The sequence below is a fragment of the Paenibacillus sp. FSL H3-0302 genome (assembly GCF_037982245.1).
Classification (GTDB): Bacteria; Bacillota; Bacilli; order Paenibacillales; family Paenibacillaceae; genus Paenibacillus_AQ; species Paenibacillus_AQ odorifer.
The window spans coordinates 6,111,577-6,342,262 of record NZ_CP150284.1; the positions used below are offsets into that span (position 1 = coordinate 6,111,577).

Consider the following 230,686-nt stretch of genomic DNA (forward strand, 5'->3'; position numbering starts at 1 on the left):
GCCACGTGTTACGGTTCCGTCCGCAAAGCTTGGCGCATATTGGCGGCTGAATTCCATGCCCGAGAGATCAGCTCCCACCTCTGCGGACATCAACAATCCCTCCCCTGTCAGCACGTTGCAACCAAGACCTTTGCTGAGAAAAGCACAGCCGCCGGTAGCCATTACAACGGCATTTGCCTTCACTTCCCAAGACTCTCCTGTCAGGCGGTTGATCCCACGCGCTCCACCAACACCGTGTTCATCATGAAGAAGTTCCAGCGCTGGTGACTGATCAAGAATTGCGACCCCTGCTTTGCGCACAACTTTTCGCATAATCCGCATATATTCTGGTCCATGGAGATGGGTACGCAGTGAGTTTCCTTCTTCATCCTTCGGAAACGGATACCCCCACTGCTCCACTTGAGCCAGGTTCTGCTCTACCTGATCCAGCACCCGGTGAATCCAAGCATTCTCCGACAAATATCCGCCGGCCTTAAGTCTGGCCTGCACTGCCTGCTCCCGCAGCTCGGCAATGGGAGGGATAACGAGCAACGTTGTTCCACCCGGTGCAGTTGCGCCACTTGTGCCCAAGTAGCCCTTATCCGCCAGGACTACCTTTGCACCTTGCGAGGCTGCACTCCATGCCGACCACGCCCCAGCAGGACCTCCGCCAAGCACGAGGACATCCACTGTCATTTTCTTCTTAAGCTGCGACATATTTTTTCCTCCTACACCATTAGCTGAGTTAGTTGAACTTAAAAATCACTAAAGGGAGGAGTGGCGGAGAGGCGGCCGAAAGTCCAAATATTCACCGCAGTCACTCAATTACCTTTACAGAAGAATCTTAAGTTCAATTAAAACAGCTTTTAAGCAACTTTATTTCAGCTGCCAATCGCTAATATTGAAGTCTTTTTTCGCTAACTTCTCTTCTACGAGGAAGTTTTTGGTACCGTCCAGCAGCTTTGTTCCTTCATCAGTGAACGCAGTATCCTTGATATCACTAATCGGATTCACTTGCTTCGCCAGCTCAGGCGTTGTATCTCCGATTTCAGCCAGAAATTGATAATACTCATCTTCATGCTGCTTCAAGTCTGCCAAGGCTTTCTCTCTAGCTTCGTTCCATACCTTCGGAAAATCAGGGAATTTCGCCAGATAATCCTCAGACACAACTGTTGCGCTAGAACCAAGCAGGTTCGGGTGCTTCGAGGCATCATCCAAGTGAGTGTAGCCTTGGTCAATCAGCTTCAGCGCAGGAACGCCTAAATTTGTTGTAGCATCTACATCTCCACGGGCTAAAGCTGCAGTAGCATCTGGAATGAGCATATGCACGAGTTTGTAGTCGGTCACGCCTTCTTCCTGTAGTAATCCAACTACATAACGGTGCATGAAGGAGCCTTTTTGAATCGCGATAGTTTTACCTTGCAGATCTTTCACCGTCTTGGGCCCATCCTTCTTGCCGATCAAATAACCAATCGTGTTCGCGGAAGATTGTGAAATCAGACGGGTCTTGGCTCCAGAAGCGTAGGCAATAATAGCAGGTGTATCTCCAAGGCTGCCGATATCCAGCCGACCACTAATCAAGGATTCTGTCTGATCCGGACCGTTTGGAAAGCCAGTAAGCTTCACTTCAGTAATGCCGTATTTCTTCAACTCTTCTTGAATAATCCCTTTATAAAAGCCCCAACCCTCTGCACCGCCGGGCACATTCAATTTGTTGGAACCGATAAACCCAAAGTTCAATACCGCTGGAACATTGCTCGTGCTCGTGGCCCCTTCTCCCGCCTTCTCCGTATTTGATCCCCCGGGGGCAGATGCTCCATTGCCGCCCGTATTATTTCCGCAAGCCTGAAGCACCAGCATGGCCATCATAATTGTAGTTAAAAGTGCAAACCGAATCTTCCTAGAACGTTTCCCTTGAATCTCTCTGTACGCTTGTTTCATTGTTTCTCCCCCTAGGTTTATGCTATTTATTTAAATCTTGATCCAGCTCAGAACCCTGCCCTCGACGCCAATTTATACATAAAGTCATGGCTTGCCACCGGCTGCCTGCCCTTACCCCAGCCTACTTTTTCACGATAACCGCCAAGTAGTCCCTGCTCCTGAAGTTCCGCTTCTGTCACACCGATAATATTCTCAGAGTCTGGTGCAACGTAGAGAGCATCGACAGGACAATACAGCTCACACATAAAGCAAGTCTGGCAATCACTCTGCCGGGCAATAACAGGAATGCCATCCTCTACCCGTTCGAAAACATTAGTCGGGCAGACAGATACACATTGGTTGCACTCTACACATCTGGCAGCGCTGATCACCTCAATCACGATAGAACACCCTCCTTAGCCACGGCTTCCGTCTTCACCCATACCTGATCTAATCCGCCACTGATCAAGCGGTGATGCTGGCCATGATCTGTAGCCTTGAAATCCTCACGCTTATGCATGCCTCTCGTCTCTGTACGAGCAAGTGCAGAATTGTACATCCAGCGGGCTGTTGCGGTCATGGCTTCGGCTTCCCGTGCCTTGACCCCTTCTGGCGTACGCTGAATTTCGCGGCTTCGTTGCTCTTTCCACAATCCATCCAGACGATCAAGTGCAGACGTCAGCCCTTGTTCTGTCCGGAACAAATTGATATCATACGGCTTCACCTCAGCCTGTACAGCAGACACATACTCTGCTGTTTGGGCTGCCACTCCCGGCTTCACTTCCTGATGCACCAGTGGTGATGACGATAAGCCGACTGGACTACGCTGCGCAGCGTGCGACCCCAGACTCTGTGCATAGACAGCAGCTCCTTCACCAGCAAAAGAACCTGAAGACATCGCCCACGCCGCATTATGGCTGCCTCCGCCAGTAAAACCTCCGCAAATCAGCTCGCGGGTAGCAGCATCTCCTGCCGCGTAAAGTCCGGGAACACCTGTGCCGCAGCTTTCATCTGTAATATGAATGCCACCCGTCCCCCGAACCGTGCCTTCGAGCCGCAAAGTAACCGGAAACGCATCCTTGAACGGATCAATTCCCTGGCGGTCAAATGGAAGGAAAAAGTTCGTCTGCGCCACCCGCAGCAGCGGTCTTAAATCCTCTGGTGCCCCATCCAGCTTGGCGTACACCTGATTACCTGCCAACAGATTCCGGGCAATTACAGAACGGCCTTTCTTGGAACCGGCTCCCTCCACAATGCTTCCATCCTCATAATAAAAGCTGGCATAGCTGTAATACGCTGTCTTGGTCACCGAAGAGAACGTAGGGCAGATCGCATAGGCATTGGAGAATTCCATGCCGGACAGATTCGCCCCAGCCTCAGCAGCGAAGAGATAACCATCTCCGGTCAACACGTTGCAGCCAAGTGCCTTGCTTAGGAAGGCGCAGCCTCCGGTAGCAATGACGACTGCTCCTGCCTGAACAGTCCAGGTTTCTCCACTCTGGGTATGAACTCCAGCCGCTCCAGCTACGCCATGCTCATCTGCCAGGAGTTCCAAGGCTGGGCTGTGATCTAGAATTTTGACGCCTGCCTTTTTCACCAGCCTACGCATTAATTTCATATATTCCGGTCCTTGCAGACTTCTTCGGAATTGATTGCCCTGCTCATCTACAGGGAATGGATAACCGGTAACACCAAGCTTGTTCATATTGGCATAGGTTTGATCCAGCACCCGGTCCATCCAGCGAGATTCAGCCAGCTGACCGCCAAGCGCATAACGACTTGCTTTTGCCTCTTTCCGGAGCTTCTCATCCGGCTTCACATACCAGACTCCCGTTCCCGACGGTGCCGTTGCCCCACTTGAACCGCAGTACCCTTTATCTGCAAGGATTACTTTGGCCCCCTTCGCTGATGCAGTAAGGGCTGCCCACGTTCCTGCCGGACCTCCTCCGATAACGAGCACGTCTGCCACCAAATTCACCGATCCTTTTTTCACCGATCCACTCATATGTTTAAGACCTCCTCAGTTTGTTTAGCCTTCGTAACTATCGCGCCAGAACAGGAACTTTCGTTCAATAATCCGGAACAAGGAATCGATCAGCTTACCGACAATTGCGAAAATAATAATGCCTACGAATACAACCTCTGTATTAGAGTTCTGCTTCGCTTCATTGATAAGAAACCCAATACCTGACTGTGATCCAATAAGCTCTGCTACAACCAAACCAATCCAAGCTACAGCCAGCGACAACCTTAGCCCTAACAAAATTCCAGGCAGCGCCGCCGGGAGTATAAGCCTGCGCAGCTTCTGATATGGACTGAATCCCAATACCCGAGCTACTTCGAACAATTTATTGTCCACATTGCGGATGCCCATAAATGTATTAATATAGAGCGGAAAAAATGAGCCTGTCATAATGATCACAACTTTTGACATCTCTCCAAACCCGAACCAGAGAATAATGAGCGGCGCTATAGCTAAATGGGGAACAAGCCTAAGCACTTGTACGCTAGGATCGAGCACATATTCTACACTGCGAAACAAGCCGGTCAGTACGCCGAATAGAAGACCCAACACACCTCCAATAAGAAATCCGATGCCCGCCCTACCCATGCTGACGCCCAGATGATGAGTTAACTCTCCAGTAACCAACAAGTCGGTAAAAGCTCTTGCAATCGAAAGCGGAGTCGGCAAAAAGGTTGCTGAGACCAGCCCCGTACTCCCTGCCAGCTGCCAAAGGACTAACGTCACCACCGGGATAATTGCACCCATTCCCCAATCAGAGAGCAGGGGTTTCCATGCAACTTGTATTGCGGGTTTCTTCGGTGTCTTCTTGGATAAAGGAGCTGTGCCGCCGCTATCCAGCGTTTCTCTGGCTCTTTTAGTATTTTTGATAATAGCTTCTACTCCATCGCTCATGGTGCATCCCCCTTTTGTTTAATGAGCGTTCAAGGTTATCCGCGATAACTGTCTTGCCATCTCAACAACCGTCGTTCAATGTAACGAACAATGGAATCACTCAACAATCCAGCTACGGCAAAAATAATAATTCCCACGAACACCACTGGTGTGTCCGCAAATTGACGCGCATCGGACATCATGTATCCAATGCCTGAGGTAGATGCAATAAGCTCTGCCACTACTAACCCCAGCCAAGAAAGCCCTAGAGAGAGACGCACTCCAAGAATAATGTTCGGCAGCGCTGCTGGAAGTACTAACCTGCCAATCTGCTTCAACCGGCTGAAGCCAAGTACCCGGGAAACTTCGAACAGCTTGTTATCCACGCCGCGAATTCCCATGAACGTATTGATATAAAGCGGGAAAAAAGCTCCCTTAGCAATCAATAGCACCTTCGACTCCTCACCGATCCCGAACCATAAAATGAACAGCGGTACTACCGCCAGACTGGGAATCATGCGGATCATTTGCAGGGAAGGATCTAACAGCTTCTCCGATCTGCGGAACAGGCCTACGAGAAGTCCTAACAGCAGACCCAGTCCACCACCTAGCAGGAATCCAGAAAAGGCTCTGACCAAGCTGATTCTAAAGTTCGGCCACAGATCGCCTGAAGCCGCTAAAGTTACAAAAGATTCCGCAATCGTATACGGCGTAGGGAACAGCATCTCCGAGATCATTCCATAATGCCCGAGCGTCTGCCACAGAATTAGCACACTGCCCGGCAGCAAAAGACCAAGTCCTAGTGTTGCCACCTTTCCGGGTCTTCCGGAAGTTCTTATGACTACAGCCCGATTTGTCATACTTTGAACCCACCTTTTTTCAGCTTTACAATCACTTTAAATAAACAGAAAGAGACCCTCGAATGTTAATGCCTTCGAAAGTCTCCATGGGTATGGTCGACCTATTTTATATTCCGGCTCCGTCTGTAAGCTCTAGCTCATCTACCTTTTCAAAATAATTCAACACCTTCAAACGCAGCTCTTGAAAGGATATCGTTGTTTTTTTCCGTGGATACGGTAAATCTATCGGTACAATTTTACGTATTTTCCCGGGACGCGGCTCTAGAATCACTACCCGATCCCCCAAGAACACAGCCTCATCAATATCATGTGTCACAAAAATCATGGTTGTTTGGTTAGCCCGCCAAATGTCCAGCAATACCGTCTGCATATGAGCCCGAGTGAATGCATCCAGTGCACCAAACGGTTCGTCCAGCAGCAGTATTTTCGGATTGCGCAGAAGTGCACGAGCTATTGCCACCCGCTGGGCCATCCCTCCCGACAACTCGCGGGGATAAGATTTCTCAAATCCATTTAACTTCACCAGATCAATCAATTCATCGACCTTCCGCCTAACCTCCTTGTTCCCTAGCGGTAAATCAGAGGCAATATTCTTCTCAACGGTAAGCCAGGGAAAGAGGCGATGCTCCTGAAAAATAAAACCCTTATCGATCCCAGGACCCCCAATCTCCGCCCCTTCCAGGGTGACACTGCCAGTGTACCCGCTATCCAGACCGGCTACGATGCGTAATAGTGTACTTTTTCCACAGCCGCTGGGGCCGATGACTGTAATAAATTCGCCCTCCTGTACATGGAGATCTACATTATGGAGTGCTTGAACATGACCACCGGCAGACTCAAAACGTTTATTTAGGTTCGAAATAGACAGCAACGCTTCTCCCACCTTGACCCCTCCTTTAATCTGTATGGACAAAAAAACAGAGGCATTGCGTTTTTACATTCGCAATACCTCTGTAGGAACAGTCGGCAATCATTATTCAAAGTAAATCAATTGGAATTATAATATTTAAAATATCATCGATTTTATAAGCTGTCAACAAAAAACAAGCCCTTTTATGGAACAGAAGTGGAGTTATTTCTAGTTCATAAGTTAGAAAAGCAATGAATTTAATCACTTTTAGTAGGATGAAAGTATTAAAAAACTTTGCTTTTGCGTCGATATAATGAAGTAAGCTTATGACAAATTGGTTCTAAGGAAGGGGCTTTTGCTTGAAAAGCATATCATTAAAATGGGGAGCAACACTTGTTGCCCTTAACACCTTGTTCGGTGGTACTCTCTATGCATCTGCAGCTGAAATCACTCCACCGTTCTCCGATTTAACCGAAATACAACAGACGAAAAGTGCCGCAATCCTCGAGGCTGCTCGTCTAGGATTGCTTAAAGGCGATCCCAATGGACAATTCAGACCCACTGCGACTATGACCCGCCAAGAGCTGGCAGCCATTTTAGCGAAGACCTTAAAGCTAGATTCCTCAGTGAATTCCGCTTCTTCCTTTAGAGACGTATCTGATTCCAGTTGGAGTGTCTCCGCTATTGAGGCTGTTAAAAAGGCAGGATTTATGGAGGGTGATCTTACAGGTAATTTTAATCCATCCAGACCTGTAACTAGGGAAGAGCTTGCAGTTATATTTGTACGTGCCATCCGCGGAACTGGAGCACAAGGCGGACAAGCCAACAAGGTTAATGACGAATCCACAATCAGCAATTGGGCAAAAGAGTATACTGATGTCGCACTACGTCTTAAACTTATAGACTCTCCCGAAGATATGTTCAGCCCCAAAGGTACTGTTCAGCGGCAGGATATGGCTTCTTTTCTGCTGAATATTTTTAAAGAAGAACAACAAACTGCAACGATCGACAATATAGATGGAGATTTCATAACGATCAATGGCACGCCTTACCTCATTGAAGGTACACTCAAAGAATTAATGGGTGATAGCAACCATGATGCTTTAAGAGGAGCTGTCCTTAAGTTCAATTCCTTGAATCGTCATGTAGATGGTTTGCAAGAGCTTGAAATTGTACAAAAAGGGGTTCAACTAAATACCTCCGGCTTTCCCTCCGGTTCTTTGCTCAATATTTCTGGAAATGATGTTGTTATTAAAGGTAATGTTACCGGTGATCTAAAGATTAAAAATGGCGTTTCGAGTATAACTTTTCAGGGCCAAATTGGGCAGATCATTGTGGACTCTATAACTCCAGTTACTATTCATGGCAGCGGTCCCCTGCAAACCTTAAAAATAGTTGAAGGCGGCGCTAGGATCACCATCGATCCCTCCTTGTCTATTCAAAATCTGCAGTTGCCTGGCAACAGTCTGCCTTCACATTTCATAACAAATTACACAGCCATTCAAGATAATATCCAAAAGGTTCAAAATGCATCTGGAGTCGTTGCTCCTGCATATACTTCGTCCACGTCTGCTAACGCCGTGAGCGATCCGACTCCTGAGCCTACTCCCGTAGCGACTCCTAGTCCTACTCCGGTGACGACTCCTAGTCCTTCTCCGGTGCTGACTCCTGAGCCTACTCCGGTGCTGACTCCTAGTCCTACTCCCGTAGTGACTCCTAGTCCTACTCCGGTCGCGACTCCTAGCCCTACTCCCGTAGCGACTCCTAGCCCTACTCCGGTGACGACTCCGAGCCCTACTCCCGTAGCGACTCCTAGTCCTACTCCGGTGACGACTCCTAGTCCTTCTCCGGTCGCGACTCCTAGTCCTTCTCCGGCGACGACTCCTAGTCCTTCTCCGGCGACGACTCCTGAGCCTACACCCGTAGCGACTCCTAGTCCTTCTCCGGTCGCGACTCCGAGCCCTACTCCGGTGACGACTCCGAGCCCTACTCCCGTAGCGACTCCTGAGCCTACTCCGGCGACGACTCCTGAGCCTACTCCGGCGCCTACTCCTGAGCCTACTCCCGTAGCGACTCCTAGTCCTACTCCGGTGAACCATGCACCAGTCGTGCAAAATAATATTGATCCAATATCTGCTCTGATCACAAGTGGTGTCCAAAACGTCGACATCAGTAATGTGTTCATTGATCCGGACGGCGACCCGCTTACATTCGCAGCTGCATCCTCTGACGCTAGCGTTGCCACTGTATCTGTAAATGGGAATCATCTCAACCTTGTGCCGGTCGATTCAGGCACAGCCATGATTACAATAACAGCAATGGACGGCCAAGGTGGCGTTAACACTGCTACTTTTGCATTCACTGTAACGTCTAATCAGCCACCAATTGCGATATCTGGAATCACTACTCAACTCTTAACACCAGGTATCACTGCACCACGTACATTTGATCTGGCCCAGCTTTTTCAAGATCCCGACAATGACATGCTTACTTATTCAGCTTCTATAGATAACGTAAATGCTGGTACACTTAGCCTTAATGGCAACACTCTGACGGTAACTCCGGCAGCTAATAGTTCAGCTAGTGGTTTAGTGACCCTCACAGCAACGGATGATAAAGGAGGTTCAGCTACCTCAACTTTCACCTTGATTACAGCCCAGCTTGTAAACAACGGCTTTGTGCCAATAACCACCAAGCAAGGTGTATCCAATATTTCCTTCGATATTTCCAAGCTGATTCCTAATCAGAGTCAATTTAAAGTGTATACAGAAAGCAGCACAGGTTCATTGAGCGGACCTGCAAATCTGAATGGAGCTATATGGAATGGTCCTACAAGTCCAGGAACGGTATGGATAGTAGGTTCTGATGGCAAAGCGGTTGTATTATCTATAAGCGTGGCTTCACAGGGTACCTCTGAGCTATTCTTCTCAGAGTATCTGGACGGCGGTGACGGCAGAATCGCAGTTGAGCTGTACTATAAAGGAAATGGTAATCCCGCAGGAAAAGCAGAAGGTTACACCCTTGAAGTTCACCAATTTATGAAAGCCACCCAAACCAAACAGGTTTATTCCCGGCCATTATTTCCTGTACCTGTAGCAATGCCGTATATGTTTATAGATTCTACTTTTGGGGACGCATTTGATTTAATGAATATCTCCTATTACAATGATGAGCTGAGTCTATATAATCCAAAAACATATAATATTACAGCATTAGTACTGAAGAAAAACGGTCAAATCGTGGATGTTCTCGGTGACCCTACCTCTACTCAGCAATTCCTCTCCACAGGTGGAACTATTGTCCGTAAATCTGGTATATACACTGGATCACAGCAGTATTCACTTGAGGGCGAGTGGAATCAATATCCCAAAGGAACTTACCAGTATTTTGGAAGCCATACTCCTTAAGCAGCCCTTTCTAATGTAAAAAACAAGCAGGCAGTGAGCCTCCAGATATTGGAGAAACACTGCCTGCTTGTTTATCTGCATTGCGTAGGGTTAAGTCGACTTTGGGTAAACCTCGGAATAACTCCTCCGGATCCCCCCGTATATTTTAATTACCGAATCTAAACCCAATCTTTGATTTAGTTGCATTCTGTACACTTATTTCGTATAAAAAAGGGGTTGTCCTGAATATAACTGTATTCTATACAATTAAAATCCAGAAAAACCACCTTTAGCTGATGAAATCATGAAAATAAGTGTACTGAATACAACTATTTTTCTTAGCGATTTATTCGATGAGTTATAACTGTACAAAATACACTTATATGCCCCCACCGTCACTCCAACCTATGTCTACCGCTTCAAAATCTGCATTTTGCCTCCACTTGTTACTTATACTTCTGCATCTACTCCCTCTACTCCCACTACTTCCTCTACTTCCACCACTTCCTCTACTTCCACTACTTCCACTACTTCCACTACTCCTACTCCTTCTACTTCCTCCACAACTTCTACCGTTTCAAAATATCACTTCAAGCATATCGCTCCCCCGGCTCTTAGCAACGCTGCTTACATCAGATATCTTAAATATAAATACACGCTGGAGATCACAATGGACAACAGCATTAAAGGAAATCCGACCTTCAAATACTTCATGAATGTAATCGGGTACCCCTCTTTTCCTGCCAAACCTGCTACGATCAAATTAGCACTCGCACCAATCAATGTGCCATTGCCACCCAGACAAGCGCCTAAGGCCAAACTCCACCATAACGGCTCCAAATTGCTGATCCCCATATTGCCCATCTCCTGAATCAGCGGGATCATAGTTGCTACAAAAGGGATATTATCCAGAAATGCCGAGGTAATGGCGCTGACCCATAAAATCATCATTGAGCTCATCAGCACATCACCATTCGTTATTTCAATCGCTTTTGCTGCCAGCTCTGCAATCACACCTGTCTCTACAAGCCCTGACACCAACACGAACAGTCCGATAAAAAAGAAGATCGTAATCCATTCCACGCTGTGAAAAGCTTTTTCCAGCATATGTTCCCCTCCGGTCAGCAGCAGCAGTAAAAATGCACCAGCCAGCGCAACCGTAGCGGACTCCAAATGTAACGCCTGATGTAAAAAGAACCCGGCAATCGTAATTGCCAGTACGATCAAACATTTTCGCAGCAGCTTATGATCCGTAATCATAACCTTCTCATCCATGTCCATGATGCTCTGCTGCAGTTCAGGTGTAGTTTTAATTTGTTTACCGAACATCAATAACAGCAGCGGGATATACGCCAAAACAATGATGATAATCACGGGTGTCAGATTGCTAATAAAAGCCATGAAGGTCAGCTCCTTAACCGCACTGCCAATCATGATATTAGGCGGGTCTCCGATCAAGGTTGCCGTTCCCCCTACATTAGATGCGATAATTTGTGACATCAAAAAAGGCAGCGGATGTATGCGCAGTTGTCTTGTAATACTGAAGGTGACTGGCACCATAAGCAGCACTGTCGTCACATTATCCAAAAAGGCTGAAGCCACTGCGGTAATCACAAACAAAGCAATCAGTATTCTCTTCGGCTTCCCCTTCGCCAACTTAGCTGATTTCACAGCTGCGTATTTAAAGAGCCCCGTGTCAGCGTTAATCCCTACAATCATCATCATTCCTACAAGCAATCCTATAGTATTAAAATCGATGTGCTGCAATGCCGTCTCCTGATCCACAATGCCCATCGCTATCATGACGATAGCTCCTAACATCGCCAGAATGGTACGGTGAATCTTTTCGGAAATAATAAGTCCATAAATCAGCAGAAAAATGCCTATCGCCCAAACCGCTTGCTGTTCCATAATATCCCTCGGTCCTTCTATGTAATTTCGTTAACTTACAGTCTACTCATCCTATAACCTTATTATCATAAAATAGATTTGTATTTTTCGCACTGGGTTTGTGGAATCATTCCACTAAAAAACGACTCTGCCGGATGTTTATCGGAGAGCCGTTGTGGATTCGATTATTTCATTTTCAGAGCCTGAGGCTCCTTGAAAGCAGTTAACTTCCCTTTACTCTGCACAATAATCATCCCATCCTCCAGCAAGGTTGGGCCGAATACTCTACCTGATGTTTTGAGCTGCACGATCGGTTTGGCGGTAATTAGATCAATAGCAACCAATTTCCCATCGGTCTGGGCAACATACATGCCATGTCCGAGCAGATCGAAGCGGGCAATCGGATTGCTGATTCCTCCGTACTGGAACACAGATTTATTAGACATTTTAACACCATAGATGCTCTGTTCGTTACTAAAAAGAATTCTTCCATCATAAGGACCCGCCGCGTAGGATAACTTAGCTCCGATGGATTCATACGAATAATTATCTCGTGTTACGGCAGCTGGATCAACATTTACTGGGTAGCCATAGACTCCTTTTTGTCCCCCAATATATATCCTGGCCCCAATGATCCAAGCTCTGCCTCCGCTAGTCATATATTCTTCTTCTGGTTTCGGATGATTAGGATCTATATGAGCGGGGTTATACTCTACAGCCTTTACAAGCTTACCTGTCTTCACATCCAAATGATCGAGTGTCGTCAAAGGAAGAGGGTCTACCAATGTAGCTTCCCGTTGTGAGATAAGCGTAGTCCCATCTGCTGCAATCGGAAGACTATGATTACCACTATTCCAAAGCTCTTTACCTGTTGTTCGATCAAACGCATGTAAAATGTCATACGTATACGCTCCGGATTCTGAGTTTTGAGCTAGCACCAGATTCCCCTCAACCATAAATGGTTCAAACAGCATTTCGCTGAAATTATCGCGCCACTGCAACTTGCCATCTTTCAGATTGTAGGCTTGAATATCGCCATTAGCAGCAAATAGCTGCTCTTTATCAATTAACAATTTACTGACACCTTTACTGGTTGCCGATGAGCTCCATTTATTTTTGCCCGTAGCCGCGTTAACTGCATAGATCGTACCTGCCTCCGAAGTGACGTAAGCCACGCCATCCTGATAGAGCAGCGGCGTTGTTAATTTGGAGCCGTATTTCCACATTACTTTTCCAGTCTGGACGTTAATCGCTAAAAGCTGACCCTTTTGAAGGATAAAAGCTTTGCCCGCTCCGACTGCAACAACACCCTTACCCATGATATAATCCGACGGCACATCTTTCAAAGCTGGCAAATCCATTGTTGTTGACCATTCAACCTTCGCAGCAGGCAGGTTTGCATAGTAATCATCACCATTCGAGCCTATAAAAGAGGTGTGTGGATCAACCGCAGCTGCTTGTACCGGTACCATAAGCAATACCCCTAAACCAATAACCGCAGTACGAAGATAAGATTTCAATATTGTTCCTCTCACCACCAAACTCCTCCTCATATAAGTAACTGCCTCATTTGGATAGCTTCTTAAAATCAAATATAATAATATTGGACGAGCAGGAAATAATACTTATGGATTATTATTCCATTTTGTCAAAAACAACAGAAGAAATCAAAACATTTACTCACAAACTTACATTTTGTAAGTCATTGTGTTATAATAATCACATTCCTCCATACACGGACAGGCTTTAGCAAATATATGAATAACAAGGGGTTTGTGAGCATGAGTAACGAAGCAACCGCAGCACCAGCATCCGATTTTGAATTTGGTATCTATACCTTAGGAGACATCGTAGCGGATTGTCATACAGGGAAGAAGATCAGTCCAAAACAACGTCTCGACGAAGTTGTAGCTGCAGCTAAGCTGGCAGATGAGGCGGGACTTGATATATTTGGTGTAGGTGAGCATCATCGTCTTGATTTTGTAATTTCTTCGGTGCCAGTGGTGCTGGCTGCCATTTCTCAGGTTACTAACAGAATTAAACTAACGAGCGCAACAACCGTATTAAGCACCATTGATCCTGTACGGGTGTTCGAGGATTTCGCCACACTTGATTTGCTGTCGAATGGACGTGCAGAGATTATTGCGGGGCGTGGTGCTTTTGTGGAGTCTTTTCCGCTCTTCGGGTATGAGCTTGAAGATTATCACCGTCTATTCTCCGAGAACATCAATTTACTCTTGGAGCTTAACAAACATGAAGTTATGAACTGGGAGGGCTCCTTCCGTTCATCGCTGAAGGATTCGGAGATTGCTCCACGTCCATTGCAAGAGAATCTTCCGCTCTGGATTGGTGTAGGCGGTTCTCCAGAAAGTGCGGAGAAGGCCGGGATGCTCGGGACCGGAATGGCTATCGCCATCCTAAGCGGCAGTCCAGAGCCTTTTCAAGAGCTTGCCGCAACCTATCGGCGTGCCGGAATTCAAGCAGGACATCCACCTGAAGATCTAAAGATTGCGATCACTAGCCACGGCTACATTGCTGAAACCTCACAGCAGGCGTTGGATGAATATTACCCTTACTACTATAGTTACCGTAACTCTATCAGTCCAAAACCGGGTCAAGAGTACAAGGTGTCTCGTGATGACTTTGGGCAATATGTATCTGCTGATAACACGATGGCTGTAGGCAGCCCGCAGCAAATTATCGAAAAAATTCTCTATCAGCATGAGCTGTTCGGTCATAGCCGCTTTATGACTCAGCTCGATATCGGCGGCCTTCCTTACGCTAAGGTAGCCAAAGCCATTGAACTTTTGGCAACAGAGGTTGCACCTGTCGTACGGCGTGAGATCGCCAAGAAGAACAGCCGTTAGAATGGAATACCAAAAAGGGGCCCTCAAGCCAACGGCTGAGGCCCCCTTTTTATAAATAAAATCACGCAAAGGATGGTTTATTATTATCTACTTTCCCGCTGATAAGCTTCTTATATTCGTCGTCTCCGCCGTCCAAAGAAGGTGCAGTATAAATCTGAGCTGAAGCTGGCTGCTGAGCAGAATGACTCGAGCCTGCTTTTCTTTTGGTGCTTTTGTCATCGCCGCCTGCACTCCTGCTCCCACCACTCGCAGATCGGAGAACAGCATCGGATAAGCTGTTAATACCTTTTATTCTCTTCATGCTGAATCCTCTCCTACTAAATGATTGATGGTACGGAATAAATCCTGATTATTCCCAACTACCGCCTTAAGATCATCTGCAGATAATCCATCACTTCCTGAGAAATGAACGGAAAGAACATACTTCTTACCTAGAGGATAGCATAGGATATATACCTCTGCAACTTCCGTGCGTTGAAAAAAAGTCCATTTACTCGATAAAAATGCATCTACCACACTAGGCTGCTTCTCATTCCCTTTCGTTACAGACAAGGGATAGGAGTGACCGCGTCCGACATTCCCCCCCACCTGAACAAGTTGTTCCTTCTCTTGTGCCTGCCAGATGGCTGCACCGATTACACGACAATGCTTCGGAGGTAAAAAGGAATTGCGTATCGCCTCACTAAGTGCGTGATATTTATCTCCATTCTCGGAGATGGTCACATTACTATTATATTGCCAAAAAAAATGAAGGATACTTTCCTTGCGCCTTAAATCCATCCTTAGCTGCTCTAAATCTTTAAGCGGGTCACGGAATCTTCCACGCTCTTGAATACTATCAATAATCTTACCACAGCTCACATCCACAGCAGCCGTAGGATTATCGTGATGCACTTCATACTCTAAAGATGTAATTCCCGCTAAATCAGATAGCAGATGATATTCTTCTACATTTTCTCCAGGGATGAGATCATCACGCGCAGTTACCTGATCAGGTACTAGACAAAAAACACGGCTGCGCCGTAATCTAGCCCAAAACAAACCCATTTCAAACCCCGTATTATCGCGGGTCACATAATAATATTTACCACGGATTTTGGCGACATCATCTGGCGAGAACACAAATACGGCAAAATCGCTCTCATCCAAATTTCGCTCCAACGCCTCCATAGTGTATTCATTCGCCCGAAAAGCGTTGGCATACCAAGGATGCACTTCAGCATCCCTCTTCAGCTGCTCATGAATCGCTCTTGCATAACGTATAGACTCCCTGGAAGATCCAATGAATAGCTTTGGTTTAGTCACGGCAATGCTCCTTCATCCTCTTTCCCGATATGTAATAATTATACAAGTCTTTAGACCACCAGAAAAGAGGCCATATTCTCAAAAAATATTATTCTAAACCTCGTAAATTGGGTAAGGAATTACGACTACTCTCAAAAAGCGAGGATACTATGAACAAAATGATAGGTGTCACCCTGCTCACAGCTTGCCTTTTGGGTATAGCAGCGCCACAGTCTGCTGAAGCAAAGACAGCAGCGGGAAGTTATACCGCACAGGTATATGCGAGTTCTTTAAATGTACGCGATGAACCGGCTAAGAATGCAACTGTTGTAGGATCAATTAAGAATGGGGCTCGGGTTACTGTGACTGATGAGCAGCACGGATGGTTAAAGGTTAAGGCGGGGAGCACCTCTGGCTGGGTAGCGGGTTATTACCTAAAAAAGGTGAACAGCAACTCCCTGCAATCCAGCGCTTCTGGAACGTCTATTGCTACTAAAACCAATACTGCCTCGTCAACATCAGCCAATGCTTCTAGTAGAACTTCAAAGGCTACAGTCACGGCTAATTCTCTGCGCATCCGAAGTGGCCCAGGAACACAATATAAGGTGCTCGGTTCTTTAAAAGCCAAGGATACAGTCACTCTCCTTCTTCATCAGAACGGCTGGGCTCGAATTCGCACAGTCAGCGGTGAAACCGGTTGGGTGGCAGAGCAGTATATCCGAAGTGGAAGCACATCAAGCAGTACAAGCAGTACAAGCAGTGTAAGCACCGTCCAGCATAAAGGCGGACTACGAGGAAAGCTGATCGTCATCGATCCTGGTCATGGCGGGAGTGATCCGGGCATGCTTGGCACTACATATAACACCATGGAAAAAGATTTGAATCTGCATACTGCACTTTATGTCCGCGATGCTCTTGTTGCTAAAGGAGCACGGGTAGAGATGACGCGCACCCGAGATGATCAGAAGCCGACGTTAGCGCGTCGTGTTCAGATGAGCCAAGCCCTGCGTGCTGATGCTTTTGTAAGCGTTCATTATAATTCTTCACCTAAAAATGTGTCCGGAACGTTGACCTTCTTTTATTCAGAAGCGGATGATTTGAAGCTGGCGCGGGCGATTGAAACCCGGCTGGGGCAAGGCATCGGTCTGAAAAGCAACGGGTTGTCCTTTGGCGATTATCACATCCTAAGGGAGAATCGGATTCCAGCTACCTTGGTTGAGCTTGGATTCCTTACCAATCCTACAGACGAGTCCATTGTCCGCAAGGCCTCCTATCAGAAAAAAGCGGCTAAAGCCATCGCTGAAGGCGTTGCGGATTATTTTAAATAACTGGCTGGAACAACACTCCAAAAAAAAGCCCGACCCATGTATCTCTCAGGTATGATCTGAGGAGATCTGTGGGTCGGGCTCTTTTGACTGCTTCCTTATACGAGCATTTGATAGACCAAGAACAAGTTCAACGATACAACCAGACCGGAGATAATCCAGCCCAGAGTGGCTGTCATTTTGCGATTCACTAACCCGCCCATAATCTGGCGATTGCTTGTAAACACAACCAGCGGAATCAACGCGAACGCAATCCCAAAGGACAGGATCACCTGACTGATCACGAGCGCTTTGGTTGGATTCACACCAAAACCAATGATCGCTAGTGGCGGAATGATGGTAATCGCACGGCGCAAGTACAGGTTAATTCTTTTGTTGATGAAGCCTTGCATAACCACATCGCCAGCCATAGTCCCTACGGAGGAACTCGACAGTCCCGCAATGAGTAGTCCCAACCCAAACGAGATCGCCGTTACTGGCCCAGCTAAGTGACCAAATTGTTGAAACGCGACATCCAGATCCTCAACCACGAGACCATTTTTGAAAAACAATGCCGCGGAGACAATAACCATAGCCAGATTTACTGCACCTGCGATAATCATCGCAATAATAATATCTATAAATTCCAATTTGAAAATCTGTTTTTTCTCCGATTCATTCACCCCGACGATACGGTTCTGTGTAAGTGATGAATGCAGGTAAATCGCATGTGGCATCACGGTTGCACCTAGAATTCCTGCGGCCAATAGGATGCTGTCCACCCCTTCAAACTTAGGTGTAAACATGCCTACGGCAACTGCTCCCATATCCGGTTTAGCTACAATAACTTGAAAAGCGAAGGCTAATACGACTATAAGGATCATCGCGGCAATCCCTGCCTCTAAGGAGCGATATCCCCGGCGTTGCAGCTCTAAGATAGCAAATGAGCCCACCGCAGTAATCAGTGCTGCTGGCAGCATGGGAATCTCAAATAAGAGATATAGTCCTAATGCCGCCCCGATAAACTCTGCCAGATCCGTAGCTATAATCACTAGCTCACTTTGAATCCATAAGAAGATAGATACACTCTTCGGAAAACGATCATGGGCGATCTCAGGCAAGTTCTTGCCTGTCGCAATCCCCAGCTTGGCGGATAACGCTTGGATTAGCACAGCCATTAGATTAGAGGCCACGATCACCCACAATAAGAGATATCCATATTTAGAGCCCGCCGTAATATTGGTGGCAAAATTACCTGGATCCAGGTAAGCAACAGCAGCGATAAAAGCTGGGCCTAGAAAAGGAAGTAATCGTTTAATCCCTTTGATCTCCCCGTTAAGTACGGCTTGTGCTGAAATCGAGTTCTTATGTTGTTTTATATGTGGTTGTTCTACTAAAGTTTGTTCGAGCATTTCAATTCCTCCTCTTGCCCTGAAAAAGTTGTCTATATACACGAAAGTTTCCCCTGTGCAACTTATATTTAAAGTATATGCTTATTTCTGAAAAATGTAAACATGTTTCATATGGAATTTTCATTTGCTTGTTCACCAACGACTAGGCACAAAAAAAGCTGGACGATGATCAGGAATTACCCGATCTTCGCCCAGCTTAAGCTGCTTATGAATTTTTCTTCCATGTGTCCTTGAGCGGTACTATCCGGTTCAGCACCAGCTTATCTGCCGTGGTATACTTCTTATCCACACAGAAAAATCCGTGCCGGATCAATTGAAATTTATCTTCTGGCCTTGCGTTGCCCATTGATGGCTCCAGCAAACAATCCTTCAGGATCGTTAAGGAATCTGGATTAAGATACTCGTCCCAGCGCTCACCGTCTTCTTTAGGACCGTCGTTATCTTTCAGCAGACGCTCATATAGATGAACATCAGCCTTGATAGCCTGGTCTGCCGATACCCAGTGAATGGTTGCCTTAACCTTCCGTTCATTAAACCCGCTTCCGCTCTTCGTTCTCGGATCATAGGTGCAGCGAAGCTCTAGGATTTCTCCGGTAACTTCATCCTTGATTACTTCATTGCACTTTATGAAATAAGCACCCTTCAGCCTTACTTCGTTCCCCATAGTCAGCCTGTGATACCCTTTTGGCGGCTCCTCCATGAAATCTTCTTGTTCAATATAAAGGGTTCGTGAAAAAGGAACCTCTCTTTCTCCAAGTGACTTATCTTCACTGTTATTCTCAATCGTCAGCCCTTCGTTATGATCTTCAGGATAATTAGTAATGACCACTTTTAAAGGCTTAAGAACAGCCATCACACTTGGAACCTTTGCCTTCAAATCTTGTCTAAGCGCATGCTCTAACATGGCAATATCCACAATGGTGCTATTTCTGACAAAGCCAATTTCCTTCACAAAATTCCGGATACTCTCCGGCGTAAAACCTCTTCTGCGTAAACCGCGAAGCGTAGGAAGTCTCGGGTCATCCCAGCCATCCACATAATGGCCTGTAACCAGTTGTCTGATATACCGTTTACTCGTCACAACTCCGGTGATGTTCACCCGTCCAAACTCTCTTTGCTTAGGAGCCTCAGGGATATCCAGCTCCTTCAATACCCACTCATAGAGCGGCCGATGATCCTTAAATTCAATCGAGCATAAGGAATACGTAATCCCTTCGATAGCATCTTGTATAGGATGGGCAAAATCATACATCGGATAGATACACCATTCGTTACCCGTTCTATAATGCTCCGCATGAATGATTCTGTAAATCACCGGATCACGTAAGTTGATATTAGGTGAGCTCATATCTATTTTAGCCCGCAACACTCTGGCTCCCGTTGGATAATCTCCAGCTTTCATCTCCGTAAATAACCGCAAATTCTCTTCCACAGAACGCTCCCGGAACGGGCTGTTTTTTCCCGGCTCCGTAAGCGTCCCTCTATAGGCTGTCACCTCTTCAGGTGATAAATCACAGACATACGCCTTTCCTTTTCGGATTAACGTAACTGCGCTATTGTATATTTTCTCAGAATAGTCTGATCCATAAAAAATATAGTCCGGTGGATAGCCCATCCATTGAATATCTTCGATGATGGCATTTACATACTCCAGATCCTCTTTTAAAGGATTGGTGTCATCAAAGCGCAAATGGAACTTCCCGCCATACTTTTTCGCAGTCGTATAGTTCGTATGAATAGCATACGCACTGCCAATGTGCAGATACCCGTTAGGCTCCGGTGGAAATCTCGTGCAAATATCTCTACTGTAAGTCCCTGCTTCCAGCTCTTCTTGAATCAATCTGTCGATGTAACTCTCTGCTAATACTTCCGGTTCCTCGTTCATTGGTGTTACCTCCTGTTTATAAGTGATATCCGCCTGCTTAATCTGCAAAATAAAAAGAACCTCACCTCCAAGACTTATGGTCTTGGGGACGAAATTCTCGCGGTACCACCCCAGGTTCATTAATATGTCGCCATATTAATCTCATCAAGTACGGCAAAACATCTTGCGCAGTGCTTATACTCTAGCTCTATAACAGGAGCTCCCGTCATACCATCCCCTTAGTCCGGTTCCGATATGCCGCTCAGAGGCTTGTTTCGATAAAATCTCCCTTACCCTGTTCTCATCATCCAGGGCTCTCTGTGAAGGAATGATTTCATGTACTCTTCTCGTCATCGCGTTTGATTATTTTGTATAGGATACCAAAAAGATAACCCTATGTAAATGTGCTTATTCCCCGCTAAGCGCCGTTAGGAGCTCCAATACTACTTCATTGTCAGGCTCTGCAGCCAAAGCTCTACGCGCGTATTCCAATGCAGCAGCTTCAGCTCCTAGCTCATAGTTACAGATTGCCATGCTATACAGCACTGATGCCAATGGTTCTTCCGTACTCGCATGCATGGAGCGTTCTAAGTAACCCAATGCTTCCGCGAATTTATCCATTTCATACAGCAGCAACCCCGCATCTAGCGACAGATCATAACTCTGTTCCATCGGATAATAGCCCGTCCACATCAACTGTATACCTCGCTGTAGATCCAGCATTTCTTCATCACTGGCACCCGGCAGCAGCTCCGAAATCTGTTCAGCGCTATGGATAAACCATTCAGCATCATACCCACCCAAACGCCAAAAGGCCAAAATTTGCTGCAGCCCCATCGTATCTAATTGCTGATCCATCCATTCCTTCATACTAAAGAAATCATCCGGGCCAAAACGTTCTATAAACCGCTTGTAACCCAGCCGAGTGTTTGTATAGCTCAGCGGTGTTGGTAGCATAAGAATACAGCCGATGTTCAGGTTTTTATAGTGATGACTGGTGAATATTGAATGCGCCCCTTTTTGTTTCAGCACATGCTCTATCGCATGATAATTCGCGGTCAAAGAGAAGCTTCCGTGATGAATCAGCAATGGAGGTTCTGCAAATTCCCAGTTCTCTAAGCGATGGTCTCCCTTATCCGCTGTAAGCAGCACGAATCCCTCTGTAGAGAGCCGCGCAAGCCGCTCCAGACAAGTAAGCCCCACCACCGGAAAGAGTATATGTGAATCCTCCAGCTTCTGCTGATAAAGCGTTATAACGTCATGATAGGGATAAGTCTCCTCTTCATAACTAGCCGCACGCCGATAATGGTACTGCGGGATGATTTTGCCGAGCGCATCGGAGGGGTTATCCGGATCAACTTCCGCCGAATACTGGATCGAAACCTCACATTCATATATTTTTCCTTCATCCACATAAATTAATTCTTGCGGAATGCTGTCAAAAAAATAATTTGCCACAATCACCAATGGCTGCTGTAAATCACCCGGCCGAATGCTGAGCTTAGCGTGTACTAAATGTAGTTCTACATCCTGCACAGCATCAAAACGAGCGAAGTCCAAAATACCCTGCTCTACGTAAGGAAGTAGGCTCGGGTGCTGCTGCCAGCTGGATATGTTTTTGGAAGGCAAATCACTCATCACATAACGAAAAGGAGGAAGAGGAATATCTGCGTAGTCTACGATTTCACATAACTTTTTAAGCACATGGAAGGCTAACCGGCCTGCTCCCGCTCCAAGTTCTAGAATCGTAACGGTCTCTGAGAGATGCCCTTGTCCAGCCCGGTCTTGCAGAAATCCAAAGATCATCTCTGCGTATGCTGTCGCAATCATAGGGTTACTCGTGATGTACTGCGGGACCTGATCATTATTCCAAGCCTTTAATCCCTGCTCTTCATAATATGTTCGTTGCAATTCCCAAATCGGTGCTTCGCTGAAGCGATATTGCTGCTCTTTGTTCCCTGTCATCTGTTTCTTTACCCGCTCTCTGTCTAGCTTGTTTGAATAATCTATAGCAATTGCCTTATTGCGCTCTCAAGGTGCGTGACCTGAAAATGACGTATTCAGCCTCTGTTGGTATGTTAACGGAAAATGATAATAATGCCGTCTTGGAGGTTGAGGAATCAGGTCCTTTCAACGTTTGATAAAAAGAATTCCCTTTACTGTCCACACTCACCAGCTCTAATTCCGCATTTCCTTTAGGGATGATGAATCCGGAGGTATTTTGCACGCCTAAGGTCAATCTATATTCTTTCCCGGATTGAGCCTGCGTTAGCATAGTAGGATATAACGGATACGGATGTGCTGTCGTTTCGAGTGGATAAGGAGCAAGCGCACGATCTGCCTCAGGCTTCACCCATTCCTCCCCTTTTCTGGCTCCAATACCAAGGGTTAATTTATTCACATTATTAAATTGCACTTCCCAGCGAAAAGACTTAAGCCCTTCTAAAATGGGGGACGCCGGAACAAACAGAGTGCCATCCTTTATCTCTGGAGCAACGCCTAATGAATCTACGGTCTCCCCATTAAAATCTGCCTCTAGCTGCCCTGCTTTAATATTTCCTACCGATCGGTCCAGCAGTGAAACAGTAATACTCTTGCTCAGAGCGTCATAGAGCAAATCTGCGCCAATCGCATTGGAGAAGGCTCGAATCGGCACCATTAATTTACCTGCTTTGAAATAAGGGGCGAGTTTACCTGGAAAAAGCACGTAATATCCCCCGTATGACAGTGGCATTACCTGTGTCCCTAACTGGACAGCTGCCGACACCGATGTAGGTGTAACCGCAGATCCCGCGGCGAACATAATCACTAATAGACCTATTACGTAAGCTTTTATTTTCCCTAATCGTTGTAAGGACTCCTTGATGTGAATCATCACAAACCCCTCTCCAGTTCATCTAGAACCTTAGCCTCTATTAGTAATAATCAATGATGACCCTACACATGTCAACTTGTACCACTTCTGCTATCCATCATAAAAGACAGCATTCCGCATATATTTTCATTGAACTCTTAAGGAACAAGAAAGGAGAACCTCTTATGACTTCTGCTGGACAGGATTCGGCAAACAAAACAAACATCCCCCAGCCCATCCGAAGCGATGGCACAGGGGGATTAGATAAAGGACCCCGCGATGTTATGCGGGATCTTGAGAATCCGGATATGTTCGTTCCTCCGGTGACTGATGCGGGCCTGGTTCCCAATTTGAAATTTTCTTTCTCTGATGCGCATATGCAGCTTAATCATGGTGGCTGGTCCAGAGAAGTAACCGTCAGAGAACTCCCTATCGCAACTACACTGGCAGGTGTGAATATGAGCCTGACCCCCGGTGGAGTACGAGAGCTTCACTGGCATCAGCAAGCGGAATGGTCTTATATGCTGTTAGGCCGCGCTCGGATTACTGCTGTGGATCAGAATGGACGGAACTTTATAGCAGATGTAGGACCTGGTGATCTATGGTATTTTCCGCCGGGTATTCCTCACTCTATACAAGGTCTTGAAGAAGGCTGTGAATTTCTCCTTGTCTTCGACGACGGAAGCTTCTCTGATCTGAATACCTTGTCTATTTCCGATTGGTTCGCCCATACGCCTAAAGAGGTACTTTCAGCTAACTTTGGAATACCTGCCGAGGCCTTTGACTCCATCCCCACTGAACAAGTCTATATTTATCAGGATCAAGTTCCCGGCTCATTACAAAGCCAAAAGGTGCAATCGCCGTATGGAGAAATTCCACAGAGCTTCAAACATTCGCTGTTGGCACAGCCTCCATTAAAGACTCCTGGCGGGAGCGTCAGAATCGTTGACTCCAGCAACTTTCCGGTCTCCAAGACCGTGGCTGCTGCACTGGTAGAGATTGAACCTGGAGGAATGAGAGAGCTCCACTGGCACCCCAACAACGATGAGTGGCAATATTATCTTACCGGAAAAGGACGGATGACTGTGTTTGCCGGAAACGGTGCAGCACGTACCTTTAATTACAGGGCTGGCGATGTTGGGTATGTTCCTTTTGCATTTGGACATTATATTCAGAATACAGGAGAAGAATCGTTGTGGTTCCTCGAAATGTTCAAAAGTGACCGTTTTGCCGACGTCTCTCTGAACCAATGGATGGCTCTCACTCCCCATGAATTGGTTCAAAGTAATTTGAACGTTGGGCCCGAAGTGATCAATGCCTTACGGAAAGTGAAATGGCCAGTGGTGAAATACCCTAAGTTAAAAGAATAGGTTACTTTCTCCCTTTGCTTATTCACCCGTCTCCGCAAATTGTTTGATTCTTTCACCAATCTGGTCACGCACATGCTGGAACACTGCCCACTTCTCTTCATCACTCCCTTGCGCTTTTGCCGGATCATCGAAGCCCCAGTGTTCCCGTTTGACCTGCGGAGGGGTCATTGGACATTTATCCGCAGCATCTCCGCATAAGGTAATGACCAGATCGGCATTGTTCAGCAGATTAGCATCAATAATATCCGAAGTCTGGCCGGAAATATCTATGCCTACTTCGCTCATCGCTTGTACAGCTTTTGGATTTAGACCGTGAGCTTCAATACCTGCACTGTACACACTCCATTCTTCTCCTAGATATTGCTTAGCCCAGCCTTCAGCCATCTGACTTCTGCAGGAATTCCCTGTACATAAAAAATAAATCGTTCTCTTGTTCATCTTGATCTTCCCCTGTCCAAATTAGTTAATCAACAACCACATATAAAGACCTAAAAGCGTAATAAATAACGTTGGAATGGTTAAAATAATACCTGTCTTAAAATACGTTCCCCAAGAAATCTTCACGCCTTTAGCCGAAAGTACATGTAGCCACAGCAGTGTGGCGAGTGAGCCAATCGGAGTGATCTTCGGTCCTAAGTCCGAGCCTATAACATTCGCATATATTAAAGCCTCTCTAATGATTCCAGTGGTATGCGTCGCATCAATGGCAAGCGCGTCAATCAGAACGGTAGGCAGATTATTCATCAGCGATGAGATCAATGCAGCTATGAAGCCCATACCCATCGTTGCGGCAAATAAGCCCTGATCAGCAATAGACCCAATCATCTTAGCAAGTAAATCCGTCAGCCCAACATTTCGAAGTCCATATACTACGACATACATTCCGATAGAAAAGAACACAATCGCCCAAGGCGCTCCGGTAATCACTTCTTTCACCTTGACGTAAGGGCTTCTTCTCGCGAGAAGCAGGAACAAAATAGCTATGATCCCCGCAACCACAGATACCGGAATACCCAAAAATTCGCTGACAAAATACCCTACCAAAAGAACAGCCAATACAATCCATGACAGCTGGAACATTTTTTTGTCTTTAATCGCCTCATGCGGATCTTTTAGCTGTGAATCGTTAAAGTGCTTGGGAATACTTTTTCGAAAAAAGAAATAGAGCACTACGATGCTCGCCACAAGTGAGAACAGCGTAGGTATAATCATCTTGCCTGCATACTCCATAAACGTAATCCCGAAAAAATCCGCTGATACGATATTGACCAGATTGCTGACCACGAGCGGCAATGAGGTGGTATCGGCAATAAAACCGCTGGCGATAATAAACGGAAATACTTTTTTCTCATCAAAATGCAACGCCCTTACCATCGCAAGCACAATAGGCGTAAGAATCAGAGCCGCTCCATCATTCGCAAAAAATGCAGACACTAACGCACCAAGAACGATAACATACACAAACATTCGTCTGCCATTCCCGCGGGCAGCCCGCGCCATATGTAAAGCAGCCCATTCAAAAAATCCGATTCGATCCAGAATTAAAGAAATCAGAATAATAGCCACAAACGCTAAAGTAGCATTCCACACGATCTGCGTTACATCCAGAACATCATTAAAGCTGACTACCCCAGCTAGCAAAGCTATGATCGCGCCACCGCAGGCTGACCATCCAATTGATAAATTACGGGGCTGCCAGATTACAAGGATTAAAGTTACTAAAAATATAAGGATAGCTACAATAGCCAAAGTGCCATCCCCCTTTTACTGCAAATCCACATCTTTTTCAACACTCCTATATAAGCATGTGACTTCAATCCAACATCATTATATAACTATATGATTATATATAAATCAAAAAAATCCTTACCTGAAATTTAGTCGCAGCATGGCTCTTTAGCCTCTTTATTCAGTTCAGCCAATATCGATTTGGTACTAGGCATCTGTTGAAGAACAGCCTTAAGATGTGGTTTATCCTCGACATTTAACGAATAATGTACCCACTGTCCCCGCTTGCTTTCCCTAACGATTCCTCTACTTTTCAATTTCCGTAAATGCTGGCTAATCGCCGGCTGGGAAATGTCAAAGATATCAACGAATTCACACACGCACCATTCCCGCTCTTTCAGAAGAGAAAGCATTGCCAATCGGGTCTTATCTCCGAACAGCTTCAAGTCTTCAGCAATTTCCGTTAGTGTCTGCATTCCTTCTCTCCTCCTCTTGAAAGTATATAAGCTAATACTTATATTCTAGTAAACTTACCATTGGGAAGCAAGAGTTAATTTTTAGCGGGCTACCGTCCACTCATGCTCCAACATACTGAACATCAAAGAATCCCGCCATCCATCTTTAATAAGCAAAGCATCTCTTAATCTTCCCTCATAAGTCATACCTATCTTGGTGAGTACCTTGGATGATCCGCTATTTCTAGGGTCACAGGTCGCATATATTCGATGTAGTTGCAGTTCTTCAAAGCCAAATTTCAACATTCGTCTGGCCGCTGCTGTAGCGACTCCCTGTCCCCAGGCATCAGGATGGACAATATAGCCGATTTCGCCGCTTCTGTCCGTATGGCTTCTAATATTTAATTCAATCATGCCGATCAAATGTTCAGTTCCTACTGCAACTATGGCTTGCGCGAACCGAGTTCTGGGAACTTTTTGAGAGTCTTCTATTGCTTGGTTCACAAATGAAAGGGTCTGATCAGCAGTATTTGGACCCCAAGCTTGAAAACGGCATACACGTTCTTGTGAACAATAGGCATGTACATCTTGCCAGTCCGTAAACTTCAGTTCGCGTAGATAGATAGATTTTCGCTCTAGCATCATCATCTTCCCCCTCAGCGTTTGCCTTAAGCTTCAGCCCGTTAACTATTCATAGGGTTGAGAGACAGGGATCCAGACGATAAACTGGGTTCCTTCCCCAACCTTGCTCTCCACTTCTATTTTACAATCATGCATTTTTAGAATTTTTAATACAATAGATAATCCAAGTCCATTCCCTTTATGAACGCTGCTCCGCGCTTTATCCACCATATAAAAACGATCAAAAATGCGGGGCAATGCTGCCTCTGGTATGCCTTGACCAGAATCTTTAATAGAAACCTTCACAAACGCTATAGAACGCTCGATTTCGACATGAATGATACCCTCTTGGCTTGTATATTTTATAGCATTATTAATTAGGTTTTGCCAGACTTGATCAAACAAATCTTTATCCACCGTAATTTGGCAGGGTAATAAATCCAATTCTATCTGAATGTTTTTCTGTACCCATTGTGGCTCCGCCAGAACGATCGCTCTTCTTAACTGTTCATCCAGCTGAAAAGTGGTGAGATTAACCGGATGATGTTCTGAATCAAGCGAGGCTAATCTAAGCAGATTGTCACTTAGGCGGGATAAGCGCAGCGTTTCCTGATAAATAATATCCAGATGTTCTTTTTGCTCTTCTACTGGAACGACACCATCTTGCAGCGCTCTAGTAAACCCTCTAATGGACGTAAGTGGAGACTGCATTTCATGGGAGACATTGCTGACAAAATCATCACGAACTGAATCTATCTTTTGCAGCTCACTAGCCATATGATTAAAGCTTTCCATCAGTTCCCCGAACTCATCTTGATTTTTATGCGTCAAGCGCACAGATAAATCGCCTGATGCCATTTTTTTAGCTGCTTCCGTCAGACGTTTGATAGGCTTAACAATGAATCCGGACATCAAGAGAATCAGTAAACTTCCAATGACTAAAACCGTTAGAAGTGTAAAAAACACGTTGCGTCTGAATGTGATCAAGCTCGACGAAAAATCAATTTTAATGATGAGCGCAGCTTTCTCCTTATCTACGATGGGAATGCCAACAATAGCAACACCAGACTTATCATTAAGCATCACTGCGTCTGTGGAATCTGGCTTAAATAGAGCGGCAACCTTCTCCTTATCCACTGAAAAAACAGCATCACTCCACTCATTCACTCTCACTTTCGCAATATCGACCCCATATTTATTGAGCAGTTTAGTAAATGCCTGTGCTTTTTCCGGATCATCGATTAGGGTAAGCACTTTGGCTACGTCCCCAGCTACTCTAATGAAGATATGGTTTGGGGTCACATTATTTTCGGAAAACCGTACATTTAGCAAAAAAGAGATCATTAAGCTGACGATCACAATCCCAATGAACGTAATGACAATACGCAGACGCAGGCTTTTTTTCAACATTTAGGCCAACTCCAGACGGTATCCAAGTCCTCTTACCGTAGAAATAATTAGCTCGGGAATCGATTCAAGTCTTTCTCTCAGACGTTTGATATGCACATCTACCGTACGCTCGTCGCCTTCATAATCGACACCCCAAATATTTTCTATGAGCTGAGAACGCGTGAATATTTGCCCTGGCGAACCCGCCAGAGCAAATAACAACTCACATTCCTTTTTCTTCAACTCCACCGTTCTCTGAGCCGTAACAACGTTCAAATTCCCCAGATCAATCATCACTGCGCCTAGTTGAATCACACTCGAGGAGGTTAAATGATATCTTTTTAATAGTGATTTTACCCTCAGGACCAATTCAATGGGATCAAACGGTTTGACTAAATAATCATCTGATCCGGCATTAAATCCTCTGACTTTGTCCTTAGATTCTCCTCTAGCTGTAACCATCAGAATTGGAATATCGATATAAGATCGGATATCTTCGGTCAATTCAATACCATCTACATTTGGCATCATCACATCTACAATCACCAAATCGATCTTTGTATGCGCTAGAATGTCTAATGCCTCTTGACCGTCTGCTGCTTCCACTACGGAAAATTGGTTTTTTTCAAGATATAATCGTATTAATCTACGGATATGAGAATCATCATCCGCCACTAGAATCGTGTTCATCTCTCAATTTTCCTCTCCGCTAACCTATTTATTCATATCGTAGAGATTCCATTGGATCCAGTTTGGCAGCCTTAGAGGATGGCATCAAACCTGCGATAATACTAATCAGAGTACTCACAACGATCCCGAATAACACATAATAACCGGATAGATTAATAAGTTTCACTCCAAAAGCATTGTCCAAGAGAATATTTAACACATAACTAATGACAATGGCAAAGAGTACCGCAAAGATACCGCTGAATACACCTAATAAAGCTGATTCAGAAAAGAATATACGTTTGATATCTTTTTTCCTTGCGCCAATTGCCCGAAGAATCCCAATTTCCTTAGTCCGTTCCACTACACTGATATATAGCACAACCAATATCATGATCCCTGATACAAGAAGTGAAATCCCGGCAATACCAGAGAGAACTATAGTAGCCATATTCACATAAGTTGTGATTCGCTCCATGATTTTTGCCGATTGAGAACCTGAGAACCCAGCATCAACAGCGGCTGCATTAATATCATTCACATATTTCATATCGGTTGCAAAAGCATTAACTTGAATTGGACCTATTGTAATCCCCTTGTCAGCATACATTTGCTCCAAAGTCTGCGCTGGAAGATAACCCGTGGGTTGCATTTGCGCTCTTGGATCAGTGCTTTCATAAATACCAGAGATAGTGACTTCTTGTTCCAATGTGATCGGTTTATGCTTAGCATCCATTTCATTAATATATAGATGAATCGATTTCCCTACCAAAGACTCTGGACTGTCGTTTCCGCTTAATTTACTAGCCGTTTTCACGGGTAATAATATCTCTTTGCCCTCTGGAAAAGCCCCTGCGGTAATCGTCTCTTTAGCAAAAGCATCCGTTAAGGTTGTTAATTGTGTAAGACTAACCGTCTGATCTGCATAAACCATAGTAGATTTGCCCGAAATGGAAGTGATGGTTTCTACATAATCAACATTTGGAATATTTCGGATGGTTTCAATATCGGCAGCCGTAAACGTTTCGCCGGGCAACATCATTGCCTCTGGACCTTGCATGCCTTTAGCTTCTTCACTGGGTTTAGTTATATCCACGAGTAAAGGATCCATACTTGAATTAATTTCGTCATTCATATAGTTCGTAATTCCATTCCCTAAGGAAAGCATCAACAGTACGCTTAAAATACCAATAGACCCACCCAAAGCTACCAATACATTACGTTTGGCGTTGAGTTTCATGTTCTGCAGAGCCATTTTAAAAGATGCAAATAAACTGAGATTCCGGGATGACCCCTCTCCTCCATCGTAACTAATCAAAGAGCGGTCCTTTAACTGAATATCATCTTTAATCCGTCCTTCTTCCACCTTTACGATACGGGTACCAGAGTCGGCTACTTTCTGTGAGTGGGTCACGGTAATGACCAATATCCCTCTTTTGGCTATGCTGTCCAATAAGGCTAAAATTTGATCGCCGGTATCCTTGTCCAAGGCCCCTGTAGGTTCATCTGCCAAAATAATATCAGGATTATTCGCTAGCGCGCGGGCGATGGACACTCTTTGCTTCTGTCCACCGGACAGCTGATTGGGACGTTTTTTCAGGTGCTCTTTCAAGCCTACCTCAGTCAAAATATCTATAGCACGTTTATTACGGTCCTTCTCACTGGTATCCGTCATCTGCATCGCCACTGTAACATTCTCCAAAACTGATAGATGCGGGATCAGATTGAAATTTTGAAAAACGAAACCAATATTGTTCTTACGATAATCATCCATTTCCTTTTCGGTCATCGTGCTTAAATTCTTTCCGCGGACAAGGACCTCGCCCTCATAATCGGAGTCCATTCCCCCAATGATGTTCATCAGTGTGGACTTTCCGCAGCCAGACTCACCTAGAATAGAGACGAATTCACCTGTCTCAAAGCTTAGATTCACATCATGGAGTACTGGTACCTTTTCTTTACCATACAAAGTATATGATTTCTTTACATGTTTAACTTCTAATATTTTCATTTGTTTCTCTTCCTCTCCTGGTCATGCTCTATATCTCTTTTGATGTTTCATATCCTAACAAATTTGTGTGAACTGATAATGAACTGGATAGCCACATGGAAGAGTCAGAGCTACAGCAAATATTTAGGTTAAGCAATATAAAAAGGCGAATTCACACTCAAAATGAGTGGAACTCGCCTTTTCTATTCGACTTATTTTCAAAAGAAATTAGTGCATGAGGTGATAAGCTAATCCTCCAACTTGTTTTCCGGCGTAATAAACGATGTCTATAATCACCACTGTTAATATAAATTTCGAGAGCAGCGGATATTTCTTAAATAAAGGCTTTATATTTTTCTCTATGTACTCCATTCGCGCGCGCCTCCTTTCTTAAGCTAGTGCTCTTTTTCGGATCAGCCTAATCTGGCCTCTATGATTGATTTCATCCTCAAAAACGTGAAACCACATAAAATAGTAGTTCGCAGGTTTGTTATGCCAGAATTCCTCTTCAGTATATAACCAATTATCATCGACGGTTGCGAATAATTCATAAGTCTTTTGTCTAACTTCATTTAGGCGATCTAGATAATAGCTCAGGTCATTCCCCTTAATATTGGCTCGTCCTTCGTCTCCTAAATTTAATGCTGGCCCCCATCTCGTTAGCTCTTCTTCAGACAAATCTCTTTGCTCAAACGTTGCTACTTGATATGCATATTCTACAGCAGCGTAGTGCAATAATAACGCTCCAATAGAGTTACTCTGAGCATCCAATAAATAATCCAGTTGTTCCACAGTTAGACCCTTAACGGCTTCTAATGTTGTATATCTTGCATAGTTCATCATGGATAAAAGTCGGCTGATTTGCGGGGAGTAACCTGGGATATCTGTAATCAAAAATATTTGGTTCATGTCAATCATATGGATGTTCCTCCTTGATTTCTTCAGAATAATACTCTAAATACCTGAATGGTTCAGAATTATGAATTACAGGTAATGACGATCAAGATGCAAAAGTGAGGTGCTTAACACCATGAATAAAACTAACAAAACTATGTATTGGGTTGTATGGGCTTCAACTTAGAAAGTCTCCATCCTAACAAGACCTAGTCGCTTCCCTTCCACTATAGCTTCGGATCTGGAATGTACACTAAGCTTCTCAAAGATTCTCGTCAGGTTATACTCTACAGTCCTTTGTGACATTAAAAGCTTGCTGGCTATGTCTTTATTGCTTTTTCCACTAGCTACTTCTTGGAGTATTTCCTGTTCTCTTTGATTAATGGACACTTCTTCAAGCAGCCGATTATCCCGGTGATTAGAAATCTTGATATCATTTCTTCGTAGCTGTTTAAGTAAAGACACCGGAATGACCGCCTCATTCCTTAGTGCACAACGAATGGTATTTAACAACTGTTCCCGGGAAGCTGTTTTAGAGATAAATCCTGTGACCCCTGACTCCATCAAAAGATTATAATGAGCACTGATCTCATATCCGGTATAAATCACCACTTTAGATTCAGGATCACGTTGAACGGCTCTTTTGGCGAATTCAAGTCCGCTGATCGTAGGCATGTTGAGGTCGCATAAGATCACATCAAATTCTTGTTGCTCCAGCCTATCCAAAGCTTCCATCGCTGACAAAACAAAAGTAACCTCCATATCCGCGTCCTGCTCAATCATAGTTTTGGTTCCTTCTCCGACTGAAGGATGATCATCAACCAACAAGATACGTATCATCGTCATCGCCTCCTCTGTGCTTTTCTTCTACAAAAGCCATTGTCGGTAAATAAATAATAACCTCCAGTCCCTTCCCTTTCTCCGAGGTAAAAGTGCACTCCCCCTCTAAGCTAGCAACACGTTCTTTGATTCCAGACAGGCCCATATGCTGAAAAGATTCCCTGATATCAACTATATTCATGCCAATCCCATCATCCTTATATCGAAAATAGAGGTGCTCTTGCTGGTCCAGCTCAATTTCAATCTGATTCGCCTTGGCATGTTTCCCGGCATTCCGCAGGAGCTCCTGTACTATTCGATACAACGCAATCACCAGGTCTTCACTTAGCTCACCAATCGGACTGGATGTAAAGGTGATAATGTAGTTGGACTGCAGCTGGGCATACTCAAACAATAGTTCCAGTGCCTTCACAATTCCGGTCTCTCTTAGCAGCGGTGGACGCAGTTCATTGCAGGTCTCCCTAATCTGATATATCACATCCAGAAGTCCCTCTTTAATCTGAAGCAGCTCTGGCAAAATATCCGCCTCAATATCATGATCGGAGATCAGTGTTTCCAGCCTGCGAAGCCAAATGAGCTGATCCTGAAGAGCAGAATCATGTAAATCCGCCGCCAGCTTTCTGCGTTCTTTCTCTGATAAGTTAAAGATCAGGCGTAGAACCCATGGTGCTGCATGTAGCTCTTTTTTCATCTCTGCTTCAAGGTCTTCAATCAAGCCTTCAATAAGATATAAATTCTCATAGACAATACTCGCATAATTTGCGAGGGTATTTAACCAGTTAAGCTCATCCGAATTAAGCTTTGTATGGTTCTTCTTATGATCAATCCAGAGGAGATGAAATTTTTTTTGGTGACGTCCGATTACGAGTAAGATCCCCTGTTTGAGTTGAACTACTTCTCCTACCTTAAAAACTGGAGATTTCGATACAAATTCTATGTTGATCTCTTGGCCCGAATTGTCGACTATTTGTTCGAGGTTACTCATATCCTCATCTCTCTCAAAAAAAGCAGACCGACTAACCGGTAAAATCTCATTGATTTCCTTGTAAATTGCAGCCTCCAAATCAGACCGCTTCATAACCTTGGAGATTTGCTTCGAGAATCGCTCCAGACTACCTTGATAATGATAAAGCTCACGGAACAGTTTAGGCCGGAAATAATAATCTATTTTCTCCTTAAAGAATAAAAAGATTGTAATAGATAAATATACAACCAAAAACATCTGAATCCATTTGATCCAATCATACTCTTGCCTGCTCTGAATGATCGCAAATACGGCTACAATCATTAGCGCCGGAAAAAAAGCAATTAATAAATAATATTTAAACCGATTAAAAGCGAAATCAATATCAAATAGTTGCCTAGCCGTCAGCAGATAAAAATAAGTAACTGGCATCAAAAACAAAAAGATCGTAGTAATTTCGTAAGGAATCAGGTTGACCCCAACAGCAATGGGTGCAGCTGAGAAGAGAACAAACGGTGTAAACGCAAGGATTTGTCCGGTAAGCATAATTTTAAACATCGATTTAAGCGCTGTGCTTCGATAAGTAATGTATAAATATAGCAGCTTAAATATGCTGTAAAAAATTCCAAAAACAAAGAACCCAATAATAATTAACCTTACAAAGGAATACAAGGATCTATCCCAGGAGTAAACCATTAGACTGGAGGTGGAAAATAGGCTTAGTAAAATGACCAGGCCATAGTATATTTTGATTACAGTAGTAGATAGAACTAATACATCAAATCGTTTCAGATATACTTGGAGAAAGTGAATAAAAACCAGTGGAATTAAAGGCAACACGCTACCCATCGCGATTCTACCTATAAGATCAGATCTACTTGAGGCATATCCCGCAAAGTAAGTTATTCCGACTAATAAAAAGAATAAAATCAGCAGCTCTGCTGAGCGATCCCCGCTTTTCCTGCGGTATAATAGAAGGCTTAACACTGCCAAAAAAACAAATGTCGCTCCAGGGACTACAAGCTGGGTAAACGTATGATAGATGGAGGACTTATTCTCAATATCATAATGCAAAGCAAGTGGAGCCCCCCCTTTGGAGTTACGAAGAAGGTCAACGGATTGAACCTGAGTTAAGCTTCCATATCTCACAGCTTCATCCACTTTATCAATCGGTTTCCCATTAACCCGTAATAAGATATCCCCTTCCCTTAGATTCTGTTTATACCCTTCGCTTGAAACGTCTGCCTCAGCAATATAATATTGCCCTTCTTCATTCTGCTCCAGACCAACGCCAAGCAAGATGTTAGAGTGAATGACCCACACAAAATGAATAATAAGAAAAACAAAAATGCAAAGTAACCCTGATATGAATAACTGGCGGAGTTTTACTGTCATTTCAAATCCCCCGAACGAACAAAATTATACATATCTCTATTCTTATTTGGTATTCCCCTACCATTTTATATGAATCACAAAGGAAATTATATACTTTTATGCATGATATTCCTTCTCCTCTAAATATCCGCATTGAATTATAGCTCTATCCTGGCTTTTTGCTGCTTCACTCTGTGGTTTCGATCCAGAATCCATATCGCTGCGCAGCCATATAAAATCACTGGAACCCAACCACTCTCCCCGGCTACATACTCCAACATAGGTGAAGAACTGACAGTAATATTGTGCAAAACACTATCTACAGCATTATTAGTTCCGTGTAAAAGCACTGCCGGCCAAATACTACCGGAGGTCAGACGCAGTTCATTTATAATGATGCCCGCAAACATAACAGATAAGGTAAAGAGCACCACCACGAGCCAGCGGCTTCCAGAGGAATGATAAGCACGCGGCCCAAGAATCGCCGGATAATGCCATATAGCCCAGATTAAGCCCATTGTTACACTAGAACTTACTCTTCCCATCCATTGAAAACGCGGGAGCAGCCAACCCCTCCAACCGATCTCTTCCCCCAAAGCAGATAATGAACCAAGAACAATGTAAACGAGCAAATATATAGCAGTCTTGATCCATGAATCTGGAGAAATTAAGCTTGAGTTCCATCCCATCCAATAGACAGCATATCCCGCTCCCAGTGAACCTAAGGGAATAACTAAAGCCAATATGTATTCTTTGCCTCCCCTAAATTTGAAGCCCAACCTTCTCCATCCCTCAGCACTGTATCCATCTCTCACAATCAGAAACATCATGATACATACTGTGAAAAAAGGAGTAAATCCATACAGACCTTGCGCCGATTCCGGAAGCAGCAACATCCCTAACGCCATTGCCCATACGATAATAATAAATAGAAGAGATTGTTTCTTGTCTGAGAGCAATATTATCACCTACCCTTTTTAGATATAAGGAACTATATCTTCCTATTTAATCCAATTGTATATAACCAGGCAGGACGTTTCACCGAAAACAACGTTCGTTAAAACCACAATTCTTTTGCGGTACTACTTATCTGTATGCCGCAAAGTCTTCAGTAAGGTTGTCCTAAAAATAGTGAAATGGTGAGCGATGTGCGATGTGCGATGTGCAGCGTAAGTGTAAACTAATTAGGGAAATACTCCCTGAAAATAGCCGATTTTGGCTCTAAAAGGACGGAATCAGGGAATTCCTCCCTAATAATCAGGGGGATTTCTTTATTAGTTACTGAATCGGCCAAAATTCAGGGAAGTTTTCCCTAATTATAAGTCTGATGAACAAAATTCTCTGAATTTTAGGGAGAAATTCCCTAATTACTGTATAAGTGCTTCACTTATTGCATCATTTGGAGCATCATTAGGTACGCCCCATGATTCAATTGGTTATCAAATAAAGGATGCTCCGCCGTAACATTAGAGATCAGGTGGCTTTACTTTTGCCCCTAATCTACTGAAGCAAACAGTAGTTGACCAAAAATGCAGAACAGCGATTCCCCGATATTAGGAGAATCGCTGTTCTGTTTGACTTTTATGGTTTTGGGCATGAACGTTTTGGGGACAGCCTTTTTCTAACTATACGTTCTCTTAATAGGTCCACCAGTTACCAGACATAACGATCATCGAAAACAGCTTGATGCTGTCTTCATAGTAATCTTCTGCAGCACTGCTTGCTGTGTGGCTCCAGAGAGAATTCAACCAGCTTTGGTAAGTTGATGAGGTCATCGCACTGACCCCAAATGGAGCATAGAAAGCACCGCTATTGTAACTTCCAAATACGGTTCCGTTTAGCTTATACCCATCTTTTATACTACCAGGTGTACTGCTTACTTTAGTCTTAATCCAGCTATTCATCTTATTAAGCTGCGTAAGCGCCCTGCTGTCCCCAGTAATTAAATAATCTGTTGCGATCCGCCATGGGGTACGACAAGAATTGTAATTGTAATTCCCGTCATTGGCATCCTCAAGGAAATTCGCCGCAGCAGGTTTATACACACCCCCAGAGTAAACTACGAAATCAGGCAAGAGCCCAGTGCTAGAGCTATAACCCGTATAAAGGCTATTTATAATCGTGTACGTTTTATCGATAACACTCGTCCAGCGGGTATCTCCTGTAGCCTGTTGGAATGCTTTTAAATGATTTAGCATGAAATCCGAAGGTCTAGTTGCCGTATTATACGAGCCGCTATTCGCCCAGTCACCTAGACGGATCGTCCACTGTGTCTGGTTAATCTCATTGTCCATAATCGCATTAATGATATCTTTTGCAGCTTGTAAATAATTGATCGTACCGCTACTTCCCCACTGCTTGTCCGCAAGCAGCAATGAGAAAGCTATATCCATATCTCCATCTGTAGCAGAATCCTCGCCTTCAATGTTTTGAAAGCTGCTATTTTGCTTCCAGGACATCAAATAAGGGTTAATTGCACTTGGGTGAGCCTTGTAATAATTATATAAGCCGTCAAAATAAGTCTGAGCATTGCTGTCATAACCAGCCATCAAAACTGTGAATAACATCCCATAACCATGTGCTTCAGATACCGTTTCTCCATCTGAATTATACTTAACGTAATATTTGCCAGTGCCAGCTGGTTTGAGATAGGCCGTTTTCCACGCATCCCATTTGTTCTTCACTGAATTATCCATACTGGTCTGGGTTACATTGTTTGGCTTGATAGATCCACTCGTGTAGGTGGTGTGTTGTGGAAAAGGTTTGTTCACTGCTGCAAACGCGGAACCGGCAGGAAGAATACTAATTACCAAGCATACGACAATAAGGCTTTTCCAACTCAACCTAAGCTTTGTATCCTTCTTCATCATTCATTGCCTCCTCTTCAATTGTGGTAATAAATTTGAAAGAAAACAGCAAGCTAATTCGTATTCGCTATCATTGTAATACAGAATATGGAATTAATATATAAGCAATTCCATTAACAGATCATTAGTACTATATATCTGAGACTTAGATTTGTTCTCACTCCTCAACTAAAAAAAAGGATGGTTCCACAACCAACTTCATTCATGGCTGTGCAAACATCCTTTAGATAAAAATCCATTCGCTATTCTCGTAATTTATTCAATTTGAATCGATACGCAATGTATGGAAGACCCGGAAAGACCAACATACAAAGTGTGACCACTACTAACACCAGGCTGATATTCCTCACGATCTCAGGTAACCATCCATTAACGCCCAAGATCGCTAGGAAGATAAAAGCAATCAAAGCTATAAGCAATGGCAAGGCTACTTTGCCCATCGTTTTCTTTTCACGTTCATATTTGTCAATGAGGGTCCCTGTGTCCGAGTAGATAGGCGCCGTACCTGCAGCTGCCCGAAAGATATGAAACCCATTTCCGGCAGAACAGACATAAGTCCATCCGGCATCTTCAAAAATCAAATAATACTCCTCATCGACATTCGTGTGATAATCTACACTGTACTCAAGATTCTGGGGATCTCCCTTTCTTAACTTATAACCCAAAGGTGCAAAGCTCTCCAGGAGCCAGCCCCTTTTGGCATACTTACTCAATTTCTGCATATCTCCTTTTTCAGTAAAAGCTAAGCCCCCGCTGGTCACATATTTTGTATTCTTCATGCCTATTCCCCACCTTTTATTTGAGAATTTGTTCTGCATGTCTAATCATTTCTTTTCGGCGCTCTACTTCTTTTCTTAGCAATCCAATTCCTTTTTCCGTTGCAATATACGTTTTTCGTTTGTCGTCCTCTTCTTCTTTATACAGCTCAATAAATTCAGCCGCTAACAGCTTCTTAATGGTTGTATACATGGAAGCAGGCCCAATTGAAAATTGATTGTTCGTCATCGTTTCGATTGATTTCATAATCAGATATCCGTGTTTGGCTTCGACTAAAGACAAGAGAATATAAAATGCAGTGTCTGTGAGCTCTCCCATTTCCAATGAGTCCGTTCTTGACACTTAATCACCTCCTCATATGTATCATTAAAAGATATATCATTAAATGAACTATATCTTTTAATGATACACTTGTCAACTGCTGGCATAAAATTCAAACTACCTTCTCATACTAGGTGAAGAATATGGAGGTGAATGTCATGCCCAAAAATAGTGCCAATCCCAAAGAAGCTCCAGGAAAACATCAACCAAGTAAGAAAAACAATGCGGAGAATAACAACAATTTCAATGAAGCCGCTCAGATGGTGAACATCGATAAGGCTGCTGATTATGTGCCCAGCTTAAACGGTGTCTCCAAAACTGATGTTTAAGCTATACCGCTAATAACTTCTTCAATCAAAAAACACTCCTCAGAATTTTCTGAAGGAGTGTTTCAATCCGTGGCAGCTTCATTTCAAGTTCTCTAACTCAGCAGTCACTTTTTCAATTAAGTTCACGAAGGAAGCCAGCTCTTGAGAGCTTTTGACCTGATCCTTGGAATACATGGAGTTATGTTCCGATTCTTTTTTCACCTTGGAAAGGGTGGCATTGATATTGTCGAGTTTCTGGTCAATGGTTACCAGTGAATCCTTTGAGCGACGGGCTAGCTTACGAACTTCATTAGCCACAACTTCAAAACCTCTTCCAAACTCCCCAGCTCTGGCTGCTTCAATAGCCGCATTCAGGCCTAAAAGATGCGTATGATCAGCCACTTCTCTAATCATCGTACCCACTTGATGAATAGACTCCACCTCTTTGTCCAAATATAATACCGTTTGATGCGTTTTCTCTTGATAATCAGCATTTTTACTAGCTAAACTTTCTATCGATTCACTGCTATCCTTTAATTGAACCATCAAAGATACCAGCTCCTGAACGGCTGAACTCACTCCTGTAAGCAGGTGATTTTGCTTCTCCAGCAAGTTTTCTATTTTTGCTTTTTCATCCACTTCATAGGCTTCAAGAACGAGCTGTGAATCGAGATTAAACATCTTGGTTAAGGCATGGATAACAGGCTTCCATTCGTTTGGTAATATCCGTTCAAAATAAGCAGTAGCCAGATCCAGATATAATATGTACGTCCCCAAATACCAATTCGTTGTTAATCCAATACGGGAATGGATTTTCCCGATAAGCAAACGTCTTTCAATAAATGCTTCATCGATCACACCAGCGGCCATAGATAAAAAATACCACTGCTGTGTTTCTTTCAATCGATCCAGTGTACTGTGCTGCTCAATGATGTGGAGCAGCTCTGGCTCCATCGTCATCTGTTTATACAGCTCCTCAACCAATGAGCTAACGATTAAGTTGAATTCTTTCTCCTTGCTTTTTAATAATTCTAAATCAGCCTCAGTAATCCCTATATAGCTAACTTGCTGGAGTCGTTCTGGACTAAGATTGATCATACCGTCGTTAACATCCCTCTCATAACTGTTTATTTTTCTCAGCCATCCCCTATGGCATCTATATCTCTTGATTATAAAGGTATTATTTCAATAAATTTTAACACTATATTTACCTATATTGCTTAATAATTTTACAAAACCTCACTAGTTGCCCTTAGATTTGGCTTCCTATTCATGAATAAAGGGCTGCCGCAGCAGCCCTTTCAGTTTCAAGCTTTAAATTACGCCGCCATTTCACGGCAAACTTTTGCACAAGCTAAGCAAGCTTCTGCACATTGCTGGCAATGTTCATGATCATGCTTTTGGCATTCGTTGCCGCAGGCTTCACAAGCTTCTGCACAAGCTAAACAAATCTCTTTTGCATATTTACTGTTCATCGACATGGCATGAGCTGCAAACTCGCATATATCTGCACATTCACGATCCAGGCGAATGCACTCCTTCATCATCCCCACATGATCCTCATCCAAACAAGCTGAGTAACAGTGATTGCAAGCTATCATACATTTTAAACACTCATCGATACACTCTTTGTAGTTTTGATGTGCCATAACACATTCTCCTCTCAATTCATTAATTAGGATAGTCCCCTACTCTATATATACCCAATTTGAGCAAATAAAAAAGGATTCCGGGGAATCCTTCCGATTGATCAATTATCTAATTAATTTATTGATGGTAACTAATAGTTCATCCAGTACCTCGTTCTCACCTTCCTGGATACGTTCCACTACACAACTTTTCATATGATGCTCCAGCAAAAGCTTGCCCACGCCGTTCAATGCAGATTGGACCGAGGAGATTTGATGCAACACATCATCACAATAGGTGTCTTTTTCAATTAACCCTTTTAGCCCTCTAACTTGACCTTCAATTCTATTGAGCCGGCTAATCAAATTCTTTTTAGTTTTATCTGAGTGATGACTTTTCCGCTCATCCGTACTGCATGATTCATGCTCGTGAGTCAGATTATCCATGCACCGATCACCCCTTTCCTCGTATTTTTATTATACTATAGCCCCCCTATTCTATTCAAAAAATAAATCATTGATTAGATTTTCAATTCTTCATGAACTATAGCTGAAGTTTCAACCTGAATGGTTGTATGTTGAATTTTGAAATGATCGGCAATTAACCGAATCGCTTGCTGCAAAATGCGTTGGTCATCTGCTTCCTCTTCAATTAAGATATGACAGCTGAGTGAATCTAATCCCGAAGTTATGGTCCAGATATGCAGGTCATGGACATTTTTAACCCCCTCAATGCTTTCGAGGATTTCCTTTACTTCAGCTGGATTAATTGTAATCGGGGTGCCTTCCATAAGGACGTGAACGGTATGTTTGATAATTCCCCATGCCCCTCTAAGAATCAATAGAGCAACCAGTACGCTTATGATTGGATCAGCAACATACCAGCCAAAAATCATCATGATTAAACCGGCAATAATTGCCCCTACTGAACCTAAAGCATCACCAAGCACATGGAGATAAGCACTACGGAGATTAATGTTATTTTTCACATCCCCTTTTCTCATAAGCGACCATGCACTAGCCACATTGGCTAAAAGACCAATACTTGCGATCAGCATCATAGATCCGCTGGCAACTGTCGGCGGCTCAAAAAACCGCCCATAAGCTTCTACAATGATAAATCCAGCAACTACAAATAAAGTAACTCCGTTTAAGAGTGCCGCCAAAATTTCAAATCGATGAAAACCATACGTTTTGTTCGGAGAAGCAGGTTTAGTTGCAAACCAGACCGCTACTAGGCTTAATGCTAGAGAGCTTGCATCGTTTAGCATATGCCCACTGTCCGATAACAGGGCTAAGCTGTTAGTAATCAACCCACCAAAAAACTCCAAAAACATAATTCCAACCGTAATGATCAACGCAATCAAAAGCCCTTTTTTATTTCCACTAGGATCAAAATGTTGATGCCCGTGAGAACCATGGGAGTGACTGTGTCCTTCATGAGCGTGACTGTGTCCTTCATGAGCGTGGTCGTGGTTACTGTGATCGTGATTGGACTGTTGCCCGTGTACATTCTCGACCTGATGATTGCGTTTGTTCTTCTTGTTCATCATGCTTAACCTCCTATTACCTTCAGCTAGATAGTATTCGTAGCCCTGCGCAGTTACATTCAAAAGCTCCAGTTAATAATAACATATGAGCATGTGTTCATGTGTTATTATTAACTGGATTTTTCTTCTTGTCAATAAAAAAGCAACAAATGATTGTCTCTGACCTAATAAAATAAAGAGGACCCTCCGCAGCTCTTCCTGCATGAAGGATCCTCTCGAATCAGAACCGTGTATTAAATCAAATCTGATTGTTGCAGCAATCTTTGGATGATAGCCGCAACTTCTGCTCTCGTAATGAAGGCTTGTGGGGCAAGTACATTTCCGCTTCTGCCCGTGATGATTCCTGCTTGCAGGCTGTCTGCGATGCCACTCTTCGCCCAGTCTGATGCTTCATTCGCATCCGTGTAAATGCTCAGCAGCTCGCTTGCTTCTTTGGCCGGAAGATTTGTCTTCAAATCGGTAATCACCATAGCTTTAGCAATAATACTCATCGCCTGTTCCCGAGTAATCTTGTCTGTTGGATGGAACGTTCCATCTTCAAAACCGTTGATTAGCTTATAGGAGTAAGCTGTCTGCACAGCATCATTATACCAATCTGAGACCTTTACATCCGTAAAGGATGTTGTCCCGCTTTCCAACTTCAATCCCAATCCACGTACGATAATCGCCGCAAATTCTGCACGTGTAATCTCCAGATTAGGGTTAAACAAATCGTCGCCGACTCCATTAATAACCTTACGGGAAGCCATCTCATTGACAATGTCCTTAGCCCAGTGGGTAGCGACATCCTTGAAGTTCTGTGGATCTTGAACTACAAAATACGTACTGTTCGTTAAACTGTGTATTTTCGCAAAGTGTTTGCCATCAATGGCAACAATCTGTGTGGGTACATGGCGGAACGTCCCCCCCGCTTCAAGCACTAGCCCAGTCGTGATCTTCTTAAGGTCTACACCATCCGCTAGAGGAATAGTTCTTTCCACATAGGTATTAAACTTAGTGAGTTCAACAGTTTTCCCAGCGTAAGTAACCTTCACCGTGAAATCTAATGGCTGAGCTACCAACGTTAGCTTTTCATTGGCTGCCAACATTTCTATTCTTTTCAGTGCATCCGCAGTCGGAACAGAAATTGAAATTTGCACCTTCACATCTTGTAGAGCAATGTCTGTGCCAAACTGTTTTGAAATTGCACTGATATCAATCTGTGCTGCTGATATTGTATAAGTACCTTTTGGAGTACGAATGATTAGCAGCGCCTGCTTCTGCTCCATATCTTTGATGATTTGGCCATTAAGCTCGCCAATAATCACATCTGAAGTCGCAGTCACAGGGATAGTTATAATTGCATTCTGGTCTTCCTTTTCGATACGTTGCTCTATTTTTGCCTGATCTACAACAATCGTGGTAACCGTCTGCCCGTTATACTCAGATATCGTTGCTGTTCCGGCATTTTCAACCTTACCGTTCACCAATACCTCAACCAAGCTGCTAGATGGTGTAGCTGTAGCTGTAGCTGTAGCTGTAGCAGTGGATCCTGCTGTTGCAGTTGGTGCAGTTGTTGAAGGTGGTGCAGTCGGTGTTGATGTCGGTGTTGATGTCGGTGATTCTGTTGGCGTTGGCGTTGGTGTTGGTGTTGGCGGTGTAGGTGTAACCTCAACCTCCGTTGATGACTTCGGTGTCACGGAGTTCGAAACTTCAGAAGCTACACTACTACCAGCGCTATTAATCGCTTTAACTGTAAACGAATAAGTGATTCCATTCGCTAGACCTGTTACCGTTATTGGACTTGTTGCCCCAACTGTTACGATATTACCCGGAGAAGCAGTAACCTCATAATTCGTAATTGGAGTTCCCCCGTTCGAATCAGGAACTGCAAATGTCACAGTCACCTCGCCATCTCCCGCTACCGCTATTAAGTCCGTAGGTGCAGATGGTGATGTTCTTGGTTTCGTGCTGACTTCGTTAGAAGCTGCACTCTCCCCGCCCGGATTAGATGCCTTAACTACGAAATAATAAGATTGGCCATTAGTTAACCCTGTCACATCATAGTTGTAGACAGATTCGCTTACTGTAGCCACTTGGGTCTCATAGATTCCAGAAGTGATACCTTGATATATAGTGTATCCAATCGCACCCTTCACCGGATCCCATGTTAAGCCGATGAGGCCATTACTTGCCACAGGTGAATGAAGTATTGGCGCGCCCGGCGCTGGAACCTGAGGCGTTCTAGTTACTTCATTGGAAGCCGCACTGATACCATCAGGATTAACAGCTTTAACAATAAAATAATAAGCAGTTCCATTAATTAATCCTACAGCATCGTAACTGTTCTCAGAGCCACTTATAGTAGCTACCTCAGCTCCATAAACACCCGAAGCTGTAGACTGATATACAGCGTAACTATCGGTACCATATACGGGACTCCAAGTAATACGAATATATCCGTTTCCTGCTGTTACAGACTCAATACTTGGCGCAGCAAGTTCAGGCCAGGTAAGGTCAATAACTGCACTAGTGATCTCTGTAAGTCCTGTCGCATCAAATGCCAGTTGCGCTCCGGTAACTCCAGCTGCATTCGTAGCTCCCAGATCCGTAAAGGAAATGAGGCCCGCTACTGCTGTCAACGTCGTATTCCCCGTCAACGTCCAGCTTCCTGTGTCCTTCTTCGACACAGTAACAACCGTACTGTTGTCGCCAAGGTTTACATTCCCAAACTGATCCAGCAAAGTAATTACTGGCTGCTGAGCGAAGCTGCCGCCGTTGGCCTGCGGGGCACTTACGCCCGTGGTCAGCTTCATTGTCGCTGTGCTACCTGCGACAGGTGTAATGTTCAGCACTGTTGCCGCTGGCGAGGCTACGCCTGCTTGGCTGAACACAACCGCTTGCGCGCCAGCTTTGTTCAGCTTCAGGTTCACCTGTGCTACACCCTCAACGAAATCAACGTTGATCTTGCTCGGTGAAGCTGCCAAAGCGGTACTTCCTAAGCTTCCGTACGTTCCGTCCGGCGCAACATCATAACCCGTTACCGTCACTTCTTTCGTTCCGGTGAACGTTGTATCTGTATTGCCCAGCGAATTTTTCACGGTCAGCGTAATGCCATTATCTACACCTACGACAGGTGTCAACGTCGCCGCTGAGGCAGTGATGCTTTGTGCTCCCTGTGGCTGTGGAAGATTCAACGCTACACTAGTGACCTGTGGAAGTCCTGTCGCATCAAATGCCAGTTGCGCTCCGGTAACTCCAGCTGCATTCGTAGCTCCCAGATCCGTAAAGGAAATGACACCCGCTACTGCCGTCAACGTCACATTCCCCGTCAACATCCAGGTTCCAGTGTCCTTCTTGGACACAGTAACAACCGTACTGTTGTCGCCAATATTCACATTCCCAAACTGATCCAGCAGCGTTATCACTGGCTGCTGCGCGAAGCTGCCGCCATTGACCTGCGGGGCACTTACACCCGTGGTCAGCTTCATTGTCGCTGTGCTACCTGCGACAGGTGCAATGTTCAGCGCTGTTGCTGCTGGCGTGGCTACGCCTGCTTGGCTGAACACAACCGCTTGCGCGCCAGCTTTGTTCAGCTTCAGGTTCACCTGTGCTACACCCTCAACGAAATCAACGTTGATCTTGCTCGGTGAAGCTGCCAAAGCGGTACTTCCTAAGCTTCCGTACGTTCCGTCCGGCGCAACATCATAACCCGTTACCGTCACTTCTTTCGTTCCGGTAAACGTTGTATCCGTATTGCCCAGCGAGTTCTTCACAGTCAGCGTAATGCCATTATCTACACCTACGACAGGCGTTAACGTCGCCGCTGAGGCAGTGATGCTTTGCGCTCCCTGTGGCTCTGGAAGATTCAACGCTACACTAGTGATCTGTGGAAGTCCTGTCGCATCAAATGCCAGTTGGGCTCCGGTGATTCCAGTGGCATTCGTAGCTCCTAGATCCGTAAAGGAAATGACACCTGCTACTGCCGTCAACGTCGTATTCCCCGTCAACGTCCAGCTTCCTGTGTCCTTCTTCGACACAGTAACAACCGTACTGTTGTCGCCAAGGTTTACATTCCCAAACTGATCCAGCAAAGTAATTACTGGCTGCTGAGCGAAGCTGCCGCCATTGGCTTGCGGCGCACTTACGCCCGTGGTCAGCTTCATTGTCGCCGTGCTACCTGCGACAGGTGTAATGTTCAGCACTGTTGCCGCTGGCGAGGCTACGCCTGCTTGGCTGAACACAACCGCTTGCGCGCCAGCTTTGTTCAGCTTCAGGTTCACCTGTGCTACACCCTCAACGAAATCAACGTTGATCTTGCTCGGTGAAGCTGCCAAAGCGGTACTTCCTAAGCTTCCGTACGTTCCGTCCGGCGCAACATCATAACCCGCTACCGTCACTTCTTTCGTTCCGGTGAACGTTGCATCCGTATCGCCCAGCGAATTTTTCACGGTCAGCGTAATGCCATTATCTACACCTACGACAGGTGTCAACGTCGCCGCTGAGGCGGTGATGATTTGGGCTCCCTGTGGCTCTGGAAGATTCAACGCTACACTAGTGATCTGTGGAAGTCCTGTCGCATCAAATGCCAGTTGGGCTCCGGTGATTCCAGCTGCATTCGTAGCTCCCAGATCCGTAAAGGAAATGAGACCCGCTACTGCCGTCAACGTCGTATTCCCCGTCAACGTCCAGCTTCCTGTGTCCTTCTTCGACACAGTAACAACCGTACTGTTGTCGCCAAGGTTTACATTCCCAAACTGATCCAGCAAAGTAATTACTGGCTGCTGCGCGAAGCTGCCGCCATTGGCTTGCGGAGCACTTACGCCTGTGGTCAGCTTCATTGTCGCTGTGCTACCTGCGACAGGTGCAATGTTCAGCGCTGTTGCTGCTGGCGTGGCTACGCCTGCTTGGCTGAACACAACCGCTTGCGCGCCAGCTTTGTTCAGCTTCAGGTTCACCTGTGCTACACCCTCAACGAAATTAACGTTGATCTTGCTCGGTGAAGCTGCCAAAGCGGTGCTTCCTAAGCTTCCGTACGTTCCGTCCGGCGCAACATCATAACCGGTTACCGTCACTTCTTTCGTTCCGGTGAACGTTGTATCCGTATCGCCCAGCGAATTTTTCACGGTCAGCGTAATCCCATTATCTACACCTACGACAGGTGTTAAAGTCGCCGCTGAGGCGGTGATGCTATATGCAAGAGTAGGTCCTAGGTTCAGGGTCATTTTAGTGAAATAATCCCCCACGACCTTAAAATTAGTACCATCGTAAATAATGCCATTAAGATTAGAGGTAAGATCAGATGTTTCCTGAGTCCACGTGGATCCGTCTGCCGAAGAGAATAACTCCCCCTTCAATCCAACAGCCAGAAAACTCCCATTACCAAAGCTGATATTATTTAGTGCGCTAGCTGACATTGTAACCTTCGTAAAAGTTACCAAATCTTCTGTGGTTAGAATTACTGCCTGCTGGCTAAGTGTATCTTCTCCAACCAGAATATAAGCTCTACCATCATAGGCAATTCCCTTTAAAGAAGTATTGGGGAACCCAATCTCTAAGGGCACATTCCACTGTATTCCATCTGATGATTTTGCGATAACAACGCTCTCTTGCTCATAAGTAGTACTATTGTATTTCATCCCAAGAGCTACAAATTGATTATTCAAGTAAGCTACTGTATTAAATGCAAAATCCCCATTTTTAAATCTCTCTGTCCATGAGGTTCCGTTAACTGAAGAATAAATTCCGCCATAATCGGAAACAGCAACGTACTGATTTGTGCCAAAAGCAACGCCAGTCAGATTGTCCTGCACTCCGGTATCTGTCATAGTCCAAGTATCACCGTTGGTCGAGGTCACCACTTTGGCGTTAAGATTGTAGTTTTCTTTATCTGTAACCGCAATAAACTTCCCTGCTCCATAAGTGACCGCATTCATTCCCGGCAGCTTGGAGGGTGTGACATCGTTCCATACTGCGGAGCTATTAGATTTGTAAATAGAGCCATATTCCCCGGATGAGACGGCAACATAATTGCCATTACCATCCTTAGCAATACTTTTCAGATTACCGCTGACATTACTCCACGCCGATAGGTCAGAAGAAACCAGTAAGCCGTTGCCCCCTGAAGCAACATATTTTCCATTTCCGTAAACCATATTGTTCATCATCATTGTTGTATGGGTATCCGAAGATGTCCACTGGGTGCTGTCCAGCGGAGCCGCAGAAGATTTATAAATTACACCCTGCCCAAACAACAAATAGCTCCCATTTAAAGAACCTCCCCCATAAAATTGCTTGTTATCCCATGAGGCATCAACGGTCCAATTAGCACCGTCTGTAGAGGTGAATACTTTTTTAGCATACGGAGTCACGATATAACTAAAGAAACGATTATTTAAATAGATTACATTCGTAACATAAGGCCAACTAGAGTTATAGTGGTTGATCACAAGATCGGTTAAGGTGACCGTTGTCCAATTGATCAGATTCGTTGAGGTATAATAGACAGCATTGTTAGCAGAGACCACATATTTGTTGTTGCCATAAGCAATATCCGTTAAGCTTTGCATTCCGAATATTGCATTGGTAGAAGTGATTCCTGTGTCTGTCCAGTTAATGCCATCCGAGGATTGTAGTAGAGTTACATCATAAGAAGGTGGATTGGTGCCAGGTTTATATACTGACTGCCATACAAAGAACTTTTCATTGACCGCTTTCAACCTTTCCGGTGTGATAGCTAACGTTTTTTTTGTCCAATTTTCACCATCGAGTGAATTGTATACTGCCTTTTCGCTACCATCAATAGCTAAGAACAGCCCATTAGCGAACACAATAGAAGTTAGTTTGGGGTTCCCCGCCTTTTTTGAGATAGACCAATCTACGCCATTTGATGATGTAGATATCCCTCCTTGGCCCACCGCTACAAAAACATTGTTACCAAAAGCAACACTGCTCAAATTTCCAGCTGATGTGGAGCTTTGATCTATGATATTGCTATTGCTATTGCTGGGTGCTGCATAAATTACTGCAGGCATAAACAGAGAACTGACGATAGAGAATACTAAACTTATTGCTAATAAAAGATTGCCACTCCGCTTAATCACAATTTTCCCCCTTTGGCATTACACCAAAATATAAATACTTCCACCATATGGAGATTAGATGTCTTTTCTAAGATTTGTAGCCATTTGGTTTGATTTTTATATCGGTATAATCCGAGAGAATTATTACGAATTTAACATTAAATTTTGATTAAAAACAACAATAATTTACACGCTTCACCTATCCATTTCCACAACCTTACAAATGAGAAAAAAACCTATTAAATATCAGGACTTAATCCTGAATTTAATAGGCTTTCAAGCTTTTTCTCGTAGAACTTTTTAAGCTGCTTAATCTTTTTTATTAAATAGAAATCGCTGCTTCTAAAGCTACTTCCATCATGCCGTTGAAAGAATTTTGTCTTTCTTCTGCCGTGGTTACAGCATGAGTAACTAACGAATCGGAAATGGTAAGAATACATGCAGCTTGTTTACCTAACACTTTCGCATTATGGAACAACGCATAACTCTCCATTTCTACACAAACACAGCCATGTTCATTGTAAAATTCATTAACTCCAGGCACATTGTCTTCATGATAGAATACATCGCTGGAATGAATTCTCGCCGTCAGAACTGGCTTGTTAATACGTGTAGCCGCTGCTTCAATGACTTCGTTCAATTCTTTACTTGGCAGCTGGATATCTCCTTCTACACCGCTTTGCACATAGGCATATGTAGATTCACTCCACGCGCTATCCGCCAACACCACGTCAAATAAATTCAATTTATCAGTATATGCTCCAGCACTACCGATACGAATGATGTTTTCCACACCATAGTTTTTGTATAGTTCATAAGAATAAATACCGATACTTGGCATTCCCATTCCCGAACCCATTACCGAAACCTCTTTGCCTTTATAAGTTCCTGTATATCCAAACATATTACGTACCGTATTAAATTGGGTTGGGTTCTCCAAATAGGTTTCTGCAATATACTTCGCTCTCAAAGGATCTCCTGGCATTAATACTGTTTTGGCGATTTCACCATTTTGTGCTGCATTGTGCGGCGTTGACATAATTTATTCCTCCTATGTTGATTACTCATTACTATCTTACTATACCATTCATGATTTTAAATATACGTTTAAAATTTTCTTTTATTGCGACAAAAATACTGCTACTGAATCTCTTTTTATAATTTATTAGCAAACTCGTTAAGTTTTTGGGACATTATCTTTATTTCCTCAATAAATGTAGAAGTATGCTGAACAGATGCCGCCTGTTCTTGGCCGATAGCTGCTATCTTCTCTATCGAATTAGCCATTTGATTCGTAATTCCCTTAATCTGTAACATGGTTTTATTTATGTTTTGCGTCGAGGCGACGGTTTCCCTTGAAAATTTCCGGATTTCCTTGGCTACGACTTCAAAACTTCTACCTTTCTCACCTGCATGCGCTGCTTCTATTGCAGCATTCAGCCCAAGTAAATTCGTTTGATCAGCAACCCTGTTTATAATGGATAGGACTTCTGTTGTATTCTCCACATCTTTTCCAGCCTGCTGAGATTGAATGAGTAGTTCCTGAGAGTGATCGGAAAGTGAACTTACGCCATAGGAAATATTATTAATTTGCTCATTGGCTTGGGATAATGATTCCGAGATTTGTTCTACAATGGCTTTTAATTCACTTTGTCTTCGAATCTGAACTGCAATCCCGCCAATGACTTGTCCCGTTTGATCGTGAAGAGGTGTTGCTGTACCTGTAAACTCAAATCCATAAAAGTGGGCTGGAACATCGGACTTCAAGGTACGATTCTCTTGTATCGCTAAGTAAAGTGGTTCTTCTTTGTGTAAAGGTTGTCCTTCGTTAATGTTTAAATTTATGGTGTCGCCAGGAAAATAAGCAACGAACCGTTCCAAATCACATATCGCTATTGATAAATCAGCGGGGATAGATAATTTTATAATTGGTATAAGTGAGATAAATTTGTCTAACGATTCAATGTTGTTAATCACAGAAATATAGTCTCCATTCCAGCAAAACGTTATTTATAGCGCACCAAGTCTAACCAGATCATGCCTTACATACATGCATTTAATCTAAACCCTTAATTTTGCTTAATTCATATTTTAGATATGTATTCGCGAAAATCTTCATAAAATCCTCCAAAAAAGTTTACAAACACCCATTTCTCTCTCACAAAAGATAAAAAAAGCCCCCACTTTGTGAAAAGTGAGGGCTTTCGTTCTCTTGCTGTTACTAACAATATCGATTAGTTACGGATCAGATAATCAAATGCTCCTAGCGCTGCAGTTGCACCGGATCCCATCGAGATAATGATTTGTTTATAAGCACTATTAGTGCAGTCACCAGCAGCAAATACTCCTGGTAAGCTAGTAGCACCATGGCTATCTACAACAATCTCACCTACGCGAGTACGTTCAACTGTGTCACCTAGCCATTCTGTATTTGGAACCAGACCAATCTGTACAAATACACCCTGCAATTCAACATGGTGAGTTTCTTCTGTCGCACGATCAACATAAGAAATACCATTTACCTTATCAGTTCCGGTAATCTCTTTAGTTTGCACGTTTTTAAGAACAGTAACGTTAGGAAGGCTATAGAGACGATCTTGCAGTACAGCATCAGCTTTGAGCTCTGGAGCAAATTCCAGAACCGTTACATGCTTCACTATACCTGCAAGGTCAATAGCTGCCTCAATACCTGAGTTACCGCCGCCAACAACTGCAACATCTTTGCCTGCAAACAAAGGACCATCACAGTGTGGGCAGTAGGCTACACCTTTGTTCTTGAATTCAGCTTCACCAGGCACGCCCATATTCCGCCAACGAGCACCTGTAGACAGAATGACCGTCTTACTCTTTAGAACAGCACCGTTCTCAAGTTCAACTTCAATTAAGTCATTTTTGTCTAGACGTCTGACACGCTGCAATTTCATCACATCAATGCCATACTCTTTTACTTGCTCTTCAAGTTTAGCTACGAGTTGAGGACCTTCAGTGTACTTCACACTAATAAAGTTCTCGATACCAAGCGTGTCGTTAACCTGTCCGCCAAAGCGTTCAGCAACAATACCTGTACGAATACCTTTACGTGCCGCATAAATGGCTGCACTTGCACCAGCTGGGCCGCTGCCGACAACAAGCACATCATATGGAGCTTTATTGTCAAACTCAGATGCGTCCACACTGCTGCCCATTTTAGCTAAAATTTCTTCAACCGTCATACGACCACTTTCGAAAAATTCACCATTAAGGTAGACGCTTGGAACAGACATAATTTCTTTGCTTTCTACCTCTTCTTTGAATACTCCACCGTCAATCATCGTATGGGTAATGCCCGGATTAAAGATACTCATAAGATTCAGTGCTTGTACAACATCAGGGCAATTATGACAGCTCAGGCTAACATAAGTTTCAAACTTATATTCACCACTAATGCCTTTGATCTGATCAATTACACTTTGCTCAACCTTAGGAGCTCTTCCGCTAACCTGCAACAGAGCCAATACTAATGAAGTAAATTCGTGTCCAAGCGGAGTTCCGGCAAAGGTTACGCCTGTATCTTCACCCACACGATTTACACTAAAGCTTGGGGTTCTAGACAGTTCGGTTCTTTCCACCGTAATCCTAGGTGACATTTTGGCAATTTCATCAACTAGTTCGGTCATCTCTTGTGATGCCTCGTCAGCGCCTGCACTGAGTTTCAGTACTACATCGCCTTCCAAGAGTTCTAGGTATTGCGCTAGTTGAGCTTTTATTTCTTGATCTAGTTTCATTTAGCTTTCGCTCCTTAAATCTTACCTACAAGATCGAGACTTGGTTTAAGAGTTTCTGCACCTTCCGACCATTTCGCTGGGCAAACTTCACCTGGATGATTGCGTACATATTGCGCTGCTTTAATTTTGTTAACAAGAGCGCTAGCATCACGGCCGATACCACCAGCATTAATCTCAACAGTTTGAATAACACCGTCTGGATCAATGATGAATGTACCACGATCAGCAAGACCGTCAGCTTCGATCAATACATCAAAGTTGCGGGAAACCACATGGGAAGGATCGCCGATCATAATGTATTTCACCTTGCCAATTGCTGCGGAGCTTTCATGCCATGCTTTATGTGTAAAGTGTGTGTCAGTAGAAACGGAATATACTTCAACACCTAGTTGTTTGAGGGTTTCATATTGGTTCTGCAAATCTTCTAGTTCAGTTGGGCATACGAATGTGAAGTCAGCTGGGTAAAAGCAAACTACACTCCATTTACCTTTGAAGTTTTCTTCTGTAACATCGATAAATTTCCCATCTTGAAATGCGCTTGCTTTGAATGGTAGTACTTCTGTTCCGATTAATGACATATTGTTTAATCTCCTTTGGGTTTAATTTATGAATAGAGTGGATACTATTTATAATTATTATAATTAACCAAATTAAGGCCTGTCAAGTTATTTATAATAATTCTAATATGATAATCGTTGTCAGTCGCTAAATGTTCATACAAATTCCTTTCTTTCGGATTTAAATACAACACTTTATCATCTGACTGATGCTCATTCGTGCTTATTGACTATTATGGTTTAGTTTACATGTTTTATGTAGTTCAATTTCTACAATTCGATGTCTTCTACTATTAGATTGATAATATTCAAGGATTCTTCCGCTACTGTTGGGTTAGAATAATATCGATTTCCATTATAGGTGATCAGTGCTTTCCATAAAGCCCACCCTCTTGCTCTATTCCACGTTTGTGCATCCATGTTTAATACCTTTTTAAAGATCCTTCTACTAGCCTGATCAAAAAAAGTCCACGCCATTGCAGCATCACAAGCAGGATCACCCACCCCTAATATGCCAAAATCAATGACTGCACAAAGCTGTCCGTCTTTGACTAATATATTTCCAGGTGCGACATCACCATGAACCCAAACTGGTTCTGACTCCCATTCAGAGTCTAATGCCAGTTCCCAGATCTTTTTCAATAGACCTTCATTAAAAATATCTTTATTATGCTCAATCGCATTTCTAGATTCCTCATCATATACAGCTAAGGACCCACCTCTATAAAAATTATGCTCTCCGGCTAAAGGTCCCCCACTAGCATCAATAGACTGTAATTCAATTAAAAAGCTTCCCAAGTCTCTCGCAAATTGATTGAGATCATTAATGTTCTCATGGGATAAAGTCTCTCCCTTTAGCCAATTATTAATAGACCAAGGCCAGGGATATTCTTTGGTAGGTGTCCCTTTCGCTAATGGTGTTGAAATAGGTAACGTCAGTCCTTTCTTTAAAAAAGGTAACCATTGTTGTTCTTTCTCCACTTGAGGAACATAAGCGACTGCACTTGGTAATCGCACACTCATCTGTTCACCTAAATGAAAAGTCCGATTATCATGCCCACTGAATTTCACAGGTCTGATCTCTAAATCGGACCATTCAGGAAATTGTTCATTTATTAATCTTGCTACTAAATCGACGTCTATAGTATTCATAAATATCTCCAATCATGATTTACAAGCATTATTTGGTTGTCTTAAATATTTTCTAGTGACATATGGTATGTGTAAGCTTTATATATTAGTTATAAAGTACAAAGAGAATATACTTTTTTATAGCTCGATATATATCAGAAGGAGATCTTTGTATATGGAATATGATAGCCTTATCAATGAAATTAAACACTCCTATCAAATAAATATAGAGAATATCAACCTTCATCGTGAGATGATCGGTAGGGTGTATTTTTTGCAGAACCAAGAGAAAAAGTATATGTTCAAAATATTTCGTAGCTTTAAAACGGATGATGCTCTGCAGACGGTTCGCATCCTCGATTATTTAAAAGCTAACTCATATCCAGCAGTTTCTGTGATTAGAACTGTACAGAATGATAGCCACATTATACTCAGTAGTCAGGCTGGCAGCTGCGTTGGAATACTATACGATTATGTCGAGGGAGCAACACCCGATGGTAAAATCGAGGCGAAGAGCATCGGGACACAGATCGGGAAACTCCATAACTTAATGGAGCGATACCCCGAGAAGCTTATCCGTAGAACAAAATTCGATTACATCGATGGTTATATCTCCAATATGCAAGATCTCCAATTTGACCCAGGAAAAATCCTTGAACTAAATCATTACGGCAATGAATTATGGGAACATATCACAAGGCTTCCCAAAAGCTTTTGTCACGGTGACCTTCACACAGGAAATATGCTCAGAAATGAGTGCGGTGAATATATTCTTTTGGACTTCGATGATGCTTCGGGTGATTATCCGAGTATGGATGTTGCATACATGTGTGATGCTACCGATTTTAATCACTCAAATGAATCGATGTATGATCAAACCATGCGTTTGTACGAACGTTTCTATTCGGGTTATAGTACAACACGTACAATAAGTAGTAATGAGTTTAAGGCTCTTTTCGATTTTATTGCGATCAGACATTTTCAAATCATCTCAAGAATAGTGCAGTGTCAAGGATTGCAAAGTATATCCAAAGAATTCTGCGATGAACAATATAGTTGGCTTATGAAATGGCAAGAACTTTGCATTAAACACGGGTAAAAATACTGACGTTTCAATCTGTACTATATAAAAACAACCTCAGTACGGGTTCATCCCGAACTGAGGCTATTTCTGTTAACTTATATAGGTTCTACTTCAAATAGGTTCCTGACTCTCCGATTCCACCACTACCGTTCAATACATACACTCGCGCATTTCCTTTACCGGAGCAGTTGATTGTGATCACACCGTTGGTAACGGTTTTGGTATCACCAGTCACTGCATCCACATAAGTTCCGTTAGGAATTCCAGTGAATGTTGCATTTCCTGAGATTGTAACCAAAGCAAAGCTATCGATTCCTTTGCTACTATCAGTGTATCTTCTTTTAAATGCCAAATCACCTGATACATTTTCTGTAGAATATTGGCCTTTTTGCAAAGCAGGAACAGCTCTTCTAATTAAATTAAGTTGTCTGATATGTTTCGCCAGAGGATAATTTAACGAGTCTGCAAGTGTGCCAGTAGCATTGGTATATTTACCGTAATCTTGAACAGTAACACTACCCTCAATATGATCGCCAAAGTAAGCACGGCCTGTTGTACTTAACGGCGCATTTGGACCTACATCGATGACTGATCCTTTTTTGAACTCAATTTCAGAACCATAATAGATCGCAGGTATTCCTCGGAAGGTGAACATCAGCGCGAGATTCTCAGCCCAAGTGTCCTGTGTGCCGGCAAATCTTTGATTTTCTGGTGCTTGGTCAGGTGCATAGTCATGAGAGTCAATATAAGTTACATTCCAGGTAGCATCATTATAGAATTGATCACCGCTTCTCATACTGAATGCTTCCTGAGCAGTTTTGAAAGCCCAGTGCATTGGAAAATCAATAACATCCATACCCGATTTCTTCGAATAATCAGGCGTATGATAAGTATTTCCTGTTAAAAAAGCATTGTTCGAGGTAGGTTGTCCTGCTGTAGTAGAGTTATCTGCCCACTCTTGTTCCACCGATAGCTTATTGGAAGCGTAGTCATTTTGACCGTCACCTGGATAGGGTTTTGAGCTTTTCCAAGTATAAAATGGTGTTGATATCGCCGGAATTCCACTGTTCCACACATCTCTGTACCGAGTAGCCACTTCCCCAAAGACAAAGAAGTCTGAGCCCCCTCTTGTTTTCCATGCCGGCACAAAATATTTGTTAAAAATATACCGGCTTACATGCTTTACAGTATCGACCCGGAAAGCATCCACACCCATATCAATATATTGATTATAGCTGTCGATTAGATACTGATTCACTAGAGGATTCTCTGTGTTTAAGTCCACACAGTCTCCCGCAATCTGTCCTGTCTGGACGGTGTAAGACTCCCAAGAAAGACTTTTTTCCGTATGGTAAATATTATTGTTAGTCTCCGCAGTCTTCATTAAGGCAAGTCTTGCCTGATATTGCTGATCCGGGGTCATGGAATCATAGTTAGCTGGCAGCTTATCCGTAATTTTGAGCATGTTACTCACGGTGTCCGCCGCCGTTGGATCTTTTTTGAACATCGGGAACAGATTTTCTTCTCCAAAATTACCGGTATGATTGACGACAATATCTTGAATAACCTTTATCCCTCTAGCGTGTGCTGCATTGATCAAATCCTGATAAGATGCCCCTGCGGATTCATATCTTGGATCTACTTTTGCAAAATTTATTGCATGGTACCCATGATAATCATAACCGCTGGCATTCTGCACCACAGGTGTAATCCAGATGGCACTGAAGCCTAGTGCTTTAATGTAATCGAGCTTTTGAATCAGTCCTTTAAAATCCCCTCGCCAAGCTGGATCCGAGTCCGGATTTCCTGCCTTGGCATCCTCCCATGCATGTTCGTTGTTACTCGGATCACCGTCATAAAACCGGGAAGTGATTACAAAATAAATCGTATCTTCACGAAAATCGCCCTTATTACCAATGTTATAAACAAAACTCTGTTTGGTTTCATTTCCGGCACCATCGATCACAAGGAATTTTAAGGTTGTCGTCTTGTTAATCAAGATAGACGGTCCCGCAAGAGATGTTAGTGCATTGCCTGAAATATAGACTTTTGAACTCGTTGTTGGTTCCGTACCATTATCTGTGTAATATGCTGTGGTTGTTGCCGCCTTGTTGTCTTTTATATTAAAAGATACGGAAACCGCTGAGCTCGAATTCCCAACAGGCAGATTCGCAGTGATAATCGGAGCTTGCAAATCGGCATTCAGATCAATCACATAAGCAAAAGAGCCTACATTACCCGCTTGCCCTATAGAGTTAACGCCGAATGCTTTGATAGTCAAAGAAGAAGGTACTTGGATTGGAGTCGTATACAACGTTGAGGTTGTCGTAGGTGTTGATCCGTCGGTCGTATAATAAATTTTATCGCCGCTATTTGTACTGGATAGGGTCACCGTTTGGGCAGAATCATAGGTTTTGGGCACAGGCGAGACGGATATCACCGGAACCTTAGGAACGTCTGGATTGGCATCATACCATACGTTATCTGAGTTATACCAGCCCTCTTTTACGCTGCGAGATAAGTCAGCCGTCTGTTTGCCATTGCCGTCATTAAAGATCAGGCTTGCCCCTGTAGCATTTGGAACAGTATAGCTATACCAATCGTTCCCGTCCGATTTCATCAGTATCCCCGGCCATGCTCCACTAGTCGGAACGGTTGCCGGATTCAGATTCCAGTAATGGATGCGGATCGCTGCATTCCAGCTTGCTGGTTTCTTAAAGTGAACGGTTAGCCCCGCTGAAGTAGGTGTAGGTGTTGGCGTCACTGTTGGCGTTGGTGTGGGTGTTATGGTAGGTGTTGGCGTCACTGTTGGTGTAGGAGTTACCGTAGGTGTAGGAGTTACCGTAGGTGTTGGCGTCACTGTTGGGGTAGGAGTTACCGTAGGTGTTGGTGTCACTGTTGAGGTAGGAGTTATCGTTGGTGTTGGTGTAGCTCCGGCCGAAAGGGTCACATAGTCGATATTAATATTCCCGCTATCATCCGAGTCATATTTATAAGCAAGCGTGTTATTTCCTGCCTGTAAAGAGAGTGTTTCTGTTTGGTCTGCCCATGTATCCCAGTTGGTCAGGTTGGCTAATGTTGTCTGTGTAACCTTTATTCCATTGACATAAATGGACACTTTTTTAGCACTGCCGGATGCATTAGCATAGTGAAGCGTGGCATTATAGGACCCTGCTGCGGAAGCCTGGACGTTAAAAGTGGTGGCTGCTCCTGTAGTTGTATATCCATCAACAAAACCAGTGCCCGAATATCCGGTGTGATTCGTATTTACTTTTGCACCACCAGACAGGGATGCACTCTCTGCTTCGTATTTCCCGGCGACCGGAATAACAACCGTCCAGTTCTTCCCGCCGTTATTGTCCCAACTATCCGTTGGAGCCGTGATGTGATAACAATAAATTAGGGTGGCGCCTTCCTGAACATTGAGGTTGGCGATGAACGTGGTTCCATTTTTGGTCATCACCGTGTCCGTAGTATTAGCCCAGTTATTCGTAGTCCAATGTAAGGTCACAGCTGCCGCTGTAGGATTGGTATAGGTGACTGTATGATCCGTATTGCTGGCCGATGCTCCACCCGATAAACCAAATAAACTAAAAATGAGTGAAAAAATAATTAACCACGAAATATAACGCCTGGATTGTTTGGATACCAAGTAAATAACCTCCTCATAATTTTAAGTGCAGCTTACGATTTTAAGCCCATCGTGATGTGCAAACGTTTGCAAAAATGAGAAAAAAAGAAATACTTAATAGTTTTAATCTCCTCCTTCAATGAATAATAAGGAAAAAACTCATTGTATGCGTTTACAAACGGTTCAATATCTGATGAATTTTCCTTGTTAAGATTATAGGCGCCAAACTTTTGCTGGTCAATGCATCTTTTAGGCTATAATTCAATCGTTTTCACTATAAGTTCCCTAAGATAGCAGGTAAATTGTTCAGGTTCTTAGCCAGCCAATTCATTTCTTTTGCAAAACGTTTTGGAGGTACACTATGTTTGTCCATCGCGGCATTAATCCACCACGGGCTTTCCATATACCACAACAACTGCAATGATTTTGTTAAATACCCCTGCTCCACCGTTCGTTCCTCACGATATCCGTCAATAAATGCTGAAGCTAGTGCTCCATCTAAATCTTCATCTAAAGCACATGACATCACTGCTCGCGCTACATCAAGCTGCGGATAATCATATTTGAACCGATCAAAATCTAGAATTGCAGACAATTGGCTATCTTGAAATAAAAGATTATCAACCCATAAATCACGATGTGCCCATCCAGCTACAAGTCCTTCGAATATTTCCGGATCTATTTCTTCAGTCGCTCTCAGTTGTATCTCTAGGTCAGTGATGAGTGAAGTTTTGCCCATTTCCTTTGATTGTTGTAGGAGTACATTCCAATGTTCTAAACGTTCCTCAGGGCTTTGGGGAATAAATTGTGGGGTTCTTTTCAAACTAAGGGTCCCATCATTTAATAAACGATGCATTTTACCTGTGGCACGACCCAAATCAAACATTTGAAGGATGTTAATTTTGCCCGGCTCTATGACACGCCCTTCACAATATTCCATAACCATAAACGTCTCTCCCATATCTGATTCCAGTAAAACTTTATGGTTATAAGCCAACAATTCGGGACATGGGAGTCCCTGTAGATACAATCTTTTCTGTTGAGAAAAGGCGAAGCTCAGCTCTTCTGGGTTATACAATTTATATCTTTTTTTGTTGTATTGTTTAAGTAGAAATGGTCCTGAATCCGTTATGATTTTCCATTTAAGATTTAACCAGCCACGTTTTATTGGGGTAGCATGAAGGACTTTCAATCCAAAAAAATGATAGAAACTATTACTTAAATCCTCTAAAATGGCTTCCTCTGAACGAATCGCTTCCAATTCATCAACTCCTATCTATTCAAAGTATAAAAGAAGAAGCCGCCAATGACGACTTCTTTTAGATATTTCTTTTTAGCAGAAAAAGTTATCTATAAATAAGGCTCCCGCCTTGGAGAAACTCTTGCGCCTTCTCTTGCATTCCTGATTCAATTCCCGTCGTATTCCGGATATTATGAGAGATCTTCATACTGCAAAATTTCGGCCCGCACATGGAACAGAAATGAGCTGTTTTAGCGCCTTCCGCAGGCAATGTCTCATCATGATATTCGAGCGCTCGCTCAGGATCTAACGATAAATGAAATTGATCACGCCAACGAAATTCAAAACGGGCTTTCGAAAGAGCATTATCCCGGTCTTGTGCTCCTTTATGCCCTTTCGCCAAATCTGCGGCATGAGCCGCTATTTTATAAGTAATGACCCCTATACGTACATCTTCCTTATTAGGCAGGCCAAGATGTTCCTTCGGAGTTACGTAACATAACATAGCTGTACCGAACCAACCAATCATCGCTGCACCTATAGCAGAGGTAATATGATCATAACCAGGCGCAATATCTGTAGTCAGTGGACCTAATGTATAAAAAGGGGCTTCGTTACAAGTTTCAAGTTGCTTATCCATATTCTCTTTAATCAAGTGCATCGGCACATGTCCTGGACCCTCTACCATCACCTGTACATCATGACTCCAAGCTATAGCTGTTAATTCACCTAACGTCTCTAACTCGGCAAATTGTGCTTCATCATTCGCATCAGCAATCGAACCCGGACGTAATCCATCGCCTAGGGAAAAAGAAACATCGTACAGCTTCATGATTTCACATATCTCTTCAAAATGTGTATATAAAAAGTTCTCTTGATGATGCGCAAGACACCATGCCGCCATGATGGAGCCACCTCTTGAAACAATGCCTGTCATACGTTGTGCAGTCAACGGGATATAACGAAGCAGAACCCCCGCATGAATGGTAAAATAATCAACCCCTTGCTCCGCTTGCTCAATGAGCGTATCACGGTATACTTCCCACGTTAAATCTTCCGCTTTCCCATTCACTTTTTCCAACGCTTGATAGATAGGCACCGTTCCAATAGGAACAGGAGAATTACGGATGATCCACTCGCGTGTCGTATGAATGTTTTTACCTGTTGAGAGATCCATTATATTATCTGCACCCCAGCGGGTGGCCCATCTCATCTTCTCTACCTCTTCCTCTATGGATGAGGATACTGCGGAATTTCCTATATTGGCATTGATCTTCACTAAAAAATTGCGTCCAATAATCATTGGTTCACTCTCTGGATGATTGATATTCGCTGGAATGATGGCGCGGCCGCGGGCTACTTCATCTCTTACAAATTCCGGTGCCACATTCTCACGAATCGCAACGTATTCCATTTCCGAAGTAATAATCCCTTTGCGTGCATAATGCATTTGAGAGACATTACGCCCCTTTTTCGCTCGCAAAGGTTTTCTATGGAGCGCTGGAAACACTTCCGCCACAGCTTTTCCCGTTGCATTCCCGTTATCTTCAGGCTTCATGGTTCTTCCTTCGTACGCTTCCGCATCCCCTCGTTCCTCAATCCAGCTTAGACGATTGGGCTCTAACCCCTGACGAATATCAGTATGAATATTAGCATCCGTGTAAGCCCCGCTTGTGTCATAGACATGAATTGGGGCATTCTCCTCTTCGCCGTCTATGCCCGCAGTTGGACTAAGTGAGATCTCCCGCATAGGCACCTGAATATCAGGCCGTGAACCCTTTACATACACTTTTTGACTTGCTGGAAAAGCTGATAGATTGATTGGATCGTTGTTCAATTCGCTTGTCATCTCAATTCCTCCTATAAGGTGATTTGATCAAGCGGAGACGGTCTACTCCCCCACAAATAGAAAAGGCCACATCTGTATAAGATGCGGCCTTAGAGTAGACAAATAGAAATAGAACTCCATTTCCTCCGCTGGCATTATCCAGATCAGGTTTGACGGTCGATAGTTATAACTATCCTCTCAGCCTGGTCCCACCAAGCTCCCGTGACTATATAATTGCTACTTCAAAGTATAACCGAAAAGAGAAAATTATCCAAATCTACTCAAATGTGAGATCAATGTATACGTTAGTTTAACACCAATACCCCAAATCCTTCCAGAAGCACCTCGCCCGACAATGTTGTGCCGCTCAGTAAATCTGTTTTGGTCTCATGAAGATGGATCGTGACAGGAGTCTCACTATAATTAAGCAAAAAAGCATAACTGGAAGAAGCTCCGGTACGGACTTGCAGTTCTACCTCTTCTGGGAGCTCCAGCCAATCTGCTGGTGATTGTAGATCAATTAAATTTATGATCTCAGCCGCTGCCTGTTCATTAAATACGGCTCCGTAATACCAAACCTCACCCTTGCCGCGACGATTTCTAGTTACCGCCGGTTTTCCCGCATAATAATCAGAGGCGTAGACCGCCATCACTTCAACCGAAGCTTCCTCTATTTTGAGAATATCATTAAAGTCATCTGCTCCTGTAACGACTTCGGTCACGCCCGACCAGCTAATTGTTGTTGGCTGACGACTGCCCTTAACCATTGTGAATTCTTCAACTGTGATCCCGCATAGATCCTTAGCAGCACCTGGGAAAGGACGCATATAACATTGTCCGCGCTCATCCTTATAGCCGGTTCTACAGCCGAAGATCAGTTTGCCGCCTTGCTGAACATATTCATCCAGCAGTGCTGCTGTCTCATCTGTCATAATCGCTGGGTGAGGATAGATAAGCACGTCGTACCTTGCAAGCTCCTCCAGCGTTGTTTTTTTGCGTAAATAGAGTACGTCATTCGGGATATGCTTCCGCTGAAGCGCCTTGTACCACTCCTTATTGCTCTTCCACATAAACGGGCCATGCCAAACATCGTATTCTCCATCCCACTCATTGTCATAATCACGAACAATAGCAATGTTAGCCTGATTACGAGTACCGACAAACGCATGACCTGCTGCTGCCAGCTCCTGACCGATCTGCCCCGCTTCCCGCACTCTCCGGTTAGGCTGATTATGATAGTCATTGATTCCATGCCAATAAATTTCATTGCCCATCGTAGCTGTCCGCCAGCGGAAATATAACACCATATCTGCTCCATGAGCGATCGACTGATAGGTCCATAACCGCATCTGCCCGGGCTTTGGAGAAGGCATATCCATCCGGTTCACCCAGCCACCCGGGCCCGACTGCTGCTCCATAATGCAGAAATTCGGGGATATCGAACGAACAACAGATAACGACAGTCCCCAGCCTCTATCATTCAGCGGATTCCGCTCATTCGGGTCATAAAAAATAGTAGAGAACTGAGGATAGGAATCATAGCTGAAGAAATCCAACAGTTCATCCGTCATTTCATGGCTATCGAGATGCCCGAACAGACCGTTCGTGGTTACCCACTGCTTAGGGGCAAGTTTACGGATGATATCCGCTTGGTTTTTGGCAAAAGAATTTGTATTGTCCGAAATAAACCGTTTTTCATCCAATGCCTGATGAGGATTGGGTTGCTTCGGTACTGGAGTCGGACGTGGAAGATAGACCTGAGACCAGTCACTATAGCTTTGATTCCAAAAAACAGCTCCCCAAGCCTCGTTCAAATGCTCAAGTGTAACATATTTCTGCTGTAGCCATTCCCGGAAAGCCTTATGGTCACTCTCCGAATAAAATTCACTGATCTCACAGTTGAGCTCATTATCAATTTGCCAGCCAACTACACCCGGATGATTGCCGTAATGTTCAGCCATTTGTTCTGCAATACGTGCACACAGTTCCCGGTATTTAGGACTGCTGTAATTATAATGACGGCGCATGCCATGCTGAAGTGTAACACCTTCGTAGGTAACATTTAAAACTTCGGGATACTTATCAGTCAACCAAGCTGGAGGCGTCGCCGTCGGAGTACCAAGTACAACCTGAAGACCATATTTATGTGCTAGATCAATCGCCCGATCAAAGAGCCCGAACTGAAACTGCCCTTCTGCCGGTTCAAAAATAGACCAAGCAAACTCCCCCATCCGAATGATCGTAAAGCCGAGTTCACGCATCCGGCGATAATCGTCCTCCCACATGTTTTCTGGCCAGTGCTCCGGATAATAACAGACGCCAAGCTCGAATTTTTCAGTTGCGACAGGTTTCTTCATCATTACCTCCAAAGTATTAAAAATATGCTTTCAATATTTTATAATTCTATTGTAGTATCAATGATAAGAGGTCTTATATAACAAAATATTGCTATCATATAACAATCTTGCGTTCATTGCCTTAATCCAACTTGCGCTCTGTTGCGCTACAGAAACGGGTGCTGCCAAACATGAAGAAACAATGGTATTTGCCGACACCGGCTTTTTCAAAATATGTCTGTTATCCTGAATTTTTGGGACATTACACTCACTTTCCACAACATACAGAGAGAAGAAGCGAAGGTTTTCTGGGGAGTTATAACCTGCATTTGATCTTTGATGGGGAGGGTTATGTATTCCATGAGGGCGAACGTATTCCGATGAGTAGAGGACGAGGTTTTCTGTACCCTAAAGGGGCTTATCAGCAATACGGCTCTGACCCAGGCGAGCCTTGGGATGTCCGCTGGGTTCATTTTAACACTGAAATTGTCCTTCCCTTATTAGAAGAAGTGGACCAGTCTCGTGCATACCTGTTCACTTTTGATTTGGATGCTAAGCTGGACGAGCTATTCGAGGAAATGTACCTACTAAGCGCTTCCTACGTGACCCGTAGCGAGCCAAGACTATCTGCTCTGCTGTATGAGCTTCTAGTAAACTTGCTGCAGAACTCCGAGCCGCTTCACGGCTCAGTACCGCACGAGGTTAGGCAGTCCATCCGCAGTGCTGCAGATATCATTCATGTCGAATGTGCCAGCCCTTGGTCTCTGGAATCGATGGCAAGATTGACCGGGTACAGCAGCTATCATTTTCTAAGGCTGTTCCGGGTGGTTATGGGTAAAACACCTAATCGTTATTTAACCGATTGTCGGCTGGCTAAAGCCAAGCTTTTACTAGTTTCCACAGGACTCTCCATTGCTCAGGTTGCTACTCAGTCCGGTTTTGCCCAGTCCAGCTATTTCATTAAAGTGTTCAGAAGGTTTGAAGGCATGTCTCCTGTGAAGTACCGGCAGGCTTTTGGGGCGTAGAGGATCTTCGATTCAATCTTAGTCTCTTGGATTTATCACCCTTAAAGATCATCCTTAAGAGAAATTTCACTCTCAATATCTAAACTTATTGTTTCGGAATGAATCTCCCCTTCATTATCATTCCATGTAATAGATAAAGTGGTATTTTCATAATTTTGTCTATTTTTATTTAATTCGTCATACGAATACGGACCTGTTATAGACGCGATATCAGTGTTACTTAATATTGAAACGGGTCCATCCGTTGACCTAGCTTCATTTACAAGAACTGTTTCATCCTTATTATTATTGTTTTTTTCATTGACTTCATACTTATAATAGCTACTATTCACTAAAGCGCTTGGGTCTCCCTTGAACACTAACTTCCCATGTCCCCGTAAAATTTTATTAGATGAAATTATTATTTTGTAATCTAAAACATCCCATGTATCCCCTGTACCCTTAAGTGTATATACTTGAACACCAGTGTTTAAATTTGTTTCGACCTCTTTATTGAAATATAAATAACTCCATATCGCATTCAAAATAATAACCACAGCTACAAGCACTAGGATTAGTTTTTTCATATCTGCTCCTTTATAAATACTCCCCAGCCATTATTTATATCTTAAATTCCACTCCTTAGACCATTTCGGGAAAGCTTCTCCGGTCAATTCTTCGAGTGTATTCCCATCAATGGTATAAACCCAGCCCATATGTAATTCAGCGAAATCAGGAAAACTATAGCCTCCTATCACTTCATCGTCTGCTTCTTGCAGAAAAATCAGGGTTTGTTTTTTTGTATTATCCTTCTCATTATCTAAGGGGTGGTTTTTAACGATGAACTTACTTGTAGTTATTTCCTTGCCTATATAATCGATTGGATCAACACTTTGAACACTCCAATATTGTATGTATGGCATTTCCGTCAGCAGTTTTTTATCTAATAAATATTCAGAAACAATTCCTTCATTACTAATGATCAGATAGCCCATATCGGTAATAAATTGTTCAGCTTTGCTATATTCTTTTTTTGAATTATCGCTAATTTGCTCCTTACTACATCCAAATAAAAAGATTAAGAATAACGGAACTATGATTGCCCTTAATTTGTTCATAGGTTCCTCTCCTTGGAGTGTTTATTATCTCCTTAATAGTCTCATAGATTAATCTTATTGTATGAATTTAGTATCATCAAACTCTTTAGCGTCTTATAGGCTCTCCATTCCAACCTTGCTGTTTCACCGGGAGGCTCCCATTTTATCTGCCATCCTCCATCATCCTCCTGTTGGTATTCTAATACTTTTAAATGATCAAGAATGGTTTCATCAGAAAATATGCTGCTACAGTAAGAAGTGGGTGATGGCGAAAATTCTAGAGGAGAGAGTCCATAACTGTGGGATGCGGCATCCATACAAAAGAAGTTGGCAGTAATAAGCTCCTTAGATAATTTTTGAAATAATCCTTTGATATAATCCGATTGAGGTAGGCTTTCCAATAAATAAAATGCAGTCAAAATTGTATGCGCATCGTCATATGCTTGTGCGTGAATATCTTCCAAACAAATTTCTGTCGCCTTATCAAGCCAGGAATGTTCTATCCCTTGCCACTTAAGAAGCCCGACAAGACCAGTAAGTCTGCTAAATGATGGCTCTGTAGAAAGAGGGTTACTCCAATGTTCTGCTCTTGGATAGTTTGCTGATGAAGGAAATATTGTTGGAATCCCTTTTTTTAAATCAGCATGCTTTGAAATATAATCACATGCTTTTTGAGAAAGTTCTTCGTCTTTTATGTTACAGTCATATAAAAAACGTAGTGCAAATTCCATGAAAAGTGGCTGACTACCGGGTACCCGTAAATCCGGCTCTATTGCATTTCCAAACCCACCATCTTCGTTTTGGTAGGCTGTTAGTGAAGTCACAACATTGCTCATTGATCCACCGTGGAAAATATATTCAAAAACCCTTCTTTCTAATAATCTGCCATGTGTCCAAATGAAATGGGCTGCTTTCTCAAAATCCATCTGTTCCCCTCCTCAAAATTTAGGCTAAGTATTTAAGTATTCAATGACACTTTTAATATAGGATTCAATCGGTTCCTTTGTATTAACAATATGTATTCTGACATTAGATGGCTTTTTAGCATTTTCAATAGTTTTTAGCAATGTCTCTTCAGAAGGCACTCTTTCAATCTGGCTAATCATTCTTTTTCTATTTCGCAGTCTATTATTGAGCTCATCATAGTCATTTAATAGACATTCTACATATTTATATTCCACATTATATTTCCGGGTCAGATTCAATCCTCTCTCTATCATTTCAGAGTATAAACAAGGGCTATCGAGTATAACATTATGACCTTGAGATAAGTGGAAATCTATCAAAGCCCATTCAATGTCATACGAAATTTTTCCAACTTCCTTGAACCCAATGTTTGCTCCAAGTGATTCCATAAGAGAAGACTTTACAATGTCGTGATCAAGAATAACAGCAGAAGTATGCTGCGCTATTACTCTGGCTAATGAAGACTTCCCTGATCCGGGGTATCCAGACATCTGAAGAAAAAACAACGAGGGCCACTTCCTTTCAGAATAGATTCTTATAAGCATATATCGATTTCCATATAAGCTCCTCATCCTTAATTCCTTCATGGACAAATAACTTTATTGGAAAAAAGATTCCTTCCATAATCGATAATCTAACGTCCTCCACAAATTGTGTGTACGTGTATGCGCTCCTGATTTTATTGTTAATTGAATGAAAATACAGATCAAAAATACGTGTAGTCTCCTCACTGCCATGAAACAAATCGTGGATAAATAACATAACGAGATCCTCGGTACAAAGCCCAACCTTCACTGCTTCAAGATCAATGATGCACGGCCTTGAACTGCTGAACATCGGATATAATAAATTGCCAACATTTAGATCACCATGGATGCATGTTGTATTTTGATATCTGGAGATACGACTAATATGTTTCTGGGCATTTTCACGCAAGCTAAGTAAACACTTCTCGTAAATACTAAACTGTTCTTCCCCAAGGTTATAAGTCTGGTGCTTTCTAAAAGCCAGATAATCTCTCTCCAAATACGAAATATGCTTTAAATAATGCTCTATACTTTTCAAATGCTCGGGATGAGCTAACTCGCTTGTCTCCCAAGAAGCAGAATGAAACTGTGCGATCACATCAATAATGTTTGCTAATTTATCAGATTCAATAGGTACTTCCCAGTCAGCTAAATTGTTATGTGTCGGGGTCAGATCTTCCATCAACAATATCCCTTCTTGTCCAACTGTATCATATTTATTAAAAAAGACTCTCGGAACGGATACATCCTTGGTAGAGTAATGATTGTAAATAGTATTTTCAAATGGGATATGATCTGACTTCGTAATTTTCTCTAATAACGACAAAACCTTATTGTCTTTCGTATACACTTCTATTTTATTGAGTGCTGCTCGATTGCGTATTTCTTGTTTTGTTCTTTTAATCTCAAGAATCTCAGGAATACCCTGACCTCTTAATAGCTCTAATAGTTGATCATCGTTTAGTGGCATTTTCATCCTCCAATCTGAATTAGCTCTCGCCTACAGTAGCCATTTGTCTCACTTCCATTTTTCATCATTCATCAGGTTGAACTAACGTGTATAAATTCGCTTCCAACATTCCGTCCACCTTCCAAAATATTGAATATTTCGTGCTGAGAATTCAAATAAAAAAGACAAATCACATATTAAAAGTGACTTGTCCTCCGGTGCTTCCACATATAAATTTGCTTAAAATGAATTAAACGCTAAATAATACGTTTTATTTCCGCCAAAAAGTTGAACAGTCTGCCTTATCCAAAATATTAAACTCGATCATTTTTTTAAGTAATGAGAAATCAACGGGACTTTCCCACCGGATGCGTAACAACTGCTTGGTGTGATCATAACCTGCCTGCACTATTTCATCAGAAAAACGATTAATTCCTGCAATTTCAGGGGCAACCGCCAAATGATGTTTGGATACACTAAAACCAATAATAAAAGTCTCGTGATCGGTAAACATAGGCTGATTCCACGCAACTTTTGGCTTTAAATCAGTAAATTTTCCAGCTACCCAAGCCAAAACTTCTTCCATTCTTTCCCGATGTTGCGGGTTATCAATTTGCGCTAAATATTCTGAAAATACTTCCATGTCATTCTCTCCTAATAAAATATTTTCGAATGGTCTAATTGATGTTACGTCATTCCAATTACATTCTCTTAGCATAATAATTAAACAGGAAAATTCCTAAGGAGATTTGAAAAACAAAAACACCACATAACACAGTGACTACAGTTTGATCTACTCCCATTAAACTAAATACAACAGTTAGAGCCATTAGGATGTAAAAGTTAACAATATTAGTTTTCCAACCCGCTTTTTCTCTTATTCTTATTTTCCGTTCATCATTAGCCTCAATTTTACTCATTCTAACTTTCTCATCATTCTTTATTTTGTTCTGGGGCTTATTAAGCCATAACGAATACACCATATTTCCTACTCCAAGCACTGCAAGGACTGAACCCACACCAATGAGCAAACCGGAAATTCCTTTTAGCTTCTCGTCAGTTAAAATAAATCCACCCATATAAACCATAATAGCACCTGCAATTGTTAAGAGCACCCATTTACTTGCCGTTTTCATTACCCAGCTCCTCCTCGTAAATGAAAATATCTTCAATACTCATTTCAAAAAATCGCGCAATCTTAAATGCAAGAATGATGGATGGGTTATACCGGCCATTTTCAAGTGAACCAATCGTTTGCCTGGATACTTCCAATTTATCCGCTAGTTCTTCTTGTTTAATGCCCTTTTCTTTTCTAATCTCTTCAAGCCTGTTTTTCAATATCTTACCTCCTGAAGCAATTATGGAAAGTTAACTTTCCGTAAGAATAACATATTGGATTATACATGTAAAGCTAACTTTCCATCAGCTGAAGTTGATTGCAATTTAACCCGTGATCTTTATAGGTGTAATGATTTAGGGCACGCCTTGTTGATACTACATCTGTAGAATCGGGCATGAAAAAACGCCACTCGTTAACTCCCTAATAGGAGTACGGGTGACGTTGAGTGTTTCACGGGCGACAACTTATAAAAAAACACTTCAGTTAGCTTAGTCTGCCTCAAGAATATACCCTCCGAAAGTTTGCCTTTTGGATAAAAAAGTGTCATTGTCAGCAGAAAATAAAATATTAAGACTGTCTCTGTTTCATTGAACAAAAGTCTCCTGTTAGCTTAAACGACATTACGCACCGAGTTTAGCCTTGCAGGGGTGTCTGTTGGCGTAGATATGATTTAATAAGCTGTCGGCAGCTTCTTCGACTATAGATTCAAATTTTTCTCTTACTTACTATGGTTTATTAAATGAGCAATTTCTTTAACTCTCTCCATTGTAATTCCTTCTCTTTGTTCAACTGCAAGTGGATGATTCGTTTGTTCTAATTCTATTAACGGAACAGCACCAACCTCTTGTGTATGCACCATTGTCTTTAACGATAATGTAGTTATTGGATATATTGAAAGTTCAGTCGATAACCAACCAAAATAAGGTTCTTCCGTCTCCCTTCCTTCTACGTGCAATAATTCATTAGACTTCAGAAAGTTTTCTTCACTAAGAGAAACCCACACACTCCATATAAATTTCTCTTTGCTATCGATTATTGGTATTTCAATATGGCCTCTAATAAAGAAATGCTGTTCATCAATTACACAAAAATCTCTAATTAATTCTGTTCTTTTCTCTTCTGGTACAGTGTAAAAATAATATGGTGCTTCACTTCCGTAACATAAAGGAAGTTCACTTAATTCGTTGTTACAGTGAGGGCATTTCATGTTTTCTGCTCCTTATAGTTTCTCGCCGATTTCTTATAACGTCTTATTCGGGAACTTTGTGATAATTCCATCTTTTGAGTATTCGCGAAATTACTGAGTTATCCTGCCCCTTTACTTCAATAAAAACGGCAGCTGATCCTCGGATCGGCTGCCTTCTTGTTGCGATTAAACTATCGTGATCCGTTATTTTAATCATATCAACTCTGAGATAAACATTGGTGTAGCTCCATCCTCTGTATTAAAGCCAAACTTATTATAAAAATCCACTGCATGCGGATAAGAAATTAATACCTTTGTTTTACACCCTTTATATCTATCAAGCATTATATTCATCATTTCCTTACCTATACCTATACTCTGATAACTCGGATTAATAAGCATATAATGAAAATATACCGTTAAAACACCATCTGACAAAGCATTTATTAAACCGACAAGCTTTCCTCCTTCCCAAGCGGTAACAATTGAATGAGACCCTCCGATTGCTTGTAAAAGCTCGTTTGGATACTTGCCAGACTCCCATTCTACCGAAAGAAATAACTCTTGGAGTGCATCCTTAGTGATATCCTCTTTGCTTGAAGCGTAATAAATACTCACCCCTACACCTTCCTTTCATAAAACTAACTACGGCACACATCTGTTTTAAACTCCCATATTTCGATGGTTTTGCAATCCTTACGAAGCCATAAAATAATACCGACAAAGCAATTTCGGATTTATCAAAGTGAATAATCACTTTATTTACCTCAATATACTATAAAAATATGTATAGAAAATGGATTAACTGCAGTGGAATTTGTATTTATTCACATTAGAGAATTCATGAGAATACTTTTTTCACTTAAGCATACTATTCCTAAGACTTATAGCGTTAATCTGCCAGTTAGCTAAATAGATAACATTGAACTATAGTTAAATATTTAGCTAATCGGCGAAGTATAACATTCTTGTCCTCAGCCTGGGGCAAGAAACGTGCTTCCTTAATCAAAAAAAGCCGCTAAATTAGCGACTTTTAATCAAACAATTTTCTTTTCCTAAACCCTTTCCTTTGTATTTAATCTAACATGTGCGTTTTTTAATGAACAGTTGTATCTGATAATCCCACTGCAATATTCCAGTCACAATAATGTTATGAAGAACAAAATCTGGACACACATCGTATTCCGTCTTTGCCCTTTCAAGTAAATTTTGTAATACAGCATTCTTATTCTCTTCGGTACAGTTTGCACACAGATAGTCCCCTTCTGGTAGCACAGTTAACCCCTCTAAAGACGGATATTTCAAGCAAACAGCAAATAACCGTGTTATTCCTTCAGTCGTGAACATTCCCGCCATATCTTCAAACAGAAATTGTGAATGCACAGAAGTCTCAATTTGTTGATAGAAATGTCTGTGATAGTCCCATAAATTCTTAAGTGTGGGGCTTTCCATTTTATTCGAAAGCATAATTACCCTTTCCTCTATGTTTCTGACAAAGTAATTTTCACTTTGACTATAACCGTTGTGGAACTTATTTTCATAATGTAGATAGGCACGTTTAATTTTCGATTTTGCATACTGCAGACGAGCAATTTTATCGTCTGCTCTTTTTTCTGCCTGTTTTAGAAATTCAATTACTTTAGAGAGATCATTCTGCTGCAATATATCTTTAATATCCATTAAAGTAAGATCCATTGCTTTGAGCAGTTCAATGGTTTGCAGCTTTACGAGCTCCTGCTCGGAATAGTATCGATATCCCGACAATTCATCTTTATGGCATGGCTTGACTAATCCAATACGATCATAGTGCCGCAAGGTCTCACTGGTCGTCTCTACGATTTCTGCTGCTTGCTTAATTGTAAAATAGTTGTTCATATCTACCCTCTTGACCTTTTTGTAACACAAAAGTTTATGATGATTAAAACATATGCGACTGATAAACGCAACGAAATACAAAAATGGATTTATTACTTTTTCAAGATGATTATGTTCAACTCTAATACTTTGTTGCATATCGCAATTTTTTTGCAGAGCAGCTTAGGTTTGGTATTCGTAGGACTGGCTATATTAAAAAGAAAAATGATTTAACGAAGGAGCATTTTATAATGAAAAGTACTGCAAAAAAATTACTAACTACTATAGGCATATTGGTGACACTATTGATAGCATTGGCAGGATGCTCCTCCCACTCCACTTCCATGGAGAAAAAAAATTACATCATCCCTGCCCAAAAGATTGATACCTTAACAATTGATGCAAAGGACAAAAAAATAACTATTCTCCAATCTAAAGATGAACAAATTCATATTGTTTACTATGAAAGTGAGAAAGATTTTTACAAGATTGATCTATCTGACGATAAAGAACTGTCAATGGTAAGTGACAGTAATAAGGAATGGAACGACTATATCGGAGGAAAAGACTCGCAAGTAACCAGAACTATTCAGGTATGGATACCTGATGCAACTTTAAAAAATTTGACATTAAAAACATCAAATGAAAATATTGTATTACCAACAATCGCGTTTTTAGGGACAGTGGAAGTAAACATAAATAACGGAAATATCCAACTGGACAAATTGAATGTAGGGACGGCTATAACCCTTGAAACAAAAAACGGAAATATTAGCGGTTCTATTCTAGGGCCATATGATGATTTCGCGATCTTAAGCAAGGTAAAGAAAGGAGATAGCAATTTGCCTGCCAATAAAGAGAATGGTTCAAAAAAATTATCTGCTTATACAAATAACGGCGATATTACCTTACAATTTTCTGAGTAGCCAGTAGTTAAATATTAGCTCATATGAAGTCAGATACAATATTGAAAGGGATAACCCCTGTTTCACTTTTGAAACTTCTGGTCCTACCTCTTCGACTATTCCACCGGCCTATAACCGATAAAATATCCGTCTTGTAATGGAAAATCACCTTGATAAAGTTGTTGATCCGACCCGTAAATCGATTATCTTATGATGTACCCGAAGGCCAAAATATATAAGCTTGATAGTGAATTCCATCAAAATAAGGTATAAGCCGCATTACAGCGGCTTATACCTTCATGATTTTGTTTGACTGTTTTGAACCATCCTTTGGAACTCAATGTATCCGATGCATATAAAAAGTACTACTATCGATATAATTAATATAATACCGTATATTGGATATTCAAACTATCCTGCCAGTTAGCTTAATGAAGCATCGTCAGTCTAATCGGGTTTTCATCTGTTTCATTTAAGGTTTCATTTAAGATCAACGAATTGGGATACGATTTAAGAAATGTTGATTCATCTACTTTTAAAAAAAACTCGCCTTCAAAAATTAGTTGATTCGTATTAGGCCCGATTTGATCTAAATTTCTTGCTATCTCCGATTCCTTAAAGATACTTTGTTTATCTGCTCGCAAGAACATGCCATGAGGTGTATATAGTTGACTATAATACCCTTTTGCGATTTTTGATTCTACGGATTCTACGTTTTTTACTGATTCTACGGATTTTACGTTATTTGTTGAAAAATTAGTGTTAACAGGATTTTCAACTGCCTTATTTACGGTTTCCATTTCTGGATAGGTGTCTGCTTTTGAATTTGATATTAATGCCACTCCTGAAATAATAGTCACTGCAAAGGCTATTAAATATATTTTTTTAAACATATTATCCCGCCCTTTCTATACCAATAAATTATTTCCTACTTCAAAACATTATATTCACTTAAATGTTGAACGAATGGATAAGGTCCGTAAAGGAAAAGATCAAACTAAAAAATGTATTATTTTCCTTATTTTATTATACTACCTTTTAAAGTGCATGTGAACATCAGTTTACTATAATATTAATTTCCTTACGCAATAATCTCCAATTCTCCTCTATGTAATATTATGTTCTAATAAGTCTTTTAATGTGTAGTCTACATGGACACAGATCAATCCACTTACAAAGAGTAGCCGAAGTATGGTGAAATTATTGAAGAGCAGGTGCTTCGGTATCCTGTCCTTTGTTAAACTATTCTCCCTCTATGAGGAATCACTTTTCTCTTGAATGCTCGTAATATCTTAGGTTTCTGATTTTATTCGTTCAGTGCAGACGACTTCATGGTGGAATCAAGTTGAAATCGAAGAAAATGTTGGGACGAGGAAAAGCGCAAAAGAACATCTCCTTAACCACAGTCTGAAGAAAGTGGTTACCTAGGAAAAGTATGGTTGCACTTATGTATCTCCACATTCCTCATGGAGGTCAACCCTCCCAAGTCTCACAGTCCACGCTCTCACATTCCTTCATTCAACCTGTCCATGAGGTGGAGGTCAGATATGCTGCCCGACAGGATCTTCGTCCGTATGATAGTTTCGTTCCGACTCATCCGTGCTTCAGTTGTCTGTATCTCACTGTTTTGGTTCGAACGCTAATGAACTACTATTTCGTTATGCTGCCGTACTTAAAACATTGAATTGAGGGATATCCTCCCGTTAGTTTAATAAAAAGAACGCTCCCGCGCCTTCGCTTGGGCTGCGTCCTCCTCATTATATTCCATTTCCAATTACCTATTAAAGAACGTACGCGGGTAGCACACCATCAACATATTAACAAAATTAAATATCCTCGTCGAATAACCAGTTTAAATCAACATTAATTTCTTTCCTTAATTCTTTTAGAGTTTCGGCAGAGGGTTTAGTCTTTCCCTGCTCAATTTCACTAAGTCGGCCTTGTGAGATCATCTTCCCCCATATAAAAAAAAGATAAAGCCGCCCTGTATTTTCAGGACGGCTCTAGATGTCAGTGTTGCTGTTCCACACTCATTTTTTTCTTAAGCTTTTCAAAACACAACTTTATTGCAATTTTGTTACTCAAAACAATACTTTAATGTTCAGAACGACACATTAATGTAATTAGTCAATGTTCAGTGACATTATAGTTGGTGTCTGAAAAAACCAGTAAAATTAAGTGATTTTCTTATTTTACCTCTAATTAATTTCACAATATAGTTGGTGTCTAAGAAAAACACATAAAATACTTGATGACATTAAAGTTTGTGTCTGATTTTTACATTAGAGTTGGTTCCTAATACTTATTTGCAACTACCAATTTTACTTTTCCGTGGTTGCATAATGTTTTGAAATATTGCAAACTCTTGTTGGCAGTAGGTGTTTCCTTTTTACATCATAAGATACTTTCTCTTAATAAATATCCATGTATAGAACCTCGTTCAATCATGAAATCAAGAATCGGAATAATCTTGTTTTTCAATCTTATTTCTTCTTTAATTTTTTGTCTATTAATGAAAATATATTTTCTCAAAAACATTTCCAAATAGTATAAGGTATTTGATTCTAAATCATCAAGGTTTAAAAACTTGTTATTCGATACACAATTGTATGAAGCCACTCAATACCTTCATCTTTAAAATTGCTTCCGATTGAATTCGAAATTTTGACAATAGAATACAATACAGATGGAATATTTCCAATTTCTTTAGAAGCGCTAGTATAGAGAGTCAAATTTTCCTTCTTTAAGCTATGCCACTCTTCAATTCCTTCACGCCACCAACGCCATGCGAATTAGTAATTTATTATGATTTCTGTTAAATGATAGCCACGTGGATTTGAACATAGTTCTTTTATTTTAGGATACAGGTTATCCCAAATATGCCAAAATTGTTCATGACGGTTTAGGTTATCTTCCGCCAATACTAATTCTTCAATAATTGAAGCCGTTTCTTCTGTTGAAGAAAACGAATCAACAAATGGTTTTAGAAACACATCAATTTCACTTTTTTCTCTTTGTAAAATGAAATAAGCAAATTTTTTGAAAATATGATTGCGTAACAAGTATATGTTAGAGTTGTCCCCCGAATCATCTTTGTAACTTCTTCTGTCTTTTAATAACTGTGAAGCTAATGAAGGCAACGATTTCGTATAAATGTCTAAGTGTATTTTATCTTTCGTCTCCGAAGGAATTAATTGAAGAACTATTTCCAAGTCATGAATATCAAGTGAGGCAATATCATTTATATCAAATGATATATTTTCAAAAGTGAAATCGTCATCTATCTTGCCTAACCTTTCAAAAATTGAACTTTTAGAAATTTGTCCCCAACCTTTTTCTTTCCTTATTTCAGCAATGATATTTTTATAAATAGGTTTGAATTTTATATAACCAAACAAAATTGATTGTGCAACTTTTGAATCCCGTTCCCATAAATTTGATTTGTGAATTGATTCAATAACGTAGTCACATATTCTCTTGTAATGCCCAATTGGTGTTTCATCTAAAAGTGCCAAAACCATTATCGAAACATAATCTTCTGTTTCTTCTGGATTTTCAATTACTAATGCTGGAATTGCATGGACAGCTGCTTCAACTCCGTCACTTATTTGATAACCGTAATCATCTGCAAAAAGATTAGATATTGTTGCAAGAACTATTTCTTTGCAAAAAGCCTTATCTTCTTTTGATAGTTTGTCACTGTGCTCACGTAATAATTTAGAACACGAAAACGCAGGTATGGAATATTCAAACATACCCATTCCGTCTCGTCCCTCTTTCAATTCTTCAACAAGTTGTTTTGTCTCGGATAATGCTAAAAGAGGATTGTTGTCATATTCCTCTTGTTTTGTGGTTTTAGTTTGATTTCTTGCACCAGCCAAAAAATCTGCCCACACTCTTAGCGAAGAATATTTAAAAACATCTTGGTATTGATTTAAGGCTTCTTCACTTTCCTTTTTAAGTTCATCAGAAAGCTCTATGGGACTAAATTCTATTTGTAAATGGTCGTCGTCATGTTGTGATACTTTTGGTTCTAAATTTCGTCTGTCCATTCTTGCCATCAAAATTCCGTAAGATTTACTTGCTAAGGTGTTTGATTTGTGTTGGTCAATTATCCCATACAATTTTTTGATGAATTCAGTATTTTGTTCCTCTGTAAAACCTTTTACGCCAAAAAGCTGATAATTTAAAAACAGTGATTCTAAATTTGAGTTTCTATGTTTATCCTCGCAAGTTTTCAATCTTTCATCTGTGTATAAAATATCTTTAATTTTATCCATTCCATATCCTATTGAATATAGCGATTTTGCTTGAAATTCATTTGTGCACCTGAAAGTGTCCAAATGAAAGAATTCTATTGTTTTGAATAAAATTAAAGCGACATCATAAAACTTATCAGGATTTGCAAGCACAACGCTACATACTAGCGTGGGTTATTGCAGATATTAATCCCCAAACTTTACTATCAGTTGCACGTGTTTCACGCATATTTTGTTTCCTGGTTACTATCAAAATAAAACATGAACTGCTTATTTTTTGCGTGATAATACATCTATTGTTTTTTCAACTTCTTTCACGCCTTCTTCATCCATACAACATTTTAAGACTATCGTTCCATCATTATTCCAACGTAAAGGTATTACATCGGTATCTATATTTACCTCGCCGTCCATATCATAGGAATTATATATTTCTTTAAGTGGAATTTTTGTCGGTTGGGAAAAGTCGAAAAAGAATGTACTTGAAGGGCAAGCCCAATAGCATCCATCAACTGCCAGAATATTATTTTGAGCACAGTATAAAACACTCGTCCAAATAAATGTTTCTTTATGTTCCTTAAAACTCTCGGCTGGGATGAAATGATGTGTACTTAAATCAGACAAATCTAAAACACTATAGCCATATAGCTCAGTCGAAAACAACAGATAATTCTTACCGTTGGAATGTTCAACCATTGAAAAAAAATCAACATGGTAGTCTATATTCTTTAACTCTGTTATTATATTTCCCCTTAGGTCCAACACGTCAGTTTTTGAAGCTCTTACATTGTATTCTGATACTTGGTGGCTATCATCATAGTAATAATATGTCTTAAGTATATGCTTCCCATCCGGCAACAGTCTTTCATTGATATCTTTGGACATAAACTTTTTATTAAAAATATATTCGAACTTTTTCTTATGCTCCTGATATTCATTTGTATAAGCAACATTAATTTCTGACATAATTTTCAACTCCAAATTTATTGTGTGTATTTATGTTCAGCGTATTTCAAAGAACTAATAATTATACGAACAGTTAGACCCCTAATTAATTTTCACAGGTATTCCGAGGTTCCCCGCATAACGTATTATTTACGAATTTCGTGAATATTCTACAATTAAATTATTCGCGAAGTGATTGAACTATCCTGCCCGTTAGCTTAATGAAGTGTCGTCAGTCCAATACTTTATTTTCTCAGTCTACAACTTTGTTTGCTGCTTCAACATAGAACTTTATTTTCATTTGACGGTTTATACATAAGTGAATTTTGAAATAGGATAAAGTTTCATTAATTAACCTATCATAAAAAAGCCCGATGATGTAAGACATCATCGGGACTTTTTTATGATATTTAATGGGCCTATTCAACTTCTAAGACCAACTATTTTGTAAAGGTACTGACATTATTGTCTGAACACTTTCATTAATGTCTGTTCACCAACTTTAATGTCACCAGACAAACAACTGTACTTTTACATCACCAAACCTACTCCACAGTAACACTCTTCGCCAAGTTACGTGGTTTATCCACATCATGACCCAGCGCAAGAGAAGCATAATAGGACAATAATTGCAGAGGCACTACGGACAAAGCTGCTGTCAGCATTGGAAGTGTTTTAGGAATCACGAACACTTGATCAACTGATCTAAGCAGGTCAGTTAAATGCTCTTGGTGCGTGATTGCCAGCACATCTGCGCCCCGAGCTTTCACTTCTTTGATGTTGCTGACGGTCTTCTCAAGTACAGCTTCCTGAGTTGCCAGGGCAATAACTGGAACGCCTTCTTCGATCAGAGCCAATGTACCGTGTTTCAATTCACCTGCAGCATAAGCTTCGGAGTGAATATAAGAAATTTCTTTCAGCTTCAAGGATCCTTCTTGAGCAACAGCGTAGTCTACGCCACGGCCGATGAAGAACAAGTTTTTGTGCTCAGAAATTTGTTCAGCATAACCTTTGATCGCTTCTTTTTGAGCTAGGATCTCTTCTACTTGCTCTGGTAGAGATTGCATAGCTGCAAGAATCTTAGTAACTTGTGCTTCGGTTTGTGTACCACGAACTTCAGCCAAGTAAAGAGCAAACAATCCAAATGCGATCAATTGTGAAGTGTAAGCTTTGGTCGAAGCTACTGCAATTTCTGGACCTGCCAAGGTTACAAACACATCATTTGCTTCGCGAGCGATAGAACTGCCCACAACGTTAGTGATCGCCAATACATGTGCCCCGTTAGCTTGTGCTTCACGCAGAGCTGCCAAAGTATCTGCAGTCTCACCGGATTGGCTGACTACGATAACCAAAGTTTCTGGAGTCACGATTGGTGAACGGTAACGATATTCCGAAGCGATATCATTCTCAACCGGAATACGAACCAAAGATTCGATCATAGTACGTCCTACCACACCAGCGTTGTATGCCGTTCCGCAAGCAACGACTTGAATGTTACGAATGTTCTTGATTTGTTCTTCAGTCATGTTCAGTTCAGGCAATACAACCTTGTTACCTTCGGCATTGATACGACCACGCATGGTGTCGCGGTAAGCCTTAGGTTGCTCGTGTATTTCTTTCAGCATGAAATGCTCGTAGCCGCCTTTTTCTGCGGTAACTGCATCCCAATCGACAGTAATCATTTCCCGAGAAATAAAATTGCCTTCAATCGTCATCAATTCGACAGCATCTCTTGTCAGCACAGCCATTTCGCCGTCGTTCAAAATATATACGTTACGGGTATATTCAAGCAGTGCCGGAATATCTGACCCGATAAAGTTTTCTCCTTCGCCAAGACCGATAATGAGCGGGCTAGCTTGACGCACAGCCACCAGTTTATCTGGTTCATATTCAGTCAGGACGCCTAATGCAAACGCACCGCGCATGAACGTAATCGCTTTTTGTACAGCCTTCACGATATCTCCGTCATATTCGCGAGCAATCAGATGTGAAATAACTTCTGTATCGGTTTCAGAGACAAAGTGGCATCCGCCAGCGATCAGCTCTTCTTTCAGATCCAGATAGTTTTCGACAATACCGTTGTGAACTACCGAGAACTTCATGCTGTTATCCGTATGTGGATGTGAATTCTCATCGGATGGTTTACCGTGAGTCGCCCAGCGTGTGTGTCCGATACCTGCGCTACCTGCCAGCGGGCTGTCTTCGAGCTTCGACTGCAGATTCGCCAAACGGCCTTGAGCTTTCACTACTTGCAGTCCTTCTTGGGTGAATACAGCAATACCAGCGGAATCATATCCACGATATTCCAATTTCTTCAAACCCTCAACCAAGATCCCCTGCGAATTCTGATTACCAATATATCCTACAATACCACACATTATAATTTCCCCCGTCCGAGTTATCGTAATGTGGCGGCATAAGGAAAGAAACGTGCCGTGCGGCATGTTTTTGAGAAAAAGCAAATATTCTGTTGTATTTTAGGATCAACAAAATAAACTGTCACTTACATTCTAATGTTCATGAAATGCACAGCCTTCTCCTCTGCCGTGGCAGAAATAACGTGTTTCCTTCTGATGCGCGCACACATGAATAATATAATTTGTTGCACCCATGAAAACGTTGTGTGAAAGGTCGCCCTTTCATTTTCCGTATCCATTTACGGCTCTGGTGCATCACCGGGAGGTCCCCGCCGAACATTTCGAACACCTCCACCTCGTCAGCTTACGTCTGCCGTGATCCGTTCAAGCCATAGCCTACATAACAAGTAAGCAGCTTTCCCTTCTCCCCCGCGCTAGACCAAGCTCTGGCGCTTGCTATTGCTAACCTCACAATCCCCGCTTTCCTTCTAGAATGACACTTAATCTATTATATGCACCTTGTTGTACTTTGGCAATGGCGCATCAACCTAAATTTTACAAAAGCAGTTCAAACGATCCAATCCTAAAATAAAATAACACTGGTGCAACGAGTCCGAATCGCTCTCGCTCACTGCACCAGCCTTATAGTTAAGGTAATGGATTATACCAATTCGCGTTGAACTACTTCCACAATTTGATTCACATAAAGATCTAAATCTGCCTTATCCGGTCCCTCTGCCATAACGCGGATTAGAGATTCCGTACCTGACGGACGTACAAGCACACGGCCATTGTCACCTAGCTTACCTTCAACTTCAGCGATAGCCGCTTCTATAGCCGGGTTATTAGGGTAATTAGTCTTATCCTGTACACGAACATTAACCAGCACCTGCGGGTATTTAGTCATCATACTCTTAACTTCGCTAAGCTGTTTGCCTGTAGCCTTAAGCGTATCTACCAGCTGAATAGCTGTAAGAATACCATCACCAGTTGTATTGTAATCCAGGAAAATAACATGTCCAGACTGTTCTCCGCCTAGATTAAAGCCCCCACGACGCATTTCTTCCATAACATAACGATCCCCTACAGCTGTCTTAGCAGTATTCAGGGATAATTTCTCGGTAGCTTTATAGAATCCGATGTTACTCATAACAGTTGATACAATCGTGCTATCCTTCAGCTTACCTGCACGGTTCATGGCATCACCACAAATACAAAGGATAAAGTCGCCATCGACTTCATCACCGTTATTATCAATAGCGATCAGGCGGTCAGCATCTCCGTCAAAAGCAAGTCCCAAATCGGCTCCATGACGCAAGACTTCTTCACGCAAAGTCTCTGGATGTGTCGAACCAAATCCATCATTAATATTCAATCCATCTGGCTCAGCCCCGATAGAAATAACCTCAGCGCCAAGCTCTCTGAACAGTCTTGGAGCAAGCTCATACGCTGCGCCATGCGCACAGTCCAGTACAACCTTGATTCCCTTAAAGTCCTGAGAAATGGTAGTTTTCAAATACTCCAGATAAAGATACTTAGCATCATTATCTACGGTAACCATACCTAAACCCGAACCGATAGGACGTGGCAATTCATCTACCTCAGCATCCATAAGCTCTTCAATGCGCAGTTCAGTTTCATCTGTAAGCTTGAAGCCATCCCCACCAAAGAACTTAATGCCGTTATCCTCTACAGGATTGTGAGAAGCTGAAATCATGACGCCTGCGTCTGCTTTTAACAATCTCGTAATATAAGCAACAGCAGGGGTACTCACTACGCCTATACGGATTACATCGGCTCCAATAGACAATAAGCCCGCTATCAGCGCGGATTCCAATAAAGGACCGGAAATACGTGTATCCATTCCGATAACAACCTTCGGTTTATCCAAGTTACCCGCTAGTACATATCCTCCACAACGGCCAATACTATAAGCCATTTCTGCAGTCAATTCACGGTTTGCTACTCCCCGCACACCGTCAGTTCCAAAATACTTCCCCATTATTTTTCTCCTTTGAATACGCTACGTTAGCTTAATGTACTATCATATGAATTGCATACTATTTTGGTGTACCTCTGGGCTCAAAAGATTACGTCCCGCCTGTACCTACAGGATTCTCGGAATTCGTACTTGTGTTAGCTGTGCCGTTATTCTCCGGATTGCTATCCGTCGGGACAGGCGTTGGTGTTGCTCCACCAGCCTCTCCACTATGCGTGGGCTTCTCCGTAGGTTCCACATCGCCTATAACAGGTTCAGAACTCGGCTCAGGAGTAGTCACACCCCCCGTATCTGGATGAGGCGTAGGGACTGGTGCTGCAGGCGATAGCAGCTGCACGGTCACAGTAAGTGGCACCCCTGCATTGGCTAGTGCGATGAACTTGGGTAATGATACCCGCAAAGAAACCTCGTGAGTTCCAGCTGAAAGTCCGCTAACATCAGCCACAACCCCTATATTTTTCTTATCTAGTTGATCAAGTAAAGCAGGTGCACCCTTTAAGGTAAGCGCAATTTCCTTGCTTGAAGGATCAACAATACTTCCTTCCAAATCATCCCCCACGCCTTGGAGCTTGATGGGTACCGCCTCAATGGTCCGCTCAGCAATTTCTGAGATGGTTAATGAAACATTCACAGCTTCTGGCATAACTTTCTCCGTTCCAGCCGGTGCCTTCAGATCCACCTTTACTTGTTTCGTCCCCGCAGAATCTATTGCACTAAGGTCGACTGTAGCTTCATAAGCAGATAAAGCTTTTAAAGCCTCTGCTTGTCCATACACTACGACCGTTTCTTGCTCAGGGGTCACTTTGGATAATACGAGTGAATCTGGAAGTTGCCCAGTAAAGCCAATCTCCAGCGGCACACTCTTAAAAGGTAAGGTAATCGGCAATTCCACAGATACAGTAGAAGGCTCAATTACAGCATTTTTAATTTCATTTCCATTATTATCATAAGCGTGTAGCTTCAGCTTTTTTTCTACAAAGGTTTCGTTCTCACCGTTAAGCTCAATAGTCCCTTGTATCTTGGCTACCTTGCTTAGTTCATTATCCGCAAGTGTCACTTTTACAGTATCTGTAGGCTGCAAGACAGGCGTGCCTATTTGATAGCCCGCTGCAGGTTTTCCCTTTGTAACCAATGTTATGGGAAAAGACTTCGTGTTTCGCGGTTCTACATGTACAGTAACCTCTTTAGGATTCATTCTTACTAGAGATACACCTTTGGGTAGTTTATAGTAAAGTGGCAACGTGGTGTCCCCAGGTTCAACCTTACTCAGATCAAGCATCACTTTATAGTCATCCGAGAACTGAAAGGAGATATCGGAATTTTTACCCGCTACCTCCAGACTGACACTATCGACAGCCAAGGGTTCAAGGACATATTTGTCCTCGTCAAGGCCGGTCACTTCAATCTTCACATTCTCAATAGTTTTTGTTTTAATATCCACTGTTGTCTGTCCAGAAGGCGCAGTATCGACATGAACCATCGTAAACAAAATGATCCCAAACACAAGGGCCAGAATCTTATTGAAATTGTTATTATTCATCCACTTATCCATGATTCTTGTCCCCCTTCCGTTTCCAGAAAGTTGAACCCTTCTCCTTCAGCGATGAACTTACACTAAGCTCTTGATGGAGCTTCGATATCATGGATTCTTCCTTAATGTCTCTAACGATCTGGCCATTGATTGCAAGGGAAATCTGCCCTGTCTCCTCCGAGACAATGACAGACACCGAGTCCGCAACCTCACTTATTCCTATAGCAGCCCGATGCCGGGTTCCCAGTTCTTTGCTGATAAAAGGATTCTCGGACAAAGGCAAGTAACAAGCAGCCGCAGCAATCTGATTTCCCTGCATAATAAGGGCTCCGTCATGCAAAGGTGTATTGGGAATGAAGATGTTAATAAGCAATTCGGAGCTGACCAGGGAACGCATGGGTATACCTGACTCTGTATATTCGTTTAGCCCCGTCTCCCGCTCAAAAACGATTAACGCCCCTATTTTTCTGCGAGATAAATAATTCACGGCTTTAATCACTTCGCCGATTAACTTACTGATCTCTTCGTCACTTTCTCCAGCCCGTCCGAAAAATCTGCCCCGTCCAAGCTGCTCCAGTCCCCTTCGTAGTTCCGGCTGAAAAATGATAAAGACAGCTAGGACCCCGAAAGTAAACATTTGATTCATTAGCCATTTAAGTGTATACAAGTCCAAGATTGTGCTTACCGCCCAAATCAAGACCAGAACCAGTATCCCTTTTAAAAGCTGAATCGCCCGCGTCCCGCGTACCATATTAAGCACTTTATAAATAATGTAACTGACGATTAGGATATCAATTATATCTTTAATGGAATCTTTCCATGTTAGCTCAGTAAAATAACTCATTGCCTAAAACCCCCGTCATTTCAAATTAGCTGGGTTTATGTAAAATGTCTGTTAGCTCTGTATCATATCTAGGTTATAACGTTCGGGCTTCAGTTGCAAGTTTAGTCCCTCAATCCTTTCCGAAACCACCCAATTTAAGGAAACAAAAAAGCGCCATCTTTCCGGAAAAAGAGGCGCTAATTAATATTCCTGCTCAAGGTAACCACTGCCCGCATTAACGGTAGGCAACTTCAGAGAACATGTTCGTCACTTTATACCAGAACCAGCTTACTGCCTGGTCTATGCTTTTGACTTGCCCAGAAATATGAGCTGTTGAAGCCTGATATAGAGATCCGTCAATGACTGTCACGTTGCCGTTCACTTCTCCATATACCTGTGCTTTACCGTTCTCTATGGTAAGGTCCCCGGTAATTATTTTGCCGGAAGGTACAATTACAGTATCCCCTTTGATGACCACTTGATCCAAATCAACACCTCTAACTACAAGTTGTCTGTCTGGACTCCAAAAAGTTACGGTGCTCATCAGCATAACGACAAGGAATAGAGATGCCGCTGTAAGTGCAGGGTGCCTCTTGATCCAGGTAATAAAGGCTTTTTCTTTCTTAGTCTTTGGCAATGAACTCATTATCCGGCTCACAAGATCATCTGAAGCTACAGGATTCTGATGCATTAGGGAGAACATCAACATATCTGTCTGTTCCAATTCTTTAAACTTTGCACGGCAATCTGGACAGGATAGAAGATGCTCCTTCAATTCCCTCTGCTGCTGTTCGGGCAAGTCGTCATCCAAGTAGTCATGCATCATAGAGACGGCCAGTTTGCATTCCATAGGAGCCAATCCTTTCATGAGTGCTATTTAATTATCCTAAGACAAAGGGTCAGGACACATAAGACTTGCTTAACTTACATACGTCGCTCTCGAAAAGATGTTTCATAAATAAAATCTATTTTTACATTTTTGGGCCTAATTTTTTACGCAAAAATTCACGGCCTCGGTGTACACGCGTCTTAATCGTGGTCACGGGCATATCCAGGACATCACTAATCTCCTGAAGGGACAGATCCTGCAGGTATCTCAGAATCATCACCGACCTGTATTTCACAGGCAAACTGTCAATCGCTTCATAGATTAGCCCCTGCGTCTCAGAGAGCAATAGTTCGGTCTCAGGTGTCACATTGTCGCTCGGAATCAACGAATAGCCATCAAGGCCCTCCTGATCGTTCATTTCAGCATCCAGCGAATAGGTTGGTTTTCGTTTACGCAATCTATCAATACAGAGGTTCGTTCCAATCCGGTAAATCCATGTGGAGAACTTCTGTTTATCATCATAACGATCCAAATTCCTATACACACGCAAAAAGGTCTCCTGAACAATATCCTCCGCCTCATGGCGATTGTTCAACATCCTGTAAGCTAAATGATATATTTTGTCTTTATATAGTTCCACAAGCTCGGCAAATGCCCTTTGGTCGCCCTTCAAGGCGAGCTTTGTCAATCTGCCTTCCAAATTCTCCACCTGTTAACTCCCCCAGACTTGCCGCCCTTGGTATTTCTTCGCAAATATCCACGGTACAAGCAATTAAATCGTAATTCAAGTTTGTGTAAAAATCAAGGATTGTATTGTAACCTTCTATGTAAACTGAGTTAAAAACTGGACAAGTTGGTATAGGCGATTAAGTGCAGCTCCGAGAAATATTTGGACTTCCGGTCGCTGTTATCCTCACATTTCCTGATTATAAACCGCATATAGCGGTCGAAATCTGAGGATAAAGGCGAACGCTGGCGCTCCTACAGTTCCAAATATCCTCTACGCTGCTCCATCACCGAAGTAATAAGTGCCACGTTAATTACCTCCGATTACATCTCGGTTACTTGGGTAGGGTAATAAAGAAATATCGGGTATGACTCTCCAATATTTAGGAACAAATAAAGTTCACAGCAGCAATATACAGTTTATGATCACAACAACTTGTATTAGGCAAAAAAAGTCCGCCCCAAATAGGGCGGACTTTTTGTTGTTAAGACTATATCAGCCGGTATTCCGAAGACCGGCGGCAATGCCGTTGATGGTAAGCAATACTTCGCGAAGCAACTCGCTATCATCTCCATCAATTTCACGGAGCGCTCTAAGCTCAGATAGCAATTGAACCTGCAGGTAGCTAAGCGGATCAACGTATGGATTGCGGAGTCTGATCGACTCTTGAATCACAGGAACGTTATCCAGAATATCCTGCTGGCCTGTAATCTTCAGGATTAGCTCAGAGGTCAAATTAAACTCATCTTCAATCTGGCCAAAGATCCGTTGACGTGCTTCCTCGTTCTTGCCCATGCTGGCGTATTCCTTAGCAATGATCAAGTCCGCTTTTGAAATAGCCATTTGCAGCGTATCTATCAGTGTAGTAAAGAATGAGAAGTTCTCATACATATGTTGCATTATCTTCAGATTCTCTTCCTTACCCTCATAGAAACTCTGCAGTCCGGTTCCAGCAGCGTACCAGGCTGGGAGCAAATAACGGCTTTGTGTCCATGCAAATACCCAAGGAATTGCGCGCAGATCTTCAAAACGATCGCTGTTCTTCCGTTTGGAAGGACGGGAACCGATATTAAGCTCTCCTACCTCAGGCAGAGGTGTTGATTCTTTGAAATAAGTCAGGAAATCCGGATCACGGAAGATCAAATCCTGATATTTGTTCAGCGAGACCTCAGAAATACGGGCAACAATCTCTTCCCATTTCTCTTCATAAAGATCGGCTTGTGGCACTCTCGCACTAATTGCTGCTGTTACAAGCGCAGATGTCGCTTGCTCCAGACTGCGGTAAGCAATTCCTTGCATGGAGTAACGGGAGGAGATTACTTCTCCCTGCTCGGTAATCTTAATCCCGCCGCCAATTGTCGAAGCAGGCTGAGCAAGAATACTGCGGTTAAGTGGCATACCCCCGCGGCCGAGCGCTCCACCACGACCATGGAAGAACTTCAGCTTGATTCCGAACTTATCCGCTGTCGCTGTAATTTCTTTTAGGGCAACACGCAGTTCCCAGTTAGCAGTAACCACGCCGCCATCTTTATTACTATCTGAATATCCAAGCATGATTTCCTGCAAATCATTCATTGCTCTTACCGCATCACGGTAGATCGGCATATTGAGCAGTGTGTTCATAATTTGCGGTGCTTCATGCAAGTCATCAATCGTTTCAAAAAGTGGCACAGCTTGCAGGGTACATACAACTGTACCGTCGTTATCCTTGCGGAATAGTCCTACCTCTTTGGCGAAGACCATAACCTCCAGAATGTCACTCGCAGCTTCAGCCATACTGATCAGATAACTGGTGATACATTGTTTGCCGTACTCTTCCTGCGATGCGAAGATCGTCCGGTAAACAGCCAGACACTCCTCTGTACTTTCAGTATAAGTCTGGTAAGAAGAGGTCAACGGACGTGGATCATTCAGCAATTTCTCCAGCAGATCAATCTTCTCAATCTCCGTCAATTTAGAGTAATCCGGCGAAATGTTCATCTTCGCCAAAATTTCTGTCATGGCATTCTCATGTTCTTGACTGTGTTGACGCACGTCAAGAGTTGCCGTATGGAATCCGAACAGCTCCACTTGGCGGATTAGCTTTTTAATATAAGTATCGGCCACATAGTCGGCGTAGTGATGCCGTAGACTGCGGTCAATGACATTCAAATCATCTATGAACTCCTCAGGTGTAGCATAACGCTCAGGAGTATCTTTTTTCTCATCATCCAAAACATTTTGTGTCTTAGAGATCATGTAGCTAAGTTTAATACGGTAAGGTTCATTGTCATTGCGCCATTCTTCCATCTTGCCTAGGTTAATGATCTGACGATCAGCTTCGATGGATTCTGCGAGCTCAGGCGTCACTTTAACAATACTTGTGCTAAAGCTTAGATATTTCATGAGTTCACGCATAATACGCTGATATTCACGAATGGCCAGCTTACGCTGCATGCGTAAAGTCTGCGCAGTGACTGTTGAGGTTACCGATGGGTTACCATCACGGTCTCCGCCAATCCATGATCCAAAACGCAAGTAGGTTGGCACATGCCAATTCTGTCCTGGATAATATTTGCTCAGACAGCGTTCAAGCTCTTGATACACGTCGGGCAATACATGGAAAATCGTCTCATGGAAATAATACATTCCATTACGCACTTCATCGAGTACTGTAGGCTTGCGGTCACGCAGCTCATCCGTTTGCCAAAGCGTAATCACTTCATTCAATAACTTCTCGCGAAGCTGTTCACGTTCACGGAAAGTTAAGGTAGGGTTATCAAGACCCATAACATCATCGGATATCCGTTTATGAATATCGAGAATCGCACGGCGCATAGCTTCCGTTGGATGTGCCGTCATTACAAGTTCCAGAGACAATCCTTCAATAATCTCGTTGACTTCCTCATGAGAGAAATCACGTTCACGAAGCTCTTGAATAGCGCTTTCTATAGAACCGGGTTGTACTGTCTCCCCAGCTGAACGTTCATAGTCACGTTTACGGCGAATCCGGTGGTTCTGTTCGGCAATATTCACCAATTGAAAATAAATGGCGAACGCTCTTATTACCTGATGACGGTTCTCCGGATCCAAAGAATTGATTAACTCCTTAAATTCACTATGCAGTTCAGGTAAAAATAGTGAGCGTAGCGATTTACTGGTCTCGCGGATCTTCTCCACGATCTCCAGCAGTTCGTTACCGCCTTGGTGAACCAAGACCTCTCCTAAAATGTTCCCCAAGAACCGTACGTCCCGTCGCAGCAGATTGTTAGAGTTGCTTTTGCTGACGGTAGTCGTAAGTTCGGTCATGCTGCTCCCCCCATTCTCTTCCGGATCAATGTGTTAAGTTTGTCTGTCTAAATATCGTCTATTAAAGCTTCCTCATATCATACAATAAAACCGTTTGAAAATCTGCAACTTTTTTGTGCTGTAAAGCGACACAGCACCTAAGATTATACACCAATTTCTGAATTTATACAGTCCTTATATTTTATGTATTCTTTCATATATATAATGGCTCTATCGTATATTCTCTATGTATGCTTATATTCGGATTGTGCGGAGCTGGTCAATGAACAGCCCAATTAAAGGAGAATAATGGCGATCACGGTTATACGAATAATAAATATGTCTTTCAAAATTATAATCCGGAATGGCTCGCATTAGCAATCTTCCTCTGGCTACCTCGTCCTCCACAGCAAGGCGTGAAATAAATGAAACATGTTGTCCACTCATGAGCGATTGCTTAATTGCCTCCAGTGAATCGAGTAAAATATGCGGTTTTGATTCTTTTCCCTCTCGTTCAAACCATTTATCCGTCAACTGGCGTGTGCTTGATTCCTTGTCATGTAAAATAAAGCTGGCTGAAGCAATCATCGCCGAGTTTAAATTAGAAAATCCGGCAAAATCATGTGTAGGTGCAAAAACAAGGACAAGCTCATCCTCACATAAGGCTTGAGTATGCAGATCAGGCAGATAAAAAGATTCCGTAGACAAAATACCAAGATCAATCTCATGGCTGGCAAGCATTTCTTTGATCACCGGTGAAGGCTTAACCGATAAAGAAATGGTAATCCCCGGATGCTGTTCGCCAAACTGCCCCAATATTTGTGGAAGAATATAAGTAGCTGGAACATAACTGGCGCCAATTTTCAGCGTCCCCCGACCTGCCTGACTGAACTCTTTTACCACCCGCTCCGCTTCCGCAGCAAGCGCATTGATTTTGATCGCATAATGAAGAAAAGCTTTGCCACTCTCCGTAAGAATCATTTTATCCATTCTGGATTCAAATAACTTCTCCCCCAATTGCTGCTCTAAATTCTTCAAATGATACGTAACGGTGGGCTGCTTTAGTCCGAGTTTATCTGCTACCGTGGTAATTTTCTTATGTTTATTCAGCAGTTCTACAATTTCCAGCTTCATTAGATTAAGGTTCATTCTCTTCCACTCCCTCGCCTTTTCCTAAACGGTAACATAGAAGAATTCTATGAATGTTAAAATAAATCGGCAAAAAAGTTAATATCACAGTTACATTCAGCAAATATAGCGGGAATTCTTTACCTTTACACTAAGAACAAGCTTAAGAACAGGCAGGTAGATAGAATGAAGGAAATTACAATCCACAGATTGGAAAAGAAATTCGGAGATGTGCATGCCTTGAAAGCTGCAGATCTGAAGATTCCCGCTGGAAGCTTTACGACATTACTCGGTCCTTCAGGTTGTGGAAAGACGACACTACTCCGTCTGATTGCTGGGCTGGAAACACCGGATGCAGGAGAAATTCTGATCGATGATGAGTTTATTTTTTCAGGCAGCAAAAGAATTAGCCACCCCATTCATCGCCGTAACTTTGGCATGGTTTTTCAAGATTTCGCCCTCTGGCCGCATCTGACTGTGTTCGAGAATGTAGCCTTCGGCCTTCGAGCTTCCAAACAAAAAAAGAATTTACGGGTTCGGGTGCAGGAGGCGCTTCGATCGGTCAAGCTGGAGGGGCTGGAGCTGCGTTTTCCACATCAGTTGTCTGGTGGACAACAGCAGCGGGTTGCTTTTGCCAGAGCCGTAGTCATGCGCCCTCAGCTTGTATTATTCGATGAGCCCTTAAGTGCGCTGGATGCGGTCTTGCGAGATGAAATGAGGCTGGAGTTAATCTCCTTGGTAAAAAACATGGGCATTACAGCCCTGTATGTGACGCATGATCAAACCGAAGCGATGTCTATGTCAGATGAAGTAGTTGTAATGCAAGGTGGTACTATTTTACAAAGTGGATCTCCTGAGGACATTTATCGTAAACCGAGTCATCCTTTTGTAGCCCACTTTATTGGTAAATCCAACTGGATCGTTCCGGATAAACAGATGCTGCGTCCAGAACATTTACGCTGGTCTCAGGAGAATGCTTCCTCTCTTCTTTTTACAGGGACTATTCAGCATGTGAGTTATATGGGGGATCGCTATGAGATCATTCTGGACATGGAGCACAATGGGACTTGGACCGCTTATCATGAGCGGCGCCTACCTGTAGGGGAAAAGATTCAGCTGTACGCTTCAGAGCACCAAATCCATCATCTGAATTAAGCGTCCACTGCATGGAATGGCTCTATATGATGCTGTTCCATGCAGCAAGATGCACACAACAATATTAGGGAGGCAATAACATTGAATCAAATGAAAAAGACAAAAGGGTTAAGTTCACTTCTTCTAACAACTGCACTTGGTATTACTTTAGTGGGCTGCGGCTCCTCGAACACCCCTGCGGCTAACGCAAGCAACAACCAAACCGATACTGCGGCGGCGACGCAAACTGAAGCCCCACAACCAACAGAAAAGACACTAAGCGGCAATCTTGTCGTTTACAGTGCAGGCCCTGAAGGCTTAGCTAATAAAATCAAAGACGGCTTTGAAGCCAAAACTGGCGTTAAGGTTGAAATGTTCCAAGGCACTACAGGAAAAATACTTGCCCGCATGGAAGCAGAAAAATCCAATCCGGTCGTTGATGTTGTTGTCCTCGCCTCTCTTCCGTCCATGCAAGGAATGAAAAACGACGGATTATTACTTCCATATAAAGAAGCGATTAACGCAGACAAGCTGGTTAGCGATTGGTCAGATATAGATGAAGGTAACTATTTCAGTTACAGTGCATCCGCACTCGGTATTGTCTACAATACTAAAAAAGTAAGCTCACCGCCGACCTCCTGGGATGACCTCAGCAAAGCGGAATGGAAGGGTGCAGTCAATATCCCTGATCCTTCACTTTCCGGCTCGGCTCTTGATTTCATGACTGGGTATTTAAGTGCTAAGGGGGACAGTGGCTGGGAACTTTTTAAACAATATAAAAGCAATGAAGTAGCTATGGCAGGCGCCAATCAAGAGGCACTTGATCCGGTGATTACCGGTGCTAAATCCGTCGTTGCTGCTGGCGTAGATTACATGGCTTATAAAGCAAAAGCTGACGGAGAACCTGTGGATATCGTCTATCCTGCTGAAGGAACTGTAATCAGCCCTCGTCCGGCTGCGATCATTAAGACAAGCCCAAATGTAGATAACGCTAAGGCTTTTATCGACTACCTGCTCTCCGATGAAGCACAAGCCCTTGTTGCCAAAGCCTATTTGCTGCCAGGCAGAACTGACGTGAAGGCAGAAAATCGTGCCAATCTTGAAGAAATCAAAACATTTGATGTGAATTGGGAATGGATGAATGAGCACAGCGATGAAGTTTCCTCGACCTTCACACAAATTTTTAAATAAGCGTAATGAATACTAACTCTTTGCGCTCATTTAAATGGGTGAGCGGTGGACTGGCTTTATTTATACTAACCGTGATCGTGCTGCTGCCACTCCTGCTCATTTTCTGGACCAGTATTTATCCAGAGGAGCATCTCGACATAGCCGCACCACTACGAACCATTATGGGGAGCAATGACCTAGTAGAGGTGCTGCTGAATTCTATCGGGCTTGGGGTAAGCGTCATTCTGCTAACTACTTTGTTTGCGCTACCTCTAGCCTGGATTATGGCAAAAACCGACTTAGGGCGCCACAACTGGCTGGATGTCGTGCTGTTAATTCCATTTATGACGCCGCCTTACATTGGTTCTATGGGCTGGATGTTGTTTATGCAGACGGGTGGGTATATGGAGCAGTTTCTGCCCTCCTCCTCCGTGTTGACACCATATTTCTTTAGCTATGGGGGTATGGTGCTGATCATGAGCCTTCACCTGTTTCCCTTCCTGTACCTGCTGCTGCGCAATGCGCTTTTGCAGATCGGGGGCAATCTGGAGGAAGCAGCCTCTGTTCACGGCGCCCCCTTCTTTTACAGATTTAAAAGAGTGATTATTCCTTTACTGCTCTCTAGCTATGGGCTTGGAGCACTGCTCATCTTCGTCAAAACCATTGCTGAATTCGGTACCCCTGCGACCTTTGGCCGCAGGATCGGCTTTTACGTGCTGACCTCTGAGATCCATAAATATATCTCCAGTTGGCCGATTGATTTTGGTAAGGCTACTTCACTAGCCTCCTTGCTGCTCGGAGTTTGTCTTGTCATGTGGTACATCCAAACTATAATTAGCAGCCGCTACTCTTACCGTCTGATCGGTGGAAAAGGAACTCGTACTAAACGTTATAAGAGTACAGGAATCGTAGGGTTTCTTAGCTGGGGTTATGTTCTTCTATTGCTTCTGGCATCCATCGGCATTCCTTATTTCTCTATCATAACAGCCTCATTATTGAAGCTTCGGGGAGAAGGTGTATCCTGGAGCAATCTAACCTTAAAACATTATGCAGAGCTGTTATCCCCGGGTTCGCAAGGACTAGAGGCCTTATTAAATAGCTTTACATTAGCTATCGTTGCTTCCAGTATCGCTGTTATTCTCGGGACTTGGTTTGCCTTAACGGTAGGAAAAGGGGCTACATTCAAGCAGAAAATTACAGATTTATTCAGCTTGCTTCCAAATACAGTCCCTGGAATTGTAATTGTAGTAGGGCTAATTCTGCTGTGGAATGCCCGCTGGATGCCTATCCCGCTCTATAATACCTACTGGATGGTTGTACTGACTTATGTCGTACTTTTCCTTCCTTATACTGTTCAGTATGTAAAAGCAAGCTATGGGCAAATCGATTCCTCTCTGATGCAAGCGGGACAAGTATTCGGAGGTAGTAAGCTGTATGTGTTCCGCCGTATCCTGCTTCCCCTCATCCTTCCGGGGATGGTGGCTGGCTGGATGATGACTTTCACCATTTCTAATCGGGAACTGGTAGCCTCATTACTCATTCTGCCACCTTCAATGCAGACCTCGGCAACCTATATTTTTGCCCAGTTTGAACAAGGTGCGGTAGCCATGGGGATGGCCATGGCTGTAATCTCTGTAGGCATCACTACCTTATTACTATTAGTCTTAGAATATTTAAGCCCAGATAGAAAGCGGAGACAACAATGAGCACACTAACGATTTGGGGAGGGGCCGGAGAGCATGGCCGTTCCTCCTATCTTTTGCAGGGCAAGGATTCACGAAATGGCATCCTGCTCGATTGTGGCGTAAAAAAAGAAGGCCCCGGTGAATACCCCCTACTTGATACGGATATTATTCCACATTTGCAGGCAGTATTTCTGTCTCATGCGCATGAGGATCATTCCATAGCGCTGCCCTTACTTTATAAACACGGATACAGAGGTAAGGTATGGACTACTAGATCTACCTCATTACAGCTTCCTGATTATTTCGAGGCCTGGGATAAATATGTGGCGGCTCAATCCGCCCCGCTCCCCTATGAGGAAACGGATAAAAAAGCTATTCAATTCATGTATTTAGAGGAGTATGTCTCCCCTCACACTTGGCTGACGCTTGCGCCTAACCTTCGAGTTCAATGGGGACGTAGCGGGCATTTAGCAGGTTCGGTTTGGTTGGCCCTAGAATGGGAGGGCAAGACTGTATTTTTCTCGGGGGATTATTCGGAGGAATCGCAGCTGCTCACGGCAGACACACCAGCAATTATGGAAGCCGAAGCTAAAAATGTGGCTGATCTGTCCATTATCGATGCCGCTTATGGGGCAGATCCTGATGAGCAGCTTGTAAAATTACAGCAATTAGAGATAGCCATCCACAACACCTTGCAAAAAGGGGGTTCTGTTCTCCTTCCCGTGCCTATCCATGGCAGAAGCCAGGAATTGATCGTATGGGCAAATGAATGTTTTCCAGATCATCAATTGATCGTTGAAGAAGCACTCGTCGCTCCTTTACGAGCATTAAGCGACAAGGTGGAATGGCTGAAAGAGGACGCTATTCAGCGCGTAAATGCGCTTTTTAACAGAAAAAACTTGTGTGTTGTATCTAATTCGGACGAACGCGCGAAGGCAATGCTGAATCTTAAGGGCGCTATCGTATTTACCAATGACGGGATGATGCAGTCAGCAAAAGCACAAGAATACTTTCAGCAACTCTCTGTTTCTCCTGACAACCATGTGATTTTTACGGGACATTTAGCGGCGGGAAGCTTTGGACATCGTCTTGTTGAGCAAGCTATGATCGGAGAATCTAGCAGCGTACGCTGTACAGTCTCACTTATCCGCTATAAAGTCCATCAAGGCTTGCCGGACATTCGCAAAATGCTCCAAACGATTCCCAGCCACCGGACAGTGCTCGTCCATGCTCCCAAACCACATATCGACCAAGTAGCTTCTATATTAAAAGGAGAAGGTTTCACAGGACTATATTCTTTACAACCCGGCAGCACGCTTTCGTTCTGAAACTTATTTATGTAATATCATGAGAAAAACAATGGGGCTCTTCCTCAGGTCTTTTTCAGACTTTTGGAACAGCCCTTTTTATAATTCGCACCTATTATCCACTTACTCTTTCGTCGTGCCCGAGCGATCCTTAAAAGCTAGCTCAAACAACCCCGTTGCAGATAAACCTGCAAGGCCCCCAGCCCAAAGACGCAGGATGATATCCAGTTCGGTAAAAGGATACGCTACTACGCCGATGAACAAACCTATCAATAGTCCGATAATCGGGACTGCATTACGCGGGATGTTGATACTATTTTTGACCAACTGAACCAGTGCCAGTACGAATACTGCTAATATAGAGGCGAATGCCATAACATCATCTAAAATTGTTCCATTTTCCATCCTTTTCCCTCCTTAGTGGCTACTTATAATCTCAACCGTTCGAGTCGCAGAATCATAACCTACCTGAGCACCCAGCGCTTCTGCAATAACACGTACAGGGACGTAGGTGATGCCTTTTTCAAGCACTCCATCAGCAACCTTAACCCCGTTAACCTTTACGACAGCAATAACATCACTTTTCAATTCTTCCTCCTCCTTCCGATTGATGACCTTATACGCTGACTCCACCGCAGATGTTGAGGGCTTTTTCCCTGCTCGTAACTGTGTGAGTGTTAACCCAAACGCCATTTGTAAATGGGGGTAATCCTTGAAGCTTGTCCAGTCGCCACCCCACTCGAAGCCCAGCCCTTTTGCCTCCTTCACAACCTCCTGCCAATCTGCGATCTGGTTGTTATTGCCGTCCCGGCACATATCCCATGACACACTAGATCCATTCGGCAGCAAAAGAGCAAAATCTACGGCCAATCCAAAATTGTGATAGCTATACCCGCCTCGCGCATTGGTTACAATCGCTCCGGGCTTGGTGCGGCCTTGTGCATATAGAGCATCCTGCTCGGCAATTGTGCGAAGTCCCTGCGTAATGAGAATGGGGATGTTGAGTTTGTAACACCGCTCGATAAGCGCAGTAGCAGCGGAACGAACTACGGGGTGTAGGCCTGTTAGGCGTTGGGCTGATTTATTTTTCACCTGAGTTAATGTCAGCATGATGTTCCTCTTTTCTGACTATCTTTTTCAGATAAATAAATTGGTCGTATTTCCCGGAACGTGTCAGTATCGCTAATATGATAATTCCACCAGTTGTACCGAATTGGGCAATAGCCCAGCTATAATGAAGCCAAGTCAGCCCTGTTGCCATGTCCACTCCTAGTAATTCTGCCAAACGGAATAGTAGAACGATAAGCATATTGAATGTATAAGCCAATAAGAAAAAAAGCATAGCCAGCATAAAAACGCTGACCACACCTTTATGAAATCTTTCGTAAAAATATTGCCTGTGGCAATGAATAATGTATATTCCGCAGGCCGTAGTAGTGCCATATAGCACCAATAATAAAAATTCAATCATGTGCATCATGATCCCCTCGATCATAAACTAAATATTTGGCGAACCGGTTACGATCAATCTCCTCCTGAATTTCCTGCGAGACATTTTTATAATGACTTATGGTCAGTGTAACGCTGGTAGAGGCTCTGCGGAGCTCCATCTCTTTATCAACATGCCGGGGGAGAAGCAGCCGCCGAATCCATTGTGACAGCATTCCTAACTCCCCCTGTCTTCCGTATGGTCAATCTTCAGTTTCTTTAAGACGTCCAGTGTGGGCTGCATAAACTCCGAGCGCTCCTTATCCAAAATCGCTTGCAGACGATCCCGATCCTCCTCTGCCCGGTCCAGCATTTCTCGCGGTACAAGGTTCCCTTTGACAATCGCACGCAATAACACCATCAGTACGATCATCAAAATGAAAGCAACAATATAAGCCAGCCCATACTTATCTGCCAGCGGCAGCAGCTTCTCCAATTGCGCAATATCCCCTTCGCCCATTCGTCTGCTCCTTTCTGTAATGATGTTGATGCGTAATAGCCCCCGGCACCACCGAGGGCACAAAAAAACACGCTCCTGTGTGGATGCGTGCTAATTATTTGGCTGATGAAGCTTGCTCAGTCGAATCGTTTTCAGCAAAATGAATATCTGATCGTTTCTCGATAATCTGATCCTTAACCAAAATCTCATTATCCGGCTGCATGTTATAGGAAGAAATGATATTCTCTATCGGACCCTCCTCACGATCAAAACGAGTGATGCAGGCATTGGCCATCAAGCGGAGTTTGGCGGCTGTCAATGAATCCATTGTCATGATTACAACTCACCTCCTTTTGGGTTTATATGCTGAGTAATTCAGCCATAATGACTTCGACATCTTGAAGCCTGTCTTGCAAAGTAGTATTTTCAGCACGGAGTTGCTCGAATTCGCTTAATTCTGGTGGTTTGTTAGCTTCTGCTTCTAGATATGCTTCCCACGCGGCTTCGAGTTCTTCTTCCGTTGGTTGTGGGACATCTAGGTTCCAAGCTGCGATGTATGGGCCACGTTCCTCTATTTCATAATCTACGCCCTCTTCTAACTCTGCGAGGTGTGCTGGACGAAGTATATAATGTACGCCTTCTATCCAATCTGCCTCTTCCGTAGTCTCACCAGGCGTCTGTATATGCTTCGTAAGCAAAGGTTCTTTAAGATAATTTACTATTGGGCCGTCGTCTCTCAAAGTGAAATCGACTCCCAACTGACTATCCGGAAATAGAAATAGCAAGTTCTTCATTAAATCCATATTTTAGTCACCTCCATTAGTTATGCAACTCTCGCAAGAGTGGCATATGTGTACTGAGAAGCCCATGAAACATTTGAATTGTGAAGAGCAACGGCATAGATATGAACACGGTCTCCTGGATTTAAAACCAAGGTAGTATTACCATTAAGGGTACAGCCCATAAGTGCAGTTGTGATAGCCCCCTCGCTCAATGTACAGTTTAGAACTCCGTTTATATAGATCTTAGTTGCAACACCGCTTGTAACACTCGTCGTAATCCCAAATCCAACCCGAACAGATAATTCATAAATCCCTCTCTCGGGCGCATAGAAACCGCCTTGTGAAGGTTCAGCTACTCCCTTCTGACTCATGTGCACACCGTTAAAAATAAGTTTTTTATCTACACCGGCAGTTAAAGGTACATCGCCACCGGCATCCATATACATTGCTGCAAAGGGGCGTGTATCAATCGTGTTATCTCCCCACGGGTTAAGTACACCCCAAGTTATGATACCTGCGTCAATCTGTTCATTTGTTGTGCCTGCGGGCTGACCGTCTTTTTTTGTTATTGTGCCACCGTCGTATGCTGAAAGTCCAATATTATTTGAGGTCCCAAAACTATTTCTGGATATTACCGTTGATCCTTGGTTACTGACGATGCCTGCAGTACGATTAGAAGCTTCACAGCCGTAAAGTCGCAAACCAGAATGGTTACTGGCCTCGAATCCTCCAACGGAGTTTGTCTTGCCATCTGCTGATATACGGCAATATAGCATCTGAATAAATATCGAGTTATTAATAAGAAATCCGACTCTCGTTGTAGAAGTTGCAATGAATCCAGTTACAACTACTTGATTACTAACACCATAAAAGGTCATACTCTTAACCTTGAAGTTTGCGGCCGTCTCGTAGCTTGTTCCGCCGTTAAGCCATACTTCGGTGCCACCACTCATATCTGCAAAAGAGATATCTTCGGCGTACGTACCGGCAGCGACATTGATAGTGACACTATGAAGAACATGTTTAGAAATACTGTTAATCGCCTTTTGTATAGTCCTAAATGCCCCACCCGCCGTATTCACCAATCCCGTATTATTATCATTCCCGTCCGTCCGTACGTAGTACGTAATATCCGCTGTCGTCTGCTGAGGTGTAGTAACCAACGGCGCCTTACCATTCAGCTGCCCCTGAATCCCACTAGTCACCCCATCCAAGTACCCAAACTCTGCATTAGAGACCACTCCCGTTCCAATCTTCGAAGCCTCAATTCCGGCTGAAGCATTAACATCGGCGTTTACAATCACCCCAGCCGCAATTGCGGTCCCCCCGTCACCAGTACTTATAACATCCCCCGTGTGATTAGGATGCACATAATTATTCGCTCCCGTCGCAATCCCCGCCAGCTTCGTTTTCTCAGCTGCGGTGTAGTCGTTCGTAGATAGCTGTTTGCCTGTTACTTTATCGACCTTGCCATTAACGGCATTGTCCAAAATGTCCATATTCCCGTTCAGATCGGCAATATCAACGATATCTGTTCCCTCTGGCTTCTTTAAGCCCAAATTTCCTGTGGTTTGCATATGTCACTCTCCTATCTATAAGTTCTTAATTCGTTCCATGTTTTACTGTGAGCACTCTCCCAAGTCAAAGCCTTAACAGAGTCCCACCAGGTATAGCTGAACACAAATTCATAAGCTAAATGCGCAGGTTTAATCTCTTCGATGATTTGAATCAACCCTGCCATATTTGGAGGAATCCCCAGTGTACTCACAAAATGAATCTCAAAACGGTACTCCTCAGGCACTTCCTTTACTTCAACCACTCCACCTGAAAAAGCTGACGCCGTCCGCTGAATCATCTCCGGTGTGGTCGTCCCATTTCCACGCAGCTTTGCCTTAATCATCTCTCGGCGTGTGGCATATGACTTGGATGAATCGATATTTAGTCCAAGCTCAGCTTCCCATCGTCCAAGGCTCACCGTTGCCGTTTCAACAAAAGCCTGATCCAGTACGTCTATAGTGCCCAGCTCCAGTCCACCAATTTCTAGCCCGATGGTCTCCTGAAGCTTCTCCATTTCGCGGACATCCTTATAATAGTCCGGCAAATACTGCATTAGATCAGGCGCCTCGACTTCACCCGGATGGCTCGAATCTTTATCTGCGGAATATTGCAATTCGCTGTATAAAGAGCTGCCGTAACTCATCCTCTACACCCCCTTCAGTTGATTCCAGGTTAGGGGGCCTTTGGGCAAATAATCATGTGTATGCGCCGCCGGAGGAAATACCACTGGTTTACCTGCTACCCCCGCCCAAGCTACACTATCCGCTTGTTGCGCAAAATCCACCTTGCCATTGTTATTCGTATCGTAAATGCTTTTCAGCATATCCCCGGTACTCTGCGCGGCTACCAGCAAGACATTACCAGCGGCAGAACCAATGTACAGCTTGCCACTGTCTGTACAATACCCAAGCTCACCAATAGCCAGCGTTCCAATGGCGCTTTCCAAGCCGCGGCGTATTTGAATCAATGTTTTTAGAGCCATTGTCCCGCCCCCTAGAATGTTCCGCCATCAATACTGGCTACGGTAAGTCTATTGCCATTCGCAGCATCATAAACGATACTGCTTCCATCCACACTTACAGCTACACCGGCTGCATCTACGGTGATTCCTTTTCCAGCGGTAACCGCAATCGCGTCTGCAGTGACCGTGATACCAATACCCGCACCAATGTTCAGCGTCACAGCATCGGCTTGACCACCACCAATCAGCCCGCTCCCGGCTGTAATGGTCTGTAGTGCACCACCGGTACGTACCCATGCGCTGCCGTTCCAGCTATAAATCTTCTGCTCATCATCGACGTAAGCGGTCCAACCGACGGCAGGAACATAAAATACCCAAGTGGCAGATTGATATTCAACAATTTGATTCGTTTTGCCCGCCCATGCCCCGGTTGCCCCTGCTGGAATAATATATCGATCCCCCTCAACCGGACTGGCAGGTGGAGCCAGCAGGTTCTGGTCTTTTACCGATGCTTGCGGTTCGATGTTACGCTTGGCCAACTCAATTTCATTTTTAATCTTCTGCGCTGACCACAAGTCTGTAATCGTAGTCCCTGTATCATTGATTGTCCGGTGCTTGGCCACATCATCAATGTGAGTCTTGATCTCAGCGGCAGTCTTTACGCTTGTGCCATCCGATACTTTATTGATATGTCCCGCACTAATATCCGCTTTAAGCACCTTCGCATAGGTAGCTCCATCAGCGATATCGTCAATTGTACCTGTCAGATCGGTAAGCTTCTGCACATTCACCCGCCGCCAAGCTGCCCCATCATCAAAATATAAATATCCGCTATTCGAACCCGTAGTCACGTAATACAAACGACCAACGGATCCTGCAACCGGACGCGAAGCTTCTGGCCCTGACAGCGCCCTGCCGACCATGGAATTGGACGTGCCGTCACCAATATAAACTTCCTTAGTATCACTGCAAAAACCAAGCTCGCCTGCCTTCAACACGCCATAACTCGTTAGCTCAGCCTTTGTACCTCGCTTTATTTGTATGGTCTGTGCCATTTTACACCTCTCTTCTAAATGATCCTCCATCAATCTGGCCCTTGTTCTTATAACGCTCTATTTCAGTCTGGACAGCAGTAAGACTCACCTGCAAACCGTTAATATCCTCTGCTTCAACCGTATCGCCGGGAGTTTCGTAAGTCACATATACCTCAGGCACATCGGCAAAAATCTTAATCAACCGCCGCCAGGGCGCCTCATCCGGAAAAGACACAGTGAAATTGCGTAGCTCGATCCCGGAATACTGTGACCCTGTGTACACCGCAATGGTCTGATTATTAATATTGTCATGCGCTAGAAGACCGCTGTAAACGCCATTTACAAGCGGTAATCTCTCTTCGATAACATAGCTGCTACCGTTTGCTTTTTTATTAAGTTTTTCTTGAAAAATATCAATTTGCTCTGGATAACCCATGCTACACCTCCAGTAGAACGTTGCCGAACAACGGTACTTCTTCTTCGTTCAACATCACATTGCCCGCTCCACTGTTCAACTTCAGCTCTGTGTAATCCGCAACTCCTTCAGTAGCAAGCAATAATGCCCCGATGACAGACTGACTGATATAGGTTGCTGAAAAAGCCTTCTCCTTGCGATATTTCTCAAGCATCACCTGAAAGCCTTGGTTTACAGCTTGCAGTGCATAGCCAGAAGCAAGGGTTACCTTGGCGCTTATACTGATGTTTTTGCCCGCAGCCGGTGCCACGGTCACAACAGCCCCTACCGGTGCTTGTCCCTCACCCGCTCCTGAGACCGGATCAATGTATTGCTGCACCTGAGCCGCCAACAGCTCGGATGCTGGTTTTTTTTCGGCGTCCACAATAATCACCTTCACAGTTTTAGGACCTTTCCATAATGGAAAAACACGTGCGCCTCCCACACCCGGAACTTGTAGTGCCCACTCCATATAGTGATATTTATTTCCGCTAGTAGCTGGGCGTCTGGCTGAATCCAAATAACGCTGGCGTAGTGCATCATCCGTTTCAATGTCCTCCCCAGGGATCAGAAGAGAAGCTATTTCTCCGCGCGCTAGGTCTGAAATATAATCCACTGGGAGTAAAGAGCCAAAATATCGATTTCCTTCTTCTCCAGCGGTTTCACTTTCCAAGCGATACACTCCAGGAGATAACTTCTCCACAGCCGTATAATTCAGTATTTCGAGTGAGAAGCGGCTGCCGAGTGGAACATCTAACAATCCTCCATCCGCCTTATAAAAAATCCCTTTCAGCTGTGCCTTGCTAGCTTCACGCCTTACAATGCCTGACCAGGAGATACTTCGCTCTAAGTACTCTCCGGTAGCCGTATCTGCAAAATACAGATTATTATTCACATCCAGCTCAATATACATCTGTGCCAACTCAGCAGCTGCTGGAGCCAACGCGTCATAAATGATGCTGCCCTCGCGTTTATCCAATCCTGATGGAATCCGGTCCAACATCCGCTCCAAAAGAGCCTCATACGTCTGATCCTCATACATCCTCATTCCACTCCTTTCTCAGCTGAAAATTTCCGTAACGTGTGACGACCTTACAGTCAAAAGTTAGATTATCTCCGGTAAACGAAACAACAATATTCTCTAAACTAAGGATTCGTTCATCCTGAAGTAGTGCCTCACTAACGATACGTCTGATTTCAGCTCTAACCAGCAGCCGGTCCCTACCAAGCACCAACCGCCACTCTGTTCCGTAATCAGAACTGTAAATCAGATGTTCAAACCGATCGGTTCGCAATATTTTAGCCGCCGCCTGTTGAACAGCTTCTAGTCCATCCGTTTGGCCTGTAATCCTTTTTCTCTCCCAATCCATCCGGTACGTAAGACTAGGACTTTCCCCACGCTCAAGGTTGACCTCCCCCTCAAGCAGGGCCGTTATCGGTCCAGCTTTTCCAATCGCAGGGATCATATCGGGCTCACCAGCCGATCCAGAACAATGTAGCTTTGTCCGCCCTGCATTCGAACCATTAATACGCGGTCCCCACTCGCTAGTCCTCGCCGAAGTATTACTTCTTTGCCCTCGATGTCGATCTTGCTTTCCATTACCGATTCAGGCAGCACTAACGCATTCCCCGATAAAATAAACCGCTGATCCACCTGGATCTGCAAAGGAGCTGCCTCCGTTACCGTTCCATAAGAAAAAGCCACGGGATTTGTACTTCCCACGGCTCCTAGACTTGCTTTTTTAATAATATCTAACATTATTTCTACACCACCTTAATATCGAGGGACATGGTATGCTCCCCTCCAGAAATCTTATGGCTGCATTGGTCCACCAGAAACAATTGAGTCTCGAATTCATCCAATAGGACATAAATGAAATTGCCTGCTCTTACACGCATATCACCAATCGCCTGTACGGAGAGACTGAGCTTTTCACGGTTGTGCATTTTCAGTAAATTGTTTGCCTTCTCCTGAATTTGGGCAGCATTCGCTTTGTCATCAGCCTTCTGATACAAGTGCAGGATACCCCAGCGTTTCACATTGTCCTTGTCACTAACCGGATAGAAATCGCGTTTGCCCGATGCCTCGTTATCCTTGTACAGAAAAATCGTGTTGTACGTATCGTCATCAATACTTTTTTTGAGCGAATAATCGTACAGATAATGACCCGCTCCGAGCACCAGGTTAAGCAGCATAGAATCCGGTTTGCGCAGCGTCAGCTTCCCAAAATCATCGTAAAAAGCCATCAACCGCCCCTTATACTGAAGCTCACTGCCGATGGCTCCCATAATGATGTCCAACAGCTTTTTGTCATCTTCAATTAAAGAAGGAATCCGGTACTCTGTCTCCTCCAGCACACCTGTCTTTAATCCGTAGTCCGTTGTTATTTTCTTGATCACATCACTAGCCGTAACATCCTGCAAAACATAACTACCATTGCCCAGCAAATAACGAATCTGATCATAGGCAGTCAGCTTAATCTCCTGATCCGAGCCCGTATCAATGCTGAACACAAATCCGTAAAATACATCTACATTATCTTTACTAAACTGAATAATATCACCGTTGCTGATCCCGAACTTGGGAAGCTGATAGATTCCGCTATCCACAAGCGTTAACTCTAGCGTTGACGGTTTACCTGACCGTGCGGTTTTCCAAGAAATATCTGAGACGATGCCAGAAATATCCCATAGATTCCCTTCTTTATTCTTCACTAGCAGTTCCATAACACCCTCCTACGGCAGCTTGATGACTTTACCGATGGGCAGCTTTTTCAGCTCACTATCCGGAATGCCATTAAGCTTCTGAATGACTTTGTACTTCGAGCCATCTCCTAGGTTTTTTTGAGCGATGCTCCATAGACTGTCTCCAGCTCTTAAGGTATAGGTAGTAGGCTTTGCTTTTTCATTGGCCCGCTTCTGCTCCGCCTTCACTTCACCTTTGACAACCTTCACAGCTACCGCCTGATAGAATACGTATTTTTTGAGAGATAACGAATATTCAATATCCCCTGACGTACCCGCACTAAGCTTCCAAGTGAAACCTTCAATGCTCATAGCCATATTCACAGCAAAATCAATTTCTAAAGATCTATCCTCACTAATTGAAGATTCCTCTAGCCATTTCTGCGGTTTGTTTAACTTCTTTTCATCCTTTTTCGTATCATCGGGATACCTCACACCGGAGAACACAAACCGAATAGGCCGACGACTCGTCATCCATTTCTTAATAAGCTCCACATATTCAAAAGGCCTTTTCAGTCCATCCTCTTGCACCAATACGAACGGATACCTTTGTGCCGGGAAAATACTTTCAATTGTGATCTCCGTAAGCTTCGGATAAGCAATCGTATTGATCTCACCCAGATCGATAATGGTATAGCTTTTTCCATCTCCACTCTCCTTGATTTCCAAGGTCTCTGGATTGACTGGCAGCCGAATTGCATCCTCCTGATTATTAAAACCCAAAAAAATCCCGTACTCTTCCACGTTACGTATACACCCCCTGCGCCGTAGAGACAAACTCCTCGTTCAGCTTTTGCCCGATCTTGTTGATAATCGTATCAATGTCTCCGGCATTGTTAATATTTCCGGTCGTCACCTGCACCGTCGGCGTAAGCTCCACAAAATTCTGGATCGCCTGAATCTCGGCCAGCTCGCGCAGCATTTTCAGATCATCACTGGAGATGTCTACGGTGTCGTTGATGGAGCCGAGCTCGTTCACACGGTTGACGGTGTTCAGATTATTGCCCTGAGTAGCTAGTAGACCTGTTGAATCCAGTGCTTTTGTACTGCTGATCGGATTCAACATATCCTTCACTTTTTCAGTAGCATCGCGCCCTTTGTCCATCAACTTGTTCGTGGCATTCTTTCCTTTTTGACTGGCGCTATTAAAACTATCTTCAAGATTAACGTACTCGATCTTAGCAGTCTTTTGCTCCGGAAAATTATCAGCGGTAGGAGCAAACGCCTTAAAATTTTGCCGGTATTTATCGATCATATCGCTTGCCGCATGAGGAATTTCCGGCTCCTTCCTCTCAACTTTTAGTTCACTTATCCCCAATTCGTCGAAGAATGGAATATGACTTAAAGCCTCAATCATGGAATTGAATTTGTCTAGTACCCAATTGATTGCTTTTGCCATTACCTTCATGAATCCCCCGGCAAAGCCCTCTGCTCCAACTGTCATATTGTAAAGAACATTAAGGGCACCCATACCCAAATCATATAGCAGCTGCTTCATAAAATTGACCGCTTCATGAAATTTATTCACTATATAATCCCATGCAGAGATAGCTGCATTCTGTATAAAAATCCAAATGTTATCCATCACTGCGCTTAACCATCCAAATGCTCCCACTATAGCTCCAACGACATCCCCCGCAGAAATACCTAACATTTGAAAAATATAAATAAGAACAGCTATAACAGCGATAACCACTAAAATAGGCCAGTTTACTACCAACCATGCTGCTGCAAGCTGATAAGCGGCTGCTACAAGTAGAGCCACTTGTACGATCATAGCTACGAGATAGACAATGGCTATCGCTTCAAGGATCGGTTGAATCCAAGACCAGTTTTCCTGCACCACTCCAACCAACCATAATAAGCCATCCACTACCATGCCAATCACATTAGCAATGATCAGAAAGCCGTTAGCCATAGCATCTATAATCGGCATAAATTGGCCTGAAGTCAGCGCATTGTTCAAGGTATCCATCACTGGCCTTAGGGCACCCATCGCTTTCTCACCAATTTTCCCAAGTGCAACATCTGTATTGTCATTCAGCTTATTCCAGTCGTCGATATCTCCTGGTTGTGCCGCAGCTTTTACAGCTTTCTCCCCAAAAGACTTCACGGCATTAAATGGCTTTACCACATCAACTGTCTTGAGAAACTTCATAATTCTCGAGTCAGGAGTTGGTGGGGATGGTGGAACCGGAGGTTCCTTTTTCAGATTAATTTTGGGCTTGGGGACCGGATCAGCCTTAACCTCCGGCTTTTTCTCCTCTTCTTTCTTTTTCTCCTTCGCTTTTAGCCCTTTCCACCACTCTATCTTTTTCGCCTCTTCTTCTTCAGCCTTACCTTTTTGCACACTTGGGGAGCTATTTAATGTTCGAAGCGCTAACTGTTGTGATTGCCCTGCTTGTTGGCTTTGCTTGATAACTATATCTCTGGTAACTATGACCTTAGGAGGAAGTCTCTTAAAGCCTTCAAGCAGCGTATCATTGATATCCTGCAAAGATTGGTTCACTAGATTCAGAGAACGGCTCATCTCATCGCTTGACCGCTTAACAACTACCTGCACTCCCTTGACCAATCGATTAACGATATCCAGATTGCTGTTCACACGAACACATTGTTTATTAACACTCTTCCAAATTCCCAGAGATTTCATCGGTAGCATTACGGCTTTAGATGCGTCTATCTTCATTCTCTCACCCCCTAACTATCTCTTCCTCGCCTTACTCCGTGCCTGATCCCGCTTCTCCTTCTCCACACGAACAGTAATCATCGCATATATTGCAGCGCGTTCGCGGGAAGACAGCTTCATCAGCTCATGGGGTAAAATGTGCAGCTCATGGAGGGCGTAATAAGCAAAATTGGCTTCACTATCGCCCTCGTTGATTAGTTTTTTACTTCATCCACCAGCTCGTTCATGTCCGTGCCAAAACCATTTAAGGCCTGCACCCGCTCACCCAACGCCGCGAATTCACCTGGTAGCAGCATTTTACGCAGCAGTGTCTCAGCGCCAAGTACGCCATAAGAACGCTGCAATTCAGCATTTTTCAGATCCGGATGCACTACACTTGAGGTCATCAGCTTCGCCATATAATCGTTAGGCTCAATTTCGGAGGTATACACTCCGTTTTTACCTTTGACTTTACGGGTTGCGGCCTTGCGGCATTCCTGATTCTCATCCTCAGTCATACTGCGCAGCTTCCAAGCTACCGCATTTCCTTCCTTATCCTTAAAACGCTGGGATACTACAAACTCCTCGGTCGTGTCACATGCTACATTTTGGGCAAAAAATAAACTTAATTCGCTCATTGTCTTCCTCCTAGAATTATTTATTTAGATACTTCTCCTGCTACTAGCTGCCAATAGACAGAGAAGAGACCCGTCGCTCATTCTACGTTCGGGTCTTGCTTGCTCCAATCTATCTAGTTGTCTTAATTAAAGCCCGGAACCTGCCGGAGCACCAAAAGCTTGCACAATCTGCACATCTTCAAAGGTAAAGCTAACTTCTTCTTCCAGAGCGTCTGACTCTGTATCAAGTGAGGCCATGATGACACTATCAAGGTTCACGCCTTTTAAAATAATACGTTGTGCTCCCACGCTGGACGATGGATCTTCGTTCGTAACCTCAATATCGAAGTACTGATCAACACCCGTATTCATATAATCGAGCATCATCTGGCGGAAACGACTAGTCATATAAAAAATCGTCATCGAACCGCTGCCCGACCATCCAGTCGCTTTATGCTGAACACCCCGGCGGCCCAGTGTTTTCACCTCTGCCTTTGTTTTTTCTACTGTAGCTTCAAGAGTTTTCACATAGAACATCTCTTCGGTTTGCGTACCAATCACAGCATAAGCACGGCCCTCCTGGCCGGAAATTGTATCACTAGCTTTTAAAAATGCCATCTTAAACCACCTTCACTTTCATATATACTTTTTCTACCGAATCTACCGGTTTCACAGCCACATCCAGCACGATACTATCACTATCTGCACCAGCCACAACTACAACATCTGTCTGCGCGTTAAAGCCCTCAATCGCACCCATATCCTGCAAATCATTCATATAAGTCGCACATTGTGACCAGAAAAGAGCACGGCCATCTTCATTATTCGCGACCTTACCGATATAGTAGTTCTCAAAAATACGCTTCATATCATTTGCAATTCCATCCAGCACGCGCAGTACACGATTTTTAGAGAATGCTTTGCCTTTGTCCGGTGAAAACGCGGTAAATGTATTGATATCCTGTTCCACCACAGCCCGTCCGCCACTGTAAGTAAAGATAAGCTCTCCTTTTAGCAACGCAGCTGTAGTCTCAGAATGGCTAAGTCTTACATCAGCATCCACCGAATCATCATAACCCTGATAAGTCAGCGATTCATTAACAGCAGCTGCTGCTGTAGCACCAGCTACCCAAGCAACGGCATTGACGTTATCAATCGTAGTTCCGTCGCTCAGTACTACCCCATTATTCACGCTAATCACACCTTCATGACCTGCAGCCGCATAATCGGATAGTACAGCCTGTACCTTTTTCCCTTCTGTATCCCGAAGCCGTCTCACAAAAGAACTGTAGAGTGCCTTCAGAGCACTATCCTGCGATACTAGACCCACTGTTTGGAATTCCTGCACCTCAAGAGCAGACAGGAAGTCACTATGTGCTCCATTCGTCACGGTTCCGTTAGCCCCCCCTGTAAGCGGCATGCCTGCAATTAGCTTCAAGCCTTCTGCACCATTTTTCTGGAATTGAACATAATCGTTCGCGACCAACTCTTCAGCCGTTCCGACCGTTTGCTTGTTCAGTTCGGTTCCATTAAGCAACGTCTTTACATCAAAAAGAGCAGCATTCTCTATATTTTTCTCAATCACAATCAAAAGATCATTTCCGCGTACACCGCCATATTTAGCTGTTACCTGAAGGCCGTTATTTGTGACTGCCGCTTTAACACCTTCATTCAATCGATAGAGCAGCAAGGTTCCCGCCCGTTTCAGCGCTTCACGCACTGGCAGTAGAGTTGGATGTTCCAAATCCACTCCTAGCAGCTTATTCACATCATCCTGCGGGGTAATCCTCATGATTACTCCCGGCTCTCCCCAAGATAGGGCAAGCGCCAATGCCGTAATCCCGCGTTCTCCCATTTTGCCGATGGCACCTTGATTTGATGCTACATTTACGTACACCCCGGGACGCACCTTATTTTGCGTTGTCCATGTTCCGCCTGCCATTAGTTCATTACCTCCTTATTTTTGAACAATCCCATAGATTGCTTTGCTTCTTCTAGCGTATAGTTCTTGCCATCCTGCAAAATAACGTTCAATATATCCTTTTCCCTCGGCGTAAAAAGTGGGGAATTCACAATCTGTTCCTTACTGAACCCATTCCCGTTACTTCCTTTAGTACTCATTTCAATCGTTCTCCTCCAATCATTTGTCCCATCTTAATGCTGTCAGGCTTGTCGTTTTGCAAATACAACATATAGTCAACTGTAAACAGCGGCCCATGCCCTTCAGTTCCAGCTTCCCAAGCTTGCCTAACTACACGAAAAGCTCCACCATCCTGCTCCATTCCTGCCATCGCCTCACTCAGCTTATCTGCCATTCTCTCAGCTTCCAGCAAATTGCCTTGCTCATAACGGATGCCAAAACGGTAGACCGCTAAATACCTGCCCTCCCGCTGCCGATCCAGTGTTGCTGAGATCAATCCGGGATGAAAATAAGCGGTTTGAGGTTTTTCTCCTTCTACATATACAGGCACATCAGGAAAATACCGTTCAAGTGTACTTGTAATGTGTTCTCGCAATTGTTGTACCGACATCACTCCATTCCTTTCTGATCTGCGACCGTTCGTCGATCCTTGATGGTGTTAACCTTCAACTGCATGAACATTAAGCAGACACCCCCTCAACTAGATTTAAGAAAAAAGGATACTATCCGAGGTTGGATAATATCCCTTCTTCATTAGGCAAATGCAAGAAGAATCTTTCACCGCTAGGTTGTTCTCATCACCCTTAGGGCGGAACTATTAGCAGAGCATTCATGCTCTTGCGGTGTTCTTTTGCTTCATTTGCCATGTTATAATCATACCCCCATATTATCCTTGCGGAGAGGGTAAACGGACGAGGTTTTGGCTAGCTTTGGGATGGTATAGAGCGGTTTTTTGGAGGTACACAATTGAAGACAAGCTAAAGAGCCTTCGACCCTCCTTTTATGGACGGCAAGCATTTGTGCAAGGATTATAAGGATAAAGTACACCCTGAAACTTATACTTTCTTATAATTCAAAAAAAGACCGCATCATCCGCTCGGACGATACAGTCTTCTTTACTAATCAAACTATTCTACTTCTATTAAGTAATACTCATTTTCTCTTTCTTTACCCTAGGCGCTGTTGTTACTAAAGTTTGCAGAGACAGTAAGCCGAGATCCGTTAACGCTAATGCCATCTTGTAAAAAGCCTTCGAGCGTATCTTCACGTAAGTGTCCTTACTTACCGGTGGATCAAACACATGATTGTAAATCGTATAATCGTACATCTCGTCTCTTCTCATATACTTTTCCCGTACCAGCTGCTGTTCTCTCGTATCGAGTCTCTCTACCACAGAGTCTATTGCGGAACAATAAGCTCTCCTTGCGGCGGGGATGTCCACATTGTAAGAAGCTATCGCAGCAGTCTGATCAGTTACAGTGTTAGTAGGACCATGAAATCTTTCTGTGTATGAATAAGTTGTGCTTGCTTCCTTAGCTTCAAATGTAACGGTCTTAAAAATACGGTATTTCTCCAACATGCTCTCTATAGCGACCTGGGTTCGGCGACGGTCCAACTCTGGTAAAGTTGATATGTTCATCATTTATGCACTCCTTTTGGGTTTAACTGAATGAGATTTAATTTGCGGAATTTTCCAGCCCAATGTGATAAAATAAATCTTGTTCGTATTCTGTTCGTATTTTTCTATAATATACCACTTCTTTACCAATCTCGTAAAACCGCGTTTTAGGCTGTTTTTATCGAAAAAGAGCGTATATCCCTCCATTATCTTGCCTTTTGGCAATTATATACGCTTTGTTGTTTACCTATTGGCAAAAATGGCTTATATTATTATCATAAGGTTACAGCCAATAAGGAGTGAGTTGAGATGAAACAGGAATTCGGAGATTATATGAAGCATCTTCGGGAAACAAAAGGACTCACCATTAATCAATTAGCAGCATCAGCCGGAATTAGCGGTTCGCAAATTTCCCGGATTGAGAATGGATTAAGAGGGGTTCCTAAACCAACCACGTTACGCAAAATTGCTGAGGCCACTGGCGTCCCCTACGGGGAGCTAATGGATCAGGCAGGGTATTTGCAGGACCAGACTCTTTCAAGCGATGAGGCTGTCCCAGATTGGGCTACAAGCAAAGATAAAAGAGACTTTCGAAAAATGCTAGAGGATGATGGAGAGCTGATGTTTGACGGAATTCCATTAGACAAAGAAGATAAACAGAGGATAAAAGATGTACTAACCGGATTGTTCTGGGAAGCCAAACAGATGAATAAGAGAAAAAAATCCAAAGACACTAAATAACTATACTAACATGCTGCAGGTGAAGAACATGGATGAACTGATCAATAGTCTGATTAAAAAATATAAAACCAACTGCCCGTTCGAGCTTGCCGCAGCACTAGGCATTCAAATTCGTTTCATGAATCTGGGGACTGGCACAAAGGGATTATATTATCGAAAACTAAGAAGAAGGTTTATCGTCATTCATAATGAGTTGCCTGTAGAATGGCAGCGCTTCGTTTGTGCGCATGAATTAGGACATGATCGGCTTCACAAGGGGATCAATCGCTTTTTTCTGGAGGAAAGCTCCTATTTCTCTCCTGGGAAGCTTGAACGTCAAGCTAATGTCTTTGCTGTAAAATTATTATCTTCAGGCAGAAGCCCCGAACAAGAGGAATCATGGAGAAACTATTATCTACGGATTGGAATTCCACCGGAAGTCCGATTTTTTTTGGAGGAATAATAGAACATATGTTCTTTGGCTGTATTTATATGTATATTAAATACATAACAAAAAAAGCCTTTACCGAAGTAAGAGCTTTTGAGCAGCGATTAAGCTGAGTATCGGGATGACACGATTTGAACATGCGACCCCCTGGTCCCAAACCAGGTGCTCTACCAAGCTGAGCTACATCCCGTTACTATAAAATTATGGAGCGGGTGATGGGAATCGAACCCACGCTATCAGCTTGGAAGGCTGAAGTTCTACCATTGAACTACACCCGCAAAGGTGAAAATCGGGATGACACGATTTGAACATGCGACCCCCTGGTCCCAAACCAGGTGCTCTACCAAGCTGAGCTACATCCCGTTATAAATACTATAATTGCTTAATAATAAAATGGCGCGCCCTGAGAGATTCGAACTCCCGGCCTTTTGATTCGTAGTCAAACGCTCTATCCAGCTGAGCTAAGGGCGCAAAATTATGGAGCGGACGACGGGAATCGAACCCGCGACCCTCGCCTTGGCAAGGCGATGCTCTACCGCTGAGCCACGTCCGCAATAAGTGGTGCGCGTGAAGGGACTTGAACCCCCACGTCGTGAAACGCCAGATCCTAAGTCTGGTGCGTCTGCCATTCCGCCACACGCGCATGATAATAATAAAAGTGAGCCATGAAGGACTCGAACCTTCGACACCCTGATTAAAAGTCAGGTGCTCTACCAACTGAGCTAATGGCTCGCACTTGGCTGGGGATATAGGATTCGAACCTATGAGTGACGGAGTCAAAGTCCGTTGCCTTACCGCTTGGCTAATCCCCATTGATGGTACCTCTATGTTGCCCATAATCTCTTAGGAAGATTATGGTGGAGGCTGAGGGGATCGAACCCCCGACCCTCTGCTTGTAAGGCAGATGCTCTCCCAGCTGAGCTAAGCCTCCATATCTATGGGACCCTCTAAGGGTAAGTACAAGTAAAAGTTGGTGACCCGTATGGGATTCGAACCCATGTTACCTCCGTGAAAGGGAGGTGTCTTAACCCCTTGACCAACGGGCCTTGCAAATCTGTGGAGCTCTCAACCGGATTCGAACCGGTGACCTCTTCCTTACCATGGAAGCACTCTACCTGCTGAGCTATGAGAGCATGGCTCCCCGAACAGGACTCGAACCTGTGACAACTCGATTAACAGTCGAGTGCTCTACCAACTGAGCTATCAGGGAATATCCGCTTGGCAACGTCCTACTCTCCCAGGACCCTTCGGTCCAAGTACCATCGGCGCTGGAGGGCTTAACGGTCGTGTTCGGGATGGGTACGTGTGGAACCCCTCCGCTATCGCCACCAAACGGGCATTTACAGCGTAAATGCTCAGGCTTAATCGCCTGAAAACTGAATCCGAAACAAATCTGCATTCTACGTATAGGATAAGCCCTCGACCGATTAGTATTGGTCAGCTCCATGCATTGCTGCACTTCCACCTCCAACCTATCTACCTCGTCGTCTTCAAGGGGTCTTACTAATTGGGAAATCTCATCTTGAGGGGGGCTTCACGCTTAGATGCTTTCAGCGCTTATCCCGTCCGTACGTAGCTACCCAGCCATGCTCCTGGCGGAACAACTGGTGCACCAGCGGTACGTCCATCCCGGTCCTCTCGTACTAAGGACAGCTCCTCTCAAATTTCCTGCGCCCACGACAGATAGGGACCGAACTGTCTCACGACGTTCTGAACCCAGCTCGCGTACCGCTTTAATGGGCGAACAGCCCAACCCTTGGGACCTACTTCAGCCCCAGGATGCGATGAGCCGACATCGAGGTGCCAAACCTCCCCGTCGATGTGGACTCTTGGGGGAGATAAGCCTGTTATCCCCAGGGTAGCTTTTATCCGTTGAGCGATGGCCCTTCCATGCGGTACCACCGGATCACTAAGTCCGACTTTCGTCCCTGCTCGACTTGTAGGTCTCGCAGTCAAGCTCCCTTATGCCTTTGCACTCTGCGAATGATTTCCAACCATTCTGAGGGAACCTTGGAACGCCTCCGTTACTCTTTAGGAGGCGACCGCCCCAGTCAAACTGCCCGCCTGACACGGTCCCCGTACCCGGTAAGGGTACTAGGTTAGAACCTAGATACGATCAGGGTGGTATCCCAACGGCGCCTCCACCGAAGCTTGCGCTCCGATTTCTACGGCTCCCACCTATCCTGTACAGATCGTACCCAAATTCAATATCAAGCTGCAGTAAAGCTCCATGGGGTCTTTCCGTCTTGTCGCGGGTAACCTGCATCTTCACAGGTATTAAAATTTCACCGGATCTCTCGTTGAGACAGCGCCCAAGTCGTTACGCCATTCGTGCGGGTCAGAATTTACCTGACAAGGAATTTCGCTACCTTAGGACCGTTATAGTTACGGCCGCCGTTTACTGGGGCTTCGGTTCATAGCTTCGGGTTACCCCTAACCACTCCCCTTAACCTTCCAGCACCGGGCAGGCGTCAGCCCGTATACTTCGCCTTGCGGCTTCGCACAGACCTGTGTTTTTGCTAAACAGTCGCTTGGGCCTTTTCACTGCGGCCCCCTCGTGCTATTCACACTACCGGGGCACCCCTTCTCCCGAAGTTACGGGGTCATTTTGCCGAGTTCCTTAACGAGAGTTCTTCCGCGCGCCTTAGAATTCTCTTCTCGCCTACCTGTGTCGGTTTGCGGTACGGGCACCTTCTCCTGGCTAGAGGCTTTTCTTGGCAGTGTGAGATCATGACCTTCGCTACTACAATTTTCGCTCCCCATCACAGCCCAGCCTTAACGATGTGCGGATTTGCCTACACATCAGCCTCACTGCTTAGACGGACATCCATCAGTCCGCGTCACTACCCTCCTGCGTCACCCCATCGCTCATAGCGGATTACGGTGGTACAGTAATTTCAAACTGTTGTCCTTCGACTACGCCTTTCGGCCTCGCCTTAGGTCCCGACTTACCCTGAGCGGACGAGCCTTCCTCAGGAAACCTTGGGCTTTCGGCGGATCAGATTCTCACTGATCTTTTCGTTACTCATACCGGCATTCTCACTTGTGTAGTGTCCAGCGCTCTTTTCAGTACACCTTCAACCCCTACACAACGCTCCCCTACCCCAGATACATACGTATCTAGCCATAGCTTCGGTGGTGTGTTTAGCCCCGTTACATTTTCGGCGCAGAGTCACTCGACCAGTGAGCTATTACGCACTCTTTCAATGGTGGCTGCTTCTAAGCCAACATCCTGGTTGTCTGTGCAACTCCACATCCTTTCCCACTTAACACACACTTGGGGACCTTAGCTGATGGTCTGGGCTGTTTCCCTTTTGACAATGGATCTTAGCACTCACTGTCTGACTCCCGGCAATAAGTATATGGCATTCGGAGTTTGACTGAGCTTGGTAATCCTTGCGGACCCCGCACCCAATCAGTGCTCTACCTCCACTACTCTTATACCGAGGCTAGCCCTAAAGCTATTTCGGGGAGAACCAGCTATCTCCGAGTTCGATTGGAATTTCTCCGCTACCCCCACCTCATCCCCGCACTTTTCAACGTACGTGGGTTCGGGCCTCCAGTGCGTGTTACCGCACCTTCACCCTGGACAGGGGTAGATCACACGGTTTCGGGTCTACGTCCACATACTAATTCGCCCTATTCAGACTCGCTTTCGCTGCGGCTCCACCTTCTCGGCTTAACCTTGCATGTTAAACGTAACTCGCCGGTTCATTCTACAAAAGGCACGCCATCACCCATTAATAGGGCTCTGACTTTTTGTAAGCACACGGTTTCAGGTTCTATTTCACTCCCCTTCCGGGGTGCTTTTCACCTTTCCCTCACGGTACTGTTTCACTATCGGTCGCCAGGTAGTATTTAGCCTTAGCAGATGGTCCTGCTGGATTCATACGGGGTTTCACGTGCCCCGCACTACTCGGGATCCGTCTCGGAGAGAATACAGTTTAGGTTACAGGGCTTTTACCTCTATCGCGGGCCTTTCCAGACCTCTTCACCTACCATATTCCTTTGTAACTCCATGTGAGACGTCCCACAACCCCTAAGAGCAAGCTCTTAGGTTTAGGCTGTTCCGCGTTCGCTCGCCGCTACTGACGGAATCACTATTGTTTTCTCTTCCTCAGGGTACTTAGATGTTTCAGTTCCCCTGGTCTGCCTCTACATTTCCTATGTATTCAGAAATGAGTAACTGCGAATTACCACAGCTGGGTTTCCCCATTCGGACACCCCCGGATCAAAGCTTGCTTACAGCTCCCCGAGGCAGTTTCGTTGTTCGCCACGTCCTTCGTCGGCTCCTGGCGCCTAGGCATCCTCCGTGTGCTCTTATTAGCTTAACCTTGATTCTTCCGAAGAAAAATCTCACTAATAACATTTACTTGTTTACACAAGTTGCTAAAAGATGTTCTAAAACGCAAATTCGTTTCGGTATCCAGTTTTCAAGGATCAAGTTAAAAAAGTTATTCATTTAAAAATTTATGGTGGAGCCAAGCGGGATCGAACCGCTGACCTCCTGCTTGCAAGGCAGGCGCTCTCCCAGCTGAGCTATGGCCCCATAAAATTACTCTATAATGTTATATGGTGGGCCTTGGTGGACTCGAACCACCGACCTCACCCTTATCAGAGGTGCGCTCTAACCAACTGAGCTAAAAGCCCATATAACATATATAACATTGTGAATCAACCAATGAATTGGTTGTCCGCTTGGCAACGTCCTACTCTCCCAGGACCCTTCGGTCCAAGTACCATCGGCGCTGGAGGGCTTAACGGTCGTGTTCGGGATGGGTACGTGTGGAACCCCTCCGCTATCGCCACCAAACGCATACGAAAGAGACTTGCTCTTTCAAAACTGAACACGAGTGAGTGTTCGAACCCGAAGGTTCTATTGCGGAAGCTAAGCTTCCGATTTGAATGTTCTCATTGCAGAGAACGATTCTCCATAGAAAGGAGGTGATCCAGCCGCACCTTCCGATACGGCTACCTTGTTACGACTTCACCCCAATCATCTACCCCACCTTCGGCGGCTGGCTCCCTTGCGGGTTACCCCACCGACTTCGGGTGTTGTAAACTCTCGTGGTGTGACGGGCGGTGTGTACAAGACCCGGGAACGTATTCACCGCGGCATGCTGATCCGCGATTACTAGCAATTCCGACTTCATGCAGGCGAGTTGCAGCCTGCAATCCGAACTGAGACCGGCTTTGATGGGATTGGCTCCACCTCGCGGCTTCGCTTCCCGTTGTACCGGCCATTGTAGTACGTGTGTAGCCCAGGTCATAAGGGGCATGATGATTTGACGTCATCCCCACCTTCCTCCGGTTTGTCACCGGCAGTCACTCTAGAGTGCCCAACATTACTTGCTGGCAACTAAAGTTAAGGGTTGCGCTCGTTGCGGGACTTAACCCAACATCTCACGACACGAGCTGACGACAACCATGCACCACCTGTCTCCTCTGTCCCGAAGGCCGCTGCTATCTCTAGCAGATTCAGAGGGATGTCAAGACCTGGTAAGGTTCTTCGCGTTGCTTCGAATTAAACCACATACTCCACTGCTTGTGCGGGTCCCCGTCAATTCCTTTGAGTTTCAGTCTTGCGACCGTACTCCCCAGGCGGAGTGCTTACTGTGTTAACTTCGGCACCAAGGGTATCGAAACCCCTAACACCTAGCACTCATCGTTTACGGCGTGGACTACCAGGGTATCTAATCCTGTTTGCTCCCCACGCTTTCGCGCCTCAGCGTCAGTTACAGCCCAGAAAGTCGCCTTCGCCACTGGTGTTCCTCCACATATCTACGCATTTCACCGCTACACGTGGAATTCCACTTTCCTCTTCTGTACTCAAGCCACCCAGTTTCCAGTGCGACCTCAGGTTGAGCCCAAGGTTTAAACACCAGACTTAAATAGCCGCCTGCGCGCGCTTTACGCCCAATAATTCCGGACAACGCTTGCCCCCTACGTATTACCGCGGCTGCTGGCACGTAGTTAGCCGGGGCTTTCTTCTCAGGTACCGTCACTCCGGTAGCAGTTACTCTACCGGACGTTCTTCCCTGGCAACAGAGCTTTACGATCCGAAAACCTTCATCACTCACGCGGCGTTGCTCCGTCAGGCTTTCGCCCATTGCGGAAGATTCCCTACTGCTGCCTCCCGTAGGAGTCTGGGCCGTGTCTCAGTCCCAGTGTGGCCGTTCACCCTCTCAGGTCGGCTACGCATCGTCGCCTTGGTGGGCCGTTACCCCACCAACTAGCTAATGCGCCGCAGGCCCATCCCTCAGTGACAGATTGCTCCGTCTTTCATTCTTCTCTCAGGAGAAAAAAGAAATTATCCGGTATTAGCTACCGTTTCCGGTAGTTATCCCAGTCTGAAGGGCAGGTTGCCTACGTGTTACTCACCCGTCCGCCGCTAAGTTACTTTGAAAGCAAGCTTTCAAAGTAACTCCGCTCGACTTGCATGTATTAGGCACGCCGCCAGCGTTCGTCCTGAGCCAGGATCAAACTCTCCAATTAGTATTGAAAAGAGCGATATGCTCATTTTGAAACATCTGACGAGAAAATTAATTCTCTAATTTGGATTTCACTTACGTGATTTCCCACTCACTCGTTGTTCAGTTTTCAAAGATCAATATCTCTCATTTCGTCGTCGTTGTTTATCAGCGGCGACCTTTATAATATATCACAGTGTTAAGCTGTTTGGCAAGTCTTTTTTTTGAAAAATCTTTTTTTCAATTTTTCTTGCCTTCCGCTTTCCTTTTACACAAGCAAAAGGAGCGCGAGATATAATTTATCATGAGCACTCCTTTTTAGTCAAGCTATTTTATTAAATAATCTGAAAACTTTATAAAACTGTAGCAATTCTCGTATATCTTCAGTGTTTATAATGAGAAGAACGCCCACCCCATGCATACTTGGAAAGCTCTTTCTGAGGAGCGAAGCGAGCATACATCCGGAATACAGTCTTATATCTATTAGCGATGGCGTGCCTGATATTTTGGTCCAAGCGCTGATCACTCAAATCTAACAGCATCTCATCTAGTTCTTTTCTCAAAACATAATCCAGTTCCTTGCATTCCTTTTCGTTAAACAACATTCCCAACATATGCTTGGCCTCCTTCATGAAGTTGCAATTAACACCTTCTCTAAACCCCCAAAACCTTTTTTGCATAATCAGTAAGTACATCTCATGGAGAAAGCTGCCTTAAGATCCTCTTACACTAGATTAACCGGAGTCCTCTTTTTATAACCATAATTATTAAAAATTCCCTTTATGGTTTCGTCTCGATTATATACTCCTTACCTTTAGGCAATCCTTGGATGAACGCCCTTAATGTTATGCTCTATTCCCTGAAGTTTTATGATAAAAGTGAAAAAGTAATTGTACTTTCAATAATGGCAGCAACAAATAACAGGATTACAGTCCATATGGAAGCCGTAAGTGTTTGACGCATGAATGCAGACCAGTCTGCGCTTTTCTCCTCTTTTCTATCTGTAGATCGAAATAAACTTGAAATCACTTTTCCGCCAAAGTGCAGTCCAAAGGCACACGCGATAATGATTGCCGGAATCTCTATAATCCCGTGTGGCAGCAATCCTTTTACGATTAAATCGAACAAATCCTGCCCTTGCAGTGCGGATAAATGTATCAAGTAGCCAATTACCGCTCCGTTTATAAATAAGAATATAGCTGGCAATATGCCGAACAACGCTCCCAGGAAAATAATAACCACGCCCTTGATGGCGTTATTCAGAAATATAAATACAAAGAAGTTCCATTGCGGATTAGCGGTGTCTCTTAAGTTTCCGCTGATCTCACTAAGCCCTTCCAATTGCTGAACCAATAGTTTTTCCAGACTACTTGTCGCTACCCAGCCAACAACCGCTCCTATTACGAAGAGCAGACAGGATAGCAGCAAAGCCTTGCGGATCGATTTAATATCTTTAACAAACGTGAAGAACGACAACATAACTACCTCCTGAAATTGTGATCTCTGTTTCTTAGGTCATAACCGTGCGGTACGAGCATACATTTAGAACAAACAAGCATTTCGCATGGGAGAGGAGCGCTGTCATTAATGAATTCTTTTTATGTATTCAGCGGCAAAAAGATCAAAAGGTTCATCTATATCTTCGCCGCTGTGCTTCTTGCTGCTGGAGTTGTCTATGTCGAGAGGGGTAATATCACCGTTTTTTCTGAGGCTGGACCTTCTGCCATTTACAGTGTGCCAACAGAGAAGAAGCTGATTGCCCTAACCTTCGATATTAGCTGGGGAGAAAAGAGACCCGAACCAATTTTGAAGGTACTTGAAGACAAGAAAGTGGACAAAGCCACCTTCTTCCTATCGTCACCATGGAGTAAGACTCACCCGGATATTGTAACAAGCATTAAAAACGCAGGATTCGAAATTGGCAGCCATGGCCATAAACACGTCAATTACAGCACTCTAAGTAACGAAGAGATTCGCACTCAGATCACAACGGCTCACACTGTGCTTACAGAATTAACCGGTAAAGAACCAAATTTAATTCGTATGCCTAATGGTGATTTTGACAAAAGAGTTCTGCAAGTGGCCAATGATCTTGGTTACAAAGTCATCCAGTGGGACACAGACTCTCTGGACTGGAAGAACATAGGTGTAGACAATATCGTGAAGCGTGTAACGACTAAAGCACATCCTGGTGATATCGTTCTACTACATGCCAGTGATTCCTGCAAACAAACTCACGAAGCTCTTCCGCAAATTATCGATGAGCTCCGCAGACAAGGTTATGAATTCGTTACCGTCTCTGAGCTGATCAGCCAAAGCAATGCGGAGGGTAAAGAGGTTCGCGACTCGGCCTCACTAAATAGTGCCTTAGAGGATGCTGCCGGGCTGTAACGCTCCTCCCAATCTTAGGTACCGCAATAGATGTTGGTCTTATCCAAATATTAATGACGCGGGGAAATGAGCTCCGATATGTCGGGTGTGGGGGTATTCAGCTTCGGATAGCTCAGATCCAGACTCTCCAGTGTCTTTACCACGATGGATAAGGCCAAATAGTTGCGGTACCATTGATGATTGGCTGGTATCCAGTACCAGGGTGCTTTATCAATACTTGACTCCTTAAAAACATCTACATATGCCTCTTGGTAATCATCCCAAAACTCCCGCTCCTGTAGATCACTTGCGTCAAATTTCCAGTGTTTTTTGGGATCTTCAAGCCGTTCTTTGATTTTCTTAAGCTGCTTCTCTTTTGAAATATGCAGAAAAAGCTTGATAACTGTCGTTCCCTCTTCCACCAGCATCTCCTCAAACTGCCGTATGTAACGAAAGCGGCGCTTCAAATCATCCTTTTTCAAGCCCCCATGTACCCGCGGTACCAATACATCTTCATAGTGTGAGCGGTTAAATGCAGAGATGTAGCCTTTAGGGGGTGTCTTTTGATGCACTCTCCATAAGAAATCATGAGCTTCTTCCTCCAGAGAAGGTTTCTTGAAGCTGGTCACTATAAAGCCTTGTGGATTAATCCCTGAAAAAATATGTTTAACCGTTCCATCCTTACCGCTGGAATCCATCCCTTGCAGAATTACGAGCAGTGAATGCTTTTTCTGTGCAAAAAGAATATCTTGAAGCTCTGCCAACCGTTCCTTTAACTGCTCTGTTTTGGCTTCTGCTTCTTTTTTTGATTTAAAGTTACCTGTATCGTCCGGGTCCAGCTTGTTAAGCTGGATTTCATTTGTGTCTTTTATCATATAACGCTTGATGTCCATATATTCCCCTCCTAAAAGTTTTGTGAGCGTTGCTACGCTTGTATTACTTCGTACAAAACTGCTTCGGAAGCATACGCTTAGTTTTGTAAAGCATGTGCATCATTGAAAAACTTCGTACAAAACTCACTTCGGAAGCATCTGCTTAGTTTTGTGAGCGTTGCTACACACAAAGAATCCGCTCTATTGTTCTTTAAGATTAACCTCCTCCAGCGGATTTTAATCGTTAGGATACATTCTAGAGCAAAAAACCCCGTTTTCTGAAGGCCAGAGCACGGGGTTCATGATTTGCTGAATTCGCCCCAGCCTTTATCCGGCTGCCGGCTTGAGAATACGGTGAAGCATCAAAATTTGGAATGCATTACAGGCGATGAGCGGAACAACAATAAACACTGTCGCACTATCAACACCTATACGGAGCACGCCGATAATTTCCACAATTGAAATAGCTGTCATAAAAAAGAGGGTTGGAATCCAAGCTGAGATGTTTGTACTTTTCACTTTGAAATAAGACACAATAATGGCAGCTAACAAAATAAAGATTCCTAATATTAGATCAGACAAGACACTTCTTTCCCCGCCAACGACGGTACGCAAAAAAATCAGTTCAAGCAATGCGAGCACAGAAAGCACCAGTTGTATGTATTTCCAAATTTTTGGCGGGAAAACACCATTGCCCATGTAATTTAAAATTAGATAAGCAAAAAAACCAAGTTGCGCATAAACACTGACAAGCATACCGTAGCCGAATAGTATCAGCGGGTATAAAAAGAAATCAGCGACACTTTTGAAATCAATTCGACCGTTCACGAATTGCAGTGCCAGACCTGCGATTACTGCTCCGCCCGCTCCTATTAGAAGGGTTGTCCAAAATAAATAAAACCATTTTTTTATACTCAGCCACTTCACCTCCCCTATGTCAGATTTATTTTACCAAGGATACCGACAAAACACCATTACATCAGCAACATAAATGTGTGTTAATGCGGCATAATACAACTGGAGAATCCTAATAAAGGAGGGCAGCGCCAATGAAATGGAGATTTATCGGATCTGTGGGTTTGGCTTTAAGCTTTGTTATGGCCTTAACGGCTTGCGGAAGTGAGCAGAGCAGTTCTTCTTCTGGTCAGGGCAGTTATAAAGAAATGAAGACCATGGTTATTGATATATTAAAAAGTGAAGATGGAAAAAAAGCAGTTGAGGAATCATTATCAAATTCCAGTTCTGGAGGCACCAGCGGAATGAGTATGAAAATGATGCCACTTCAAACAACAGAGGATATAAAAACCGCTGTTAAAGATACCCTCACTGCACCGGAATATCAAAAGGAAATCGAGAAAATTATGACTGATCCCAAGTTCGCAGGCGATTTTGCTAAAGCCATTCAATCACAAAGCAAAGAATTGCACCTGCAACTAATTAAAGATCCCACCTATCAAAAATCCGTCGAGGAAATCATGAAGTCTCCAGAAATGATGACCATGTTTCTTAATCTCACCAAAACACCTGACTACCGAAAGCAATCCATGAAGACCATCCAGGAATCTATGCAGACTCCATTATTCCGGATGGAGGTATTGAATTTACTTAAAAAGGTCGTTCAGGACGAGCTCGAACCGAAGGAACAGAAAAAGGGCGGCGAAAGCGGCGATAAACAGGAAGGCAGCGGCAGCGGTGGTGAAAGTGGCAGCGGTAGCGGCGATGATTCAAGCACATAACAAAAAAGAGGCCTTATCCCACCTAACAAAGTGGGACGGCCTCTTTTTATGCACAATAATTAGTGCTCATATTTCGCAATCAGCTTATCGGCGATATCAGCAAACAACAACGCAGTAGCTGTGTCTTCCTTGTATACGGAAGGTGAGAAATCCGGTTCAGAAATATGGTTGTCCGGTGCGCCCAATGGAACTTGTGCAAGCAGCTCCGTATGGAGTGTCTCCGCAAGCCGAGCGCCTCCGCCTCTGCCAAAAATATAATCTTTTTTACCGCAGTCTTTACACTCATAATAAGCCATGTTCTCAATGACCCCAATAATCTCATGTTCTGTCTGCAGAGCCATAGAGCCCGCTCTAGCCGCCACAAACGCTGCGGTAGCATGAGGGGTAGTAACAATAATCTCTTTGCTGTGAGGGAGCATCTGATGTACGTCAAGCGCCACATCACCTGTACCTGGAGGAAGATCAAGCAGCATATAATCAAGTTCTCCCCAGCCCACATCACCGAAGAATTGGCGCAGCATTTTGCCAAGCATAGGTCCCCGCCAAATTACCGGACTATTCTCACGGATAAAGAAGCCCATAGACATGACCTTCACTCCGAAACGTTCCACAGGAATAATGATTCCCTCTTCTACAACGGGTCCCTCTTCGATTCCCATCATATCAGGGATGCTAAACCCATAAATGTCCGCATCAATCAATCCAACCTTTTTACCTTTTCTAGCCAAAGCTACTGCCAAATTCACAGTAACTGTAGACTTTCCAACACCGCCTTTACCACTGGCAATGGCGATAAAGTTAACACCAGAGTTCTCATTGATTAATTCATGATCGTCAAGGCCAGCTGCATGTCCCTTAAGTTTCCCCGGTTCATCAACCAACGGCTCTTCCCCAGCACTCTCTCCGCGTAGTAGAGCACGTTCATAATCGGTTGCATCACGCAGCCGGATATGCACATTAGTGACTCCACCCGCTTCAAGTAACTCACGAACCCGTTGTTCTAGGTCCATGCGACTTTGCTCTTCAGGATCCAGACATACGATTGATAAAGATATACGATCTTCTTTAATCATAATGTCACGGATCAGCTGTAGTTCCACAAGGCTTTTTCCGGTTTCCGGGTCTGTTATTGACTGCAGTATTTCCTGGATATGTTCCCTAGTCAGCATGGAAAGCACCTCTGTTTCCTTTCCGGAGGAGAATTCTTCCGGAGTTTTTGTCTATTATAGCATTACCCATCTCCTGATGAGTAGTCCCGGCTACTCGGAAGCATAACGAAGAATGCCACGATATATGCTAGTCGCTACCTTGCGTTGATAAACATCATCTCCGAGCAGAACTGATTCCTGAGGGTGCGACAAAAAACCGACCTCTACAAGGATCGCAGGTATTTTTAATGCTTTTAGTAGATAAACAGTATTTACAGTCTTAGCTACACGATCAGTATTCTCCAGTGTAGTCTTCAGCTCACTCTGTACAAACTCTGCGATTGCTTTATTATCCTTGTGATTGGGATAGTAAAAGGTCTGCGCCCCGCTCCATCGGTTCGAAGGCACACTGTTCATGTGAACGCTTATAAAAAGATCTGCGCCCTTCTCTTCAATACTTCTCACTCTTTGCTTAAGATCTTCAGTCTTGCGCTTAGAATAGCCCTTAGTGTCCTCCTGAGCCAAATCATAATCCCCTTCACGGGTCATTACAACAATAGCCCCTGCCTGTTGCAGGTAATCACGTAAATAAAGAGAGACTGCAAGATTAATGTCTTTCTCAATTAGCCCTTCCCGGCTAACTGCCCCTCCATCTGCTCCCCCATGTCCAGCGTCGATAGCGATCACTTTACCAGACAAAGGCAGACTCCAATAATTTAACGTTTTGGCAGTAGGCATGTCATACGCTATAATGCCGATCATTATAGCCAGCAGTGTCGCGCCCAGCATACATTTTTTGATACTGCTCCATGAGATCCAGACCGAGACTTTACTGTGTTTTCGGCCAGACATAACAAAGACCCCCTCGTCCCGATAGATAATACTCATCTATATGGGACAAGAAGGCCAAATAGTACTAGCTAACGATGATTAAGCTGTTACTTCTTGAGTCATGCCTTCAATTAGAATCTGCGCAACCTCAGGTCGCGTAAATTCAGGAGGCGGACATTGACCCTCCCGAAGCAAAGCCCGTACCTTTGTACCCGACAAAGTCATATGATCATCACCAGGATGTGGGCAGGTTTTACTGGAAGCCATATTTCCGCATTTTTTACAGAAGAAGCTGTGTTCAAAAAATAATGGAGTAATATCAAGTTCCTCAGCGGTGAAATTCGCGAAAATTTCTTGCGCTTCATAAGTTCCGTAGTAATCACCTACGCCCGCATGGTCACGTCCGACAATAAAATGGGTGCAGCCGTAATTTTTGCGAACCATAGCATGAAAAATCGCTTCTCTCGGACCAGCATAACGCATGGCCGCCGGGAAAACACCTAGAAAGGTACGATCCTCAGGATAATAATTCTCCAAAAGCGCCAGGTAGCTCTTCATTCGTACATTTGCCGGTACATCATCAGACTTCGTCTCACCCACTAGCGGGTTTAAGAACAGAGCGTCTACAACCTCCATAGCGCATTTTTGAATATATTCATGTGCACGATGAACTGGGTTACGCGTCTGGAAGCCTACAACTGTTCTCCAGCCCTTGTCTGCAAATATCTTACGTGTAGCTGAAGGGTCAAAATAAAATTCTCCGAACTTTTCTGGCTGTGGTCTATTCAGCACTGTAATTGGTCCTCCTACATAGATAGCCGGGCGGGCCAACAGCTTACTTACTCCTGGATGTTCAGGGTCTGTTGTTTTGAATACATTTTGCGCTTCAAGGTTTTGATCAACCGTATAAATACTCTCAATATCCAATAAACCGTAGATCTCGCCATCCTCTTCACCGATTAGAGATACCTTGTCTCCAATAGCTAAACCAGAGGCCACATCCTCTTCTACAGCAAGTGTTATTGGAATGCTCCACACTGTGCCATCTGCTAAACGCATGTTTTTGACTACGGAGTGATAATCTTGTTCATTCAAAAATCCAGTCAGTGGAGAAAATGCACCTACCGCTATTAGATCCAAATCAGATAAAGTCCAAGTGTTCACGGAAAGCGTCTTATATTCACGTGCAAGCTGCAGCAATTCTTCTCTTTCTGTACCCTCTACTACACGGTTAACTAATGTTCCGCCATGCGGACGTATTGAAGTCATTATCGTCTCTCCTTCTGTGTTCTCACGGGGATAGGTCTTACTTGTGTAATCCACACTCAGTCTTCTCTGATCCAGCCCAACGTCCAGCACGCGGATCTTCACCAGGCATAACCTGACGTGTACATTGCTCACAGCCGATACTTGGATAGTTACGGTCATGTAGAGGGTTATAAATTACATCATTTTCACGAATATAGTTCCATACATCCTCGGTTGTCCAATCCGCAATTGGATTAAACTTAACCAAACCAAATTTATAATCATACTCAACCTTTTTGGCATTAGCACGGGTAGGGGCTTGGTCACGACGAATGCCTGTAATCCAAGCTTCATATTGAGATAGGATACGAGTCAGCGGCTCTACTTTACGAATCCCACAGCATTGGTTAGGATCTACTGTCCATAACGCATCACCGTGTTGAAGTGCTTGCTCCTGCGGAGTGATTTGTGGAGACACTCGTACGAACTCCAGCCCGTATTTATCTGCCATCAAATCTCGGGTCTCATAGGTTTCCTTAAAATGATAATCTGTATCGAGATAAAAGACGTCTGTAGACGGACTAACTTTGTGAAGCATATCAACTAGCACTACATCTTCGGCACCAAAGCTGCAGGCAAAAGTAATGTTAGGAAATGTTTCTACAGCCCAGCGGATAATTTCCTCGGGTGAAGCAGTTTCTAATTCTTCGGCCTTAACTTTGATTAAATCCTCTTTCTCGAGCAGGTTCATTAAGGTATTCCTCCATCCAAAATATTAATCGTATGAATAAATGAGGTAAAAGAAGTAATAAAACCAACTAATTCTATATGAAATAGTATATAACTTTTACTGAGGAAGTCAATGCGTTTCAACCGTTAGAATTAGTAAATAGATGCAAAAAAAGCCCATTTCTTGTGGAAAGGGGCAATAAAAAATAAAACCCTTGGCCATATGGCCAAGGGTTGAATTCTGTAAATATTAACGTTTCGAGAACTGAGGCGCACGACGTGCAGCCTTCAAGCCGTATTTCTTACGTTCCTTCATACGTGGGTCACGAGTCAGGAAACCGGCTTTCTTCAATGCACCGCGATATTCAGGGTCAACTTTAAGCAATGCACGGGAGATACCGTGACGAATTGCTCCAGCTTGACCGGAAATGCCGCCACCATGTGCAAGAACGATTACATCGTAGTTGCCAAGTGTTTCAGTCAGGTTCAAAGGTTGTTTTACGATCATTTTCAGTGTTTCCACACCGAAATATTCGTCCATCTCACGTTTGTTAATGACAATGCGTCCTTCACCCGGTACAAGGCGAACACGTGCTACCGAATGTTTACGACGACCTGTCCCATAGTATTGTACTTGTGCCATGAAACTGTCCTCCTCTATTCTTATCCGCGAAGTTCGTAAACTTCAGGTTTTTGTGCTGCATGTGGATGCTCGGCGCCTGCATATACTTTCAATCTCAGCTTCATGTGGTCCCCTTGACGAGTCTTAGGAATCATACCATGAACCGCGAATTCAATTACGCGTTCTGGTTTAGTATTCAGCAGAGTTTCAGCATTAGTAACTTTCAAACCACCTGGGTGCATCGAGTGACGGTAGTATTTTTTGTTTTGCAATTTCTTACCGGTCAAGTGAATTTTCTCAGCGTTGATTACGATAACGAAATCTCCTGTATCAACGTGTGGAGTGAATTGCGGTTTGTGTTTGCCACGGATCAAAGCAGCGGCTTCGCTGGCCAAACGACCGAGTGTTTTGCCTTCGGCATCAATAATGTGCCAATTGCGTTCAACTTCGTTCGGCTTCGCCATATAGGTGGTACGCATGAATGTTTCCTCCTTGTTCTCGTACGAAAATCTTCTGTTTCGTATATCTTGTTTCTCATTGAATTACGATTATGTGAGTTAAGCAAAGCATTTTTTTGGCATTTTCTCGATCGGGGCTGTGGGATAGCCATCAAGAAAACACAACTTTTATATTACAGTATAAACATAACAAGTGCAAGTGATTTTTAAACATTTAGCCTATTAATCAGGAAGAAATTTATAGAAAAAACTATTCACTTTCAATCTCGTCATATTCAACACTCCACAAAGCTAACCCCATGGCCACAGCTGTTGGACCAGCATGTGATCGATCACATGCTGCCAATATTTCAGCAACCTTATCAGCAGGTATTTTACCTTCCCCCACATGGATCAAAGTCCCCATAATAATGCGAACCATGTGCTGAAGAAATCCACTACCCGTTATATAAGTATGGATAACTCCTTGATCTGATGAAGAGGGTCGGCACATACTGCGGTCTACTTCCATATGAGCTTCAAAGATCGTTCGTACATGAGAAGTCTTCGTAGACCGTCGTGATGCAAACGAAGTGAAGTCATGTGTCCCTATAATTTGCGTTAAGCCTTGCTGCATCGCAGGAATATCCAACTTCACTGGATGGTGAAGCTGCCAGCGCCGTTGAAACGGATCTGGAAACCTGTTGCCATTAATCGTGTATCGGTAAGTTTTACGCTTAGCCCCTCTACGAGAGTGAAACGTTAGCGGAACTTCCCTAGCCTCGGTAACCACGATGTCTTGTGGCAGCCGGGCATTAAGCGCTAGACACCAACGTTCAGTTGGGATTCGAGAGGAGGTTGTAAAGTTAAAAGGCTGGCCATAGGCATGTACTCCGGCATCCGTGCGGCCTGAAGCAGTAATCTTAAGCTTCTCACCTGTCAGATGGAGTATGGCTTGCTCCAGCCGATCCTGAATCGTATTGCCCTGAGGCTGGGTCTGAAAGCCATCATAATTCGTTCCGTCATAATTGACCTTCATCAATAGATTACGCATTCCGTTCTCCTTTTTAAACCGGTCAGCAGAACGTCGATCGAAGCACTGTCTGATCTTCTATTTGAAGAAATGGCTTCGCCGTCCCTAGTAGGACGGCATCCATTTTTCATATATAGAACTACAAGTCCTATAGGATCCTTAATTTCAAAAAAAAGAGCCCCTGCGGGAGCTCCTTCAATTGAACCAAGGTGATTCCCACGGTTATTAGTACAGCAGAGTCTTGCGCCTCTGCAGCACAATAACGCTGATATTTCCCCCATCTTTACTCCAAAGAGGGCTGGATGAAAGGGAAGCATCGGAAATCAATACTTGTGATACTACGCGCGGTCTACCAATTCAAGATAAACCATAGGCGCAGCGTCGCCACGACGAGGTCCTAGTTTAAGGATACGAGTGTATCCACCTGGACGCTCAGTGTAACGAGGAGCAATGTCAGAGAACAATTTTTGAATTGCATCTTGTTCACCATCAACAGTCTCGCGGCGAACAAATGCAGCTACTTGACGACGAGCATGAAGATCACCTTTTTTAGCTTTAGTGATCAGCTTTTCAGCGATAGAACGAACTTCTTTTGCTTTAGCTTCCGTTGTTTGGATGCGCTCGTATAAAAACAGATCCGTTACCATGTCGCGAAATAACGCTTTACGCGCACTGGAATCACGGCCCAATTTTTGGTATGCCATTGTGTTTTCCCTCCTTTACTAAAGCAATCTGCAGCTATTCTTCTGTGCGGAGACCCAAACCAAGTTCCTCAAGCTTTTCCTGAACTTCTTCCAAAGATTTGCGACCAAGGTTACGCACCTTCATCATATCTTCTTCAGTCTTCGTGGTAAGCTCTTGTACGGTATTAATACCAGCACGTTTGAGGCAGTTGTAGGAACGAACAGAAAGATCAAGCTCTTCGATTGTCATCTCAAGTACTTTTTCTTTTTTGTCTTCTTCTTTTTCAACCATAATTTCGGCGTCTTTCGCTTCGTCCGTAAGACCTACGAACAGAACGAGGTGCTCGTTCAAAATTTTGGCTCCGAGGCTTACAGCCTCTTCCGGTCTGATACTTCCATCCGTCCAAATTTCAAGCGTCAATTTGTCATAGTTAGTCACTTGACCAACACGTGTATTGTCTATGCCGTAGTTAACGCGTGAAATTGGAGTGTAGATGGAGTCAACTGGAATAACACCAATTGGCTGATCGTCACGTTTGTTCCGGTCCGCTTGGACATAGCCGCGACCACGGCCTGCAAAAATACGCATATGAAGTCTCGCACCAGGTCCCAGCGTTGCAATGTGAAGATCCGGATTGAGGATCTCAACATCGCTGTCCGCACGGATATCACCTGCGGTAACGATGCCTTCCCCTTCAGCATCAATCTCGAACACTTTTTCCTCGTCTGAATGAATCTTCAGAGACAAGGCTTTAAGGTTCAGAATGATTTCCGTCACATCTTCCATTACGCCTGGAACGGTCGAGAACTCATGCAGAACGCCGTCAATTTGGACCGAAGTCACTGCGGCTCCTGGAAGCGAAGAAAGCAATATCCGGCGAAGCGAGTTCCCCAGAGTCGTGCCATACCCACGTTCCAGCGGTTCAACTACGAATTTCCCATAGGTACCTTCATCATTAGCTTCTACGGTCTCAATCTTCGGCTTTTCGATTTCTATCACGAGTTTACCCCTCCTTCAACGTCGCTCCTATATGAAACTGTCACCCCATCAGGTGCATCATGTAGTATGCCTAAACACCTATTATTAGCAGATGCGTCAGAATTATACCACATTCACAATACTGATTTCACTATACGCGACGACGCTTAGGCGGACGGCATCCATTGTGAGGAACCGGAGTTACGTCTTTAATAAGGTTAACTTCAAGCCCTGCAGCTTGAAGGGAACGGATGGCTGCTTCGCGGCCCGCGCCCGGTCCTTTAACCATAACCTCAACCGACTTCATGCCGTGCTCCATAGCTGCTTTAGCTGCTGATTCAGCTGCCATTTGCGCTGCGAATGGAGTGGACTTACGGGAACCTTTAAATCCTTGGCCGCCGGAACTTGCCCAGGAAATTGCATTTCCGTGAGGATCCGTGATGGTAACGATGGTGTTGTTGAACGTGGAACGAATATGTGCCACGCCGGATTCGATATTTTTACGGTCGCGACGTTTGGTACGTACGACTTTTTTCGGTTTAGCCATTGTCTCTTATCCCCCCTTATTATTTCTTTTTGTTTGCTACCGTACGACGCGGGCCTTTCCGGGTACGGGCATTCGTTTTAGTACGTTGACCGCGAACAGGCAATCCACGACGGTGGCGAACACCGCGGTAACAGCCGATCTCAGTAAGACGTTTAATATTTAAGGAAATTTCACGACGCAGGTCACCTTCAACCTTAACCGTTTTGTCGATCGTTTCACGCAGTTTGCTGACTTCATCTTCCGTCAAATCACGGACACGTGTATTAGCGCTAATGCCTGTTTCATTAAGAATTTTCTGAGAAGTCGTTTTACCGATTCCGAAAATATAAGTCAAGGCGATCTCAACGCGTTTGTCACGTGGCAAATCCACTCCAGCTATACGAGCCATTTTACGCTACACCCCCTTCTTAACCTTGTTTTTGTTTGTGTTTCGGATTTTCGCAAATCACCATAACAGTCCCTTTGCGGCGGATTACTTTACATTTCTCGCAAATGGGCTTTACAGAAGGTCTTACCTTCATGTTAATTACCTCCTCAAAGTTTTGCGAAGCAAAACTTTTTTCGTAGTTCCCATCTATTTACGGTAAGTTATACGACCTTTTGATAAATCATAAGGCGATAACTGCACGACCACTTTGTCTCCGGTCAAAATACGGATAAAGTGCATCCGCAATTTACCGGATACATGGGCAAGTATTTGATGACCGTTCTCAAGCTCAACCTTAAACGTTGCGTTTGGCAACGGTTCAAGGACAGTACCTTCTACTTCAATGACATCTTCCTTAGCCACAGTTAGTCTCCTTTCTCATCAGCACTTATTCCGGTGGGTCCAGCATACTTCATGACTGCGAATCGCAGCTTTCCGTTTGTTACCCGCCCAGTTTCCTTCAAACTGTCCACAACCTCACTGCTGATGAAGGGTATGAGCTCAAGATGAAGAATATTCTTCTTCTTTGGCCCATCAAACTTACGTTTGTCTCCATCTGCAATGTATACAAATCTGCTATCAACAACTACGATAACAACGGCTGCCTCTCCGGCATCTTTGCCTTTGAGAATTCTCACTAATTGACCAACCTGCGGGCTGCTCACAGTATTCAAGAGGAGATCACCTACGCATTCAGTTTTGTGAAAATTTCCATGCCGTCCGGAGTAACTGCTACTGTATGCTCGAAGTGAGCACATAGTGAGCCATCAACCGTAACGACAGTCCAGTTATCTTCCAGTGTTCTGACATGTCTCTTTCCTGCGTTTACCATCGGCTCAATCGCGAGCACCATACCCGGTTTCAGACGTGGTCCGCGGTCCGCTATGCCATAATTCGGAATTTGCGGTTCTTCATGCAGTTTTGCCCCAATACCATGACCAACATACTCACGTACGACTGAGAAACCAGCCTCTTCGATGTATTGCTGAATAGCATGGGAGATTGTAAACAAGCGCACATCCGGCTTAACTAACGCCAGTCCCGCGTACAAGGAGCCTTCCGTAACGTCCAGCAAACGCTGAGCCTCTTCGGAAATGCTGCCCACACCGTAGGTCCAGGCGGAATCACCGTGATAACCGCGGTACTCTGCACCGATATCCAGCGTAACAATATCGCCTTCGATCAGTTTACGTTTACCAGGAAATCCATGCACTAATTGTTCGTTGACTGAAGCGCAAATGCTGGCAGGAAAACCGTTGTAGCCTTTGAAAGACGGCACAGCATCTTGACTGCGAATGTATTGATCGGCGATTCTGTCGAGCTCACCCGTTGTAATGCCAGGCTCAATGGCCTGAGCAATAAGACGGTGACTCTCGGCAACAATTCGACCAGCTTCCCTCATAAAGGCAAGTTCCTGTTCGGATTTACAAATGATCATTACATTAACCCCGCATTAAAGACACGATTTCAGAAGTAACGACATTAATTTCGTTTTCCCCGTTTACCTGACGCAAAAGACCTTTATTATCATAAAACGCAAGCAGCGGCGCTGTTTTATTATCATACTCATCCAGGCGCTTGCCTACACTTTCTTCGTTGTCATCCGGACGTTGATATAATTCACCGCCATCAATGTCGCAAATGCCATCTTGCTTCGGCGGGTTGAAGATTAAATGGTAGGATGCTCCGCAAACGCTGCAGATACGACGTCCAGTAAGACGTGCCATTAGCAATCCACGGTCAACATTCAAGTTGATGACATGATCCAAAGAAGTGTTCAAACGGCTAAGAATATCATCCAGCGCTTCCGCTTGCGAAAGAGTTCTTGGAAAACCATCCAATAGAAATCCTTTTTCGCAATCGGACTGCTGCAACCGTTCTTCGACTATCCCAATGGTCACATCATCTGGTACAAGCAAACCTTGATCTATAAATGATTTGGCCTTCAATCCTACCGGAGTTTCCTGTTTGATTGCCAAACGGAAAGCATCTCCTGTCGAAATATGAGGAATACCAAATTCTTTAACGATTTCTGCCGCTTGCGTTCCCTTGCCTGCCCCAGGAGGGCCCATGAATAAAATGTTCACGATTTCTCTCTCCCCCCAAAAGTTCGCCACCAAGCAAGAAACAGCATAATAGGTGCCGGGAAGAATAAAAACTTAAGCTTCACCGGAACCTATCACCTATTTATTGATGAAGCCTTTGTAATGGCGTTTGATCAATTGGCTCTCGATCTGCTTCATAGTATCCAATGCCACACCGATTACGATCAGCAGTGATGTACCGCCAATACGAACTTCTTTAGGCAATCCAGATAAAGCACCGAAGAACATCGGCAGAACAGAGATCAAAGCTAGGAACAAAGCGCCGGACATAGTCAGACGAGACATTACTCTAGTCAGATATTTCTCTGTAGCTTTACCAGGACGGATACCTGGAATGTAACCACCATTCTTCTTCATGTTATCGGCCATCTGCTGAGGATTCATCTGCACGAACGTATAGAAGAACGTGAACCCGATGATCATCACTACATACAGAAGCATACCAAGTGGAGCATCGGTTGCTAAATACTTAGCAATCCATTGAGCCCAGGCATGTGTTGACCAGAAACTGGAGAGAACAACTGGGAACTGAAGCAATGATACGGCGAAGATTACCGGAATTACACCTGCCGCATTAATTTTCAATGGGATATGTGTATTCTGTCCACCGTACATTTTATTGCCGACTACGCGTTTAGCGTATTGAACAGGAATCTTCCGAATACCTTGCTGTACGAAGATAACTGCTGTAATAATCGCTACAATCACAATCAGCACGATAACGACTTTAAGAATATTCAGGAACACCTGATCCGGCTGAATAAAACTTGAGTTAGCCGTACTTGTGATATATCCCGGAATGGCGGCGACGATTCCCGCAAAAATCAGGATCGAAATCCCGTTCCCGATTCCCTTTTCGGTAATCTGTTCACCAAGCCACATCAAGAAAGAAGTACCCGCCGTCAAGATAATGGCAACCAGCAAGTAATCAGCAAATGTCGCATTCGGCATCATTTGAGTATTATATATCCGGTTAAACCCTATCGACGTAGCAAAACCTTGGATCAGGGCTAATATCACTGTACCGTAACGAGTGATTTGCGCCAATTGTTTTTTCCCGTGCTCCCCTTGTTTAGCCCATTCAGCAAACTTAGGAACAACATCCATCGACAGCAATTGCACGATGATGGATGCTGTAATGTACGGGTAAATACTGATCGCAAATATCGAGAAGTTTTTGAGCGCTCCGCCCGAAAAGGTGTTCAAGAGTCCCATCAAAGCGTCACCGCTCTGATTTGCTGTTTGCAGTACATCTTTGTTCACACCAGGAACCGGAACAAACGAACCGATACGGTAGATAATCAGAATGAACAAGGTAAACAGGATCTTTTTGCGCAAATCTTCAACATGCCAGATATTCTTAAGCGTCTTGAACATTAGATCACCTCGGTTTTACCGCCGGCAGCCTCGATTTTCTCTACCGCAGATTGAGAGAACTTATTTGCTTGTACAGTCAATTTTACGGTCAACTCACCGTTGCCGAGAATCTTGATGCCGCTTTTGGAATTCTTGACAACACCAGTTTCAAGCAACAACTGCGGAGTCACTTCAGTTCCTTCTGCAAAGCTATTCAGATCTTCCAGGTTCACAATCGCATACTCTTTACGGGTAGGATTGACGAAACCACGTTTAGGCAGACGACGATAGAGCGGATTTTGTCCACCCTCGAAGCCCGGACGAACACCACCGCCAGAACGTGAGTTTTGACCTTTGTGACCGCGACCGGAAGTTTTACCATTTCCGCTACTAGGACCACGACCAACGCGATTGCGTTCTTTGCGGGAACCAGGAGCTGGAGCAAGTTCATGTAACTTCATCGTTTGCACCTCCTTATGTTTGTTAATTTATGCGAGGCGATTAGCCTTCAATTTCAGTTACAGATAGCAAGTGACTCACTTTATTGATCATTCCGCGAATTGCAGGACTGTCATTGTGAACCACTGTCGTGTTGAGTTTACGCAGGCCGAGCGTCTTAACAGTAACACGTTGTGTTTCTGGACGTCCGATTACACTACGTACGAGGGTAATTTGCAATTTTGCCATTGACGTTCCCCTCCTTAACCGCGCAATTCTTCGACAGATTTGCCGCGAAGTTTCGCGACCTCTTCAATGCGTTTCAGACGGGAAAGTCCCTCCAAAGTTGCATTGACCATGTTCATGGAATTCGAAGAACCCAGTGATTTTGTCAAAATGTCGCCAACGCCTGCCAATTCCAATACCGCACGAACTGGACCGCCAGCGATAACGCCAGTACCCTCTGATGCTGGTTTCAACAACACGCGTCCTGCGCCGAAGTGTCCAGTAACGAGATGGGGAATCGAAGTTCCTACGATTGGGATGTGAATCAGGTTTTTCTTGGCGTCTTCAATGCCTTTACGGATGGCATCCGGAACTTCGCCGGCTTTACCGATACCAGCACCGACGTAGCCGTTGCCGTCGCCCACAACAACAAGTGCACTAAAGCTGAAACGGCGTCCGCCTTTTACAACTTTTGCAACACGGTTAATGTGTACAACTCTTTCTGTCAGTTCTAAACTGTTCGGATCTACACGCAAGTCGTTAACCTCCTTTTAAGAATTATTCTAGAATTCAAGACCAGCTTCACGAGCTGCATCAGCCAATGCTTGAATCCGTCCATGGTACAAGTAACCTCCGCGGTCGAATACGACCACTGCATATCCTTTTTCTTTGGCACGCTCAGCGACCAATTGGCCAACTTTCGCTGCAGCTTCAACGCTACCGCCATTACCGATGTTAGCGCTCAGATCTTTATCAAGTGTAGAAGCGGATACGATAGTAACCCCTTTAACATCATCGATCAGTTGAGCGTAGATGTGTTTCGAAGAACGGAATACGTTCAAACGTGGACGCTCAGTAGTTCCCTGGATCTTCTTACGAACACGCAGGTGTCTTTTGAGACGAGCCTTGTTTTTATCTTCTTTTGTAATCATGACTTCCCTTTCACTCCCTTCAGTTTGCCGTAAACAGCTTCACTTTAAGATGCACGGGGTATCTTACAATTAAGTTTAAACTGGTTATTTCTTCTTACCAGCTTTACCTTCTTTGCGGATGATACGCTCGCCTTCATATTTGATACCTTTACCTTTATACGGTTCTGGTTCACGAACGGAACGGATTTTAGCAGCGTATGCGCCAACGCGTTCTTTATCGATACCTTTAACGATGATCTTCGTGTTCGCAGGAACTTCGAACTCGATACCAGCTTCCGGTGTAATTTCAACCGGGTGGGAATAACCAACGTTCAGAACGATTTTATCTCCGGATTTGCTTGCACGATATCCGACCCCAACCAGTTCCAGAGATTTCGAGAAACCTTCAGTCACACCTGCTACCATGTTGTTGACAACGGAGCGGGTTGTGCCGTGAAGTGAACGATGCAATTTGTTATCCGACGGGCGAACAACGGTAATTTCGTTATTTTCAACTGTAACCTTCATGTCTTTATGAAGCTCACGAGTCAAAGAACCTTTTGGACCTTTTACTGTAATAACGGCGTTGTCCAAAGTGACATCTACACCGCTAGGTACTGCGATTGGTTTGCGACCAATACGAGACATGTGTTGCACCTCCTTATCTTGTGACGTTTATTACCAAATGTAGCAGACAACTTCTCCGCCAGATTTTGATTGACGAGCTTCTTTGTCGGTCATAACTCCCTTAGATGTGGAGATAATCGCGATTCCTAGACCACCGAGTACACGAGGCACTTCATTGCTCTTCGTGTATACGCGAAGGCCTGGTTTACTGATTCTTTTCAAACCAGAAATAACACGCTCTTGGTTAGGGCCGTATTTCAAGAAGATACGGATAATCCCTTGTTTGCTATCTTCAACGAATTCCGCATCGCGGATGAAACCTTCACGCTTCAAAATGTCAGCGATTTGTTTCTTCATAGTAGAAGCAGGCATTTCTACCGTCTCGTGACGCACAATGTTAGCGTTACGAATACGAGTAAGCATATCTGCAATAGGATCAGACATAGTCATGTGTGTAAACCTCCTTCCCGTTTATAAACTTCTTACCAACTTGCTTTTTTCACGCCAGGGATCTGGCCTTTATAAGCTAATTCACGGAAACAAATTCTGCAAATTTTGAACTTTTGCAGTACCGAATGTGGACGACCACAACGTTCGCAACGTGTATATGCACGTACTTTAAACTTAGGCGTACGTTGTTGTTTAACTTTCATCGAAGTTTTTGCCACTTAGCCTGACACCTCCTAAACATTTTCGGAGAAAATGGATTAACCGACTTTATTTTGCGAAAGGCATTCCCAGCTGACCCAGCAGCTCGCGGGATTCCTCGTCCGTCTTAGCAGTCGTTACAATAACGATGTCCATACCGCGGACTTTATCCACTTTGTCATATTCGATCTCGGGGAAGATCAATTGTTCTTTAAGACCAAGTGTGTAGTTACCACGGCCGTCAAAGGCTTTAGTGGAAACACCACGGAAGTCACGTACACGTGGAAGTGTTACGTTGAACAATTTGTCCAAGAAGTAATACATACGCTCTCCGCGCAGTGTTACTTTAACCCCAATCGGCATATTTTCGCGTAGTTTGAAACCAGCGATGGATTTTTTAGCTTTAGTGATTACTGGTTTTTGACCAGCGATCAACTGCATGTCATTAACTGCAGCATCAAGTACTTTGGAGTTTTGAACAGCGTCACCCACACCCATGTTGATGACAACCTTCTCGATCTTAGGCACTTGCATAACAGTTGTATAGTTAAACTTCTGCATCAAAGCAGGTGTAATTTCGTTAAGAAAACGTTCTTTCATTCTTGCTGCCATGAAGATTTAACCTCCTTTCTTAAGGGCTAGATTAGTCGATAATCTCTCCGGATCTTTTAGCAATCCGAACTTTTTTACCATTGTCCAAAACTTTGTAACCGATACGGGTTACTTTGCCGGTCTTCGGATCGATGTGCATTACGTTGGACACATGAATCGAAGCTTCCTGCTCAATAATTCCACCCTGTGGATTCAGCTGGTTCGGCTTTTGGTGTTTTTTCACCATATTGACGCCTTCTACCAGAACGCGGTTTTCACGAGGATAAGCAGCGATGACACGGCCTTTTTTGCCTTTGTCTTTACCACTGATCACAAGCACCACGTCATCTTTCTTCACGTGCAGTTTATTGTTATGGGATTCCAGAACTTTTTTCACTCTAGGCATTTATTACACCTCCTATAACTAACCTTCAACTTATTGGTGCCGTGTTTATTAGATAACTTCCGGTGCCAAGGAAACGATCTTCATGTAGTCTTTATCGCGAAGTTCGCGAGCAACTGGTCCAAAGATACGTGTTCCACGAGGGCTTCTGTCGTCTTTAACAACAACAGCTGCATTTTCGTCGAATGCGATGTAAGATCCATCTTTACGACGAACGGAACGTTTCGTACGAACAACTACCGCTCTAACAACATCACCTTTTTTGACAACGCCGCCTGGTGTTGCTTGTTTAACGGAACAAACGATCAAATCACCGATTGCTGCTGTACGGCGTCCAGTACCACCCAGTACGCGGATACACATCAGTTCCTTCGCACCAGAGTTGTCAGCCACATGCAAACGTGTAAATGGTTGAATCATTATAATTTCCTCCTTCCGGAAAAACTCTCTTGATTATCTTAGATGATAACCGCTGCTTCTACCACTTCAACTAGTCTCCAACGTTTGTCCTTAGACAACGGACGAGTTTCCATGAGTTTTACGGTATCGCCAATCTTTGCAACATTTCCCTCATCATGTGCTTTGAATTTCTTCGTAGACTTGATGCGTTTGTGGTACAAATTGTGTTTCTTATAGGTTTCAACAGCAACTACGATGGTTTTATCCATTTTATCACTGACCACTTTACCGATTAGCACTTTACGTGCATTACGTTCTTCACTCATTAGTTAGCCTCCTTCCTGAATACGGATCTGCGATCCGTCTCACTTAACTAATCCCAAGCACTCTTTGATGGATCACGGTTTTAGCACGAGCTATTTCCTTACGCACGTCACGAATCCGAGTTGGGTTGTCCAATTGGCCAGTTGCCAATTGAAAACGGAGATTAAAAAGTTCCTCTTTGAATCCAGCGATCTTTTGTTCAATCTCAGCAGTGGTTAAGTTGCGAAGTTCATTAGCTTTCATTTGCTTCACCACCCAATTCTTCACGTTTCACAAACTTAGTCTTTACAGGCAGCTTGTGAGCGGCAAGACGCATCGCTTCACGAGCGATTTCTTCCGACACGCCTCCGAGTTCGAACATAATCTTGCCCGGTTTAACTACGGCTACCCATTTCTCAACGTTACCTTTACCACTACCCATACGAACCTCGAGAGGCTTTTGAGTAATAGGTTTATCTGGGAAAATCTTGATCCAAACTTGACCGCCACGTTTGATATAACGTGTCATCGCGATACGAGCAGCTTCGATCTGACGGTTAGTGATCCAAGACGGTTCAAGTGCAACCAGGCCGAATTCGCCGAAGTTCAATTCAGTACCGCCTTTTGCCATACCCTTCATGTGTCCGCGTTGTTGCTTGCGGTGTTTTACGCGTTTTGGTACCAACATGATTAGTTGCCTCCTTCCTGAGCAGCTTGTTTCTTAGCTGGGGGAAGAACTTCTCCACGGTAGATCCATACTTTTACGCCGATAAGACCGTAAGTTGTATGTGCTTCAGCCGTTCCGTAATCGATATCGGCACGAAGCGTATGAAGTGGAACTGTTCCTTCGCTATAACCTTCTGAACGAGCAATCTCAGCTCCGCCAAGACGTCCGCCCACTTGAGTTTTAATCCCTTTTGCGCCAGAACGCATAGTTCTTTGAATCGCTTGTTTGAGGGCACGACGGAACGATACACGACGTTCCAATTGTTGAGCAATGCTCTCAGCTACAAGAATTGCATCCAATTCAGGGTGCTTGATTTCATTGATGTTGATGTGTACTTTTTTGCCACCAGCGATTGCTGTAACTGCACTGCGAAGTACTTCTACTTCTGCTCCGCCTTTACCAATAACCATACCTGGTTTAGCTGTATGAATTGTAACGTTCACGCGGCTAGCCGCTCTTTCGATCTCGATATGGGAAACAGCGGAATCCTTCAATTTGCCTTTAAGGTATTCCCGGATTTTGACGTCTTCCATCAGAAGAGTACCGAAATCTTTTCCTGCATACCATTTAGATTCCCAATCGCGAATAATACCGATTCGGAGTCCGATTGGATTTACCTTTTGACCCACGTGTTATCCCTCCTTATTTCTCAGATACCACCAGTGTAATGTGGCTCGTGCGTTTATTGATCCGACTTGCGCGGCCCATGGCGCGCGGACGGAAACGTTTCATAGTAGGTCCTTGGTTAACGAAAACCTCGCTAACGAACAAACTGTTCACGTCCAAAGAATAGTTATGCTCAGCATTCGCAATTGCCGAATTAAGCAACTTTTCAACGACCGGAGAAGCGGATTTCGGAGTGTGGCGAAGAATAGCAATTGCTTCCCCCACTTGCTTACCGCGAATCAAGTCAACAACCAGTTTCGCTTTACGAGCGGAAATTCGCACCGATCTTGCATGTGCTTTTGCTTCCATTGTTTAACCTCCTTTCAAACAGAGACCTTATTATTATCTTCTTGTTTTCTTATCGTCACCCGCGTGGCCTTTGTAAGTACGTGTTGGCGCGAACTCGCCCAACTTGTGACCTACCATATCTTCTGTTACGTATACAGGCACGTGTTTACGGCCGTCATATACACCAAACGTATGTCCGATAAACTGAGGGAAAATGGTTGAGCGACGGGACCAAGTTTTAACTACAACCTTTTTCTCAGCCTCGTTCAGTTCCTCAACTTTTTTAAGCAGGTAGCCATCGATAAACGGCCCCTTCTTTAAACTGCGACCCATGTGTGAATCCTCCCTTCATCCGGTTCTTCAAACCGCGAATCGACGCTTCGCGCTTTATTAACTTGCCAGAAGCGTCTTATTTAGTGCGGCGGCGAACGATATATTTATCAGATGCCTTGTTTTTCTTACGCGTTTTGTAACCAAGGGTTGGTTTGCCCCATGGAGACATTGGCGATTTACGTCCGATTGGAGCGCGACCTTCACCACCACCGTGTGGGTGATCGTTAGGGTTCATTACTACCCCGCGAACTTCAGGACGACGGCCGAGCCAGCGACTACGTCCAGCTTTACCGATTTTGATCAATTCGTGATCTTCATTACCTACGGAACCGATAGTTGCACGGCATACGCTAAGGATCTTACGAACCTCACCGGATGACAAACGAACGGAACAGTATTTTTCTTCTTTACCAAGCAATTGAGCTTCTGTACCAGCTGCACGAACCAATTGTCCGCCTTTACCTGGTTTCAACTCAATGTTGTGGATAACTGTACCTACTGGAATGTTCTCCAGTGGAAGACTGTTACCAATTTTGATGTCGGCCGCAGGACCGGACTCTACTTTATCCCCAACTCTTAGACCTTTAGGAGCGATGATATAACGTTTCTCTCCATCAGCATAGTGGATCAAAGCAATATTAGATGTGCGGTTCGGGTCATACTCGATTGTAGCAACGCTACCTGGTATGCCGTCTTTAGTCCGCTTGAAGTCGATAATACGGTATTTACGTTTATGTCCGCCGCCATGGTGACGAACCGTAATTTTACCTTGGTTGTTGCGTCCCGCATGTTTGAACAGCGGAGAAAGCAACGATTTCTCTGGCTGGTTTGTTGTAATTTCTTCAAACGTAGACACGGACATAGCGCGTCTTGCCGGAGAGGTCGGTTTGTACTTTTTGATTGGCACTGTAGTTCCCTCCTTACTTCAACAGAGTATTATTCTACCGCTTCAAAAAATTCAAGCGGTTTGCTGTCCGGGCTAAGCTTAACGATGGCTTTTTTCCACTCTGGAGTGTAACCAGAATATTTACCATAACGTTTCAGTTTGCCAGGTACGCGCATTGTGTTCACATTAGTTACTTTTACTTTGAAAATAGCCTCGACAGCTTTTTTGATTTCGGTTTTGTTAGCACGGATATCCACTTCAAAAGCGTATTTCATTTCGCTCATGTAGTCGGAAGTACGTTCCGTAATCACCGGACGTTTGATAATATCACGAGGATCTTTCATTACGCGAACACCTCCTCTACCTTCAGAACTGCTTCTTTAGTGATGATCAGTTTGTCGTACGTCAGTACGTCAAGAACATTAATGCCGTCAGCCGCTACGAATTTCACCCCAGGGATGTTACGAGCGGAAAGTGCTACGTTATCATCATAGCTAGTAGCTACGATCAACGCTTTACGATCTACTTTCAGGTTGTTCAAGATTGCTGCGAATTCTTTCGTCTTCGGAGCATTCATTGTCAAGCTATCCAATACGATAATGTCATTCTCGAGTACTTTCGAGGACAAAGCGGATTTGATCGCCAAACGACGAACCTTCTTAGGCAGTTTCCAGGAATAGCTACGTGGTGTTGGTCCGAAGACAACGCCGCCGCCCTTCCATTGTGGAGAACGAATGGAGCCTTGACGAGCGCGACCTGTACCTTTTTGTTTCCAAGGTTTACGTCCACCGCCACGAACTTCAGAACGTCCTTTTACTTTGTGTGTACCACGACGTAGGGAAGCTCTTTGCATAAGCGCAGCTTCATGTAGAACGTGCTCATTCGGTTCAATACCGAATACTGTATCGCTCAGTTCCACTTCACCAACTTCGTTGCCACTAATATTAAAAAGTGTTACTTTTGGCATTTCATGTTCCTCCTTTCTTCAATAATTATTTCTTAACGGTTTGTTTAACTTTCACGAAGCTGTTTTTAGGACCTGGGATAGCGCCTTTAACCAGCAATACGTTACGTTCAACATCAACCTTGATAATTTCAAGCTTTTGAACCGTAATAGTCGTGTGACCCATATGTCCTGGAAGGCGTTTGCCCTTAGGAACACGGTTAGCTTGGATAGAACCCATGGAACCCGGTCTTCTGTGGTAACGCGATCCGTGTGCCATTGGTCCGCGGCTTTGTCCCCAACGTTTGATGTTACCTTGGAAACCTTTACCTTTAGATGTACCAGTTACGTCAACAAATTCGCCCTCAGCAAAGATATCAGCCTTCAGCTCTTGTCCAACCTCGAGAGACCCGAGATCAACACCGCGAATTTCACGAACGTAGCGCTTAGGTGTTGCATTTGCCTTTTTGGCGTGACCCTGTTCAGGCTTATTGGAGCGTTTTTCTTTTTTATCAGAAAAGCCCAATTGCACTGCTTCATATCCGTCGATATTCAGGTCTTTCTTTTGCAGTACTACACAAGGGCCTGCTTCGATAACAGTAACAGGAATTACGTTACCTTCTGGAGTAAACACTTGAGTCATACCGAGTTTTTTTCCTAAGATACCTTTCAATGTTGACACCTCTTTTCTTTTCCTAAATTACTTAAAATAGAATTACAATTTGATTTCGATATCTACACCGGACGGTAGATCCAAGCGCATCAAGGCATCCACAGTTTGTGGTGTTGGGTTCACAATATCGATCAAACGTTTGTGAGTCCGTTGTTCAAACTGTTCACGGGAATCCTTGTACTTGTGTACCGCACGGAGAATAGTAATGATTTGCTTCTCAGTTGGTAACGGAATCGGCCCGGACACACCTGCACCCGAACGTTTTGCTGTTTCAACAATCTTCTCAGCGGATTGATCAAGAATTCTGTGGTCGTATGCTTTCAAGCGAATACGAATTTTTTGCTTTGCCATTTTAGTCCCTCCTTCTATCGCCCAATTTGGTATCGGACATACTCCGTGAAAATTTTCTGACCTCGTCCCCATGGCAAAGGGGCCGGGTGTGTCAGTAACCTCTCACATCATCGCAACGTCTCAGAACAACATTTATTATTATATATAATAGGCAGCAGTATTGCAAGCGAAAATAGAAAAACAACGCATATTTTTTTCATGCGCTGTTCTTCTACTATATATATGTTAAAGATTCTCTGTGGCAGACTTAAAAAACTCTGCGGAGGAAGCAGTCTGAGCCGTTGCTGTTCCGATCCCCTCAATGGTTTGGATTAAGGTTCTTATTTCTTCTTCCACTATTACAATCTCCTGTGTACTGCTACGCATAGCGTCTACAATATCAGAGAACAAAAGACTAGTCTCGACCGATTGGTGCTTCCCATTCTTAGTTAACTCCTGCACCTTACGAATCTCTTCTACAACCTGCTGAGTGAGTAGACCAGATTTATTTGTTAGCTCTACGATCTGAATTACAGTACTCTTAGTATCCTCTGCAAGCCGGCTAACTTCTTGAGCAACCACACTAAAACCTCTACCATGCTCACCGGCTCTAGCGGCTTCAATCGTTGCATTAAGTGAGAGGATTTTAGTCTGATCGGCAATTTCCCTTACTGAGTTCACAATTTTTTGAATTTGCTTAGAGGAATCGCTTAACTCAATGATCGAGTCTTCCATCTCACTGGTGGTCTGATATATAAGATTAATTTGCTCAGTCAAATCACCCAAGTGTTCATGCCCATCTGTAGCTAATCCCTGTGACTCCAGGGCGGATGCAGCCGTACGTTGGAATGTTCTACTTACTTCATTGCTGCTTGCCACTAGCTGCTTTACAGCAGCATTAGTATCGATGCTATAATCTATCAATTCAACGCTAAACTCTGAAATTTTTTGTTTTAATTCATTTTTCACCAATAGATATTGCTCTTCCTTCTCTTTTATGTTCTCCTTCTCATATTCTTCTAGAACCAGCTGCTGCTCAAGGTTAAGGAGTTTGGTCACGGTCTGAACCACTCGAAGGCGTGTATTATCATCGTTTGTTTCATTATATATAACGCGTATAAATACGTTCTGAAGATTCTGAAAAGCAGATAAGTACCATTTGGGCTCAAGCCCAACTTTTTTATGAATATTAGCGATCATTAGACGCTTTGCTATGTACTCATCATCAACCTTTCCATTAAAAATCTCTAGAATATGCCCACGAAGAGTAGTTTTTAACCTGTCTATACTGCTATGCTCTAAAATAATAGCTTCAAGTTTATTTACGCCTAATACCGAATTGTAAAATTGATCAATGATATAGTCTATATTTTGCTCAACAACAGGTTTCACCCTGCGTAGTAAGTTCAAATCTGCTTCAGTTAGATCAATCATTCTCATCTGCTCGTTAAGCTCACCATGTCCATCCAGCTTATGAAAAGACTCTGCCACAGAATGATTCTGATCCTTGAAGTCTAAGGAATGAGAGGCAGGAGAATCCACATTATTATTACGTGCAGTTAACGCATGCATGAAGGAAAAAGGACATTTCCCCATATTACCACTCTCCCACAATTCCTATTATTTTACATTATTATTCCTCCTTCATTTTACTCTATCATTAGTATAATTGTAAACAATTGATTGTTGTAATTTGACGAATTATGTAGAAAAAGATCATATTGTTATGCTTTATTATCAATTGATGTCGAATAATACATTATTCTCAAAAAAAAGCCCCTGATTCTCCGCAAGAAGAATCAGGGGTGTTTGTAATTCGGAATCTACCCGCAGATAGAAGTCGAATTATTATTTTTGGATAGAAGCTACGCTACCAGCACCAACTGTACGGCCACCTTCGCGAATGGAGAATTTAGTACCTTCTTCAATAGCGATTGGGGAGATCAGTTGTACGGTTACGGAGATGTTATCACCAGGCATAACCATTTCAGTACCTTCTGGCAAGTTGATGATACCAGTTACGTCAGTTGTACGGAAGTAGAACTGTGGACGGTATCCAGTGAAGAAAGGCTTGTGACGGCCACCTTCTTCTTTTGTCAGAACGTAAATTTGAGCAGTGAACTCAGTGTGTGGTTTAACGGAGTTCGGCTTAGCCAATACTTGACCACGCTCGATCATGTTACGGTCAACACCACGAAGCAATGCTCCGATGTTGTCCCCAGCTTGAGCGGAATCCAGCAATTTACGGAACATTTCTACGCCCGTAACTACGGATTTCTTAGTATCTTCGTGAATACCAACGATTTCGATTTCTTCTCCGACTTTAACTGTTCCGCGTTCTACGCGACCAGTTGCCACAGTACCACGGCCAGTGATGGAGAATACGTCTTCGACAGGCATCAAGAAAGGCTTGTCAGTTTGACGCTCAGGAAGTGGAATGTACTCATCGATTGTTTCAAACATTTCGATGATTTTTTTAGCGTAATCGCCATCTGGGTTTTGCAGAGCTTCACGAGCAGAACCACGGATGATTGGAGTATCGTCGCCTGGGAAGTCATACTCGCTAAGCAAGTCGCGAACTTCCATTTCAACCAATTCCAACAACTCTTCGTCTTCAACCATGTCGCATTTGTTCAAGAAGACAACGATGTAAGGAACGCCTACTTGACGGGACAACAGGATGTGCTCGCGAGTTTGTGGCATTGGGCCATCAGCTGCGGATACAACCAGGATAGCTCCGTCCATTTGCGCTGCGCCAGTGATCATGTTTTTAACATAGTCGGCGTGACCAGGGCAGTCTACGTGAGCGTAGTGACGGTTAGGAGTTTCATATTCAACGTGGGAAGTGGAGATTGTGATACCACGTTCGCGCTCTTCAGGAGCTTTGTCGATTTGATCGAATGCGATAGCTGCGCCACCGTAAGTTTTGGACAATACAGTAGTGATTGCAGCAGTCAGAGTCGTTTTACCATGGTCGACGTGACCAATAGTACCGATGTTAACGTGCGGTTTGTTACGTTCAAACTTTGCCTTTGCCATTTGAACAGTTCCTCCTTAATGTGGGGTTCCTTATATTTGAGCCGCCCGCATACCTGTAATCTTAGATGACTGAGTGTTTATACCCGGGACGGCAAGTTAAAACTGGTAATTATTCAGCGCCTTTGTTCTTTGCAGCGATCTCTTCCGCAATGGATTTAGGAACTTCTTCATAGTGAGAAAGCTCCATTGAGAATACGCCACGTCCTTGTGTACCAGAACGAAGTGTTGTAGAGTATCCGAACATTTCGGAAAGAGGCACCTTAGCACGGATAATTTGCGCTCCACCACGGGAATCCATACCTTCGATACGGCCACGGCGGGAGTTCAGCATACCCATTACATCACCCATATATTCCTCAGGAACAGTTACTTCTACTTTCATGATTGGCTCAAGCAGGACAGGCTTACACTTGTCTTTAGCTGCTTTGAGTGCCATCGAACCGGCAATTTTAAATGCCATTTCGTTGGAATCGACATCATGATAAGAACCATCTACGATGGTAGCTTTAACGTCTACTAGCGGGAAGCCAGCAAGTACGCCGTTTTTCATTTGTTCTTCAATACCCGCAAGTGCAGGAGCGATGTACTCTCTAGGAACCGAGCCACCAACAACTTTACTTTCGAATTTGCTACCAGTACCTGGTTCGAGGGGTTCAAATTCAACCCATACGTGACCGTATTGACCACGACCACCAGATTGGCGTACAAATTTACCTTCGACGCGAGCAGGTGCCTTGAACGTTTCGCGGTAAGCTACCTGTGGTTTACCCACATTAGTTTCTACTTTGAACTCACGACGCATACGGTCGATGATGATGTCCAAGTGAAGTTCACCCATACCAGCCAGGATTGTTTGGCCTGTTTCTTCATCAGTGTGAGCACGAAGAGTTGGATCCTCTTCAGTCAACTTTCCGAGAGCAACGCCCATTTTATCTTGGTCAGCTTTAGTTTTTGGTTCAACAGCGATCTCGATAACTGGATCAGGGAAGTTCATTGATTCCAGAATTACTGGATTCTTCTCATCACACAGTGTATCACCTGTACTGGTATCTTTCAAACCAACAGCAGCTGCGATGTCGCCAGAATACACGATGGAAATTTCTTGACGGCTGTTCGCATGCATTTGAAGGATACGACCAATACGTTCACGCTTGTTCTTAGTTGCATTAACTACGTATGATCCGGACTCAAGTACGCCTGAGTAAACACGGAAGAACGTAAGTTTACCAACATAAGGGTCTGTCATGATTTTAAATGCCAAAGCTGCAAACGGCTCTTCATCCGAAGAGTGACGAACAGCTTCTGTACCGTCATCAAGATGTCCAGTAATAGCTGGAACGTCAAGAGGAGATGGCAAGTAATCAACAACAGCATCCAGCATAAGCTGAATCCCTTTGTTTCGGTAGGAAGATCCAGCAATTACAGGGAACAATTTAACTTCAACTACGCCTTTGCGAATTGCAGCTTTAATTTCCGGAATTGTAATTTCTTCGCCTTCCAAATACTTCATAGTCAGATCCTCATCAAGTTCAGCAACTTTCTCGATCAACTCGAGACGCAGCTCCTCAACTTTGGCCAAATATTCTTCCGGAATATCCGTTACTTCGATGTTTTGGCCCAGATCATCTCTGAACATGTGTGCTTTTTGCTCAACTAGGTCGATAATACCAGTGAAATCACTTTCTGCACCAATTGGCAATTGAATAGCAACTGCATTGGCTTGAAGGCGATCACGCATAGTTTCGATTACGTTAAGGAAATCCGCACCGATAATGTCCATTTTGTTTACATATGCAATCCGGGGAACGTTATAACGGTCAGCCTGTCTCCATACGGTTTCAGACTGAGGCTCAACGCCCTCTTTTGCACTAAATACACCAACTGCCCCATCCAATACACGCAGGGAACGTTCAACTTCAACAGTGAAGTCAACGTGTCCTGGGGTATCAATGATATTGATGCGGTGACCTTTCCACGCAGCAGTCGTAGCAGCGGACGTAATCGTGATTCCGCGCTCTTGTTCTTGCTCCATCCAGTCCATTGTAGCAGCACCCTCGTGAACTTCACCGATTTTGTGCGTACGGCCTGTATAGAAAAGAATCCGCTCTGTGGTAGTTGTTTTACCAGCATCAATATGCGCCATGATCCCGATGTTACGTGTATTTTTTAAGGAGAACTCTCTAGCCATGAAATGGATCTCCCTTCAAAATATAAGTTATTTGAATGACCTTTATCCTACCAACGGTAGTGAGCGAACGCTTTGTTTGCTTCAGCCATTTTGTGTGTATCTTCACGTTTCTTAACAGAAGCGCCTGTGTTGTTGGAAGCGTCGATGATCTCAGCCGCCAAACGCTCTTCCATAGTCTTCTCACCGCGGTTGCGAGAGTAGTTTACGAGCCAACGTAATCCCAGAGCAGTACGTCTCTCTGGTTTAACCTCGATAGGTACTTGATAGTTAGCACCACCGACACGACGAGCTTTGACTTCCAAAACCGGCATGATATTCTTGATGGCAGCTTCGAAAACTTCCATCGGATCTTTACCCGTACGTTCTTCAATCAATTTGAATGAATTGTACAGAATGCTTTGAGCGACACCTCTTTTACCACCCAGCATAATGCGGTTAATCAAACGAGTAACCAACTTGCTATTATACAACGGATCTGGCAATACGTCTCTCTTTGTAACTGGACCTTTGCGTGGCATGGATATCCCCCTTTCTTAAATGTTTATTATTCAGATATTGTTATCTTACTTCTTAGCTTTAGGACGTTTTGCACCGTATTTAGAACGAGCTTGCATCCGGTTAGCTACACCTGCTGTATCCAAAGCACCACGAACGATATGGTAACGAACCCCTGCAAGGTCCTTTACTTTACCTCCGCGAAGCAATACAACACTGTGCTCTTGTAAGTTATGTCCGATACCCGGGATATAAGCTGTTACCTCGAGACGGTTCGTCAAACGAACACGGGCATATTTACGAAGCGCTGAGTTTGGTTTACGTGGAGTCATTGTGCCTACACGAGTGCACACACCGCGTTTTTGCGGAGCGCTCAAATTTGTAGCCTCACGCTTGAGGGCGTTATACCCTTTTTGAAGAGCGGGAGATTTAGATTTTTCGATTTTGGCTTGACGGCCTTTACGAACCAATTGGTTAATTGTTGGCATGTTGTTGCCACCCCCTTCCTGAAATGATAGTCGATTTAAGAACTCTAAGCCCACAGACCCAGGCGGTTCATAAAAAGACAAATGAAAAGTTCTTGCCGCTGGTGTTCACCCCAGTACAAAAACATTTCTGTAGCTATTGTTTTAAGACGGCTGCCATCGCAGCGCCAACTTCTATTCCGCAGGCCTTGCCCAAATTCAGCATCGTATCCACATATGTGATCTTAACACCTTGTTTGTTACAAAGCAAAACTATCCTGGAAGTAAGCCTTTGATCTCCGTCCTCTGCCACATAGACTTCTGCGGCTAGGCCCAACTCTACCGCCTTGACGGTTTGTTTGGTACCGATCTTGACCTGAGCATCCTGTAGTCCTCTATCATCAGTCATTCTCTTTACCTCCAATGAACAAGGATAACATGGCTACTCACGCACCTTAGACATTTTAGCATTATCAATAGATGGTGTCAAGAAATTCAGCAACAATTTTTATAGAAATTATACACAGCAGAACACTCATGCCACACCTATGAGTAGGTATGACATGAGCACACTACCATGATTGCTAATTTATTCAGCAGGAACCGTCTCTAAAGATTCAAGTTCGCTTTCTGCATTTGGATCACTTAGCTTAACGTTACGGTAACGGTTCATCCCAGTACCTGCAGGAATCAACTTACCGATAATAACATTTTCTTTAAGTCCAAGCAACTTATCTACTTTACCTTTGATAGCAGCGTCTGTTAGGACACGAGTAGTTTCTTGGAATGATGCAGCTGACAAGAAGGAATCCGTTTCAAGAGACGCCTTGGTAATACCGAGCAAGACTGGTTTAGCAACAGCAGGCTCTTTACCAGACAAGATAGCTTCCTTGTTAGCACCTTCGTACTCATGAATATCCGCAAATGCACCTGGCAACAGACTTGTGTCACCTGCGTCAATGATACGGATCTTCCGAAGCATTTGCTTGATCATAACTTCAATGTGCTTATCATTGATCTCAACGCCTTGGTTACGGTATACACGCTGTACTTCTTGCAGAATGTAGTTTTGTACCCCACGGATCCCTTTGATACGCAGCATTTCTTTAGGGTCAATCGAACCGTCTGTCAGCTCATCGCCGGCTTCTATTTCTTGGCCTTCGCTAACACGTAGACGTGAACCATAAGTAATGGAATAAGTCTTGGATTCTGCTTCACCTTGAACCTCGATTTCGCGACGGTCTTTGGTTTCACGGATTTCCTTAATTACGCCATCGATCTCACTGATTGTAGCTTGACCTTTAGGGTTACGAGCTTCAAACAACTCCTGAATACGCGGCAAACCTTGAGTGATGTCATCACCGGCAACACCGCCGGTATGGAACGTACGCATTGTAAGCTGGGTTCCTGGTTCACCGATAGATTGTGCGGCAATAATACCAACTGCTTCACCAATCTCAACGTGTTTACCAGTTGCCAAGTTACGTCCGTAACATTTCTTACAAACACCATGACGGGCACGGCAGCTCAGTACAGAACGAATTTGCAGCTTAGTTACACCTGCGTTTACAATTGCCTCCGCTTTATCGGAGTCAATCAAATCATTGCGGTGAACAATGATTTCGCCTGTTTCTGGGTGACGAACAGTTTCGAAGCAGTAACGACCTTCAATACGGTCATACAGATCTTCGATAACTTCTTTACCATCCTGAATACGACTAACTGTGAAGCCTTTATCGGTTCCACAATCTTCTTCACGGACAATAACGTCCTGGGCAACGTCAACAAGACGACGAGTCAGATACCCTGAGTCAGCGGTACGAAGTGCGGTATCGGCAAGACCTTTACGCGCTCCGTGAGTGGAGATAAAGTACTCCAAGACGGTAAGACCTTCACGGAAGTTCGCCTTGATTGGCAATTCGAAAATCCGACCTGAAGGTGTTGCCATCAGACCACGCATACCACCCAGCTGAGTGATCTGCGATTTGTTACCACGCGCTTTAGAGTCAACCATGAGCATGATAGAGTTGAAACGGTCCATCGACTTAAGCAGGATGTTCGTAAGATCATCCTTAGTCTTCGACCAGATCTCAATAACACGGTCATACCGTTCGTCATTGGTGATCAAACCACGGCGATATTGGTTAGCAACCACATCAACCTTAGCTTCAGATTCTTTCAGGATGGTAACTTTCTCCTCAGGAACAATAACGTCCGACACGGCAACTGTAACACCAGAACGTGTGGAGTAAGTGAATCCGAGTTGTTTGATTTTATCCAAAATCATAGAAGTTTTGGTTGTGTGATAAGTTTCAAAACAACGAGCAATAATCAGACCCAGATATTCTTTACCTACAGCACTGGCTTCTGGAGCGGATTCAATCAGCTCGCGAATGTTCGCGCCTTTTTCGTAGATAAAGTATTTCTCTGGTGTGCCGTGCAGCAAGTTAGTTTTGGTTGCTTCGTTGATATAAGGGAAACTACTTGGGTAGATTTCATTAAAAATGATCTTACCGACCGTAGTAATCAACATTGCATTTTGTTGTTCTTCCGTAAAGCATGTTTTGCCAAGTGCTTTAGCCGGAATAGCAACACGAGCATGAAGTCCTGCAGTTCCGCGTTGGTAAGCTGATACAGCTTCGTTAACGGTACGCAGAATCATACCACTACCCTTTTCTTCCTTGTTATCCATGGTCAAGTAGAAAGTACCAAGGACCATATCCTGGGAAGGTGTTACAACTGGCTTACCGTCTTTAGGGTTCAAGATATTACCAGATGCAAGCATAAGAATGCGTGCTTCCGCTTGAGCTTCTGCAGACAGAGGAACGTGCACCGCCATTTGGTCACCGTCAAAGTCGGCATTGTACGCCGTACATACGAGTGGGTGAAGACGAATAGCGTGACCTTCCACCAAGATCGGTTCAAATGCTTGAATACCGAGACGGTGAAGTGTTGGTGCGCGGTTTAGAAGTACTGGGTGTTCTCTAATTACTTCTTCGAGTACATCCCAAACTTCAGGACTTACGCGTTCAACTTTACGTTTCGCGCTCTTTATGTTGTGGGCAAGGCCCTTATTAACCAATTCTTTCATAACAAAAGGCTTGAACAATTCTAACGCCATTTTCTTAGGAAGTCCGCACTGATACATCTTAAGGTACGGTCCTACTACGATAACGGAACGTCCAGAGTAGTCAACCCGTTTACCGAGCAAGTTCTGGCGGAAACGTCCTTGTTTACCTTTCAGCATATGGCTGAGCGATTTAAGCGGACGGTTACCAGGACCGGTTACCGGACGTCCCCGACGGCCGTTATCGATGAGAGCATCGACAGCTTCCTGGAGCATCCGTTTTTCGTTCTGCACGATAATGTCAGGAGCACCGAGATCAAGCAGTCTTTTCAGACGGTTGTTCCGGTTAATAACACGGCGATAGAGATCATTCAAATCAGACGTAGCAAAACGGCCACCATCCAACTGAACCATCGGACGAAGCTCCGGAGGAATAACCGGAAGAACATCCATGATCATCCAATCAGGCTTGTTGCCGGAGTTACGGAATGCTTCAATGACTTCCAGACGTTTGATCGCCCGGTTACGGCGTTGGCCTTGGGCCGTACGCAGTTCTTCTTTGAGGAATTCCAGCTCTTTATCAATGTCGATATCTTGAAGAAGCTTTTTAACAGCTTCAGCACCCATGCCGGCTTGGAAACCATAACCGTATTTTTCACGGTAGCTACGATATTCTTTCTCGGACAGAAGTTGTTTCTTTTCCAGTGGAGTTTCACCTGGATCCGTTACAACATAAGATGCGAAATAGATAATTTCTTCAAGTGATCTTGGAGACATATCTAGTGCAAGCCCCATGCGGCTTGGGATACCTTTGAAATACCAGATATGAGATACCGGAGCAGCCAATTCAATGTGACCCATACGTTCACGACGAACTTTAGCACGGGTAACCTCAACGCCACAACGGTCGCAGACTACGCCCTTATAACGGACACGTTTGTATTTACCGCAATGACATTCCCAGTCTTTTTGTGGTCCAAAGATACGCTCACAGAAAAGACCCTCTTTTTCCGGTTTCAATGTACGATAGTTAATGGTTTCCGGTTTCTTAACTTCTCCGCGGGACCATGAACGAATCTTCTCCGGAGAAGCGAGTCCGATTTTCATAAATTCAAAATTGTTAACGTCCAACAAGGAGCAACCCTCCTTAACCTAATCCTGATTTAGTACCGCTTTGCCCTCTTCTGACTGTTACATCAAAAGAGGGCGTGCGGTCCTTTATAAAATGGAACTTTTAAGCTCCAGCTTGATTATTCTACTCCGACTTCTGAACCTTCTAAATTGAGGCTTAGTTTGTCGCCTGACGTCTCGTCCTCATCGTCCAATTCTCTCATTTCAATTTCCTGCTCGTCACCGCTAAGAATCTTAACATCCATACCCAGGGACTGCAGTTCTTTGATCAATACCTTGAACGACTCAGGAACACCTGGTTCCGGTACATTTTCACCTTTGACAATAGATTCGTACGTCTTCACGCGACCAACCACGTCATCGGATTTCACGGTCAAAATTTCTTGCAATGTATATGCAGCACCGTAAGCTTCAAGCGCCCACACTTCCATCTCCCCGAAACGCTGTCCACCAAATTGAGCTTTACCACCCAATGGTTGCTGCGTAACTAGTGAGTAAGGTCCTGTTGAACGGGCGTGAATCTTATCATCAACCATGTGCGCCAGTTTGATCATGTGCATGACACCAACAGTAACTTCACGTTCGAAGCGTTCACCTGTACGGCCATCATACAGCACGGTTTTACCATTACGCTGCATACCTGCTTCTTCCATCGTATCAAACACGTCGTACTCACGCGCTCCGTCGAATACCGGCGTTGCAATGTGAATTCCCAGACGCAATGCGGCCATACCAATATGGACCTCAAGCACCTGTCCGATGTTCATACGAGAAGGAACGCCCAGAGGGTTAAGAACAACCTGTACTGGCGTACCGTCCGGAAGGAACGGCATATCTTCTTCTGGCAGGATACGGGCAACGACACCCTTGTTACCGTGACGTCCGGCCATCTTGTCTCCCTCAGAGATCTTACGTTTCTGAGCGATGTAGACACGAACCAATTGATTTACACCAGGAGGCAGCTCATCGCCGTTCTCACGTGTAAAGACTTTAACGTCCACGATAATACCATCACTACCATGAGGAACGCGTAAAGAGGTATCCCGTACTTCACGAGCTTTCTCACCAAAGATAGCGTGCAGGAGACGTTCTTCTGCTGTCAGTTCAGTTACACCCTTAGGAGTAACCTTACCCACCAGAATGTCACCAGCGCTGATTTCCGCACCGATGCGGATGATTCCGCGCTCATCAAGATTGCGCAGAGCTTCTTCGCCGACGTTCGGAATATCGCGCGTAATTTCTTCAGGTCCCAATTTAGTGTCGCGAGCTTCAGATTCGTATTCTTCGATATGAATCGAAGTATATACATCTTCCTTAACCAGCTTTTCACTTAACAGGATCGCATCCTCGTAGTTGTAACCTTCCCAAGTCATGAACGCAACGACTACGTTACGGCCAAGAGCAAGTTCGCCCATTTCTGTGGAAGGACCGTCTGCCAGGATATCACCCTTCTTAACAATGTCCCCTCTTTTAGCTAGAGGACGTTGGTTAATACAGGTACCTTGGTTAGAACGCATAAATTTGTGTAATTTATATTTAACGATATCGCCTTTAACTTCCTTGCCTTCGACAGTCTCAACGCGACGCAGCCAAATTTCATTAGCTGAAGAACGTTCGATAATACCGTCATACTTGGAAACGATACATACGCCAGAATCCTTAGCGGATTTATGTTCCATCCCTGTTCCGACCAGCGGAGCTTTTGGAATTAGAAGCGGAACAGCTTGACGTTGCATGTTAGATCCCATCAGTGCGCGGTTGGAGTCATCGTTCTCAAGGAACGGAATGAGCGCCGTAGCGACAGATACAACCTGTTTAGGCGAAACGTCCATGTAATCGACACGATTACTTGGCATCGTTGTAATGTTGTCTGAGTCTTTGTTGTAACGAACGATTACCATGTCTTCTTTAAAGGTGCCATCTTCTTCGATCAACACGTTAGCCTGAGCAACTACATAATTATCTTCCTCATCAGCAGTCAGATAGTCAATTTGCTCAGTCACCTTACCAGTCTTCGGATCCACCCAACGATACGGAGCTTCAATAAAGCCGTATTCATTGATGCGGGCAAAGGTAGACAAGGAGTTGATCAACCCGATGTTTGGACCTTCCGGCGTTTCAATTGGACACATCCGACCGTAGTGACTGTGATGGACGTCACGAACTTCAAAGCCCGCGCGTTCACGTGTCAAACCACCAGGTCCGAGGGCGGACAGACGACGTTTATGCGTAAGTTCCGCAAGCGGGTTCGTCTGATCCATAAATTGAGACAGCTGGGAGCTACCGAAGAACTCTTTAATAGACGCGATGACCGGACGAATATTGATCAGAGCCTGAGGCGTAATCGCATTAGCATCCTGAATCGACATTCTTTCACGTACAACACGTTCCATCCGGGACAAACCGATACGGAACTGATTCTGCAAGAGTTCACCTACAGAACGCAGACGACGGTTACCCAAGTGGTCAATATCATCGGTATTGCCAATTCCGTGAAGCAAATTAATAAAGTAGCTGATTGAGGATATAATATCAGCTTGAGTAATATGCTTAACAGATTTGTCGATATTGCCGTTAGCGATCAGCTTAATAACCCGGCCTTCTTCAATCGGCGAGAATACGTCAATTGTTTGAAGAGGAATATCTTCGCTGTCCATAACTCCACCAGTAACACGGTAGTTTTTAAAGGCAACATTCTTTTCGAAATATGGAATCAATTCATCAAGCAGTCTACGATCGACCATTTGGCCGGATTCTGCCAGGATTTCTCCAGTAGAGTCGTCAACCAAAGGCTGAGCAAGACGTTGATTGAAAAGACGGTTCTTAATGTGTAGCTTTTTATTGATTTTGTAACGGCCTACATTAGCTAGGTCGTAGCGTTTTGGATCAAAGAAACGCGCAACCAGCAAACTTTTGGCATTGTCTAGTGTCGGCGGTTCGCCCGGACGCAAACGCTCATAAATTTCAATAAGCGCCTTCTCCGTGGAGTCCGTGTTGTCTTTATCCAGCGTATTGCGAATATATTCATCATTGCCAAGCAATTCCAGAATTTCGGCATCACTACCGAAACCGAGAGCACGCAAAAGTACGGTAACAGGAATTTTACGAGTCCGATCGATACGAACATACATAATGTCCTTAGCATCGGTTTCAAGTTCCAACCAGGCTCCGCGGTTCGGGATTACTGTGGCGGTGTAGGTTTTTTTGCCGTTCTTATCCACTTTTGTGCTGAAATAGACGCTTGGAGAGCGAACCAACTGGCTGACAATAACCCGTTCCGCACCATTAATAATAAAAGTGCCGGTCTCCGTCATCAGCGGGAAATCTCCCATGAACACTTCCTGCTCTTTAACCTCACCGGTCTCTTTATTAATGAGCCGCACCTTTACACGCAGAGGAGCCGCATACGTTACGTCCCGCTCTTTAGCGTCGTCAACCGTATATTTCGGTTCACCCAGGCTGTAATCAATGAACTCTAGTACCAAATTACCTGTGAAATCCTGGATCGGCGAGATGTCCTGAAACATTTCCCGCAATCCTTCCTCCAAAAACCAATCATAAGATTTTTGTTGGATCTCGATCAGGTTCGGGACCTCGAGTACCTCGTTAATTCTCGCATAGCTCCGCCGAGTGCGTCGACCATACTGAACAAGATGTCCTGCCAACTTTACTCACCCCTCATGTCTACTCACTTAAAAATTGATTGCGAACCCTTGTTTGGAACCGTATAATGGAACCATACTACAAGGATTCAGTCATAAATAAAAGAAAAGCCCTTATCGAAATCTTCGAAAAAAGAGCGCATTTATCCATGACCAAAATACTCCTTATCAAGTAGATTTGCCCAAAACGTACATATTATACGTCACCAAGCAATAGTTTATGCGCTATTATCTATTACCACGTAGCATTCGCTGCGTTAGAGCATAGACAACCAACTCGCAAAAACTTGCCGTGCGGCATGCGCTAGCCGGGCGACAATATATTGCTTGACATTTCAGCAAACTAAAGACATGGAGCCTATCTTAATACTGACATTTTATAATAATACCATTATCACTATCACATGTCAATAACCTATTGTATTTTATTTTTGCGCTTTAATAATACGATAGCCTTTGTCTTTCCCCACTTCTTCCACCATTGAGAACAAGCTTTCTAGTTTTGCCACTGCGGATGGAGCGCCCTGCTTCTTCTGAATCACAATCCACAGATAGCCACCCTCATTTAAATGTTCATACGCATCTTCAAAAATCTTATGCACTACAGCTTTTCCTGCACGAATCGGAGGATTAGTTAGAATCACATCGAACTTCTGCTGCTCATTCAATGCGCCGAGCACATCGCTTTCCATTATCGTAACATTCCGGATTCCATTGTGCTGAGCATTCTCACGCGCCAGTTCTACCGCACGACTGTTAATATCAATCATGGTTACATGTCCTTTGGGAGCTAGGTATGCTGCACTTAATCCAATCGGCCCATAACCACAACCTACATCAAGCACCGCTGAACCGTCCGGAATTATCATAGCTTCAATAAGAACTCGGCTACCGTAATCGATGTCCCCTTTAGAGAATACACCGGCATCGCTCGTAAAACGAAAGCTTTTGCCTCTTAGTACGGTATCAATGCTACGTCTGTCATGACGTACTTCCGGCTGCTGCGAATAATAATGTTGCGACATCTCTTTCCTCCCTTTCCTATTATGTTAGCAGTTGGTATATACGCCCTACTAACTCTATTTATAAAACAAACCCCTTGAACAAGTTCAAGGGGTTTTCAGTAATAGAAGGAATTACTTCACTTCTACAGCTGCGCCTGCTTCTTCCAATTTTGCTTTAGTAGCTTCGGCTTCGTCTTTGCTTACTTTTTCTTTGATTGCTTTTGGTGCGTTGTCTACAAGATCTTTAGCTTCTTTCAAGCCAAGACCAGTGATTTCGCGAACGATTTTGATAACGTTGATTTTGGAAGCGCCAGCGCCTGTCAAAATTACGTCAAATTCGGATTGCTCTTCAGCTACTGCTGCTACTGCACCGCCAGCTGCTACTGGAGCTGCTGCAGTTACGCCGAATTCTTCTTCAATTGCTTTAACCAGGTCGTTCAGTTCCAATACGCTCATGCCTTTAATTGCTTCCAAGATTGCTTCTTTACTCATGATTGAACCTCCATTTTATATTTAAATTTATTTGTGGTATTGATTATGCTGCAAGAGTCAAAGGCTTACGCGCTTTGTTCTTCTTTTTCAGCAACAGCTTTAACTGCAAGCGCGAAGTTGCGCATTGGAGCTTGAAGTACGCTAAGCAGCATGGACAGCAAACCATCGCGGGATGGAAGCTCAGCCAGTGCTTTCAGTTGTTCCGCGTCAATGACACGACCTTCAACTACGCCGCCTTTCAATTTCAAAGCGTCGTTTTTCTTGGCGAAATCGTTCAAAATTTTAGCTGGTGCTACTGCATCAGTTGTGCTGAATGCGATAGCTGTTGGACCAGTCAAAACTTCATCCAATTCACTCAACTCAGCCGCAGCAGTTGCGCGACGCAGCAATGTGTTCTTCAGGACTTGAAACTCAACGCCAGCTTCACGAAGTTGCTTACGCAGTTCAGTCACTTGGGAAACGTTCAATCCACGGTAGTCAGCTACAACAGTCGAAAGACTGTTTTGCAGTTTTGCAGTAACGACGTCAACCGCGTCTTGTTTTGCTTGAATTACTTTTGCATTTGCCAATGTATACACCTCCTGAAAATTTATGTGTCGGCGTTCTTTCCAAGGAAAGCTTCACCGCTCCTACGCAGGCAGTAGAAAAGCCTCCGCAGAATCACGAAGGCTTGATAAAACGAAAGTTATACGAGCGAGCTCGTTACTTCTTGTTTCTATCACAACACCTCGGTAGGAAATTAAGCACTAAGGCACCTACTGTCTACGGTAAGCATATTCAAGGTTAAGATTGATACCTTAAGTTTCACAACTGTTATAGATTATCAAAATTGACTCAAAGAGTCAACCCTTAATTATCTGAAGACGGTTGTGTTCACACGAGCGCTAGGTCCCATTGTGGAAGAAATCGAGATGCCTTTAAGGTATACACCTTTAGCAGCAGCTGGTTTCGCACGGTTCAAAGCGTCGATAAGAGCTTTAAGGTTATCGTTCAATTGTGCAGCATCAAAGGACACTTTGCCGATTGGCGCGTGAATTTGACCTGCTTTGTCGAGACGGTATTCGATTTTACCGGCTTTGATTTCTTGCACAGCCTTGGAAACATCGAATGTAACTGTGCCAGCTTTAGGGTTAGGCATAAGACCTTTACCACCAAGCAGACGACCCAGTTTACCGACTTCACTCATCATATCAGGTGTAGCTACGCAGACATCAAATTCAAACCAGCCTTGTTGAATTTTGTTGATCATGTCTTGATCACCAACAAAATCAGCGCCAGCAGCTTCAGCCTCTTTCGCTTTTTCACCTTTTGCAAATACAAGCACGCGTTGTGTTTTACCAGTGCCGTGAGGCAGGACAACAACACCACGAACTGCTTGGTCTTGTTTACGTGGGTCTACACCCAGACGAACTGCTGCTTCAACGGTTTCGTCGAACTTAGCAGTCGCTGCCTTTTTCACAAGCTCTACAGCTTCTGAAGGCTCGTAAGTTGCTTCGCTGTTGATCAGCTTAGCAGCTTCTTGGTATTTCTTACCATGTTTAGCCATGAAAATGTTCCTCCTTTGTGGTGTTAGCGGAAATTCCTCCCACATACTTGCGGGTCACGAATGACCGATTCTTCGAAAACTACTAGTCTTCGATTGTGATACCCATACTGCGGGCAGTACCTTCAACCATACGCATTGCAGCTTCAACAGTTGCAGCGTTAAGGTCAGGCATTTTTGTTTCAGCAATTTCACGTACCGCAGCGCGGCCGATTTTTGCTACTTTTTTCTTGTTTGGTTCGCCGGATCCTTTTTCTACTTTAGCAGCGATGCGAAGCAGAACAGCAGCCGGAGGAGTTTTAGTGATGAAAGTAAAGGAACGGTCTTCAAATACTGTAATTTCAACCGGAATGATCAAGCCAGCCTGGTCGGCAGTACGAGCATTAAATTCCTTACAGAATGCCATGATGTTGACACCTGCTTGACCTAACGCCGGACCTACTGGAGGCGCTGGATTCGCTTTCCCTGCAGGAATCTGCAGTTTCACCATTTTAATAACTTTTTTAGCCATGAGTGACACCTCCTTGCAAAAATAGTGGTCTTCGAACGCCAATAGCGCTCTCCCACAAGAAACCCTAGCTTATGTTATATTTTCTCCACTTGAGTGAAATCCAACTCTAGCGGGGTTTCCCGTCCAAACATGTTAACATGCACTTTGATCTTGCTCTTGTCAGCCAAAATTTCTTCCACGGAGCCCACAAAATTCGCAAACGGACCAACCATAATACGTACGGATTCCTTGATTTCGAAATCAATCTTCGCTTTAGGTTCAACCATGCCCATATGCTTCAGAATTTGTTCTACCTCTTCCGGAAGCAAAGCTGTTGGTTTAGACCCTGAGCCTGTCGAACCAACAAATCCAGTAACGCCCGGAGTATTGCGGACAACATACCAGGAATCATCAGTCTGAACCATTTCCACCAAAACATATCCGGGGTAAACTTTACGCATAACGGTTTTTTTCTTACCGTCTTTGTTTACGATTTCTTCTTCCATAGGAACAAGAACGCGGAATATTTTGTCTTCCATGCCCATGGACTCAACGCGCTTTTCCAAATTGGCTTTGACCTTATTCTCATACCCAGAATAGGTATGAACGACATACCATCTTTTTTCCATATCAAGCCACCTGGGACCTCTCTAAATAATCGCTTCAATCACAGCGGAAATACCGATGTCCAGAACCCAGAAGTAAATAGCGACAACTACAATCGTACCGAGAACGATCAATGTATAGTTGGTCAATTCTTTACGACTTGGCCAGCGAACCTTTTTGAGTTCACTCCAGCTCTCAGTGAAAAAGGAAAACATAGACTTGAAACTACGTTTCATGCCGACTACACCTCCACAGACTATCTGGTTTCGCGATGAGGAGTTTGCGAGTTACAATACTTGCAAAATTTCTTCATCTCCATGCGGTCGGGGTGATTTCGCTTGTTTTTGGTAGTCGCATAGTTTCTTTGTTTGCAACTTGTACAAGCCAAAGTGATAATTACCCGCATGATGTGCACCTCCCGAGACGTCCTTCTAATTCACATTAGAAGACGCAAATATTGATCCTAAAAAAAAGCCGCGAATTTAGGCCTACCTAAAACACTTTAGCATAATGTCAAGGTCTGTGTCAACGAAAGAATTCCGTTCTGCACTGGGTAATTCCGGGTTTAGTAGTCATATGGCCGTACCCTGTCTTTGGGTCTATCTCTTCCTCACACTTCGCTGTCTTCCTTACCATTATGGGGTATTCCGTCTGTGTATAAACCTACCTTCAACGGCAACGACTAAAATCGGCTCAAATAGTAATTTATGGTGCAAGCACCTAATTCTATCCGAGTGATTTCAAAAAGACTAAAAAAAAGAACTCGATGTCCGAGCCCTCTCTTGTTCATTATATCATCAATTGTCACGTACTTCTAGATATCTTTCTAATTTCCTTTTTACTCGTTGTAGAGCGTTATCAATAGACTTTACATGCCGCTTAAGATCTTCAGCAATCTCTTGATAGGATCTTCCGTCTAAATACAACATCAGAACCTTGCGCTCCAAGTCACTTAGAATCTCCGCCATCTTATCTTCAAGACCAATGAATTCTTCTTGATTAATAATTAGCTCTTCTGGATCTAGAACCTGTGTTCCACAAATGACATCCATAAGTGTTCTATCAGAATCTTCGTCATAAATGGGCTTGTCCAAGGAAACATAAGAGTTCAGCGGAATATGTTTCTGACGAGTGGCCGTCTTAATAGCCGTTATAATCTGTCGTGTAATGCAGAGCTCAGCAAAAGCCTTGAATGAAGAGAGCTTGTCACCTTTAAAGTCACGAATAGCCTTGTATAGACCAATCATTCCTTCTTGTACAATATCTTCACGGTCTGCCCCGATCAAGAAATAAGAGCGGGCTTTAGCACGTACAAAGTTACGGTATTTATTAATCAAGTGTTCTAATGCGCCACTGTCGCCACCACGGAAAGCCTCGACAATATCTTCATCACTTATGAAATCATACTCAGACAGCATTATTTCCTTGAGGTCGACACTCACCAAGAATCCCCCCGGCTGCAACGCAAGACACATCGTTACTTCGCGAAATATAGGATCAGTATATATTATGTTACCTTCCACCGTCAACCGGAGTTTGTCCAAAATCAATCTAGAATAGCATAAATTGGAATAAAATATTTCCTGATTCTTCCTCGATCTCACTGTCTGCGCCATTTTTCCAACTTACTGCGCACATCGGGAGGCAGTTTGTCTTCCAAAGAATGACGAGTAGAACTGACACCGCCAGGTTCAATAGCTTTTTTTACTTGTTTCTGATTCTCTTCAATTTCCAGATGCAATTCCCTTGCCGAAATTCGCAATGCACCTTGTGCAAAAATAATATGCTGCTCTATAAAATCACTCGTAGCCACATAGATCTGCCGGCGCCGATTGCTATATTCCCCAACCAGTCGCTCAATGCATTCATCTGCGGTTTCTTTTTCCTTGGTGAAGTACACCTGGACCTTACCCTGGACAAAAGACCTTCCCAACCCCGGAACACGGTATGCATCAAAAACAGCAATAACTCTTCGTCCAGAGAAAGCCTGGTAATCTGCCAGCAAATCCATCAAGCGGTCGCGTGCTTCCTGCATACCAATCTGGGACAGTGCCACAAGTTCCGGCCAGCCACCGATCATGTTATATCCATCCACAAGCAGCACATCGCGCCAGTCGGCCATAGCTATCCCTGCTGTTGCCGGCGGCGTATCACTTCATACATAATGACTCCTGCGGCGACAGAGGCATTTAATGAATTGATCTTTCCGGCCATCGGCAGCTTAAGAAGTACATCACATTTTTCACGAATCAGGCGTCCCATTCCTTTATTCTCATTGCCAATTACAACAGCTACCGGACCCGTGAAAATATCGGATTGGTATAGATTCTGATCGGTATCCACGTCTGTTCCTACTACCCAGACTCCCTGCTCTTTTAGACGGTCAATGGTCTGACCCAGGTTTGTAACCCGGGCAACCGGAACATACTCCACAGCACCCGCGGATGTTTTGGACACGGTCGCAGTTATCTGAGCCGAACGGCGTTTAGGTACGATTACCCCATGTACTCCAGTACAATCCGCCGTCCGTAGAATCGAGCCCAGGTTATGAGGATCTTCAATTTCATCAAGCAATATAAGGAATGCCGGTTCTCCTTTGGCTTCTGCTATAGCTAACAGATCATCCACTTCAACATAGGCAAATGGTGCTGCTTGTGCAACCACCCCTTGATGCTGCACGCCTGGTGCCAGTTGATCCAGCTTACGCTTGTCCACATGCTGAATGACAATTCCCGCTTTCCGGGCTTCGGCAACGATGGGTGCTGTCAGATGCTTCTGGGCTGTCTCTGCAATCCAAATTTTATTTAATGTACGACCAGCACGAAGCGCTTCAAGCACAGAATGCTTCCCTGCCAATATTTCCTCTTCAGTCTTCAATTCTTCTTCCATGTTCACTTCTCCTATTTTCTATTTCACCAAAGCCTATCACGGCTGTTTCAACATAAACTGTATACCCTTGTGCACAATTTCTTCTATTCTCTCCTGTTGTCCTGTGTAGTACAAGTGACCAATCAAGCACTCAAAAGCTGTAGCATGACGGTATTCAAGCACATCCGCATTCTTAGGAACACTTCCCGATTTCGCATTTCTTCCCTGACGGGCGACATCCTTCTCCTCTTCCGTGAGACTAGGCTCCAAAAAGTTCAGAATTGCACACTGTGCTTTAGCGGATACCAGCCCTGTAGCAGAACGATGCAAATGGTTCGGACGCAAATTCGGAAGAGATACTAAATACTGGCGAACAGCCACCTCATAAATAGCATCTCCTACATAAGCTAGAACAATAGGCGAAAGTAGTCGCGCAGGTTTGGAAGGCTCATAAGGAAACCATCCGTTATCAAACTTGCGTTCCTCACTCATTTACGACGCCACCGCATTCCTTGTGGAGTATCCTCAAGCAATATGCCCAAGCGGCCTAATTCATCACGGATCTCGTCAGACCGGCTCCAATTCTTATTCTTACGAGCTTCAACCCGCTCGGCGATCAACCGTTCAACTTCTTCACTTGCAATTTCCTCTTCCAGTTCAGGCGTCAATCGCAGCACAGCATTCATTTCGCCAAAAGCTTGCAGTAATGCAGCAAAATCAGCAGGAGCAGCCTCGTTATTCGCAAGCGTATGGTTTGCCAGGCTCACCCAATCGAACATAGCCGTGATCGCATCAGGCGTATTAAAGTCATCCTGCATTCTAGCATGGAAATTGGCCACTATAGCTGACAGCTTATCATTAATCTCTGAGTTGACCTCACCTTGAGCACCATCAGCAGCGAGTTCAAGCCGATGTTTAACGTTACTCTCTGCAAGCGTGATCCGTTCAACGCTCTTTTCGGCGGAAGTCATAGATTCCTCTGAGAAATTCAGCGGGTTACGGTAATGGGTCGATAGCATGAAATAGCGGATAGCTCCTGCTTTAAAACGCTCACGGATGTCTTTTACAAGCCAGCCATTACCGAGCGATTTCGACATTTTCTCGTCTCCGATGTTGATGAATCCATTATGCATCCAGTAATTAGAGAGTGGTTTACCAGTCAGAGCTTCGGTCTGAGCGCATTCACATTCATGATGCGGGAACTGCAAATCTTGTCCACCACCATGGATATCAATCGTATCTCCCAAGAACTCTCGCGCCATAGCCGAGCATTCAATATGCCAGCCGGGACGTCCGTCTCCCCAAGGGCTACTCCAGTGCACTTCACCAGGTTTGGCTGCTTTCCAAAGCACAAAATCCTCCGGTTTTTCCTTACGTGAGTCCACCTCAACACGGATACCAAACTGCAGCTCATCCAGATTCTGACGAGATAATTTACCGTAGTCTTCAAATTTTGAAGTGCGGTAATATACATCGCCGCCGCTTTCGTATGCGTATCCTTTTTCCTCAAGCTCTTTAATAAATCCAATGATCAGCTCCATGCTTTCCGTTACACGGGGATTCAAGGTTGCCGGTTTAACACCAAGCCCTTCCAGGTCGTCACGGTAAGCAGCTATGAAAGTTTCCGCTACCTCTGCTACAGTAGTGTTCATTTCTTCGGCTTTGCGAATCAGTTTATCATCGACATCCGTGAAATTCGTAACATACCGCACCTCATTACCTAACTGCTCCAAGTAATTCCGGACCATATCAAAAACAATTATAGGTCTAGCATTTCCGATATGCATATATCCATAAACGGTTGGACCACACACATACATCTTAACTTTGCCCGGCTCCTGGGGCACAAACTGCTCCTTGCTGCGTGTCATTGTGTTATATATTTGTAAAGCCATCCTTATTCCAGCCCTTTCTGTTCTTCCGGATTCCTTCATACCGGGATGCTTAAATTTCGTAGTCACCAATATACTGCTGAGCTTCTGCTATCCGCTGTGCGGTTTTTTGTTTATCTTCTGCGCCAAGCTTTTCCCTAATTTCTTCGATTTCTTTCTGCAAAAACCGCAGTGAATCGACAAGCGGGTCAGGCATCTTCGTATGATCGAGCCGATCGGATACCCGTTCTCCATTACGTTTTACCACACGACCTGGATTCCCTACTACTGTACTGTTGTTAGGCACTTCACGCAACACAACTGCATTCGAACCTATATTTGAATTGTCACCAATACGAAAAGATCCTAAAACCTTCGCACCGGAACCAATAACTACATTGTTGCCGACCGTGGGATGTCGCTTACCTTTTTCTTTTCCTGTTCCTCCAAGCGTAACCCCTTGATAGATTATAACATCATCACCGATTTCGCAGGTTTCCCCAATAACAATCCCCATACCATGGTCGATAAACAGCCTATTTCCGATGACAGCTCCAGGATGGATCTCAACACCAGTCATAAATCTGCTAAACTGCGAAACCATACGAGCCATTGTATACCAGCGGCGTTTGAAAAAAGAGTGGGCGATCCGGTGACCCCAAATGGCGTGCAAGCCGGCATATGTGAAGACAACCTCGAACCAGCTGCGGGCAGCAGGATCGTTATCAAATACCGCCCGAATGTCCGACTTAATATGCTTAAACATCACGGTTCCTCTCTTCTTAACTTCCTTATCTCCTGTTTACAGGTACACAAGAAAGGTATTGTCTCCAGGCCCATCATCCTTATCATACATATGCGGTGAGTGTTCGCTTGGTTTGTTATCTCGTAGAAATATAAGACAAAGAGTATTGTATGAAAATTATTTTTGCTTATATTTAGACAAAAAACGCCCCTGCAGCATAATGCTGCAGAGACGTTTAACCGCGGTTCCACTCTGCTTGAACGAATCAAATGAGCCGCTATTGTAACAAACGGCAGAATTTCTTCGTTCCACTTGGCATCATTAACGGCGACGTTCCCGGCGCGATCTAATGAGCCTTAAAAAGGTCATTCAACCGTGCAGCTCACAGGCGCATGTTCTGCCCCGGACAAATGAATAACTCCCAGCCCGAAAGGGTGTCCCTTTCTCGGTTATTCTCTCTGGCAATTGTCTTCAATGGACGTACTTTTCCTGATCACAGCTATTATCATATAATTCTATCTTAGCGCAAAAGACAAGATACTGACAAGGGGGTTTAGTCGTATGAAATACGACCTTAAGCGCCCTTAATTTGTGATTTCAAACGTTCGATGACCCGGTTTTTGCCGAGCAAAGCAATGGTTATATTAAGATCACGTCCGTGCGTTTGTCCGGTCAGAGCCACACGAATTGGCATAAAGAGTGCTTTGCCCTTATGACCTGTTTCTTTCTGTACTTCCTTAATCAGAACAGCCATGTTGCTTGCACTGAAATCCTGACAGGCCTCAACCTTAGCCAGAAAAGCAGACAATACCTCAGGAACTTGGCCTTCAGCCAGTACCTGCGCTGCTTCCGTTTCTAATTCTAGGTGACTGCGGAAGAACAGTTCCGATAGCGCCACGATGTCAGAAGCTGCAGTCATCTGCTCTTGATACAACGCGACAAGGCTTTCCGCCCATACTTGTTGCTCTTCGTTCAGCTCAGCAGGTATTTTACCCGCTTTTTGCAGATGTGGAATAGCTAGCGCAGAGATCCGTTTAGGATCAGCATGCTTAATATAATGATTATTCAGATGCGCCAGCTTGTTTTTATCGAATACAGCCGGGCTTTTGGACAAACGGTCCGCATCAAAAATAGAAATAAGTTCTTCTTTACTGAAGATCTCTTCTTCTCCCTCTGGAGACCAGCCAAGCAGAGAAATGAAGTTAACCAGAGCCTCAGGCAAGTAACCCAGTTCATCATATTGCTCGATAAACTGAATAACGGATTCATCCCGTTTGCTGAGCTTCTTGTGGTTGTCGCCAACAATAAGCGTCATGTGACCAAATAAAGGTGGCTCCCAGCCAAGCGCTTCATAGATCATAAGCTGGCGGGGTGTGTTGGAAATATGGTCTTCTCCACGCAATACGTGAGTAATAGCCATCAGATGATCGTCAACAGCTACCGCGAAGTTATAGGTCGGAATTCCGTCCTTCTTCACAATAACAAAGTCACCCATTTCTTTTGTGTCAAAAGAAATACTGCCTTTTACGAGATCATCAAACGCATACGTACGATCTTCTGGCACACGGAAGCGAATGCTAGCCACTCGTCCCTCAGCTTCAAAAGCTAGACGTTGCTCTTCAGTCAGATCACGGTGTTTGCCAGAATAACGAGGCGTTTCTCCGCGGGCAGTCTGTTCTTCACGTTCCGCTTCCAGCTCTTCCTCTGTGCAATAGCAGCGGTAAGCCAAACCTCTGTCCAGCAAATCCTGCCAATGTACACGATATAAGTCAAGACGTTCTGTCTGACGGTAAGGTCCGTACTCTCCGCCCACATCAACGCTCTCATCCCAATCCATACCCAGCCATTTCAAATACTTAAGCTGGCTCTCTTCACCACCAGCGACATTGCGCTTTACGTCTGTATCTTCAATTCTGATAATGAATTTACCGCCTTTATTACGGGCGAACAGATAGTTAAACAGCGCCGTTCTGGCGTTACCTATATGTAAATGTCCCGTAGGGCTCGGTGCGTAACGCACCCGGACTTCATCCGTCATTGTATTCCCTCCGCTTCATATGGTTGAACTTAATTTACTACTTAGACCATCTCAAGATGATATCACATCTTGGAGTAGACAGACAATAGATTGTGCGGCAATTCCTTCGCCGCGTCCGGCAAAACCAAGCTGCTCAGTTGTAGTAGCTTTAACATTCACCTTGGACGGGTCGGCATTAAGCGCACGTGCGATAATCTCGGTCATTTGTGGAATGTACGGAGCCATCTTAGGCTTTTGGGCGATAATCGTTGAATCGATATTTCCCAGCTTATATCCTCGCTCACGAGCAAGTACCCATACCTCTTCTAATAACTTCAAGCTATCTGCGTCCTTAAAAGCTGGATCTGTATCCGGAAAATGTCTGCCAATATCACCAAGTCCAAGTGCGCCTAGAATCGCGTCACTAACTGCATGCAGCAGCACATCTGCATCGGAATGCCCAAGCAATCCTTTTTCGTAAGGAATCGTAACTCCCCCAATAATACAAGGCCTGCCCTCTACCAGCTGATGCACATCAAATCCTTGTCCTACAGCGATCATGATTGTCCCTCTCCCCTGTTTCTTTCTGTGAATTCTGCATAATCCAAATCATCAGGTGTCGTAATCTTAATATTTCTGTAGCTTCCCTCTACCACAGAAACCGGAATCCCCGCACGCTCCGCCAAGCTGGAGTCATCGGTGCCCAGAAAGCCATCCCGCTCTGCCGCTGCATAAGCCTCCAGCAAATCAGAAAGACGAAAAGTCTGCGGGGTTTGAATCGCCCACAGACTTCGCCGATCCGGCGTAGACAGTACTTGTCCTTCATTATCCACCTGTTTGATCGTATCCTTGACGGGTACAGCAAGAACCGAAGCACCCATCTGCTTCGCTCGTTCGTAGCAAGCCTCAATTTCATTCGGCTGTACAAACGGACGAACACCATCATGTACCATTACCCACTGTGTCGTAAGTTTCAACAACCCTTTATGTACGGAATGCTGACGCTCAGATCCACCAGTTACTATAGCCTTTACCTTGTCCAGCTTATAGAGCTGTATCCATTCCCGGCAGCGTTCAATATCCTCTTCACCGGTTACGAGCACGATTTCAGAGATCAATTCGTGCTGCTGGAATACCTCCAGCGTATGAACGATAATCGGCTTCCCCTGCAGTAACAAATATTGCTTGCTCTCCGCAGTTCCCATTCGCGTTCCTCTGCCTGCCGCCACAATGACGACGCCCACACTGTTTGACATTAATCTGGCTCCTGTCTTTCACGTATAATCCCATCATAACGTGTTTGGCGGGCATTTCCAACCCATAGGACAGTCCCCATACACTTTATCTTCACTTATTGCGCTTTTTCCAAAAGTTTTGGCTTAGCAAATATCATTCGGCCAGCCGAAGTTTGCAGCACGCTAGTGACCAGAACCTCCATCGTAGTTCCGATATATTCACGTCCGCCTTCTACAACAATCATCGTTCCATCGTCTAAGTAGGCTACCCCTTGCCCATGTTCTTTGCCATCCTTAATGACCTGAACTACGATTTCCTCACCAGGCAGCACTACAGGCTTCACAGCATTCGCCAGATCGTTAATATTCAGAACGGAAACACCCTGCAATTCGCAAACCTTATTTAAGTTGAAATCATTAGTGACTACTTTACCTTGGAGTACCTTCGCTAACTTCACTAACTTACTGTCAACCTCAGAGATTTCTTCAAAATCTCCCTCATAGATCAATACCTTCACATCAAGCTCTTTTTGAATTTTATTGAGAATATCAAGCCCACGCCGTCCCCGGTTCCGCTTCAACAGATCCGAGGAATCAGCAATATGCTGGAGCTCTTCAAGCACGAATTCAGGTATGACAATGGTTCCCTCAATAAATCCCGTCTTACAAATGTCAGCGATTCTTCCATCGATAATAACACTTGTGTCGAGAATTTTATGTTCCTCAAGCCCGCGGCCTTCCGGCTCAGCCGCTTGACCCCAGCGTCCAGATGTCCACAGTGCAGCTAGCTCCTCTTTTTTCTCCAAACCGATCCGCAGCCCCAGATATCCAAAAGCTAACGTAGCTGGCACTTGCAGCAGCTGCCCAGCTTTCCCAAGCCAGATCATTGCAGGGTATAACAGGAGAGATAACAGAAGCCCCCCTGTTAGCCCAGCTGCACTTGCAGCTAATTCATTCATTGGAATACGCGAACAGTAGTGAACCGCCTCCCGCAGTTTTGAACCTCCCCATTCCGCGCATAAAGACCCCGCAAACAAAAAAATAATGGCACCCAGCACCGTAAATAAAATGCTTCCTTCTACAGGTAAGCTTTCACCCAGCTTTTCGATCCCCTTGGGGAATCCTCTTTCGAGCGCATGGTATAGCGAAAAACCTGACCAAGCACCACATATTAAGGCAAAAGACAAAATCACTTTTTTCCACATAACCTAACGCACCTCCTTTTTATTCATCCTAAATGGATCTATTCCTCACCAGTATGTTCCAATTTTCAAGACGATAAACTTGGGGTAGCGCTGGAAATGCAAAAAGGCTTTGCCATCCCCTAGGGAAGACAAAACCTTTGGTCATAATTTATTCAGTTACCTTACCTTATGGACCGATTAACCGTTCTTGGAGTGATACACTTTATCCTCTGAACGGCTACGACGACGATGACGGCGTCTGGCTGTCAACCGATCAATATTTTGCTTAAAGCCGTATAATGCATAAATTCCAAGTAAGACAAAGATCAGCTTAGCGATTTGCTCTGGGAACACAACAGCTACAGCCACTGCAACAACAATAACCACTGGCGCTCCAACCACCGCTTTTTTCGGCAATCCAATCTTTTTAAAATTAGGATATTTAACAGTGCTGACCATCAAATAGGATAAGAGCAGTGTAGCAACGATCATAAACGGAGCCGAAACATCTTTATTAAAAAGAGCTAATGTGGCCAGTACACCACCTGCAGCAGGAATTGGCAAACCGATAAAATAACCCGGAACCCCCGGACGAACATTAAAACGGGCTAAGCGCAAAGCACCAAACACCGGAAAAATCGCAGTTACTGTCCAGCCTAATGCAGAGTTCAAATCCTGCAGGCTTGAGACGTACAAAATAACGGCCGGTGCGACTCCGAAAGAAACGACATCAGATAAGGAGTCCAACTCCTTGCCAAATTCGCTTTCGCATTTTAGAGCGCGAGCTACTCGACCATCTAAGCCGTCTAACAGCATAGCAATAATAACCATGATAGCGGCCATGCTAATCTTACCGTCAAACGCCATCATGATACCAAACATTCCGAGCATCAAATTACCTATCGTAAAAAGACTCGGAATTGATTTTTGTATCATTTCTTCACCTCAATTTTCTAACTTTGGCCTTTAACGTCCCCAATATTACGTGATTGTATGTTATTTACATTTGCCTGTCAATAAGAACTTGCTTCTGTAAACGTTTGAGCCCATCCTGAATATTACGGGCCCGCACCTCCCCAATTCCGTCCACTTCATCCAATTCAGCTATGCTTGCGGACATCAAATTAGGCAGCATTTCAAACCGCTCCACCAGATTGTGAATGATCACATTCGGAAGCCGCGGAATTTTGTTAAGCAGGCGATAACCACGTGGAGTCACCACTTCTTCAGAGGTAATTGCCGTAGAGGAATAACCCAGTATACGGGCAATATGGTTGTCATCCATCAGATCATCATCGCTTATCCGTTTGAGACCGGCGATAATTTCACGGATTTTATCTTCCTGCTCTTCCTTAGCATAGTCTCTGTATAGAAGCCATGCTTCTTCCTCTGTATTTCCAACCAGTTCTTCCATCTGCATGCTGATCAGGCGTCCTTCGTTGCCCAATTCGTTGATATAGCGTTTGATCTCCATTTTTATGCGCAAAACCATCTCTACACGCTGGATAACACCCACTACTTCAGCAACGGTAACAATGCCCTCATATTCTGAAGCTGACAAATTCGTCAGTCCTTGCGTGAGCACTGCTTTATACTTCTCGAGTGTCTGAATCGCTTGGTTAGCCTTTGCCAAAATAGCCCCGATCTCTTTGAGTGCATAACGTATCGAGCCTTGATAAAGCGTGATGATATTGCGGCGTTGTGAAATGGAAACCACCAGCTTACCCGTTTGCTTCGCTACCCGCTCCGCGGTCCGGTGACGGATCCCCGTCTCGATGGATGAGATAGAGGAATCCGGTATAAGTTGTGTATTAGCATACAATATACGCTTTAAATCCTCACTTAGAATAATAGCTCCGTCCATTTTAGCTAGCTCATATAAATAATTGGGCGAAAAATCGCAGTTAATGGAGAATCCGCCATCCACTACGTCCATCACCTCAGGACTGTACCCTACGACAATAAGTGCCCCTGTCTTAGCGCGCAGCACATTCTCCAAACCTTCCCGAAAAGGTGTACCCGGTGCCGCCAGTCTGAGCAGATCATTCATATTCTCTAATTGGTTATATTCTTTCATATCCCTGTGCCCCCTAATCTAACGCGACCGATAGTGCATCTGCTACGGTACTGACGCCAATAATCTGGATATCTTGCGGGTGCTTCCATCCCTTCATGCTCTTTTCAGGCATAATCACCCGCCGGAAGCCAAGCTTTGCGGCCTCCTTAACGCGCATTTCCGCGCGCGAAACGCCTCTTACCTCACCGGTAAGTCCTACTTCTCCGAAGAAAACGTCGTAAGGTTTTGTTGAAATATCACGAAAACTGGAGGCGATACTAATAGCTACAGCTAGATCAATCGCCGGTTCATCCAGCTTTACTCCCCCGGCAACATTAAGGTATGCATCCTGATTCTGCAGGAACATGCCCATCCGTTTCTCGAGTACAGCGATAATAAGTGCCATCCGCTGGTGATCCATGCCTGTGCACATTCGCCGTGGGGAAGGGAAGTGGGTGGCAGCAACAAGTGCCTGAAGTTCTACAAGCACAGGTCTAGTTCCCTCCATACTTGCCACCACAGTAGAACCAGCCACGCCAAGCGGACGTTCCGATAAAAAGAGCTCCGATGGATTCTCTACTTCGGTAAGCCCCGCTTCACCCATTTCGAAAATGCCGATTTCATTCGTAGAGCCAAAGCGGTTTTTTACAGCCCGCAAAAGTCTATACGTATGATGCCGCTCACCCTCAAAATACAGCACGCAGTCCACCATATGTTCAAGCATCCGTGGTCCAGCAATAGCCCCTTCCTTGGTAACATGACCAACGAGAACTGTTGCAATTCCACGAATCTTAGCGATACGCATAAATCTTGTCGTACACTCCCGAACCTGGGTCACGCTGCCTGGCGCACTCGTTACTTCTGGCATAAATACGGTCTGAATAGAATCGATGACAAGAAATTGTGGCTGGATTTGTTCGATCGCTTCTTCTATGCTTTCCATATTTGTCTCACATAGTACATAAAGCTCCGTTGACAACGCATCGAGGCGATCCGCGCGCAGCTTAGTTTGCCTTACCGATTCTTCGCCCGAGATATACAGTACTCGCAATCCCTGTGTTGTAAGGGCGTGCGAGGTCTGTAATAAGAGCGTAGATTTACCGATTCCTGGGTCTCCCCCTACTAGTACCAGCGATCCTGGTACGATCCCCCCACCGAGAACACGGTTAAGCTCACCTATACCTGTCAGTATGCGCGGTTCCTTGTCACTTTCTATACTTATGATCGACTGTGCCTTTTCTTTACTATGAAAAATAGGGGCATTCATTCCCTGTGTTTTGACTACGCTTTCCGTTTCCTCCACCATGGAGTTCCAAGCCTGGCACCCTGGGCATTTCCCGAACCATTTTGGCGATTCGTATCCACAGTCGGTGCAAAAAAATTTTGTTTTTGCTTTAGCCATTTGTTCTCCTTACGGTCCGAACTGTTTACAATTCGGATCATTTTCTTCTAATGAAAGTTTACCATTTCTACCCCTTTAACGAAAGGTCATTCGGTATTTGCATTAAATGTATATTTTAAATTGATCTATTTCCAATAAAAAAAGCTTCCGCTCCTCTATAAATAAGGAGCGAAAGCCTTGTTTATTTTATTCGGATTCTACTTCTTTTTCAAGCGCTGGCGCTACTGGAGCGTCCACTTTAGTCACCACAAGTTCTCCGCCGACCTCATCAATATTGAGGGAATCACCCTTTTGGATATTTCCTCTCAACAATTCCTCAGAAAGACGGTCTTCAATATGCTTCTGAATTGCCCGGCGCAATGGACGTGCACCAAAGGCTGGGTCATAACCTTCTTTAGCCAAGAAGGCCTTCGCTGCATCCGTGAGTACGAAATCAACATCATATTCACGCAGGCGCTTGCGCAGCTCATCAGACATCAACGTAACGATCTCAGCGATATGTTTCTCATCGAGTGAGTGGAAGACGATGATTTCGTCGATCCGGTTCAAGAACTCTGGACGGAAGCTCTTCTTGAGCTCTTCCATAACCTTGCCCTTCATATTGCCGTATTCTGCTCCTGCATCTTGCACAGCCGTGAATCCAAGCGTTGAATTCTTCTTGATTGCCTGTGCGCCTACGTTAGAGGTCAGAATGATAAGTGTATTGCGGAAGTCAACTACCCGGCCTTTGGAGTCGGTAAGGCGACCATCTTCAAGCACTTGCAGCAAAATGTTGAATACTTCCGGATGTGCTTTTTCAATTTCATCAAGCAGTACTACCGAGTATGGTTTACGACGTACCTTCTCTGTTAATTGGCCGCCTTCTTCATAGCCGACATATCCAGGAGGGGCACCAACTAAACGGGACGTGGAGTGCTTCTCCATGTATTCCGACATATCAATACGGATGACCGCATTCTCATCGCCGAACATGGCTTCAGCAAGCGCACGTGCCAACTCAGTTTTACCTACACCCGTAGGACCGAGGAAGATAAAGGAGCCCATTGGACGTTTCGGATCTTTAAGACCCGCACGCGCCCGGCGCAATGCCCGGCTGACAGCCTTAACAGCTTCGTCCTGACCAATCACTCGTTCATGCAGCAGAGCTTCCATGTTAAGCAGACGGTCGGTCTCTTCTTCCTTCAGCTTGCTTACAGGGATTCCCGTCCAGCTTGCAACAACCTGTGCGATATCTTCAGGTGTAACTTCAGAATCGGTGCGTCCTTGTTTTTCTTTCCACTGGTTCTTAGTCGTATCAAGCTCTTCACGGATTTTTTGCTCCGTATCACGCAGGGCAGCCGCTTTCTCAAACTCTTGGCTCTGAACAGCAGAATCCTTCTCCTTGCGGATATCATCCAAGCGCATTTCTAGTTCCTTCAGATTTGGCGGGATAGTGTAAGAGTGAAGCCTTACTTTAGACCCTGCTTCATCGATAAGGTCAATGGCTTTATCCGGCAGGAAACGATCCGGAATGTAACGATCAGACAGCTTTACAGCTTCCACGATAGCTTCATCCGTAATTTTCACACGGTGATGTGCTTCATAACGATCGCGAAGTCCAAATAGAATTTGTACCGCTTCTTCTGGGGATGGCTGATCCACCGTAATGGGTTGGAAACGGCGCTCCAAAGCTGCATCTTTTTCAATATATTTACGATATTCATCCAGCGTAGTCGCACCGATGCACTGAAGTTCTCCGCGGGCTAAAGCCGGCTTAAGAATGTTGGAAGCATCAATAGCACCTTCTGCGCCACCAGCACCGATCAGCGTATGAAGCTCATCGATAAAGAGTACGATATTCCCCGCTTGGCGAATCTCATCCATGATTTTCTTGAGGCGGTCTTCAAACTCACCGCGATATTTAGTACCAGCCACTACCGAGCCCATATCGAGCGTCATTACGCGTTTGTCGCGCAGTGTTTCTGGAATTTCATTATTGATGATCTTTTGGGCCAAGCCTTCAGCAATAGCTGTTTTACCAACCCCAGGTTCACCTATCAACACCGGGTTGTTCTTCGTCCGGCGGCTCAGTACCTGAATAACACGTTCAATTTCCTTGCTACGACCGATAACTGGATCCAGGTTGCCATCCTTGGCATAAGCCGTCAAATCGCGTGCTAGACCGTCTAGAGTAGGTGTGCTGACATTAGCAGGTGTTCCGCTATGACTGGATGCAGCCTCGCTGCTTCCCAGAAGCTGAAGCACTTGCTGACGAGCTTTGTTCAAGCTGATGCCGAGATTATTAAGCACACGAGCCGCGACACCTTCTCCTTCACGAATAAGTCCTAGCAGAATATGCTCAGTGCCGACATACGTATGTCCCAGCTTGCGGGCTTCGTCCATCGACAACTCGATTACTTTTTTGGCGCGAGGAGTATAAGCAATGTTCGTAGGTTGTTCTTGGCCTCTGCCAATCAGTGTCTCCACTTCGTCCTGGATTTTTTCAAGACCCAGACCCAAAGCGATTAATGCTTTAGCAGCAATGCCGTCTCCTTCACGAATAAGTCCTAGCAAAATATGTTCTGTGCCAATATTGTTGTGTCCTAAACGAACAGCTTCTTCCTGCGCTAGCGCTAGCACTTTTTGTGCGCGTTCCGTAAATCTTCCAAACATCATATCTCCTGCACCTCCATGAATAATAAATATCTATATTAATGTTGTGTTCCCAGTGTTTCTCGGAGCAGTTTCGCCCGATACATATCCCGTTCAGTGGCGTTCATCTCGTCACCGAACATTTTTTGCAGAAATCCTGGCTGTGTCTTAACGTTAAGCTCATTAAGCACGGAAATCGAAGGGCCTTCCAGTATGCCAAGGTCAACCCCAAGTCTCACATCAGACAGCCGTTGTGCGGATTCTTTAAGCTCCATTAGAGCTGCATAACACAAAATCCCATAAGATCTTTTCACTCGGTCTGTAATTCTTAAAGCGGAATCTACAAGCAGCCTTTCACGGGCATTTCGTTCATGCTCTATAATCTGGGTGACTACACTGTGAAGGTTCTCGATGATTTCACTTTCTGTTTGACCGAGAGTAATCTGATTGGAAATTTGAAAGATGTTCCCTACTGCTTCGCTGCCCTCACCATAAATTCCTCTTACAGTCAATCCCACTTGGTTCACTGCTGACAATATGCGATTGATCTGTTGGGTCATTACTAGTGCTGGCAAATGCAGCATTACTGAGGCACGCAGCCCTGTACCCACATTGGTGGGACAACTGGTCAAGTATCCTCTTTTATCATCAAAAGCGTAATTCACAGCCGATTCGAAGATATCATCGATGGCTGTCGCACGTTCCCATGCTTCTCTTACCTGAAGACCCGGGAACAGACATTGGATCCGCAGATGGTCTTCTTCGTTAATCATGATGCTGACCGACTCATCTTCATTTAATATCACAGCTGCGCCACGTGAATCATTAGCCAGATTAGGACTGATGAGATGTTTCTCGACCAATACCTTTTTATCCAGTTCATTCACTTCTGCAAGCTTTATCAGTTGAAAAGATCCGAATTCGGCAGCAGTTTCCCCATGAAACACAGGGGCCAGCAGCTCTAATACTTCTTCCGATTGCTCTAAGGAAGCAAGCATAGGGAATGGAAGATGCTCTAAATTACGTGCAATACGCATACGGCTGCTAATTACAATCTCGGAGTGACTGCCTCCCGAGCGCATCCAATCACTAAGCGCTTGTTCAGTAAATCGGAGACTTGACATGTCATATCCCCCCTATATATCAAAGACTTTACTCTTGTGCCATTTCTTTTTCAAGTTGGCGAATTTGATCCCGCAGCTCTGCCGCAGTTTCGAACTCCTCCTGTGCGATACTTTGCTGTAATTCCAGCTTCAATTCATCAATTTGCCGCTTGAACACAATTTGTGCTCCAGCACGTTTAGGAATCTTGCCTACATGCGAAGTGCTGCCATGCACCCGTTTAAAGAGCGGGTCCAGTGCACTGTTAAAATATTTATAACAGGAGCTGCAGCCAAAACGACCCAATTTGCTAAACTGCGAGTACGTCATTCCACAATTCTCACATTGCAGACTCTGCGTAGTCTTCGTAGCAGCCGTCTTTTCCTTACCGGCCCCTTCAAGATCAAGCAGACCGGACAGCAAGCTGTGAATGGAGAATCCTCCAGCAGTTCCCGGGATCAGTTCACCCTTCTCCCGCGCACAGCTCTCGCAGATATGAAATTCTGTCTTCTCTCCATTCACGATCTTGGTGAAATGGAGTGTTGCTGGCTTGACGCCACATTCCTGACATTGCATAAGCGAAAGCCCCTCCCTTATGATTGACAATTATTTGCCTAACAAAGAGATTAACATCGCCTTCATAATCTTGGCCCGAATCTCATCCCGATATGGAATCTTAACCGTTAGGCAATCCCGAGAAACAGCAGCGCGCATAAGACACGCCTCACGCTTGCTTAGAAAACCAGCTTCCTCCAGTTGATAAATCAACCCTTCGGCAGCGTTCTGATCTATCCCGCCACCTATAGTATGGTTTAAATGGGCATGCAGTGCCACGTTGGGCGGCAATTCAAAACGTTGAATACGAATATATCCCCCGCCACCACGCTTACTTTCCACCACATAGCCTTTTTCCAGTGTAAAGCGTGTACTAATAACATAATTGATCTGTGACGGTACGCATGAGAACTGGTCCGCCAGGTCATTTCGCTGGATTTCCACCGTACCTTCGGGACTTTCATGCAAAATATTCTTCAGATATTGTTCAATAATATCAGAGATATTGCGCATCACTCATCCTCCAGTGCTCTTTAAAGCTTCATAATATCGCTTGCGCCCGCATCCTTAATGACATTCATTAGTGAACTTCATTCATATAAGTCTGAAGAAAACTTCACAAATTCAGAGGATCGCACTGTATGTCATCAGGTGCGTTGACTTTGACTTTCTTTGACTTTTTAATATTATAACATATTCTGTGCTAATTCCAAGAGGATTCTCTTATTTTTCACTTTTTTCAGCGAATGTATTCGGAAATAAAGAACTCTCCCAGCATCTTTCGAAGGGGAGAGCCTAATTATTTTCTAAAAATGATCAAAAAGTGCAGTTTCAGCTTGCGGTATGATTTCTTCGAGCCATTCCAGAGCCCTCGGATTACCAGTCACACGTCCATAACGAGCCAGCTCTGCCGGGCGTTTATATCCAAACATTAGAATCGTCAGCGTACCAATATCACAGCTTAAGTCAGCTGCATCCCGTTCACCCTCTATACGCAAGAAAGCTGCTGCTCCCTTTTCGGAGACAGTCCATTCCCACAACCCGTCATTCCATGGGGCATATTTATCTTCAATATAGATAACCTGTTTCTTCTGACTGTTGTGACGCTTAAAAGAATAACTCTCCACGAATGCTTTAGCATTAACAATACGCGCCATAAAATAAGGATAATTCTCCTGCTCTATACGCGGATCAGGCAGCAAAAAGGGTAACATATCATCGGATGGCACCAGTTTTAGCGATGCACCGGTCACCATCGAATCGTGATTTGCAAGAAATGTCCACAGCCCCTGCCGGGCCTGTTCGTTCAAAAACACAAATTCATCAATGACCAGCTCTCTATTTTCTATCTTATATAGTACGTATCCTTCAGGTTCCCCAAGCTGTGAATAAAATACCGCAGTCTGACCTTCATCATCCAGAACAGAGTTTTCCCACCAGTCCAAATCACGCTTAAGTGTTCCGTTATATCTAACTGCAAAACGATTGTATAAGTTGTCCAATACTTCGATATCTATAACACCACGTCTTACCTTGCCCTCAACTTCAACCTTCTTGGGAAACTTGGCAACAGGAATGGAGTATTTCTTATATTCACAATAAACTTCCCAACCAAATTTGCGATAAAAGGGGATCAAGAACGGATGCAGAAAAGATAATGTCTGCCCCGCCTCATTCATCGTTTGCAGCGTATGCGCCAGGAGCTTTGCCACATGCCCCTGTCTGCGATTCTCTGGCCATGTCGCTACCCCTGCGAGCCCTCCCATAGGTACTAATCTACCTTGTATGTACACTTCGAACGGAAGAAGAGTAAGTTTAGCTTCCAAAGTCCCTTCTTCAAAAGCACCCCATACGCGTTCTGCTTTAAATCTTTCCTTAGCATTCGCCCTTTTCTCACTAGGCAGCTTGTATTGAAAAGCATATTCAGATAAATCCATGCTTAGATCAAACTCTTCTGAGTGCAACTGTCTGATATCCACAAAACTCACCTCATCATTTATGAATTTACTTTTATGGTTAGTATAACAAGAGAGTGTATTGTGTGCGAATTATAAGGATATTTTTCGAACTTTTTTCAGTTATCCACAGCCTTAGGCAGTTTTAAAAATAGTCTTGTAATCTTGTTCTATTCAAGTTAAAATAATTATCCACTTATCAATCCCTCTATCCACATAAATATGACTATATCCACAGCAACCCGTGTATTACTTAGGTTTTCTGTTGACAGATCTACATAAATATGTACTTAATCCACACCATTTGGTGATTTTTTGCCTTTTAATCATCTATCCACATGTGCGTAAGTTTTCTGCAAATTCCAATGAATTATCCACAAGTTTTCCACAATCTATAATAGACGCAAAAAAGCCACTGTCGAGTTATCAACAGTGGTCTATTTGTGCTTGGCAACGTCCTACTCTCCCAGGACCCTTCGGTCCAAGTACCATCGGCGCTGGAGGGCTTAACGGTCGTGTTCGGGATGGGTACGCGTGGAACCCCTCCGCTATCGCCACCAAACATGCATCTGTGAAACAGACGCTGCCGCGTGAAATTCGGTTCATCACCAGAAGTGACAATGAATTTCTAAGCGTGTTACAGGCTTGATGCCTGAAAACTGAATCCGAAACGAATCTGCATTCTACGTATAGGATAAGCCCTCGACCGATTAGTATTGGTCAGCTCCATGCATTGCTGCACTTCCACCTCCAACCTATCTACCTCGTCGTCTTCAAGGGGTCTTACTAATTGGGAAATCTCATCTTGAGGGGGGCTTCACGCTTAGATGCTTTCAGCGCTTATCCCGTCCGTACGTAGCTACCCAGCCATGCTCCTGGCGGAACAACTGGTGCACCAGCGGTACGTCCATCCCGGTCCTCTCGTACTAAGGACAGCTCCTCTCAAATTTCCTGCGCCCACGACAGATAGGGACCGAACTGTCTCACGACGTTCTGAACCCAGCTCGCGTACCGCTTTAATGGGCGAACAGCCCAACCCTTGGGACCTACTTCAGCCCCAGGATGCGATGAGCCGACATCGAGGTGCCAAACCTCCCCGTCGATGTGGACTCTTGGGGGAGATAAGCCTGTTATCCCCAGGGTAGCTTTTATCCGTTGAGCGATGGCCCTTCCATGCGGTACCACCGGATCACTAAGTCCGACTTTCGTCCCTGCTCGACTTGTAGGTCTCGCAGTCAAGCTCCCTTATGCCTTTGCACTCTGCGAATGATTTCCAACCATTCTGAGGGAACCTTGGAACGCCTCCGTTACTCTTTAGGAGGCGACCGCCCCAGTCAAACTGCCCGCCTGACACGGTCCCCGTACCCGATTAGGGTACTAGGTTAGAACCTAGATACGATCAGGGTGGTATCCCAACGGCGCCTCCACCGAAGCTTGCGCTCCGATTTCTACGGCTCCCACCTATCCTGTACAGATCGTACCCAAATTCAATATCAAGCTGCAGTAAAGCTCCATGGGGTCTTTCCGTCTTGTCGCGGGTAACCTGCATCTTCACAGGTATTAAAATTTCACCGGATCTCTCGTTGAGACAGCGCCCAAGTCGTTACGCCATTCGTGCGGGTCAGAATTTACCTGACAAGGAATTTCGCTACCTTAGGACCGTTATAGTTACGGCCGCCGTTTACTGGGGCTTCGGTTCATAGCTTCGGGTTACCCCTAACCACTCCCCTTAACCTTCCAGCACCGGGCAGGCGTCAGCCCGTATACTTCGCCTTGCGGCTTCGCACAGACCTGTGTTTTTGCTAAACAGTCGCTTGGGCCTTTTCACTGCGGCCCCCTCGTGCTATTCACACTACCGGGGCACCCCTTCTCCCGAAGTTACGGGGTCATTTTGCCGAGTTCCTTAACGAGAGTTCTTCCGCGCGCCTTAGAATTCTCTTCTCGCCTACCTGTGTCGGTTTGCGGTACGGGCACCTTCTCCTGGCTAGAGGCTTTTCTTGGCAGTGTGAGATCATGACCTTCGCTACTATAATTTTCGCTCCCCATCACAGCCCAGCCTTATCGATGTGCGGATTTGCCTACACATCAGCCTCACTGCTTAGACGGACATCCATCAGTCCGCGTCACTACCCTCCTGCGTCACCCCATCGCTCATAGCGGATTACGGTGGTACAGTAATTTCAAACTGTTGTCCTTCGACTACGCCTTTCGGCCTCGCCTTAGGTCCCGACTTACCCTGAGCGGACGAGCCTTCCTCAGGAAACCTTGGGCTTTCGGCGGATCAGATTCTCACTGATCTTTTCGTTACTCATACCGGCATTCTCACTTGTGTAGTGTCCAGCGCTCTTTTCAGTACACCTTCAACCCCTACACAACGCTCCCCTACCCCAGATGCAAAGCATCTAGCCATAGCTTCGGTGGTGTGTTTAGCCCCGTTACATTTTCGGCGCAGAGTCACTCGACCAGTGAGCTATTACGCACTCTTTCAATGGTGGCTGCTTCTAAGCCAACATCCTGGTTGTCTGTGCAACTCCACATCCTTTCCCACTTAACACACACTTGGGGACCTTAGCTGATGGTCTGGGCTGTTTCCCTTTTGACAATGGATCTTAGCACTCACTGTCTGACTCCCGGCAATAAGTATATGGCATTCGGAGTTTGACTGAGCTTGGTAATCCTTGCGGACCCCGCACCCAATCAGTGCTCTACCTCCACTACTCTTATACCGAGGCTAGCCCTAAAGCTATTTCGGGGAGAACCAGCTATCTCCGAGTTCGATTGGAATTTCTCCGCTACCCCCACCTCATCCCCGCACTTTTCAACGTACGTGGGTTCGGGCCTCCAGTGCGTGTTACCGCACCTTCACCCTGGACAGGGGTAGATCACACGGTTTCGGGTCTACGTCCACATACTAATTCGCCCTATTCAGACTCGCTTTCGCTGCGGCTCCACCTTCTCGGCTTAACCTTGCATGTTAAACGTAACTCGCCGGTTCATTCTACAAAAGGCACGCCATCACCCATTAATAGGGCTCTGACTTTTTGTAAGCACACGGTTTCAGGTTCTATTTCACTCCCCTTCCGGGGTGCTTTTCACCTTTCCCTCACGGTACTGTTTCACTATCGGTCGCCAGGTAGTATTTAGCCTTAGCAGATGGTCCTGCTGGATTCATACGGGGTTTCACGTGCCCCGCACTACTCGGGATCCGTCTCGGAGAGAACACAGTTTAGGTTACAGGGCTTTTACCTCTATCGCGGGCCTTTCCAGACCTCTTCACCTACCATATTCCTTTGTAACTCCATGTGAGACGTCCCACAACCCCTAAGAGCAAGCTCTTAGGTTTAGGCTGTTCCGCGTTCGCTCGCCGCTACTGACGGAATCACTATTGTTTTCTCTTCCTCAGGGTACTTAGATGTTTCAGTTCCCCTGGTCTGCCTCTACATTTCCTATGTATTCAGAAATGAGTAACTGCGAATTACCACAGCTGGGTTTCCCCATTCGGACACCCCCGGATCAAAGCTTGCTTACAGCTCCCCGAGGCAGTTTCGTTGTTCGCCACGTCCTTCGTCGGCTCCTGGCGCCTAGGCATCCTCCGTGTGCTCTTATTAGCTTAACCTTGATTTTTCCGCAGGAAAATATCATACGATGACATTCTCTTTGGAATCATCTCACTAATAACATTTACTTGTTTGCACAAGTTGCTAAAAGATGTTCTAAAACGCAAATTCGTTTCGGTATCCAGTTTTCAAGGATCAAATGTATAGACATAACAAATAGATGAAGTTTGTTGGTGGAGCCAAGCGGGATCGAACCGCTGACCTCCTGCTTGCAAGGCAGGCGCTCTCCCAGCTGAGCTATGGCCCCGCAAATTCCATCAAAACCGAACAAATGGATACACGTTAATTGGTTGTGGAAGTTAAACTTCCGATTTGAATGTTCTCATTGCAGAGAACGATTCTCCATAGAAAGGAGGTGATCCAGCCGCACCTTCCGATACGGCTACCTTGTTACGACTTCACCCCAATCATCTACCCCACCTTCGGCGGCTGGCTCCCTTGCGGGTTACCCCACCGACTTCGGGTGTTGTAAACTCTCGTGGTGTGACGGGCGGTGTGTACAAGACCCGGGAACGTATTCACCGCGGCATGCTGATCCGCGATTACTAGCAATTCCGACTTCATGCAGGCGAGTTGCAGCCTGCAATCCGAACTGAGACCGGCTTTGATGGGATTGGCTCCACCTCGCGGCTTCGCTTCCCGTTGTACCGGCCATTGTAGTACGTGTGTAGCCCAGGTCATAAGGGGCATGATGATTTGACGTCATCCCCACCTTCCTCCGGTTTGTCACCGGCAGTCACTCTAGAGTGCCCAACATTACTTGCTGGCAACTAAAGTTAAGGGTTGCGCTCGTTGCGGGACTTAACCCAACATCTCACGACACGAGCTGACGACAACCATGCACCACCTGTCTCCTCTGTCCCGAAGGCCGCCACTATCTCTAGCAGATTCAGAGGGATGTCAAGACCTGGTAAGGTTCTTCGCGTTGCTTCGAATTAAACCACATACTCCACTGCTTGTGCGGGTCCCCGTCAATTCCTTTGAGTTTCAGTCTTGCGACCGTACTCCCCAGGCGGAGTGCTTACTGTGTTAACTTCGGCACCAAGGGTATCGAAACCCCTAACACCTAGCACTCATCGTTTACGGCGTGGACTACCAGGGTATCTAATCCTGTTTGCTCCCCACGCTTTCGCGCCTCAGCGTCAGTTACAGCCCAGAAAGTCGCCTTCGCCACTGGTGTTCCTCCACATATCTACGCATTTCACCGCTACACGTGGAATTCCACTTTCCTCTTCTGTACTCAAGCCACCCAGTTTCCAGTGCGACCTCAGGTTGAGCCCAAGGTTTAAACACCAGACTTAAATAGCCGCCTGCGCGCGCTTTACGCCCAATAATTCCGGACAACGCTTGCCCCCTACGTATTACCGCGGCTGCTGGCACGTAGTTAGCCGGGGCTTTCTTCTCAGGTACCGTCACTCCGGTAGCAGTTACTCTACCGGACGTTCTTCCCTGGCAACAGAGCTTTACGATCCGAAAACCTTCATCACTCACGCGGCGTTGCTCCGTCAGGCTTTCGCCCATTGCGGAAGATTCCCTACTGCTGCCTCCCGTAGGAGTCTGGGCCGTGTCTCAGTCCCAGTGTGGCCGTTCACCCTCTCAGGTCGGCTACGCATCGTCGCCTTGGTGGGCCGTTACCCCACCAACTAGCTAATGCGCCGCAGGCCCATCCCTCAGTGACAGATTGCTCCGTCTTTCATTCTTCTCTCAGGAGAAAAAAGAAATTATCCGGTATTAGCTACCGTTTCCGGTAGTTATCCCAGTCTGAAGGGCAGGTTGCCTACGTGTTACTCACCCGTCCGCCGCTAAGTTGTTTTGAAAGCAAGCTTTCAAAACAACTCCGCTCGACTTGCATGTATTAGGCACGCCGCCAGCGTTCGTCCTGAGCCAGGATCAAACTCTCCAATTAGTATTGAAAAGAGCGATATGCTCATTTTGAAACTGACGATTCATTAATTGAATCTTTTTAAAAATTAACGTGTTCCATTTGTTCAGTTTTCAAAGAACTTGCTCCTAGCATTTCGACATTCAATGTCTCTTGCACAGGAATTAGAGTATATCATGTTTGTTTCTATCTTGTCAACTTATTTCTTCATCGCTTGTGTTTCGTATGTGCGATGCGTCGTAAGCACAAGAGATAATATACCATGCTGTCATTGAGTTTGCAAGCTTTTTTTGAAATAAAAAAATCAATCGTATAAATAACTTCGATACAACACAAATTGATACCATTCATCCATTATTTGTGGCTAAATAGAATTTATCGTATTCGCCAATCTTACCTTTTAACTATCAGTACAGAGAGGAGTCAAAATGAAGACCAAACCTACAGACGCTGCATCCACGGTAGACAGCAAGAACAAGGAGCAGCGTAATCTGCAGCAGGCAACGATTTATAAAATTTTGTTAGCTGTCAGTTTTGTTCATTTATTTAATGATTCTATACAGGCAGTCATTCCAGCAATCTTCCCTATTCTCAAAGATAATCTACTGCTCTCTTTCGCCCAGATTGGATGGATCTCATTCGCTTTAAATATGACGTCATCAGTAATCCAACCCGTCATTGGATATGCTGCAGACCGTAAACCCCGTCCTATATTATTACCACTGGGTATGTGCAGCACATTTTTAGGTGTACTTCTATTGGCTTATGCCAATAGCTATTTTCTGGTCTTATTCTCGGTTATCCTGATCGGATTCGGTTCAGCCACCTTCCACCCAGAGGGTATGCGTGTTGCTCATATGGCCGCAGGTCAGCGAAAGGGATTGTCGCAATCTATTTTTCAAGTGGGCGGCAATGCTGGACAGTCCCTGGGTCCAATGCTTACGAAATGGGTGTTCATCCCCTTTGGCCAGATTGGTGCCCTAGGCTTCACGATCGTCGCGGCTGCCGGAATCGCTGTTCAGACCTATGTAGCTCGCTGGTATAGAGAAATGCTAGATGCCGGTTATACCTTTCATAAAAAATCAACAGCACGGGCAATCGACCCCGCCCGCCGAAAAAGCATACGAACAGCAACGATTATTCTTGTATTCCTAGTCTTTGTTAGGTCTTGGTATGGCGCTTCTATCGGCAGTTACTACGCCTTCTATCTAATGGACAAATATCAAATGACGCTGGATAAAGCCCAAATCTATATTTTTATGTATTTGGCTGCTGGCGCAGTGGGCACATTTTTTGGAGGTCCGCTGGCTGACCGTTTTGGACGGCGTAATCTCATCTTACTATCAATGGTAGGAACCGTTCCCTTTGCACTTGCTCTACCCTTTGTAGGTCCATTATGGGCGGCTGTATTGCTGCTGATTGGCGGTTTCATCCTTCTGTCCAGCTTCTCTGTTACCGTCATTTATGCTCAAATGCTATATCCGGGCAACATTGGCACAGTTTCAGGTCTGATCACGGGACTTGCTTTTGGACTCGGCGGGATCGGCTCATTAGTCCTCGGCAACCTCATTGATAGTATCGGGATTGCTAAAGTGTTCATCGCTTGCGGCTTCCTCCCGCTGCTTGGGTTTCTTGCCTTGCTGCTTCCTAGAGATGAGAAATTAGAAGAATGGGCGGCGCAATAACTTCTCAATGATCACTTAAGGCTTTACTCATTACTGTAGAAAATAGAGCGGCAGCCTTCCCGCTGCCTTCAGTCATGTAATTATCCTGATTCGTACGATCAAAACCCATCCATACCGCAGCTGTCCACTCCGAAGTATAGCCTACAAACCAAAGATCCCGATTAGCTTTCTTGCTCACGCCAGCCAAGTCCAATTGGGTCGTACCGGTCTTTCCCGCTACTGGTCTGTTCATCTGCGCTTTTTTCCCTGTTCCTTCATTAACAACATTGCGTAACATAGCCGTCATCGCTTCTGCGGTACGCGGCGAGATTACCTGACGTGATTCAGAGGGATGAGTATACAAGACCTTCCCTTTTGAATCCGTTATGGAGCGCACCATATGAGCCGCATTAAATTTCCCTCCACTAGCAAAGACACTGTAGGCCTGGGCCATTTTTAGTGGAGAAACCCCATTATGAAGCCCCCCCAAAGCTATTGATAAATGATTGTCCTCCTCCGTCAGTACAATTCCTAATTTGGCGGCAAATTGCCGCGCAGAAGAGATTCCAACCTGCTTCAATACCCATACGGCTGGTGCATTGATGGATTTTTGCAAAGCTGTGTTCATTGTGACCTGACCTTGGTATATACCGTTCAAGTTCTCAGGCTTGTAGCTGCCATAAGCAACTTTACGGTCGGACAGCATACTATTCGGGTTGAATTTCCCGCTCTCCAGTGCAGGTCCATAATCAATGATCGGCTTAAAGCTGGAACCCGGCTGACGTGCATCAATAATAGCTCTGTTCAAATTGCCCTCGTTTTGATCTCGCCCACCAATCAATGCCACTACTTCTCCTGTACGATGATCCATTATGGTCATAGCTGCTTCTACCTGCTGATCTTTTCCGTCAGGTGGAAATGAAGCCTCTTTGAGAACGGCCTGCTCAAGTGCCTGCTGTGCTTTGATGTTCAAACCTGTAACTATAGTGTAGCCGCCTGTACGAAGCTCCTCTACGGATTTCCCTGTGATCTGAGCCGCTTCCTTAAGGGCGGCATCCACATAGTACACTCCGGCAACCCCATTTTCGACCGCAGCTGGAGGCTGATATTGTTTATTCATAGCTTCCTGCATTTGCTCATACGTGATTAGTCGCTGATTGAACATCATCTTTAGCACTAGATTTCTTCTCGTTTTGGATAATGCACTATTGTCTACTGGGTTATAAATAGAGGGTCCTTTAGGGATTCCCGCCAGAGTGGCTATTTGCCAGATCTCCAATTTTTTCAGATCAGACACACCGAAGTAACGCTTCGCTGCTGCTTTTACTCCATATTGTCCCCGCCCCATATAAATCTGATTGAGGTACAGCTGCAAAATCTCACGTTTCGTCAGTCGCTGCTCCAAGGCAAAAGCAATAGAGGTTTCATTTAACTTACGCAGCATATTCTTATCTCTGTTCAAATAAAGATTGCGAGCAAGCTGTTGAGTAATACTACTGCCACCTTCTGATAAACTCATGTCCAAGATATTTTTTAAGAACGCGCGTGATATCCCTTTATAATCGACCCCTTGATGGCTATAAAAACGGCGGTCTTCTACTGTTAAAAAGGTATCTATTAATAAAGCCGGCATCTCCTCAAGCTCTGCTGTAAGCCTATAACCCGAGCTCGGTAGCGGAGTCATTCGTATAACTGTTCCATCTGAAGCTGTGATGAGGCTTGATTCTGGCAATTGCAGCCTATCCTCATGCCGGTTAAGTACAATACCCCCATACTGGTATACATAAAACAAAATCAAAAGCACCAATACCGTACTAATAACACTCACATCAAATAATAGGTACCCTACTCGCAATATCCGGGTGCGTGCATTCCATCTGCTCATGATTCGATAATCAGGTTCTCCAGGAACCGCTCCATACTGCGTACTTCATCATTCGCTGCTGCAAGAAGTGTATGTACTTCCGCCCCATCCTCTTCAACCTCACGGAGAGTGCGAAGTATCGCCCTAGTTCTTATTAATAAAGCTACTGCTGGTGTGTCCTCTATCCGCTTTGAGCTTGCACCTCTTTCTGGAACTTCTATTCTTTGCATTCGATTGAGGTTAGCAGCAATTTCACCTATTTCTCCTCCAGAGAGAACCTTGATGTTCTGGGCGACTCCTTTATCTGCCAGCTCCGAGGTTCCCACCACTAGCGAGCGCAAATCATCAGCCATTTTCTGTGAACGAAGAACATACAGCCCACCGAAGACTAGAATAAATAGAAGGATGGCACTAGGGGTTTGACCCATATGATTAATAACCCAATGAATAAGCCGGACAAAAAAGGCTCCTGGTTGACCCGAATAATGAGAATACAGCAAATCGACAGCCCGCTGGACAACAAAAAGAAAGGCAGCACTCAAAAGAGCGCAACCCATAAAAATATATAAATAGCTGATACGAACCGTCCGAAGTTTTGGCATGGTAGTTCCCTCCTTGTGCCACAAGGATAACTTCCAAATCTTAAGAACCCGCCATAGTTTTCTTAAGATTCTATGAAGAATGGGAAACGGGTAATAAAATCCGTGCGAAGAGATATACTTTCTACATAAATAACGCCATTGTGGCGTTCGATGATACTTTTGGCAATCGCAAGTCCAAGCCCTGAGCCGCCTGTATGCTGTGAACGCGACTTTTCTGCCCGATAGAATCGTTCAAAAATAAAAGGGATATCACTTTCCGCAATCCTCTCTCCGAAGTTGCTAATACGGACCACAGCATCATTTTCCTTTTTACTGAAACCTATCTCCAATTTCCCGCCGCTTCTGCCGTAACGGATCGCGTTAGTAATCAAATTTTCATAAGCACGTACTAATTCTTTAGGCGAAGCCTCTATCCATAACTCATCAGCAACGTCCTCGATTTCATAGATCATATCCGCCTTTGTTAGTTCAGGAACTGACTCCTCCGCCAGCTGCCGTATGAAGGCCTTCAAATCCAATCTCTGCATAACCAAAGGGTACTCTCCACTATTTACACGTGTGTATTCAAAAAGATCATCGATCAGTTTACGCAGCACCAGGGATTTGTTGTAGGCTATATCCACGTAATACCGGATTTCCGCTTCTTCCTGACATCGATCTTGTTCAATGTATTCCAGAAAGCCCAAGACAGAGGTAAGCGGGGTGCGTAAATCATGGGAAACACCTGTGATCAAGTCATTTTTCGCATTTACAGCTTTACGTTCCTCCTCTATGGAGTGCTGCAAACGCTCAGCCATTTCATTAATATTCTCAGCCAGCACACCCAGCTCATCTGTGGTTCTGACTTCAATTCTATGGGACATCCCGGAGCTTGTAATTTCTCGAATCCCTTTTGTGATCTCTTCCAGATACAGCACAACTTTACGAGTGTAGATAAAAAAGAATAATAAAAAGCTGATAATACCCGCTGCTGTCATTAGTGGCATAGAGCCAATATGATTAATAATCCAGCGCAGTATGCGTGAATAGGGAGCCGACTCTGAAGCCGGATTTAGATAGATCATAAAGTTGACGAGTTGGTACCCTGCCATGAGCAGCAAAGCGCCCGAAAGCACACTCAGCAAAAAAGCAAACATAAACTTCCAGCGAATCGTCGTTATATATTTAGAATTCAAGAAGCCTCACCTAATCCTTTCAGGAAGGTCCGTCTAATTTATAGCCAACTCCCCAGACGGTTTGTATATAACGTGGGCGTTTCGAATCGATTTCGATTTTGTCTCGGAGATTACGAATATGTACCATCACTGTGTTACCGCCATCTAAAAAGGGTTCATTCCATACCTTATTGTAAATTTGCTCCAAGCTAAGCACTTGACCTTGGTGTCTCGCTAAAAGCTCTAGAATAGAGAATTCCCGCGGAGTCAGTTTAATCTTCTGCTGGTCTACATACACCTCATGCTTAGACGTATCTATAGTCAGATCCTCAAAGCTTAGTTTGCTGTCGTTTCCCAACGTATTACTATCCTTATTAAATCCGTGATAACGGCGCAACTGTGATTTTACTCGTGCCACAATCTCCAAAGGATTAAACGGCTTGCCCACGTAGTCATCTGCCCCGAGGCTCAGGCCGGAGATCTTGTCCATATCTGTATTTTTGGCTGATAGTATGATAATTGGCATTTTCCGCTCTTCACGGATCTTCATACATGCAGCTAGCCCGTCCATTTTAGGCATCATGACATCAAGAATAATTAGATCAACTTCCTCTTTCTGCAGACATTCCATCGCTTCCATTCCATCATAAGCCTTTAGCAGTCTATAGCCTTCATTACAGAGATAAATCGTTAACAGTTCTACAATTTCCTTCTCATCGTCTACTAACAATATCGTTTCTCTCTTCACAGGAAGGGTTTCCTTTCAAATATAGTAATAAATATCTATAGCTATATATTAGCAGATCATCCGAATTTTTTTCTAAAAATGAAACGTTTAGTTGTAATCCACGCAAAAAAAGGCCCCTGTTCCTCTCGTACTTAAACGAAATGGAACCGGGAACCTTTTGGAATCGAATATAGTTTGTTACTTACATATCCAACAAGCGAATTAGCTCATCTTCATCCTCAATGACCTGAATGCCTAACTGCTGCGCTTTAGCCAGCTTACTGCCAGCTTTTTCACCAGCAATAACTAAATCCGTCTTCTTCGACACACTTCCCGACACCTTTGCTCCGAGTGCTTCCAGACGTTCAGCTGCTTCATCTCGGGTAAGCTTTTGCAAGGAACCGGTCAATACGACCGTTTTGCCACTAAAGAAGGAATCGGTACTAACAGGACGTGGCGCCTCAGGAGCCTTTGCTTCCACACCCAACGTCCGCAAGCGGGAAACATTAGCTACTACAACTGGGTCTGCGAAGAAGCTGACAATGCTCTCGGCGACAATCCCACCAATGTCTGGTAACTCAGCGAGCTCCTCGGCTTTGGCCTGCATCACAGCATCCAGATCGCGGAAATGATCAGCCAACATCTTCGTCGTTGCTTTACCTGTGTTAGGGATCCCTAACGCAAAGAGAAATGAAGCAAGATCTCTACCTTTGCTATCTTCTAAAGCTTGCAGCAAATTCTGTGCTTTTTTCTCACCAAAACGGTTCAGCTGTACAAGCTGCTCAAAGTTCAGTTCATACAGATCCGCAGAGTCATGTACATTAAGCTCATCATAGAGCTGACCCGCCGTCTTCTCACTGAACGTCTCGATATCCATCGCATCACGCGAAGCAAAGTGGGTGATCCGACTGATAATCTGCGGCCTACAATTCAGTTTATTGTTACAGAAAAGATGTGCTCCGCGCATTTCTAACGGATATCCACAAGCTGGACAATCCTCAGGGAAAATAATCTCTCCACCGTCATTCTCCTCTGTTACCTTGCCGAGAATTTCTGGGATAACATCATTGGAACGGCGAATAAAGACCCGCGAACCTAAGGCAAATTTCAAGTTTTTGCGCTCAATATCACCCACATTATTCAGGGTGCAGTTCTGAACGGTAACTCCGGCAAGCTCTACAGCCTCAACCCGAGCCAGCGGAGTCACTTTACCTGTACGACCTACATTCCAGCTAACAGACTCCAGCACGGTCGTCGTTTCTTCGGCTTCAAATTTATAAGCTACTGCCCAACGCGGGAACTTGTCAGTGTAGCCAAGCACCTCACGGATCCGGAAATCCGTGACCTTAATTACAGCCCCATCAATGAGGTAATCAAGACTCGAACGACTCTCCTCGATTCCAGCGAGCTGCTCAGTTACATCATCAAAATCATTGCAGTAGGTCAGGTATGGGTTCACTTTAAATTTGTTATTCCGCAGAAAATCCATCATTTCCTGATGGTCAGCGAACTCCGCGCCTTCTGCAAAGCCTACATTATAGAAAAAAGCGTTCAAACGGCGGTCCGCAGTAGTCTTCGGATTAAGATTACGCAGTGCACCTGCTGCTGCATTACGCGCATTCTTCAGCGGCTCTGCAGCCCTTGTATTATAATCAGCCAGCACAGACAGATTCATAATCCCTTCACCCTGAACCTCAATGACCCCATCCTTGAAGGGAATCGTCAATGGAACGGATTTGATGGTCTTCACCTGTGCAAGTATTCCTTCGCCAACTACACCATTGCCACGCGTTGATGCCTGTTCGAGAACACCATTACGATAGGTTAAATTCAGCGTCAAGCCATCGAACTTCAGTTCTACTGCATAACAAGGATCAGGAAGAGGGGTATCTGGATTCTTAAGATTGTATTCATTCACTAACCGGAGCACCCGGGTATTCCAGCTGCGCAGCTGTTCAATATTCTGTGCTTTATCCAGACTCCAAAGCGGTGCCAGATGCCGATGCGGCGTGAAGCCCTTAAGCAGCTCTCCACCTACACGTTGTGTAGGCGAATCCGGTAGTACGAAGCCACTCTCAGCCTCCAGTGCTACAAGCTTGTCGTATAAAACATCGTATTCCTTATCGCTGACTAGCGGTGCATCCAGCGTGTAGTAGTGGTAATTATAGTTATTTAATTCCGCAACAAGCTCTTCCATCACATGCATAGCATCCATGCAGGTACATCCCTCCGTCAATAAGTTTCCTAAAGTTAGCGTGGTCTAAATATCCGTTCGTTAATCGTTGTCTGCTATTATTCCACTTTGGTAATCGGCGCAAACCCCGCAAGCAGGCGTTTCACACCCACGGGAGCCGGAAAAGCAATCTGTAGCTCCGTGTCATTCCCACTGCCTTTAACAGATACAACGGTGCCCGTGCCCCATTTGCCGTGGGAGACCTTGTCACCCGCTTTGTAATCGCCAGCTGCTGCAGCCCCTGCTCCGGTAGCACGCTGTGCGCCTCCGGAGGTCACGGTCACGCTGCTCTTGCTTGCCGCCGCTGACGCCGTGCTTCCGCCGCCTGCCGGCGTAGCTCCGACGGCTCCGCCCCGGCCGCCAAAGTTCCCACGGCCACCGCTGCCGAAACCGCGTCCGCTGTAAGCACCGCCTGCCTCCGCGCCTCCGCGCTGGAAGCGGTCTTGAGTCTTAACGGTATCTTCCTTCAGTTCCTCCGGAATCTCCTCTAAGAAGCGGGACGGTTGGTTCGCCGTCGTCCGGCCAAAGAGCGTACGCATCCGCGCACAAGAGAGAAACAGTTGTTTCTCCGCGCGGGTGATCCCCACATACGCAAGCCGGCGTTCCTCCTCCAGCTCGTCGTTGTCCTGGAAGGCACGGCTGTGTGGGAACACGCCTTCTTCCATTCCGACGATAAATACCGTCGGGAACTCCAGACCTTTGGCGCTGTGCATCGTCATTAACACAACCGCATCACTACGATCCTCTTCATCATCGTTCACACTATCGATATCTGCGATAAGTGCAAGATCCGTGAGGAAGGAGACCAGCGACTTGTCTTCGTTGTTCTTTTCAAACTCCATCGTCACCGATAAGAACTCATCGATATTCTCTAGCCGCGAGCGTGATTCGAGTGTGTTTTCATTTTGCAGCTCCAAACGGTACTGGGACATCTCCAGTATTTTTTCCGTCAATTCGGTTACAGACAAGAACTCCACCATACGGTGTAGAGCTTCAATCATATCGTAGAACTCTACTAGCATATTCCGCGTCCGTCCAGCAAAGCCCAAATCATCGACCGTTTGCAGTACTCGGAAAATAGAAACACCACGTTCACCAGCAGCAGCTGCCAGCTTGCCAACCGTGGTATCCCCTAATCCACGCTTAGGAACATTAATAATACGCGTCAGGCTGATATCATCATCAGGGTTAGACAGTAAACGTAGATACGCCAACAGATCCTTGATTTCTTTACGATCATAGAACTTGATCCCGCCAACGATTTGATATGGAATATCTGATTTGATCAAAATTTCCTCTATTACCCGTGACTGAGCATTCGTCCGATATAGAATCGCGTGATTCTGGTAAGCTTGACCTTGCTTCACATTTTTGCTGATTTCTCCGGTTACAAAATACCCTTCGTCATGCTCGGAATCCGCCCGGTACACCTTAATCTTGGCGCCTTCCTCGGAATCGGTCCACAGCTTTTTCGGTTTACGGCCACTATTAAGCGCGATTACCCCATTGGCTGCATTCAGGATATTAGCGGTTGAACGGTAATTCTGTTCTAGCAGAATCGTCTTCGCTTCCGGATAATCCTCTTCAAAATTAAGAATATTCGTAATATCCGCACCACGCCAGCGATAGATCGACTGGTCACTATCCCCTACCACACAAATGCGGTGGTGGCTGTCTGCCAGCATGCGGCACAACATGTATTGTGCTCTGTTCGTATCCTGATACTCATCCACATGGATGTATTTGAACTTCTTTTGGTAAAAATCCAAAACCTCGGGAACTTCCTTAAATAATTCGATAGTCTTCATAATCAAATCATCAAAATCAAGCGAGTTATTGCTTCTCAAACGCCGTTGGTACATTTTATAAACCTTGGCAACTAAACCTTCGAAATAATCACCGACTTTTTGCTCATACTGCGCCGGAGTAATCAGTTCATTCTTAGATGCGCTAATTATGGCTTGTACAGCTTTCGGTTCGAATTTTTTCGTATCAATATTCAGTTCCTTCATGCAATTACGAATGACTGATAACTGGTCTGTAGAGTCCAGAATCGAGAAGTTGGAAGTAAATCCAATGCGCTCAATATCCTTCCGCAAGATCCGAACACACATGGAGTGAAAGGTGGATACCCAAATATCTCTTCCCTCAGGTCCAACGAGCTTAGATACACGTTCCTGCATTTCCCTCGCAGCTTTATTCGTAAATGTAATCGCCAAAATCGCCCAAGGCGGCGCCTTTCGATTAGCAATCAGCCAGGCAATTCTGTGAGTCAGCACTCTCGTCTTCCCACTGCCCGCACCAGCCATAATCAAAAGGGGTCCTTCAGTAGTTTCGACAGCCTGCCTTTGTGGAGGATTCAATCGGCTGACCGCGTCTTGTATGTTAATAAGTTGCATGTGTAACATGCTCCTTTCTAAAAATAAAATTACAAATCATAAGTAGTCCATAAGCTAACCGCTAGTCGAACTGCTCTTGCACCGTCTTTTTAACAGCAAATACCGTACGAATTGCCTGCTCTACATCCCGATAAATAATATTGCCGACAACTACTGTATCACATAGAGCTGCTGCCTGCTCGGCCTCTGCCTCACAAGTAATGCCGCCTCCATAAAATAGTTGGGCTTGCTCCACCATCTCACGCACTATACGTACTGTCTCCATATCCCCAAATCTACCGCTATATTCAAGATAGACTATTGGCAGGGACATCAGCTTGTCCGCAACCTGGGCATACGCAGCCGCCTCTTCAGCATTAATGGTTGTCTCGGCCCCTGTAATCCGCGCAACTGAAGAATCACTGTTCAAAACGACGTAACCTTCCGTTAGCAGCTGATCCCATGGGATCATAAATCCATAACGCTCTATAGCTCGACGATGATGGCCTACAATCCAAGCTGGATCAGGTGTATTTAGCACCATAGGAATCATATAAAGATCAAATCCGGGTACAGCAGCTTCAAGTTCGGATACCTCGAGTGCACAGGGCAGCTCAAAACGTCTTACTCTTGATAAGAGATCTACTGTATTCTCATAAGTAACTCCTGTAGAGCCTCCTATCAATATGGCATCCGTGCCGGACAAGCAAACGGCCTCCAAATCCTCATCTGAAATCATACGATCTGGGTCCAACTTAAACACATGCCGCCAAGGTTTGATCATTTGCTGTACTGATTTCATGGGAATCATCCTTAATTGTCATTTGGGCAAGACAAAACACTCCTGCCGCCGCAAAAGATATAGATCTAGTCTATGCCAGCACAGGAGGTGTGTCAATTTAAAGCGAACAAAAATACGAACATTTTTTCGTATGTAAATTTGAGGTCCCCGCAAAGTACCTGAATACACATCTGAGGAAAGCAGCACTTTGCAGGGATATATTAGTTGTAATGAGTGGGGATAAATTTCAGCGTATACCTCTGAGGTTATTCAAATCATTTTCAGGCACAAAATCACTATAAAATCCGTCTACACCCATACGAGATAACGCTCTAATCTCATCCTCTTCATCCACTGTATGAACGTATACACGAGCTCCGATATTTTTTAACTGTTTGACAAAACTCTTGGTGGCCCGGCTAACTGGCATCGTAATATCCACACCTGTTTTTTTAACAAACTCAATAACTTGTTCATCCGTATCCTTAGATTGGTACAGGGTGTAAAGCACTTCTGGAAAAGAATACACCTTATTGATCTCATCAAGCATCGGCTGATTGTAGATCTGTGGAACTATCCGCTCCAACAACGCTGGATCCCGACGCTGCGCCGCTTCGGTCAGCAATGTAAATTGCTTCTCTATAAGTTCCGGTTGGATTTCTTTGGTATCCGTAACGATATAAGCATCTGGATAATTCTGCATTAGATCAAGCACCTTCTCAATATCAAGCGGAGAGTATATATTCAGGATGGGGCTGTCCATAAATTCCTCGTAATCTAGTGCCACACCCTGTTTATTAGCAGGGAGAACCTCCAACTGACCTAAAAGCTTGCTCATATTGCCTGTCCATTCATGCCGCGCAACCAACTGATCATCCTTCGATAACAAAAAATCAACTTCAAATACGCGAGTTCCCCGTTCATAGTTAGCGACAAAGGCCTCCCAAGCATTGGTATACGTATATCCGTTAATTCCCCCCATGGCATGTGCAACGATTCTGTGCGCTTCAAAACCGCTCGTGGGTTGCTCTTCCTCTTTGTTCAACGTTATTACAAGAATCATTATTAGTGCGACAATCATTACTACGGTTGCAATAATCTTTTTCTTATTCATAGTTGTGAGTTTCCTTTGCAAAGTTTAGATTAGAAAATTAATACCCCGCTCTGCCAGTGGCAAAACGGGGTATTATTAAAATTTCACAAATCTAAATAAGTGCAGGTCTCAATATGCGTTTTTGTTAACGAAGCCGTTGCGAATCGTTTTGAAAATAATTCGAATATCGAACAGTAAGGACCAGTTCTCGATATAGAAAATATCGTGCTTAATCCGTTCCTCAATTGAAGTGTCCCCGCGCAGCCCATTACTCTGTGCCCAGCCCGTAATTCCTGGACGCACATGGTGCTTCACCATATACTTCGGAATTTCATCACGGAATTGTTCTACATAAAATGGTCGTTCTGGCCGTGGGCCAACTACACTCATATGACCGAGTAATACATTAAAAAATTGCGGAAGCTCATCCAGACTTGTCTTACGGATAAAGGTTCCAAATCGAGTTCTACGCGGATCTTCCCGCGTACTCCAACCTGTATCCTCTTCCCCGTCCTGCTGCATCTTCATTGAACGAAACTTATACATCATAAAATTACGCCGATTAAGTCCCACCCGTTCCTGCCGGAATATGATCGGTCCCGGCGAGGTAAGACGTACGCCGAGAGCTACGATCAGCATCACAGGAGATATCATAATAATAGCGAATAGAGAGAACACGATATCAAACAAACGTTTTGCCATCTTATTCCCCGTCATATCCAGTGGAATATCACGAACATTAATCATTGGCATACCTGCAAAGTTATCAAAGTAAGGACGAGCTGGTAAATAATCAAAGAAATCCGGAATAATCAATGTGCGTACCCCTGCTTTTTCACAGGCCGCAATAATCGAAGGATATTTAGAATGCGCATCGAGCGGCAAAGCAAGAATAACCTCGTCCACAGGCAGCATCTCCAGCATTCCGGATAACTGATCAACCGTACCTAGAATCGGTTTATAGCGCTGTTCTTCAATTCCATCCCAAGTATGATAGTCGTCTAAGAAACCAATAGCTTCATATCCGAGCTCTGGATATTGCTCCAAATTGTTGTAGAATCTTTTGCCGAGTGTACCAGCGCCGATGATAAGTACGAACTGGCGGTTCAATCCTTTTTCGCGCAAAGATTTAAGCATCTTCTTCAACACATAACGGTAAAGCATAATGGAAAGAACGTTAAATCCCATATAAATAGCAAGGTAGACACGGGAGATATCAATTTCTTTCACAAAAAACATCAAACCCAGCAGAATAAAAATACCAATTATATGCACTTGAAAAATCTTCAGAAATTCATCGACGAAACGTTTCTTACGCTTAGGCAAATAAAGCGATAAAAGGATACCAATTAAGACAGCTACTACGCCATAAATCATACTCCAATAAGCGTAAGACTCTACAGGCAGCGTGTTATAGGATTCCATCCATCCGCTCTTGAACTTGATCCACCAAGCCGCTAAAAAGGACAGTTGGATGACAAGAAAGTCAGCAACCATATAGAGCTGTGTCAAAAATTTCTGATTCCGCCGAATCATAATCTCACCTCAGTATTCTTATCGTTACGAGCGCCTGTTTCCGTAGCAGAGCTAAGACTCTGTGCAGGTGATGGAACTGCTTTAGGAAAGATTAGGACATTCCGCAAAAGGGACAGAGCAAACTTCATACCAACACCAGCATATACTGTTCCATTTATAATACTGTTGTACTTCCTACTATAATGCTTACGATGAAATAAAATCATTGCCCTGTGAAATTCATAGACGATCTTGAACGGTCTACGTCTGGCACTGCCGCCTTTGAGATGGACGATGGAGGTCTTCGGATAATAATAAATCTCCCAACCAGCCTCTTTAATACGATAGCACCAGTCTAAATCCTCACCGTACATAAAAAACTCTTCATCTAATCCGCCGACCTGATCAATCGTCTCCCGCCGCAGCAGCATAAACGCACCCACCAGACAATCTATCGGGTAATCAAGATCAGGGTCCAGATAACCTAACTGGTAACCGTTAAACTTCGGTCGATCCGGAAACAACTTACTGAAACCAAAAGCATAATAGAAGGAAGCTGACGGTGTAGGAAATCCTCGCTTACACGCTTTATCCAGCGACCCATCTGGCAATATAATCTTACATCCTGACGCCCCAACATCGGGACGACCATCCATAAAGGAGATCATCGTCTCCAGCGTATCCCTGCGCACCACCGTATCTGAATTGAGCAATAGTACATACCGTCCGGACGAAGCTTCCATCCCCTGATTATTTGCACGGGCAAAACCGACATTGTCGTTATTTGCGATCAACATGACACTTGGAAACTCTCTACCAATCATCTCTACCGAATCATCATGGGAATTGTTGTCTATCAAAATAATCTCATAGGAATAGTTCGTTTCTGAGTCATATACCGACCTGATACAGTCCATCGTCAGGCGACACGTGTTGTAATTGACAATAAGTATGCTTACATCTACATTCACTGCGTAACGCTCCTGACAAATATAGTAATCTACCGACAATTATTATAACATAAAACCTCCCTGAGAGGAGGTGACCTTTCAGGGAGGTTTTTCCAGATGCGATTTAGCTTTTGTGTTTCTTTCTCTCTTTTATCGCGGCTTGTATATACTCCCGCTTCTTTTTTAACGCAGGGAGCTGAGTAAAAAAGGACTTCCACGCTGTAATTAACTGTGGCTCTCTCAGAAGCATATAACCATGAGCTGCAATTTCATAGGGGAGAGAAATGAAGATTGTCTTCAGCATCGTTCGAGCAGGTTCATTCTTATAGATCATTTTGTAGCGGTTAATGTAAGATATTCGTCGGATGAACATCGCTTTGGTGCTGCGACCAGACGTTTTCCAGCCACGTTCATGATATCCGATCGCCTCAGCATCATAATATCCCTGCCAGCCAAATAACTCCGCCCTCCAAGCCACGTCCACATCTTCCTTATAGGCAAAAAAGTCGGCATCAAAAAATTCGCCATTAACACTTATGTCGTTGATCATCCGCCGAGAATACATCGCAGCCGCTCCAGATACACCAAATACAGGACCCGACTGTTTCCATAGTTCTGCTGGCTCCCCCGCACCACGGTCAAACGCACGACGTGCCTTGTTCATCTGAAGACCAGTGCTATCCACTGATCCGTGATCAGCCTTTAGCAAAAGCATACCTGTGGCGCTGCCGATCTGTGGATTATTCTCCATCTGTGTGATTAGTCTGGAGATATAGTCTGGAGCCAGCGTCAAATCCGGATTAAGGACTAGTATGTAATCTGTTTCTGTAGCAGCTATAGCTTGGTTATGAGCTGGGGCGAAGCCTGTGTTTTTTTGATTTTGGATAAGTAGAAGGCTCGTGGGCGCTTCCTTGTTAGCTTGTGAATTGAACAGATCTAATTCCTCTAGTGAATTACTAGAAAAAGCCCCTTTATCGACCGCGTTAAAGAATATATTCACTTTCTCTGCACAATCGTCCGAAGACGCATTGTCCACAACAACAATTTTCTCAATAGGATAATCCTGTGCCATTACTGCCTCTAAGCAATCTATAATGTCATCCGCACTGTTGTAGGTGACGATATGTACACTAACTGTTTTGTTATTCATGAGTATCCTCGACTTTGTAATTTCTAATTAACTACCTGCTTCCTTCTTATTATAACGAAAGAACACAAAAAACTCCCGCATCGTTTTATACGATTTAGGAGTTCGGTGAAATAGTTATTCTTTTAACTCCAAGAGGAAAGCTCTGAGGCCTTCGCGCCAATGACGTATATCCTGAAAACCATTCGTACGAATTGACAAATGCTCCATCACCGAATTACGAGGACGTGGTGCAGGCCGTGGGAACTGTTCCGTAGCACATGGTTCAACCTTGGCAGTAAATTGCAAACCTAATACGTCCTCCGCCTCTACAAAAATAGCCTCTGTAAATTCAAACCAAGTACAAGAATCGCTATTTGACGCATGATACACGCCATACTTCTCAGTTTGAATAAGCTCAAGCAAAAATCGAGCTAAATCGACTGTGTAAGTAGGCGAACCTTTTTGGTCATCGACAACTTGAAGCATTGGCTTTTCTTGACCAAGCTTTAGCATTGTTTTGACAAAGTTATTTCCGTATTTGCCGTACACCCATGACGTTCGTACGATGAAATACTTAGAGGAGAGGGATTGAACGAGTACCTCACCCGCACGTTTCGATTTGCCGTATATACTCTTAGGGTCTGTATTATCATATTCATGGTAAGGCTGTGCACCCATACCATCAAATACATAATCCGTGCTAATATACACCAGCTTGGCTCCAGCTTTTTCAGAAGCAAGCGCTACATTTCGGCTGCCAGTAGCATTAATTAAATAAGCTGCATCAATATCACTTTCTGCCGCATCTACTGCCGTATGAGCAGCACAATGAATAACCGCATCCGGTCCAAACCCGCCAATAACTTGGATGCACTGATCCAGATCAGTAATATCCATCTCCTGACGATCGCAAGCCAACACTTCGTGACCTTGATGCTGGAGCAGTAAAACTACGTCCTGACCTAGTTGTCCGGCCGCACCTGTAACAAGTACCTTCATAGCTATTTTACCCCCGTATCAAAATTACAATGAGTCACCTAAACGATCACCATATTGCTGTTCAGCATATTTTTGGTATTCCCCAGATTGAATACGGGTCCACCACTCGCGGTTATTGAGATACCATTGGATAGTTTCTTTAATACCTGTTTCAAACGTATGTTTCGGCTTCCATCCCAGTTCATTCATAATCTTAGTTGGATCAATCCCATAACGGCGATCATGACCAGGACGGTCTTGAACATAAGTAATCAAAGAATCAGGCTTGCCTAGTTCCTGCAATACCGTGTTTACAATATGCACATTCGTACGTTCATTATTGCCACCAATGTTGTAGACTTCGCCGTTCACACCCTCATGAATAACCAAATCAATCGCGCTGCAATGATCCTCAACATACAACCAATCGCGGATATTCATTCCATCGCCATAAACAGGCAACGCTTGATCAGCAAGTGCACGGGAAATCATCAGCGGAATAAGCTTTTCCGGGAATTGGTACGGGCCATAATTGTTTGAGCAGCGGGTAATATTCACTGGCAGTCCAAACGTTTCGTGATACGCACGTACTAGCAAGTCTCCGCCTGCTTTACTTGCTGAATATGGACTGTTAGGAGCCAGAGGAGTTTCTTCAGTGAATAATCCTGTCGCTCCCAGTGATCCATATACCTCATCCGTAGATACTTGAACAAACTTAGTGATACTGTATTTTTTCGCCGCATCCAAAAGCACTTGTGTTCCAAGTACATTCGTCTTCACAAACACTTCCGGCTCTAAAATACTCCGATCCACATGCGACTCCGCCGCGAAATTGACAACGACATCCACACCCTGGCTAATCAGTTCATCCATCGCAGTAACATCTGTAATGTCGGCCTTCACAAACGTATAGTTCGGATGATTCTCGATCGATTTTAGGTTCTCCAGATTACCTGCGTAAGTCAATGCATCCACGTTGACGATCTGGTAATCAGGATGTTGTTGCAGCATGTATAATACAAAGTTGCTGCCGATAAATCCGGCTCCGCCAGTAACTAGCAGTTTCATTTATAGCCCACCTTTTGTTCTTTGAGATTATATTCAAGTTTTTGCTCACCACTGTTAATCAAAGTTTATTTCCGCATCTTTCAGTAATGGATGACGTTGATCTTTATCCGACAATACCGGACTAGAAGTCGGCCAATCAATACCTAAGGCTGGATCATTCCATAATATGCCGCGATCATTTTTGGGGGAATAATATTCGTCCACCTTATATAACACTTGGGTGTTAGGTACTAACGTACAAAACCCATGTGCGAAGCCTTTAGGCACCAGAAGTTGACTTTTATTATATTCGCTAAGAATTACTCCCACCCATTGCCAAAATGTAGGGGAATTACGACGGATATCGACGATAACATCATAAATTACACCGGATAAGACGCGAATTAACTTTGTTTGCGCCTTAGGGCTTAACTGGTAATGCAGGCCACGTAACACCCCAACCTCTGCTGAGAGGGACTGGTTGTCTTGAATAAATTGATAGTTAACTCCGAGTTTATGCATTATTTCTTCGTTATAGCTTTCCATAAAAAAACCCCGGTTGTCGCCATGGACAACCGGTTCTAGTAGGCTTGCGCCTTGCAGTTGTAATGCTGTAGCTTTCATAATCACAAATCTCCTTCACATCTAAAGTTTCAGCTTTCCAAATTCCTCACCAAAAACAAGGTTTTGGGCCAAATTGTGTGCCTTAGCTAATGAAGCATGTGTACCTGCATCCGTCCACCAGCCTTGAAGAACATCAAAAGTCAACTCTCCACGTTTAATATATGCATTATTAACGTCAGTAATCTCTAATTCTCCACGTGCAGAAGGAGTTATCGTTTTGATTATCTTAAACACTCTACTATCGAACATATAAATTCCTGTCACCGCGTAGCTAGACTTAGGCTCACCTGGCTTCTCTTCGATGGAAACGATTTGATTGCCATCTAACTCAGGCACACCAAACCGCTTAGGATCTGAGACCTCTTGGATCAAAATCTTTGCACCAGATTTTTGTTCACGGAAATTATCAACATAAGGAGAAATATCATCAGCAAATACATTATCACCAAGGATAACAATCATTTGGTCGTTTCCAACAAATTGTTCTGCCAAATCCAAGGCCTGAGCAATCCCACCTGCCTCATCCTGTACTTTATATGTAAAGCATACGCCCATTTCCCGACCACTACCTAAAAGATTAACAACATCACCCATATGTTCTTTACCAGTAACAATGAGTATGTCTGTTACATCGGCTTGCTTTAATTTATAAACGGAATGGAAAATCATTGGGTATTTCCCTACGGGAAGAAGATGTTTATTTGTTACTTTTGTTAAGGGGTATAGGCGTGAGCCTGTACCTCCTGCTAGGATTATGCCTTTCATATAACTAACCTCCAAATGTTAAGACTTAAATAGGTCTGCTACAGATATACTGTACTGTTTTATCCATTCTTTGATTTGTCTATTATCTACTTTTTTCAATTTGTTATTTGCAGATCTTTTCTTTAACATTATAAATAGCATCTTCCATACATCTTTATGTGCTTTTAATAAGGTTAATAGTAATTTCATTGTTGAAGTGTTACTCATTAACTCACTAGTTGCACCTTTTTGATTAAACATGTTTAGTAATTGATTAAAATACAGTCTAATTGTATGAATAGGATTCATTAGCACCAAAGAAATTGGATAATTTTTAATAACAAACCAATAATGGTTTCGTTCAACTAAATAAGTCTTAAAAAGAGAATACTTGCCTGAAGTTGAAGAGTATCTATGGAAAACGACTGCTTCACTTACATAGAAACACTTCCAACCAGCTATCTGAAGACGAAACCCTAGATCGGTATCTTCACAATAACAAAAAAAGTCTTCATCAAATAATCCGACCTCGTCTAATGCTTTTTTTCTATACATGGCAGCACAACCACTAGGTATTAATATTGGTTCAGAAGTATTATAATCATGAATACTTTCATTTCTCCCCCTAGCTCGTGACATTCCACTAGGACTAATCAGTAATCCAGTTGAGTCAAGAAGATTCTGCTCATAGTACGAGATTATTTTGCATCCACAACTACCATATTCATCATTGTGATCGAGAATTTTAGCCATAGACTCTAACCAAAAGACCTCAGCCGTAGCATCATTGTTCAGAAGTGCAAAATATGTCCCGCTAGCTTCTCTGATTGCCATATTATTGCCTTTAGCAAATCCAAGATTAATCTTTGATTCGATTAGTTTTACTGAGGGATACCGTTTAATTATCTCCACAGAATGATCGCTAGAGTTATTATCCAACACAATTATTTCCCAGTTTGTGTAAGTTTGATTAATTACAGATTCAATAGACTCACCGATATAATCTGCACCATTGTAATTCACAATAATGACGGATATTAAATTATTCATTTTCCACCTTCTTTCTGGATACTCTCCTTTGCTTTAGAACAGAAATACTGTAGGGCAGTAATGGAACAGCATAAATAAATAATGTAATATAAGTTAGGATTTTACTCGCTAGTATTGGAGATATTACTGCTAATGTTGTATAACCCCAAAAGTGTAATATTGCAATCATTGTTACTTCTGTACTTCCTTGACCACCCGGTATCATACTTAAAACACCGACAATCATACCAAGAGAATGTACAATGATTATCTTAGCAATTGTAATTTCAATATTGAACGCATGGAATATTAAATATAAGTAAAAGTATTCGGATATGATGGTGAGAATAGAAGTAATGATAATAATAAAACCTAATTTAGGTTTTTTAATAGGAATCAGCAAGCTTTGCTTTATGTTAACTAAAATATTCTTTAACCTTGCACCAAATATTCTTATCAAGAATAGAAAAAGGAATATTATAAAAATAATAACCACAATCAGAATTAAATAGTTATCTTGGATGCCTTTGAAATTATCAGTCACAAAAGAAAATAAACTCCCACTAAAGATCAATATTGCAAATAAAGAATACAATAAGACACATAGTAACTCTATAATTTTATCTAAGAATAAAATCGGTAGAACCTTTGATATGTCAACTGTATATTTAAATTTCAAATAAGCCGAAACAAGAATCTCTCCAGCGCGTCCTGGAATAAACGCACCCATTAGTTGACTGGAGGCCGTTAATGATAAAGTTTCCTTATAACCTATGTTTGTATACACATTCAGAATTCTATTAAGTTTATAAGATCTCAAAAAAAGAACTATAGTATATACAAAAAAACCGGCAGAAAAAAAATAATAATTAACATTTTCAAATCTATTCCGAAGAAACAAAATTAGTCCAAAACACAGTACAGCCCCTAAAACCATATAAATGAGTCTTTTTTTATTCACATTTCACCATTCTTCTCTCCATAATCAATAAATCCGTTTATTTTAAATAAAAACTGCGTTTCACAACAACTAAACTAAAATAATTTTGACCAGATTTTCCACATTTTTCATACATACTTATGTTTATTTAATGCAATGTAGGCTATAGATTCAGAAAAAATGATTTTATTCTGTAAGCAAGTAAAAAAACTGAATATTTACCATTAACTACTCTTTGTAAATATGGTATTTTTCTACCTGCTCGTTTCTAAATGATATTTGGTAAGATTTCAACTGTTCTATATCCATTTTAATCAAGCCTAACTCTTGTGTTAGCTTAGTAATTTTAGATGCATTTTTAGATATTACTATCGTCATACTAAAAGATATGGTTAGATTTGAAAGTATAAACAACAGAAATAATACATTTACAGGAGTTTCAATACCAATTGAATGAGCAGTATATACAGAAATTCCAGGAAATAAGGCTAATATAATAATTAAGAGACTCATAGCTAACCAAATTAATGCATATTTTAACTCAAGACGGTATTTCCTTATCATATTTAATAATACAATGAAAACTATTAGAGAACTAATTATCAGAGTCAGTTGGAGTTTTAATTCAATCATTTTTCCACCTCAATTATCGTTCTTTTTCTTAAGGTGTCAATTAATACGGCGAGAGTAACTTTAAGCATATAATAAACAGCCTTGAAAGATTGGATAGATGATACTCCTCCTACCCTCTCTTTCATCGTTACAGCTACTTCCATTACTCTATATCGATTTCTTAATAAATACACTATTGACTCTGGCTCTGGATAATCAGTGGGGTAATTTAAAGCGAACAATTTGATAATATCTTTATTACACGCTCTAAACCCAGATGTTGGATCAGTAACTTTTTTACGATATAACATCCCTATCAGAAAACTAAAATAACTTATACCCATTCGTCTAAAAACAGTAGACTGAAATCCTTTTTTCTCTATATATCTTGACCCTATGACAAAATCGGCATGCCCCTTAACAATAGGCGCTATCAAATCTTTCACATAATATGGATCATGTTGTCCATCCCCGTCAACTTGGATTGCAATATCAAAATTATTATTGTACGCGTAGATATACCCAGTCTGAACGGCTCCTCCAATTCCCAAATTACAAGGTAGATTTACAATCGTAGCATTAGCCCCCTTACATAACAAACTTGTACTGTCCTGGGAACAATCATTTATAACCAAATATTCTATCTCAACACTAGTAATATTTAGACTATTAACTTTACTCAATAGAGTTAAAATATTGCTTTGCTCATTATAAGCCGGAATGATTAGAAGGACTCTTTTATTCAATGTTACCCACCTCTTATTAATAATCTAATGTTCTTAGCTTCCTTAACATGTATAGATATTGAACATAGTGGATATCTGAAATGTTAATGTATCAAACTATTCTCAAATGCCTCTCAACTACCTATTGTTTCAATCTACTACTAAACCTAAAATTTTATTAAAATTTCTTAATTCAATCTATCTCCAAGCTTTCCAGTCGAACTAGTAACTCTCTACTATCTCCATTCATAAGAACATTATTTGGAATAAATGTATTTTCAGAAGAAACATTAACAACTACTTTATCTTCGTTTATATCCTTTTTCAGCTCAACTTTATATATTTCACTATTTTCCTTGTCTATTTTTAATTGACTATTACCTTGCCCTGTACTTAATTTCATGTCAATTACTCTATTAGGATTTGCTCCTTTGGAAATATTCAAGTATAGATTAAATTTATCTTTCCCCTTTAATCCAAATGCTTCTATACTAAAATTTTTCTCAGTCCAATTATCAGGATACCTATTTTTAATTAAGTACTGAAGATTCATAACCATCGATTCCAAATTATAAATATCATATTGCGCCAAATTTGTATTCATTTTCTTATAACCTTCAATATCTATATCTTGAAGTGTGTTTATACGAGTAATAATATATTGTGGATAATTAGTCATATCAACTCGCTCATTGATTTGAAATCCAGTCAAGGGAAGATTTTCAATACTAAATTCACCTTCATCTTTTAGTTTATTAACAAAATCATCAAAGAGCATATATCTATATGCTGCATCCTTAAGACCCATTTCTAAATTACTTTCACTTGCAACCGTTTGTCCTATAAGTAATACATCCTTATTTCCAACAATGTGATTAATTGCAGTTATGTCCTGAATTAAACTTTTTTGCGCTATTTTATTGTCATTCTGCCAATCATACCAAATAATTGTATTCAAAAGAAATGAACCCAGGATACCCACGAATAAACCTATTGAAATCAATTTTCTATTTTTACGAATTGCATACAAGATTGAAATTATTACAAAAAGAAAAAAACTCTTTATTAAATACTCTCCGTATGCATATCTATCAAAATAACGAAGACTTATAATGATGGGAGAATCAATTGATGATCCAGGATTAATACGTAATGTTGCAATGATTATAAAAGCAAACGTAACATACAGTGCATTAATTAATTTTTTATGCTGAACACTATTCAAACCAATCTCCCATGAATATAAACCTAAGGTAATTAAGATCACAAAATAGCTGTAAATGTATCTGAAATGCACCCTTATATTAGAGTCATTTGGTGTTTCAGAACCAATTGTTAAGAATATTGCTACACTCAGTGTAATAAAACACGTTGTTAATACAATTAGAGCAAATTTTTGTTGATAATCTGTAAATTTTCTAAAATTAAGAATTATTAATATAATCGGTATTATTCCAGTACAAAGCAACAATAAAAGTAAGTATATATTTATCGCATAAAAATATCTGATTAGTTCTTCAATATCAAATAATTTATGTAATAGTACATTAATAAGAGATGATTGAGCAAAATCATTATTTATATCATTATTAACAAAGTAAAACCACTTACTATAGATAAAGTTAAAAAGAATAAATGTACATCCAAAGCTCCCTAAAATAACAAAAGATTGCTTTACATTTTTACTACTGAATATTTCCCATACAAAAAAAATAACTAATGTAACCAAAAAAGATAACCCAAAATCCTTACAAATCGTTAATAGAAACACTAAGAAACCTAACAAAATTGAGGTAGCAACTTTATTTTTATCGCTTTTAATTAATCTAATAAGTACCAATAAAGTAAGTAATGTTAGTGGATAAAACAAGTTGTCTTGCAAAATCTTGGACGAATACGCCATCTCAGGCATAAAGCAATTTAATATAACCCCAAAATATGCAATTTTTCTACTACTTGTAATCATTATGATAATTTTATAAATTAAAAACACGGTTAAGCTCATCAGGAAAACATTTATTGATATTACACCTATATACTGATAATTATTAGGCAAATTAAAAGCCGGGGCAATGAACATTGAATAAAGAATCGTTTTAATATCCATATTAAATCCTCTAAACACCATTTCAAAGGATTCGTTTACACTTTTACCTAAATTATACCAAAGAACTTCATCGTAAAACGTATCTGGAATCACGAATTTAATTGCCAAGTATATTCTAACTATGAAATTAATAAGAAAAACAGCTAACAATACATATATATTTTTTAGATTTCTAATTCTTTCTGTAACCATGTGTTCCTCCCCAAATTTCAATACCTCTCGACACTCCCGAGGTATATGAGTCAAGACTTTACCGACATAATATTACATATAAAGTGTCCCGTCTGTTGATCAACTAATATAAGCTCACCTTTAAAAAGTTTTAAATTCTTCCGCTACCTACAATTTACCTAGCGCCTGACTCGTTAAGCTACCCCTCCTCATAGGAAGGAAATTACATATTTGGTGCAGGTTAAGCTTTCAATATCTTGTTAATCAACAGGCGTGATATTATTTAGTAATTATCGCTGCATTACTAGTCAATAGTCCTACCCAAAATATTCAACTTACGAACTGTTATGAATGTAAATCCTCAAAGGGAATCCGTATCAATACTCCTTTCCATATTACCTCCCATATTAACTATGTTATCCGTCATCTAGTGCTAAGCTTAGTGAAATAGCTCAGTTTTAATCTTTAAGTAAATCTAGTATTCTCAGAGAAATCAAATCCCATGAGAAGTTTTCAACAATGTATTTATATGCGTTTCTAATATAATCATTTTTTAATTGTTCATCTTTAGACAAGATATCAATCATCTTGACAAATCCATTTAACTCGCTAATGATCAAATGTTCATTTTGAAAACTATACCCTCTAGCCCCAACTTCTGTTGAAATAACAGGAACCCCATTTGCCATATATTCAGCGATTTTCAAATTAGTTCCAGAACCATTGACCATTGGATTTATCGCAATGTCTGCGACAGAATAGATTAAGCTTTTAAGCTCCTCACTAACTATTCCTGCAAATGCAACATTTGGTGGTGGGGTTATCCCCTTGAAAGCCTCACACTGGCCTCCCATAATTATAAAATGACAGGTAGGCAGCATTGGAGCTAACTCTAATATTTGTTCAACGGCTTCGAGATTAGGTTTGTGCCAACTACCAATAAAAGTTATGATGTTTTCATCACTTAATCCCAATTTTTCTTTCTGCATTTTTCTCTCAGTAAGACTAGTATATTTATTGTTTGTTAGGTCAACTCCATTTGGGACAAGCAAAAATTTCTCATCATCTAAATCGTTAAATAACTCTTTGAATTTAGTAATATCTTCTTTTGAACATGCCAATATATAATCACTAAGCCCTGCAGCTCTTTTTTCAAGCTCAAATAAGCCCTTTAAAAGATCATTTGTTACTTTACCATCTGGAAGCATATTTCTCTTCAGTTCATATTCTACATTATGAGCATCGTATATTACTTTTTTCTGACCGCTATATGGTTCAATGAGATGAAATAAATAAGGGTGAGAAGCAATTAATATATCCCCATCATCTAGATACTTCTTAGCAATTTCATGATATTCAGGAGTATAGTGAGATAACCTCTCCATTGCAATATCAGTAATCGGTATACCCACTTCACGTTCTATCTGCCACTCTTGATCTTGATGCTTTTGGGTCTTTGGTATACTGATTTCTGCAAAACCATCTTTATCAAGCTTGTAATACTGTCCCTTATCATTGAGGCTAACAATAGTTAGATCAAATTCCTCTTTCAAATTATAGTACAAATTATATATTCTAAGTTGTCCTCCATGTTGTTTCGGGAAAACTGGATAAGTAGATAAAACAACAATCTTTTTCTTATCTCTTACAGTGGGACGTGATGAAACGGATACTCCTTTATTATTAAGTAAACTTTGGATTGTGTTGGACCAAGTAATTCCTTTTACTGCTTCATAACCTTTTTCTCCTAATTCCATTGCAAAAGGAATATCATTGATTAGTCGCTCTAGTTGGATAGCTAGACTCTCTGGGTTGCTATCAGCAATTAATCCGGTAATTTCGTGTCTCACGAATTCTGTCGTGCCCCCAGAGTCTTTACATGTAATTACCGGCTTCTTACAATGCATCGCCTCAATAGTGGCCAGTCCATAATCCTCATCATAAGGAATATATATTACTGCTAATGCATCTTTGTACAGAGTAGTTAGTTTTTCATTGTTAATGTATCCCACAAACTCTATATTAGAGGCATTTCCAGCGAGTTCTTTCAACTTAAATTCATCTGGGCCTGTTCCAGCAATCAGTAATTTAGCATTGGAGTTCTGGACCAACTTCATTGCTTTAACAACCATCTCAACTCGCTTAGCCCCGTCCAATCTACCCACGATCAGAAAATAATCATATGCACCAGCTTCAAGCCCCTCAAGCGAGGTAGGTGGATAGATAACTTCAACATCTTCATTGATCGGAAAATAATCTTTTCTTTTCTTAACGGTATTAGATATCGAAGTATACCTGGTAATTCTGGAAGGATGTAAAGCCCACTCATCTAAAAAATGAATAATAGTTCTTATAAACGGTCCAGGGAATGCAAATAAGGACTCCGGATATGAATCCTTATCCCTGTATATTTGATCTAAAAGTTCAAAGAAAGAATCAAGATTATTCTTTAAATTCGATTTAGTATTGGCATAATTGACTACTTCATTAATTAGATCATACTTTGTCTTATTCATTTTTTCAGGCATGTTCATAAAATGATAAGTATCAAATAATCCTCTAAGATGATGGGCCATATAAACGACATGATTATGATGGCTAACCATCCATGCAGGGTATTTAAAGCTTATTACCATATCAAAATGGCTCAAATCCAGTTTATAAAAATTCCTATAACTATCAATAAGCTGCCAGAACCCGTTTTCCTCTGTAGGAATTTTAAAAAGTTCAACTCGATGATCAGTTAATTTATCTATATTATAATATAGCCCCAACATCAACTTTTCGATGCCACCTACTGCGAATGGTTTAGGACTAGGAGAGATAATGGCTATATTCATTCATGAGCGCCTCCTACTTTATAATCGTTTCCGAGATTGTTCTCATTGCATTTTTCCAGGAGTATAATCTGCTTGTTTCATAAGCATTAACCCCCATCTGTTTAGCTAGATCCGGATTAGACGCTAGTTTATATATTGCTTCAGCAAGAGCATTAGAATTAGGTTCTACTAGAAAACCATTCACGCCATCTTTAATTAATTCTGCATATCCACCGCCGTCTGTACAAGCTATTACAGGCTTTTTGAATGACATTGCTTCAATAGCTGTTAGTCCGTAGTCTTCCTCATAAGCAGGACAAACTACACACAACGCGTTGGCATATTCTTTAAATAATTCGTCTTTCGATACTCTCCCTGTAAAAATAACATTGGATTTCAAATGGGTCTTTTGGGATTTATGAAGTATGTCTAAGTGTTCATTTGTGAACGATCCATTGGACATTCTCTTCCAAACAACTTCATCAGATATCTCCACTTCTTGCTTAGCCGCATACGTCAACAACTGATCTATTTTCCTAAGATCATCGGTTCGTCCGCCTTCACCAATAATTCGCCCTTGAACTCCCGGTACTTTTTTCATAGCCTTTACAAATAGTTCAGGTCGTTTGGGAAACTCATGCCTTCCAACTACTATTGGGGACTGATATGAGACTGGCCCGTTATAATTATATATATCGTTATCGATTCCGGCATAAAACAGATCTACATTTGTACTTAGGTTATTGTATTTGGCAATCCTCTGTTTTATGGTTTTACTTCCCGCCAAAATAGTAGAAACTTTTGACAGACTAATAGAGTCAATTTCCCTTATCACTTCTTGAGCCTTCAGATGAAATGGCTTATTTAGCCCTACTTCTTGAATAAGTTCTGACAAGTCATAATGAACCTTACTATGATGATAAAAGAGGGCTATATGCTTAGGATGCTGTATAGCAAAGGACGGAGGTTGAGTACTTATGACTGTATCATATAATGATAAATCCATTTTCATGTATTTCCAAAAGTAATTAATATAATTAAAAAATTCAACATTCTGTTCATACTCATCGTTGCTTACAGGGAACGGAATATTATTAGTACTTCTCTCCGTCGCATCCACATAAACGATATCTACTTGATGTCCGATTCTCTCTAATTCTTCTTTAATATGATTGATAACTACTTCGAAACCGCCATTAATCTTATAATCAGGTTTAATTATTCCAATTTTCATAGTCTCCTGCCCTCTACTTGCGCGCTATTAGAGCGTAGTCTTGATCTCCAAACAAGAGATCATTTAATCTGTCAATAGAGTTATTAATTTCCTCTATGTTTTGAATGCTGTCCAATGAGGCCTGGACATGAGGCAATGCAGACTCTTTCTCAACTCTCCCTGAGTAAATGATCTTAGATTCTCTAAAACCTACTGACTCTGTCAAAAATTGAACCGTAAGAGGATGCACCGGTTTCACATGTGTAGGGTCCATATAGAAAGAACGATTAAAGATAGCAAGTGTCTGCGGATTTGGAGTTTCCATAATCAAGTAACACCCAGGCATCAATTTATTCCATGCCAGCTCTACTAGTTTGATGATACTATCAAAGGGAATATGCTCTATTACCTGCCCCAGGAAAATCCCGCCAATAGAATTATCCTCTTGTTTTTCTAAATAGTTAATTGCATCTTGTTTTACAACAGGCAAGCCCAGATCTTGGCAATATTCAACCATTTCATCAGTCATGTCAATCCCTTTAGCAGAAACGTTAGAATTCAGAAGAAGTTCAATAAACTCTCCTCGCCCACAACCTATATCTAATACGTTTTGCTTATTTTCAAAATAAGGAAGGTACTTCAACTGTCTGTTTCGAATATCCTCATTTGACCCTCTAAATCTATTTTCAAATAGGAGATAGTCAAACTGTGATTCCTCAGTTTTAGATTTCGCCGTGTCCTTATCAATATTCATATGCAAAGAAGAAGCATCTGCAATTTTCGTGTGAGTATTTTTAGTCTTTCTAATTCTATAATTTAGAAAGTTGAGTTCCGCTCTTAATTGCTGCTCGTTAAAATGAATTCTACCATTCATCTCATCGAATTTCGGAAAAATAAAATTATTCATAGTATTTTTCTGTTCATTTACTAGTATATCTATAACCTTTACTTCCTCTTGAACGGTAATTATTTTTTGCCCGATATTATGAAAGACTTCCTCATTATCAGTCAAGCGATCTAAATCACTCTTCAGATATTCAAATTTAGTATGGATTTCATTTTCATATTTTTCGATGATGTTATCTTGTCTTGACAATCTTTCTTCCATCTGGTTTATTCTATTCAATAATTCATTATGGGAGAAAGTCAACTCCTCGATTTTTGTTTTTGCAACCACTAACAAATTTGTCGTTTCATTAAGAGAACGTGTTATCGATCCATTAAACTCTGTTTGAGATTTAAACGGAGTAGCAACATACCATCTTAGAAATTTGCGAACAAACTTTTTCCCAAAGACTATTAATTTCCCAGAGACTTTACGGTGAGATGTAATAGGTTGGTCGGCGCTCACATTCCATAACAAATTATTTCTTTCAACCTCTTGTTTTAAACGAGCGACGTCAATTTCACCAGCCATAGTCGGTAGTTCTTGATTGGGACTATAACCCAAAGTTACTTCTTCGCCATTGGAATACTGAACAATTTGTTTTTTTAAATGTTCCATTAACTCTTCTGTTGACTTAAACTTGTTACTCATCCTCATTCTGGCCTCCTTTATGAATCCATTGATGCGGTAAGTAGGCTACTCCTATTTCCTCTTCGTAAGACTTAACATTAAACGTAAGTGCTCTTGTTATATAGTCATACGGGGTCCCATTTTCATGATGGCAGGCAACGTCCAAATAATATTCACCAGCAACCAGATTCAGGTGCTCAATAGACACTTCAATAACACCGCTATCATCTAAATTCATTTTTTCACCGTCAATATGTGTATTAGTTCCGTAGCAACAATATCCATCCATTTTATAAACACCAATTCCAAATACAGGCTTATCTATTTTCAATTTTGCAGCCTCATAACTAATAAGAATAGTTGCTGATTTCCCTTTTTCAAAAAAGTGTTTTTCTTCACCAGCATCATCGACCATTTTTACATTTGTGATCTCAGCCAGTTTATTCCCCCAACGTTCACCCTGTTCAACAACTTCTAATGTTTCCACATGTTTCTCAGGAGCTGCTACAATTTCAGACTCAGCCGTTAATCGTTTTTCTTCACTCTCATTTAGGAAGTCCATGTAGTTTCTGACTACTTTCCGAGGTTCACCATGCTCAACTAATCGCGATTCATGTATCCAATACAACTCGTCACACAAACGTTCCATTACTCCGTTATCATGAGACACGAAAACGATGGTCTTCCCTTGGCTCTTAAAGCTTTCAATTCGGCTAATGCACTTTTTTTGAAAGGCATTGTCGCCTACTGCCAATATTTCATCAATCAAAAGAATATCTGGGTCAACGTGAACAGCAATAGAAAAAGCCAATCTCATATACATTCCTGAGGAATAGGTTCTTACAGGGTTTTCGATAAACGGGCCCAACTCAGCAAAGCGAATGATTTCATCAATTTTTCCATCAATCTCTTTCCGTGACAAGCCAAAAATGGACGCGTTCATATAAATATTCTCACGTCCTGTGAAATCCATATGAAAGCCTGCTCCTAATTCAAGCAGGCTAGACACGCGTCCTACAATTTCTACTTTCCCTGTATCTGGTTGCAATATGCGAGTAAGGATCTTTAATAAGGTACTTTTGCCTGACCCATTCCGCCCTATTAATCCAATCATTTTGCCTTTGGGTACATCAAACGAAATATCCCTTAGGACCCATTTTTCTTGAAAGACACCTTTACTTCTATAAATAATACGATCTTTTAAAGTTGCCGGCTTGTCCTCAAATATTTTGAATTTTTTTGAGACATCTGAAACCCTAATTGCAATATTAGACATCATATCCACCCTCTAGATTTCTTCAATAAATCTAAACTTTAATTTTGCAAATATTCGCTGCGAAATAACAAGAAGTACCAAGGAGAAAAGACCAATCACTAAAAGAGAAATCATATCAGGCATCTTGTTATAGTAGAAAACATCTCGGTAGGCCGCCATTATCATAGCAATTGGATTGTAATAAAAAAGCCATCGTGCTTTTTCCGGTACCGTTGATAACGGGAATAACACTCCCGATAAATAAAATAAAGCGTTCACTATGATGACAAGCATATGTTCTAAATCTCTGAAGAAAACAGTTAGTGATGATACCAAAAAAGTAATTGCTAAAGTTAATACTACCTGTATTAACAAAATCAAAGGTAGATAAAAGTAATATACATTCGGATAATAACCATATAAAGAAAGTGCAGGAATCAAAATCACTAAACCGTAAATATAATTCACTAAACCACCCATAACGACAGAAATAGGCAAAATCTCATGCGGGAAGTAGATTTTTTTGATTAAGTTACCTGACCCTACAATAACAGATGAACCGCTCAAAATTGAATTTGAGAAAAAATTCCACGAAAGCAATGTACTAAATAAAAACAAGGGATAATTGTCAACTTGCATTCTTACAACAATTGAAAAGAGAACAGAATATACCATAAGCATTAACAAAGGATTTAGAAACGTCCACAAAAATCCAAACACAGACCCTCTATACCTTGTTCTTAGGTCTTTGGAAACTGAGTTTTTAAGGAACTCTCTATATTTATAAACATCAATCCAGTCATTTATCATTCAGTTTCTCACCTTAACTTTGATCTCTCAAATTTTTCAAAACATCACTTAGCGTTTGGGTTAAATTAATCGTTGGTTCCCAACTAGTGAATTTCTTAAGTTTAGTGTTGTCTCCAATAAATACTGGAGTGTCTACAGGTCTAAGCTTATTACTATCAATAACTACATCAATATTTGTTTGAGAAAGTGAGAGCAATGTATCTAGTATGCTTTGAATTGACGTTGCAGTACCAGAACATACATTAACACACTCTCCCCAATCTGTTACCTCTTCTCGATTTAACAAAAGATAATATGCTCGAACTATATCCCGAACATCCGTAAAGTCTCTTTGTGCACTCAAATTACCCACAGAAATCACGTTATTCTGCTGGCCTCTTTCGATTCGAACAATTTGATTAGAAAAATCAGAAACTACAAATCCCACGCGTTGACCAGGTCCTATGTGATTAAAAGGTCTAACGTGAATTATTTTCAAACCATAAGCAATGAAATAATGTCTTGCTAGCATTCCTACTGTAGCTTTGGAAATACCGTAAGGAGATGTCGGCTTCAAACGAGCATCCTCAGTAATTGGACTACACTCTTCATCAGGACCACCATATTCTTCGGCAGAACCAACTGTTAAGACCTTAACATTTCCCTTAATTTCGCTGTTAATAACAGCCTCTAATAAATTTAAAGTAAGATTTACATTGCTTTGAAAGGTAGCAGTTTTGTCAGTCCACGAATCTATAACTGAACTTTGGCCAGCTAAATGATAAATAAAATCCGGTTGGATATCATCCAAGACTTTCACAAGACTTTCAATGTTCTCAAAATCAACAGGAACGATTTTCACACCTTCTACTAGGTTTACTTCATTTAAATAATCTCGGGTCGTTCCCCAAACCTCAATTCCATTATTTATTAAGTAGCTTGCCAAATGTTGACCCACAAAACCTGTAGTTCCTGTTATCAAAGCCCTCATTAGTAAGCCTCCTTAATTGTGAGAATAAAACCTATTTAGACAACTTCTCAAGATCACTATCCACCATCATTTTCACCAACTGTTCAAACCCAACTTCAAGCTCCCAACCCAGTTTTTCTTTTGCTTTCGTGCAATCCCCAAGCAACAGATCTACTTCAGCAGGTCTGACGAATTTTTGATCAATTACAACGTAATCTCTCCAATTCAACCCGACATGGCTAAAAGCAATTTCAACTAATTCTTCAATGGTATGTGTTTCACCAGTTGAAATCACGAAGTCATCTGCTTTGTCTTGTTGTAACATCAGCCACATAGCTCTGACATAATCACCTGCAAAACCCCAATCTCTCTTCGCATCCAAATTACCTAAACGAAGTTCACTCTGCAGTCCCAATTTAATTCTAGCAACAGCATCAGTAACTTTACGTGTTACGAATTCAATCCCCCGACGTGGTGATTCATGATTAAACAGAATACCGGAGCAAGCATACATATTGTAGCTTTCTCTATAGTTTACTGTAATCCAGTGCCCGTATACTTTAGCAACTCCGTAAGGACTACGTGGATAAAAAGGCGTCGTTTCTTTTTGGGGAGTCTCTACTACTTTACCGAACATTTCACTGCTAGAAGCTTGATAGAATCTAGCATCTGGCTTTACTAAACGCACAGCTTCAAGCATGTTGGTCACACCGATCCCAGTTGCTTGTCCTGTAGCAACTGGTTGGATCCAAGAAGTTGCTACAAAAGATTGAGCCGCTAGGTTATATACTTCATCTGGGTTGGAGATGCGTACTGCATTAATCAGAGAGCCCATATCAAGCAAATCTCCATCTATAAATTCTATTTCATTCTTCAAATGTTCAATATTCTCAAGAATTGGCACACTCGTTCTACGGCGTAATCCAAATACTTTATATCCTTTAGAAAGTAAAAGTTCAGCCAAATATGAACCGTCTTGTCCAGTAATACCAGTAATGAGTGCGTGCTTAGTCATTGTAATAAATTCCCCTTTAATATTAATTGTTAATTACAAATATTGTTCAAGCTTCTGCATACGTAATTCTTTAAGCAGTAACTTAACCTCTTGAGCTTTATCTTTTGTACAAATTAAAGTTACATCTTCAGTATCAACGATTATCAAATCTTCAACACCAAGTGTAGCGATTAGTTTCCCGTTACTTTCAATGATACAACGCTTCGTATCTAGGTTTAATATATTACCCTTTATGACATTCCCATTCTCATCCAGATCGCTTATTCTTTCTAGTGCAGTCCAACTGCCCACATCATCCCATCCGAACACACATGGAATAACATAAATATTATTTACTTTCTCCATAATTCCATAATCAATAGACTGGTCCGGCATCTTAAGAAACTCAGAACGGATAATTGCATCCCGGTCTTCAGAGTCAAAAACTGTTTTCATAGTCTCTAATATATCATGCATCTCCGGCATGAGTTCTTTAATATATCCTCTGATAGTCTCGATTTTCCAAACAAAAATACCACTATTCCAATAGAAATTACCGGATTCGAGATAAGATTGAGCCGTCTCCAAATCAGGTTTCTCAACAAATTTATTCACTTTATGAACACTCAACTCGTTGATTTCCTTGAATTGGTCACTGCTTTCAATATATCCATATCCCGTCTCCGGATATGTAGGTTGAATACCGAGAGTAACAAGATTGCTATTATCCTGTGCTACCTCAACAGCAGTTTTCAAGATTTGCACAAATCCTTCTTCATTCTCAATAATATGATCTGAAGGTATTACAATCATAGTACTATCCGGAAATCTATCTTCAATAATAATGGATGCCAACCCAATACAAGGTGCTGTGTTTCTTCCGACTGGCTCAATAATAATATTCGCATGAGGCAAATGCGGTATTTGAGCTTTAATTAATTCAGCATACAGTTCATTAGTAACAATAAAAATTTGACTGATATCAATCAACTTTTCTAATCTAGCTATCGACTGCTGAATCATTGATTTGTTCCCTGAGATGTTTAAAAATTGTTTTGGGAGGTTCGTTCGGCTTTTAGGCCAGAAACGTTCCCCCTTACCACCCGCCATGATTACACAAGTAATTGTCATTTCATCCTCCAAATTTCCACAAAGAAATATATTCTAATCTCTTTTTAATCAATTCGCCTATCGCTTGTGGAGAGTAGTTCTTTTTAATATGTTCCTCACCTTTAGACGAAATTTCCTTATAAAAGTTCTTATCGTCACAAAGTTTACGCATATACTGGCTCGCATGCTCCACATCAGGATCGGCCCAATATTGATAAGACTTATAAGGCCCATGATCGTGATCCAGCTGTACTAATCTATAATCCACTAAGCACGAATTGTTAAAATCCATAAAATCCACATTAGATGACCAATTTGTCCCAATAACCGGTTTACCTAGATACATAGCCTCTGCTAATCCAAGACCAAACCCTTCACTTCGATGAAGAGATACGTAACTATCAGTTACAGAAATTAATGAATTGGTATCATTTCTTGATAAGGTCCTATCTATCAAATATATATTTTTGTAGTTACCAATAAGCTCATGTAGTTCATTCAACTCTTTGGAGTCTTGCTGTGCACTGTTCACTTTAATAACCAAACCAACGGCATTATCATCAGGTTGAAAAGCTAACTGGAATGCCTTGATCGAAGCTTGTGGATTTTTTCTGGCCTGATAACTTTTTAGATCATACATAGAAAGAAAGAGAAACGGTTGTTCAGGCAAATTAAAATAAGTTCGATCCCTAACATCAGTAATACTAACTTCAATACTATGAGGAATCTTAACAACAGGAACCGGACTTTTCATAGCAATAGAGTCAACTACAAACGTAGAAGGTGCCCAAATCTCATCTACTAAATTAAAGCTTTCTTTCCAATCGTCTGGGAAATCAGGCAGTTCCCAATGCCAGAAGCCAATATTATAACGATCTTTAAAAATAGAGTTTCCGTAATGAGCATAGATTTCAATCATTTGCTCAGCATTAATATGAAACAAATTAAGATTATACTCAGGTTCTGCCATTTCTTTATGTACCCAGGTATTATCATTCATACTTGCAGAATTAGTACCAGTAAAATTGATAATTCCAAATGGAATCTCTACTGCATTCAAGCTTTTAGCAGCTATTCTGCAAGACTCTCCTATCCCCATCTCCGCTCTAGAATACCCAACTAAATTCACACCCGTTAATGCACCTTTATTATTCTCCGATGTGCCATTCTTATGGATTGGGAAGGCTGTTTTAAGCAGCCCTTTTTTTATCTTCTGTCTAGTTTCAAAAGAAAACAATCTGACGGCCATAGGCTTTAATTTTACAGCTATTTTATAAAGTTTTTTGTAAATAAAAGATTTAGCATTAGTCATAATCAATTAATCTTCCCGTTTCGTTTCATTTATTGATTCCTCCGTACATTGTCTGAATAAAGTGATTCACTTATAGTAATTAACATCATAGAATCTGATTAAAGTAGCTCAATGATTATCTAATATGCTAAAATATTGTCGTACCTACAGGAAAAGGAGATTATAACGTGTCGAAACCAGTATACGGTAAAAACGCCGCTCAGTCGAGAAATGTTGAAAAGATAGCTAGTCCGATATGGGCATTGGTTGTTGCTTTCATTTTATTTTTGTGTTGGGCCCCATTTCAAGTGGGATTATTTAACGGACAGCAATTAGACTTCGAGAAGCCAATTTATGTATCTTCATTACTAAGCGGCCTTTTGCTGCTAGTATGCCTTGGCTTATACTACAAAAAATTCAAAATTGATGAACAGAGGGACTTAGTAGCTTCTGCTTCTATATTACTGCCCCTGACCTACGCTTTATCATTGTTTGTCGCAGTTTCGCATTATACGTCGATGAATATGCTGTTTATTCAGAGCATGTATGTTGCAGTCTTCATTATAGCCTTTTATCTCTTGAAGCAAAAGCAAGTAAATGTTGTCATTCAAAATGCTATAATGGCGATTGCGTATTTTATAGTAGGTTTTGGACTCTTAAATTGGCTAGGCAGCAGTAAATTAGCTGGTGCTCTGGTAGGCTGGTTCTCAAATACCGTACGAAATGATATCTATTTAGATGCAGTTATGACTGACTCTAATGGCCTTCGTCTGACTTCGATCTTTCAGTATGCGAATACATACGCTGCATTCTTAATGGCTTTTCTCTTTGTAGCAATATTCGCGCTTATTCGCTCTAAAAAATGGTATGGAACCTTGACACATGGCTTTATGTTAGTGCCCATCATTGTGTCGATTTTGTTAACCTTATCTCGCGGTGGCTTAGTCTTGCTACCTGTAGTATTCATACTTCTGCTTCTATTCCTAAAACCTGCACAGCAAATCCTTTGGATTCTGCATCTTGGAGTTGCTGGAATTGTATCTTTGCTCATTACGACACCCGTAACTAATCTAGGAATAGAGTTAAACACAAATTTCACTTCTTCTTCCGCTTTAAAAGGCTGGGCATATCTATTAGGAGCTTCACTAGTTGTAGCTGGCCTATCTTGGGTCATTCAGCGTTTTGTCGCTCCATGGTTGTATGCAAGACTAGAGAATTGGTCGTCACATAAACGGACAGGTCTTTGGATCCCACTCGGATCTGTTGCTCTAGTAGCTATTGTAGCTTTCTTACTTATCGGTACGAGTGCAAAAAGCATCTTGCCTGATAATATGGAGACTCGTCTTGAAAATATCAATTTCCAACAACATAGTGTACTTGAACGGATTACTTTTTATAAAGATGCCATGAAGGT

At 43.5% G+C, this 230,686-nt stretch carries 213 protein-coding genes, 15 tRNA genes, 7 rRNA genes, 1 pseudogene, 1 riboswitch and 2 other annotated features (2 of these 239 running past the window's edge); of the genes and pseudogenes, 18 read left to right on the plus strand and 218 right to left on the minus strand.

What is annotated here, in order from left to right; all coding sequences use genetic code 11:
• The 7 genes from MHH50_RS27140 to MHH50_RS27170 form a co-directional block, all read right to left on the minus strand.
• On the minus strand, window positions 1-696 hold the 5' portion of the coding sequence (locus MHH50_RS27140; RefSeq protein ID WP_076128746.1) for an FAD-binding protein. The gene continues 915 nt to the left of window position 1, outside the view; only the first 696 of its 1,611 coding nucleotides appear in the window; it begins with the start codon at window positions 694-696; the stop codon falls past the left edge of the window.
• A 159-nt stretch (window positions 697-855) separates the two neighbouring features.
• Window positions 856-1,920 (minus strand): ABC transporter substrate-binding protein, encoded by a 1,065-nt coding sequence (locus MHH50_RS27145; protein WP_340033698.1) that lies wholly within the window; start codon window positions 1,918-1,920, stop codon window positions 856-858.
• 47 nt (window positions 1,921-1,967) lie between these two features.
• Window positions 1,968-2,300, minus strand: a complete 333-nt coding sequence (locus MHH50_RS27150) for a ferredoxin family protein (protein ID WP_036680289.1) — start codon at window positions 2,298-2,300, stop codon at window positions 1,968-1,970.
• Entirely contained in the window at window positions 2,297-3,904 is a 1,608-nt protein-coding gene (locus tag MHH50_RS27155; protein ID WP_076193650.1) for an FAD-binding protein, read from the minus strand. The genes MHH50_RS27150 and MHH50_RS27155 overlap by 4 nt, the downstream gene beginning before the upstream one ends.
• 24 nt (window positions 3,905-3,928) lie before the next feature.
• On the minus strand, window positions 3,929-4,816 hold the full coding sequence (locus MHH50_RS27160) for an ABC transporter permease (RefSeq protein ID WP_076185455.1): 888 nt from the start codon (window positions 4,814-4,816) through the stop codon (window positions 3,929-3,931).
• 35 nt (window positions 4,817-4,851) lie between these two features.
• Window positions 4,852-5,655: an ABC transporter permease gene (locus tag MHH50_RS27165; protein WP_076128755.1), complete on the minus strand. Its 804-nt coding sequence runs from the start codon at window positions 5,653-5,655 to the stop codon at window positions 4,852-4,854.
• A 106-nt stretch (window positions 5,656-5,761) separates the two neighbouring features.
• Entirely contained in the window at window positions 5,762-6,538 is a 777-nt protein-coding gene (locus MHH50_RS27170) for an ABC transporter ATP-binding protein (RefSeq protein ID WP_340033699.1), read from the minus strand.
• Between the two features lie 326 nt (window positions 6,539-6,864).
• Here MHH50_RS27170 and MHH50_RS27175 point away from each other — a divergent pair, with 326 nt between their 5' ends.
• Window positions 6,865-9,912, plus strand: coding sequence for an S-layer homology domain-containing protein (locus tag MHH50_RS27175; protein ID WP_340033700.1), 3,048 nt, complete (start codon window positions 6,865-6,867; stop codon window positions 9,910-9,912).
• Between the two features lie 606 nt (window positions 9,913-10,518).
• Here the strand turns inward: MHH50_RS27175 and MHH50_RS27180 are convergent.
• Both MHH50_RS27180 and MHH50_RS27185 read right to left on the minus strand, forming a co-directional pair.
• Window positions 10,519-11,802 carry an ArsB/NhaD family transporter gene (locus MHH50_RS27180; protein WP_340033701.1) on the minus strand — a complete coding sequence of 428 codons (1,284 nt, stop codon included), beginning with the start codon at window positions 11,800-11,802 and terminating at the stop codon, window positions 10,519-10,521.
• Between the two features lie 164 nt (window positions 11,803-11,966).
• Window positions 11,967-13,316, minus strand: a complete 1,350-nt coding sequence (locus tag MHH50_RS27185) for a PQQ-binding-like beta-propeller repeat protein (protein ID WP_340033702.1) — start codon at window positions 13,314-13,316, stop codon at window positions 11,967-11,969.
• Between the two features lie 246 nt (window positions 13,317-13,562).
• On the opposite strand from MHH50_RS27185, the gene MHH50_RS27190 reads away from it, so the two are divergent.
• The gene (locus tag MHH50_RS27190; RefSeq protein WP_340033703.1) at window positions 13,563-14,648 is read left to right on the plus strand and encodes an LLM class flavin-dependent oxidoreductase; all 1,086 of its coding nucleotides are present in this window, start codon (window positions 13,563-13,565) and stop codon (window positions 14,646-14,648) included.
• A 61-nt stretch (window positions 14,649-14,709) separates the two neighbouring features.
• Here MHH50_RS27190 and MHH50_RS27195 read toward each other — a convergent pair whose 3' ends face one another.
• Together MHH50_RS27195 and MHH50_RS27200 are read right to left on the minus strand one after the other, a co-directional pair.
• Window positions 14,710-14,949 carry a hypothetical protein gene (locus MHH50_RS27195; RefSeq protein WP_036680302.1) on the minus strand — a complete coding sequence of 80 codons (240 nt, stop codon included), beginning with the start codon at window positions 14,947-14,949 and terminating at the stop codon, window positions 14,710-14,712.
• The gene (locus MHH50_RS27200; RefSeq protein ID WP_340033704.1) at window positions 14,946-15,953 is read right to left on the minus strand and encodes a TIR domain-containing protein; all 1,008 of its coding nucleotides are present in this window, start codon (window positions 15,951-15,953) and stop codon (window positions 14,946-14,948) included. Before MHH50_RS27200 ends, MHH50_RS27195 begins: the two co-directional genes overlap by 4 nt.
• 149 nt (window positions 15,954-16,102) lie before the next feature.
• Between MHH50_RS27200 and MHH50_RS27205 the strand changes: the two genes are divergently transcribed.
• On the plus strand, window positions 16,103-17,260 hold the full coding sequence (locus MHH50_RS27205; RefSeq protein ID WP_340033705.1) for an N-acetylmuramoyl-L-alanine amidase: 1,158 nt from the start codon (window positions 16,103-16,105) through the stop codon (window positions 17,258-17,260).
• Between the two features lie 95 nt (window positions 17,261-17,355).
• Here the strand turns inward: MHH50_RS27205 and MHH50_RS27210 are convergent, their stop codons facing one another.
• The 4 genes from MHH50_RS27210 to MHH50_RS27225 form a co-directional block, all read right to left on the minus strand.
• Entirely contained in the window at window positions 17,356-18,648 is a 1,293-nt protein-coding gene (locus MHH50_RS27210) for an Nramp family divalent metal transporter (RefSeq protein WP_340033706.1), read from the minus strand.
• Between the two features lie 205 nt (window positions 18,649-18,853).
• Window positions 18,854-20,533 (minus strand): glutamine--tRNA ligase/YqeY domain fusion protein, encoded by a 1,680-nt coding sequence (locus MHH50_RS27215; protein ID WP_340033707.1) that lies wholly within the window; start codon window positions 20,531-20,533, stop codon window positions 18,854-18,856.
• Between the two features lie 81 nt (window positions 20,534-20,614).
• Window positions 20,615-20,875 (minus strand) — a binding site (T-box leader).
• A gap of 45 nt (window positions 20,876-20,920) precedes the next feature.
• The gene (locus tag MHH50_RS27220; protein ID WP_076280271.1) at window positions 20,921-22,477 is read right to left on the minus strand and encodes an SAM-dependent methyltransferase; all 1,557 of its coding nucleotides are present in this window, start codon (window positions 22,475-22,477) and stop codon (window positions 20,921-20,923) included.
• 55 nt (window positions 22,478-22,532) lie between these two features.
• Window positions 22,533-23,387 (minus strand): copper amine oxidase N-terminal domain-containing protein, encoded by an 855-nt coding sequence (locus tag MHH50_RS27225; RefSeq protein ID WP_076193634.1) that lies wholly within the window; start codon window positions 23,385-23,387, stop codon window positions 22,533-22,535.
• Between the two features lie 164 nt (window positions 23,388-23,551).
• Between MHH50_RS27225 and MHH50_RS27230 the strand changes: the two genes are divergently transcribed.
• The gene (locus MHH50_RS27230) at window positions 23,552-24,736 is read left to right on the plus strand and encodes an oxalate decarboxylase family bicupin (RefSeq protein ID WP_076128773.1); all 1,185 of its coding nucleotides are present in this window, start codon (window positions 23,552-23,554) and stop codon (window positions 24,734-24,736) included.
• 18 nt (window positions 24,737-24,754) lie between these two features.
• On the opposite strand, the gene arsC is transcribed toward MHH50_RS27230, so the two are convergent.
• From arsC to MHH50_RS27305, 15 genes are all read right to left on the minus strand, one after another.
• Entirely contained in the window at window positions 24,755-25,174 is a 420-nt protein-coding gene (gene arsC, locus MHH50_RS27235) for an arsenate reductase (thioredoxin) (protein ID WP_076280270.1), read from the minus strand.
• Window positions 25,175-25,195: 21 nt separating this feature from the next.
• Window positions 25,196-26,485 carry an arsenic transporter gene (locus MHH50_RS27240; protein WP_076128777.1) on the minus strand — a complete coding sequence of 430 codons (1,290 nt, stop codon included), beginning with the start codon at window positions 26,483-26,485 and terminating at the stop codon, window positions 25,196-25,198.
• Window positions 26,486-26,613: 128 nt separating this feature from the next.
• Window positions 26,614-26,940 (minus strand): metalloregulator ArsR/SmtB family transcription factor, encoded by a 327-nt coding sequence (locus MHH50_RS27245; RefSeq protein ID WP_036680319.1) that lies wholly within the window; start codon window positions 26,938-26,940, stop codon window positions 26,614-26,616.
• 81 nt (window positions 26,941-27,021) lie between these two features.
• Window positions 27,022-27,567: a GNAT family protein gene (locus tag MHH50_RS27250; RefSeq protein ID WP_340033708.1), complete on the minus strand. Its 546-nt coding sequence runs from the start codon at window positions 27,565-27,567 to the stop codon at window positions 27,022-27,024.
• Between the two features lie 39 nt (window positions 27,568-27,606).
• Window positions 27,607-28,950 (minus strand): HAMP domain-containing sensor histidine kinase, encoded by a 1,344-nt coding sequence (locus MHH50_RS27255; protein ID WP_312151013.1) that lies wholly within the window; start codon window positions 28,948-28,950, stop codon window positions 27,607-27,609.
• Entirely contained in the window at window positions 28,951-29,619 is a 669-nt protein-coding gene (locus MHH50_RS27260) for a response regulator transcription factor (protein WP_076128780.1), read from the minus strand.
• Window positions 29,620-29,647: 28 nt separating this feature from the next.
• A complete protein-coding gene (locus MHH50_RS27265; RefSeq protein WP_076307279.1) occupies window positions 29,648-31,609 on the minus strand; it encodes an ABC transporter ATP-binding protein/permease in 1,962 nt (653 codons plus the stop codon).
• Between the two features lie 207 nt (window positions 31,610-31,816).
• Window positions 31,817-31,960 (minus strand): hypothetical protein, encoded by a 144-nt coding sequence (locus MHH50_RS27270; protein WP_175620025.1) that lies wholly within the window; start codon window positions 31,958-31,960, stop codon window positions 31,817-31,819.
• A gap of 18 nt (window positions 31,961-31,978) precedes the next feature.
• The gene (locus MHH50_RS27275) at window positions 31,979-32,497 is read right to left on the minus strand and encodes a DinB family protein (protein ID WP_076128815.1); all 519 of its coding nucleotides are present in this window, start codon (window positions 32,495-32,497) and stop codon (window positions 31,979-31,981) included.
• A gap of 168 nt (window positions 32,498-32,665) precedes the next feature.
• Window positions 32,666-33,322, minus strand: coding sequence for a response regulator transcription factor (locus tag MHH50_RS27280; protein ID WP_038573390.1), 657 nt, complete (start codon window positions 33,320-33,322; stop codon window positions 32,666-32,668).
• Complete coding sequence (locus MHH50_RS27285; protein WP_076219254.1) at window positions 33,300-35,681, minus strand: ATP-binding protein; 2,382 nt, start codon at window positions 35,679-35,681, stop codon at window positions 33,300-33,302. Before MHH50_RS27285 ends, MHH50_RS27280 begins: the two co-directional genes overlap by 23 nt.
• A gap of 137 nt (window positions 35,682-35,818) precedes the next feature.
• On the minus strand, window positions 35,819-36,628 hold the full coding sequence (locus tag MHH50_RS27290) for a CPBP family intramembrane glutamic endopeptidase (RefSeq protein ID WP_139330196.1): 810 nt from the start codon (window positions 36,626-36,628) through the stop codon (window positions 35,819-35,821).
• A 669-nt stretch (window positions 36,629-37,297) separates the two neighbouring features.
• Entirely contained in the window at window positions 37,298-38,530 is a 1,233-nt protein-coding gene (locus tag MHH50_RS27295) for a glycosyl hydrolase family 8 (RefSeq protein ID WP_340033709.1), read from the minus strand.
• Window positions 38,531-38,769: 239 nt separating this feature from the next.
• Window positions 38,770-39,306: a DUF2812 domain-containing protein gene (locus tag MHH50_RS27300; RefSeq protein WP_076193619.1), complete on the minus strand. Its 537-nt coding sequence runs from the start codon at window positions 39,304-39,306 to the stop codon at window positions 38,770-38,772.
• 16 nt (window positions 39,307-39,322) lie between these two features.
• Window positions 39,323-39,646, minus strand: a complete 324-nt coding sequence (locus MHH50_RS27305) for a PadR family transcriptional regulator (RefSeq protein ID WP_036681391.1) — start codon at window positions 39,644-39,646, stop codon at window positions 39,323-39,325.
• A gap of 137 nt (window positions 39,647-39,783) precedes the next feature.
• Between MHH50_RS27305 and MHH50_RS27310 the strand changes: the two genes are divergently transcribed.
• On the plus strand, window positions 39,784-39,954 hold the full coding sequence (locus tag MHH50_RS27310; protein ID WP_155288200.1) for a hypothetical protein: 171 nt from the start codon (window positions 39,784-39,786) through the stop codon (window positions 39,952-39,954).
• Between the two features lie 78 nt (window positions 39,955-40,032).
• On the opposite strand, the gene MHH50_RS27315 is transcribed toward MHH50_RS27310, so the two are convergent.
• The 10 genes from MHH50_RS27315 to MHH50_RS27360 all read right to left on the minus strand — a co-directional run bounded on the left by MHH50_RS27315 (window position 40,033) and on the right by MHH50_RS27360 (window position 55,645).
• Complete coding sequence (locus tag MHH50_RS27315) at window positions 40,033-41,031, minus strand: globin-coupled sensor protein (RefSeq protein ID WP_076128790.1); 999 nt, start codon at window positions 41,029-41,031, stop codon at window positions 40,033-40,035.
• A gap of 221 nt (window positions 41,032-41,252) precedes the next feature.
• The gene (locus MHH50_RS27320) at window positions 41,253-41,582 is read right to left on the minus strand and encodes a four-helix bundle copper-binding protein (RefSeq protein WP_076193614.1); all 330 of its coding nucleotides are present in this window, start codon (window positions 41,580-41,582) and stop codon (window positions 41,253-41,255) included.
• A gap of 105 nt (window positions 41,583-41,687) precedes the next feature.
• Complete coding sequence (locus tag MHH50_RS27325; RefSeq protein ID WP_076128794.1) at window positions 41,688-42,008, minus strand: metal-sensitive transcriptional regulator; 321 nt, start codon at window positions 42,006-42,008, stop codon at window positions 41,688-41,690.
• Between the two features lie 74 nt (window positions 42,009-42,082).
• Window positions 42,083-43,111, minus strand: a complete 1,029-nt coding sequence (locus MHH50_RS27330; RefSeq protein ID WP_076185482.1) for a cation diffusion facilitator family transporter — start codon at window positions 43,109-43,111, stop codon at window positions 42,083-42,085.
• Window positions 43,112-43,344: 233 nt separating this feature from the next.
• Window positions 43,345-50,193 carry an S-layer homology domain-containing protein gene (locus MHH50_RS27335; protein WP_340033710.1) on the minus strand — a complete coding sequence of 2,283 codons (6,849 nt, stop codon included), beginning with the start codon at window positions 50,191-50,193 and terminating at the stop codon, window positions 43,345-43,347.
• A gap of 301 nt (window positions 50,194-50,494) precedes the next feature.
• A complete protein-coding gene (gene deoD, locus MHH50_RS27340; RefSeq protein ID WP_036681380.1) occupies window positions 50,495-51,211 on the minus strand; it encodes a purine-nucleoside phosphorylase in 717 nt (238 codons plus the stop codon).
• A gap of 116 nt (window positions 51,212-51,327) precedes the next feature.
• A complete protein-coding gene (locus tag MHH50_RS27345) occupies window positions 51,328-52,149 on the minus strand; it encodes a methyl-accepting chemotaxis protein (protein ID WP_076129804.1) in 822 nt (273 codons plus the stop codon).
• Window positions 52,150-52,406: 257 nt separating this feature from the next.
• Window positions 52,407-53,936, minus strand: coding sequence for an alkyl hydroperoxide reductase subunit F (gene ahpF / locus MHH50_RS27350; RefSeq protein WP_076277814.1), 1,530 nt, complete (start codon window positions 53,934-53,936; stop codon window positions 52,407-52,409).
• A gap of 14 nt (window positions 53,937-53,950) precedes the next feature.
• Window positions 53,951-54,514, minus strand: a complete 564-nt coding sequence (ahpC, locus tag MHH50_RS27355; RefSeq protein ID WP_036681373.1) for an alkyl hydroperoxide reductase subunit C — start codon at window positions 54,512-54,514, stop codon at window positions 53,951-53,953.
• 249 nt (window positions 54,515-54,763) lie between these two features.
• A complete protein-coding gene (locus MHH50_RS27360; RefSeq protein WP_076282688.1) occupies window positions 54,764-55,645 on the minus strand; it encodes an aminoglycoside phosphotransferase family protein in 882 nt (293 codons plus the stop codon).
• 154 nt (window positions 55,646-55,799) lie between these two features.
• Here MHH50_RS27360 and MHH50_RS27365 point away from each other — a divergent pair, with 154 nt between their 5' ends.
• On the plus strand, window positions 55,800-56,723 hold the full coding sequence (locus tag MHH50_RS27365; protein WP_340033711.1) for a phosphotransferase: 924 nt from the start codon (window positions 55,800-55,802) through the stop codon (window positions 56,721-56,723).
• Between the two features lie 91 nt (window positions 56,724-56,814).
• Here the strand turns inward: MHH50_RS27365 and MHH50_RS27370 are convergent, their stop codons facing one another.
• The 4 genes from MHH50_RS27370 to MHH50_RS27385 form a co-directional block, all read right to left on the minus strand.
• Window positions 56,815-60,360 carry an alpha-amylase family glycosyl hydrolase gene (locus tag MHH50_RS27370; protein WP_340033713.1) on the minus strand — a complete coding sequence of 1,182 codons (3,546 nt, stop codon included), beginning with the start codon at window positions 60,358-60,360 and terminating at the stop codon, window positions 56,815-56,817.
• Window positions 60,361-60,613: 253 nt separating this feature from the next.
• The gene (locus MHH50_RS27375) at window positions 60,614-61,600 is read right to left on the minus strand and encodes a phosphotransferase (protein ID WP_076308995.1); all 987 of its coding nucleotides are present in this window, start codon (window positions 61,598-61,600) and stop codon (window positions 60,614-60,616) included.
• An 85-nt stretch (window positions 61,601-61,685) separates the two neighbouring features.
• Window positions 61,686-63,428: a phosphomethylpyrimidine synthase ThiC gene (gene thiC, locus MHH50_RS27380; RefSeq protein WP_340033714.1), complete on the minus strand. Its 1,743-nt coding sequence runs from the start codon at window positions 63,426-63,428 to the stop codon at window positions 61,686-61,688.
• A 100-nt stretch (window positions 63,429-63,528) separates the two neighbouring features.
• Window positions 63,529-63,641: riboswitch (TPP riboswitch) on the minus strand.
• A gap of 71 nt (window positions 63,642-63,712) precedes the next feature.
• Window positions 63,713-65,764, minus strand: coding sequence for a beta-galactosidase (locus tag MHH50_RS27385; RefSeq protein WP_076310320.1), 2,052 nt, complete (start codon window positions 65,762-65,764; stop codon window positions 63,713-63,715).
• A 170-nt stretch (window positions 65,765-65,934) separates the two neighbouring features.
• Between MHH50_RS27385 and MHH50_RS27390 the strand changes: the two genes are divergently transcribed.
• Complete coding sequence (locus MHH50_RS27390) at window positions 65,935-66,768, plus strand: AraC family transcriptional regulator (RefSeq protein WP_076308998.1); 834 nt, start codon at window positions 65,935-65,937, stop codon at window positions 66,766-66,768.
• A gap of 41 nt (window positions 66,769-66,809) precedes the next feature.
• Here the strand turns inward: MHH50_RS27390 and MHH50_RS27395 are convergent, their stop codons facing one another.
• From MHH50_RS27395 to MHH50_RS27445, 11 genes are all read right to left on the minus strand, one after another.
• Window positions 66,810-67,334, minus strand: coding sequence for a hypothetical protein (locus tag MHH50_RS27395; protein ID WP_340033715.1), 525 nt, complete (start codon window positions 67,332-67,334; stop codon window positions 66,810-66,812).
• 30 nt (window positions 67,335-67,364) lie between these two features.
• A complete protein-coding gene (locus MHH50_RS27400) occupies window positions 67,365-67,865 on the minus strand; it encodes a hypothetical protein (protein ID WP_076309000.1) in 501 nt (166 codons plus the stop codon).
• A gap of 41 nt (window positions 67,866-67,906) precedes the next feature.
• Window positions 67,907-68,770 carry a hypothetical protein gene (locus MHH50_RS27405; RefSeq protein ID WP_340033716.1) on the minus strand — a complete coding sequence of 288 codons (864 nt, stop codon included), beginning with the start codon at window positions 68,768-68,770 and terminating at the stop codon, window positions 67,907-67,909.
• 24 nt (window positions 68,771-68,794) lie between these two features.
• Window positions 68,795-69,316: an AAA family ATPase gene (locus tag MHH50_RS27410; protein WP_076186542.1), complete on the minus strand. Its 522-nt coding sequence runs from the start codon at window positions 69,314-69,316 to the stop codon at window positions 68,795-68,797.
• Between the two features lie 16 nt (window positions 69,317-69,332).
• A complete protein-coding gene (locus tag MHH50_RS27415) occupies window positions 69,333-70,307 on the minus strand; it encodes an aminoglycoside phosphotransferase family protein (RefSeq protein WP_076186544.1) in 975 nt (324 codons plus the stop codon).
• Window positions 70,308-70,557: 250 nt separating this feature from the next.
• The gene (locus MHH50_RS27420) at window positions 70,558-70,929 is read right to left on the minus strand and encodes an iron chaperone (protein WP_076309004.1); all 372 of its coding nucleotides are present in this window, start codon (window positions 70,927-70,929) and stop codon (window positions 70,558-70,560) included.
• A 58-nt stretch (window positions 70,930-70,987) separates the two neighbouring features.
• The gene (locus tag MHH50_RS27425) at window positions 70,988-71,422 is read right to left on the minus strand and encodes a hypothetical protein (RefSeq protein WP_076129794.1); all 435 of its coding nucleotides are present in this window, start codon (window positions 71,420-71,422) and stop codon (window positions 70,988-70,990) included.
• Window positions 71,406-71,624 carry a helix-turn-helix transcriptional regulator gene (locus tag MHH50_RS27430; protein ID WP_036681352.1) on the minus strand — a complete coding sequence of 73 codons (219 nt, stop codon included), beginning with the start codon at window positions 71,622-71,624 and terminating at the stop codon, window positions 71,406-71,408. The genes MHH50_RS27425 and MHH50_RS27430 overlap by 17 nt, the downstream gene beginning before the upstream one ends.
• Window positions 71,625-72,124: 500 nt before the next feature.
• Window positions 72,125-72,613, minus strand: coding sequence for a DUF2199 domain-containing protein (locus tag MHH50_RS27435; protein WP_076309005.1), 489 nt, complete (start codon window positions 72,611-72,613; stop codon window positions 72,125-72,127).
• Window positions 72,614-72,805: 192 nt separating this feature from the next.
• Window positions 72,806-73,210 carry a GNAT family N-acetyltransferase gene (locus MHH50_RS27440; RefSeq protein ID WP_038573410.1) on the minus strand — a complete coding sequence of 135 codons (405 nt, stop codon included), beginning with the start codon at window positions 73,208-73,210 and terminating at the stop codon, window positions 72,806-72,808.
• A gap of 462 nt (window positions 73,211-73,672) precedes the next feature.
• A complete protein-coding gene (locus MHH50_RS27445; RefSeq protein ID WP_076309006.1) occupies window positions 73,673-74,467 on the minus strand; it encodes a MerR family transcriptional regulator in 795 nt (264 codons plus the stop codon).
• Between the two features lie 230 nt (window positions 74,468-74,697).
• Between MHH50_RS27445 and MHH50_RS27450 the strand changes: the two genes are divergently transcribed.
• On the plus strand, window positions 74,698-75,372 hold the full coding sequence (locus MHH50_RS27450; protein ID WP_076309007.1) for a DUF4097 family beta strand repeat-containing protein: 675 nt from the start codon (window positions 74,698-74,700) through the stop codon (window positions 75,370-75,372).
• Between the two features lie 54 nt (window positions 75,373-75,426).
• Here the strand turns inward: MHH50_RS27450 and MHH50_RS27455 are convergent.
• The 12 genes and pseudogenes from MHH50_RS27455 to MHH50_RS27510 form a co-directional block, all read right to left on the minus strand.
• Window positions 75,427-75,554, minus strand: a pseudogene (locus tag MHH50_RS27455) (glutathione-dependent formaldehyde dehydrogenase); the annotation flags it as partial.
• Window positions 75,555-75,779: 225 nt separating this feature from the next.
• The gene (locus MHH50_RS27460) at window positions 75,780-76,244 is read right to left on the minus strand and encodes a hypothetical protein (protein ID WP_076309008.1); all 465 of its coding nucleotides are present in this window, start codon (window positions 76,242-76,244) and stop codon (window positions 75,780-75,782) included.
• Between the two features lie 1,899 nt (window positions 76,245-78,143).
• A complete protein-coding gene (locus MHH50_RS27465; RefSeq protein WP_218642822.1) occupies window positions 78,144-79,631 on the minus strand; it encodes a hypothetical protein in 1,488 nt (495 codons plus the stop codon).
• Between the two features lie 249 nt (window positions 79,632-79,880).
• On the minus strand, window positions 79,881-80,576 hold the full coding sequence (locus tag MHH50_RS27470; protein WP_076303161.1) for a hypothetical protein: 696 nt from the start codon (window positions 80,574-80,576) through the stop codon (window positions 79,881-79,883).
• 524 nt (window positions 80,577-81,100) lie between these two features.
• Window positions 81,101-82,933: a glutamine--fructose-6-phosphate transaminase (isomerizing) gene (glmS, locus tag MHH50_RS27475; RefSeq protein WP_076309009.1), complete on the minus strand. Its 1,833-nt coding sequence runs from the start codon at window positions 82,931-82,933 to the stop codon at window positions 81,101-81,103.
• A gap of 640 nt (window positions 82,934-83,573) precedes the next feature.
• Window positions 83,574-84,914, minus strand: coding sequence for a phosphoglucosamine mutase (glmM, locus tag MHH50_RS27480; protein ID WP_076208470.1), 1,341 nt, complete (start codon window positions 84,912-84,914; stop codon window positions 83,574-83,576).
• Between the two features lie 88 nt (window positions 84,915-85,002).
• Entirely contained in the window at window positions 85,003-86,463 is a 1,461-nt protein-coding gene (locus tag MHH50_RS27485) for a CdaR family protein (protein WP_081388384.1), read from the minus strand.
• Window positions 86,456-87,286 (minus strand): diadenylate cyclase CdaA, encoded by an 831-nt coding sequence (gene cdaA, locus MHH50_RS27490; protein WP_036681290.1) that lies wholly within the window; start codon window positions 87,284-87,286, stop codon window positions 86,456-86,458. Before cdaA ends, MHH50_RS27485 begins: the two co-directional genes overlap by 8 nt.
• Window positions 87,287-87,500: 214 nt before the next feature.
• Window positions 87,501-88,115: a zf-HC2 domain-containing protein gene (locus MHH50_RS27495; RefSeq protein ID WP_036681404.1), complete on the minus strand. Its 615-nt coding sequence runs from the start codon at window positions 88,113-88,115 to the stop codon at window positions 87,501-87,503.
• 121 nt (window positions 88,116-88,236) lie between these two features.
• The gene (gene sigW / locus MHH50_RS27500) at window positions 88,237-88,803 is read right to left on the minus strand and encodes an RNA polymerase sigma factor SigW (protein ID WP_036681288.1); all 567 of its coding nucleotides are present in this window, start codon (window positions 88,801-88,803) and stop codon (window positions 88,237-88,239) included.
• Window positions 88,804-89,316: 513 nt separating this feature from the next.
• Window positions 89,317-92,109: a phosphoenolpyruvate carboxylase gene (ppc, locus tag MHH50_RS27505; protein WP_076282706.1), complete on the minus strand. Its 2,793-nt coding sequence runs from the start codon at window positions 92,107-92,109 to the stop codon at window positions 89,317-89,319.
• A gap of 234 nt (window positions 92,110-92,343) precedes the next feature.
• Window positions 92,344-93,237 (minus strand): LysR family transcriptional regulator, encoded by an 894-nt coding sequence (locus MHH50_RS27510; protein ID WP_076129777.1) that lies wholly within the window; start codon window positions 93,235-93,237, stop codon window positions 92,344-92,346.
• A 165-nt stretch (window positions 93,238-93,402) separates the two neighbouring features.
• On the opposite strand from MHH50_RS27510, the gene MHH50_RS27515 reads away from it, so the two are divergent.
• The 4 genes from MHH50_RS27515 (at window position 93,403) to MHH50_RS27530 (ending at window position 98,533) form a co-directional block, all read left to right on the plus strand.
• A complete protein-coding gene (locus MHH50_RS27515; RefSeq protein WP_340033718.1) occupies window positions 93,403-94,371 on the plus strand; it encodes an ABC transporter ATP-binding protein in 969 nt (322 codons plus the stop codon).
• A gap of 90 nt (window positions 94,372-94,461) precedes the next feature.
• Entirely contained in the window at window positions 94,462-95,541 is a 1,080-nt protein-coding gene (locus MHH50_RS27520) for an ABC transporter substrate-binding protein (RefSeq protein WP_076307214.1), read from the plus strand.
• Between the two features lie 5 nt (window positions 95,542-95,546).
• Window positions 95,547-97,226 carry an iron ABC transporter permease gene (locus tag MHH50_RS27525; protein WP_076193939.1) on the plus strand — a complete coding sequence of 560 codons (1,680 nt, stop codon included), beginning with the start codon at window positions 95,547-95,549 and terminating at the stop codon, window positions 97,224-97,226.
• Entirely contained in the window at window positions 97,223-98,533 is a 1,311-nt protein-coding gene (locus MHH50_RS27530; protein WP_076307203.1) for an MBL fold metallo-hydrolase, read from the plus strand. Before MHH50_RS27525 ends, MHH50_RS27530 begins: the two co-directional genes overlap by 4 nt.
• A gap of 102 nt (window positions 98,534-98,635) precedes the next feature.
• Here the strand turns inward: MHH50_RS27530 and MHH50_RS27535 are convergent, their stop codons facing one another.
• From MHH50_RS27535 to MHH50_RS27650, 24 genes are all read right to left on the minus strand, one after another.
• Entirely contained in the window at window positions 98,636-98,917 is a 282-nt protein-coding gene (locus MHH50_RS27535) for a holin (protein ID WP_340033720.1), read from the minus strand.
• Window positions 98,918-98,929: 12 nt separating this feature from the next.
• Window positions 98,930-99,622, minus strand: coding sequence for a M15 family metallopeptidase (locus MHH50_RS27540; protein WP_340033721.1), 693 nt, complete (start codon window positions 99,620-99,622; stop codon window positions 98,930-98,932).
• Window positions 99,594-100,007 (minus strand): hypothetical protein, encoded by a 414-nt coding sequence (locus MHH50_RS27545; protein ID WP_340033722.1) that lies wholly within the window; start codon window positions 100,005-100,007, stop codon window positions 99,594-99,596. Before MHH50_RS27545 ends, MHH50_RS27540 begins: the two co-directional genes overlap by 29 nt.
• The gene (locus MHH50_RS27550; protein WP_036681274.1) at window positions 99,976-100,176 is read right to left on the minus strand and encodes a hypothetical protein; all 201 of its coding nucleotides are present in this window, start codon (window positions 100,174-100,176) and stop codon (window positions 99,976-99,978) included. The genes MHH50_RS27545 and MHH50_RS27550 overlap by 32 nt, the downstream gene beginning before the upstream one ends.
• Before the next feature lie 2 nt (window positions 100,177-100,178).
• Entirely contained in the window at window positions 100,179-100,460 is a 282-nt protein-coding gene (locus MHH50_RS27555; RefSeq protein ID WP_036681272.1) for a hypothetical protein, read from the minus strand.
• Window positions 100,461-100,554: 94 nt separating this feature from the next.
• Complete coding sequence (locus MHH50_RS27560; RefSeq protein WP_076186574.1) at window positions 100,555-100,773, minus strand: hypothetical protein; 219 nt, start codon at window positions 100,771-100,773, stop codon at window positions 100,555-100,557.
• Between the two features lie 25 nt (window positions 100,774-100,798).
• Window positions 100,799-101,242 (minus strand): XkdW family protein, encoded by a 444-nt coding sequence (locus MHH50_RS27565; protein WP_076220617.1) that lies wholly within the window; start codon window positions 101,240-101,242, stop codon window positions 100,799-100,801.
• Window positions 101,243-101,262: 20 nt separating this feature from the next.
• On the minus strand, window positions 101,263-102,798 hold the full coding sequence (locus MHH50_RS27570; protein ID WP_076310312.1) for a hypothetical protein: 1,536 nt from the start codon (window positions 102,796-102,798) through the stop codon (window positions 101,263-101,265).
• Between the two features lie 11 nt (window positions 102,799-102,809).
• Window positions 102,810-103,421, minus strand: coding sequence for a putative phage tail protein (locus MHH50_RS27575; protein WP_340033723.1), 612 nt, complete (start codon window positions 103,419-103,421; stop codon window positions 102,810-102,812).
• Window positions 103,422-103,424: 3 nt separating this feature from the next.
• Window positions 103,425-103,760 carry a hypothetical protein gene (locus tag MHH50_RS27580; protein ID WP_076129768.1) on the minus strand — a complete coding sequence of 112 codons (336 nt, stop codon included), beginning with the start codon at window positions 103,758-103,760 and terminating at the stop codon, window positions 103,425-103,427.
• Window positions 103,761-103,771: 11 nt separating this feature from the next.
• Window positions 103,772-104,794 carry a DUF2793 domain-containing protein gene (locus MHH50_RS27585; protein ID WP_340033724.1) on the minus strand — a complete coding sequence of 341 codons (1,023 nt, stop codon included), beginning with the start codon at window positions 104,792-104,794 and terminating at the stop codon, window positions 103,772-103,774.
• A gap of 1 nt (window position 104,795) precedes the next feature.
• Entirely contained in the window at window positions 104,796-105,209 is a 414-nt protein-coding gene (locus MHH50_RS27590) for a hypothetical protein (protein ID WP_036681259.1), read from the minus strand.
• A gap of 1 nt (window position 105,210) precedes the next feature.
• A complete protein-coding gene (locus tag MHH50_RS27595) occupies window positions 105,211-106,269 on the minus strand; it encodes a baseplate J/gp47 family protein (protein WP_340033725.1) in 1,059 nt (352 codons plus the stop codon).
• Complete coding sequence (locus MHH50_RS27600) at window positions 106,262-106,693, minus strand: DUF2634 domain-containing protein (RefSeq protein WP_076186586.1); 432 nt, start codon at window positions 106,691-106,693, stop codon at window positions 106,262-106,264. Before MHH50_RS27600 ends, MHH50_RS27595 begins: the two co-directional genes overlap by 8 nt.
• Complete coding sequence (locus MHH50_RS27605) at window positions 106,690-106,986, minus strand: DUF2577 domain-containing protein (RefSeq protein WP_076099903.1); 297 nt, start codon at window positions 106,984-106,986, stop codon at window positions 106,690-106,692. Before MHH50_RS27605 ends, MHH50_RS27600 begins: the two co-directional genes overlap by 4 nt.
• Before the next feature lie 5 nt (window positions 106,987-106,991).
• Window positions 106,992-107,954 (minus strand): hypothetical protein, encoded by a 963-nt coding sequence (locus tag MHH50_RS27610; protein WP_076099867.1) that lies wholly within the window; start codon window positions 107,952-107,954, stop codon window positions 106,992-106,994.
• 9 nt (window positions 107,955-107,963) lie between these two features.
• Entirely contained in the window at window positions 107,964-108,716 is a 753-nt protein-coding gene (locus MHH50_RS27615; protein ID WP_340033726.1) for a LysM peptidoglycan-binding domain-containing protein, read from the minus strand.
• 1 nt (window position 108,717) lies between these two features.
• Window positions 108,718-110,661: a hypothetical protein gene (locus tag MHH50_RS27620; RefSeq protein ID WP_340033727.1), complete on the minus strand. Its 1,944-nt coding sequence runs from the start codon at window positions 110,659-110,661 to the stop codon at window positions 108,718-108,720.
• Window positions 110,662-110,855: 194 nt separating this feature from the next.
• Window positions 110,856-111,278, minus strand: coding sequence for a phage portal protein (locus MHH50_RS27625; RefSeq protein WP_076129761.1), 423 nt, complete (start codon window positions 111,276-111,278; stop codon window positions 110,856-110,858).
• Between the two features lie 126 nt (window positions 111,279-111,404).
• On the minus strand, window positions 111,405-111,875 hold the full coding sequence (locus MHH50_RS27630) for a phage tail tube protein (RefSeq protein ID WP_036681245.1): 471 nt from the start codon (window positions 111,873-111,875) through the stop codon (window positions 111,405-111,407).
• 1 nt (window position 111,876) lies between these two features.
• The gene (locus tag MHH50_RS27635; RefSeq protein WP_076303125.1) at window positions 111,877-113,199 is read right to left on the minus strand and encodes a phage tail sheath family protein; all 1,323 of its coding nucleotides are present in this window, start codon (window positions 113,197-113,199) and stop codon (window positions 111,877-111,879) included.
• Window positions 113,199-113,378: a hypothetical protein gene (locus tag MHH50_RS27640; protein ID WP_076220512.1), complete on the minus strand. Its 180-nt coding sequence runs from the start codon at window positions 113,376-113,378 to the stop codon at window positions 113,199-113,201. Before MHH50_RS27640 ends, MHH50_RS27635 begins: the two co-directional genes overlap by 1 nt.
• The gene (locus tag MHH50_RS27645; RefSeq protein WP_038573440.1) at window positions 113,375-113,788 is read right to left on the minus strand and encodes a DUF6838 family protein; all 414 of its coding nucleotides are present in this window, start codon (window positions 113,786-113,788) and stop codon (window positions 113,375-113,377) included. Before MHH50_RS27645 ends, MHH50_RS27640 begins: the two co-directional genes overlap by 4 nt.
• 531 nt (window positions 113,789-114,319) lie before the next feature.
• Window positions 114,320-114,820 (minus strand): ArpU family phage packaging/lysis transcriptional regulator, encoded by a 501-nt coding sequence (locus MHH50_RS27650; RefSeq protein WP_340033728.1) that lies wholly within the window; start codon window positions 114,818-114,820, stop codon window positions 114,320-114,322.
• 285 nt (window positions 114,821-115,105) lie between these two features.
• Between MHH50_RS27650 and MHH50_RS27655 the strand changes: the two genes are divergently transcribed.
• Together MHH50_RS27655 and MHH50_RS27660 are read left to right on the plus strand one after the other, a co-directional pair.
• Window positions 115,106-115,537 carry a helix-turn-helix transcriptional regulator gene (locus MHH50_RS27655; protein WP_076220514.1) on the plus strand — a complete coding sequence of 144 codons (432 nt, stop codon included), beginning with the start codon at window positions 115,106-115,108 and terminating at the stop codon, window positions 115,535-115,537.
• 28 nt (window positions 115,538-115,565) lie between these two features.
• Window positions 115,566-115,979 carry an ImmA/IrrE family metallo-endopeptidase gene (locus tag MHH50_RS27660; RefSeq protein WP_036681396.1) on the plus strand — a complete coding sequence of 138 codons (414 nt, stop codon included), beginning with the start codon at window positions 115,566-115,568 and terminating at the stop codon, window positions 115,977-115,979.
• 101 nt (window positions 115,980-116,080) lie between these two features.
• On the opposite strand, the gene MHH50_RS27665 is transcribed toward MHH50_RS27660, so the two are convergent.
• From MHH50_RS27665 to MHH50_RS27760, 20 genes are all read right to left on the minus strand, one after another.
• Window positions 116,081-116,154: transfer RNA gene (locus MHH50_RS27665), tRNA-Pro, on the minus strand.
• A 14-nt stretch (window positions 116,155-116,168) separates the two neighbouring features.
• Window positions 116,169-116,242, minus strand: a tRNA-Gly gene (locus MHH50_RS27670).
• An 11-nt stretch (window positions 116,243-116,253) separates the two neighbouring features.
• Window positions 116,254-116,327 (minus strand) — tRNA-Pro (locus MHH50_RS27675).
• A gap of 31 nt (window positions 116,328-116,358) precedes the next feature.
• Window positions 116,359-116,435, minus strand: a tRNA-Arg gene (locus MHH50_RS27680).
• Window positions 116,436-116,442: 7 nt separating this feature from the next.
• Window positions 116,443-116,517 (minus strand) — tRNA-Gly (locus tag MHH50_RS27685).
• 6 nt (window positions 116,518-116,523) lie between these two features.
• Window positions 116,524-116,607 (minus strand) — tRNA-Leu (locus MHH50_RS27690).
• Window positions 116,608-116,623: 16 nt separating this feature from the next.
• Window positions 116,624-116,696 (minus strand) — tRNA-Lys (locus MHH50_RS27695).
• A 5-nt stretch (window positions 116,697-116,701) separates the two neighbouring features.
• A tRNA-Gln gene (locus tag MHH50_RS27700) sits at window positions 116,702-116,776 on the minus strand.
• 43 nt (window positions 116,777-116,819) lie between these two features.
• Window positions 116,820-116,895 (minus strand) — tRNA-Val (locus tag MHH50_RS27705).
• 40 nt (window positions 116,896-116,935) lie between these two features.
• A tRNA-Glu gene (locus tag MHH50_RS27710) sits at window positions 116,936-117,010 on the minus strand.
• Window positions 117,011-117,021: 11 nt separating this feature from the next.
• Window positions 117,022-117,097, minus strand: a tRNA-Thr gene (locus MHH50_RS27715).
• A gap of 1 nt (window position 117,098) precedes the next feature.
• Window positions 117,099-117,174 (minus strand) — tRNA-Asn (locus MHH50_RS27720).
• Between the two features lie 6 nt (window positions 117,175-117,180).
• Window positions 117,181-117,297, minus strand: a 5S ribosomal RNA gene (gene rrf / locus MHH50_RS27725).
• A 74-nt stretch (window positions 117,298-117,371) separates the two neighbouring features.
• Window positions 117,372-120,298 (minus strand): 23S ribosomal RNA (locus MHH50_RS27730).
• Between the two features lie 139 nt (window positions 120,299-120,437).
• Window positions 120,438-120,513, minus strand: a tRNA-Ala gene (locus MHH50_RS27735).
• 24 nt (window positions 120,514-120,537) lie between these two features.
• A tRNA-Ile gene (locus tag MHH50_RS27740) sits at window positions 120,538-120,614 on the minus strand.
• 46 nt (window positions 120,615-120,660) lie between these two features.
• A 5S ribosomal RNA gene (rrf, locus tag MHH50_RS27745) occupies window positions 120,661-120,777 on the minus strand.
• A 124-nt stretch (window positions 120,778-120,901) separates the two neighbouring features.
• A 16S ribosomal RNA gene (locus MHH50_RS27750) occupies window positions 120,902-122,459 on the minus strand.
• Together the 16S, 23S and 5S rRNA genes with 14 tRNA genes alongside form the textbook arrangement of a ribosomal RNA operon.
• Window positions 122,460-122,817: 358 nt before the next feature.
• A complete protein-coding gene (locus MHH50_RS27755) occupies window positions 122,818-123,048 on the minus strand; it encodes a hypothetical protein (protein WP_340033729.1) in 231 nt (76 codons plus the stop codon).
• A 253-nt stretch (window positions 123,049-123,301) separates the two neighbouring features.
• The gene (locus tag MHH50_RS27760; RefSeq protein WP_076307253.1) at window positions 123,302-123,913 is read right to left on the minus strand and encodes a stage II sporulation protein M; all 612 of its coding nucleotides are present in this window, start codon (window positions 123,911-123,913) and stop codon (window positions 123,302-123,304) included.
• A gap of 108 nt (window positions 123,914-124,021) precedes the next feature.
• On the opposite strand from MHH50_RS27760, the gene pdaB reads away from it, so the two are divergent.
• Window positions 124,022-124,825: a polysaccharide deacetylase family sporulation protein PdaB gene (pdaB, locus tag MHH50_RS27765; protein WP_036680629.1), complete on the plus strand. Its 804-nt coding sequence runs from the start codon at window positions 124,022-124,024 to the stop codon at window positions 124,823-124,825.
• A gap of 50 nt (window positions 124,826-124,875) precedes the next feature.
• On the opposite strand, the gene MHH50_RS27770 is transcribed toward pdaB, so the two are convergent.
• Together MHH50_RS27770 and MHH50_RS27775 are read right to left on the minus strand one after the other, a co-directional pair.
• Window positions 124,876-125,697 carry a PPK2 family polyphosphate kinase gene (locus tag MHH50_RS27770; protein WP_076280126.1) on the minus strand — a complete coding sequence of 274 codons (822 nt, stop codon included), beginning with the start codon at window positions 125,695-125,697 and terminating at the stop codon, window positions 124,876-124,878.
• Window positions 125,698-126,003: 306 nt separating this feature from the next.
• Window positions 126,004-126,594: a KinB-signaling pathway activation protein gene (locus tag MHH50_RS27775; RefSeq protein WP_038574906.1), complete on the minus strand. Its 591-nt coding sequence runs from the start codon at window positions 126,592-126,594 to the stop codon at window positions 126,004-126,006.
• 131 nt (window positions 126,595-126,725) lie between these two features.
• Here MHH50_RS27775 and gerD point away from each other — a divergent pair, with 131 nt between their 5' ends.
• Window positions 126,726-127,412 carry a spore germination lipoprotein GerD gene (gerD, locus tag MHH50_RS27780; RefSeq protein WP_036680627.1) on the plus strand — a complete coding sequence of 229 codons (687 nt, stop codon included), beginning with the start codon at window positions 126,726-126,728 and terminating at the stop codon, window positions 127,410-127,412.
• Between the two features lie 59 nt (window positions 127,413-127,471).
• On the opposite strand, the gene MHH50_RS27785 is transcribed toward gerD, so the two are convergent.
• The 76 genes from MHH50_RS27785 to MHH50_RS28160 form a co-directional block, all read right to left on the minus strand.
• Window positions 127,472-128,581: an Mrp/NBP35 family ATP-binding protein gene (locus MHH50_RS27785; protein WP_076130012.1), complete on the minus strand. Its 1,110-nt coding sequence runs from the start codon at window positions 128,579-128,581 to the stop codon at window positions 127,472-127,474.
• A 90-nt stretch (window positions 128,582-128,671) separates the two neighbouring features.
• The gene (cwlD, locus tag MHH50_RS27790; protein ID WP_076219354.1) at window positions 128,672-129,412 is read right to left on the minus strand and encodes an N-acetylmuramoyl-L-alanine amidase CwlD; all 741 of its coding nucleotides are present in this window, start codon (window positions 129,410-129,412) and stop codon (window positions 128,672-128,674) included.
• Between the two features lie 78 nt (window positions 129,413-129,490).
• The gene (gene sat / locus MHH50_RS27795; protein WP_340033732.1) at window positions 129,491-130,660 is read right to left on the minus strand and encodes a sulfate adenylyltransferase; all 1,170 of its coding nucleotides are present in this window, start codon (window positions 130,658-130,660) and stop codon (window positions 129,491-129,493) included.
• A 37-nt stretch (window positions 130,661-130,697) separates the two neighbouring features.
• Window positions 130,698-131,390 carry a phosphoadenylyl-sulfate reductase gene (locus MHH50_RS27800; protein ID WP_036680616.1) on the minus strand — a complete coding sequence of 231 codons (693 nt, stop codon included), beginning with the start codon at window positions 131,388-131,390 and terminating at the stop codon, window positions 130,698-130,700.
• Between the two features lie 228 nt (window positions 131,391-131,618).
• On the minus strand, window positions 131,619-132,011 hold the full coding sequence (gene rpsI, locus MHH50_RS27805; RefSeq protein WP_025706574.1) for a 30S ribosomal protein S9: 393 nt from the start codon (window positions 132,009-132,011) through the stop codon (window positions 131,619-131,621).
• 20 nt (window positions 132,012-132,031) lie between these two features.
• On the minus strand, window positions 132,032-132,469 hold the full coding sequence (gene rplM, locus MHH50_RS27810; protein WP_036680589.1) for a 50S ribosomal protein L13: 438 nt from the start codon (window positions 132,467-132,469) through the stop codon (window positions 132,032-132,034).
• 229 nt (window positions 132,470-132,698) lie between these two features.
• A complete protein-coding gene (gene truA / locus MHH50_RS27815) occupies window positions 132,699-133,481 on the minus strand; it encodes a tRNA pseudouridine(38-40) synthase TruA (RefSeq protein ID WP_036680587.1) in 783 nt (260 codons plus the stop codon).
• Between the two features lie 317 nt (window positions 133,482-133,798).
• Window positions 133,799-134,164 (minus strand): 50S ribosomal protein L17, encoded by a 366-nt coding sequence (rplQ, locus tag MHH50_RS27820; RefSeq protein ID WP_019908254.1) that lies wholly within the window; start codon window positions 134,162-134,164, stop codon window positions 133,799-133,801.
• A 34-nt stretch (window positions 134,165-134,198) separates the two neighbouring features.
• Complete coding sequence (locus MHH50_RS27825; protein ID WP_036680585.1) at window positions 134,199-135,143, minus strand: DNA-directed RNA polymerase subunit alpha; 945 nt, start codon at window positions 135,141-135,143, stop codon at window positions 134,199-134,201.
• 130 nt (window positions 135,144-135,273) lie between these two features.
• Window positions 135,274-135,669, minus strand: coding sequence for a 30S ribosomal protein S11 (gene rpsK / locus MHH50_RS27830; RefSeq protein ID WP_019908251.1), 396 nt, complete (start codon window positions 135,667-135,669; stop codon window positions 135,274-135,276).
• A gap of 19 nt (window positions 135,670-135,688) precedes the next feature.
• Entirely contained in the window at window positions 135,689-136,057 is a 369-nt protein-coding gene (gene rpsM / locus MHH50_RS27835) for a 30S ribosomal protein S13 (RefSeq protein ID WP_036680583.1), read from the minus strand.
• Between the two features lie 19 nt (window positions 136,058-136,076).
• Complete coding sequence (rpmJ, locus tag MHH50_RS27840) at window positions 136,077-136,190, minus strand: 50S ribosomal protein L36 (protein WP_003322638.1); 114 nt, start codon at window positions 136,188-136,190, stop codon at window positions 136,077-136,079.
• Between the two features lie 53 nt (window positions 136,191-136,243).
• Window positions 136,244-136,459, minus strand: a complete 216-nt coding sequence (gene infA / locus MHH50_RS27845; protein ID WP_036652996.1) for a translation initiation factor IF-1 — start codon at window positions 136,457-136,459, stop codon at window positions 136,244-136,246.
• Window positions 136,460-136,461: 2 nt separating this feature from the next.
• A complete protein-coding gene (locus MHH50_RS27850; protein ID WP_312149947.1) occupies window positions 136,462-136,770 on the minus strand; it encodes a KOW domain-containing RNA-binding protein in 309 nt (102 codons plus the stop codon).
• 11 nt (window positions 136,771-136,781) lie between these two features.
• Entirely contained in the window at window positions 136,782-137,534 is a 753-nt protein-coding gene (map, locus tag MHH50_RS27855) for a type I methionyl aminopeptidase (RefSeq protein WP_038573450.1), read from the minus strand.
• Between the two features lie 4 nt (window positions 137,535-137,538).
• Window positions 137,539-138,183 carry an adenylate kinase gene (locus tag MHH50_RS27860; RefSeq protein WP_038573451.1) on the minus strand — a complete coding sequence of 215 codons (645 nt, stop codon included), beginning with the start codon at window positions 138,181-138,183 and terminating at the stop codon, window positions 137,539-137,541.
• A gap of 96 nt (window positions 138,184-138,279) precedes the next feature.
• The gene (gene secY / locus MHH50_RS27865) at window positions 138,280-139,578 is read right to left on the minus strand and encodes a preprotein translocase subunit SecY (protein WP_076130016.1); all 1,299 of its coding nucleotides are present in this window, start codon (window positions 139,576-139,578) and stop codon (window positions 138,280-138,282) included.
• Window positions 139,578-140,018, minus strand: coding sequence for a 50S ribosomal protein L15 (gene rplO / locus MHH50_RS27870; RefSeq protein ID WP_036680569.1), 441 nt, complete (start codon window positions 140,016-140,018; stop codon window positions 139,578-139,580). Before rplO ends, secY begins: the two co-directional genes overlap by 1 nt.
• A gap of 40 nt (window positions 140,019-140,058) precedes the next feature.
• Entirely contained in the window at window positions 140,059-140,244 is a 186-nt protein-coding gene (gene rpmD, locus MHH50_RS27875; protein ID WP_036680567.1) for a 50S ribosomal protein L30, read from the minus strand.
• A gap of 14 nt (window positions 140,245-140,258) precedes the next feature.
• Entirely contained in the window at window positions 140,259-140,756 is a 498-nt protein-coding gene (rpsE, locus tag MHH50_RS27880) for a 30S ribosomal protein S5 (RefSeq protein WP_036652980.1), read from the minus strand.
• Window positions 140,757-140,783: 27 nt separating this feature from the next.
• Window positions 140,784-141,152: a 50S ribosomal protein L18 gene (gene rplR, locus MHH50_RS27885; RefSeq protein WP_036680564.1), complete on the minus strand. Its 369-nt coding sequence runs from the start codon at window positions 141,150-141,152 to the stop codon at window positions 140,784-140,786.
• An 84-nt stretch (window positions 141,153-141,236) separates the two neighbouring features.
• On the minus strand, window positions 141,237-141,779 hold the full coding sequence (gene rplF / locus MHH50_RS27890) for a 50S ribosomal protein L6 (protein ID WP_036680562.1): 543 nt from the start codon (window positions 141,777-141,779) through the stop codon (window positions 141,237-141,239).
• 30 nt (window positions 141,780-141,809) lie between these two features.
• The gene (gene rpsH, locus MHH50_RS27895) at window positions 141,810-142,208 is read right to left on the minus strand and encodes a 30S ribosomal protein S8 (protein WP_036680560.1); all 399 of its coding nucleotides are present in this window, start codon (window positions 142,206-142,208) and stop codon (window positions 141,810-141,812) included.
• A 32-nt stretch (window positions 142,209-142,240) separates the two neighbouring features.
• Window positions 142,241-142,426, minus strand: a complete 186-nt coding sequence (locus tag MHH50_RS27900) for a type Z 30S ribosomal protein S14 (RefSeq protein WP_013312154.1) — start codon at window positions 142,424-142,426, stop codon at window positions 142,241-142,243.
• Between the two features lie 49 nt (window positions 142,427-142,475).
• Window positions 142,476-143,018 (minus strand): 50S ribosomal protein L5, encoded by a 543-nt coding sequence (gene rplE / locus MHH50_RS27905; protein ID WP_036680558.1) that lies wholly within the window; start codon window positions 143,016-143,018, stop codon window positions 142,476-142,478.
• Window positions 143,019-143,049: 31 nt separating this feature from the next.
• Entirely contained in the window at window positions 143,050-143,403 is a 354-nt protein-coding gene (gene rplX, locus MHH50_RS27910) for a 50S ribosomal protein L24 (protein ID WP_076099615.1), read from the minus strand.
• A gap of 48 nt (window positions 143,404-143,451) precedes the next feature.
• Window positions 143,452-143,820 (minus strand): 50S ribosomal protein L14, encoded by a 369-nt coding sequence (rplN, locus tag MHH50_RS27915; protein ID WP_036680556.1) that lies wholly within the window; start codon window positions 143,818-143,820, stop codon window positions 143,452-143,454.
• A 38-nt stretch (window positions 143,821-143,858) separates the two neighbouring features.
• Complete coding sequence (rpsQ, locus tag MHH50_RS27920) at window positions 143,859-144,125, minus strand: 30S ribosomal protein S17 (RefSeq protein WP_036680554.1); 267 nt, start codon at window positions 144,123-144,125, stop codon at window positions 143,859-143,861.
• Between the two features lie 43 nt (window positions 144,126-144,168).
• A complete protein-coding gene (rpmC, locus tag MHH50_RS27925; RefSeq protein ID WP_019908232.1) occupies window positions 144,169-144,366 on the minus strand; it encodes a 50S ribosomal protein L29 in 198 nt (65 codons plus the stop codon).
• Window positions 144,356-144,790: a 50S ribosomal protein L16 gene (gene rplP / locus MHH50_RS27930; RefSeq protein ID WP_036680552.1), complete on the minus strand. Its 435-nt coding sequence runs from the start codon at window positions 144,788-144,790 to the stop codon at window positions 144,356-144,358. Before rplP ends, rpmC begins: the two co-directional genes overlap by 11 nt.
• Before the next feature lie 2 nt (window positions 144,791-144,792).
• Complete coding sequence (gene rpsC / locus MHH50_RS27935) at window positions 144,793-145,458, minus strand: 30S ribosomal protein S3 (RefSeq protein WP_038573452.1); 666 nt, start codon at window positions 145,456-145,458, stop codon at window positions 144,793-144,795.
• 13 nt (window positions 145,459-145,471) lie between these two features.
• Window positions 145,472-145,804 carry a 50S ribosomal protein L22 gene (gene rplV / locus MHH50_RS27940; protein ID WP_036680546.1) on the minus strand — a complete coding sequence of 111 codons (333 nt, stop codon included), beginning with the start codon at window positions 145,802-145,804 and terminating at the stop codon, window positions 145,472-145,474.
• Between the two features lie 33 nt (window positions 145,805-145,837).
• On the minus strand, window positions 145,838-146,116 hold the full coding sequence (gene rpsS, locus MHH50_RS27945; RefSeq protein ID WP_036652940.1) for a 30S ribosomal protein S19: 279 nt from the start codon (window positions 146,114-146,116) through the stop codon (window positions 145,838-145,840).
• A gap of 76 nt (window positions 146,117-146,192) precedes the next feature.
• Entirely contained in the window at window positions 146,193-147,023 is an 831-nt protein-coding gene (gene rplB, locus MHH50_RS27950) for a 50S ribosomal protein L2 (protein WP_036680541.1), read from the minus strand.
• 29 nt (window positions 147,024-147,052) lie between these two features.
• Window positions 147,053-147,346: a 50S ribosomal protein L23 gene (gene rplW / locus MHH50_RS27955; protein ID WP_036680537.1), complete on the minus strand. Its 294-nt coding sequence runs from the start codon at window positions 147,344-147,346 to the stop codon at window positions 147,053-147,055.
• Window positions 147,346-147,969 carry a 50S ribosomal protein L4 gene (gene rplD, locus MHH50_RS27960; protein WP_036680536.1) on the minus strand — a complete coding sequence of 208 codons (624 nt, stop codon included), beginning with the start codon at window positions 147,967-147,969 and terminating at the stop codon, window positions 147,346-147,348. Before rplD ends, rplW begins: the two co-directional genes overlap by 1 nt.
• Before the next feature lie 25 nt (window positions 147,970-147,994).
• Window positions 147,995-148,618, minus strand: coding sequence for a 50S ribosomal protein L3 (gene rplC, locus MHH50_RS27965; protein ID WP_036680532.1), 624 nt, complete (start codon window positions 148,616-148,618; stop codon window positions 147,995-147,997).
• A gap of 42 nt (window positions 148,619-148,660) precedes the next feature.
• A complete protein-coding gene (gene rpsJ / locus MHH50_RS27970; protein ID WP_017692074.1) occupies window positions 148,661-148,969 on the minus strand; it encodes a 30S ribosomal protein S10 in 309 nt (102 codons plus the stop codon).
• Between the two features lie 225 nt (window positions 148,970-149,194).
• Window positions 149,195-150,544, minus strand: a complete 1,350-nt coding sequence (locus MHH50_RS27975; protein ID WP_076130018.1) for a globin-coupled sensor protein — start codon at window positions 150,542-150,544, stop codon at window positions 149,195-149,197.
• Between the two features lie 252 nt (window positions 150,545-150,796).
• Window positions 150,797-151,987: an elongation factor Tu gene (gene tuf / locus MHH50_RS27980; protein ID WP_036680523.1), complete on the minus strand. Its 1,191-nt coding sequence runs from the start codon at window positions 151,985-151,987 to the stop codon at window positions 150,797-150,799.
• 109 nt (window positions 151,988-152,096) lie between these two features.
• Entirely contained in the window at window positions 152,097-154,175 is a 2,079-nt protein-coding gene (gene fusA, locus MHH50_RS27985; RefSeq protein ID WP_036680521.1) for an elongation factor G, read from the minus strand.
• 47 nt (window positions 154,176-154,222) lie between these two features.
• The gene (rpsG, locus tag MHH50_RS27990) at window positions 154,223-154,693 is read right to left on the minus strand and encodes a 30S ribosomal protein S7 (RefSeq protein ID WP_036680520.1); all 471 of its coding nucleotides are present in this window, start codon (window positions 154,691-154,693) and stop codon (window positions 154,223-154,225) included.
• A gap of 45 nt (window positions 154,694-154,738) precedes the next feature.
• A complete protein-coding gene (rpsL, locus tag MHH50_RS27995) occupies window positions 154,739-155,158 on the minus strand; it encodes a 30S ribosomal protein S12 (protein WP_036680518.1) in 420 nt (139 codons plus the stop codon).
• A gap of 133 nt (window positions 155,159-155,291) precedes the next feature.
• The gene (locus MHH50_RS28000) at window positions 155,292-155,543 is read right to left on the minus strand and encodes a ribosomal L7Ae/L30e/S12e/Gadd45 family protein (protein WP_038573459.1); all 252 of its coding nucleotides are present in this window, start codon (window positions 155,541-155,543) and stop codon (window positions 155,292-155,294) included.
• A 180-nt stretch (window positions 155,544-155,723) separates the two neighbouring features.
• Window positions 155,724-159,335 carry a DNA-directed RNA polymerase subunit beta' gene (gene rpoC / locus MHH50_RS28005; protein ID WP_076130019.1) on the minus strand — a complete coding sequence of 1,204 codons (3,612 nt, stop codon included), beginning with the start codon at window positions 159,333-159,335 and terminating at the stop codon, window positions 155,724-155,726.
• 116 nt (window positions 159,336-159,451) lie between these two features.
• On the minus strand, window positions 159,452-162,997 hold the full coding sequence (gene rpoB / locus MHH50_RS28010) for a DNA-directed RNA polymerase subunit beta (protein WP_038573461.1): 3,546 nt from the start codon (window positions 162,995-162,997) through the stop codon (window positions 159,452-159,454).
• A 422-nt stretch (window positions 162,998-163,419) separates the two neighbouring features.
• Window positions 163,420-164,019 carry a class I SAM-dependent methyltransferase gene (locus MHH50_RS28015; protein ID WP_076186625.1) on the minus strand — a complete coding sequence of 200 codons (600 nt, stop codon included), beginning with the start codon at window positions 164,017-164,019 and terminating at the stop codon, window positions 163,420-163,422.
• Window positions 164,020-164,130: 111 nt separating this feature from the next.
• Window positions 164,131-164,490, minus strand: coding sequence for a 50S ribosomal protein L7/L12 (gene rplL / locus MHH50_RS28020; RefSeq protein WP_036680508.1), 360 nt, complete (start codon window positions 164,488-164,490; stop codon window positions 164,131-164,133).
• Between the two features lie 65 nt (window positions 164,491-164,555).
• A complete protein-coding gene (rplJ, locus tag MHH50_RS28025) occupies window positions 164,556-165,059 on the minus strand; it encodes a 50S ribosomal protein L10 (RefSeq protein WP_076099619.1) in 504 nt (167 codons plus the stop codon).
• Between the two features lie 64 nt (window positions 165,060-165,123).
• Window positions 165,124-165,276, minus strand: a sequence feature (ribosomal protein L10 leader region).
• Window positions 165,277-165,343: 67 nt separating this feature from the next.
• Window positions 165,344-166,036, minus strand: coding sequence for a 50S ribosomal protein L1 (rplA, locus tag MHH50_RS28030; protein ID WP_036680504.1), 693 nt, complete (start codon window positions 166,034-166,036; stop codon window positions 165,344-165,346).
• 82 nt (window positions 166,037-166,118) lie between these two features.
• Entirely contained in the window at window positions 166,119-166,544 is a 426-nt protein-coding gene (rplK, locus tag MHH50_RS28035) for a 50S ribosomal protein L11 (protein ID WP_036680502.1), read from the minus strand.
• Between the two features lie 74 nt (window positions 166,545-166,618).
• Window positions 166,619-167,152, minus strand: coding sequence for a transcription termination/antitermination protein NusG (gene nusG, locus MHH50_RS28040; protein WP_036680499.1), 534 nt, complete (start codon window positions 167,150-167,152; stop codon window positions 166,619-166,621).
• A 21-nt stretch (window positions 167,153-167,173) separates the two neighbouring features.
• Window positions 167,174-167,365, minus strand: a complete 192-nt coding sequence (gene secE / locus MHH50_RS28045; RefSeq protein ID WP_036680497.1) for a preprotein translocase subunit SecE — start codon at window positions 167,363-167,365, stop codon at window positions 167,174-167,176.
• A 20-nt stretch (window positions 167,366-167,385) separates the two neighbouring features.
• Window positions 167,386-167,535, minus strand: a complete 150-nt coding sequence (gene rpmG, locus MHH50_RS28050; RefSeq protein WP_076099620.1) for a 50S ribosomal protein L33 — start codon at window positions 167,533-167,535, stop codon at window positions 167,386-167,388.
• 391 nt (window positions 167,536-167,926) lie between these two features.
• The gene (sigH, locus tag MHH50_RS28055; RefSeq protein WP_036680496.1) at window positions 167,927-168,571 is read right to left on the minus strand and encodes an RNA polymerase sporulation sigma factor SigH; all 645 of its coding nucleotides are present in this window, start codon (window positions 168,569-168,571) and stop codon (window positions 167,927-167,929) included.
• A 158-nt stretch (window positions 168,572-168,729) separates the two neighbouring features.
• Complete coding sequence (locus MHH50_RS28060) at window positions 168,730-169,251, minus strand: NYN domain-containing protein (protein WP_036680494.1); 522 nt, start codon at window positions 169,249-169,251, stop codon at window positions 168,730-168,732.
• Window positions 169,252-169,253: 2 nt separating this feature from the next.
• Complete coding sequence (gene rlmB, locus MHH50_RS28065) at window positions 169,254-170,018, minus strand: 23S rRNA (guanosine(2251)-2'-O)-methyltransferase RlmB (protein WP_076105935.1); 765 nt, start codon at window positions 170,016-170,018, stop codon at window positions 169,254-169,256.
• 36 nt (window positions 170,019-170,054) lie between these two features.
• Window positions 170,055-170,489 carry a ribonuclease III domain-containing protein gene (locus MHH50_RS28070; protein ID WP_076099622.1) on the minus strand — a complete coding sequence of 145 codons (435 nt, stop codon included), beginning with the start codon at window positions 170,487-170,489 and terminating at the stop codon, window positions 170,055-170,057.
• The gene (cysS, locus tag MHH50_RS28075; RefSeq protein ID WP_076130023.1) at window positions 170,486-171,892 is read right to left on the minus strand and encodes a cysteine--tRNA ligase; all 1,407 of its coding nucleotides are present in this window, start codon (window positions 171,890-171,892) and stop codon (window positions 170,486-170,488) included. The genes MHH50_RS28070 and cysS overlap by 4 nt, the downstream gene beginning before the upstream one ends.
• A 49-nt stretch (window positions 171,893-171,941) precedes the next feature.
• Complete coding sequence (cysE, locus tag MHH50_RS28080; protein ID WP_036680489.1) at window positions 171,942-172,634, minus strand: serine O-acetyltransferase; 693 nt, start codon at window positions 172,632-172,634, stop codon at window positions 171,942-171,944.
• A gap of 553 nt (window positions 172,635-173,187) precedes the next feature.
• The gene (gene gltX / locus MHH50_RS28085) at window positions 173,188-174,651 is read right to left on the minus strand and encodes a glutamate--tRNA ligase (RefSeq protein WP_076309049.1); all 1,464 of its coding nucleotides are present in this window, start codon (window positions 174,649-174,651) and stop codon (window positions 173,188-173,190) included.
• Window positions 174,652-174,702: 51 nt separating this feature from the next.
• Complete coding sequence (ispF, locus tag MHH50_RS28090; protein ID WP_076277842.1) at window positions 174,703-175,191, minus strand: 2-C-methyl-D-erythritol 2,4-cyclodiphosphate synthase; 489 nt, start codon at window positions 175,189-175,191, stop codon at window positions 174,703-174,705.
• Window positions 175,188-175,886 carry a 2-C-methyl-D-erythritol 4-phosphate cytidylyltransferase gene (ispD, locus tag MHH50_RS28095; RefSeq protein WP_076130021.1) on the minus strand — a complete coding sequence of 233 codons (699 nt, stop codon included), beginning with the start codon at window positions 175,884-175,886 and terminating at the stop codon, window positions 175,188-175,190. The genes ispF and ispD overlap by 4 nt, the downstream gene beginning before the upstream one ends.
• Window positions 175,887-175,981: 95 nt before the next feature.
• The gene (locus tag MHH50_RS28100; RefSeq protein ID WP_340033733.1) at window positions 175,982-177,070 is read right to left on the minus strand and encodes a PIN/TRAM domain-containing protein; all 1,089 of its coding nucleotides are present in this window, start codon (window positions 177,068-177,070) and stop codon (window positions 175,982-175,984) included.
• Between the two features lie 177 nt (window positions 177,071-177,247).
• A complete protein-coding gene (gene pssA, locus MHH50_RS28105) occupies window positions 177,248-177,985 on the minus strand; it encodes a CDP-diacylglycerol--serine O-phosphatidyltransferase (RefSeq protein WP_036680477.1) in 738 nt (245 codons plus the stop codon).
• A gap of 64 nt (window positions 177,986-178,049) precedes the next feature.
• Window positions 178,050-179,126, minus strand: a complete 1,077-nt coding sequence (gene disA, locus MHH50_RS28110) for a DNA integrity scanning diadenylate cyclase DisA (RefSeq protein WP_036680475.1) — start codon at window positions 179,124-179,126, stop codon at window positions 178,050-178,052.
• A gap of 13 nt (window positions 179,127-179,139) precedes the next feature.
• Window positions 179,140-180,507 (minus strand): DNA repair protein RadA, encoded by a 1,368-nt coding sequence (gene radA / locus MHH50_RS28115; RefSeq protein ID WP_036680472.1) that lies wholly within the window; start codon window positions 180,505-180,507, stop codon window positions 179,140-179,142.
• A gap of 186 nt (window positions 180,508-180,693) precedes the next feature.
• A complete protein-coding gene (gene clpC / locus MHH50_RS28120) occupies window positions 180,694-183,162 on the minus strand; it encodes an ATP-dependent protease ATP-binding subunit ClpC (protein ID WP_036680471.1) in 2,469 nt (822 codons plus the stop codon).
• A gap of 35 nt (window positions 183,163-183,197) precedes the next feature.
• Window positions 183,198-184,262, minus strand: a complete 1,065-nt coding sequence (locus MHH50_RS28125; protein WP_036680469.1) for a protein arginine kinase — start codon at window positions 184,260-184,262, stop codon at window positions 183,198-183,200.
• Window positions 184,263-184,290: 28 nt separating this feature from the next.
• On the minus strand, window positions 184,291-184,815 hold the full coding sequence (locus MHH50_RS28130; protein ID WP_036680467.1) for a UvrB/UvrC motif-containing protein: 525 nt from the start codon (window positions 184,813-184,815) through the stop codon (window positions 184,291-184,293).
• Window positions 184,816-184,845: 30 nt separating this feature from the next.
• On the minus strand, window positions 184,846-185,307 hold the full coding sequence (locus tag MHH50_RS28135; RefSeq protein WP_036680465.1) for a CtsR family transcriptional regulator: 462 nt from the start codon (window positions 185,305-185,307) through the stop codon (window positions 184,846-184,848).
• A 293-nt stretch (window positions 185,308-185,600) separates the two neighbouring features.
• On the minus strand, window positions 185,601-186,773 hold the full coding sequence (locus MHH50_RS28140) for a GNAT family N-acetyltransferase (RefSeq protein ID WP_076218761.1): 1,173 nt from the start codon (window positions 186,771-186,773) through the stop codon (window positions 185,601-185,603).
• Between the two features lie 421 nt (window positions 186,774-187,194).
• A 5S ribosomal RNA gene (gene rrf, locus MHH50_RS28145) occupies window positions 187,195-187,311 on the minus strand.
• Window positions 187,312-187,439: 128 nt separating this feature from the next.
• A 23S ribosomal RNA gene (locus MHH50_RS28150) occupies window positions 187,440-190,365 on the minus strand.
• A gap of 172 nt (window positions 190,366-190,537) precedes the next feature.
• Window positions 190,538-190,613: transfer RNA gene (locus tag MHH50_RS28155), tRNA-Ala, on the minus strand.
• A gap of 101 nt (window positions 190,614-190,714) precedes the next feature.
• Window positions 190,715-192,272: ribosomal RNA gene (locus MHH50_RS28160) — 16S ribosomal RNA — on the minus strand.
• A gap of 404 nt (window positions 192,273-192,676) precedes the next feature.
• On the opposite strand from MHH50_RS28160, the gene MHH50_RS28165 reads away from it, so the two are divergent.
• The gene (locus tag MHH50_RS28165) at window positions 192,677-193,933 is read left to right on the plus strand and encodes an MFS transporter (protein ID WP_076123743.1); all 1,257 of its coding nucleotides are present in this window, start codon (window positions 192,677-192,679) and stop codon (window positions 193,931-193,933) included.
• Window positions 193,934-193,937: 4 nt separating this feature from the next.
• Here MHH50_RS28165 and MHH50_RS28170 read toward each other — a convergent pair whose 3' ends face one another.
• The 29 genes from MHH50_RS28170 to MHH50_RS28310 all read right to left on the minus strand — a co-directional run bounded on the left by MHH50_RS28170 (window position 193,938) and on the right by MHH50_RS28310 (window position 229,293).
• A complete protein-coding gene (locus MHH50_RS28170) occupies window positions 193,938-195,797 on the minus strand; it encodes a PBP1A family penicillin-binding protein (protein WP_076310675.1) in 1,860 nt (619 codons plus the stop codon).
• A complete protein-coding gene (locus MHH50_RS28175; RefSeq protein WP_340033734.1) occupies window positions 195,794-196,378 on the minus strand; it encodes a hypothetical protein in 585 nt (194 codons plus the stop codon). The genes MHH50_RS28170 and MHH50_RS28175 overlap by 4 nt, the downstream gene beginning before the upstream one ends.
• Window positions 196,379-196,440: 62 nt before the next feature.
• Complete coding sequence (locus MHH50_RS28180; RefSeq protein ID WP_076123748.1) at window positions 196,441-197,553, minus strand: HAMP domain-containing sensor histidine kinase; 1,113 nt, start codon at window positions 197,551-197,553, stop codon at window positions 196,441-196,443.
• Window positions 197,554-197,572: 19 nt separating this feature from the next.
• Window positions 197,573-198,280 (minus strand): response regulator transcription factor, encoded by a 708-nt coding sequence (locus MHH50_RS28185; RefSeq protein ID WP_340033735.1) that lies wholly within the window; start codon window positions 198,278-198,280, stop codon window positions 197,573-197,575.
• A gap of 181 nt (window positions 198,281-198,461) precedes the next feature.
• The gene (gene ligA, locus MHH50_RS28190) at window positions 198,462-200,474 is read right to left on the minus strand and encodes an NAD-dependent DNA ligase LigA (protein ID WP_076099629.1); all 2,013 of its coding nucleotides are present in this window, start codon (window positions 200,472-200,474) and stop codon (window positions 198,462-198,464) included.
• A 77-nt stretch (window positions 200,475-200,551) separates the two neighbouring features.
• Window positions 200,552-202,891 carry a DNA helicase PcrA gene (gene pcrA, locus MHH50_RS28195; RefSeq protein ID WP_340033736.1) on the minus strand — a complete coding sequence of 780 codons (2,340 nt, stop codon included), beginning with the start codon at window positions 202,889-202,891 and terminating at the stop codon, window positions 200,552-200,554.
• Between the two features lie 61 nt (window positions 202,892-202,952).
• Complete coding sequence (locus MHH50_RS28200) at window positions 202,953-203,672, minus strand: heptaprenylglyceryl phosphate synthase (protein ID WP_139330100.1); 720 nt, start codon at window positions 203,670-203,672, stop codon at window positions 202,953-202,955.
• A 226-nt stretch (window positions 203,673-203,898) separates the two neighbouring features.
• Window positions 203,899-204,765, minus strand: coding sequence for a phosphatidylinositol-specific phospholipase C/glycerophosphodiester phosphodiesterase family protein (locus MHH50_RS28205; protein WP_076303630.1), 867 nt, complete (start codon window positions 204,763-204,765; stop codon window positions 203,899-203,901).
• 108 nt (window positions 204,766-204,873) lie between these two features.
• Window positions 204,874-206,280 (minus strand): undecaprenyl-phosphate glucose phosphotransferase, encoded by a 1,407-nt coding sequence (locus MHH50_RS28210; protein WP_340033737.1) that lies wholly within the window; start codon window positions 206,278-206,280, stop codon window positions 204,874-204,876.
• Window positions 206,277-207,230, minus strand: coding sequence for a glycosyltransferase family 2 protein (locus MHH50_RS28215; protein WP_339188644.1), 954 nt, complete (start codon window positions 207,228-207,230; stop codon window positions 206,277-206,279). The genes MHH50_RS28210 and MHH50_RS28215 overlap by 4 nt, the downstream gene beginning before the upstream one ends.
• A gap of 103 nt (window positions 207,231-207,333) precedes the next feature.
• Window positions 207,334-208,359 (minus strand): glycosyltransferase family 2 protein, encoded by a 1,026-nt coding sequence (locus MHH50_RS28220; RefSeq protein WP_340033738.1) that lies wholly within the window; start codon window positions 208,357-208,359, stop codon window positions 207,334-207,336.
• Between the two features lie 114 nt (window positions 208,360-208,473).
• Window positions 208,474-209,337 carry a dTDP-4-dehydrorhamnose reductase gene (gene rfbD, locus MHH50_RS28225; protein WP_312151147.1) on the minus strand — a complete coding sequence of 288 codons (864 nt, stop codon included), beginning with the start codon at window positions 209,335-209,337 and terminating at the stop codon, window positions 208,474-208,476.
• A 24-nt stretch (window positions 209,338-209,361) separates the two neighbouring features.
• Window positions 209,362-210,384 carry a dTDP-glucose 4,6-dehydratase gene (rfbB, locus tag MHH50_RS28230; RefSeq protein ID WP_076310680.1) on the minus strand — a complete coding sequence of 341 codons (1,023 nt, stop codon included), beginning with the start codon at window positions 210,382-210,384 and terminating at the stop codon, window positions 209,362-209,364.
• 54 nt (window positions 210,385-210,438) lie between these two features.
• Entirely contained in the window at window positions 210,439-210,987 is a 549-nt protein-coding gene (gene rfbC, locus MHH50_RS28235) for a dTDP-4-dehydrorhamnose 3,5-epimerase (protein ID WP_340033739.1), read from the minus strand.
• A gap of 21 nt (window positions 210,988-211,008) precedes the next feature.
• The gene (locus MHH50_RS28240; protein ID WP_076220861.1) at window positions 211,009-211,752 is read right to left on the minus strand and encodes a sugar phosphate nucleotidyltransferase; all 744 of its coding nucleotides are present in this window, start codon (window positions 211,750-211,752) and stop codon (window positions 211,009-211,011) included.
• Window positions 211,753-211,770: 18 nt separating this feature from the next.
• Window positions 211,771-212,781: a glycosyltransferase family 2 protein gene (locus MHH50_RS28245; protein WP_076310681.1), complete on the minus strand. Its 1,011-nt coding sequence runs from the start codon at window positions 212,779-212,781 to the stop codon at window positions 211,771-211,773.
• On the minus strand, window positions 212,774-213,721 hold the full coding sequence (locus MHH50_RS28250; RefSeq protein WP_076310682.1) for a flippase-like domain-containing protein: 948 nt from the start codon (window positions 213,719-213,721) through the stop codon (window positions 212,774-212,776). The genes MHH50_RS28245 and MHH50_RS28250 overlap by 8 nt, the downstream gene beginning before the upstream one ends.
• 207 nt (window positions 213,722-213,928) lie before the next feature.
• The gene (locus MHH50_RS28255; protein WP_076310683.1) at window positions 213,929-214,333 is read right to left on the minus strand and encodes a DUF2304 domain-containing protein; all 405 of its coding nucleotides are present in this window, start codon (window positions 214,331-214,333) and stop codon (window positions 213,929-213,931) included.
• On the minus strand, window positions 214,330-215,058 hold the full coding sequence (locus MHH50_RS28260; protein WP_076220837.1) for a glycosyltransferase family 2 protein: 729 nt from the start codon (window positions 215,056-215,058) through the stop codon (window positions 214,330-214,332). The genes MHH50_RS28255 and MHH50_RS28260 overlap by 4 nt, the downstream gene beginning before the upstream one ends.
• A gap of 172 nt (window positions 215,059-215,230) precedes the next feature.
• On the minus strand, window positions 215,231-217,336 hold the full coding sequence (locus MHH50_RS28265; RefSeq protein ID WP_340033740.1) for a glycosyltransferase family 39 protein: 2,106 nt from the start codon (window positions 217,334-217,336) through the stop codon (window positions 215,231-215,233).
• A gap of 437 nt (window positions 217,337-217,773) precedes the next feature.
• The gene (locus tag MHH50_RS28270) at window positions 217,774-220,155 is read right to left on the minus strand and encodes a glycosyltransferase family 4 protein (protein ID WP_340033741.1); all 2,382 of its coding nucleotides are present in this window, start codon (window positions 220,153-220,155) and stop codon (window positions 217,774-217,776) included.
• Window positions 220,156-220,168: 13 nt separating this feature from the next.
• Window positions 220,169-221,368, minus strand: coding sequence for a glycosyltransferase family 4 protein (locus MHH50_RS28275; protein WP_340033742.1), 1,200 nt, complete (start codon window positions 221,366-221,368; stop codon window positions 220,169-220,171).
• 13 nt (window positions 221,369-221,381) lie between these two features.
• Window positions 221,382-222,884 (minus strand): class I SAM-dependent methyltransferase, encoded by a 1,503-nt coding sequence (locus MHH50_RS28280; protein ID WP_076219767.1) that lies wholly within the window; start codon window positions 222,882-222,884, stop codon window positions 221,382-221,384.
• The gene (locus MHH50_RS28285) at window positions 222,877-224,142 is read right to left on the minus strand and encodes an ABC transporter ATP-binding protein (protein WP_076219768.1); all 1,266 of its coding nucleotides are present in this window, start codon (window positions 224,140-224,142) and stop codon (window positions 222,877-222,879) included. Before MHH50_RS28285 ends, MHH50_RS28280 begins: the two co-directional genes overlap by 8 nt.
• Before the next feature lie 9 nt (window positions 224,143-224,151).
• Window positions 224,152-224,928: an ABC transporter permease gene (locus MHH50_RS28290; RefSeq protein WP_076219769.1), complete on the minus strand. Its 777-nt coding sequence runs from the start codon at window positions 224,926-224,928 to the stop codon at window positions 224,152-224,154.
• A 13-nt stretch (window positions 224,929-224,941) separates the two neighbouring features.
• Window positions 224,942-225,898, minus strand: a complete 957-nt coding sequence (locus MHH50_RS28295; protein WP_340033743.1) for a GDP-mannose 4,6-dehydratase — start codon at window positions 225,896-225,898, stop codon at window positions 224,942-224,944.
• 31 nt (window positions 225,899-225,929) lie between these two features.
• Window positions 225,930-226,892 carry a GDP-mannose 4,6-dehydratase gene (gmd, locus tag MHH50_RS28300; RefSeq protein WP_340033744.1) on the minus strand — a complete coding sequence of 321 codons (963 nt, stop codon included), beginning with the start codon at window positions 226,890-226,892 and terminating at the stop codon, window positions 225,930-225,932.
• A gap of 33 nt (window positions 226,893-226,925) precedes the next feature.
• The gene (locus tag MHH50_RS28305; RefSeq protein WP_076219772.1) at window positions 226,926-228,002 is read right to left on the minus strand and encodes a mannose-1-phosphate guanylyltransferase; all 1,077 of its coding nucleotides are present in this window, start codon (window positions 228,000-228,002) and stop codon (window positions 226,926-226,928) included.
• Window position 228,003: 1 nt separating this feature from the next.
• Entirely contained in the window at window positions 228,004-229,293 is a 1,290-nt protein-coding gene (locus MHH50_RS28310; protein WP_076219773.1) for a glycosyltransferase family 4 protein, read from the minus strand.
• A gap of 167 nt (window positions 229,294-229,460) precedes the next feature.
• Between MHH50_RS28310 and MHH50_RS28315 the strand changes: the two genes are divergently transcribed.
• Window positions 229,461-230,686, plus strand: the 5' end (the start) of a protein-coding gene (locus MHH50_RS28315) for an O-antigen ligase family protein (protein WP_340033745.1). The gene runs 1,528 nt beyond the window's last position; only the first 1,226 of its 2,754 coding nucleotides appear in the window; it begins with the start codon at window positions 229,461-229,463; its stop codon lies off the right edge, out of view.

Bases quoted from the DNA above. Each gene is read 5' to 3' on its own strand.
- MHH50_RS27145 (WP_340033698.1), bottom strand. From the start codon at position 1,920: ATGAAACAAGCGTACAGAGAGATTCAAGGGAAACGTTCTAGGAAGATT.
- MHH50_RS27155 (WP_076193650.1), bottom strand. From the start codon at position 3,904: ATGAGTGGATCGGTGAAAAAAGGATCGGTGAATTTGGTGGCAGACGTG.
- MHH50_RS27160 (WP_076185455.1), bottom strand. From the start codon at position 4,816: ATGAGCGATGGAGTAGAAGCTATTATCAAAAATACTAAAAGAGCCAGA.
- MHH50_RS27165 (WP_076128755.1), bottom strand. From the start codon at position 5,655: ATGACAAATCGGGCTGTAGTCATAAGAACTTCCGGAAGACCCGGAAAG.
- MHH50_RS27180 (WP_340033701.1), bottom strand. From the start codon at position 11,802: ATGGAACAGCAAGCGGTTTGGGCGATAGGCATTTTTCTGCTGATTTAT.
- MHH50_RS27190 (WP_340033703.1), top strand. From the start codon at position 13,563: ATGAGTAACGAAGCAACCGCAGCACCAGCATCCGATTTTGAATTTGGT.
- MHH50_RS27195 (WP_036680302.1), bottom strand. From the start codon at position 14,949: ATGAAGAGAATAAAAGGTATTAACAGCTTATCCGATGCTGTTCTCCGA.
- MHH50_RS27205 (WP_340033705.1), top strand. From the start codon at position 16,103: ATGAACAAAATGATAGGTGTCACCCTGCTCACAGCTTGCCTTTTGGGT.
- MHH50_RS27210 (WP_340033706.1), bottom strand. From the start codon at position 18,648: ATGCTCGAACAAACTTTAGTAGAACAACCACATATAAAACAACATAAG.
- MHH50_RS27215 (WP_340033707.1), bottom strand. From the start codon at position 20,533: ATGAACGAGGAACCGGAAGTATTAGCAGAGAGTTACATCGACAGATTG.
- MHH50_RS27220 (WP_076280271.1), bottom strand. From the start codon at position 22,477: ATGACAGGGAACAAAGAGCAGCAATATCGCTTCAGCGAAGCACCGATT.
- MHH50_RS27225 (WP_076193634.1), bottom strand. From the start codon at position 23,387: ATGATTCACATCAAGGAGTCCTTACAACGATTAGGGAAAATAAAAGCT.
- MHH50_RS27230 (WP_076128773.1), top strand. From the start codon at position 23,552: ATGACTTCTGCTGGACAGGATTCGGCAAACAAAACAAACATCCCCCAG.
- arsC (WP_076280270.1), bottom strand. From the start codon at position 25,174: ATGAACAAGAGAACGATTTATTTTTTATGTACAGGGAATTCCTGCAGA.
- MHH50_RS27245 (WP_036680319.1), bottom strand. From the start codon at position 26,940: ATGCAGACACTAACGGAAATTGCTGAAGACTTGAAGCTGTTCGGAGAT.
- MHH50_RS27250 (WP_340033708.1), bottom strand. From the start codon at position 27,567: ATGATGATGCTAGAGCGAAAATCTATCTATCTACGCGAACTGAAGTTT.
- MHH50_RS27255 (WP_312151013.1), bottom strand. From the start codon at position 28,950: ATGTTGAAAAAAAGCCTGCGTCTGCGTATTGTCATTACGTTCATTGGG.
- MHH50_RS27260 (WP_076128780.1), bottom strand. From the start codon at position 29,619: ATGAACACGATTCTAGTGGCGGATGATGATTCTCATATCCGTAGATTA.
- MHH50_RS27265 (WP_076307279.1), bottom strand. From the start codon at position 31,609: ATGAAAATATTAGAAGTTAAACATGTAAAGAAATCATATACTTTGTAT.
- MHH50_RS27270 (WP_175620025.1), bottom strand. From the start codon at position 31,960: ATGGAGTACATAGAGAAAAATATAAAGCCTTTATTTAAGAAATATCCG.
- MHH50_RS27275 (WP_076128815.1), bottom strand. From the start codon at position 32,497: ATGAACCAAATATTTTTGATTACAGATATCCCAGGTTACTCCCCGCAA.
- MHH50_RS27280 (WP_038573390.1), bottom strand. From the start codon at position 33,322: ATGATACGTATCTTGTTGGTTGATGATCATCCTTCAGTCGGAGAAGGA.
- MHH50_RS27285 (WP_076219254.1), bottom strand. From the start codon at position 35,681: ATGACAGTAAAACTCCGCCAGTTATTCATATCAGGGTTACTTTGCATT.
- MHH50_RS27295 (WP_340033709.1), bottom strand. From the start codon at position 38,530: ATGATGAAGAAGGATACAAAGCTTAGGTTGAGTTGGAAAAGCCTTATT.
- MHH50_RS27300 (WP_076193619.1), bottom strand. From the start codon at position 39,306: ATGAAGAATACAAAATATGTGACCAGCGGGGGCTTAGCTTTTACTGAA.
- MHH50_RS27310 (WP_155288200.1), top strand. From the start codon at position 39,784: ATGCCCAAAAATAGTGCCAATCCCAAAGAAGCTCCAGGAAAACATCAA.
- MHH50_RS27315 (WP_076128790.1), bottom strand. From the start codon at position 41,031: ATGATCAATCTTAGTCCAGAACGACTCCAGCAAGTTAGCTATATAGGG.
- MHH50_RS27320 (WP_076193614.1), bottom strand. From the start codon at position 41,582: ATGGCACATCAAAACTACAAAGAGTGTATCGATGAGTGTTTAAAATGT.
- MHH50_RS27325 (WP_076128794.1), bottom strand. From the start codon at position 42,008: ATGGATAATCTGACTCACGAGCATGAATCATGCAGTACGGATGAGCGG.
- MHH50_RS27330 (WP_076185482.1), bottom strand. From the start codon at position 43,111: ATGAACAAGAAGAACAAACGCAATCATCAGGTCGAGAATGTACACGGG.
- deoD (WP_036681380.1), bottom strand. From the start codon at position 51,211: ATGTCAACGCCGCACAATGCAGCACAAAATGGTGAAATCGCCAAAACA.
- ahpF (WP_076277814.1), bottom strand. From the start codon at position 53,936: ATGAAACTAGATCAAGAAATAAAAGCTCAACTAGCGCAATACCTAGAA.
- ahpC (WP_036681373.1), bottom strand. From the start codon at position 54,514: ATGTCATTAATCGGAACAGAAGTACTACCATTCAAAGCAAGCGCATTT.
- MHH50_RS27360 (WP_076282688.1), bottom strand. From the start codon at position 55,645: ATGAATACTATAGACGTCGATTTAGTAGCAAGATTAATAAATGAACAA.
- MHH50_RS27365 (WP_340033711.1), top strand. From the start codon at position 55,800: ATGGAATATGATAGCCTTATCAATGAAATTAAACACTCCTATCAAATA.
- thiC (WP_340033714.1), bottom strand. From the start codon at position 63,428: ATGACAAGCGAATTGAACAACGATCCAATCAATCTATCAGCTTTTCCA.
- MHH50_RS27385 (WP_076310320.1), bottom strand. From the start codon at position 65,764: ATGAAGAAACCTGTCGCAACTGAAAAATTCGAGCTTGGCGTCTGTTAT.
- MHH50_RS27390 (WP_076308998.1), top strand. From the start codon at position 65,935: ATGAAGAAACAATGGTATTTGCCGACACCGGCTTTTTCAAAATATGTC.
- MHH50_RS27395 (WP_340033715.1), bottom strand. From the start codon at position 67,334: ATGAAAAAACTAATCCTAGTGCTTGTAGCTGTGGTTATTATTTTGAAT.
- MHH50_RS27400 (WP_076309000.1), bottom strand. From the start codon at position 67,865: ATGAACAAATTAAGGGCAATCATAGTTCCGTTATTCTTAATCTTTTTA.
- MHH50_RS27405 (WP_340033716.1), bottom strand. From the start codon at position 68,770: ATGGATTTTGAGAAAGCAGCCCATTTCATTTGGACACATGGCAGATTA.
- MHH50_RS27415 (WP_076186544.1), bottom strand. From the start codon at position 70,307: ATGCCACTAAACGATGATCAACTATTAGAGCTATTAAGAGGTCAGGGT.
- MHH50_RS27420 (WP_076309004.1), bottom strand. From the start codon at position 70,929: ATGGAAGTATTTTCAGAATATTTAGCGCAAATTGATAACCCGCAACAT.
- MHH50_RS27425 (WP_076129794.1), bottom strand. From the start codon at position 71,422: ATGAAAACGGCAAGTAAATGGGTGCTCTTAACAATTGCAGGTGCTATT.
- MHH50_RS27435 (WP_076309005.1), bottom strand. From the start codon at position 72,613: ATGAAATGCCCTCACTGTAACAACGAATTAAGTGAACTTCCTTTATGT.
- MHH50_RS27445 (WP_076309006.1), bottom strand. From the start codon at position 74,467: ATGAACAACTATTTTACAATTAAGCAAGCAGCAGAAATCGTAGAGACG.
- MHH50_RS27450 (WP_076309007.1), top strand. From the start codon at position 74,698: ATGAAAAGTACTGCAAAAAAATTACTAACTACTATAGGCATATTGGTG.
- MHH50_RS27460 (WP_076309008.1), bottom strand. From the start codon at position 76,244: ATGTTTAAAAAAATATATTTAATAGCCTTTGCAGTGACTATTATTTCA.
- MHH50_RS27465 (WP_218642822.1), bottom strand. From the start codon at position 79,631: ATGGATAAAATTAAAGATATTTTATACACAGATGAAAGATTGAAAACT.
- MHH50_RS27470 (WP_076303161.1), bottom strand. From the start codon at position 80,576: ATGTCAGAAATTAATGTTGCTTATACAAATGAATATCAGGAGCATAAG.
- glmS (WP_076309009.1), bottom strand. From the start codon at position 82,933: ATGTGTGGTATTGTAGGATATATTGGTAATCAGAATTCGCAGGGGATC.
- glmM (WP_076208470.1), bottom strand. From the start codon at position 84,914: ATGGGGAAGTATTTTGGAACTGACGGTGTGCGGGGAGTAGCAAACCGT.
- MHH50_RS27485 (WP_081388384.1), bottom strand. From the start codon at position 86,463: ATGGATAAGTGGATGAATAATAACAATTTCAATAAGATTCTGGCCCTT.
- cdaA (WP_036681290.1), bottom strand. From the start codon at position 87,286: ATGAGTTATTTTACTGAGCTAACATGGAAAGATTCCATTAAAGATATA.
- MHH50_RS27495 (WP_036681404.1), bottom strand. From the start codon at position 88,115: ATGGAATGCAAACTGGCCGTCTCTATGATGCATGACTACTTGGATGAC.
- ppc (WP_076282706.1), bottom strand. From the start codon at position 92,109: ATGACCGAACTTACGACTACCGTCAGCAAAAGCAACTCTAACAATCTG.
- MHH50_RS27510 (WP_076129777.1), bottom strand. From the start codon at position 93,237: ATGAACCTTAATCTAATGAAGCTGGAAATTGTAGAACTGCTGAATAAA.
- MHH50_RS27515 (WP_340033718.1), top strand. From the start codon at position 93,403: ATGAAGGAAATTACAATCCACAGATTGGAAAAGAAATTCGGAGATGTG.
- MHH50_RS27520 (WP_076307214.1), top strand. From the start codon at position 94,462: ATGAAAAAGACAAAAGGGTTAAGTTCACTTCTTCTAACAACTGCACTT.
- MHH50_RS27525 (WP_076193939.1), top strand. From the start codon at position 95,547: ATGAATACTAACTCTTTGCGCTCATTTAAATGGGTGAGCGGTGGACTG.
- MHH50_RS27530 (WP_076307203.1), top strand. From the start codon at position 97,223: ATGAGCACACTAACGATTTGGGGAGGGGCCGGAGAGCATGGCCGTTCC.
- MHH50_RS27535 (WP_340033720.1), bottom strand. From the start codon at position 98,917: ATGGAAAATGGAACAATTTTAGATGATGTTATGGCATTCGCCTCTATA.
- MHH50_RS27540 (WP_340033721.1), bottom strand. From the start codon at position 99,622: ATGCTGACATTAACTCAGGTGAAAAATAAATCAGCCCAACGCCTAACA.
- MHH50_RS27545 (WP_340033722.1), bottom strand. From the start codon at position 100,007: ATGATCGAGGGGATCATGATGCACATGATTGAATTTTTATTATTGGTG.
- MHH50_RS27550 (WP_036681274.1), bottom strand. From the start codon at position 100,176: ATGCTGTCACAATGGATTCGGCGGCTGCTTCTCCCCCGGCATGTTGAT.
- MHH50_RS27555 (WP_036681272.1), bottom strand. From the start codon at position 100,460: ATGGGCGAAGGGGATATTGCGCAATTGGAGAAGCTGCTGCCGCTGGCA.
- MHH50_RS27560 (WP_076186574.1), bottom strand. From the start codon at position 100,773: ATGACAATGGATTCATTGACAGCCGCCAAACTCCGCTTGATGGCCAAT.
- MHH50_RS27565 (WP_076220617.1), bottom strand. From the start codon at position 101,242: ATGGATTTAATGAAGAACTTGCTATTTCTATTTCCGGATAGTCAGTTG.
- MHH50_RS27570 (WP_076310312.1), bottom strand. From the start codon at position 102,798: ATGCAAACCACAGGAAATTTGGGCTTAAAGAAGCCAGAGGGAACAGAT.
- MHH50_RS27575 (WP_340033723.1), bottom strand. From the start codon at position 103,421: ATGAGTTACGGCAGCTCTTTATACAGCGAATTGCAATATTCCGCAGAT.
- MHH50_RS27580 (WP_076129768.1), bottom strand. From the start codon at position 103,760: ATGGCTCTAAAAACATTGATTCAAATACGCCGCGGCTTGGAAAGCGCC.
- MHH50_RS27585 (WP_340033724.1), bottom strand. From the start codon at position 104,794: ATGGCACAGACCATACAAATAAAGCGAGGTACAAAGGCTGAGCTAACG.
- MHH50_RS27590 (WP_036681259.1), bottom strand. From the start codon at position 105,209: ATGGGTTATCCAGAGCAAATTGATATTTTTCAAGAAAAACTTAATAAA.
- MHH50_RS27595 (WP_340033725.1), bottom strand. From the start codon at position 106,269: ATGTATGAGGATCAGACGTATGAGGCTCTTTTGGAGCGGATGTTGGAC.
- MHH50_RS27600 (WP_076186586.1), bottom strand. From the start codon at position 106,693: ATGATCCCTGCGATTGGAAAAGCTGGACCGATAACGGCCCTGCTTGAG.
- MHH50_RS27605 (WP_076099903.1), bottom strand. From the start codon at position 106,986: ATGTTAGATATTATTAAAAAAGCAAGTCTAGGAGCCGTGGGAAGTACA.
- MHH50_RS27610 (WP_076099867.1), bottom strand. From the start codon at position 107,954: ATGGAACTGCTAGTGAAGAATAAAGAAGGGAATCTATGGGATATTTCT.
- MHH50_RS27620 (WP_340033727.1), bottom strand. From the start codon at position 110,661: ATGAAGATAGACGCATCTAAAGCCGTAATGCTACCGATGAAATCTCTG.
- MHH50_RS27625 (WP_076129761.1), bottom strand. From the start codon at position 111,278: ATGAGCGAATTAAGTTTATTTTTTGCCCAAAATGTAGCATGTGACACG.
- MHH50_RS27630 (WP_036681245.1), bottom strand. From the start codon at position 111,875: ATGGCATTTTTAAAAGCTAGTGATACAATTTCCGGCCAGGAGGGCCGT.
- MHH50_RS27635 (WP_076303125.1), bottom strand. From the start codon at position 113,199: ATGGCAGGCGGAACATGGACAACGCAAAATAAGGTGCGTCCCGGGGTG.
- MHH50_RS27640 (WP_076220512.1), bottom strand. From the start codon at position 113,378: ATGAGTACTAAAGGAAGTAACGGGAATGGGTTCAGTAAGGAACAGATT.
- MHH50_RS27645 (WP_038573440.1), bottom strand. From the start codon at position 113,788: ATGTCGGTACAACAATTGCGAGAACACATTACAAGTACACTTGAACGG.
- MHH50_RS27650 (WP_340033728.1), bottom strand. From the start codon at position 114,820: ATGATGAACATATCAACTTTACCAGAGTTGGACCGTCGCCGAACCCAG.
- MHH50_RS27655 (WP_076220514.1), top strand. From the start codon at position 115,106: ATGAAACAGGAATTCGGAGATTATATGAAGCATCTTCGGGAAACAAAA.
- MHH50_RS27660 (WP_036681396.1), top strand. From the start codon at position 115,566: ATGGATGAACTGATCAATAGTCTGATTAAAAAATATAAAACCAACTGC.
- MHH50_RS27755 (WP_340033729.1), bottom strand. From the start codon at position 123,048: ATGTTGGGAATGTTGTTTAACGAAAAGGAATGCAAGGAACTGGATTAT.
- MHH50_RS27760 (WP_076307253.1), bottom strand. From the start codon at position 123,913: ATGTTGTCGTTCTTCACGTTTGTTAAAGATATTAAATCGATCCGCAAG.
- pdaB (WP_036680629.1), top strand. From the start codon at position 124,022: ATGAATTCTTTTTATGTATTCAGCGGCAAAAAGATCAAAAGGTTCATC.
- MHH50_RS27770 (WP_076280126.1), bottom strand. From the start codon at position 125,697: ATGGACATCAAGCGTTATATGATAAAAGACACAAATGAAATCCAGCTT.
- gerD (WP_036680627.1), top strand. From the start codon at position 126,726: ATGAAATGGAGATTTATCGGATCTGTGGGTTTGGCTTTAAGCTTTGTT.
- MHH50_RS27785 (WP_076130012.1), bottom strand. From the start codon at position 128,581: ATGCTGACTAGGGAACATATCCAGGAAATACTGCAGTCAATAACAGAC.
- cwlD (WP_076219354.1), bottom strand. From the start codon at position 129,412: ATGTCTGGCCGAAAACACAGTAAAGTCTCGGTCTGGATCTCATGGAGC.
- sat (WP_340033732.1), bottom strand. From the start codon at position 130,660: ATGACTTCAATACGTCCGCATGGCGGAACATTAGTTAACCGTGTAGTA.
- MHH50_RS27800 (WP_036680616.1), bottom strand. From the start codon at position 131,390: ATGAACCTGCTCGAGAAAGAGGATTTAATCAAAGTTAAGGCCGAAGAA.
- rpsI (WP_025706574.1), bottom strand. From the start codon at position 132,011: ATGGCACAAGTACAATACTATGGGACAGGTCGTCGTAAACATTCGGTA.
- rplM (WP_036680589.1), bottom strand. From the start codon at position 132,469: ATGCGTACCACCTATATGGCGAAGCCGAACGAAGTTGAACGCAATTGG.
- truA (WP_036680587.1), bottom strand. From the start codon at position 133,481: ATGCGTAATCTATTGATGAAGGTCAATTATGACGGAACGAATTATGAT.
- rplQ (WP_019908254.1), bottom strand. From the start codon at position 134,164: ATGGCATACCAAAAATTGGGCCGTGATTCCAGTGCGCGTAAAGCGTTA.
- rpsK (WP_019908251.1), bottom strand. From the start codon at position 135,669: ATGGCTAAACCGAAAAAAGTCGTACGTACCAAACGTCGCGACCGTAAA.
- rpsM (WP_036680583.1), bottom strand. From the start codon at position 136,057: ATGGCTCGTATAGCTGGAGTGGATTTGCCACGTGACAAACGCGTTGAG.
- rpmJ (WP_003322638.1), bottom strand. From the start codon at position 136,190: ATGAAGGTAAGACCTTCTGTAAAGCCCATTTGCGAGAAATGTAAAGTA.
- map (WP_038573450.1), bottom strand. From the start codon at position 137,534: ATGATCATTTGTAAATCCGAACAGGAACTTGCCTTTATGAGGGAAGCT.
- secY (WP_076130016.1), bottom strand. From the start codon at position 139,578: ATGTTCAAGACGCTTAAGAATATCTGGCATGTTGAAGATTTGCGCAAA.
- rplO (WP_036680569.1), bottom strand. From the start codon at position 140,018: ATGAAGTTACATGAACTTGCTCCAGCTCCTGGTTCCCGCAAAGAACGC.
- rpmD (WP_036680567.1), bottom strand. From the start codon at position 140,244: ATGGCAAAATTGCAAATTACCCTCGTACGTAGTGTAATCGGACGTCCA.
- rplR (WP_036680564.1), bottom strand. From the start codon at position 141,152: ATGATTACAAAAGAAGATAAAAACAAGGCTCGTCTCAAAAGACACCTG.
- rplF (WP_036680562.1), bottom strand. From the start codon at position 141,779: ATGTCTCGTATTGGTCGCAAACCAATCGCAGTACCTAGCGGTGTAGAT.
- rpsH (WP_036680560.1), bottom strand. From the start codon at position 142,208: ATGACTATGTCTGATCCTATTGCAGATATGCTTACTCGTATTCGTAAC.
- rplE (WP_036680558.1), bottom strand. From the start codon at position 143,018: ATGGCAGCAAGAATGAAAGAACGTTTTCTTAACGAAATTACACCTGCT.
- rplX (WP_076099615.1), bottom strand. From the start codon at position 143,403: ATGCCTAGAGTGAAAAAAGTTCTGGAATCCCATAACAATAAACTGCAC.
- rplN (WP_036680556.1), bottom strand. From the start codon at position 143,820: ATGATTCAACCATTTACACGTTTGCATGTGGCTGACAACTCTGGTGCG.
- rpsQ (WP_036680554.1), bottom strand. From the start codon at position 144,125: ATGAGTGAAGAACGTAATGCACGTAAAGTGCTAATCGGTAAAGTGGTC.
- rpmC (WP_019908232.1), bottom strand. From the start codon at position 144,366: ATGAAAGCTAATGAACTTCGCAACTTAACCACTGCTGAGATTGAACAA.
- rplP (WP_036680552.1), bottom strand. From the start codon at position 144,790: ATGTTGGTACCAAAACGCGTAAAACACCGCAAGCAACAACGCGGACAC.
- rplV (WP_036680546.1), bottom strand. From the start codon at position 145,804: ATGGAAGCAAAAGCACATGCAAGATCGGTGCGAATTTCCGCTCGTAAA.
- rpsS (WP_036652940.1), bottom strand. From the start codon at position 146,116: ATGGGTCGCAGTTTAAAGAAGGGGCCGTTTATCGATGGCTACCTGCTT.
- rplW (WP_036680537.1), bottom strand. From the start codon at position 147,346: ATGAAAGATCCTCGTGATATTATCAAACGTCCGGTGATTACGGAACGT.
- rplD (WP_036680536.1), bottom strand. From the start codon at position 147,969: ATGCCAAAAGTAACACTTTTTAATATTAGTGGCAACGAAGTTGGTGAA.
- rpsJ (WP_017692074.1), bottom strand. From the start codon at position 148,969: ATGGCAAAGCAAAAAATTCGTATTCGCTTGAAAGCATACGACCACAGA.
- MHH50_RS27975 (WP_076130018.1), bottom strand. From the start codon at position 150,544: ATGGGGAAATGTCCTTTTTCCTTCATGCATGCGTTAACTGCACGTAAT.
- tuf (WP_036680523.1), bottom strand. From the start codon at position 151,987: ATGGCAAAGGCAAAGTTTGAACGTAACAAACCGCACGTTAACATCGGT.
- fusA (WP_036680521.1), bottom strand. From the start codon at position 154,175: ATGGCTAGAGAGTTCTCCTTAAAAAATACACGTAACATCGGGATCATG.
- rpsG (WP_036680520.1), bottom strand. From the start codon at position 154,693: ATGCCACGCAAAGGTCCAGTTACAAAGAGAGACGTATTGCCAGATCCG.
- rpsL (WP_036680518.1), bottom strand. From the start codon at position 155,158: ATGCCAACAATTAACCAATTGGTTCGTAAAGGCCGTCAAGCCAAAATC.
- MHH50_RS28000 (WP_038573459.1), bottom strand. From the start codon at position 155,543: ATGACTGATGATAGAGGACTACAGGATGCTCAGGTCAAGATCGGTACC.
- MHH50_RS28015 (WP_076186625.1), bottom strand. From the start codon at position 164,019: ATGTCGCAACATTATTATTCGCAGCAGCCGGAAGTACGTCATGACAGA.
- rplL (WP_036680508.1), bottom strand. From the start codon at position 164,490: ATGAGTAAAGAAGCAATCTTGGAAGCAATTAAAGGCATGAGCGTATTG.
- rplA (WP_036680504.1), bottom strand. From the start codon at position 166,036: ATGGCTAAACATGGTAAGAAATACCAAGAAGCTGCTAAGCTGATCAAC.
- rplK (WP_036680502.1), bottom strand. From the start codon at position 166,544: ATGGCTAAAAAAGTTATTAAAATGGTGAAACTGCAGATTCCTGCAGGG.
- nusG (WP_036680499.1), bottom strand. From the start codon at position 167,152: ATGGAAAAAAGATGGTATGTCGTTCATACCTATTCTGGGTATGAGAAT.
- secE (WP_036680497.1), bottom strand. From the start codon at position 167,365: ATGAAACGTAGTTTCAAGTCTATGTTTTCCTTTTTCACTGAGAGCTGG.
- rpmG (WP_076099620.1), bottom strand. From the start codon at position 167,535: ATGCGGGTAATTATCACTTTGGCTTGTACAAGTTGCAAACAAAGAAAC.
- MHH50_RS28060 (WP_036680494.1), bottom strand. From the start codon at position 169,251: ATGGCCGACTGGCGCGATGTGCTGCTTGTGGATGGATATAACATGATC.
- rlmB (WP_076105935.1), bottom strand. From the start codon at position 170,018: ATGGAAGAAGAATTGAAGACTGAAGAGGAAATATTGGCAGGGAAGCAT.
- MHH50_RS28070 (WP_076099622.1), bottom strand. From the start codon at position 170,489: ATGAGTGAGGAACGCAAGTTTGATAACGGATGGTTTCCTTATGAGCCT.
- cysS (WP_076130023.1), bottom strand. From the start codon at position 171,892: ATGGCTTTACAAATATATAACACAATGACACGCAGCAAGGAGCAGTTT.
- cysE (WP_036680489.1), bottom strand. From the start codon at position 172,634: ATGTTTAAGCATATTAAGTCGGACATTCGGGCGGTATTTGATAACGAT.
- gltX (WP_076309049.1), bottom strand. From the start codon at position 174,651: ATGACGGATGAAGTCCGGGTGCGTTACGCACCGAGCCCTACGGGACAT.
- ispF (WP_076277842.1), bottom strand. From the start codon at position 175,191: ATGATCGCTGTAGGACAAGGATTTGATGTGCATCAGCTGGTAGAGGGC.
- ispD (WP_076130021.1), bottom strand. From the start codon at position 175,886: ATGTCAAACAGTGTGGGCGTCGTCATTGTGGCGGCAGGCAGAGGAACG.
- MHH50_RS28100 (WP_340033733.1), bottom strand. From the start codon at position 177,070: ATGTGGAAAAAAGTGATTTTGTCTTTTGCCTTAATATGTGGTGCTTGG.
- pssA (WP_036680477.1), bottom strand. From the start codon at position 177,985: ATGATACAAAAATCAATTCCGAGTCTTTTTACGATAGGTAATTTGATG.
- disA (WP_036680475.1), bottom strand. From the start codon at position 179,126: ATGAAAGAATATAACCAATTAGAGAATATGAATGATCTGCTCAGACTG.
- radA (WP_036680472.1), bottom strand. From the start codon at position 180,507: ATGGCTAAAGCAAAAACAAAATTTTTTTGCACCGACTGTGGATACGAA.
- clpC (WP_036680471.1), bottom strand. From the start codon at position 183,162: ATGATGTTTGGAAGATTTACGGAACGCGCACAAAAAGTGCTAGCGCTA.
- MHH50_RS28125 (WP_036680469.1), bottom strand. From the start codon at position 184,262: ATGTCAAGTCTCCGATTTACTGAACAAGCGCTTAGTGATTGGATGCGC.
- MHH50_RS28130 (WP_036680467.1), bottom strand. From the start codon at position 184,815: ATGCAATGTCAGGAATGTGGCGTCAAGCCAGCAACACTCCATTTCACC.
- MHH50_RS28135 (WP_036680465.1), bottom strand. From the start codon at position 185,307: ATGCGCAATATCTCTGATATTATTGAACAATATCTGAAGAATATTTTG.
- MHH50_RS28165 (WP_076123743.1), top strand. From the start codon at position 192,677: ATGAAGACCAAACCTACAGACGCTGCATCCACGGTAGACAGCAAGAAC.
- MHH50_RS28170 (WP_076310675.1), bottom strand. From the start codon at position 195,797: ATGAGCAGATGGAATGCACGCACCCGGATATTGCGAGTAGGGTACCTA.
- MHH50_RS28175 (WP_340033734.1), bottom strand. From the start codon at position 196,378: ATGCCAAAACTTCGGACGGTTCGTATCAGCTATTTATATATTTTTATG.
- ligA (WP_076099629.1), bottom strand. From the start codon at position 200,474: ATGGATGCTATGCATGTGATGGAAGAGCTTGTTGCGGAATTAAATAAC.
- pcrA (WP_340033736.1), bottom strand. From the start codon at position 202,891: ATGCAACTTATTAACATACAAGACGCGGTCAGCCGATTGAATCCTCCA.
- MHH50_RS28200 (WP_139330100.1), bottom strand. From the start codon at position 203,672: ATGAAATCAGTACAGCAAATGATCAAACCTTGGCGGCATGTGTTTAAG.
- MHH50_RS28205 (WP_076303630.1), bottom strand. From the start codon at position 204,765: ATGAATAAGAAAAAGATTATTGCAACCGTAGTAATGATTGTCGCACTA.
- MHH50_RS28210 (WP_340033737.1), bottom strand. From the start codon at position 206,280: ATGATTCGGCGGAATCAGAAATTTTTGACACAGCTCTATATGGTTGCT.
- MHH50_RS28220 (WP_340033738.1), bottom strand. From the start codon at position 208,359: ATGAATAACAAAACAGTTAGTGTACATATCGTCACCTACAACAGTGCG.
- rfbD (WP_312151147.1), bottom strand. From the start codon at position 209,337: ATGAAGGTACTTGTTACAGGTGCGGCCGGACAACTAGGTCAGGACGTA.
- rfbB (WP_076310680.1), bottom strand. From the start codon at position 210,384: ATGAAACTGCTAGTTACTGGCGGAGCCGGATTTATCGGCAGCAACTTT.
- rfbC (WP_340033739.1), bottom strand. From the start codon at position 210,987: ATGAAAGCTACAGCATTACAACTGCAAGGCGCAAGCCTACTAGAACCG.
- MHH50_RS28240 (WP_076220861.1), bottom strand. From the start codon at position 211,752: ATGAAAGGCATAATCCTAGCAGGAGGTACAGGCTCACGCCTATACCCC.
- MHH50_RS28245 (WP_076310681.1), bottom strand. From the start codon at position 212,781: ATGAATAATTTAATATCCGTCATTATTGTGAATTACAATGGTGCAGAT.
- MHH50_RS28255 (WP_076310683.1), bottom strand. From the start codon at position 214,333: ATGATTGAATTAAAACTCCAACTGACTCTGATAATTAGTTCTCTAATA.
- MHH50_RS28265 (WP_340033740.1), bottom strand. From the start codon at position 217,336: ATGGTTACAGAAAGAATTAGAAATCTAAAAAATATATATGTATTGTTA.
- MHH50_RS28270 (WP_340033741.1), bottom strand. From the start codon at position 220,155: ATGAATATAGCCATTATCTCTCCTAGTCCTAAACCATTCGCAGTAGGT.
- MHH50_RS28275 (WP_340033742.1), bottom strand. From the start codon at position 221,368: ATGAAAATTGGAATAATTAAACCTGATTATAAGATTAATGGCGGTTTC.
- MHH50_RS28280 (WP_076219767.1), bottom strand. From the start codon at position 222,884: ATGAGTAACAAGTTTAAGTCAACAGAAGAGTTAATGGAACATTTAAAA.
- MHH50_RS28285 (WP_076219768.1), bottom strand. From the start codon at position 224,142: ATGATGTCTAATATTGCAATTAGGGTTTCAGATGTCTCAAAAAAATTC.
- MHH50_RS28290 (WP_076219769.1), bottom strand. From the start codon at position 224,928: ATGATAAATGACTGGATTGATGTTTATAAATATAGAGAGTTCCTTAAA.
- MHH50_RS28295 (WP_340033743.1), bottom strand. From the start codon at position 225,898: ATGAGGGCTTTGATAACAGGAACTACAGGTTTTGTGGGTCAACATTTG.
- gmd (WP_340033744.1), bottom strand. From the start codon at position 226,892: ATGACTAAGCACGCACTCATTACTGGTATTACTGGACAAGACGGTTCA.
- MHH50_RS28305 (WP_076219772.1), bottom strand. From the start codon at position 228,002: ATGACAATTACTTGTGTAATCATGGCGGGTGGTAAGGGGGAACGTTTC.
- MHH50_RS28310 (WP_076219773.1), bottom strand. From the start codon at position 229,293: ATGACTAATGCTAAATCTTTTATTTACAAAAAACTTTATAAAATAGCT.